The organism is Aquibaculum arenosum (assembly GCF_029222965.1).
Taxonomy (GTDB): Bacteria; Pseudomonadota; Alphaproteobacteria; order Kiloniellales; family DSM-21159; genus Aquibaculum; species Aquibaculum arenosum.
In genome coordinates this window covers 1-206,544 of the sequence record NZ_JARHUD010000007.1, presented here as the reverse complement: position 1 = coordinate 206,544, position 206,544 = coordinate 1, and the positions used below count along the sequence as shown (strand labels likewise).

189 protein-coding genes, 7 tRNA genes and 2 pseudogenes are annotated in these 206,544 nt (G+C 64.5%); 88 read left to right on the top strand and 110 right to left on the bottom strand.

Going from position 1 to position 206,544, the window contains the following annotated elements:
- The 4 genes from P2G67_RS12810 to P2G67_RS12795 form a co-directional block, all read left to right on the top strand.
- Nucleotides 1-1,193 (top strand): hypothetical protein (locus tag P2G67_RS12810; protein ID WP_275823613.1); only part of this gene is annotated, 1,193 nt, incomplete at its 5' end.
- Nucleotides 1,194-1,348: 155 nt separating this feature from the next.
- Nucleotides 1,349-1,753, top strand: a complete 405-nt coding sequence (locus P2G67_RS12805) for a tellurite resistance TerB family protein (protein ID WP_275823612.1) — start codon at nt 1,349-1,351, stop codon at nt 1,751-1,753.
- Between the two features lie 135 nt (nt 1,754-1,888).
- Nucleotides 1,889-2,152, top strand: coding sequence for an usg protein (locus P2G67_RS12800; protein ID WP_275823611.1), 264 nt, complete (start codon nt 1,889-1,891; stop codon nt 2,150-2,152).
- Between the two features lie 104 nt (nt 2,153-2,256).
- Nucleotides 2,257-3,363, top strand: a complete 1,107-nt coding sequence (locus P2G67_RS12795; protein WP_275823610.1) for a COX15/CtaA family protein — start codon at nt 2,257-2,259, stop codon at nt 3,361-3,363.
- Between the two features lie 6 nt (nt 3,364-3,369).
- Here the strand turns inward: P2G67_RS12795 and metH are convergent, their stop codons facing one another.
- From metH to P2G67_RS12775, 5 genes are read right to left on the bottom strand one after another with little or no spacing between them, the layout of a single operon-like run.
- Nucleotides 3,370-6,033: a methionine synthase gene (gene metH, locus P2G67_RS12790; RefSeq protein WP_322099703.1), complete on the bottom strand. Its 2,664-nt coding sequence runs from the start codon at nt 6,031-6,033 to the stop codon at nt 3,370-3,372.
- A complete protein-coding gene (locus P2G67_RS16465; protein ID WP_322099702.1) occupies nt 6,030-7,118 on the bottom strand; it encodes a homocysteine S-methyltransferase family protein in 1,089 nt (362 codons plus the stop codon). The genes metH and P2G67_RS16465 overlap by 4 nt, the downstream gene beginning before the upstream one ends.
- Nucleotides 7,119-7,123: 5 nt before the next feature.
- A complete protein-coding gene (locus tag P2G67_RS12785; RefSeq protein ID WP_275823609.1) occupies nt 7,124-7,984 on the bottom strand; it encodes a homocysteine S-methyltransferase family protein in 861 nt (286 codons plus the stop codon).
- A gap of 1 nt (nt 7,985) precedes the next feature.
- On the bottom strand, nt 7,986-8,840 hold the full coding sequence (locus P2G67_RS12780; protein ID WP_275823608.1) for a methylenetetrahydrofolate reductase: 855 nt from the start codon (nt 8,838-8,840) through the stop codon (nt 7,986-7,988).
- Nucleotides 8,840-9,817 (bottom strand): ArsR/SmtB family transcription factor, encoded by a 978-nt coding sequence (locus P2G67_RS12775; RefSeq protein WP_275823607.1) that lies wholly within the window; start codon nt 9,815-9,817, stop codon nt 8,840-8,842. The genes P2G67_RS12780 and P2G67_RS12775 overlap by 1 nt, the downstream gene beginning before the upstream one ends.
- Nucleotides 9,818-10,000: 183 nt before the next feature.
- On the opposite strand from P2G67_RS12775, the gene P2G67_RS12770 reads away from it, so the two are divergent.
- Complete coding sequence (locus P2G67_RS12770; protein WP_275823606.1) at nt 10,001-10,531, top strand: flavin reductase family protein; 531 nt, start codon at nt 10,001-10,003, stop codon at nt 10,529-10,531.
- Nucleotides 10,532-10,542: 11 nt separating this feature from the next.
- Nucleotides 10,543-11,565 carry a bifunctional riboflavin kinase/FAD synthetase gene (locus P2G67_RS12765; protein ID WP_275823605.1) on the top strand — a complete coding sequence of 341 codons (1,023 nt, stop codon included), beginning with the start codon at nt 10,543-10,545 and terminating at the stop codon, nt 11,563-11,565.
- 16 nt (nt 11,566-11,581) lie between these two features.
- On the opposite strand, the gene P2G67_RS12760 is transcribed toward P2G67_RS12765, so the two are convergent.
- From P2G67_RS12760 to P2G67_RS12710, 11 genes are all read right to left on the bottom strand, one after another.
- Complete coding sequence (locus P2G67_RS12760) at nt 11,582-12,856, bottom strand: TRAP transporter large permease (protein WP_275823604.1); 1,275 nt, start codon at nt 12,854-12,856, stop codon at nt 11,582-11,584.
- Complete coding sequence (locus tag P2G67_RS12755; protein ID WP_275823603.1) at nt 12,853-13,380, bottom strand: TRAP transporter small permease; 528 nt, start codon at nt 13,378-13,380, stop codon at nt 12,853-12,855. The genes P2G67_RS12760 and P2G67_RS12755 overlap by 4 nt, the downstream gene beginning before the upstream one ends.
- 106 nt (nt 13,381-13,486) lie before the next feature.
- Entirely contained in the window at nt 13,487-14,458 is a 972-nt protein-coding gene (locus P2G67_RS12750; RefSeq protein WP_275823602.1) for a TRAP transporter substrate-binding protein, read from the bottom strand.
- Nucleotides 14,459-14,513: 55 nt separating this feature from the next.
- The gene (locus tag P2G67_RS12745) at nt 14,514-15,263 is read right to left on the bottom strand and encodes a glucose 1-dehydrogenase (protein ID WP_275823601.1); all 750 of its coding nucleotides are present in this window, start codon (nt 15,261-15,263) and stop codon (nt 14,514-14,516) included.
- Nucleotides 15,264-15,344: 81 nt separating this feature from the next.
- On the bottom strand, nt 15,345-16,085 hold the full coding sequence (locus P2G67_RS12740) for an AMP-binding protein (protein ID WP_275823600.1): 741 nt from the start codon (nt 16,083-16,085) through the stop codon (nt 15,345-15,347).
- 59 nt (nt 16,086-16,144) lie between these two features.
- Nucleotides 16,145-17,905 carry a 2-oxoglutarate dehydrogenase complex dihydrolipoyllysine-residue succinyltransferase gene (gene odhB, locus P2G67_RS12735; RefSeq protein WP_275823599.1) on the bottom strand — a complete coding sequence of 587 codons (1,761 nt, stop codon included), beginning with the start codon at nt 17,903-17,905 and terminating at the stop codon, nt 16,145-16,147.
- Between the two features lie 48 nt (nt 17,906-17,953).
- Entirely contained in the window at nt 17,954-20,920 is a 2,967-nt protein-coding gene (locus P2G67_RS12730; protein WP_275823598.1) for a 2-oxoglutarate dehydrogenase E1 component, read from the bottom strand.
- Between the two features lie 107 nt (nt 20,921-21,027).
- Nucleotides 21,028-21,912 carry a succinate--CoA ligase subunit alpha gene (sucD, locus tag P2G67_RS12725; protein ID WP_275823597.1) on the bottom strand — a complete coding sequence of 295 codons (885 nt, stop codon included), beginning with the start codon at nt 21,910-21,912 and terminating at the stop codon, nt 21,028-21,030.
- Entirely contained in the window at nt 21,912-23,108 is a 1,197-nt protein-coding gene (sucC, locus tag P2G67_RS12720; RefSeq protein ID WP_275823596.1) for an ADP-forming succinate--CoA ligase subunit beta, read from the bottom strand. Before sucC ends, sucD begins: the two co-directional genes overlap by 1 nt.
- A 182-nt stretch (nt 23,109-23,290) precedes the next feature.
- Complete coding sequence (gene mdh, locus P2G67_RS12715) at nt 23,291-24,247, bottom strand: malate dehydrogenase (RefSeq protein ID WP_275823595.1); 957 nt, start codon at nt 24,245-24,247, stop codon at nt 23,291-23,293.
- Nucleotides 24,248-24,400: 153 nt separating this feature from the next.
- Nucleotides 24,401-26,263: an ABC transporter transmembrane domain-containing protein gene (locus tag P2G67_RS12710; protein WP_275823594.1), complete on the bottom strand. Its 1,863-nt coding sequence runs from the start codon at nt 26,261-26,263 to the stop codon at nt 24,401-24,403.
- Between the two features lie 163 nt (nt 26,264-26,426).
- Here P2G67_RS12710 and rpmE point away from each other — a divergent pair, with 163 nt between their 5' ends.
- From rpmE to P2G67_RS12685, 5 genes are all read left to right on the top strand, one after another.
- Nucleotides 26,427-26,654 carry a 50S ribosomal protein L31 gene (rpmE, locus tag P2G67_RS12705; RefSeq protein ID WP_275823593.1) on the top strand — a complete coding sequence of 76 codons (228 nt, stop codon included), beginning with the start codon at nt 26,427-26,429 and terminating at the stop codon, nt 26,652-26,654.
- Between the two features lie 255 nt (nt 26,655-26,909).
- On the top strand, nt 26,910-27,479 hold the full coding sequence (nusG, locus tag P2G67_RS12700) for a transcription termination/antitermination protein NusG (RefSeq protein ID WP_275823592.1): 570 nt from the start codon (nt 26,910-26,912) through the stop codon (nt 27,477-27,479).
- Between the two features lie 297 nt (nt 27,480-27,776).
- Nucleotides 27,777-28,535 (top strand): aminoglycoside adenylyltransferase family protein, encoded by a 759-nt coding sequence (locus P2G67_RS12695; protein ID WP_275823591.1) that lies wholly within the window; start codon nt 27,777-27,779, stop codon nt 28,533-28,535.
- Between the two features lie 166 nt (nt 28,536-28,701).
- Nucleotides 28,702-28,926: an antitoxin MazE family protein gene (locus P2G67_RS12690; RefSeq protein WP_275823590.1), complete on the top strand. Its 225-nt coding sequence runs from the start codon at nt 28,702-28,704 to the stop codon at nt 28,924-28,926.
- Nucleotides 28,923-29,282: a type II toxin-antitoxin system PemK/MazF family toxin gene (locus P2G67_RS12685; protein WP_275823589.1), complete on the top strand. Its 360-nt coding sequence runs from the start codon at nt 28,923-28,925 to the stop codon at nt 29,280-29,282. Before P2G67_RS12690 ends, P2G67_RS12685 begins: the two co-directional genes overlap by 4 nt.
- A 43-nt stretch (nt 29,283-29,325) precedes the next feature.
- Here P2G67_RS12685 and P2G67_RS12680 read toward each other — a convergent pair.
- From P2G67_RS12680 to P2G67_RS12665, 4 genes are all read right to left on the bottom strand, one after another.
- Nucleotides 29,326-29,402, bottom strand: a tRNA-Arg gene (locus tag P2G67_RS12680).
- 28 nt (nt 29,403-29,430) lie between these two features.
- The gene (locus P2G67_RS12675) at nt 29,431-29,736 is read right to left on the bottom strand and encodes an ETC complex I subunit (protein ID WP_275823588.1); all 306 of its coding nucleotides are present in this window, start codon (nt 29,734-29,736) and stop codon (nt 29,431-29,433) included.
- A gap of 35 nt (nt 29,737-29,771) precedes the next feature.
- Nucleotides 29,772-29,848: transfer RNA gene (locus tag P2G67_RS12670), tRNA-Pro, on the bottom strand.
- A 62-nt stretch (nt 29,849-29,910) separates the two neighbouring features.
- Nucleotides 29,911-30,948, bottom strand: coding sequence for an aromatic ring-hydroxylating oxygenase subunit alpha (locus P2G67_RS12665; RefSeq protein ID WP_275823587.1), 1,038 nt, complete (start codon nt 30,946-30,948; stop codon nt 29,911-29,913).
- A 238-nt stretch (nt 30,949-31,186) separates the two neighbouring features.
- On the opposite strand from P2G67_RS12665, the gene P2G67_RS12660 reads away from it, so the two are divergent.
- From P2G67_RS12660 to P2G67_RS12645, 4 genes are read left to right on the top strand one after another with little or no spacing between them, the layout of a single operon-like run.
- Complete coding sequence (locus tag P2G67_RS12660) at nt 31,187-34,408, top strand: molybdopterin-dependent oxidoreductase (protein ID WP_275823586.1); 3,222 nt, start codon at nt 31,187-31,189, stop codon at nt 34,406-34,408.
- A 10-nt stretch (nt 34,409-34,418) separates the two neighbouring features.
- A complete protein-coding gene (gene fdh3B, locus P2G67_RS12655; protein WP_275823585.1) occupies nt 34,419-35,021 on the top strand; it encodes a formate dehydrogenase FDH3 subunit beta in 603 nt (200 codons plus the stop codon).
- 14 nt (nt 35,022-35,035) lie between these two features.
- Nucleotides 35,036-36,241 (top strand): formate dehydrogenase subunit gamma, encoded by a 1,206-nt coding sequence (locus P2G67_RS12650; RefSeq protein WP_275823584.1) that lies wholly within the window; start codon nt 35,036-35,038, stop codon nt 36,239-36,241.
- Nucleotides 36,238-36,390 (top strand): hypothetical protein, encoded by a 153-nt coding sequence (locus P2G67_RS12645; protein ID WP_275823582.1) that lies wholly within the window; start codon nt 36,238-36,240, stop codon nt 36,388-36,390. The genes P2G67_RS12650 and P2G67_RS12645 overlap by 4 nt, the downstream gene beginning before the upstream one ends.
- A 91-nt stretch (nt 36,391-36,481) precedes the next feature.
- Here the strand turns inward: P2G67_RS12645 and P2G67_RS12640 are convergent, their stop codons facing one another.
- From P2G67_RS12640 to tpiA, 5 genes are all read right to left on the bottom strand, one after another.
- On the bottom strand, nt 36,482-36,742 hold the full coding sequence (locus tag P2G67_RS12640) for a hypothetical protein (RefSeq protein WP_275823581.1): 261 nt from the start codon (nt 36,740-36,742) through the stop codon (nt 36,482-36,484).
- Between the two features lie 117 nt (nt 36,743-36,859).
- On the bottom strand, nt 36,860-37,720 hold the full coding sequence (gene kdsA / locus P2G67_RS12635; RefSeq protein ID WP_275823580.1) for a 3-deoxy-8-phosphooctulonate synthase: 861 nt from the start codon (nt 37,718-37,720) through the stop codon (nt 36,860-36,862).
- 18 nt (nt 37,721-37,738) lie between these two features.
- The gene (pyrG, locus tag P2G67_RS12630; RefSeq protein ID WP_275823579.1) at nt 37,739-39,364 is read right to left on the bottom strand and encodes a CTP synthase; all 1,626 of its coding nucleotides are present in this window, start codon (nt 39,362-39,364) and stop codon (nt 37,739-37,741) included.
- A 198-nt stretch (nt 39,365-39,562) separates the two neighbouring features.
- Nucleotides 39,563-39,916: a preprotein translocase subunit SecG gene (gene secG, locus P2G67_RS12625; RefSeq protein WP_275823578.1), complete on the bottom strand. Its 354-nt coding sequence runs from the start codon at nt 39,914-39,916 to the stop codon at nt 39,563-39,565.
- Between the two features lie 102 nt (nt 39,917-40,018).
- The gene (gene tpiA, locus P2G67_RS12620; RefSeq protein ID WP_275823577.1) at nt 40,019-40,786 is read right to left on the bottom strand and encodes a triose-phosphate isomerase; all 768 of its coding nucleotides are present in this window, start codon (nt 40,784-40,786) and stop codon (nt 40,019-40,021) included.
- A gap of 197 nt (nt 40,787-40,983) precedes the next feature.
- Here tpiA and P2G67_RS12615 point away from each other — a divergent pair, with 197 nt between their 5' ends.
- From P2G67_RS12615 to P2G67_RS12595, 5 genes are all read left to right on the top strand, one after another.
- Nucleotides 40,984-42,855, top strand: coding sequence for a SurA N-terminal domain-containing protein (locus P2G67_RS12615; protein WP_275823576.1), 1,872 nt, complete (start codon nt 40,984-40,986; stop codon nt 42,853-42,855).
- 5 nt (nt 42,856-42,860) lie between these two features.
- Nucleotides 42,861-44,366, top strand: a complete 1,506-nt coding sequence (gene trpE / locus P2G67_RS12610) for an anthranilate synthase component I (RefSeq protein ID WP_275823575.1) — start codon at nt 42,861-42,863, stop codon at nt 44,364-44,366.
- Nucleotides 44,367-44,430: 64 nt separating this feature from the next.
- Nucleotides 44,431-45,444, top strand: a complete 1,014-nt coding sequence (locus P2G67_RS12605; protein WP_275823574.1) for an amidoligase family protein — start codon at nt 44,431-44,433, stop codon at nt 45,442-45,444.
- Nucleotides 45,441-46,115 carry a gamma-glutamyl-gamma-aminobutyrate hydrolase family protein gene (locus P2G67_RS12600; RefSeq protein WP_275823573.1) on the top strand — a complete coding sequence of 225 codons (675 nt, stop codon included), beginning with the start codon at nt 45,441-45,443 and terminating at the stop codon, nt 46,113-46,115. Before P2G67_RS12605 ends, P2G67_RS12600 begins: the two co-directional genes overlap by 4 nt.
- The gene (locus tag P2G67_RS12595; RefSeq protein WP_275823572.1) at nt 46,112-46,930 is read left to right on the top strand and encodes a TVP38/TMEM64 family protein; all 819 of its coding nucleotides are present in this window, start codon (nt 46,112-46,114) and stop codon (nt 46,928-46,930) included. Before P2G67_RS12600 ends, P2G67_RS12595 begins: the two co-directional genes overlap by 4 nt.
- On the opposite strand, the gene P2G67_RS12590 is transcribed toward P2G67_RS12595, so the two are convergent.
- Nucleotides 46,860-47,870 carry a divergent polysaccharide deacetylase family protein gene (locus P2G67_RS12590; protein WP_275823571.1) on the bottom strand — a complete coding sequence of 337 codons (1,011 nt, stop codon included), beginning with the start codon at nt 47,868-47,870 and terminating at the stop codon, nt 46,860-46,862. The two genes, P2G67_RS12595 and P2G67_RS12590, sit on opposite strands and share 71 nt — an antisense overlap.
- 194 nt (nt 47,871-48,064) lie before the next feature.
- Between P2G67_RS12590 and P2G67_RS12585 the strand changes: the two genes are divergently transcribed.
- The 10 genes from P2G67_RS12585 (at nt 48,065) to P2G67_RS12540 (ending at nt 58,061) form a co-directional block, all read left to right on the top strand.
- Nucleotides 48,065-48,640, top strand: a complete 576-nt coding sequence (locus P2G67_RS12585) for an anthranilate synthase component II (protein WP_275823632.1) — start codon at nt 48,065-48,067, stop codon at nt 48,638-48,640.
- A gap of 21 nt (nt 48,641-48,661) precedes the next feature.
- Nucleotides 48,662-49,699 carry an anthranilate phosphoribosyltransferase gene (gene trpD, locus P2G67_RS12580; protein ID WP_322099701.1) on the top strand — a complete coding sequence of 346 codons (1,038 nt, stop codon included), beginning with the start codon at nt 48,662-48,664 and terminating at the stop codon, nt 49,697-49,699.
- Nucleotides 49,696-50,502, top strand: a complete 807-nt coding sequence (trpC, locus tag P2G67_RS12575; RefSeq protein ID WP_275823570.1) for an indole-3-glycerol phosphate synthase TrpC — start codon at nt 49,696-49,698, stop codon at nt 50,500-50,502. Before trpD ends, trpC begins: the two co-directional genes overlap by 4 nt.
- Nucleotides 50,499-50,975 (top strand): cyclic pyranopterin monophosphate synthase MoaC, encoded by a 477-nt coding sequence (gene moaC, locus P2G67_RS12570; protein WP_275823569.1) that lies wholly within the window; start codon nt 50,499-50,501, stop codon nt 50,973-50,975. Before trpC ends, moaC begins: the two co-directional genes overlap by 4 nt.
- Nucleotides 50,975-52,198, top strand: coding sequence for a molybdopterin molybdotransferase MoeA (locus tag P2G67_RS12565; RefSeq protein ID WP_322099700.1), 1,224 nt, complete (start codon nt 50,975-50,977; stop codon nt 52,196-52,198). Before moaC ends, P2G67_RS12565 begins: the two co-directional genes overlap by 1 nt.
- Nucleotides 52,199-52,239: 41 nt before the next feature.
- Entirely contained in the window at nt 52,240-53,277 is a 1,038-nt protein-coding gene (locus tag P2G67_RS12560) for a TAXI family TRAP transporter solute-binding subunit (protein ID WP_275823568.1), read from the top strand.
- 141 nt (nt 53,278-53,418) lie between these two features.
- Nucleotides 53,419-54,267, top strand: a complete 849-nt coding sequence (locus P2G67_RS12555) for an SRPBCC family protein (protein ID WP_275823567.1) — start codon at nt 53,419-53,421, stop codon at nt 54,265-54,267.
- A 151-nt stretch (nt 54,268-54,418) separates the two neighbouring features.
- Nucleotides 54,419-54,886, top strand: a complete 468-nt coding sequence (locus P2G67_RS12550; RefSeq protein ID WP_275823566.1) for a (2Fe-2S)-binding protein — start codon at nt 54,419-54,421, stop codon at nt 54,884-54,886.
- A 4-nt stretch (nt 54,887-54,890) separates the two neighbouring features.
- Complete coding sequence (locus tag P2G67_RS12545; RefSeq protein WP_275823565.1) at nt 54,891-57,251, top strand: xanthine dehydrogenase family protein molybdopterin-binding subunit; 2,361 nt, start codon at nt 54,891-54,893, stop codon at nt 57,249-57,251.
- Nucleotides 57,252-57,266: 15 nt separating this feature from the next.
- Complete coding sequence (locus tag P2G67_RS12540; protein WP_275823564.1) at nt 57,267-58,061, top strand: FAD binding domain-containing protein; 795 nt, start codon at nt 57,267-57,269, stop codon at nt 58,059-58,061.
- A gap of 92 nt (nt 58,062-58,153) precedes the next feature.
- Here P2G67_RS12540 and dapF read toward each other — a convergent pair whose 3' ends face one another.
- Nucleotides 58,154-59,017, bottom strand: a complete 864-nt coding sequence (dapF, locus tag P2G67_RS12535) for a diaminopimelate epimerase (protein WP_275823563.1) — start codon at nt 59,015-59,017, stop codon at nt 58,154-58,156.
- The gene (locus P2G67_RS12530) at nt 59,007-59,843 is read right to left on the bottom strand and encodes a branched-chain amino acid aminotransferase (protein ID WP_275823562.1); all 837 of its coding nucleotides are present in this window, start codon (nt 59,841-59,843) and stop codon (nt 59,007-59,009) included. Before P2G67_RS12530 ends, dapF begins: the two co-directional genes overlap by 11 nt.
- A 113-nt stretch (nt 59,844-59,956) precedes the next feature.
- Between P2G67_RS12530 and P2G67_RS12525 the strand changes: the two genes are divergently transcribed.
- The 3 genes from P2G67_RS12525 to P2G67_RS12515 are packed head-to-tail and all read left to right on the top strand — an operon-like array spanning nt 59,957 to nt 62,570.
- Nucleotides 59,957-60,301, top strand: coding sequence for a DUF952 domain-containing protein (locus tag P2G67_RS12525; protein ID WP_275823561.1), 345 nt, complete (start codon nt 59,957-59,959; stop codon nt 60,299-60,301).
- Nucleotides 60,302-60,304: 3 nt separating this feature from the next.
- The gene (locus P2G67_RS12520; protein WP_275823560.1) at nt 60,305-61,360 is read left to right on the top strand and encodes a quinone-dependent dihydroorotate dehydrogenase; all 1,056 of its coding nucleotides are present in this window, start codon (nt 60,305-60,307) and stop codon (nt 61,358-61,360) included.
- Nucleotides 61,347-62,570, top strand: coding sequence for an MFS transporter (locus P2G67_RS12515; protein ID WP_275823559.1), 1,224 nt, complete (start codon nt 61,347-61,349; stop codon nt 62,568-62,570). The genes P2G67_RS12520 and P2G67_RS12515 overlap by 14 nt, the downstream gene beginning before the upstream one ends.
- Here the strand turns inward: P2G67_RS12515 and P2G67_RS12510 are convergent.
- Nucleotides 62,549-62,854, bottom strand: coding sequence for a 4a-hydroxytetrahydrobiopterin dehydratase (locus P2G67_RS12510; RefSeq protein ID WP_275823558.1), 306 nt, complete (start codon nt 62,852-62,854; stop codon nt 62,549-62,551). The two genes, P2G67_RS12515 and P2G67_RS12510, sit on opposite strands and share 22 nt — an antisense overlap.
- A gap of 78 nt (nt 62,855-62,932) precedes the next feature.
- Here P2G67_RS12510 and P2G67_RS12505 point away from each other — a divergent pair, with 78 nt between their 5' ends.
- Together P2G67_RS12505 and P2G67_RS12500 are read left to right on the top strand one after the other, a co-directional pair.
- Entirely contained in the window at nt 62,933-63,367 is a 435-nt protein-coding gene (locus P2G67_RS12505) for a metallopeptidase family protein (RefSeq protein WP_275823557.1), read from the top strand.
- Nucleotides 63,368-63,411: 44 nt separating this feature from the next.
- Complete coding sequence (locus P2G67_RS12500; protein WP_275823556.1) at nt 63,412-64,263, top strand: sterol desaturase family protein; 852 nt, start codon at nt 63,412-63,414, stop codon at nt 64,261-64,263.
- Here the strand turns inward: P2G67_RS12500 and P2G67_RS12495 are convergent.
- The 4 genes from P2G67_RS12495 to P2G67_RS12480 form a co-directional block, all read right to left on the bottom strand.
- Nucleotides 64,208-64,900 carry a LolA family protein gene (locus tag P2G67_RS12495; RefSeq protein ID WP_275823555.1) on the bottom strand — a complete coding sequence of 231 codons (693 nt, stop codon included), beginning with the start codon at nt 64,898-64,900 and terminating at the stop codon, nt 64,208-64,210. The two genes, P2G67_RS12500 and P2G67_RS12495, sit on opposite strands and share 56 nt — an antisense overlap.
- 110 nt (nt 64,901-65,010) lie before the next feature.
- Nucleotides 65,011-67,428 carry a DNA translocase FtsK gene (locus tag P2G67_RS12490; protein ID WP_275823554.1) on the bottom strand — a complete coding sequence of 806 codons (2,418 nt, stop codon included), beginning with the start codon at nt 67,426-67,428 and terminating at the stop codon, nt 65,011-65,013.
- Nucleotides 67,429-67,433: 5 nt separating this feature from the next.
- Nucleotides 67,434-68,693: an aminotransferase class I/II-fold pyridoxal phosphate-dependent enzyme gene (locus P2G67_RS12485; RefSeq protein ID WP_275823553.1), complete on the bottom strand. Its 1,260-nt coding sequence runs from the start codon at nt 68,691-68,693 to the stop codon at nt 67,434-67,436.
- Nucleotides 68,694-69,065: 372 nt separating this feature from the next.
- Nucleotides 69,066-70,565, bottom strand: a complete 1,500-nt coding sequence (locus P2G67_RS12480) for an aldehyde dehydrogenase (protein ID WP_275823552.1) — start codon at nt 70,563-70,565, stop codon at nt 69,066-69,068.
- Nucleotides 70,566-70,853: 288 nt separating this feature from the next.
- On the opposite strand from P2G67_RS12480, the gene P2G67_RS12475 reads away from it, so the two are divergent.
- The 7 genes from P2G67_RS12475 to P2G67_RS12445 all read left to right on the top strand — a co-directional run bounded on the left by P2G67_RS12475 (nt 70,854) and on the right by P2G67_RS12445 (nt 76,727).
- A tRNA-Ser gene (locus P2G67_RS12475) sits at nt 70,854-70,945 on the top strand.
- 168 nt (nt 70,946-71,113) lie between these two features.
- Nucleotides 71,114-71,368 carry a ribbon-helix-helix domain-containing protein gene (locus tag P2G67_RS12470; RefSeq protein ID WP_275823551.1) on the top strand — a complete coding sequence of 85 codons (255 nt, stop codon included), beginning with the start codon at nt 71,114-71,116 and terminating at the stop codon, nt 71,366-71,368.
- A 6-nt stretch (nt 71,369-71,374) separates the two neighbouring features.
- Nucleotides 71,375-71,692 (top strand): type II toxin-antitoxin system RelE/ParE family toxin, encoded by a 318-nt coding sequence (locus P2G67_RS12465; protein WP_275823550.1) that lies wholly within the window; start codon nt 71,375-71,377, stop codon nt 71,690-71,692.
- A 452-nt stretch (nt 71,693-72,144) separates the two neighbouring features.
- Entirely contained in the window at nt 72,145-73,512 is a 1,368-nt protein-coding gene (locus P2G67_RS12460) for an MBL fold metallo-hydrolase (RefSeq protein ID WP_275823549.1), read from the top strand.
- 196 nt (nt 73,513-73,708) lie between these two features.
- Nucleotides 73,709-74,698 (top strand): TRAP transporter substrate-binding protein DctP, encoded by a 990-nt coding sequence (dctP, locus tag P2G67_RS12455; protein ID WP_275823548.1) that lies wholly within the window; start codon nt 73,709-73,711, stop codon nt 74,696-74,698.
- Nucleotides 74,699-74,862: 164 nt separating this feature from the next.
- Nucleotides 74,863-75,411, top strand: a complete 549-nt coding sequence (locus tag P2G67_RS12450; RefSeq protein WP_275823547.1) for a TRAP transporter small permease — start codon at nt 74,863-74,865, stop codon at nt 75,409-75,411.
- On the top strand, nt 75,411-76,727 hold the full coding sequence (locus P2G67_RS12445; protein ID WP_275823546.1) for a TRAP transporter large permease: 1,317 nt from the start codon (nt 75,411-75,413) through the stop codon (nt 76,725-76,727). The genes P2G67_RS12450 and P2G67_RS12445 overlap by 1 nt, the downstream gene beginning before the upstream one ends.
- A gap of 27 nt (nt 76,728-76,754) precedes the next feature.
- On the opposite strand, the gene P2G67_RS12440 is transcribed toward P2G67_RS12445, so the two are convergent.
- From P2G67_RS12440 to P2G67_RS12425, 4 genes are all read right to left on the bottom strand, one after another.
- Nucleotides 76,755-77,324: a hypothetical protein gene (locus tag P2G67_RS12440; RefSeq protein ID WP_275823545.1), complete on the bottom strand. Its 570-nt coding sequence runs from the start codon at nt 77,322-77,324 to the stop codon at nt 76,755-76,757.
- Between the two features lie 144 nt (nt 77,325-77,468).
- The gene (locus P2G67_RS12435) at nt 77,469-79,760 is read right to left on the bottom strand and encodes an Ig-like domain-containing protein (RefSeq protein WP_275823544.1); all 2,292 of its coding nucleotides are present in this window, start codon (nt 79,758-79,760) and stop codon (nt 77,469-77,471) included.
- Between the two features lie 16 nt (nt 79,761-79,776).
- The gene (locus P2G67_RS12430; RefSeq protein WP_275823543.1) at nt 79,777-80,448 is read right to left on the bottom strand and encodes a hypothetical protein; all 672 of its coding nucleotides are present in this window, start codon (nt 80,446-80,448) and stop codon (nt 79,777-79,779) included.
- 154 nt (nt 80,449-80,602) lie between these two features.
- Nucleotides 80,603-82,348: a hypothetical protein gene (locus P2G67_RS12425; protein WP_275823542.1), complete on the bottom strand. Its 1,746-nt coding sequence runs from the start codon at nt 82,346-82,348 to the stop codon at nt 80,603-80,605.
- Nucleotides 82,349-82,843: 495 nt separating this feature from the next.
- On the opposite strand from P2G67_RS12425, the pseudogene P2G67_RS16460 reads away from it, so the two are divergent.
- Both P2G67_RS16460 and P2G67_RS16455 read left to right on the top strand, forming a co-directional pair.
- A pseudogene (locus P2G67_RS16460) lies at nt 82,844-84,652 on the top strand (cache domain-containing protein); the annotation flags it as partial.
- Between the two features lie 108 nt (nt 84,653-84,760).
- A complete protein-coding gene (locus P2G67_RS16455; RefSeq protein ID WP_437124260.1) occupies nt 84,761-85,840 on the top strand; it encodes an ATP-binding protein in 1,080 nt (359 codons plus the stop codon).
- A gap of 7 nt (nt 85,841-85,847) precedes the next feature.
- On the opposite strand, the gene P2G67_RS12415 is transcribed toward P2G67_RS16455, so the two are convergent.
- Both P2G67_RS12415 and P2G67_RS12410 read right to left on the bottom strand, forming a co-directional pair.
- Nucleotides 85,848-86,840, bottom strand: coding sequence for an LLM class flavin-dependent oxidoreductase (locus P2G67_RS12415; protein ID WP_275823540.1), 993 nt, complete (start codon nt 86,838-86,840; stop codon nt 85,848-85,850).
- 64 nt (nt 86,841-86,904) lie between these two features.
- A complete protein-coding gene (locus P2G67_RS12410) occupies nt 86,905-87,471 on the bottom strand; it encodes an HdeD family acid-resistance protein (RefSeq protein WP_275823539.1) in 567 nt (188 codons plus the stop codon).
- 158 nt (nt 87,472-87,629) lie between these two features.
- Here P2G67_RS12410 and P2G67_RS12405 point away from each other — a divergent pair, with 158 nt between their 5' ends.
- Both P2G67_RS12405 and P2G67_RS12400 read left to right on the top strand, forming a co-directional pair.
- Nucleotides 87,630-88,421, top strand: coding sequence for an SDR family NAD(P)-dependent oxidoreductase (locus P2G67_RS12405; protein ID WP_275823538.1), 792 nt, complete (start codon nt 87,630-87,632; stop codon nt 88,419-88,421).
- 37 nt (nt 88,422-88,458) lie between these two features.
- Complete coding sequence (locus tag P2G67_RS12400) at nt 88,459-88,884, top strand: cupin domain-containing protein (RefSeq protein WP_275823537.1); 426 nt, start codon at nt 88,459-88,461, stop codon at nt 88,882-88,884.
- Between the two features lie 43 nt (nt 88,885-88,927).
- On the opposite strand, the gene P2G67_RS12395 is transcribed toward P2G67_RS12400, so the two are convergent.
- The 5 genes from P2G67_RS12395 to P2G67_RS12375 all read right to left on the bottom strand — a co-directional run bounded on the left by P2G67_RS12395 (nt 88,928) and on the right by P2G67_RS12375 (nt 93,664).
- Nucleotides 88,928-89,767, bottom strand: a complete 840-nt coding sequence (locus P2G67_RS12395) for an ABC transporter permease subunit (RefSeq protein WP_275823536.1) — start codon at nt 89,765-89,767, stop codon at nt 88,928-88,930.
- Entirely contained in the window at nt 89,764-90,699 is a 936-nt protein-coding gene (locus P2G67_RS12390) for an ABC transporter permease subunit (protein WP_275823535.1), read from the bottom strand. The genes P2G67_RS12395 and P2G67_RS12390 overlap by 4 nt, the downstream gene beginning before the upstream one ends.
- The gene (locus P2G67_RS12385) at nt 90,696-91,832 is read right to left on the bottom strand and encodes an ABC transporter ATP-binding protein (RefSeq protein WP_275823534.1); all 1,137 of its coding nucleotides are present in this window, start codon (nt 91,830-91,832) and stop codon (nt 90,696-90,698) included. Before P2G67_RS12385 ends, P2G67_RS12390 begins: the two co-directional genes overlap by 4 nt.
- A gap of 112 nt (nt 91,833-91,944) precedes the next feature.
- Nucleotides 91,945-93,015, bottom strand: coding sequence for a polyamine ABC transporter substrate-binding protein (locus tag P2G67_RS12380; protein ID WP_275823533.1), 1,071 nt, complete (start codon nt 93,013-93,015; stop codon nt 91,945-91,947).
- 229 nt (nt 93,016-93,244) lie between these two features.
- Nucleotides 93,245-93,664 (bottom strand): OmpA family protein, encoded by a 420-nt coding sequence (locus P2G67_RS12375; protein ID WP_275823532.1) that lies wholly within the window; start codon nt 93,662-93,664, stop codon nt 93,245-93,247.
- A gap of 208 nt (nt 93,665-93,872) precedes the next feature.
- Here P2G67_RS12375 and P2G67_RS12370 point away from each other — a divergent pair, with 208 nt between their 5' ends.
- Genes P2G67_RS12370 through P2G67_RS12360 form a run of 3 tightly spaced genes read left to right on the top strand, consistent with a single transcriptional unit; the run spans nt 93,873 to nt 97,590 of the window.
- A complete protein-coding gene (locus P2G67_RS12370; RefSeq protein WP_275823531.1) occupies nt 93,873-94,574 on the top strand; it encodes an HAD-IA family hydrolase in 702 nt (233 codons plus the stop codon).
- Entirely contained in the window at nt 94,571-96,874 is a 2,304-nt protein-coding gene (locus P2G67_RS12365; protein ID WP_275823530.1) for an AsmA family protein, read from the top strand. Before P2G67_RS12370 ends, P2G67_RS12365 begins: the two co-directional genes overlap by 4 nt.
- Nucleotides 96,875-96,879: 5 nt before the next feature.
- Complete coding sequence (locus tag P2G67_RS12360; RefSeq protein WP_275823529.1) at nt 96,880-97,590, top strand: ATP12 family chaperone protein; 711 nt, start codon at nt 96,880-96,882, stop codon at nt 97,588-97,590.
- 200 nt (nt 97,591-97,790) lie between these two features.
- Here the strand turns inward: P2G67_RS12360 and infC are convergent, their stop codons facing one another.
- The 4 genes from infC to P2G67_RS12340 form a co-directional block, all read right to left on the bottom strand.
- On the bottom strand, nt 97,791-98,312 hold the full coding sequence (infC, locus tag P2G67_RS12355) for a translation initiation factor IF-3 (protein ID WP_275823528.1): 522 nt from the start codon (nt 98,310-98,312) through the stop codon (nt 97,791-97,793).
- Between the two features lie 102 nt (nt 98,313-98,414).
- Complete coding sequence (gene thrS / locus P2G67_RS12350) at nt 98,415-100,340, bottom strand: threonine--tRNA ligase (RefSeq protein ID WP_275823527.1); 1,926 nt, start codon at nt 100,338-100,340, stop codon at nt 98,415-98,417.
- Nucleotides 100,341-100,443: 103 nt separating this feature from the next.
- On the bottom strand, nt 100,444-100,851 hold the full coding sequence (locus tag P2G67_RS12345) for a type II toxin-antitoxin system HicB family antitoxin (protein ID WP_275823526.1): 408 nt from the start codon (nt 100,849-100,851) through the stop codon (nt 100,444-100,446).
- 4 nt (nt 100,852-100,855) lie between these two features.
- Nucleotides 100,856-101,044 (bottom strand): type II toxin-antitoxin system HicA family toxin, encoded by a 189-nt coding sequence (locus tag P2G67_RS12340; RefSeq protein ID WP_275823525.1) that lies wholly within the window; start codon nt 101,042-101,044, stop codon nt 100,856-100,858.
- Nucleotides 101,045-101,370: 326 nt separating this feature from the next.
- Between P2G67_RS12340 and ade the strand changes: the two genes are divergently transcribed.
- The 3 genes from ade (at nt 101,371) to P2G67_RS12325 (ending at nt 104,354) form a co-directional block, all read left to right on the top strand.
- A complete protein-coding gene (gene ade / locus P2G67_RS12335) occupies nt 101,371-103,077 on the top strand; it encodes an adenine deaminase (RefSeq protein WP_275823524.1) in 1,707 nt (568 codons plus the stop codon).
- A 26-nt stretch (nt 103,078-103,103) separates the two neighbouring features.
- The gene (locus P2G67_RS12330) at nt 103,104-103,877 is read left to right on the top strand and encodes an alpha/beta hydrolase (RefSeq protein WP_275823523.1); all 774 of its coding nucleotides are present in this window, start codon (nt 103,104-103,106) and stop codon (nt 103,875-103,877) included.
- A 162-nt stretch (nt 103,878-104,039) separates the two neighbouring features.
- Nucleotides 104,040-104,354 carry an ArsR/SmtB family transcription factor gene (locus P2G67_RS12325; protein WP_275823522.1) on the top strand — a complete coding sequence of 105 codons (315 nt, stop codon included), beginning with the start codon at nt 104,040-104,042 and terminating at the stop codon, nt 104,352-104,354.
- On the opposite strand, the gene P2G67_RS12320 is transcribed toward P2G67_RS12325, so the two are convergent.
- The 13 genes from P2G67_RS12320 to P2G67_RS12260 all read right to left on the bottom strand — a co-directional run bounded on the left by P2G67_RS12320 (nt 104,351) and on the right by P2G67_RS12260 (nt 117,438).
- Nucleotides 104,351-105,232, bottom strand: coding sequence for an SDR family oxidoreductase (locus P2G67_RS12320; protein WP_275823521.1), 882 nt, complete (start codon nt 105,230-105,232; stop codon nt 104,351-104,353). The genes P2G67_RS12325 and P2G67_RS12320 overlap by 4 nt on opposite strands.
- Before the next feature lie 28 nt (nt 105,233-105,260).
- Nucleotides 105,261-105,707 carry a type II toxin-antitoxin system RatA family toxin gene (locus P2G67_RS12315; protein ID WP_322099699.1) on the bottom strand — a complete coding sequence of 149 codons (447 nt, stop codon included), beginning with the start codon at nt 105,705-105,707 and terminating at the stop codon, nt 105,261-105,263.
- A gap of 12 nt (nt 105,708-105,719) precedes the next feature.
- A complete protein-coding gene (gene lipA, locus P2G67_RS12310) occupies nt 105,720-106,676 on the bottom strand; it encodes a lipoyl synthase (RefSeq protein ID WP_275823519.1) in 957 nt (318 codons plus the stop codon).
- A gap of 4 nt (nt 106,677-106,680) precedes the next feature.
- Nucleotides 106,681-108,081: a dihydrolipoyl dehydrogenase gene (gene lpdA, locus P2G67_RS12305; RefSeq protein ID WP_275823518.1), complete on the bottom strand. Its 1,401-nt coding sequence runs from the start codon at nt 108,079-108,081 to the stop codon at nt 106,681-106,683.
- An 18-nt stretch (nt 108,082-108,099) separates the two neighbouring features.
- The gene (locus tag P2G67_RS12300) at nt 108,100-109,479 is read right to left on the bottom strand and encodes a pyruvate dehydrogenase complex dihydrolipoamide acetyltransferase (protein ID WP_275823517.1); all 1,380 of its coding nucleotides are present in this window, start codon (nt 109,477-109,479) and stop codon (nt 108,100-108,102) included.
- Nucleotides 109,480-109,497: 18 nt separating this feature from the next.
- Entirely contained in the window at nt 109,498-110,892 is a 1,395-nt protein-coding gene (locus tag P2G67_RS12295) for a pyruvate dehydrogenase complex E1 component subunit beta (protein ID WP_275823516.1), read from the bottom strand.
- Nucleotides 110,893-110,962: 70 nt separating this feature from the next.
- Nucleotides 110,963-111,940, bottom strand: a complete 978-nt coding sequence (gene pdhA / locus P2G67_RS12290) for a pyruvate dehydrogenase (acetyl-transferring) E1 component subunit alpha (RefSeq protein WP_275823515.1) — start codon at nt 111,938-111,940, stop codon at nt 110,963-110,965.
- 343 nt (nt 111,941-112,283) lie between these two features.
- Nucleotides 112,284-112,616 (bottom strand): FtsB family cell division protein, encoded by a 333-nt coding sequence (locus tag P2G67_RS12285; RefSeq protein ID WP_275823514.1) that lies wholly within the window; start codon nt 112,614-112,616, stop codon nt 112,284-112,286.
- A 110-nt stretch (nt 112,617-112,726) separates the two neighbouring features.
- The gene (locus tag P2G67_RS12280; RefSeq protein WP_275823629.1) at nt 112,727-113,650 is read right to left on the bottom strand and encodes a branched-chain amino acid ABC transporter permease; all 924 of its coding nucleotides are present in this window, start codon (nt 113,648-113,650) and stop codon (nt 112,727-112,729) included.
- A gap of 62 nt (nt 113,651-113,712) precedes the next feature.
- Nucleotides 113,713-114,600 (bottom strand): branched-chain amino acid ABC transporter permease, encoded by an 888-nt coding sequence (locus P2G67_RS12275; RefSeq protein ID WP_275823513.1) that lies wholly within the window; start codon nt 114,598-114,600, stop codon nt 113,713-113,715.
- Between the two features lie 80 nt (nt 114,601-114,680).
- Nucleotides 114,681-115,880: an ABC transporter substrate-binding protein gene (locus tag P2G67_RS12270; RefSeq protein WP_275823511.1), complete on the bottom strand. Its 1,200-nt coding sequence runs from the start codon at nt 115,878-115,880 to the stop codon at nt 114,681-114,683.
- A gap of 66 nt (nt 115,881-115,946) precedes the next feature.
- Nucleotides 115,947-116,690: an ABC transporter ATP-binding protein gene (locus P2G67_RS12265; protein ID WP_322099698.1), complete on the bottom strand. Its 744-nt coding sequence runs from the start codon at nt 116,688-116,690 to the stop codon at nt 115,947-115,949.
- A complete protein-coding gene (locus tag P2G67_RS12260; RefSeq protein ID WP_275823509.1) occupies nt 116,683-117,438 on the bottom strand; it encodes an ABC transporter ATP-binding protein in 756 nt (251 codons plus the stop codon). Before P2G67_RS12260 ends, P2G67_RS12265 begins: the two co-directional genes overlap by 8 nt.
- Before the next feature lie 250 nt (nt 117,439-117,688).
- Here P2G67_RS12260 and P2G67_RS12255 point away from each other — a divergent pair, with 250 nt between their 5' ends.
- From P2G67_RS12255 to P2G67_RS12235, 6 genes are all read left to right on the top strand, one after another.
- Nucleotides 117,689-117,961, top strand: coding sequence for a BrnT family toxin (locus tag P2G67_RS12255; RefSeq protein ID WP_275823507.1), 273 nt, complete (start codon nt 117,689-117,691; stop codon nt 117,959-117,961).
- The gene (locus P2G67_RS12250) at nt 117,930-118,208 is read left to right on the top strand and encodes a helix-turn-helix domain-containing protein (RefSeq protein ID WP_275823505.1); all 279 of its coding nucleotides are present in this window, start codon (nt 117,930-117,932) and stop codon (nt 118,206-118,208) included. The genes P2G67_RS12255 and P2G67_RS12250 overlap by 32 nt, the downstream gene beginning before the upstream one ends.
- 299 nt (nt 118,209-118,507) lie before the next feature.
- Nucleotides 118,508-118,777: a LysE family translocator gene (locus P2G67_RS16375; protein ID WP_322099697.1), complete on the top strand. Its 270-nt coding sequence runs from the start codon at nt 118,508-118,510 to the stop codon at nt 118,775-118,777.
- Nucleotides 118,778-118,854: 77 nt separating this feature from the next.
- On the top strand, nt 118,855-119,142 hold the full coding sequence (locus P2G67_RS16370) for a LysE family translocator (protein ID WP_322099696.1): 288 nt from the start codon (nt 118,855-118,857) through the stop codon (nt 119,140-119,142).
- 57 nt (nt 119,143-119,199) lie between these two features.
- On the top strand, nt 119,200-119,841 hold the full coding sequence (locus tag P2G67_RS12240) for a LysE family translocator (protein ID WP_275823503.1): 642 nt from the start codon (nt 119,200-119,202) through the stop codon (nt 119,839-119,841).
- Between the two features lie 244 nt (nt 119,842-120,085).
- Nucleotides 120,086-120,505 (top strand): DUF2442 domain-containing protein, encoded by a 420-nt coding sequence (locus tag P2G67_RS12235; RefSeq protein WP_275823501.1) that lies wholly within the window; start codon nt 120,086-120,088, stop codon nt 120,503-120,505.
- 170 nt (nt 120,506-120,675) lie between these two features.
- Here P2G67_RS12235 and P2G67_RS12230 read toward each other — a convergent pair whose 3' ends face one another.
- The 7 genes from P2G67_RS12230 to infA all read right to left on the bottom strand — a co-directional run bounded on the left by P2G67_RS12230 (nt 120,676) and on the right by infA (nt 125,605).
- The gene (locus tag P2G67_RS12230) at nt 120,676-121,497 is read right to left on the bottom strand and encodes a MetQ/NlpA family ABC transporter substrate-binding protein (protein ID WP_275823499.1); all 822 of its coding nucleotides are present in this window, start codon (nt 121,495-121,497) and stop codon (nt 120,676-120,678) included.
- A gap of 729 nt (nt 121,498-122,226) precedes the next feature.
- Nucleotides 122,227-122,302: transfer RNA gene (locus P2G67_RS12225), tRNA-Phe, on the bottom strand.
- A gap of 97 nt (nt 122,303-122,399) precedes the next feature.
- Nucleotides 122,400-123,377, bottom strand: coding sequence for a S1C family serine protease (locus P2G67_RS12220; protein ID WP_275823497.1), 978 nt, complete (start codon nt 123,375-123,377; stop codon nt 122,400-122,402).
- The gene (locus P2G67_RS12215) at nt 123,374-123,616 is read right to left on the bottom strand and encodes a DNA gyrase inhibitor YacG (RefSeq protein WP_275823495.1); all 243 of its coding nucleotides are present in this window, start codon (nt 123,614-123,616) and stop codon (nt 123,374-123,376) included. Before P2G67_RS12215 ends, P2G67_RS12220 begins: the two co-directional genes overlap by 4 nt.
- A gap of 4 nt (nt 123,617-123,620) precedes the next feature.
- Nucleotides 123,621-124,796 (bottom strand): ribonuclease E/G, encoded by a 1,176-nt coding sequence (locus tag P2G67_RS12210; RefSeq protein WP_275823494.1) that lies wholly within the window; start codon nt 124,794-124,796, stop codon nt 123,621-123,623.
- Entirely contained in the window at nt 124,793-125,371 is a 579-nt protein-coding gene (locus P2G67_RS12205; protein ID WP_275823492.1) for a Maf family protein, read from the bottom strand. The genes P2G67_RS12210 and P2G67_RS12205 overlap by 4 nt, the downstream gene beginning before the upstream one ends.
- Nucleotides 125,372-125,386: 15 nt before the next feature.
- Nucleotides 125,387-125,605, bottom strand: a complete 219-nt coding sequence (infA, locus tag P2G67_RS12200; protein ID WP_275823490.1) for a translation initiation factor IF-1 — start codon at nt 125,603-125,605, stop codon at nt 125,387-125,389.
- A 404-nt stretch (nt 125,606-126,009) separates the two neighbouring features.
- Between infA and P2G67_RS12195 the strand changes: the two genes are divergently transcribed.
- Both P2G67_RS12195 and gltB read left to right on the top strand, forming a co-directional pair.
- Nucleotides 126,010-127,461 (top strand): NAD(P)-dependent oxidoreductase, encoded by a 1,452-nt coding sequence (locus tag P2G67_RS12195; RefSeq protein WP_322099695.1) that lies wholly within the window; start codon nt 126,010-126,012, stop codon nt 127,459-127,461.
- A gap of 27 nt (nt 127,462-127,488) precedes the next feature.
- Nucleotides 127,489-132,033, top strand: coding sequence for a glutamate synthase large subunit (gene gltB / locus P2G67_RS12190; RefSeq protein WP_275823486.1), 4,545 nt, complete (start codon nt 127,489-127,491; stop codon nt 132,031-132,033).
- 30 nt (nt 132,034-132,063) lie between these two features.
- Here the strand turns inward: gltB and P2G67_RS12185 are convergent, their stop codons facing one another.
- The 6 genes from P2G67_RS12185 to P2G67_RS12160 all read right to left on the bottom strand — a co-directional run bounded on the left by P2G67_RS12185 (nt 132,064) and on the right by P2G67_RS12160 (nt 136,341).
- Nucleotides 132,064-132,549, bottom strand: a complete 486-nt coding sequence (locus tag P2G67_RS12185; RefSeq protein WP_275823484.1) for a 2,4'-dihydroxyacetophenone dioxygenase family protein — start codon at nt 132,547-132,549, stop codon at nt 132,064-132,066.
- A 67-nt stretch (nt 132,550-132,616) separates the two neighbouring features.
- A complete protein-coding gene (locus P2G67_RS12180; RefSeq protein ID WP_275823481.1) occupies nt 132,617-133,324 on the bottom strand; it encodes an SDR family NAD(P)-dependent oxidoreductase in 708 nt (235 codons plus the stop codon).
- Complete coding sequence (gene eda / locus P2G67_RS12175) at nt 133,321-133,953, bottom strand: bifunctional 4-hydroxy-2-oxoglutarate aldolase/2-dehydro-3-deoxy-phosphogluconate aldolase (RefSeq protein ID WP_275823480.1); 633 nt, start codon at nt 133,951-133,953, stop codon at nt 133,321-133,323. The genes P2G67_RS12180 and eda overlap by 4 nt, the downstream gene beginning before the upstream one ends.
- Entirely contained in the window at nt 133,950-134,888 is a 939-nt protein-coding gene (locus P2G67_RS12170; protein ID WP_275823478.1) for a sugar kinase, read from the bottom strand. The genes eda and P2G67_RS12170 overlap by 4 nt, the downstream gene beginning before the upstream one ends.
- 26 nt (nt 134,889-134,914) lie before the next feature.
- Nucleotides 134,915-135,400 (bottom strand): GNAT family N-acetyltransferase, encoded by a 486-nt coding sequence (locus tag P2G67_RS12165; RefSeq protein WP_275823476.1) that lies wholly within the window; start codon nt 135,398-135,400, stop codon nt 134,915-134,917.
- A complete protein-coding gene (locus P2G67_RS12160; RefSeq protein WP_275823474.1) occupies nt 135,397-136,341 on the bottom strand; it encodes an acetamidase/formamidase family protein in 945 nt (314 codons plus the stop codon). Before P2G67_RS12160 ends, P2G67_RS12165 begins: the two co-directional genes overlap by 4 nt.
- A 131-nt stretch (nt 136,342-136,472) precedes the next feature.
- Here P2G67_RS12160 and P2G67_RS12155 point away from each other — a divergent pair, with 131 nt between their 5' ends.
- Nucleotides 136,473-137,927 carry an N-acyl-D-amino-acid deacylase family protein gene (locus P2G67_RS12155; protein WP_275823472.1) on the top strand — a complete coding sequence of 485 codons (1,455 nt, stop codon included), beginning with the start codon at nt 136,473-136,475 and terminating at the stop codon, nt 137,925-137,927.
- Nucleotides 137,928-137,930: 3 nt separating this feature from the next.
- On the opposite strand, the gene P2G67_RS12150 is transcribed toward P2G67_RS12155, so the two are convergent.
- Nucleotides 137,931-138,758, bottom strand: a complete 828-nt coding sequence (locus P2G67_RS12150) for a cytochrome c (RefSeq protein ID WP_275823470.1) — start codon at nt 138,756-138,758, stop codon at nt 137,931-137,933.
- A gap of 112 nt (nt 138,759-138,870) precedes the next feature.
- Between P2G67_RS12150 and P2G67_RS12145 the strand changes: the two genes are divergently transcribed.
- From P2G67_RS12145 to P2G67_RS12130, 4 genes are all read left to right on the top strand, one after another.
- On the top strand, nt 138,871-139,707 hold the full coding sequence (locus P2G67_RS12145) for a universal stress protein (RefSeq protein ID WP_275823469.1): 837 nt from the start codon (nt 138,871-138,873) through the stop codon (nt 139,705-139,707).
- A gap of 136 nt (nt 139,708-139,843) precedes the next feature.
- Nucleotides 139,844-142,186 (top strand): xanthine dehydrogenase family protein molybdopterin-binding subunit, encoded by a 2,343-nt coding sequence (locus P2G67_RS12140; RefSeq protein WP_275823467.1) that lies wholly within the window; start codon nt 139,844-139,846, stop codon nt 142,184-142,186.
- Nucleotides 142,187-142,195: 9 nt separating this feature from the next.
- A complete protein-coding gene (cysQ, locus tag P2G67_RS12135) occupies nt 142,196-143,020 on the top strand; it encodes a 3'(2'),5'-bisphosphate nucleotidase CysQ (RefSeq protein WP_275823465.1) in 825 nt (274 codons plus the stop codon).
- Nucleotides 143,021-143,055: 35 nt separating this feature from the next.
- A complete protein-coding gene (locus P2G67_RS12130; RefSeq protein ID WP_275823463.1) occupies nt 143,056-143,856 on the top strand; it encodes an inositol monophosphatase family protein in 801 nt (266 codons plus the stop codon).
- Between the two features lie 50 nt (nt 143,857-143,906).
- Here the strand turns inward: P2G67_RS12130 and P2G67_RS12125 are convergent, their stop codons facing one another.
- Nucleotides 143,907-144,722 carry an IclR family transcriptional regulator gene (locus tag P2G67_RS12125; RefSeq protein WP_275823461.1) on the bottom strand — a complete coding sequence of 272 codons (816 nt, stop codon included), beginning with the start codon at nt 144,720-144,722 and terminating at the stop codon, nt 143,907-143,909.
- A gap of 100 nt (nt 144,723-144,822) precedes the next feature.
- On the opposite strand from P2G67_RS12125, the gene P2G67_RS12120 reads away from it, so the two are divergent.
- The gene (locus P2G67_RS12120) at nt 144,823-145,677 is read left to right on the top strand and encodes a phytanoyl-CoA dioxygenase family protein (RefSeq protein ID WP_275823459.1); all 855 of its coding nucleotides are present in this window, start codon (nt 144,823-144,825) and stop codon (nt 145,675-145,677) included.
- Between the two features lie 5 nt (nt 145,678-145,682).
- Here P2G67_RS12120 and P2G67_RS12115 read toward each other — a convergent pair whose 3' ends face one another.
- The 7 genes from P2G67_RS12115 to P2G67_RS12085 are packed head-to-tail and all read right to left on the bottom strand — an operon-like array spanning nt 145,683 to nt 152,977.
- Entirely contained in the window at nt 145,683-146,567 is an 885-nt protein-coding gene (locus tag P2G67_RS12115) for a phytoene/squalene synthase family protein (RefSeq protein WP_275823457.1), read from the bottom strand.
- Nucleotides 146,568-146,570: 3 nt separating this feature from the next.
- Nucleotides 146,571-147,239 carry an SMC-Scp complex subunit ScpB gene (gene scpB, locus P2G67_RS12110; protein ID WP_275823455.1) on the bottom strand — a complete coding sequence of 223 codons (669 nt, stop codon included), beginning with the start codon at nt 147,237-147,239 and terminating at the stop codon, nt 146,571-146,573.
- Entirely contained in the window at nt 147,236-148,048 is an 813-nt protein-coding gene (locus P2G67_RS12105; RefSeq protein WP_275823453.1) for a segregation and condensation protein A, read from the bottom strand. Before P2G67_RS12105 ends, scpB begins: the two co-directional genes overlap by 4 nt.
- The gene (gene nagZ, locus P2G67_RS12100) at nt 148,045-149,046 is read right to left on the bottom strand and encodes a beta-N-acetylhexosaminidase (RefSeq protein WP_275823452.1); all 1,002 of its coding nucleotides are present in this window, start codon (nt 149,044-149,046) and stop codon (nt 148,045-148,047) included. Before nagZ ends, P2G67_RS12105 begins: the two co-directional genes overlap by 4 nt.
- 35 nt (nt 149,047-149,081) lie before the next feature.
- Entirely contained in the window at nt 149,082-150,059 is a 978-nt protein-coding gene (locus tag P2G67_RS12095; RefSeq protein ID WP_275823450.1) for an SPOR domain-containing protein, read from the bottom strand.
- Nucleotides 150,059-151,813, bottom strand: a complete 1,755-nt coding sequence (argS, locus tag P2G67_RS12090) for an arginine--tRNA ligase (protein WP_275823449.1) — start codon at nt 151,811-151,813, stop codon at nt 150,059-150,061. The genes P2G67_RS12095 and argS overlap by 1 nt, the downstream gene beginning before the upstream one ends.
- Nucleotides 151,814-151,816: 3 nt before the next feature.
- The gene (locus tag P2G67_RS12085) at nt 151,817-152,977 is read right to left on the bottom strand and encodes a deoxyguanosinetriphosphate triphosphohydrolase (RefSeq protein WP_275823447.1); all 1,161 of its coding nucleotides are present in this window, start codon (nt 152,975-152,977) and stop codon (nt 151,817-151,819) included.
- Nucleotides 152,978-153,046: 69 nt separating this feature from the next.
- On the opposite strand from P2G67_RS12085, the gene P2G67_RS12080 reads away from it, so the two are divergent.
- From P2G67_RS12080 to P2G67_RS12070, 3 genes are all read left to right on the top strand, one after another.
- Nucleotides 153,047-153,616 (top strand): DNA-3-methyladenine glycosylase I, encoded by a 570-nt coding sequence (locus P2G67_RS12080; RefSeq protein WP_275823445.1) that lies wholly within the window; start codon nt 153,047-153,049, stop codon nt 153,614-153,616.
- A 150-nt stretch (nt 153,617-153,766) separates the two neighbouring features.
- Nucleotides 153,767-154,528, top strand: coding sequence for a phosphoribosylaminoimidazolesuccinocarboxamide synthase (gene purC / locus P2G67_RS12075; RefSeq protein WP_275823443.1), 762 nt, complete (start codon nt 153,767-153,769; stop codon nt 154,526-154,528).
- Between the two features lie 12 nt (nt 154,529-154,540).
- On the top strand, nt 154,541-154,729 hold the full coding sequence (locus P2G67_RS12070) for a hypothetical protein (RefSeq protein ID WP_275823442.1): 189 nt from the start codon (nt 154,541-154,543) through the stop codon (nt 154,727-154,729).
- 42 nt (nt 154,730-154,771) lie between these two features.
- Here P2G67_RS12070 and P2G67_RS12065 read toward each other — a convergent pair whose 3' ends face one another.
- Nucleotides 154,772-155,362, bottom strand: a complete 591-nt coding sequence (locus tag P2G67_RS12065; protein ID WP_275823440.1) for a hypothetical protein — start codon at nt 155,360-155,362, stop codon at nt 154,772-154,774.
- A 300-nt stretch (nt 155,363-155,662) separates the two neighbouring features.
- Here P2G67_RS12065 and P2G67_RS12060 point away from each other — a divergent pair, with 300 nt between their 5' ends.
- From P2G67_RS12060 to P2G67_RS12040, 5 genes are all read left to right on the top strand, one after another.
- Entirely contained in the window at nt 155,663-156,169 is a 507-nt protein-coding gene (locus P2G67_RS12060; protein ID WP_275823438.1) for an RNA polymerase sigma factor, read from the top strand.
- Nucleotides 156,166-157,038, top strand: a complete 873-nt coding sequence (locus tag P2G67_RS12055) for an anti-sigma factor family protein (protein ID WP_275823436.1) — start codon at nt 156,166-156,168, stop codon at nt 157,036-157,038. Before P2G67_RS12060 ends, P2G67_RS12055 begins: the two co-directional genes overlap by 4 nt.
- A gap of 152 nt (nt 157,039-157,190) precedes the next feature.
- Complete coding sequence (locus tag P2G67_RS12050) at nt 157,191-158,687, top strand: succinate-semialdehyde dehydrogenase (RefSeq protein ID WP_275823434.1); 1,497 nt, start codon at nt 157,191-157,193, stop codon at nt 158,685-158,687.
- Between the two features lie 24 nt (nt 158,688-158,711).
- Entirely contained in the window at nt 158,712-160,130 is a 1,419-nt protein-coding gene (locus tag P2G67_RS12045; protein WP_275823432.1) for an aminotransferase, read from the top strand.
- A 74-nt stretch (nt 160,131-160,204) separates the two neighbouring features.
- Nucleotides 160,205-161,191 (top strand): cyclodeaminase, encoded by a 987-nt coding sequence (locus P2G67_RS12040; RefSeq protein WP_275823430.1) that lies wholly within the window; start codon nt 160,205-160,207, stop codon nt 161,189-161,191.
- Between the two features lie 9 nt (nt 161,192-161,200).
- On the opposite strand, the gene mfd is transcribed toward P2G67_RS12040, so the two are convergent.
- Both mfd and P2G67_RS12030 read right to left on the bottom strand, forming a co-directional pair.
- A complete protein-coding gene (mfd, locus tag P2G67_RS12035) occupies nt 161,201-164,566 on the bottom strand; it encodes a transcription-repair coupling factor (protein ID WP_322099705.1) in 3,366 nt (1,121 codons plus the stop codon).
- Between the two features lie 145 nt (nt 164,567-164,711).
- A complete protein-coding gene (locus P2G67_RS12030; protein WP_275823426.1) occupies nt 164,712-165,014 on the bottom strand; it encodes an FAD assembly factor SdhE in 303 nt (100 codons plus the stop codon).
- A gap of 75 nt (nt 165,015-165,089) precedes the next feature.
- On the opposite strand from P2G67_RS12030, the gene recG reads away from it, so the two are divergent.
- Entirely contained in the window at nt 165,090-167,171 is a 2,082-nt protein-coding gene (gene recG, locus P2G67_RS12025; RefSeq protein ID WP_275823424.1) for an ATP-dependent DNA helicase RecG, read from the top strand.
- 1 nt (nt 167,172) lies between these two features.
- Here the strand turns inward: recG and P2G67_RS12020 are convergent, their stop codons facing one another.
- From P2G67_RS12020 to erpA, 6 genes are all read right to left on the bottom strand, one after another.
- Nucleotides 167,173-168,192: a hypothetical protein gene (locus P2G67_RS12020; RefSeq protein ID WP_275823422.1), complete on the bottom strand. Its 1,020-nt coding sequence runs from the start codon at nt 168,190-168,192 to the stop codon at nt 167,173-167,175.
- A 23-nt stretch (nt 168,193-168,215) separates the two neighbouring features.
- Complete coding sequence (locus tag P2G67_RS12015; protein WP_275823420.1) at nt 168,216-168,584, bottom strand: hypothetical protein; 369 nt, start codon at nt 168,582-168,584, stop codon at nt 168,216-168,218.
- A 149-nt stretch (nt 168,585-168,733) separates the two neighbouring features.
- Nucleotides 168,734-169,846: a helix-turn-helix transcriptional regulator gene (locus P2G67_RS12010; protein ID WP_275823418.1), complete on the bottom strand. Its 1,113-nt coding sequence runs from the start codon at nt 169,844-169,846 to the stop codon at nt 168,734-168,736.
- 89 nt (nt 169,847-169,935) lie between these two features.
- Nucleotides 169,936-171,204 carry an MFS transporter gene (locus P2G67_RS12005; RefSeq protein WP_275823416.1) on the bottom strand — a complete coding sequence of 423 codons (1,269 nt, stop codon included), beginning with the start codon at nt 171,202-171,204 and terminating at the stop codon, nt 169,936-169,938.
- A 54-nt stretch (nt 171,205-171,258) separates the two neighbouring features.
- The gene (locus P2G67_RS12000) at nt 171,259-173,715 is read right to left on the bottom strand and encodes a GcvT family protein (RefSeq protein ID WP_275823414.1); all 2,457 of its coding nucleotides are present in this window, start codon (nt 173,713-173,715) and stop codon (nt 171,259-171,261) included.
- 87 nt (nt 173,716-173,802) lie between these two features.
- Complete coding sequence (gene erpA / locus P2G67_RS11995) at nt 173,803-174,150, bottom strand: iron-sulfur cluster insertion protein ErpA (protein WP_275823412.1); 348 nt, start codon at nt 174,148-174,150, stop codon at nt 173,803-173,805.
- Between the two features lie 185 nt (nt 174,151-174,335).
- On the opposite strand from erpA, the gene P2G67_RS11990 reads away from it, so the two are divergent.
- From P2G67_RS11990 to P2G67_RS11980, 3 genes are read left to right on the top strand one after another with little or no spacing between them, the layout of a single operon-like run.
- A complete protein-coding gene (locus P2G67_RS11990; protein ID WP_275823410.1) occupies nt 174,336-175,115 on the top strand; it encodes an exodeoxyribonuclease III in 780 nt (259 codons plus the stop codon).
- Between the two features lie 42 nt (nt 175,116-175,157).
- A complete protein-coding gene (locus tag P2G67_RS11985; RefSeq protein ID WP_275823408.1) occupies nt 175,158-175,937 on the top strand; it encodes a rhomboid family intramembrane serine protease in 780 nt (259 codons plus the stop codon).
- 3 nt (nt 175,938-175,940) lie between these two features.
- Entirely contained in the window at nt 175,941-177,215 is a 1,275-nt protein-coding gene (locus P2G67_RS11980; RefSeq protein ID WP_275823406.1) for a flavin monoamine oxidase family protein, read from the top strand.
- On the opposite strand, the gene P2G67_RS11975 is transcribed toward P2G67_RS11980, so the two are convergent.
- The 6 genes from P2G67_RS11975 to P2G67_RS11950 all read right to left on the bottom strand — a co-directional run bounded on the left by P2G67_RS11975 (nt 177,196) and on the right by P2G67_RS11950 (nt 186,094).
- Nucleotides 177,196-178,683 (bottom strand): M81 family metallopeptidase, encoded by a 1,488-nt coding sequence (locus P2G67_RS11975; RefSeq protein WP_275823404.1) that lies wholly within the window; start codon nt 178,681-178,683, stop codon nt 177,196-177,198. The genes P2G67_RS11980 and P2G67_RS11975 overlap by 20 nt on opposite strands.
- A 27-nt stretch (nt 178,684-178,710) precedes the next feature.
- Nucleotides 178,711-180,447 (bottom strand): dihydroxy-acid dehydratase, encoded by a 1,737-nt coding sequence (gene ilvD / locus P2G67_RS11970; RefSeq protein ID WP_275823402.1) that lies wholly within the window; start codon nt 180,445-180,447, stop codon nt 178,711-178,713.
- Between the two features lie 146 nt (nt 180,448-180,593).
- Complete coding sequence (locus P2G67_RS11965; RefSeq protein WP_275823400.1) at nt 180,594-183,257, bottom strand: valine--tRNA ligase; 2,664 nt, start codon at nt 183,255-183,257, stop codon at nt 180,594-180,596.
- Between the two features lie 97 nt (nt 183,258-183,354).
- Nucleotides 183,355-183,948 carry a DUF2497 domain-containing protein gene (locus P2G67_RS11960; protein WP_275823398.1) on the bottom strand — a complete coding sequence of 198 codons (594 nt, stop codon included), beginning with the start codon at nt 183,946-183,948 and terminating at the stop codon, nt 183,355-183,357.
- Between the two features lie 56 nt (nt 183,949-184,004).
- Nucleotides 184,005-185,390: a TolC family outer membrane protein gene (locus tag P2G67_RS11955; RefSeq protein ID WP_275823396.1), complete on the bottom strand. Its 1,386-nt coding sequence runs from the start codon at nt 185,388-185,390 to the stop codon at nt 184,005-184,007.
- Between the two features lie 53 nt (nt 185,391-185,443).
- Nucleotides 185,444-186,094 (bottom strand): protein-L-isoaspartate O-methyltransferase family protein, encoded by a 651-nt coding sequence (locus P2G67_RS11950; RefSeq protein WP_275823394.1) that lies wholly within the window; start codon nt 186,092-186,094, stop codon nt 185,444-185,446.
- A gap of 227 nt (nt 186,095-186,321) precedes the next feature.
- On the opposite strand from P2G67_RS11950, the gene P2G67_RS11945 reads away from it, so the two are divergent.
- Together P2G67_RS11945 and P2G67_RS11940 are read left to right on the top strand one after the other, a co-directional pair.
- Nucleotides 186,322-186,395: transfer RNA gene (locus P2G67_RS11945), tRNA-Cys, on the top strand.
- Nucleotides 186,396-186,506: 111 nt separating this feature from the next.
- A tRNA-Asn gene (locus P2G67_RS11940) sits at nt 186,507-186,582 on the top strand.
- Between the two features lie 127 nt (nt 186,583-186,709).
- On the opposite strand, the gene wecB is transcribed toward P2G67_RS11940, so the two are convergent.
- The 3 genes from wecB to P2G67_RS11925 form a co-directional block, all read right to left on the bottom strand.
- Nucleotides 186,710-187,846, bottom strand: coding sequence for a non-hydrolyzing UDP-N-acetylglucosamine 2-epimerase (wecB, locus tag P2G67_RS11935; RefSeq protein WP_275823393.1), 1,137 nt, complete (start codon nt 187,844-187,846; stop codon nt 186,710-186,712).
- Between the two features lie 155 nt (nt 187,847-188,001).
- On the bottom strand, nt 188,002-189,114 hold the full coding sequence (gene leuB / locus P2G67_RS11930) for a 3-isopropylmalate dehydrogenase (protein ID WP_275823391.1): 1,113 nt from the start codon (nt 189,112-189,114) through the stop codon (nt 188,002-188,004).
- Between the two features lie 197 nt (nt 189,115-189,311).
- The gene (locus P2G67_RS11925; protein ID WP_275823390.1) at nt 189,312-190,082 is read right to left on the bottom strand and encodes an enoyl-CoA hydratase; all 771 of its coding nucleotides are present in this window, start codon (nt 190,080-190,082) and stop codon (nt 189,312-189,314) included.
- A 166-nt stretch (nt 190,083-190,248) separates the two neighbouring features.
- Here P2G67_RS11925 and P2G67_RS11920 point away from each other — a divergent pair, with 166 nt between their 5' ends.
- The 3 genes from P2G67_RS11920 (at nt 190,249) to P2G67_RS11910 (ending at nt 192,737) form a co-directional block, all read left to right on the top strand.
- Nucleotides 190,249-191,403: an acyl-CoA dehydrogenase family protein gene (locus tag P2G67_RS11920; protein ID WP_275823388.1), complete on the top strand. Its 1,155-nt coding sequence runs from the start codon at nt 190,249-190,251 to the stop codon at nt 191,401-191,403.
- 134 nt (nt 191,404-191,537) lie between these two features.
- Nucleotides 191,538-192,173, top strand: coding sequence for a TetR/AcrR family transcriptional regulator (locus P2G67_RS11915; RefSeq protein WP_275823386.1), 636 nt, complete (start codon nt 191,538-191,540; stop codon nt 192,171-192,173).
- Between the two features lie 120 nt (nt 192,174-192,293).
- Nucleotides 192,294-192,737 (top strand): DUF2852 domain-containing protein, encoded by a 444-nt coding sequence (locus P2G67_RS11910; RefSeq protein WP_275823384.1) that lies wholly within the window; start codon nt 192,294-192,296, stop codon nt 192,735-192,737.
- Between the two features lie 275 nt (nt 192,738-193,012).
- Here P2G67_RS11910 and P2G67_RS11905 read toward each other — a convergent pair whose 3' ends face one another.
- Nucleotides 193,013-193,645, bottom strand: a complete 633-nt coding sequence (locus P2G67_RS11905; RefSeq protein WP_275823382.1) for a TetR family transcriptional regulator — start codon at nt 193,643-193,645, stop codon at nt 193,013-193,015.
- A gap of 74 nt (nt 193,646-193,719) precedes the next feature.
- On the opposite strand from P2G67_RS11905, the gene P2G67_RS11900 reads away from it, so the two are divergent.
- The gene (locus P2G67_RS11900) at nt 193,720-195,243 is read left to right on the top strand and encodes a 4-hydroxyphenylacetate 3-hydroxylase family protein (protein WP_275823380.1); all 1,524 of its coding nucleotides are present in this window, start codon (nt 193,720-193,722) and stop codon (nt 195,241-195,243) included.
- Between the two features lie 18 nt (nt 195,244-195,261).
- Here the strand turns inward: P2G67_RS11900 and P2G67_RS11895 are convergent, their stop codons facing one another.
- Nucleotides 195,262-196,935 (bottom strand): acyl-CoA dehydrogenase family protein, encoded by a 1,674-nt coding sequence (locus P2G67_RS11895; RefSeq protein WP_275823378.1) that lies wholly within the window; start codon nt 196,933-196,935, stop codon nt 195,262-195,264.
- 309 nt (nt 196,936-197,244) lie between these two features.
- Between P2G67_RS11895 and P2G67_RS11890 the strand changes: the two genes are divergently transcribed.
- Nucleotides 197,245-198,126: an MBL fold metallo-hydrolase gene (locus P2G67_RS11890; protein ID WP_275823376.1), complete on the top strand. Its 882-nt coding sequence runs from the start codon at nt 197,245-197,247 to the stop codon at nt 198,124-198,126.
- 191 nt (nt 198,127-198,317) lie between these two features.
- On the opposite strand, the gene P2G67_RS11885 is transcribed toward P2G67_RS11890, so the two are convergent.
- The 3 genes from P2G67_RS11885 to P2G67_RS11875 form a co-directional block, all read right to left on the bottom strand.
- On the bottom strand, nt 198,318-198,872 hold the full coding sequence (locus tag P2G67_RS11885; RefSeq protein WP_275823374.1) for a type 1 glutamine amidotransferase domain-containing protein: 555 nt from the start codon (nt 198,870-198,872) through the stop codon (nt 198,318-198,320).
- A 122-nt stretch (nt 198,873-198,994) separates the two neighbouring features.
- Nucleotides 198,995-200,356, bottom strand: a complete 1,362-nt coding sequence (locus P2G67_RS11880) for a flavin-containing monooxygenase (protein WP_275823372.1) — start codon at nt 200,354-200,356, stop codon at nt 198,995-198,997.
- Nucleotides 200,357-200,410: 54 nt separating this feature from the next.
- On the bottom strand, nt 200,411-201,409 hold the full coding sequence (locus tag P2G67_RS11875; RefSeq protein WP_275823370.1) for an NAD-dependent epimerase/dehydratase family protein: 999 nt from the start codon (nt 201,407-201,409) through the stop codon (nt 200,411-200,413).
- 269 nt (nt 201,410-201,678) lie between these two features.
- Between P2G67_RS11875 and P2G67_RS11870 the strand changes: the two genes are divergently transcribed.
- The 3 genes from P2G67_RS11870 to P2G67_RS11860 all read left to right on the top strand — a co-directional run bounded on the left by P2G67_RS11870 (nt 201,679) and on the right by P2G67_RS11860 (nt 203,576).
- Nucleotides 201,679-201,754 (top strand) — tRNA-Glu (locus P2G67_RS11870).
- A 281-nt stretch (nt 201,755-202,035) separates the two neighbouring features.
- Nucleotides 202,036-202,617: a LemA family protein gene (locus tag P2G67_RS11865; RefSeq protein WP_275823368.1), complete on the top strand. Its 582-nt coding sequence runs from the start codon at nt 202,036-202,038 to the stop codon at nt 202,615-202,617.
- 11 nt (nt 202,618-202,628) lie between these two features.
- Nucleotides 202,629-203,576, top strand: coding sequence for a DUF3137 domain-containing protein (locus P2G67_RS11860; protein WP_275823365.1), 948 nt, complete (start codon nt 202,629-202,631; stop codon nt 203,574-203,576).
- A 37-nt stretch (nt 203,577-203,613) separates the two neighbouring features.
- On the opposite strand, the gene P2G67_RS11855 is transcribed toward P2G67_RS11860, so the two are convergent.
- From P2G67_RS11855 to P2G67_RS11840, 4 genes and pseudogenes are all read right to left on the bottom strand, one after another.
- Nucleotides 203,614-204,093 (bottom strand): VanZ family protein, encoded by a 480-nt coding sequence (locus tag P2G67_RS11855; RefSeq protein ID WP_275823363.1) that lies wholly within the window; start codon nt 204,091-204,093, stop codon nt 203,614-203,616.
- Entirely contained in the window at nt 204,090-206,141 is a 2,052-nt protein-coding gene (locus tag P2G67_RS11850; protein WP_275823362.1) for a lytic transglycosylase domain-containing protein, read from the bottom strand. The genes P2G67_RS11855 and P2G67_RS11850 overlap by 4 nt, the downstream gene beginning before the upstream one ends.
- Before the next feature lie 106 nt (nt 206,142-206,247).
- Nucleotides 206,248-206,385: a hypothetical protein gene (locus tag P2G67_RS11845; RefSeq protein WP_275823359.1), complete on the bottom strand. Its 138-nt coding sequence runs from the start codon at nt 206,383-206,385 to the stop codon at nt 206,248-206,250.
- Between the two features lie 43 nt (nt 206,386-206,428).
- A pseudogene (locus P2G67_RS11840) lies at nt 206,429-206,544 on the bottom strand (IS481 family transposase); the annotation flags it as partial.

Sequence of the window (206,544 nt, the reverse complement as noted above, 5' to 3'; positions counted from 1 at the left end):
GGGACAACACAGAAGGCTCGCTGCAAGCCCCGGCTCAGCCCGGGCTTTATGAGGTCCGCTACATTCTGAACGAGGGCAGGAAAACGCTGGCTTCTGCAGCGATCGAGATCGTCGAGGCTGAAGCTTCGGTTTCGGCGCCTGAGCAGGCAACCGTTGGCGCCGCCTTCCAGGTCAGCTGGTCAAACTCCATCCATCCGCAGGACTACGTGACCATCGTCCCCATGGGCGCCGAGGAAGGCGAGAGCGGTGCCTACATCCGCACGCGGGACAACACAGAAGGCTCGCTGCAAGCCCCGGCTCAGCCCGGGCTTTATGAGGTCCGCTACATTCTGAACGAGGGCAGGAAAACGCTGGCTTCTGCAGCGATCGAGATCGTCGAGGCTGAAGTCACGGTTTCGGCGCCCGCGCAGGTTGTGACTGGCGCAAGCTTTCAGGTCAGCTGGACCAACCCCATTCATCCACAGGACTATGTGACCATCGTCCCCATGGGCACTGGTGAGGGCGAGTATGGCAACTACACGAGGACGCGCGACAACACGCAGGGTTCCGTGACCGCGCCGGCCACTCCCGGCCTCTACGAGGTGCGTTACATTTTGAACGAGGGAGGAAAGACCCTGGCATCGGCGGAAGTCGAGGTGGTCGAAGCAGGCATGGAACTGTCGGGACCGGACACCGTGCGCGCCGGCGATCAGTTCCGGGTGGCCTGGACCGGCAGCGCGCCGAGCCCACGCGACTACGTCTCCATCGCGCCTCTCGGCTCGGACGACGGCGACTACGAGACCTACGTCCGTGTGCGCGATGCTCAAGAGGCTGATCTGACCGCCCCGGAGACAATGGGCTTTTATCAGCTCCGCTACGTCCTGGACGAAGGTCGTCGCGTGCTCGCCCGCCACGACCTTGAGGTGGTTTCGGCAACAGCCGCCCTGGACGACGGGGGATCCCTCAGCGTACCCGAGACGGGCACACCCGGAGAGTCCATAGCGGTGACCTGGCAGGCCGAGGACAACGGAAACGACCGTCGCATCGCCTTGGCTCAAGCCGATCAAGCGGATTTCACCTGGATCGAGATGCAATCGGCAAGCGGGGAGGAACTGACCTTCACGCTGCCTGATGCCTCCGGTACCTACGAATTCCGCTTGCTGGACATTTCCGAACGCAAGGTGCTGAGCCGCGCCATCATTCAGGTGCAGTAGGCCTGCCGGCGGCTCCCCAGTCTTTTTCGGGGGCCGCCGGCTCCACCGCGCTGGGTCCCGAAAAGGCCCAGATAAGGTTGCGCACTTTTCCTTGACGAACCGCGGCCGGGAGCGTTTTGCTGCCCGTCCCTTCACCATCTAACGGATCCCGCCTCATGCTCGATACGCACGGTGCCCTCATCTACACCATGGTCCTCGCCTCAGTGGCGGACCAGGAAATGAACGACCGTGAAATCCGCATGATGAGCGAGATGATCCGACTCCTGCCGGTGTTTCAGGAGTTCGAGTTCGACCGCTTGAGCCCGACAACGCAGGCCTGTGTCGAACTGCTGCAGGATCCGGACGGCATCGACACCGCCCTGGATGCAATCGACGAAGCGCTGCCGGAAAGCCTGCGGGAAACCGCCTATGCCTTGGCCTGTGACGTCGTGGCGGCCGACGGCACAGCGACCCAGGAGGAACTGCGACTGCTGGAGATGCTGCGCCATCACATCGGCGTTGGCCGGCTGGAAGCGGCGGCCATCGAGCGCGGCGCGGGCGCACGCTTCCGCACTGCCTGACGGCGCCCCTGGCAGCCACTCTGGCAGACGGCTGCTAATCCTTTGTTATTTCTAATTTTTCTGTTGCCAGCCTCTTTCTAGACCGGGCAAGATTCCTGTGCGTTGATGACGGCTCGACACTCAGGGAGGTTCCGGATGTCCGCACTGGCGCTTCAGTTGAAAGACTATCGGCTGACCACGGCCGAGATCCTATATCACATGCCCGATCACCCGCATCTGCTGCAGAGCTACGTCTGGCAGGATTACGACATTTCACCGGAGTTTCCGCAGTTGCGGCGATTCCTGGACTTCTGGAGCCGGAATCTCGACGGCAAGCTGCACAGCGTCAAGGTGGACAGCCAGAAGCTGATCGGACAGAGCGAGTTGCGCCGGGCCGATTGCATGCTTTCCCTGCACTGAGACCGGCGCGCCCTCCAGTGACCTGACCCGGCCGCGGCATTCCGCCGCGCCGGTGCCCCCGTGGCCTGCTTGCCCTGCCGCAAAGCGCGGCTAGACTGCCGCGCATGTCCACCTCAGGTCACACTTCGTCCATCGACGCCACCCTTCGGTCTGGCGTCGATGCGCGTAGCCAGCCACGCGCCGTGGCGCTGTGGCTCGGCTTTTCTGCCGCCATGGTCTTTGCCATGGCTGTCATCGGCGCCATTACGCGCCTGACGGAATCAGGTCTCTCAATCATGGAATGGGCGCCGATCACCGGCACCCTGCCCCCGATGTCCCAGGCGGAGTGGCAGAGGGTCTTTGACCTCTACCGCACAATCCCGCAGTACCAGTTGCTGAACCAGGGAATGACCCTGGAAGAATTCCAGACCATCTTCTGGTGGGAATGGATCCACCGCCTCTGGGGTCGGCTGATCGGTCTTGTGTTCTTCGTCCCGCTGGTCTGGTTCTGGCTGCGTGGACGCCTTCCTGCCTGGATCAAACCCCACGCGATCATGCTGCTGGCGCTTGGAGGGCTTCAAGGCTTCATGGGGTGGTTCATGGTGACGAGCGGCTTTGCCGATCGTACCGAGGTGAGCCAGTACCGCCTCGTCCTGCACCTGGGACTGGCGGTCTTCATCTACGCCTACATGCTCTGGCTGACGTTCCGCTTGCTGGCACCCGCACCAACGCGCAGCGCGCCGGAAACCCGAAGCCTGCGGCGCTGGTTGGTGGCATTGCTGGTGTTGATCTGCATCACCCTGGTCTCCGGCGGTTTTGTTGCCGGGCTGCGGGCCGGCTTCACCTACAACACCTTCCCCCTGATGGATGGACGGGTGATTCCCGGCGGCTATGGCATGCTCCAGCCCTGGATAGCCAACCTGTTCGAGAACCACGCGGCGGTGCAGTTTAACCACCGCCTGCTGGCGACACTGACGCTCATTGGCGCGGTAGTATTTTGGGCCTATGCACGCCGTCAGACTCTCCCCGCCGCGGCGGCCAGGGCGATAGCTGCCATCGCCGGGATGGCGGCGGTCCAGTTCCTCTTGGGCGTCACCACCCTGCTGCTGGTGGTGCCTGTTAGCCTGGGCGCCCTGCATCAGGCCGGGGCGCTGATCCTCCTCGGCCTGACCCTATTGGCGCTGCATCTGCTGCGCCCGGCCGAAGCCGGACGCAGCAGCCGGGGCTCATAAGCCCGGTTACTCCGCAGCCTGACGCAAGGCCATAGGATCGTAGGCCAGGTTGGGGGCAAGCCAACGCTCGGCCTCCTCCACGCTCCAGCCCTTGCGGTGGGCGTAGTCCTCGACCTGATCGCGCTCGATCCGGCCGACACCAAAGTACTGGCTTTCGGGGTGGGAGAAGTACCAGCCCGACACGGTCGAGGCCGGCTGCATGGCGCAGGATTCCGTGAAGGTCACACCGCAACGCTTCTCGGTCTCCAGCAGCGGTAGCAGTGTGCGCTTTTCCGTATGGTCCGGGCAGGCCGGATAGCCCGGCGCCGGACGGATCCCGCGATACTTCTCCGCGACCAGATCCTCATTGCTCAGATCCTCGTCCGGTGCATAGCCCCAGAACTCCGTGCGCACGCGCTGATGCAAGCGCTCGGCAAAGGCTTCTGCCAGACGATCGCCCAAGGCCTGGATCATGATGGCCTCATAGTCGTCCTGGCGTGCCTTGGCTTCGGCCACACGCTGCTCGATCTCCGGGCCGGAGGTGACGCAGAAAGCGCCGAGCCAATCCGGCGGTCCGTCGAGCGGGGCAACGAAGTCCGAAAGGGCCAGATGCGGGCGCTCCCGCCCCTCTCGCCGGGCGATTTGCTGACGCAAGTGGAACAACCGCTTCATCTCCTCGCCCGATTCCGGATCGAAGAGAAGGATATCGTCCCCGTCCGAAGCCGCGGGCCAGAAGCCAACCACCGCCTTGGGGCCGGGCCAGGATTCCGCAACCATGCGCTCCAGAATCTTCTGCGCATCGTTGAAGACGCTGCGAGCCGCCTCGCCTACCTTCTCATCCTTCAGAATCGTCGGATAGCGCCCGTGCAGTTCCCAGGTGGAGAAGAAGGGTGTCCAGTCGATACAGGATATCAGCTCTTCCAGATCATAGCCCTGGAAGTCCCGCAGACCTTCGAAGGTCGGCCGCGGCGGCGTGTAATTCGCCCAGTCCAGTTTCAGGGCGTTGGCGCGGGCATCTTCGATCGGCAGACGCGTGCGCCCACTGCCCTTCTTGGCGTGGGACTCGCGCATCTTCTCGTATTCCTGCGCGATGTCCTTTACGAAGGGCTCGCGCAGCGTCGGAGAGGCCAGGCGGCCGGCCACGCCCACGGCACGGCTGGCGTCCAGCACATGCACCACCGGACCCTTGTAGTTGGGCGCAATCTTGACGGCAGTGTGGATCTTGCTGGTGGTCGCCCCACCGATCAGCAGCGGCAGTTCAAAGCCCTCGCGCTGCATCTCGCTGGCGATGTAGCTCATTTCTTCGAGGCTGGGCGTGATGAGACCCGACAGCCCGATGATATCGACCTTCTCCGCCTTTGCGGTCTCCAGGATCTTCGCGGTGGGCACCATGACGCCGAGGTCAATGACCTCGTAGTTGTTACACTGCAGCACCACCCCGACGATGTTCTTGCCGATGTCGTGAACGTCGCCCTTCACGGTGGCCATAAGGATGCGACCCTTCGTGTCCTTGTCGCCCTCCTGCTTGCCCGCCTCGATGAAGGGCAGCAGGTGCGCCACGGCCTTCTTCATGACGCGCGCAGACTTCACCACCTGCGGCAGGAACATCTTACCAGCGCCGAAGAGATCGCCGACCACGTTCATGCCATCCATCAAGGGCCCTTCGATCACCTCGAGCGGCTTTTCATGGTTCAGGCGGGCTTCCTCCGTGTCTTCGATGATCCACTTGTCGATGCCGTGCACCAAGGCATGAGACAGGCGCTCATTCACCGGCAGCTCGCGCCAGGAAAGATCCTGCTCCTTGCGCGCAGAACCGCCCTCGGAGCGATAGCGCTCAGCGATCTCCAGCAGGCGTTCGGTTGCCTCGGGGTTGCGGTTAAGGATTACGTCCTCGCAGGCTTCCCGCAGTTCCTTGGGAATGTCCTCGTAGACCGTGATCTGGCCCGCGTTGACAATGCCCATATCCATGCCGGCACGAATGGCATGCAACAGGAACACCGAGTGCATGGCCTCACGCACCGGCTCATTACCGCGGAAGGAGAAGGACACGTTGGAGAGCCCGCCTGAGATATGCGCGTGCGGCAGGTTCTCACGGATCCGAGCGGTGGCATCGATGAAGGCACGCGCGTAGTCGTTGTGCTCCTCGATGCCGGTGGCCACGGCGAAGATGTTGGGATCAAAGATGATGTCTTCGGGCGGCAGACCGACCTTGTCCACCAGCAGGCGGTAGGCCCGCTCGCAGATGGCGTACTTGTGATCGGCAGTGGCAGCCTGGCCTTCCTCGTCGAAGGCCATCACCACGACCGCAGCGCCGTAACGCTTGATCAGGCGCGCCTGCTCCAGGAAAGGCTCCTCGCCCTCCTTCATGGAGATGGAGTTGACGATGGGCTTGCCCTGCACGCACTTCAGGCCGGCCTCGATCACCTCCCACTTGGAACTGTCGATCATGACCGGCACGCGCGCGACATCGGGTTCACCGGCGATCATGTTGAGGAAGCGCGTCATCGCCTGGACGGCGTCGATCATGGCGTCATCCATATTGACGTCCAGGATCTGAGCGCCGTTCTCGACTTGAGCACGGGCCACCTCAACGGCGGTGGCGTAATCCTCAGCAGCGATCAGCTTCTTGAAACGGGCGGAGCCGGCGACGTTGCAGCGTTCGCCGACGTTGACAAAACGTCCGGTGGTCATGCTGCCTCCTCTTCTTCATCACGGGGCAGAATAAAGGGCTCAAGGCCGGAAAGCCGCATCCAGGGCTTCACCTGCGGCACACGCCGGGGCGCCTTGCCCTCGACGGCCGCCGCAATGGCCTTCAAGTGTTCCGGGGTGGTGCCGCAGCAGCCGCCCACGATGTTCAGGAGTCCATCCTTGGCCCAGTCGGCGATGTGCTCGGCCATCTCGTCCGGTCCCAGATCGTAACCGCCGAACTGGTTCGGCAAGCCGGCGTTGGGATGGGCGGACACAAGCGTATCGGCGATCCGGCTCAACTCGGCCACGTGCGGGCGCAGCTCCTTGGGGCCCAGGGCACAGTTCAGTCCGACCGAGAAGGGGTCCACATGGCGCACGGAATGCCAGAAGGCTTCCGGTGTCTGTCCCGAGAGCGTACGGCCGGAGAGATCCGTGATCGTGCCGGAGATCATGATCGGCAGCGCATCACCCAACTCGTCGAACAGACCGGTCAGCGCGAAAAGCGCCGCCCGCGCGTTGAGCGTGTCGAAGATCGTTTCCACCAGGATCAGGTCAGCACCACCTTCGATCAGGCCTTTGGCGGCCTGCCGGTAGTTCTCGACCAACTCATCATAGGTCACGTTGCGGAAGCCGGGATCCTCGACATCCGGGGAGAGCGAAGCCGTGCGAGACGTCGGGCCGATCACGCCGGCCACGAAGCGCGGCTTCTCCGGCGTTTTCTCCGTCATGGCATCAGCGGCCTCACGCGCCAGCTGCGCCGCCCCACGGTTCAGATCATCCACCGCCGATTCCAGGGCGTACTCCGCCTGGCTGATCGCGGTGGCGTTGAAGGTGTTGGTCTCCAGAATGTCGGCACCCGCCTCGAGGTTCTCGCGGTGGATGTTGCTGATCAACTCCGGGCGGGTAAGCACGAGCAGATCGTTGTCACCCTTCAAGTCCCGCGAGTGGTCACTGAATCGCTCACCACGATAGTCCTCCTCTTCCAGGCCAAGTCCCTGGATGGCGGTGCCCATCGCCGTGTCGAGCAGAAGTATCCGTTCCTTGGCAGCTGCGTGCAGCGCCTTTCTTCGGGTCTTTCGATCGGTCATGAAATTCAATGTAACTCCGTGATGATGGGATCGAGGCGCAGGGCCGAAGACGGCACCACGCTCTCATCGCTGTAGGCACCTGCTGCGCGGGCGGCGGCATTGATCGGCCGCAGCCCATCGTCGGCGAGCAGGCGCAAGCGTCGGTCAAGCGCCGCAGTGTCTTCGGGGGTATCGCCACCCCCGATCAGGTTCGCGCCTTCGCTTTGGACGGCCCGGGCGAGCCAGTCGCCGCGAGCCCGCGAACCGGTGCGATAGATGATCGTGCCATCGGCCTGCTCCAGGGTGTGGCTCGAGTAGGCAGCGCCGGGCGTGCTCTGGAGATAAAGCGGTGCCATGGCGCCCAGTTGGCGCCGCGCCTTCTCCGCTCCGCGCAGAAAGAGGCAAGCGCGACCAGTCCCCGGTGTCACATCCAAGGCAATCCCGTCGGCGCCACCAGCGATCAAACCTTCGGCCTGAGTCGCCACGGCAGCCTCGATCTCGCCTGCCGGAGCGTCCCAGCCCTGGTCACGTACCAGCCCCAGCACGAAGCGTCGGCGGCCGCGGCCGGGGACGGAATCCACAGCCTCGCAGGCGACCTGCGCCGCGGCAAAGTTCAGGTAGAAGGCCTGGTCGGCCAGCCCTGCATCCTCCAACGAGAGCGGCGAAGCATCGAGCGTATGACTGCGCACCACATCGGCGCCCGCACGAAGAAAGGCCTCGTGCACCGCCTTAACCCAAACCGGCCGGGTGAGGCACAGCAGTTCCAGCCGCCCTTCGTGCCCCCAGAGATCGCGCTCAGGGTCGATGGGCTGCTTGCGCAGCTGGCGGCTGACCGCGCCGTCCGACAGCAGCACGCGCTGCGCCAGTGCCTCCTCCAGGCGTCGCATGTCAGGCTGCCTCTTGCAGATCGGGCCGGATCCCCAGCAGTCGACAGATCGCCAAAGTCATCGGCGCCTTGTTGAGTGTGTAGAAGTGGAAATCTTCGATGCCCTCGGCGCGCAGATCGCGGCAGAGATCGGCTGCGATGACGGCGCCCACCTGGCCGCGGGTTTCCGGATCGTCCTCCAGCCCGGCAAAGCGCTCACCGACCCAATCCGGCACCGTGGCGCCGCAGCGCTCGGCAAAGCTCTTCACCTTGTTGAAGTCGTGCACCGGCACGATACCCGGGACCAAGGGCTGCGTGATGCCGGCGCGCACCGCCCGATCCCGGAAGCGAAGAAAGTCATCGATATTGAAGAAGAACTGGCTCACCGCCCGGTCGGCACCGGCATCGAGCTTGCGCTTGAGATGCTCCAGTTCCGCTTCCATGGACGGCGATTCCGGGTGGCCTTCAGGATAGCAGCCCACGCTGATATCCTCGGCGCCCATGCGCCGCAGTGAGGCCACCAGTTCCACCGCCCCGGGATAGCCCTCCGGATGCGGGCGATAGGGCCGCGCCATATCGGGCATGTCGCCGCGCAGGGCCACGAAGCGCTTCACGCCGGCGGCCAGCCAACTCTGCAACTGGGCATCCACTTCGGCCCTCGGCTGCCCCACGACGGTGATATGGGCGGCCGGCTCCATGCCGGGCGTGTCCTGCAGAAGCTGCAGCCCCTTGTTGCTGGACTCGCGCCCTGAGCCGCCAGCGCCATAAGTCATGGAGGCGAAAGCAGGGCGCAGCGGCGCCAGCTTCTTTGCCGTCTCGGCCAGTTGTTGCTCTCCCGCCGGCGTACGCGCCGGAAAGAACTCGAAGGAGAATCGCATCAGATCACCTTCCTCGCAGTTTCTGCGTTATCGGAGTTGAGACTGTCATTGGCGGGCCGGCGCCCGAGCCAAAGGCCGACGGTTAAGGGACCGCCGGCTAGGGAGTGCGAACGTTCCGCCACCAGACCGGCTTCGCTCAGGAAATCGGTCATCCCGGCATCGGAGAAACCCAGCCAACGATGGGCATGCTCGCTGCGCAGTTCAGCGCGTTCGTGCGGCAGGAAGTCGACGACCACGAGCCGCCCTCCCGGCCGCAGCACCCGCGCCGCCTCCTGGATCGCCGCCACCGGGCGCTGGGCGTAGTGCAACACCATGTGCAGCGTCACCACGTCGAAGCGCCCCGCAGCGAAGGGGAGAGCCGTCATCTCGGCATGGCGCACCTGGCAGTGCCGAAGACCGGCCCGGAACAGATTGGCCCGGGCCACGGTCAACATGTCGCGCGAGAGATCGATGCCGATGGCACTGCGGGCATGATCGCCCACCAGCTTGAGGACATGCCCGGCGCCGGTGCCCACATCGAGCAGGTCATCAACCGGCTCGGCCAGGACGATCTCCCGCAAAGCGCTGTCCACCGTGTCGGTGTTTGCGTGCAGAGCCCGCAGCCGGGTCCAGTCCGTGGCGTTGCGGCGAAAATAGGCGGCAGCCTTTACTGCCCATGCCTCCTGAACCGCCTGAAGCCGCTCCAGGTCACGGGCGTGCATCGGGTCTTCCGCCGGCAGCAGGTCGACGAGTTGGCGGGACAGTTCAGCTCCCAACCCACGATCCGCGAGCCGATAGTAGGCAAAAGACCCCTCTTGGTGCCGCTGAAGCAGACCTGCCTCGACCAGCAGCTTGAGGTGGCGCGACACCCTGGGCTGGGACTGGCCAAGAATCTCGACCAGGTCACTGACCGTGAGCTCCGCATGGGCACAGAGTGCCAGCACACGCAGCCGTGTCGGCTCCGCCGCTGCCCTCAGCCCCTGCAACAGCACGTCCATCGCTGGTCCTCGCTCTCTCATATAAAGATATCTTTATACCCTTATGCGGCCGACTTCAAGGGGAGCAAAAGGGGTCCTTGGACATCGGGTGCATCTCTGCCCTGTCAGTGTTTGAGCCCCTGAGCGGTTGCACCGAGGGGGCCGATGGTCGATATGACCACTTCGTAATGGCAGGAGCGGAGAATGACCGGAGCAGGCGAGAAAGCGGCGCAGCAAGGAACCCCAGAGGCAAGCACCGTGGATCGAAGTGATCTGCGCGACGCTCTGGGCAGCTTTGCCACCGGCATCGCCATCGTCACCAGCATTGACGAGACCGGTACGCCCGTGGGCGTGACGGTTAACTCTTTTTCGTCGGTCTCCATGGACCCGCCCCTGGTGCTCTTCTGCCTGGATCGGGGCGCCTTCAGCCTGCCCACCTTTGTCTCGGCGAGCCACTTCGCCATCAACATCCTGGAAAGTGCACAGGCTGAACTCTCCAAGCGCTTCGCCACCCCAATGGCCGACAAGTGGGCGGGGCTGCGCTGGACCGCAGGCTCTGGAGGCATTCCACTTATCCCCGGCTGCGTCGCCTGGCTGGAGTGTGCTCGCCATGAGGTGATCGAGGCCGGCGACCATTTGATTCTGGTCGGCGAGGTCATGCGCGTGCGCAACGAAGCGGAGCGTGATGCACTGCTCTACAAGCGCGGCCGCTACGGCCGTTTCGTCAGCGCTTAGAGACGCCTCACATGCGCTTGATTCGCCACCCCCGTGCAACGCCAGCTGAGTGCCGCAATGCGGTCGCGGTCATCGGCAACTTCGATGGCATCCATCGCGGACACATGCACCTCCTGGAGCACGCCCGTGACCTGGCGACAGCGCGGAACGCGCCCTGGGGCATGGTCACCTTCGAACCGCACCCAAGGCGTCTCTTCGCCCCCGACCTTCCGCCCTTTCGGCTGACCCCACTGCGAGTGAAGGCCCGCCTGCTGCAAAGCCTGGGCGTCGAGGTGCTCTGGGTATTGCGCTTCAATCGGGCACTGGCCGGCTTGACGCCCGAAGCCTTTGCCCGAGAGGTCTTGCATGAGGGATTGGCGCTCAAGCATGTGGTGGTGGGCGCGAACTTCCGCTTCGGCAATCGGCGCGCGGGAGATGTGGACGCGCTGAAACAATACGGGCAATCATTCGGTTTCGGCGTCAGCGGCCTCGGCATGGCGTCCGCACCAGGCCAGGCGCAGGAGGTCTACTCCTCCAGTCTGGTGCGTGAGTACCTGCAGGCCGGCAATCCCACCCGCGCGGCGCTGTTGCTCGGCCGCTACTGGGAGATCGAGGGCCGGGTGCATCATGGCGCCAAGCGCGGCCGCGAGCTGGGCTTCCCCACGGCCAACATCCTGCTCGGGCGCGATACGCTGCGCCCTGCCTTTGGCATCTATGCCGTGCGCGTGGCCGTGGAAGGCGCCCCAGGGGAAGGTCGCAGGACGACCCGCTGGTTGCCAGGCGTAGCCAATCTCGGCATCAGCCCCATGTTCGATTACGCCGAACCGTTGCTGGAAGTGCACCTGATCGACTATCAGGGCGACCTATACGGCCGTCATTTGCGAGTGGCCTTCATTGACTATCTGCGGCCCGAAGCGCGCTTTGACAGCCTGGACGCCCTGAAGGACCAAATGGGCGAGGACTTGCGTCGCGCCCGCGCCACACTGGCCTGGGAAGACTGGCAGGGCAACTGGCCCGCCAGTTCCTTCCTTCCCCTGCGACCCGGCGAAACCTGATCGCCCTGTTCTGAACTCAGTAGAGCAGGTCGCGTAGCCCCAGGCTGATAAAGGGCAAATAGGTTATCGCCAGCAGACAGCCCAGCACGATCAGGACAAAGGGCAAGAGCGCCGGCACGATGCGATCGATGGAGATGCGTGCCACCGCACAGGCCGCAAAGAGGTTCACACCCAAGGGCGGCGTGAACATCCCCAGGGCGAGGTTCACCACCACGATCACCCCGAAATGCACCGGGTCGACGCCATAGCTGATCGCGATGGGCGCCAGGATTGGTGCCAGCACCAGGATCGCTGCCGAGGTCTCGATGAACATGCCCACGATCAGCAGCAGGACATTGACCGCGAGCAGGAAGCTCCACTTGTCATCGAACCACTCGGTGGCGAGGTTGCCGATGGCGGCCGGGATGCCGGCACGTGTGAGGATGAAGGAGAAGAGCGCGGCCGCTGCGATGATGAACATCACCACCGAGGTGGAGATCATGGTCTCGCGCAGAATGCGCGGCAGATCACCCAGCTTGAGTTCGCGGTAGAACACCAATCCGACGGCCAAGGCGTAGAAGACCGCGACGGCCGAAGCCTCCGTGGGCGTAAAGACGCCGCCATAGATGCCGCCGATCACCACCACCGGCATCAGCAGGGCCGCCCCCGCCCGCTTGAGGGCCGTTCCCAGATCCAGGCGGTCCTCACCGTCGCGCTTGCCGTAGCCGCGCAGGCGGCACCAGAGCGCCAGGAAGATGATCAGCGACAGCCCCACGAAGAGGCCCGGGCCGATGCCGGCGATGAAGAGCTGGCCGATCGATGTATCGGTCGCCACGCCGTAGAGAATGAGCGGGATCGAAGGGGGAATCAGCACGCCGAGTTCGGCCGAGGAGGCCTGAATGGCCGCGGCCGTGTTCCGCGGATAGCCGTGGCGCACCATCGCCGGTATCAGGATTGCGCCGATGGCGAAGGTGGTCGCCACCGAAGAACCGGACACCGAAGCAAAGATCATGCAAGTGAGCACGCAAGTGCAGGCCAGGCCGCCCTGGATGCCGCCGATGATCGACTTGGCCAGATCCACCAGGCGGGCCGATATGCCGCCGGCCGACATCAGGTTGCCGGCCAAAATGAAGAAGGGGATGGCCATCAGCGGGAAGGAATCGATGCCCACGAACATGCGTTGCGCCACCAGCAGCAGGGGCAGATTGCTGAAGAACTCAATGCCGATCACCCCCGCCATGGCGAGGGACACGGCCACCGGCACGCCGGCCAGAAACAGAATGGCCAGAGTTACGAAGATGGGAAGGCTCACGCGGCGCCTCCCGCTTCCTCGTGCATGTCGTCAATGCGCGCTGGAACACCGTCGCGCAGCATTTCGCCAAAGCGCGCGATCAAGGCCAGCATCGAGAAACCGGCTCCCACGGGCAAGGCGGCATAAAACCATGCGATTGAGATCTCGATGCCTGCCAGATTCTGGTTCTGCACTCGCTCCGCCATGGCGATGCCGTACCACCCCAGGACGGACAGGAAGACAAGGCACACGAGGGTGATGAGCCCGTGCATCACCAAAGCGGTGCGTCCCTGAACGAAGCGGTGGACCAGATCGACAGCGATCATCGATCCCTGCCGAAAGGCGGCGGCGATACCGAGATAAACGCCCCAGATCATCAGGGAGCGCGCCATGACCTCGGACCAGGTCGAGGGCAGCCCCAGCACGAAGCGGGTCAAGACCTGATAGAAGGCAAGGGTCACGGCAATCGCCAACAGCAACGCCGCGATGTTATGGGCCAGCCGGGTGGTGAGACGTTCCACTCGAAGCAGCAGATCGATTATCACGGTCTATCCACCAGGTGCGTGCAGAAAAGAGCCGGCCGCGCGACGCCTTCGCCATTGAAAGCGGCGCGCAACCGGCTCCAAGGCGTCGATCACCTATTCAGGCTGATCACTCGAAAGCCTGGATCCGCTGGATCAGCTCATCGCCGTTGTCGGCGATGAAGCTTTCCCACGCCGGTGCCGCTGCTTCCTGGAAGGGAGCCTTGTCCACCTCGGTGACCACGTCCATGCCGTGTTCACGGAAGAGCTCGATACCGCGGGCCTCGTCCGCCTCGACACGCGCACGTGTGGCTGCCGCAGACGCAGCAGCGGCCTCATAGAACCAGCCCTGCTCTTCCTCGGAGAGGCCGTCGATCACGAAGGGCGAGGCCAGGACGATCGCCGGCGAATAGACATGGCCGGTCAATGAGACGTGATCCTGCACCTCCCAGAACTTGGCGGCAGCGATGACCGGAATCGGGTTCTCCTGCCCGTCCACGGTGCCCTGCTGCAGGGCCGTGTAAACCTCCGGCCAGGCCATCGGCGTGGGGGCCGCGCCCATGGCTTCAAAGGCACGCATGTGCACCTGGTTCTCCATGGTGCGAACCTTCAGTCCATCCAGATCCTCCGGCGCATCGACGGCCCGCTGCGAGTTCGTCAGGTGGCGGAAACCATTCTCCGACCAAGCAAGGCCCACCAGATCCTGATCGCGCATGTTCTCGAGCATTTCCTGCCCGATTTCGCCATCGAGAACCCCGCGGGCATGCTCGTAGTCGCGGAACAGGAAGGGCAGATCGAGGACCAGAACTTCCGGCGCGAAATTGCCCAGCGGGCCGCTGGAGGTGATCACCAGGTCCACGGAGCCGATCTGCAGGCCCTCGATCATGTCACGCTCGCCGCCCAGGGCGCTGCTGGGATGCTCGACGACGGTGAACTTACCGTCGGACAGGCGCTCCAGGGTTTCGCGGAAGGCGACAGCGCCGTCACCGTAGTGAGAGTCCTGCGCCAAGGGATAGCCCAGGCTCAATTCCTGCTGAGCGGTGGCCACACCGCCGGTGACAAGGATGGCCGCCGCTGCGGCAAGACTAGCAACGTACTTCATCTCAGGTGGTTCTCCCCGTATTTTGGATTATTCGCTAACAGAATGAGGCAAGCGCTTAGACGCAGCGCCCACCGTCCACCGGCAACTCGATGCCAGTGATGAACTCCGCCTCTTCCGAGGCCAGCCAGAGCGCAGCCCGGGCAATGTCCAGCGGCTTGCTCATGCGTCCCAAAGGAATGGTCGCGACGAAGCGGGCCCGGTTCTCCGGCGTGTCCGGCACGCCCATGAAGTGCTCGAGCAGTCCGGTTTCGCCGATGACCGGGCAGATGGCGTTCACCCGGATGTTATCCGGCGCCAGCTCCACGGCCATGGACTTGGAAATCACGTTGGCCGCACCTTTGGAGCCGTTGTACCAGACCAGGCCGGGGCGCGGTCGGATGCCTGCCGTGGAGCCTACGTTGATCACCGAACCGCCGCCTTTGGCGCGCATGGCCGGCACGGTCGCTTTGGCCATGAGATAGATCGCCTTGACGTTGACGGCGTAGACCTTATCGAAGGTCTCCTCATCCACCTCCAGCATCGACTGGTTGCGGTGGGTGATGCCCGCATTGTTGACGACGATGTCCGCCTCGCCGAAGGCCTCGCGCGTGGCGGAGACGATGGCATCGATGCCAGCAGCGGTCGAAACGTCTCCCGCAGCAGCAATGGCAGCAGCGCCGATATCATCGGCAACGCGCTTGGCTTCCTCAGCGCGGATATCGGCGACACAGACCTTAGCCCCCTCCTCCGCGAACAAGCGGGCAATGCCTTCGCCGAAGCCGCCGCCGGCACCGGTGACGATGGCAACCTTGTCCTTCAGTCTCATGCAGCGTTCCTCGCTTCCATCTTATGTTGCAGGATCATCCTCAAGCAGGGAGAGCAAAACAAGCCCGTTCCCAGGCCGGTCTCACGGTACTTCCCGATCACTTCCAGCTTGTTGGCCGATCTTCGTCAGGCTCTTGCGGTCCAGCCTCGGCGAGAGCAGCACACGGGCACCGGCCTCCAGGCCACGCAGCACCGCTGCAAAGCTGCGCGCATCGGCCAGCGGCGCCGTCAACAGCCACCGCTCGTCCGGCCGCTGCGGCGCCGCTGCTGCCGCAATCTCTGTTTGGAGACAAGCGGCGTCCCACTCCATCACCAGGCCCTCCAGAGCCGTCATCCCGCGCGGCTCGCCCTCGAACGGCTGCCGTTTCTTCAGAAAGGCATAACGCAGGAAGCGTGGATCGGGTGGCAGCGTGGCCAGACCGCCGCCGCGCAACAGAGGCGCGATCAGATTGCGCGGAAAGGGCAAGAGATCGGTCAAACGGTCAACGGCCACCGGCATATCGGCAGGACAGGCACGCAAGAGCCGCAGCACCTTGTCGAAAAGCGGCGTTGGATTGGAGGTCACCAGCAGCGTCGGCGGCCTCTCGGCAAGACGCGTAGCCAGCTCCGCTTCCTCCTCGCGCGGGTCCAGCACCAGCAGGCGCAAGCCCAGGCAATCGGCAGCTATCAACAGTTCGATCTGTGTCGGACTGTTGGGCAGAAGCACGGCCACCCGGTCGCCGTGGCCCAGCCCCCCTGGCACCACTTCAACCAGTCCTGCCGCCAGCGCCCGGCCGGCCTGCACCAGGTCCGGGGCCGATGTCGTGCGGCCGAGGAAGTCCACACTGCCTCGACCCGAATCAACATGGGCCTGTAGCGCCCTTGGCGCCTGACGACCCGCGGTCACAGGTCCAGAAGCAGGCGCTCGGGATCCTCGATCGCTTCCTTGACCTTGATCAGGAAGGTCACCGCCTCGCGACCATCGACGATGCGGTGATCGTAGGAGTGCGCGAGATACATCATCGGCCGAATCTCCACCTGCCCCTTCACGGCCATGGGCCGCTCCTGGATCTTGTGCAGGCCGAGAATGCCCGATTGCGGGGCATTGAGGATCGGCGTGGACAGCAGCGAACCGAAGACGCCGCCATTGGTGATGGTGAAACTGCCGCCCTGCATTTCCTCGATCTTGAGCTTACCGTCGCGCGCGCGGCCGGCAATCTCGCCCAGCGAAGATTCGATCTCGGCGAAGGACTTGCCGTCGCAATCACGAATGATGGGGACCATCAAGCCCTGGGGTGTCGAGACCGCCATGCCGATGTCGAAGAACTTGTTGTAGACAATCTCATCCCCGTCGATACGGGCATTGACCGCCGGCACCTCCTTCAGCGCCGCCACCACGGCCTTGGCGAAGAAGGAGGTGAATCCCAGCTTCACGCCGTGCTTCTTCTCGAAGCCTTCCTTATGCTTGGACCGCAGGGCCATGACCGCGCTCATATCCACCTCGTTGAAGGTGGTCAACATGGCCGCCGTGTTCTGCGCTTCCTTCAGGCGTCGGGCAATGGTCTGGCGCAGTTTGGTCATGCGCACCCGCTCCTCGCGCTGCGAGGAGTCGGCGGGAGCCGCCGTCGATTTGGGCTCAGCACTGGACTGAGAGGCCGCGGTCGGTGCCGGCGCTTGCGCCGCCTGCACCTGCGGCTTCGCCAGCAACTCCTTGCGCCCTTCCACCACGGCCAAGACGTCTTCCTTGGTCAAACGTCCCTTGGGACCTGTGGCAGGGATGCGCGCCGGGTCCAGGCCGTGCTCGGCAACCAGATTGGCCACCGCCGGCGAAAGGGTCATGCTCGAGCTTCCGCCCGCGCTCTCGAGGAAGCTCTTCAAGTCGCGCGCCGTGATCTTGCCGCCTTCACCGCTGCGCGGCGCTGCACTGGGATCAAGGTCGCTTGACGTCGCCTCTGCAGGGGCTGCTTTCTCGGGCTGAGATGTCTCGGACGCCTTCGCTTCGGGTTCCGCCGCGGCGGCGGGCTTGCTTGGCGCAGACTTCGCGCCTGCTCCGCCGGCGGTAACAGAGCCCAACACCTCGCCCGGGCCCACAGTGGCGCCTTCGGCTGCATCAATCCGGGTAAGCACACCGGCCACCGGTGCATTGACTTCCAGACTGACCTTGTCGGTTTCCAGCTCCACCAGAGGCTCGTCCGCGCCCACGCTGTCGCCTTCCTGCTTCAGCCACTTCGCGACCGAAGCCTCCGCCACGGACTCGCCAAGCGTCGGCACGACCACTTGCTGTTCCTCGCCGCCACCGGCATCCTCTTCGCTCGGCGCGGCCTCGCTCGCCTCTTCCTCGGCGGGTTCTGGTGCAGCGGGCTCGGCCTTCTGCGAATCAGCCGCCGGCGCCTGTTCGGCAGGCTTGTTTTCAGCGGGCTTGCCCTCGCCTTCACCGATGCGGCCCAGCAGTGCATCGACCTCGACGTTGGCGCCCTCTTCCGCCAGGACCTCGCTCAATACACCGGCTGCGGGCGCATTCACCTCGAGCGTCACCTTGTCGGTTTCGAGCTCCACCAAGGGTTCATCCGCGGCCACACTCTCGCCGGGCTGTTTCAGCCATTTGGCCACTGTAGCCTCGGTGACAGATTCGCCCAGCGTCGGGACCCGGATCTCGGTTGTCATGATCGCTCTCTTGTCCTTGGTTCGTCCGATGGCTGCGTTGATAGAGGGCTACTTGGCCGCTGTGCGCTGTTCCTCGTCGGCGGCACGACGGGTACCGATCCGACCGACCCGCGGCATGCCCACGGTGAGCGCCTCTTGCAGGAGCTGGTTCTGTTCGGCCACGTGCCGCTGGAAGCGCCCGGTGGCGGGCGACGCCGCGGCCCGCCGACCGGCATAGCGCGGCCGCGACTTCTTGAAGCCGATCTCTTCCGCCGTTTCCTCGATGAAGGTCTCGACGAAGGACCAGGCGCCCATGTTGCGCGGCTCCTCCTGGCACCAGACCAGCTCGCAGTGACGGTAGGGCTCGAGCCGTTCCTGCAAGGCATCCCAGGGGAAGGGGTAGAGCTGCTCCAGGCGGATGAGGTGCACGTCCTTGACCTGATGCTTCTCCTGCTCTTCCAGCAGGTCGTAGTAGACCTTGCCCGAACAGAGCACGACTTGCTTGGCATCCTTCGGCTTGCTGGGCAGCTGGGGCTGCACCATGACCCGATGGAAGGAACTGTCCCCGGTCATGTCCGACAGGTTGGACTGGCAGCGCTTATGCCGCAGCAGCGATTTCGGCGTCATCACCACCAGCGGCTTACGGAACTCCCGATGGACCTGGCGGCGCAGTGCGTGGAAGAAGTTCGCTGGCGTGGTGCAGTTCACCACCTGGATATTGTCTTCGGCGCAGAGCTGCAGGAAGCGCTCCATCCGGGCAGAGGAATGCTCCGGCCCCTGCCCTTCGTAGCCGTGGGGCAGCAGCATGACCAACCCGGACATCCGCAGCCACTTGGCCTCGCCGGAAACGATGAACTGGTCGATGATGATCTGGGCACCGTTGACGAAATCACCGAACTGCGCCTCCCAGAGCGTGAGCGCCTTGGGTTCGGCCAGCGAGTAGCCATACTCGTAGCCCAGGACCGCCAGTTCGGACAGCGGGCTGTCAACGATCTCCAGCTTGGCCTGATCCGCCCGGATGTGCTCCAGGGGCTTGTAGACCTCTTCGGTCTTCTGGTCGATCAGCGAGGCATGACGCTGAGAGAAGGTGCCGCGGTTGCTGTCCTGCCCGGACATGCGCACCGGATGGCCTTCTATCAGCAGCGTGCCGAAAGCCAGAGCCTCCGCCGTCGCCCAATCAACCCCGGTCCCGCTCTCGAAGACCTTGAGCTTGTTGTCCAGCTGACGCTGGATCTTGCGATTGACGTTGAAGCCTTCCGGATAGCTGCACAGCGCTTCACCGACTTCCCTGAGCTGCTCCTCGGACACGGCCGTACGTCCGCGACGCGGATCATAGCCGCGTGCAGCCTTGAAGCCGCTCCACGCCCCCTCCAGCCAGTCAGCCTTATTCGGCTTATAGGATTTGGAAGACTCGAATTCCTTATCCAGCCGGTCGAACCACTGCTGCACCAGCGCATCTGGCTCCTTCTCCGAGACCACCCCCTCGCTTGAAAGCTGTTGGGCGTAGATGTGACGCGTCGAGGGATGCCCCTTGATCCGCTCGTACATCAGCGGCTGGGTGAAGGCCGGCTCATCGCCCTCGTTATGGCCGAAGCGGCGATAACAGAACATGTCGATGACGACGTCCTTCTTGAACGTCTGCCGGAACTCCGTGGCGATGCGCGCCGCATGGACCACGGCTTCGGGATCGTCGCCGTTCACGTGCACAATTGGCGCCTGGATGATCTTGGCCACATCCGAGCAATAGGGGCCGGAGCGCGAATTGACCGGATTGGTGGTGAAGCCGATCTGGTTGTTGACGATGAAGTGGATGGTGCCGCCGATGCGGTAGCCCTTGAGCTCGGAGAGATCGAGCGTCTCGGGCACCAGCCCCTGGCCCGAGAAGGCCGCATCGCCGTGCAGCAGAAGGGCCATGACCTTGGTGCGGTCGCTGTCGCCGCGCTGTTGCTGCTTGGCCCGCACCTTGCCGCAGACCACCGGGTTCACCGCTTCCAGGTGGGAGGGGTTCGCGGTCAGGGACAGATGGACCACGTTGCCGTCGAACTCGCGATCTGCCGAAGTGCCAAGGTGGTACTTCACGTCGCCGGAGCCACCCACGTCCTCGGGGTGCGCGGCGCCGCCCTGGAACTCGCTGAAGATCGCCTGAAACGGCTTGGCCATGAAGTTGGCCAGCACGTTCAGGCGACCGCGGTGCGGCATGCCGATCACCACTTCCTCAAGCCCAAGCTGACCGCCGCGCTTGAGGATCTGCTCCAGCGCCGGGATCATCGCCTCGGCGCCATCGAGACCGAAGCGCTTCGTGCCGGTGTACTTGCGGTCCAGAAACTTCTCGAAGGATTCAGCGGCCGTCAGGCGCTCAAGGATGGCCCGCTTGCCGGGAATGGTGAAGTCGGTCCGATTATGGTCTCGGGTCTCGATGCGCTCCTGGATCCAGCGCTTCTGGTCCGGATCCTGGATGTGCATGAACTCCACGCCAATGGAACCGCAATAGGTCTCGCGGAGTGCCTGCACGATCTCCCGCAGCGTGGCGATCTCCATGCCCAGCACATTGTCGATGAAGATCGGCCGGTCCATGTCGGCATCGCTGAAGCCGTAGGACTTCGGATCGAGTTCCGGATGCGGCTCGACCTCGACCAAGCCCAGGGGGTCCAACTGAGCCTCAAGGTGTCCGCGCACGCGATAGGCGCGGATCAGCATGAGTGCGCGGATCGAGTCCACGGTTGCGGCGCGCACACGGGGATCGTTGATGTCCGCAGGGACAGCGCCGGGCGGCAGCATGGGGCGTGGCGAGCGCGTTGGCCGGGTGTAGCCGTCGGGACAGCCTTGAGCGCCGGCATCGCCGGGTTCCGCCCCTTCCGGCCAGTCCACTGCCTCGTTCAGGACCGATCGGGCATCCTCGTCCAGAGCATCGAAGAATGCTTTCCAGTCCGCCCCCACGGCATCAGGATAACCGAGATAGGTGGCATAAAGCGCCGTCAGTTCGGGCGCATGAGGCCCCATCAACTGCACGTCACCACTCGCCTGTTGCTGCGCCATCGCTTCTTTCGGCGCGGGACCCGCAAGGGCGGCCGCGCCGCCTCCTTCCAATCAAAGGCCGGGGAAGCCGAATGCAACTCCCCCGGTCTCATTTAACACAGTGCGCGCTACTTACCAGCGGCCTGCATGGCCTTGACCATGGTGCTGCCCAGGCTGGCCGGTGAGTCGGCCACGAAGATGCCTGCCTCCTGCAGCGCCTTGATCTTGAAGTCAGCGGTGTCGTTGCCGCCCGAAATCACCGCACCGGCATGGCCCATGCGACGCCCCGGAGGGGCCGTGCGACCGGCAATGAAACCACAGACCGGCTTCTTGGTTGCTGCGGCAGCCAAGTACTCGGCGCCCTTCACCTCGGCGTCACCGCCGATCTCGCCGATCATGATGATGCCTTCGGTCTCATCGTCGTCGAGGAACATCTCGAGACAATCGACGAAGTCGGTGCCGTTGACCGGATCGCCGCCGATGCCGATGCAGGTCGACTGCCCCAGCCCTGCTGCCGTGGTCTGGGCTACTGCCTCGTAGGTGAGGGTGCCGGAGCGCGAGACGATGCCGATCTTGCCGCGCCGATGGATATGACCGGGCATGATGCCGATCTTGCATTCATCCGGCGTGATGATGCCCGGGCAGTTCGGCCCGATGAGCCGCGCCTTGCTGTCCACCAGGGCGCGCTTCACCTTCACCATGTCCAGCACCGGAATGCCCTCGGTGATGCAGACCACCAGTTCGATTCCGGCATCGATGGCTTCCAGGATGGCGTCGGCTGCGAAGGGCGGCGGGACGTAGATCACGCTTGCGTTGGCGCCGGTGTCGTTCACCGCTTCGGCCACGGTGTTGAAGACCGGCAGGTCCAGGTGCTTGCTGCCACCTTTGCCCGGCGTCACGCCGCCGACCATGTTGGTGCCGTAGGCAATCGCCTGCTCGGAATGAAACGTCCCCTGCGCGCCGGTGAAGCCCTGGCAGATGACCCGGGTGTTCTTGTCGACCAGAACGGCCATCAGTTCGCCTCCTTCACTGCGCTCACGATCTTCTCCGCCGCATCGGCGAGGTTGTCGGCCGACACGATGGGCAGGCCGGACTCCTCCAGGATCTTCTTGCCGAGCTCCACATTGGTGCCTTCCAGCCGCACGACCAGCGGCACATGCAAGCTGACCTCGCGCGCCGCGGCGACCACGCCCTCGGCAATAACATCACAGCGCATAATGCCGCCGAAGATGTTGACCAGGATGCCCTCGACGTTGGGGTCCGAGAGGATGATCTTGAAGGCTGCGGTCACCCGCTCCTTGGTGGCACCACCGCCGACATCGAGGAAGTTCGCCGGCTCACCGCCATAGAGCTTGATGATGTCCATGGTGGCCATGGCCAAGCCGGCGCCATTGACCATGCAGCCGATGTTGCCGTCGAGCTTGATGTAATTGAGCTCGTGGCGCCCGGCCTCGATCTCCATGGGATCTTCTTCATCCTCATCGCGCATTTCGGCGACGTCGGGATGGCGGAAGAGCGCGTTGTCGTCGAAGCCCATCTTGGCATCGAGGGCGATCACCGCCCCCTCGCCCGTGACCACCAGCGGATTGATCTCCATCAGGGAGACATCGAGCTCAGTAAAGGCCTTGTACATGGCCGCAAGGAACTTAGCGGCCGCGCCCACCTGCTTACCTTCGAGGCCCAGCGCGAAAGCGATCTTGCGCGCCTGGAAGGGCATGAGTCCGACGGCCGGATCCACGGGCTCCTTGACGATCTTTTCCGGATGGGAGGCTGCCACCTCCTCGATCTCCATCCCGCCTTCCGTGGAAGCAACCACCGTCACCCGGCTGCTGGCGCGATCCACGAGCATGGACAGGTAGAGCTCACGAGCGATGTCGCAGCCTTCCTCGATATAGAGGCGCTTGACCTCCTTGCCCGCCGACCCGGTTTGCTTGGTAACCAGAACATGGCCCAGCATGGCACCGGCGTTCGCGCGCACTTCCTCGATGGACTTGCTGACGCGCACACCGCCCTTGCCTTCAGGGTCATCCTGGAAACGACCCGCGCCGCGTCCGCCGGCGTGAATCTGCGACTTGACCACCCAGACGGGGCCGCCGAGTTCCTTTGCGGCCGCTTCCGCTTCGTCCGGCGTGTAGGCGACATGCCCGCGGGGCACTGCCACACCGAACTTCGCGAGCAAGCTCTTCGCCTGATACTCGTGAATATTCATGCTGTTGCGCTCATTTCTTCCAAGGAAAGTTTAGAATGAAGCTGTCGAGACACGCTCCGCCCCACACCCATGTTTTTCGGCGCCTTCGCCTCCCGGTGGCACTTTAACAGCCTGTCGAAACGGCGCAACCGGCGCCGGAAATACCTGGGTTCGAGACGGAGTGTCTCGCCACATGCGCTGGATCACGCGCCTTCGAGATTCTTGCAGGCGTCGATCAATCCACGCACCGCATTCACCGAGTGGGTGAAGCCGTCCATTTCGGTTTCGTTGAGTTCGAGTTCCACGATCCGCTCAATGCCATCCGCACCGATCACCGCCGGCACGCCGACATAGAAGCCGTCCACGCCGTATTCGCCGGACAGATAGGCAGCGCAGGGCAGCACGCGCTTCTTGTCCTTGAGGTAGCTCTCCGCCATGGCAATGGCCGAGGAGGCCGGGGCGTAGAAGGCAGAGCCGGCCTTCAGCAGGCCCACGATCTCGGCGCCGCCATTGCGGGTGCGATCGACGATAGCGTCGAGCTTTTCCTGAGTGATCCAGCCCATCTTGACCAGATCCGGCAGCGAGATGCCGGCCACGGTGGAGTGGCGCACCATCGGCACCATGGTGTCACCATGGCCGCCGAGCACGAAAGCCGAAACGTCTTCCACGGAAACCTGCATCTCCTCGGCCAGGAAGTGGCGGAAGCGTGCGGAATCGAGCACGCCAGCCATGCCCACCACCTTATTGTGCGGCAGGCCGCAGGCCTCGCGCAGCACCCAGACCATGGCATCCAGCGGATTGGTGATGCAGATGACAAAGGCATCCGGCGCATGCATCTTGATGCCCTCGCCGACCGCCTTCATGACCTTCATGTTGGTGGCCAGCAGGTCGTCGCGGCTCATGCCCGGCTTGCGCGGAATACCGGCGGTGACGATCACCACATCCGCGCCGGCAATGGCCGAATAGTCGCTGGCGCCGGAAAAGTTGGCATCGAAGCCTTCGACCGGGGCGGACTGGGCAATGTCCAGCGCCTTGCCCTGGGGAATGCCGTCGACGATGTCGAAGAGCACGACGTCGCCCAGTTCCTTCAAGCCCGCCAGCAGGGCCAGCGTGCCACCGATGTTGCCTGCGCCGACCAGCGCGATCTTGTTGCGTGCCATGGAAAACTCCCCGGATTCGAGGCCGCTTCGATTAGGGGTCGAGCGGCTATCATTGCGCCGAAAAACGCGGAAAATGGACCCCCGCTGTTTACGACCTTTGCCGGTTCGACACAAGGCGGCGTCGCCTTCTGACTAGCGGCCCGGCGGTCAGGATCAGGCGCCGGCCGTGGACAGTGGGAGCGCCGGCGAGAGGTGGTTGCCCGCAAAGCGATCAGCCTGATCGAACTGCAAGGTGGCCAGGCGCCGATAGAGGCCTTCGGGTTCCGCCATGAGCGACTCGTGGGTGCCGCTTGCCACCACACCTCCGCGATCCAGCACCACGATGCGGTGCGCGCGCTGAACTGTGGCCAAGCGGTGGGCAATCACGAGAGTCGAGCGACCGCGTGACAGTCGATCGAGCGCGCCCTGCACCATCCGCTCGCTCTCGGAATCCAGGGCCGATGTCGCCTCGTCAAGCAGGAGCACTGCCGGATCGCGCAGAATGGCCCGAGCAATGGCAAGGCGCTGGCGCTGACCGCCGGACAGGCGCACGCCGCGCTCCCCCAGGAAGGTGGCGAAGCCCTGCGGCAGGGCATCCAGAAACTCCGTGCAGCCGGCGGCCTCTGCCGCTTCGCGCACTTCGTCATCGCTGGCGCCGGGGCGGCCGTAGCGGATGTTCTCCCAGGCGTCGGCGGAGAAAATGACCGCATCCTGCGGCACCAGACCGATCCTTTGCCGCAAGGCCTGGGGATCGGCCTCGCGCAAATCGACTCCGTCGAAGAGAATGCGCCCCGCCTGGGGGTCGTAGAAGCGCAGCAGAAGCTGGAAGACTGTCGACTTTCCGGCCCCCGATGGCCCCACAAGCGCCACGGTCTCGCCCGGCTCCACCGCCAGATCAAAACCTTCCAGCGCCGGTGCATCCGGCCGAGCAGGATAGCGGAAAGCCACGGACTCGAAACGAACGGCGCCTACGGGCGGCTCCGGCAGGGCCACCGGCTGAGCCGGAGCGGCAATCTCCGGCTCGGTGCGCAGCAGCTCAATGAGCCGTTCGGTGGCACCCGAAGCGCGCTGCAGATCGCCGATGACTTCGCCAATCGCCCCGAAGGCGCCGGCCACCACCACGGCATAGAAGACAAAGGACGCCAGTTCGCCGCCGCTGATACGGCCGTTCAGGACATCGCGCCCACCGATCCAGAGCACCGCAGAGACCGCACCGAACACCAGCAGGATCACCAAGGCTGTCAACCAAGCGCGGGCACGGATGCGGGCCACGGCGGTGGTGAAGGCTTCCTCCACTCGCCCGGTGAAGCGGGCCCGGTCCAGGTCCTCATGGGTGAAGGCCTGCACCGTGCGGATCGCGTTCAGCGATTCGTCTACATAGGCTCCGACATCGGCGATGCGATCCTGGCTGTCGCGCGACAGGCGTCGTACCCGGCGCCCGAACAGGAGAATAGGGAAGACGACGAGTGGCGTGACCAGCAGCACCAGCCCCGTAAGCTTCGGCGAGGTGATCAGCAGCATGATCAGACCGCCGGCAAACAGCAGTGTGTTGCGCAGCGCGATGGACACCGAGGTGCCGACCACGGTCTGCAGCACGGTGGTGTCCGATGTCAGCCGGGAGAGGACCTCGCCGGTGCGGGTGGTCTCGTAGTAGGCTGGGGAAAGCCGGATCACGTGGCCGTAGACCGTCTTGCGTACGTCGGCAATGACCCGCTCGCCGATCCAGGTCACCAGATAGTAGCGGCCATAAGAAGCGAGCGCGAGCACGACCACCACGCCGAAAAGCCCCAGCACCGCCCGGTCGAGCCGTCCCGTGTCGCCGGCGGCAAAGCCCTCGTCCACCAAACCGCGCAGTCCGGTGCCAATGGCAAGCAATGTGCCAGCCGCGATCACCAGCGCCACCATCGCGCCGGCAACCTGCAGCTTGTAAGGTCTCACGAAACGCCAGAGATAGGTCAGGACCCGAAAGTCCCGCCCAGTCGGTCGATCGAACTGCTGACGCGCCGCGGCCGTCGCGGCTTCCTGGATGCGTGCCATCGGCACCTGTTCCGGCTGATTGCAAAAGGCCCACAGCGGAGATCCAGTCTTCAGGCTCCGCCTGGCGCGGCTGCTAGATCGCATGCCCAGCGGCAGGGAGCAAGGCGGCCTTGCAATAGCCCCGTCCCTTGGTTACAAGGCGCGCGACTTACGGAGGTGCGCGATGAAACAAGGTATTCATCCTGACTATCATGAAGTGACCGTCATCATGACCGACGGCACCGAGTACAAGACCCGCTCCACTTACGGCAGCGCGGGTGACACGCTGCGCCTCGACATCGACCCCAAGACGCATCCGGCCTGGACCGGCGTTCACCGGGTGTCGGATCGTGGCGGCCAGGTGGCGAAGTTCAACAAGCGCTTCGGTGCCTTCGGCCTCAAGAACGACTGATTGCGCGGAACCGGGCCACGTACTGGCTCGGTTTCTTCGCACAGCACACGCAGCAGGGCGGCCCTTTGTGGCCGCCCTTGTTGTGTTCGGTGTTGTGTTCGGTGACCTGTGCCGCTTTTTCGCGGCACTGGAAAGCCATTGCCTCTGCCGCACTGGACTCGATACAATCTTATGTAGAGATTTTCAGTGCGATGCGCTTTGATCGTTGCGGATCGCTGCGTCTATGAACAATCGACGGGTCGCAGGGGTGGGGTTGTGACAGCGAACAGGTGCAACACAGCAGAGGGCACCGCACCCTCCGCACAAGGCCAGCCGCCGGAATTCCTCAGCGAACAGGCGTGGTTCCTGGCCCAGTTCAAGCCGAACTGTCAGCACATCGCCGAGCGCAACCTGCAGCGCCAGCACTTTCCAGTCTTCCTGCCGCAGCAAAGGGTCACCCGCCGCCAGCGCGGCCGCTTCGTCGAAGCGCTGCAGCCGCTTTTCCCGGGCTACCTCTTTGTCTCCTTCGATCCGGCCAGCGGCGGCTGGCGCAAAATCAACGCCACCTACGGCATCACCCGCCTGGTCGCTTTCGGGAACGATCCGGCCCCCGTGCCCCCTGCCCTCCTCGCCGAGCTCATGGCCCGCTGCGACGGCGAAGGCCAGCTCCAACCGCTCTCCGCCTTTACCCCGGGCGACGAGGTGCGCGTGACCAAGGGCCCCTTCGCTGACTTCGTTGCCCGGATCGAAGAGCTCGACTCGCAAGAGCGCGTCTGGCTCCTCCTCGACATCCTGGGCCGCCCTACCCGAGTCTCTGCGAGTCTGGATGCGCTGCAGAGCGTGTAAGGCTGTTGCGAGTGGGGACTGGTAGCTTCGACACGAAGGGCACCAAGAGTTGCACGAAGTGCACAAGAACCTTCCTCGTGGGACTTTGTGAAAGCCTTGGTGCCCCTCGTGTCAAAAGAACCCTACAGACCATCGGCAACCCCTTCGGACCAAGGGTGTACCCATGTCGATGTCAGTCCAAGGCATTGCTTTTCTCCAAGGTGTCGCAACCCATGAGAATCATAACTGGCTGAAATCACTGAACTTAATTTTCGGTCGAGCTCTCACGCGCGAGCAGATGAAGTGAACAGGCTTGAGATGCCCGCAGAGGCCAGGCAGGCCCTTGCGCAGGCCCAAGGTGCTTTTGGCCCTGCGCTCATGGCAATGTACTTGCATGGCTCAGCAGTGGCGGGCGGCCTCCGTCCCCAAAGCGATGTAGACCTGCTTGCTGTGGTCGACCAGCCGGTCACTCAAGCAAAGCGCGAATCTCTGGTGGCATCATTGATGCACATTTCAGGGCGCCATCCCGCAGCCCCGAATGGCCCGCGACCGCTCGAACTTCTCGTCTTTCACCACGACACTCTCAGGTCAGAGGCGTATCCACCACGCGCCGAGCTGGTCTACGGTGAATGGTTGCGTACAGCATTTGAGGCTGGCGCGCGGCCGAAGGCCGTGGTCGATCCGGAATTCACCTTGCTGCTGGCACAAGCCCGCCGTGAGGCCAGAGCGCTACTGGGACCCGATCCGGCCGAGTTGTTGCCATGCATTCCGGAAGCCGAAATCCGCCGAGCGATCGGAGAAACACTGCCGGCACTTCTCGATGCGCTCGCCGGCGATGAGCGCAATGTCCTTCTGACACTCGCAAGAATGTGGCGGACGGTGGAGACAGGCGACTTCGTGCCGAAGGATGTTGCAGCGGATTGGGCAATAGCTCGCCTGCCCACGACGGCTGCTGAACTGCTCGTTTACGCGAGAGCGGGTTACCTGGGCGAACGGAAGGACGAGTGGTCAAGCCGGCAGAAGGAGGTCCAATCCCTGGCCAACCATTTCTGCGCGCGCATCACCCAAAACCTGTGAGCGGGCTTCGCGTTACCTCAGTGTTACCTAAGGGTTGCCCTACTGGCAGCGCGTGCTGCGTCTTCTGGACGGTGAGCGAATGAGCGAACTCTGTCGAGAGTAATGCCGGTGGTTGATCGCGGTGCATTATGGTAGGTTACATGAAACTTCATCGCGGATATGTACCATGGCAACAGCATCCAATTCGAAGTCCGTGCAGGCTAAGGTTCGCCAGCACCGCGAGCGGCTGCGTGCGCAGGGTTTGCGGCCCGTCCAAATTTGGGTTCCGGACGTGCGAGCGGCTTCCTTCCGGGAGCAGGCGCATCGCCAGTCGAAGGCGGTCGCCGAAAGCAATCTCGCGCAAGAGGATCAGGCTTTCATCGACGCGGTGTCCGCTTGGGACGATGAATGAGGCGCGGCGAGATCTGGACCGTTTCTGGCGGCAGGGACTATGTGGGGAAACCTCGCCCGGTCGTGATCGTTCAGGACGACAACTTCGACGCAACCGACTCCATCACGATATGCGCCTTCACCACCGATCCCACTGACGCCCCGCTTTTCCGCCTGATGGTTGAGCCGAACGAGCGCAACGGCCTGCGCTTCGCTTGCCGGCTGATGGTGGACAAGATCACCACCGTCCCCAAGGCAAAGCTGGGCGCGCGTGTCGGACGGCTTGATGACGAGGACATGGTGCGGATCAATCGGGCCATGACCGTGTTCCTCGGCATAGCCGCTTCGCCGCGAACCGGAAGGAAAACCGAGGCGTAAGATCGGCCCGAGATGCCTTTCGGAGAATGAACAAGACAGAAAATGGCGCGCCCTGCAGGACTTGAACCTGCGACCTAGTGCTTAGAAGGCACTTGCTCTATCCAGCTGAGCTAAGGGCGCTTTGGCCAGGGTGGCGGGCCTGGCGGGGTCAGTGGGTCCAGCGGTTCAGGCGGTCGACGCGGAAATTGTCGGCGTAGGCCTTGGGGCGCAGCGTGCGCTCGCGCGGCCGCTCAACGCTGTACATGTAGCCATGCTTCTCGGCATAGGCCACGGCTTCCTCCGCGGTCTCGAACCAAAGGCGCAGCTGCTGGCGCGTGTCGGGCGAGGAGGTCCAGCCCATCAGCGGCTCGATGCTGCGTGGCGCGGCGGGCTCGAATTCCAGCACCCAGCGCCGGGTGTTGCCGCGGCCCGATTGCATGGCCGTCTTGGGAAGCTGGAAGATCCGCACCTGCATGGCTCTTTCCGTCCGTTCAAGGTTCCGTGGCGGCATGGTCGGGGCGGCCGGATTCGAACCAGCGACCCTCTGCTCCCAAAGCAGATGCGCTACCAGACTGCGCTACGCCCCGCGCGCCGCACTTCGCATCGGGGTTTAGGCCCTCGCCGCGCCAGGGTCAAGCAACCAGCGCCGCTATTGCGCGGCCCGTTCCTCGGGCGCCAGGCTCGCCTGCACCCGCTGCTGGAAGTAGGCGACGGCGGGTTCGTGGCGCGGGCTGAGCGGGCCCGGGCTGTAGGCGCCGGAGGCATAGTTGCGCTGCGTCTCCTCGCAGATGCCGAAATCCTCCTCCACGATCGCACAGTTGCCCTCGATGGTTCGCTGCCGCGCCTCGGTCCCCTCGGCGCTGCTGTCCGCAAAATAGAAGTGATAGACGAGCTCCGTGCGCTCCGGCCCCAGCGGGTTGATCCGGCTGGTGTTCATGCCGCCCGGGAAGGTGGAAAGCGTCCAGTTCGGCCACATCCACATCCACTTGCCGCCATAGAAAGAGCCCTCTTTCTGAGGCGCCGTCATGCGGATCATGCTCTGGCGCACCCGGGTCTCGAAGCCCTCGAATTCAATGGTGCGCAGGAAACCCGGGTGAATGCCGGGGATGTGATACCCTTCAACGAAGTTGTCGGTGTAGGTCTTCCAGTTCGCCGCCATCACGAAGCGCCGGGTTGCCAGCGCGGTGAAGGATTCGAGCGGGTGGTCGGCCACCTCTTCCGGCAGATCGCCCAGCTGCTCCAGCAGATCCTGTTCCGGCTCGATGGCGAGGAAGAGCAGGCCGCGCCAGCTTGCCACCGACACGGGCTCGAGCGGCCAATCCTCCAGGCGGAAATCGGGATACTCGCCAAACCAGGGCGCCTTCTGCAGCCGTCCCTCCTGGTCATACACCCAGTTGTGATAGGGGCAGCGCAAGAGGTTGCAACGCCCCTGCCCTTCCGCCAGCAGGCGGGCACCGCGGTGGCGGCAGAGATTGTGGAAGCCGCGCAGGACACCGTCGCGACCGCGCAGTACGAAAAGGTGCCACCCGGCCAGCTCGACAGCGAGATAGTCGCCGGGCGCAGCCACCTGACTTTCCGGACCCAGCAATTGCCAGGAGCGGCGAAAAACCGCCTGCCGCTCGGCGACGTACACGCCTGGATCAACATAGAAGTGCGCCGGCAGATTGCGCTGCAGCGAAGCTGTCATCCACGTCTCCCTGATTTCAGTGCGGCGGCAAGTCTCTGGAAATCGTGCCAAAGTTACAATGCGGTAGGGCGCCGGGAACCGCGGAAACAGGTAGCGATTCCAGCTTCGCATGGAACCTCGCCGCAGCCCCGTTGTTGCTGTGATTGGAGATTGATCGCTTTGGAGGTGGGGCAATGTCCAACTGGAGGTATCGGTCCGAGCGTCTTGGCATGAGGCGCCAGCTATCTGTGAGGCCGTCATGCTGATGAAGCGTACATCTTCCGTGACCCGTCCTCTAACCGGCACCAAGACGCGGCGCCTGGCTGCGCCCGTTGCAAGCATCGGCACCATCGACCGGCGGACCTTCTTGAAAGGCTCCGGCATGGCGGTTGCGGGACTGGCCGCATTGGGCACATTCGCGCCGACCCGGGTGCGTAAGGCTCCCGCGCAGGAGCCGGCCCCGACCGGCGCAATCGAGGAACGCAAGACCGTCTGCCCCTACTGCGCCGTCGGCTGCAGCATCATCGCCGAGGTGCAGAACGGCGTCTGGATCGGCCAGGAACCCGCTTTTGCCAGTCCCATCAACATGGGCACGCACTGCGCCAAGGGTGCGGCGGCGCGGGAAGTAGCGCTGGGCGAACGCCGCCTGAAGTACCCAATGAAGTTGGAGGACGGCCAGTGGCGCCGCCTCTCCTGGTCGGAGGCCGTTGAGGAGGTCGGGGATCGGCTTCTGGCCATCCGTGAGCGCGAGGGCCCGGAGGCGGTCTACTGGTTGGGTTCGGCCAAGTTCTCCAACGAGCAGGCCTACCTGATGCGCAAGTTCGCCGCCTTCTGGGGCACGAACAACGTCGACCACCAGGCGCGGATCTGCCACTCCACCACGGTCGCGGGCGTTGCCAACACCTTTGGCTACGGCGCCATGACCAACAGCTTCAACGACATCCACAACAGCAAGGCCATCTTCCTGCTGGGCGGCAACCCGGCTGAAGCCCACCCCATTTCCATGCTGCACCTGCTGCACGCCAAGGAGCAGGGGGCGCACTTCATCGTCGTCGACCCGCGCTACACCCGCACCGCGGCTCACGCCACGGAGTATGTGCGGATCCGGCCCAGTACAGATATTGCCTTCCTCTGGGGCGTACTCTGGCACATCCTGCGCAATGGCTGGGAGGATCAGGACTACATCGCAAGCCGCGTCTACGGCTTCGACGAGATCCGCGCCGAAGTCGAGAATTATCCGCCCGACGTGGTGGAGAACATCACCGGTGTTGCGCCCGACCAGGTGGAACGCGTGGCGCGCATTATGGCGGAGAACCGGCCAGGAACGCTTGTCTGGTGCATGGGGCTCACCCAGTCCACCAAGGGGCACGCCAACACCCGCGCCGCCTCGATCTTCCAGCTCGCACTCGGGAACATCGGCGTGTCCGGGGGCGGCACCAACATTTTCCGTGGCCACGACAATGTGCAGGGTGCCACCGACTTGGGGCTCGATTCCAGCACCCTGCCCGCTTACTACGGCTTGAGCCAAGGCGCCTGGCAGCACTGGGCCCGGGTCTGGGACGTGGATTACGAGTGGCTGAAGAGCCGCTTCACCTCGCAGGAGCTGATGGAAACAACGGGCATGCCGGTGTCCCGCTGGTTCGACGGCGTGCTGGAGTCGGTGGAGAACCTGGACCAGCCAACGCAGCTGCGCGGGATGGTGTTCTGGGGACATGCGGTGAATTCCCAGACCCGCCAAGCCGATGCGAAACGGGCACTGGAACAGCTCGATACGCTGCTGATCATCGACCCGCATCCCACCCTGGCCGCTGTGCTGGGAGAGCGGCGCGACGGGGTCTATCTCCTGCCCTCGAGCTACACCATGGAGATCGCCGGATCCGTCACCAACTCCCAGCGCGCCGTGCAATGGCGCGAACGGGTTATCGAGCCGATCTTCGAGTCCAAGAGCGACTATGAGATCACCTATCTGCTGGCCCGCAAGTTCGGTTTCGCCGATGAGCTCTTCAACCAAATCACCGTCGAGAACGACCAGCCGCTGCCGGAAGACCTGCTCCGCGAAATCAACCGCGGCACCTGGACCATCGGCTACACGGGCCAGAGCCCGGAGCGCCTGAAGCGCCACATGGAGCATCAGGACAAGTTCGACACCACCACCTGTCTGGGCATGAGTGCGCCAGTGGAGGGCGAGTACTACGGCCTGCCGTGGCCCTGCTGGGGCACGCCGGAACTCGGCCACCCAGGAACCCCGCTGCTCTACGATGCGAGCAAAGCCGTTTCCGAGGGAGGGCTGCCCTTCCGCGCCCGCTGGGGCGTGGAGTATGAAGGCGACAACCTGCTGGCTGAAGGCAGCGCGCCACCGGATTCAGAGATCTCGGACGGCTACCCCGAGATCACCCTCGCCATGCTGAGCAAGTTCGGCTGGAATGGGGAATTTCGGCCCCAGGAGGCGCTGGCAATGATGGCCATCGCCGCCGAATCCTATGAACCCAGCTTGCTGGAGCTCTCTGACGAAGAAGCCGAGGATCGCCTGCGCCAACTCCTGGAGGAACAGGATCTGCGCCTGTCCCCAGAACAACGGCGCAGTACCGCCCCCGGTGCTGACGGTAGCAGCCTGCAAGAGCAGGCCATCACAAGCTATCAGACCAACCGTCCACCCATTGCAGAGAATCCGCAGAAAGAAGAATCGGACGATTCACAATCAGGAGATACGCAGCAACAGACCGAGGACGGCTTCGGCGAGATGGAGTTCGGCGGCGGCAATGATTCCGAAGAGGAGGCGCCGCTGAATGAGAACCCCTTCACCGAAGCACTGCTGCGCATCAACTGGAAGACTGACCTCTCCGGCGGCATCCAGCGCGTGGCGATCGCGCACGGCTTGGCACCTTTTGGCAATGGTAAGGCGCGCGCCGTGGCCTGGAATTTCCCGGACCCCGTGCCGATCCATCGCGAACCGCTCTATACCACGCGCCGTGACTTGCTTCCCGAGTATCAGACCTACGAAGACCGGCGCGACTATCGCCTACCGATCCTCTACCGCACCATCCAGCAGCGGGATTTCTCGCAAGACTTCCCGCTCATCCTAACCAGCGGCCGACTGGTTGAGCATGAAGGTGGCGGCGATTCCACCCGGTCCAACAAGTGGCTGGCAGAGTTCCAACCCCGCATGTTCGCGGAGATCAATCCCAGCGATGCTGCAGCGGCCGGTATCGAGGCGGGCGCTGAGCTGTGGCTGCACACGCCTGAGGGATCGCGGGTGCGCGTGCCAGCCCTCATCACCAACCGCGTGGGCCGCGGCACGGTCTTCATGCCCTTCCACTACGGTGGCTGGTTCCAGGGTGAGGACATCAGCGGCCGCTATCCTGCAGGCACGGTGCCCTATGTTGTGGGCGAAGCCGCCAACAACGCCACCACCTATGGCTATGACGCCGTCACCCTGATGCAGGAAGCGAAAGCCACCCTCTGCCGCATCGAACCCGCATAAGGAGCCCGAAATGGCCCGAATGAAGTTTCTCTGCGACGCCGAACGCTGCATCGAGTGCAACGCCTGCTCCGTTGCCTGCAAGAACGAGCACGAGGTGCCCTGGGGCATGGTGCGCCGGCGCGTGCTCACAGTGAACGACGGTGAGGAAGGGCAGGAGCGCTCTCTCTCCATTGCCTGCATGCACTGCACCGATGCGCCCTGCATCGCCGTCTGCCCGGTCGAGTGCATCTACCAGAACGACTACGGCATCGTGCTGCACGACAAGGATCTCTGCATCGGCTGCGGCTACTGCTTTTATGCCTGCCCCTTCGGCGCGCCGCAGTTCCCGCAGCAGTCCAACTTCGGCAGCCGCGGCAAGATGGACAAATGCACCTTCTGCGCCGGTGGCCCGGAGGAACCCGGCTCCGAAGCTGAACTGCGCAAGTACGGCCGCAATCGCATCGCCGAAGGCAAGCTGCCGCTCTGCGCCGAGATGTGTTCCACCCGCTCGCTGCTTGCCGGCGACGGCGACCAGTTGTCTGAGATCTACCGCGAGCGCGTCCAGCGCCGCGGCTACGGCAGCGGCGCCTGGGGATGGGAAACGGCCTACTACGGGCCGCGCACGGGTAGCTAAGAGGAGCTGGGCCAATGGCACGTGCCTTCGGAGGCATAGCGGCGGTGGTGTTTATCGCCCTGCTGGTCTGGACGCTTTATGCCGGCTTCGTTTCCAGCGACCGGGTGGTCCCAACCGATGGTGTGATCGGCGGCGGCGCACCGGATCCGGTGGCGGAGAACGCTGCGGACTACGCGACCCTGATGGAACGCGCGCAGCTGCAGCGCTGGCGCGGTGAAACCGGCCCCTCGCCGGAAGGTGAGCAGACTGCCCTGGAGAATGGCGAGCAGCCGGCCGGTCAGGCACCGGAAGAGCGGGTGCAGCTTTGGCTGTCGCGCACCGAAGCGCAAAGCGACCTGCTGCAATCCCGGCGCTTCGTGGAGGGGCAGACCGCGCTGCCCGGCGAAGTTCTCGGCGTCTTCTCCCAGCCTCAGGGCAGGGTCTGGCGTGCCTTCCGCAACAACTGGGTGGTGTTCGGCGGCGGCGTCTACATTTTTGGAATCAGCGCGCTGCTGGCGCTGTTCCTCGCCTGGCGCGGTCGCGTGGAGGTAGAAGAAGGCTTCTCCGGCGAAAGCGTTCTGCGTTTCAATGTCTTCGAGCGGGCCAATCATTGGATGACGGCCGTAAGCTTCGTCCTGCTGGCGCTGACTGGCGTGGTGATTCTCTATGGGCGCGACTTAATCCGCCCCTGGCTCGGCCCTCAGACCTTTGCCGACTTGGCCAGCGGCAGCGCTTGGCTGCACATGATGTTGATCCTTCCCTTCACCATCGGATTGTTCGTGATGCTCTTAGCCTGGGTCGCGCAGAATCTGCCGAAACGGGTAGATTGGGAATGGCTGAAGCGCGGTGGCGGGATGGGCAGCGAAGAATCTCTCAACCCACCCGCTCCAAAATTCAACGCCGGGCAAAAGATCGTTTTCTGGGCTGTCATCCTGGGCGGCTCGGTGCTGGTGGCCAGCGGCCTGAATCTGATGTTCCCATTCCTCTTGCTCGGCTACAGCGGAATGGAGATCAGCCAGACGGTGCACGTTATCACCGGGCTGCTGATGATTGGACTGATCATCGGCCACATCTACATCGGTACGATCGGCATGGAGGGTGCGTTCGACGCCATGTGGTCCGGCCGCGTCGATCGCAACTGGGCCAAGGAGCACCACAGCCTCTGGTTCGATGACCTGCTGGCCAAGGGCAAGCTTCGCTCCCACGCTCACGCCTCGACCGAAACGCGCAAAACCGGATGAGCCCTGCTCAGGAGGATCCAGTGAAGGCCTTTGTCGGCGGTGTGATCATTGCCTGCGTGCTGGCAGCAGCGACACTCTTCATCTACTCCAGCTTTGCCATCGACAGTGCCGGCGGCTATCGCCCGGCTGCGACTACGCACCTGGATTGAGCCCGCAGCGTCAGTCAGCTAAGAAAAAAGCCTCTCCCCACCATCGATGGGGAGAGGCTTTCTCTATTCGCGTAGCCGGGTCATTCCGCCGCTATTGGCATGAGAAGGTCGCTTCCATGCGCTCGCCCTCGACTTCGCGGTTCAGAAGGACAGCGTCGCGGTCGAACTCTTCGTCACAGTAGTCGTCCGCCTGCTCCTGCACCTCCTCGAAGCCACTGTCATCCTGATAGGAGTAGCTGACCGTCGGCGAGGAAGCCTGACTGCGATAGGAGCTGGACGAGCCACCGCAGGCGGCAAGCGCAATGGCCGAGACGGCCAGTGCGGCCCAGGTGATTTTGGTACGGTCACGCATTCGACTCTCCCTGTTACAGGTGTGTGCCTGGCACAAGGAGATAGGGCGGGATGGCAATTCCGCCCAACGACAGTTCTATGACCTTATCCGGACCAAGTGCTGGCCGGCATGCCCGTGTTACGCGAGGCTGACCGGCCGCTGCTTCGCCAGCTTGTCGAAAGCCACCAGCGTTTCCAGCAGCTCCTTGAACTGATGCAGCGGCACCATGTTTGGACCGTCGCTTGGCGCGTTGTCCGGATCCTGGTGCACCTCCATGAAGACCGCCGCCACACCGACGGAAACGGCGCCGCGGGCCAGGACGGGCACGAATTCCCGCTGCCCGCCGGAGGTCGCCCCCTGCCCGCCCGGCTGCTGCACCGAATGGGTGGCATCGAAGACGATGGGGCAGCCGGTCTGCGCCATGATCGGCAGGCCGCGCAAATCGGTCACCAGCGTGTTGTAGCCGAATGACACGCCGCGCTCGGTCAGCATGACGCGCTCATTGCCGGACGCGCGCACCTTCTCGGCCACGTTGCGCATGTCCCAGGGCGCCAGGAACTGGCCTTTCTTCACGTTGACCACGGCGCCGGACTGGGCGGCGGCGACCAGCAGGTCGGTCTGCCGGCACAGGAAGGCCGGGATCTGCAGCACGTCGACGCTCTCCGCGACGGCGGCGCACTGGCCTGCCTCGTGCACGTCGGTCAACACCGGGCAACCATAGGTCTCGCGCACCTCGGCGAAGATCGGCATGGCCTCCTTCAGCCCGATGCCGCGCTTCGAGTTGAGACTGGTGCGGTTGGCCTTGTCGAAGGAGGACTTGTAGATCAGCCCGACCCCGAGTCCGCTGCAGATCTCCGTGAGCGCTTGCGCCATCTCCAGGGCATGCGCCCGGCTTTCCATGGCACAGGGACCGGCGATGATCGCCAGGGGAAGGTCGTTGCCCAGGGTCAAGGACCCGATCTTCACGTGAACCGGGGCACGCGGGGTGGAACTGCTCATGCTCTGTCCTCTCAGGCGCTACATCAGGCGCGATTGCTCGACCGCGGCCCGGATGAAGGAGGTGAATAGCGGGTGCGGCGCAAAGGGTTTCGATTTGAGTTCGGGATGGAACTGCACCCCGATGAACCAGGGATGGCCGGGCACTTCGACGATCTCCGGCAACTCGCCGTCCGGCGAGAGGCCCGAGAAATGCAGCCCGACACGCTCCAGTTCATCCTTGTAGTTGACGTTGACCTCATAGCGATGCCGATGGCGTTCCTGAATCTCGCCCATGCCGTAGATCTCGTGCACCTTGCTGCCCCGCGCAAGGACCGCCGGATAGGCACCCAGACGCATGGTTCCGCCCAGGTCGCTGTCCGCACCGCGCCGTTCCACCTGGTTCTCTTTCGTCCATTCCGTCATCAGGCCGACGATGGGCGGATTGGGCAGGCCGAACTCACTGGAGCCGGCGCCTTCCAGACCGGCCAGATGGCGCGCAGCTTCGATCACCGCCATTTGCATGCCAAGGCAGATGCCAAAGTAGGGCACCTTGCGCTCGCGCGCGAAGCGGGCTGCGGCGATCTTGCCTTCAGTGCCCCGTTCGCCGAAGCCGCCCGGCACCAGGATCCCGTGCACGCCTTCCAGCTGCTGCAGATGGCCTTCCTGTTCGAAGATCTCCGCATCCAGCCAGTTGACGTTTACCCGAACGCCGTTGGCGATTCCGCCGTGAATAAGGGCTTCGGCCAGCGATTTGTAGGCATCGATCAAGCTGGTGTACTTGCCGACCACGCCGATGGTGACCTCGCCATCAGGATGGCGCACGGTGTCTGTGATGCGGTCCCAGATCGTCAGATCGGGCGCGCCGGTCTCGAGTTCGAAATGCCGACAGACGACGGCATCCATGCCCTCTTCATGATAGGCGCGGGGCACCGCGTAGATGGTGTCCACATCCAACGCCTGGATGACGGCATCCTCCCGCAGATTGCAGAAGAGCGCCAGCTTGCGTCGGGCGTCCTTGTCGATGGGATACTCGGAGCGGCAGAGCAACACGTCCGGCTGGATACCGACCGACTGCAACTCCTTAACGGAATGCTGGGTCGGCTTGGTCTTCAGTTCACCCGCGGACGAGATGTAGGGCAGCAGGGTGAGATGCATGAAGAGCGAGCGCGAGCGCCCCAGCTCATTGCCAAGCTGCCGGATGGCTTCCAGGAAGGGCAGACTCTCGATATCGCCCACCGTTCCGCCGATTTCGCAGATGCAAAAATCTTCATCCACGAGGTCGGAGCGAATGAATTCCTTGATGGCATCGGTGACGTGCGGGATGACCTGAACGGTGGCGCCGAGATAATCGCCGCGCCGTTCGCGCGCGATGATGCGGCTGTATATCTGGCCGGTGCTGACGCTGTCGCTACTGCGAGATGTGACCCCGGTGAAGCGCTCATAGTGGCCCAGATCGAGGTCGGTCTCGGCCCCATCGTCAGTGACGTAAACCTCGCCGTGCTGGTAGGGACTCATGGTCCCCGGATCCACGTTGAGGTAGGGGTCGAGTTTGCGCAGCCTCACCGTGAAGCCACGCGCCTGCAGCAGCGCACCCAGGGCCGCTGCCGCCAGCCCCTTCCCCAATGAGGATACCACGCCGCCGGTGATGAAGATAAACCGCGTCATGGGCCTCCCTTATCCGCGCAAAAGCCGCACTCGGCAAGCCCCCAGAGCGGGACTCTCCTGAGCGCGCGAGATTTCAACGGGTCCTGTCGGACCGAAACCGAACTAATCGAAGCCCATCGCTCAGCCCTATGCCGGACGAAACAGTTGTGGGCGGGCTGACGCCGCGATGGGTAGTGTCCTTGCTGCCGAAGCCGAGGGTTACTGAACCGGGACTGCCGGCGCTTCGGGCTGACCCTCACCCGAAGGCTGCGACTCGATAGGAGCCGGCGCCGAGGGGATCAGCGGCGTATCGACGATCGAGCGCTGCTGCGTTGTGCCGCTGGCCAGGATGGTCAGCAGAATGCTGGTCACCATGAAGGCCGCTGCCAGAATTGCCGTGGTGCGGGTCAGGAAGTTTGCCGTGCCACGACCGGACATGAGGCCGCCCATGCCGCCGCCACCGCCGGAACCACCGCCGATTCCCAGCGCTCCTCCCTCGCTGCGCTGCATCAGCACGACACCAATCAGCGCCAGAACGACCAGGAGATGGACAACGAGTAGAACCTGCATCATGGCGAAACCGCCTTCTCTCAACGATAAGCATGCATCACGCCCCGCGCCCTGAACGGGCGCCGGGTTGCTGCGCGCGGATATAACTGCTCTGGGCCGCGCGTTCTAGGGGCAAGCGGTGGCGATGGCCCAAAAATCTTCGGCCTTGAGGCTCGCGCCGCCCACCAAGGCCCCATCCACATCGGCCGTGCCGAGCAGCTCCGCCGCATTCGCCGGCTTCACGGAACCGCCGTAGAGTATGCGTGTTGCCTGCGCTGTCGCGTCGCCGCGCAGGTCCGCCAGCACCTTGCGAATCGCCCCGTGCACCTCGGCGACATCCGCAGATGTGGCTGTGAGACCGGTGCCGATCGCCCAGACCGGCTCATAAGCAAGAACCACCTCGCCCGATCCCCCGGCGGACGGCAGGGAGTCCCGCACCTGGCTCTCAATGACATCCAGTGCGCGGCCAGCATCGCGCTCTTCGCGCGTCTCGCCCACGCATATGACTGGCGTCAGTCCAGCCGAGAGAGCCGTAGACGCCTTTGCCGCCACGTCTTTGCTACGCTCTCCATGATCCTGGCGCCGCTCGGAGTGGCCAACGAGCACGAAAGAGCAGCCCACATCTGCCAGCATCGCAGCACTGGTATCGCCGGTATGCGCCCCGCTTTCGGCCGCATGACAATCCTGCCCGCCCATCGCAATCTCGGCGTCGCTGGCGGTCGAGCGCAAAATGGGCAACAGCACGAATGGCGGGCAGATCAGCAGATCGCAAGAGGGTGGCGTCCCGGCCAGGCGGGCTTCTTCCAACTTTCCGGCCAGCGCTTCCGCCAGCGCCAGGCCATCACGGCTCAAACCGTTCATCTTCCAGTTACCGGCGATCAGCTTGCGCCGCATCGGCCCCCTCCTCTTGCACCAGTCAACCACACTGCAGACAGCTAGGCTTTAGCATGTGCCGCCCCTAGCTGCCAGTCGGCACGATGGCACTTGCCGCAAGGGCCTCTGCTATCTGTTGCCCGGAAGCGGCACGCTCCTTAGGATGCCGCGGCACCCGCACTGCAGGCGGAGCGCATTACACAGTTGGGCGGAAATTCATGGGCAAGCTGCGCGGCGTCGTCGCCAAGGTATTTCTCTACGTTCTCTTTGGGTTACTGATCCTCAGCTTCGCCGTTTGGGGCATCGGTGACATGTTCCGAGGACGCACGGCCGCCCCTGTGGTCGCTGAAGTGGGCGAGCAGGAAGTGACCCAGGAGGAGTTCCGGCGGGCTTTCAGCAGCGAGTACAACCGTTTGCGCCAGATGCTCGGCGGCGAGTTCGATATCCAACAGGCACAGGCGCTCGGTCTGCCGCAGCAGATTCTCAACAACCTCGTCAATCGACGCTTGTATCAGGCACACGCTCGCGAACTCGGTCTGACCGTGACCGACGACCAAGTGCGACAGGAGATCTTTGCCGTTCCTGCGTTCCAGAACGAACAAGGAGAGTTCGACCGCTTCCGCTACGAGCAGGCCCTGCGCATGGGGCAGCTGAGCGAAGCGGATCTGGTGCAACAGCTTCACGATGAGATACTGCGCAGCCGTCTGCTCTCTGCCGTGCTCGGTGGTGTGGAGGCCCCCTCGGCTCTGGCAGGAGGGCTCTATTCCTATCGCAACGAGCGCCGTGCTGCCGACTATGTCGTGGTCGAGCCAGACGCAGCGGAAGCACTCCCCGAACCGAGCGAGGAGGAACTGCAGGCCCACTATGAGAACCTCGTCGACCAGTTCCAGGCGCCCGAGTACCGCGAGGTAAGCTGGCTGCACATCGATCCCGCCGCGCTCGTGGCGGGTGAGGACTTCTCCGAAGAGGAACTCCGCGCAGCCTACGATGAGCGGATGCATCTCTATAGCGAACCGGAACGCCGCCGCGTCGAGCAGATCCTCCTGGAAGACGAAAGCGAGGCCGAAGCTGCTCGCGAACGCCTTGTCTCCGGCGCAAGCTTCTCCGCCGTGGCCGAGGACCTGACGGGCTCCGCGCCGATCGACCTGGGTCTGGTGGAACGCGAAGACATGCCCGAGGCACTGGCCGGTCCGGTTTTCAGTGCCGAAGAAGGAAACGTCACTGAACCGGTGGAATCAGCCTTTGGCTGGCACCTCATTCGCATCGTCGAGGTCCAGGAGGAAAGCGTACGCCCCTTCGAGGAAGTGCGGGACGAACTCGGCGCTGAACTGAGCGAACACGAAGCGATTGAAAGCGCGATCGCCCTCGCCAACCGGCTCGATGACCTCCTGGCGGCGGGTGCGGCGATCGAGGAAGCGGCAGCCGACTTAAATCTGCACCTGCATGAGGCAGACGCCATCGACCGCTCAGGCGAAGACCGTCAGGGCGAGAGCGTCGAAGACGTGCCGGCGCGTGAGCGCTTCATCGAAACCGTCTTCTCGACCCAGGCCGGAGACACCAGCCTGTTGGTGGAAACCGAGGCCGGCGGCTATTTCGTACTCAGAGTGGACGGCATCATTCCGCCGGCCGCGCGGCCCTTCGAGGAGGTCCGCGAGGACGTGCTCGCCAACTGGCAGGCGCAGGAACGTGAAGCCCTGGCCTTCGAACGAGCCGATGCGCTGGCCGACCGACTGCACAATGGCGAGTCGTTGAGCGCGGTTGCGGAAGCCGAAGGGCTCGAGCTTCAGAGCGCACCCAACGTGCATCGACAGGGCAGCGACCCCTCTCCGGAACTGGTCGAACAGCTGTTCGAGGCCAACGTGGGTGAGGTGATCGTCGCTTCCGGCCCCGAATGGCCCCTGCTCGCGGTTCTGGAAAGCATCGAGAGTGCCGATACCGAAACGGCCGAGCAGGCCTTGTCTGAGCTCCGGCAAGAGACCAGCAGTCGTTTGCGTCAGGACATGGAGCAGTCTTTCCGGCTGGCACTCGAGACGGAGTATGGGGTTACCTTCAATCAGCGGCGTATCGACGACGTCCTTCTGGAATTCTAGAAACCGTGCAGATTCATCCTGATTTCGAGAGCTTTCGCGCAGCCTACGATGCCGGAAAGCCGCAGGTCGTTTGGACCACGCTCGTTGCCGATCTCGAAACGCCGGTTTCCGCCTTCCTGAAACTGGCCGAGGGGCAGCCCTTCTCCTTCCTCTTCGAGTCGGTGGAAGGCGGCACGACCATTGCTCGCTATTCCTTCATCACCTTGAAGCCTGACCTGGTCTGGCGCTGCCGCGGGCAATCGAGCGAGATCAACCGGCGGGCGCGCGTGCAGCCCGATGCCTTTGAGGCACAAAGCGGTCATCCGCTGGAGAACCTTCGCGTGCTGTCGCGCGAATGCCGGGTTGAAATGCCGGCACACCTGCCGCCGATGGCAGCCGGACTGATCGGCTACGCCGGCTATGACATGGTGCGCCTGATGGAGCGCCTGCCGGACAAGAACCCAGACGTGCTCGGCGTGCCAGACAGCATCTTTGTCCGTCCAACCGTCACGGCCATTTTCGATCGCGTCGAGGACCTGGTGACTGTGGTTTCGCCGGTCTGGCCCGATGGGGAGCGCTCGGCCCAAGCGGCCTACGACCTGGCCTGCGAGCGGCTTTCGGAAGTGACAGCGGACTTCGAGCGCTCCCTGCCCTATCGCCGGGAGCGGCATGAGGACGCCGGTGAACTGCCGGAACCCAGTTCAAATCTCAGTCCCGAGCGCTTTCACGAGATGGTGCAGCAGGCGAAAGATTATATCGCCGCCGGCGACATCTATCAGGTCGTCCTCGCCCAGCGCTTCTCCGTGCCCTTCGCGCTGCCGCCCTTCCAGCTCTACCGCGCGCTGCGGCGCCTGAACCCTTCACCCTTCCTGTTCTATCTCGATTTCGGGGACTTCTCCGTCGTCGGCTCCTCGCCGGAGGTGCTGGTCCGCCTGCGCGATGGTGTGGTTACGATCCGGCCACTGGCCGGCACCCGCAAGCGCGGTGCCACACCGGACGAGGATCGCGCCCTGGCCGAAGAACTCCTCGCCGATCCCAAGGAGCGTGCCGAGCACCTCATGCTGCTCGACCTTGGACGCAACGACGTCGGCCGCGTGTCCCAGGTGGGCAGCGTCCGCGTGACGGAGCAGTTCGTGGTCGAACGCTACAGCCACGTCATGCACATCTCCTCCAATGTCGACGGCCGTATAGACCCACGCTATGATGCTATCGACGCATTGGTGGCAGGCTTTCCGGCCGGAACCGTATCCGGCGCGCCCAAGGTTCGGGCGATGGAGATCATCGAGGAATTGGAACCCGACCGCCGGGCAACCTATGCCGGTGCATTTGGTTATCTTGGTGCCAATGGAGACATGGACACCTGTATCGGACTGCGCACGGCGCTGGTGAAGGACGGCATGCTGCACATCCAGGCTGGTGCCGGCATCGTGGCCGACAGTGATCCGGAGAGCGAGCACCAGGAATGCCGCAACAAGGCCCGCGCCCTGATCCGCGCCGCCGAGGAAGCGGTGCGATTTGCCCGGCGGGGATGACCTCATCTTGTCCCGCCGCCGGGATGATAGGTCATCGAGGGTGATTCAACAGGGCTTCCAAAACATGGTCAACGCGCTGCAACACCCACCGCTCACCCGCAACGCCGAGGGTGCTTTGCGCCGGGTGGGGGTGGAGATCGAGTTTGCCGGTCTTGATGCGCTCCAGGCGGCCAACTGCGTGCGCGAACTCTTCGGTGGCCGCCTGGTCGAGCACGACCCCTACAGCTTTCAGGTCGAAGACACCTGCTACGGCGACTTCGAATGCAAGCTGGACAGCCATCACGTCCACACTACCGAGGAGGATAGTCGCAGCCTAAAGGACCTGCTGTTCGGGCTGGTGGACGACCGCCAAGCCCAGGACCTGGCGCGCAAGGCTGGAACCTTCATCGGCGACATCACCCGCTATTGGCTGCCGGTCGAGATCGTCGCCCCACCGGTGGCCTACACTGAAATGCCGGCTTTCGATCGCCTGGCCGACGCGCTCACCGAGGCCGGGGCGGAAGGCACACAGGAATCGGTGATCTACGGATTCGGGATGCAGTTCAACCCCGAGGTGGCCTCATTCGAGGCCGAGTACCTGCGACGCCACATCCAGGCCTACTGCCTGGCATCGGAGTGGCTGCGGGCCAGCATCGAGGTTGACATGACCCGGCGCCTTTTGCCCTTTGTCGACCGCTTTCCCAACGCGTACCTGCGCCTCATCCTGAAGGAGGACTACGCGCCGGACCTGGGCGAACTGATCGATGATTTCCTGGAGCACAACCCGACGCGCAACCGCGAACTCGACCTCTTGCCGCTCTTCCGTTTTCTTGATGAGAAGCGCATAGCCGACGTGGTCGACATGACCCTGGTGAAGGCACGCCCCACTTTCCACTATCGTCTGCCGAACGCATCGCTCGGCATGGAGGGATGGTCCGTGGTGCAGGAGTGGAACCGCTGGGTGGCCGTGGAGCGACTGGCCGCGGATGGCGAGCGTCTGGGCGCCATGATGCAGGCCTGGCACGAGAACGATGACAAGCTGATCTCCGACGACTGGGCGAAGCTGTCCCGGCGTTGGATGGAGAACGGCGGCTCTTGAGAGCACCGCTGATAGCCGTCACGAGTTCCCGCCGTCGCGCCCTCTTCACGGCCGTGATGAACCGCATTGCCCTGCTGCGGGCCGGCGCCCGCAGTGTGCGTGTCTATCCTGGAAAGCAGGTTGACCTCAACAAGGTGGATGGCCTGCTGATCGGGGGCGGCGACGATATCGATGTGCGTCTCTATGACCAGGACCTCATCCTGGAAACACGCCTCGACCCCGAACGAGACGCCCTGGAGATGGAAGCCCTGGCCCTGGCCGAGGAGCGCAATCTTCCCGTGCTGGGCATCTGCCGCGGCGCGCAGATCATGAACGTCTACTACGGCGGCAGCCTGCTGCCCGACATTCACGCGCTCTTCGAGGATCTGCCGCGCATGCGCACGGCCCTGCCCCGCAAATGGATCAATCTGCGCATCGACAGCCGGCTGCACGGCATCCTGGGCCGCGAGCGGCTGAAGGTGAATTCCCTGCACCATCAGGCCGTGGACCGCCTGGGCCGCAACCTGCGGGCCATCGCCCGTGACGATTCCGGCATCGTGCAGGCCATTGAGAACGACAACCACTCCTTCCTCATCGGCGTACAGTGGCATCCTGAACTGATGCCCTTTCACCGCGGTCAGCAGGAACTCTTTCGGCGGCTCGTTGCAGCCGCTCGGGGGCCCTCGGGATGACCCAGCCGGAGAGCGAAGGCGGCCAGGCCACGCCAAGCGCGGCTCGAAACCTGCAGCGCCTGCGTCAGGCCATGGTGCTGTTGATCCTGGCAGGCGTGCTGGGCGCCTGGTTCTTCTTCGACCTTGGCGACTGGCTCAGCTTCGAGCAGTTGGCCGAGCGCAGCCAAGACGCACGCGCGGCGCTCGACGCGCGCCCCGTGAAGATCACGGCCCTATTTCTCATTTCATTGGTCCTGGTCACCCTCTTTTGCATTCCGGCGGTGGCGATCCTGCAGATCTTCTCCGGATTCCTCTTCGGTCCGCTGGCAGGAACGCTGCTGTCCGTCCTGGCCCAGACGCTGGGCGGCGCCCTGGCCTTCCTGATCGCCGGTCACACCTTCCGCGAGAGCTTCGCCCGCCTGATCGGGCCCTATCTCGGAGGACTCGAGGCCGGGTTTCAGGCCAATGCCTTTACCTACATCGTCACCCTGCGCATGACGCCCGTGATGCCCTACTGGGTGGTCAACATCGCCCCCAGCCTGCTCGGCGTGCGTTTTCGACCCTTCGTGCTTGGCACGCTTGTTGGCGCGATCCCCCTGACCTTCGTCTATGCCACGTTCGGAGCCGGCCTGGGAGAGGTCATCGATGCTGGGGGCACGCCGGAGCTGGCAGATCTCTTGACCCCCAAGGCCATCGCGCTTGTATGCGTGGCCCTGCTCTTTGCGCTGGCGCCCATGCTGCTGCGCCGACTGATGGGGCGGAAGGTTAACCCGCGCCCGGAACCGCTATCAGACGGGGAGGAGACTCCTCGGAGTTCACACGAACCACCGCGCTGACAGGGACGAGCTGGAAGCCCTTCGCCGACAGGTCCGGTAGCCACCCTGCAAGGGCGTCCAGTGTCTCGTCATAGGGATGGCCAATGGCTATGGCGACGCCGTCACGGCGCGCGATGCTCTCAGTCTCTGCAAGCTGCTGGCGGATGAAGTCGCGCGAGACCTCGTGGTCGAGAAAGACGTGACGCTCCGCCAGCGGCACCCCAAGCTCTTCCGCCAACACGGGTCCCTTCGTCTCGGCCGAGGTGCGGGAATCGAGAAACAGCAGCCCCCGCCGTCCCAACTCGGCCATGACCAGCCGCATTCCGGGCTCGTCAGCGGTGAAGGCGCTGCCCATGTGATTGTTGACCCCGACATAACCCTCGAGCCGGTCGAGGCTCCAGCGCAGGTTGGCGCGCTGCTTTTCCTTGGCATCGGAGAGCAGGAGCGCCCTTGGTCCCGGATCGAGATGATTTGAGGGTTCCATGGGCAGATGGAGCATCACCTCGTGCCCCGCTGCCCCTGCAGCCTTGCTGTAATCAGCCAAGCCGTCGGCGTAGGTCATGAAGGACAGGGTCAGCGGACCCGGTAGAGCCATGGTTCGGCGCGTTGCGGGCCGATTGAGTCCCAGGTCATCGATCACCACCACGATGCGCGGCCGCCCCTCAGCCGCCGCCACGGGCACAGCGTGCTGCTGCCAGGTTGCCGGTTCCTGAATCATCGGCGATCTTGCGAAGCCGAAGGACGCCGGTGCTTCAGGCGGCGAAGGCATGCGCGCCAGCGGTGTCGGCTGCATCGGATCGGGCGGCGGCAAAGCCAGGACCGTGCGTTCAGCCGCAAGGACCGGTGCTAACGGCTTGGGTTCTTCGCGCTCACTGCCGGCCAGGGCGCCCAATGCAGCGCCCAGACACGCCAGACCCAGGATCGCACCGCGCACGACGCCCTTCGGTACTCTGATGGGCATGAAAAAATCCGCCTTCCAACTCCTGCCCCGCCAGCGAGGCCCTTAGCCCAGTGTAGCATGCTTGCTCTCCGACAGGCTCGCTTCCTCCGCGTCGAGACCTGCTGTTGTGCTGGCGCTTTCTTGCCCTTTGCTGGGTTGCTATAAAGGCGGGCCAGCTCGCGGCCCCGCCACGGGCACCGTCAATGGACCGTTTCATGATCCTGCTGATCGACAACTACGACAGCTTTACCTGGAATCTCTACCACTATCTCGGCGAACTGGGTGCCGAGGTGGTGGTGCATCGCAATGACGCATTGAGCGCCGCAGAGGCGCTGGCGCTCAAGCCGGAGGCGATCGTTCTGTCTCCGGGCCCTTGCGACCCCGACCGGGCGGGTATTTGCCTCGACTTGATCGCGCAGGCCGCCGGACAGGTGCCGCTTATGGGCGTTTGCTTGGGCCACCAATCCATCGGCCAGGCACTCGGCGGGCGCGTCGTCAGGGCGCCGCAGCCGCTGCACGGCAAGATGAGCCGCATCACGCACAACGGTCAGGGCATCTTCGCCGGCCTGCCCTCGCCGATGCAGGTAACCCGTTATCACTCCCTGACCGTGGAACAGCAGAGCCTGCCGGATACGCTCGAAGTTACGGCGCGGACGGCCGATGGCGTGATCATGGGCCTCCAGCACCGTGAACTTCCGATCCACGGCGTCCAGTTTCACCCCGAGTCCATCGCTTCGGAACACGGCCATCAGCTCCTGCGGAATTTCCTCACGCTGGCCGGCCGGGCCTGAGAAGAAGCCAAGGAAGAAGCCATGCCCGCCGACATGCCCGACTTGAAAGCCCTGCTCGCCGAGGTGGCGAATGGGCGCAGCCTCTCCGAGACAGACGCCCGCCGCGCCTTCGACATCATGATGGCGGGTGACGCCACGCCCTCCCAGATGGGCGGCTTCCTGATGGCCTTGCGCGTGCGCGGCGAAACCGTAGCCGAGATCACCGGGGCCGCGCGCGCCATGCGCGGACGCATGACCGCGATCGAAGCCCCTGCAGGCGCCATCGACACCTGTGGCACCGGCGGTGACGCCAAGGGCACCTTCAATATCTCGTCGGCCGCCACCTTCGTGATCGCCGCCTGCGGGCTGCCCGTCGCGAAACATGGCAACCGCGCCCTTTCCTCAAAGAGCGGCGCCGCCGACGTCCTCTCCGCTCTCGGGGTCAATGTTGATGCGGACATGGCGCTCATCCGCAAGGCCTTGTGGGAAGCCAACACCTGCTTCCTCATGGCGCCACGCCATCACAGCGCCATGCGTCATGTGGGGCCGACGCGGGTCGAGCTCGGAACCCGGACAATCTTCAACCTTCTCGGGCCCTTGTGCAGTCCGGCAAAGGTAAAGCATCAGCTCATGGGCGTGTTCGATGACGTGTGGCTGGTCCCGCTGGCCGAGGTGCTACGAGAACTGGGTCATGAGCGCGCCTGGATCGTTCACGGTGAGCATGGCTTTGACGAGCTGACCACGGCCGGGGCCACCTATGTGGCCGAACTGAACCGGGGTGACATCCGAACCTTCGAGGTGACACCCGAGGATGTCGGCCTGCCACGTTGTGCACCCGATGACCTGGCCGGTGGCGACGGGCCGGAGAACGCCGCGACACTTCGGGCGCTCTTGGCCGGACAGCAGGGGCCGCTGCGCGACACCGTGCTGCTGACGGCCGCCGCCGCGCTGGTGATCGGCGGCAAGGCCCAGGACCTGCGCGAGGGCATTGCGCAAGGGGCCCGCGCAATCGACGAGGGCCACGCGACGGCCGTTCTGGAACGACTGGTGGCGATTACCAATGAGGGGGCGCGGGCATGAGCGACGTCCTGGCTCGCATATGTGCAGAAAAGCGCGAAGAGGTCGCCCGCCGCAAAGCAGTCCGTTCGCTCGCCGAGGTACAGGCCGCTGCGGAGGCGGCCGATCGGCCGCGCGGCTTCGTGGAAGCCTTGCGTCGTCGGGCGGCAAGCAATGGCTACGCGCTGATCTGCGAAATCAAGAAAGCATCACCCTCCAAGGGATTGATCCGAAACGATTTCGATCCGCCTGCACTGGCCCGATCCTACGCGCAGGGTGGCGCGACCTGTCTTTCTATCCTGACCGACACACCCTGGTTCCAGGGCCGTGACGAGCACCTGCAGGCCGCGCGCGCCGCGGTCGATCTGCCGGTCCTGCGCAAGGATTTCATGCTCGATCCCTATCAGATCGTCGAGTCCCGCGCCCTGGGTGCGGACTGCATCCTGCTCATCATGGCGGCGCTGGAGGACGGACAGGCAGCGGAGTTGGAGGCGGCTGCCTTTGACCTGGGCATGGACGTCTTGGTCGAAGTTCACGATGGTGAGGAGCTGGCGCGAGCCCTGAAACTGCGGTCCGCCTTGATCGGCATAAACAACCGCAACCTCAAGACCCTGGACGTCGATCTCAAGGTAACGGAAGAACTGGGACCCGAGGTCTCGGAGACGCGCTTCCTGGTCGGCGAAAGCGGCATCTATGCGCCGGAGGACATTGCACGCCTGCGCCGGGCCGGGGCCCGCGCCTTCCTGATCGGGGAATCGCTGATGCGCCAGGATGACGTCACGCAGGCCACGCGGAAACTGGCGGCAAGCGACGAGGCGGCGGCATGAGCGAGTTCACCCATTTCGATGCGCAGGGCCATGCGGTCATGGTGGACGTCTCCGACAAGCAGGAAACGGAGCGTGTCGCTGTCGCAAAGGGCGAGATCGTCATGCAACCCGAAACGCTGGCACGGATCCGCGAGGGTGGCGTGAAGAAGGGCGATGTCCTCTCGGTGGCGCGTCTGGCCGGGATCATGGGCGCAAAACGCACGCCCGACCTCATTCCCCTGTGCCACCCCCTGGCCCTGACCAAGGTGACCGTAGACCTGGCGCTGGCGCCGGAGCGCAACGCCGTGGAGATCACGGCCACCTGTAAACTCAAGGGACGCACCGGCGTGGAGATGGAGGCGCTCACCGCCGTGAGCGTCGCTGCGCTTACCGTCTACGACATGTGCAAGGCCGTCGACCGCGGCATGCGGATCGAGAACGTTCGTCTGGCGCATAAATCAGGCGGAAAATCCGGTGTTTACGAGGCATCGTGATGATCTCGGTTGAAGAAGCACGCGCTCGCATCTTGGAGGCCTTCAGCCCGCTGCCCACGGAGGTCGTGGCCATTGATCAGGCCCTGGGGCGGGTGCTGGCCACACCAGTGACCGCTCGGACCACGCAACCCCCAAAGGCTGTCTCGGCGATGGATGGCTATGCGGTCAAGGCTGTCGATGTGGCGCAAGTCCCCGTGCGCCTGCGCGTGGTGGGTGCCGCACCCGCCGGCGGTGATCACGAAGGAATCCTGCAATCCGGCGAGGCCGTGCGCATCTTCACTGGCGGCCCCCTGCCGCGCGGCGCTGACGCCATCGTCATTCAGGAAGACACGGACAGCGGTGAGGACAGCGAGGGCTCCTGGGTCGAGGTCCGCGTCACCGTTCCCGAAGGGCACTACGTCCGCCCTGCCGGACTGGATTTCTCGGCCGGCGATCGCGGCCCCGCGGCCGGACAGCGGTTGGGCGTGCGGGACATTGGCCTGGCCGCGGCCATGGATCAGCCGTGGCTCACGGTTCATCGCAAACCGCGCGTGGCGATCCTGGCCACCGGCGACGAGGTGGTCATGCCTGGTGAGCCGCGCGGCCCCAATCAGATCGTCAGTTCCAATGGCTTGGCGCTGCAGGCGCTGGTGCGCTCCTGCGGCGGAGAAGCGCTCAACCTGGGCATCGCGGAAGACAATCGGGATTCACTGCTGCGGCTCGCAGCCGGCGCGCAGGGTGCTGACCTGCTGGTAACCACCGGCGGCGCTTCCGTGGGAGAACACGATCTCATCCGCTCAGTTCTCGGCGAGGACGGGCTGGAGCTGAACTTCTGGAAGATCGCCATGCGCCCGGGCAAGCCGCTCCTCTTCGGGCAGCTACGGGAAACGCCCCTGCTGGGTCTTCCGGGCAATCCCGTTTCCTCGCTGGTCTGCGGCCTGATCTTCCTGCGCCCGATCCTTGCCCGTCTGCAGGGGCTCGACAGCGATGAACGGACCGTGACAGCCCGCCTGGGCAAAGCGCTGCCGGCAAACGATAAACGCCAAGACTATCTGCGCACCCGCCTGACCGAAGAAGCCGACGGCAGCTTGATCGCCCTGCCCTTTAACCGCCAGGACAGTTCCATGATGGCCACCCTGGCCCAGGCCGACGGCCTCTTGATACGGGCGCCCTTCGCCCCCGCTGTCGAGCCCGGTGAGCTGGTTTCCGTGCTGCCGCTGGCTGAAACGTGGAGCGGACTGTAACATAGCCCACGCTAAATAATGGCTCTCGGGGAGGTGATAAGATGACCAGGCACCGCAAGGCACGTCGCACTTTCTTGCAGGCCAGTGCCCTGGCGGCGGTCACATCCCTTGCACTTAGCTGGGGCGCCGGCGCGGCACAGGCTGAAGGCAGCAGCTACATTCTCGCCACCGCCACCACCGGTGGCACTTACTATCCCGTGGGCGTGGCGCTGGCCACTCTGGTGAAGATCAAGCTCCAAGCCTCCGACGGCATCGACATGTCGGCCATTTCCTCGGCAGGATCGGCTGAGAACATCCGCATGATGCGCAGCAACGACGCACAGTTTTCCATCCTGCAGGGCCTGTTCGGCGTCTATGGCCGTGATGGGATCGGCCCACTGGAGCAGGAAGGACCGCAAGCCAATCTGCGCTCGATCACCGCACTCTGGCAGAATGTCGAGCACTTCCTGTTGATCAAGGATCTCGCCGAAACCGGCACAATCGAGGACATGAAGAACGTCTACGGCCAGCCCTATTCCATGGGCGCGGCCACCTCGGGCACGCGTTTCTCGAACGAGTTCATTCTTGGCAATCTCGGGATCGACCATGGTCAGTTCGAGCAGGTGCACAAGGGCTATGGTTCCTCCATCGACGACCTGCGAAATGGCGTCATCGTCGGCACCAATCCGGCCGCTGGTCCGCCTGCCGGCGCGGTGACCCGGGCTTTGGCCCAGATGGGCGACGACATCGCGTTTCTCCAGTTCACCGAAGAGCAGGCCCGCGCCGCCGATGGCGGGAACACGCTCTACAGCCCCTACACCATCGAAGCCGGGACCTACCCTGGACAGGAAGAGGATTGGCGGACGATCGCCCAGCCCAATTTCTTGGCAGTGAACGCCGATGTGGCAGAAGAGCACGTCTATCTCATCACCAAGACCATCTACGAGAACCTGCCCTTCCTCATCAACATCCATGCCGCCACCGATGAAATGTCGCTGGAAACGGCTCTGACCGGCCTGCCCTTCCCGCTGCACCCCGGTGCTGCGCGCTTCTACGATGAAGTTGGGATCGACATTCCGGAGCACCTGCGCCCGCAGTGAGGGCGTGGCGTAACGAGGGGCTGCCGCAATTCCCTGTTTCATCTGGAATTGGCGAAAGCCGCATCAGGCTCTAGGTTGAAAGGAAGCCGCCGGTCGGGATCGGCTCGGGGGCACGGGCAATAAGCAAGAGGAACACTCTCCATGGAAATGAGCGGCGAACAGCGTATTCCGGCACCGCGCCAGGTGGTGTGGGACGCGCTCAACGATCCGGAAGTGCTCAAGGCCAGCATTCCCGGCTGTGAAAGCCTGGAGCAGAACGAGGCCGGCGATGCCTTCGACGCCAAGGTACGCGCCAAGGTGGGGCCCGTCAGCGCGCGCTTTGCCGGTTCCGTCATCTTGACCGACATCAACCCACCGGAAAGCTACACCATCAGCGGTGAAGGCAAGGGCGGTGCGGCCGGCTTCGCCAAGGGCGGCGCCAACGTCAAGTTGACCGAGGAAGGTGCAGAAACGCTGCTGTCGTATGACGTGAATGCCAAGGTGGGCGGCAAACTGGCCCAGCTTGGCTCGCGCCTGATCGACGGCACTGCCCGCAAGATGGCTGACGACTTCTTCGCGCGCTTCTCGGAGATTGCGGCTGAACGCGCCGGTGGGCCCGCGCCCTCCGGCACAGCAGCGGCAGCTCAGCCGGCAGAGCCCGAGCCCACGGCGTCCGCGGAGCTTCCAAAGGCAGAACCCGCCGCAGAGCCCACGGAATCTGCAGTCGGTGCGGCAACGCCACAGCCACAAGCCGCGCAGCCCACGGAATCGGCGGAACTGCCGAAAGCCGAAAGCGCTGCGGAGCCCACCGAGTCCGCAGTCGGAGCCGCAGCGCCGGAGCCACAACCGGAGCCCGCACAGCCCACACCGGAACCACAGCCTGTTGGCGCCGCGGAGACCGCACCAGGCGCGAAAAAGGAGCCGACCACGCCGGCTGCCGGCCTGCCGCCGGCTGCATGGATCGGTGTGCTGGTGGCAATCATAGCCATTTTGCTGTTTTTGATTCTCTGATCTGGCCCCCGCACTCCGGGTGCCTCTTGACCGCCGAGAAACCGCGCAACACACTCGCAAACAGGGATACCCCGGCCAGCGGGATACCGAACAACAAGACACTCTGTCGGCACAAGATCGACCGAGTCCCCGAACATCAGGAGGGAGACGGATGCCTAGCCTTTCCATGACGATCAACGGCAAGCAGGTGACGAAGGACGTCGATCCGAACACGCTGCTTGTGCAATTTCTGCGAGAGAACCTCTCGCTCACCGGCACCCATGTGGGCTGTGACACCAGCCAGTGCGGCGCCTGTGTCGTGCATGTGAACGGCAAGTCCGTAAAATCCTGCACCATGCTTGCTGTCCAGGCTGAGGGCTCGGATGTCACAACCATCGAAGGCCTGGCCCAGGGCGACGAGCTGCACCCCATGCAGGCGGCCTTCCGCGAGCACCACGGTCTGCAGTGCGGCTTCTGCACGCCCGGCATGGTGATGAGCGCCGTCGATCTGCTGCAAAACAACCCGGACCCCAGCGAAACCGAGATCCGGGAATGGCTGGAAGGCAACATCTGCCGTTGCACCGGCTATCACAACATCGTCAAGGCCATCCAGGCCGCGGCGAGCGAGATGAGGAGGTGAGCCCATGCCCGAGAACGGAATCGGCGCCCCGGTAAGGCGTAGGGAGGACAAGCGTTTCCTGACCGGAAAGGGACGCTACACCGACGATATCAATCGCCCCGGCCAGCTATACGCCTACTTTCTGCGTTCGCCGGTGGCCCATGCCAAGGTGACCCGCGTCGAGACGGCCCAGGCCGAAGCGGCCCCGGGCGTGGTTGCGGTTTTCACAGGTCAGGACATGGCGGCCGACAACGTGGGCTCCCTGCCCTGTGGCTGGACGGTCACCGATCGCCACGGCGAGCCTCACAAGGCGCCGCCGCACTATCCGCTGGTACGCGACAAGGTGCGCTACGTCGGCGATCACGTGGCAATGGTGGTGGCTGAAAGCTATGCCCAAGCCCGCGATGCCGCCGATCTGATCGAGGTGGACTACGACGAGCTTCCCGCCGTGGTCGACACCAAGGAGGCAATGTCCGGCACCCAGATTCATGACGAAGCGCCTTCCAACCTCTGCTTCGACTGGGAACTGGGCGACAAGGACGCCGTGGAGCAGGCCATGAGCCAGGCGGCGAACGTCGTCGAGCTGGATCTGATCAACAACCGCCTGATCCCCAACGCAATGGAGCCCCGCGCGGCCATCGGTGATTATGACAGCGGCACCGACAGCTACACGGTCTATTCGACCAGCCAAAACCCGCACCTGTTGCGGCTGATTCTCTGTGCCTTCGTGCTGAACCTGCCGGAGTCCCGGGTGCGGGTGATCGCGCCGGACGTGGGTGGCGGCTTCGGCTCGAAGATCTACGCCTATGCCGAGGAGACCTGCTGCACCTGGGCGGCCAAGAAGGTCGGCCGGCCGGTGAAGTGGACGGCCGAGCGTGGCGAAGCTTTCGTCTCCGACGCCCACGGCCGCGACCACGTCACCAACGTGAAGCTGGCGGTGGATCAGGAAGGCAAGTTCCTGGCCTTGAAGGTCGATACCACGGCGAACGTGGGGGCCTATCTCTCCAGCTTCTCCACCTGCGTGCCCACTTATCTCTATGCCACCCTGCTGGCCGGGCAGTACGCCACCCCGGCAATCTATGCCAATGTGAAAGCGGTTTTCACCTCCACAGCACCGGTGGATGCCTATCGCGGCGCCGGTCGCCCGGAGGCCACCTACCTGATCGAACGGGTGGTGGAAGTGGCGGCCCGCCAACTGGGCATGGATCCGGCGGAGCTGCGGCGCAAGAACTTCATCAAGCCCGACCAGTTCCCCTACCAGACCCCCGTGGCACTGACCTACGACATCGGCAACTACGAAGCCTCGCTCGACAAGGCTTTGGAGATGATCGACTACAAGGGCTTCCCGGCACGCAAGGCCGAGGCCGAAACGCGCGGCAAGCTGCGCGGCATTGGCCTTTCCGCCTACATCGAGGCCTGCGGCATTGCGCCCTCGGCCGTGGTGGGTGCATTGGGCGCCGGCGTGGGTCTCTGGGAATCGGCCCAGGTCCGCTTCAACGCCACGGGCACGGTATCGGTGATGACCGGTGCGCACAGCCATGGCCAGGGTCACGAAACCAGCTTTGCCCAGCTCGTGTCCGAGAAGCTCGGCATTCCTTACGAAAACGTGGAGATCGTGCACGGCGACACGGGCGCGATCCCCATGGGCATGGGCACCTACGGCTCCCGTTCGCTCGCCGTGGGCGGCTCGGCCATTGTGCGGGCCTGTGACAAGATCGTCGAAAAGGGCCGCAAGATCGCAGCCCACCTGCTCGAGGCCTCGGTGGACGACGTGGAATTCAAAGACGGCCAGTTCACCGTGGTTGGCACCGACCGCTCCAAATCAATGGGTGAAGTGGCCTTCACGGCCTATGTGCCGCACAACTATCCGGAAGGGGTGGAACCGGGCCTGGACGAAACGGCGTTCTACGACCCGCTCAACTTCACCTACCCCGCCGGCGTGCACATCGCCGAAATCGAGGTCGACCCCGACACCGGCATCACGCAGATCGTGGACTGGGTGGCCGTGGACGACTTCGGCCGGGTGCTGAACCCCATGATTGTCGAGGGTCAGGTGCATGGCGGCATCGCCCAGGGCGTAGGCCAGGCGCTGCTCGAGAACTGCGTCTATGACAAGGAAAGTGGCCAGTTGGTGACTGGTTCCTACATGGACTACACCATGCCGCGGGCCGACGACCTGCCCTCATTCCGGGTTGGAATGACTGTCACAGAGTGCACCCACAATCCGCTCGGCGTGAAGGGTTGCGGCGAGGCCGGTGCCATTGCCGCCCCGCCGGCACTGATCAACGCCATCACCGACGCAATCGGTGAAGAGATCGACATGCCGGCCACCGCGGAAAAAGTCTGGCGCGTCTGCCAGGCCCGCTTCGCCCAGGCAGCCGAGTAAGGAGGAGAAACGAGAATGTACGCCTTTGAGTATCACAAGCCCTCCTCGGTCGAAGACGCCGTGGCAGCGCTGAGTGGCAAGGACGATCCGAAGATCGTGGCTGGCGGCATGACCCTGCTGCCGACCATGAAGCAACGGCTTGCCGCACCCAGCGATCTGATCGACCTCGGTGGCATCGCGAAGCTGGTGGGTGTGCGCGAGGACGGCGGCGCACTGGCCGTGGGTGCCATGACAACCCACGCGGCTGTGGCCGGCAACGATCTGGTAAAGTCCCGCATCCCGGCGCTGGCTAACTTGGCCGAAGGGATTGGCGACCCGCAAGTGCGCAACCGCGGCACCATCGGTGGTTCGGTGGCGAACGCCGACCCGGCGGCGGACTATCCAGCCGGTCTCGTTGGGCTCGGTGCGACCGTGGTCACCAACAAGCGGGAAATCGCTGCCGACGACTTCTTCACTGGCCTGTTCGAAACGGCCCTGGAAGAGGACGAGCTGATCACCTCGGTGCGCTTCCCGGTGCCGCAGAAGGCAGCCTACGCCAAGTTTGCCAACCCGGCGTCGCGCTATGCGATTGTCGGCGTCTTTGTCGCGCAGACCGACGGCGGCATCCGTGTGGCGGTCACCGGTGCCAAGGGCAGCGTCTTCCGCGTTGCCGAGATGGAGCAGGCGCTGTCCGGGAACTTCTCGGCCGACGCCGTGGCTGGCATCAAGGTTCCAGCGGACGAAATGAACGGTGATCTCCACGCCTCAGCCGAATACCGGGCCCACCTGGTGACGGTCATGGCAAAGCGCGCAGTGGCCGCTGTGGGCTAACCGCCTCGGCAGCGAAACGCATCAGGGCCCGTGCCTCAGGTGAGGCGCGGGCCCTTTTTGTTGTTTGAGACTATTTCTGTACGGTTGGGCGCTCAGCCTTCCAGGATCGCCGGATCGAGCTGTCCGGTGAAGACCTCGGCCGCGGGGCCGGTCATCTCCACATGGCCGTCACTCTCCCGCCAGGCCATCCGCAGCGTACCGCCTGGCTGATGCAGCAGGGAGCTGCGCCCGGAGATCAGCCTACGCCGCACCGCGGCCACGATCACGGCACAGGCCGAAGAGCCGCTAGCATGGGTCGCCCCGGCGCCGCGTTCCCAGATGCGGTGCTTCAAAGCACCGTCGGGCAGGACCTGCACCACCTGGACATTGGTTCGCTCGGGAAAGAGCGGTGCATGCTCGATCTGCGGCCCAAGAGCGGCCAGATCGATTGCATCCGCATCCTCGACGAAGAAGACCACATGCGGATTGCCCATGGAGACCGCCACGGGATCGGACAGCGGGCCCAGGGCGAAATCCAGGTGCAGGGTGTCCATCTCCCGCGCCAGCGGAACATCCTGCCAATCCAGGCGCGGCGGCCCCATGTCGACGGAAATCAGGCCATCGCCCACGGCACGCGCGTGCAGCTCGCCCACCAGGGAGCGGATGACCACCCTGTCCTTTCCGGTTTCCCGGAACAGCAATCGCGCGACACAGCGCGTGGCATTGCCGCAAGCCTCCGCTTTGCTGCCGTCCGCATTGAAGAAGCGCACGGCCACGTCAGCCCCCTCGGGCGGCGGTAGCAGGATCACAACCTGATCGCAGCCGATTCCGAAATGCCGATCCGCCACCCGGGCGAGCTCAGCCTGACTCAGCTCCAGCGGGCTGGTCCGGGCATCGAAGACGACAAAGTCATTGCCCAGGCCGTGCATCTTCCGGAAGGCGAGCGACTCACCTCCCCCGGTGATTTCAGCCGCCATGCGCCCAGGCCCAATAGAGCTCGCGCGCCCGGCCATAGATCGGCCCCGGCTGCAAATCCCGATCCTCGATGCGGGTGAAGGGCAGCACTTTTCCGTAGTTTCCGGTCTGGAATACCTCGTCGGCCTCTAGGAAATCCTTCCAGGTAAGCGTGCGCTCATGGACCGTGATCCCCGCCTCGCGCAGCAGCTTGATCACCCGCTGGCGGGTGATGCCGTTGAGGAAGGTGCCGTTCGGCACCGGCGTGTGCGCCTCGCCATCCTTCGCCAGCCAGATATTGGCCGAGGTGAGTTCGGCGACATTGCTGTTGGAATCGAGCATCACCGCATTGTCGAAGCCGCGCGCACGGGCCTCGCGCAGTGCGCGACCACTGTTCGGATAGAGGCAGGCTGCCTTGGCGTTGGTCGGCGCGGTCTCGATGGTGGGGCGCCGGAAAGGCGAAAGCGTCACCGCGCCGCCCATGGGCTCCGGCAGTGTCGAGTCATAGATCGAGAGGCAGAAGCGCGTGGTCTCCGGATCATTGTCCACAAAGCCGCCCTCGGCCCAGTACATCGGCCGGATGTAGAGCCCAGCACCCTTCTCGAACTTTGCGATGCCGTCCTGGCACAGCTCGAAGATCTCACCGGCGTCGTGCAAGGGCTTCAGGCCCATGGCGCGGGCCGAGTTGTTGATGCGCTGGCAATGGATATCCAGATCCGGCGCCACCCCCTCGAATGCCCGCGCCCCATCGAACACGCAGGAGCCCAGCCACATGGCATGAGTCATCGGCCCCACCAGCCCGGGATTGCCCTCCAGCCACGCGCCATCCACATAAGTCCAGGTTGTCATCACTCACCTCATAAAGCCTCTCGCAGCAGCATAGCTGCTGGAACCGCGCACGCAATCCGCGGCTTGTCGGGAGAGACCTGGAACAGTGCCTGAAGCATCAGTAAGCTCGCAGCATGACTGAAACGATCTATCACGTGTGTCGTGCCGAGGACTGGGCTGCGGCCGGGGCCAACGGTGGTTATTGCGGCTCGGCCGATGATCTGCGGGACGGCTTCATTCATTTCTCTACGGCCGCGCAGGTGCGCGAGAGTGTTGCGAAGCATCGGGCCGGACAGGAGGGGTTGGTCATTCTCGCAGTCGAGGCCGAGGCGCTGGGCAACGCTCTGAGATGGGAGCCGTCGCGCGGCGGTCAACTCTTCCCGCATCTTTACGGGCCCTTGCCCCCGGAGGCTTTGCGCTGGGAGCGCCCCCTGCCCCTGGGTCCGGATGGACACATCTTCCCACCGCTTGAGGCCTGAGCCATGGCGCTGACGGATCAGGCGCTCGCCCTCCTCCACCGGCTTGATCCGGAGCGAGCGCATCGCCTGACGGTGCAGGCGCTGGCTCTGGGGCTGGGGCCGAGGCAGAAGCAAGCCGACGACCCCATCCTGCGCACGACGCTCTTCGGCCGGGAACTGGCCAATCCCCTGGGCCTGGCGGCTGGTTTCGACAAGCATGCCGAGGTCATGGCGCCGCTCCTGGCCGCGGGTTTCGGTTTCGTCGAGGTAGGCTCCATCACACCGGAGCCGCAACCCGGCAACCCACGCCCACGGGTCTTCCGCCTCCCGGAAGACGGTGCCGTGATCAATCGCTACGGCTTCAACAGCCGCGGCGTTGAGCGCGCCGCTCGCCGCCTCGCCGGCTATCGCACCGCCGCGGGACGCGGTTTTGTCGGGGTCAATCTCGGCAAGAACAAGCAGACCAGCGATGCGGCCAAGGACTACGCCCGAGGCGCCGCGCGGCTGGCCATGCATGCCGACTATCTCGTGATCAACGTGTCTTCGCCCAACACCCCCGGCCTGCGCGCACTGCAGGGGCGCCAAGAGCTGGAAAATTTGATTGCACGTGTGCGCGCGGCCCTGCCCGACCCGGCGCCGCCGTTGCTGCTCAAGATCGCACCGGACCTGACGGAAGCAGACCTGGAAGACATCGCCGCTGTGGCCCTGGACGCGCCGCTGGACGGGCTCATAATCTCCAACACCACCATCGCCCGGCCAGCCAGCTTGCGGAGCGCGGTCAAGACGGAAGCCGGCGGCCTCAGCGGCCGGCCGCTCTTCGGCATGTCCACCGAGGTCCTGCGGCAGGTCTATCGCTTGACCGGCGGCGCCCTGCCCCTGATCGGGGTCGGGGGCATCGGCAGTGGCGCCGATGCCTATGCCAAGCTGCGCGCCGGGGCCAGCGCGGTGCAGCTTTACACGGCGCTGGTCTACGAAGGGCCCGCACTCATCCAGCGCATCAAGGCGGAACTGGCCGAGTGCCTGCGCCGTGACGGGCTGTCCGATCCGGCCGATGCCGTGGGACGCGATGCCGGCAGGTGACCGCTCGCGCGCGCTGCAGATCATTGCGCTGGCCTGTCTTGCGCATGTGCTGAGCGTCGCGCACCACGCCACCTTCCCTGCCCTGATCCCACTCTTCCAGACCGAATGGGGCCTCAGCAACAGCGAGAGCGGCTGGATCAGCGGCATCTTCTTCGCGGGCTACCTGCTGGGCGTGCCGGTTCTGGTGCCGGCGACGGACAGCCTCGATCCGCGCCGCATCTACATCGTCTCCGCCCTGGTCGGTGGACTGGCGACCCTGGCCTTTGCCTGGCTCGCCCAGGGCTTATGGTCGGCCCTGGCGCTGCGCGCCCTGGCCGGTCTCGGAATGGCCGGCACCTTCATGGTGGGTCTGCGCCTGGTGACCGATCGCTTGAGCGGGCGCTGGGAAAGCCGCGGGGCTTCCTGGTATCTGGCCAGCTTTTCCATCGGGCTTGCCTTCTCGACTCTCTTGGCCGGCGAGTTGGCAGCCCTTGGCGGCTGGAAGCTCGCCTTCCTGATCGCAGGGCTGCTCAGTGCAGGTTCCGTGCTGCCGGCGCTGCTGCTGCCGCCGGTCCCGCAGGTGCGACGAACCGCACCGGTCTCCCGCCCGCTGGACCTGCGCCCCGCGCTGCGCAACCGGACGGCGCTCGGCTACAACATCGCCTATGCCTGTCACACTTGGGAACTCTTCGGCTGGCGATCCTGGTTGGTCGCCTTCCTTGTCTTCGCCTTTGCCTGGCACGGTCAGGACAGCGTTGCCGGTTTCGAGCCCACCCAGTGGGCGAGCCTCTTCCTGATGCTGGGGCTGCCGGCGTCCATTCTGGGCAACGAGGCAGCTCTGCGCTGGGGCCGGCGCAGGACACTGACCCTGGTGATGCTCGCCTCGGCAGCTTTGGCCGCCGGTCTCGGCTTTGCCTCCGTGCTGCCGCCGGCGCTGCTGCTGTTGCTCGTGGCCTGCCACGCGATCCTGGTCATGGCGGACTCCTCGGCGCTGACCGCCGGGGCCGTGGCGGCAGCGACCAGCCGCCGGGGTGCCACCATGGCGGTGCACTCGCTGCTCGGCTTCACCTTCGCCTTCTTCGCACCCCTGGCTGCTGGCCTGCTGCTGGATCTGGGTGGCGACACGCCGCTGGGATGGGGGCTTGCCCTGGCCAGCCTTGGACTGGTGGCAGCCTGCGGGCCCCTGGCGCTGCGCTATTCAGCCAGGCATCAGGCATCGCCCGCGGCTTGAGCGAAACGCTCCATGGCCTTGGCGAGTTTGATATCCAGTCCAGTAACGCCGCCGGCGTCATGAGTGGCCAGGGTGACCTCGACTCGATTGTAGACGTTGAACCATTCTGGATGGTGGTCCATCTTCTCAGCCGTGAGCGCCACCCGCGACATGAAGCCCCAAGCTTCGTTGAAACTCCTGAAACGGAAGGTACGCTGGATCGCATCTCGCCCTTCGACCTCGCCCCATTCCGGCAGGTCAGCGAGGGCGGCGGTGCGTTCGGTTCCGACCAGCTTTTCACGCATGGTGCAGCGCTCCTTTTTTGAAGGTCTCGATCAACAGGACGTGGCGGCCGGCCGGAAAGCGGTCAAGGAAAGTCTTTCATGCTTTTGAAGAGAAACATCATGGTCGAGTCTGGATTTCTTCATTCCCACGGTGCTCCGCCCAGCCTCGTCGACATGGATGCCATGGCCCGCGAGGCCCTGACGGCCGTTCCGCAGGAGCTCCGACGCTTTCTCGGCGACGTGACGATCCGCGTAGACGACTTTCCCGACGACGAGGTGCTGGAGCAGCTCGACTGCGAGTCCCCCTTCGACCTGCTCGGCCTCTATCGGGGCGTCGACCTGACGCAGCGCAGCTTCTCCGACCAGCCGCAGGATCTGGACGTCATCTTCCTCTATCGCCGCCCCATCCTCGACTATTGGTGCGAGACCGGAGAGGACCTGACGCGCATTGTCCGCCACGTGCTGATCCATGAAATCGGCCATCACTTCGGCCTGTCCGACGAGGCCATGGAGCGGATCGAGCAGGAAGTCTGAGCCTGCGGCTTGGGCCGCCGCCACAAGAGCGCCATATCCAGGCCATGGACATCGGCATCGCCTCCCTGCTGGCCTGGAAGGGCGTCATCGTTGGCGCCTGGTTTCTAGCCTTCTTCCTGGCTGAGCGGCTCCGGCCCGCCGCGGCACCCCTGGCGCAGCGAGAGCGCGAGCCGCGGGGCGGTACGCCGCGCCTGGGCCGCAACGCCGGGCTTTGGCTGCTCAATACCGGCCTGTCACCGCTGCTGGTGGTCCCGATCACTGCCTGGGCGGCCAGCCAGTCGCTCGACTGGCGACCCTCGGTCTGGAGCGGCTGGGGCGGTCTGCTGCTCGACCTTCTGCTGCTGGACCTGCTGATCTACTGGTGGCACCGAGCCAACCACGAGATCGCCTTCCTGTGGCGCTTTCACGAGGTGCACCATCGCGACCGCTTCCTCGACGTCACCTCGGCGGTGCGCTTCCACTTCGGGGAAGTGATTCTCTCGGCGTTGGCGCGCGGCGCCGTGATCTGGCTGCTGGGTTTCCCGCTGCACTCGGTGCTGGTCTTCGAGGCCGTGCTGCTCCTGGCCTCGATCTTCCACCATTCCAACCTGCGCCTGCCGCGCGGACTGGAACGCTCCCTCTCCGAGGTTATCATCACGCCGGAGCGGCACTGGGTGCACCACCATGCCATACGGCAGGACACGGACTCCAATTACGGCACGGTCTTCGTGATCTGGGATCGGCTTTTCCGCTCCCTCAACCCCAACCCTCGCCGGCTGGACATGGTGATTGGCGTCGAGGGACGCGGCGAACAGACGCTGCTCGCGCTTCTGCTCCAGCCCTTCCGCCGGAACTCTGACGTCAATTCGTCCGATCGAAACCGGGCGCCCGGATCCCCGGCAGATTCTGCACATTGAAGACGGAGGGGTTGGGGCGAGTCTCGTAGTCGAGCTCGTGCAGTGCCACCTGAGTGCGCACCCCCTGGGTATCCACCACCTCCCAGAGCACCAGCTCCAACGGCTCCTGCTGGAACACCAATTCGATGGTCCCCTCTTCCGGTGAGTCGCTCTGGCGCAGCAGGATGGAGAGGTAGTCCTCGTCCTGTTGCACGTTCAGGATATCGAGCCCGTCCTCCAGATCGATGTCCTCGCGCAGGAGCAGCCACAGCGGCGTGCGGCTCAGCGGCACCATGGTGGCCTGCTCCAGTTCGCGATCATAGATGACGAAGTTCATCCCATCGGCGACCAGAAGCGTGGGTTCGGGGGCGTCATAGTCGAAACGGATACGCCCCGGTCTCCGCAGGGCAAAGTCCCCTTCCGAGCGCCCACCGCGGGAGGTGGTCTGCACGAAACGCCCCTGCAGGCTATCGATTTCGTTGAGGTAGCCCTCGACGGCTTCCAGGCTGTCTTCCGCCTCGGCCGGCGCAACCTCCTCCGGCACCGACAGGCTGGGCACGTCCTGCGCGTCATCACTCTCCTGCGCCCCCGCCGCACCGAGAGGCAGCAGGAGTAGGACGAAAAGCGACAGGGCTGTCAGCGAAAGCAGGCTCTTCACGGGCAAGGCCCTCCATGCAGGCGATGGTGACGGTTCTTCAACTCAGTGGCACGTTGGGCAGCGAAGGTGCAAACCTCATGGCAGATTCACGGCACCTTTGCGGCGTTGCCTCAATCAAAACCACGTTCGCCCAACAGCACCTCGCGTTTGCCGACATGATTGGCCGCGCTGACGATCCCCTCGGCTTCCATCTGCTCCACCAGGCGAGCCGCCCGGTTGTAGCCGATCTGCAGCTGGCGCTGGATGAAGGAGGTGGAGGCCTTGCGGTGGCGCGCCACCACTTCCACCGCGCGGCGGTAAAGCTCTTCGTCCGGGCCGCCCTCGCCGCCACCGAGGCCGGGAATGCCCTCTTCTTCACCTTCCGGTTCGTCGGTCAGGCCCTCGACGAAGCTCGGCTGCCCCTGCGCCTTGAGGTGGGCCACGACGGCTTCCACTTCCTGGTCGGAGACAAAGGGCCCATGCACGCGGGTGAGCCGCCCGCCGTGGGCCATGTGCAGCATGTCGCCCTGGCCCAGCAGATGCTCAGCACCGGACTCGCCCAGGATGGTGCGGCTGTCGATCTTGCTCGTGACGTGGAAGGAGATGCGGGTGGGGAAGTTGGCCTTGATGGTGCCGGTGATGACGTCCACCGAAGGACGCTGGGTGGCCATGATGAGGTGAATCCCGGCCGCGCGCGCCATCTGGGCCAGGCGCTGGATGGCGCCCTCCACCTCCTTGCCGGCCACCAGCATGAGGTCGGCCATCTCGTCGACCACCACCACCACATAGGGCAGCGGCTCCAGGTCGAAGGGCTCCTCCTCGTGGATCGGCTGGCCGGTGTCGGGATCGAAGCCGGTCTGTACCCGGCGGGTCAGCACCTCGCCGGAGCGCCGCGCCTCCTCCAGGCGGGCGTTGTAACCGTCTATGTTGCGCACACCCAGAAGCGACATGGCGCGGTAGCGGTTCTCCATCTCCCGCACCGCCCACTTCAGCGCCACCACCGCCTTTTTCGGTTCGGTCACCACCGGGGTCAGCAGGTGCGGGATGCCGTCATAGACCGACAACTCCAGCATCTTCGGGTCGACCATGATCATGCGGCAGCGCTCGGGCGGCAAACGGTAGAGCAGTGAGAGGATCATGGCGTTGATCCCCACCGACTTGCCGGAGCCGGTGGTGCCGGCGATCAGCAGGTGCGGCATGCGCGCCAGATCGACAGAGATCGGCAGGCCGCCGATGTCCTTGCCGAGCACCAATGGCAGGGCCGCCTTGCTTTCAATGTAGTCGCTGCTGGCCAGCAGTTCGCGCAGATAGACCGTCTCGCGCTTGCGATTTGGCAGTTCGATGCCGATGGTGCTGGTGCCCGGAACCACGGCGACACGCACCGATGTGGTGGACATCGAACGCGCGATATCGTCCGAGAGTGCCACCACCCGGCTGGTCTTGGTGCCCGGCGCCGGCTCCAGGTCATAGCGGGTGACCACCGGGCCCGGACGGACCTTCACGATCTCGCCGCGCACGCCGAAATCCTGCAGCACGCCTTCCAGAAGGCGCGCGTTTTTCTCCAAGCCGTCGCGGTCAAGCTGCCCCCCGTCTTTGGTGGGCTCCGTCAGGAGCGTCAGCGGCGGCGGTTCGTAGCCGCCATCGCTGAAGGCGAGCGAGGTCTGCTCGTCTCCCCGCTCACGCCGCGGCGCCTTGGGGCGTTGGCTCGGCTCGGCCACCAGGCTCGGCGCGGACTCGGACGCGCTCGCCGCGGGAGACGCAGGGGCAGTGGACTTGGCGGGCTTGCGCTGGCGGCGGGCGGGCGCCGGACGCGCAGGCTTCTGCGCTTCAGTGTCACCCTCCTGTACATCCGCTGGCCGGCGCCGATTGAGCAGACTCGCACTTCGACCCACGCCACTGCGCAGATACCCAAGGGCGCGGCTGCTGCCCCGCCCCACCCCACGGCCGACGGCCCGCCATTCACCCAGCCTGAAGGCAAGTGCGAACACGCCCAGCCCCAGCGCGAACACCCCCGCAAGCAGCGCGGGGATCACCGGCGATACGGCAAAGAGACGCAAGGCCTGGGACAGCAGCAGCAGGCCGAGCCAGCCACCCAGGCCGCTGCGGAGCGGCCAGCCCTGGGTGGCGGGTACCACCGTGAGCGCCAGAGTCGCCGCCATCAGAGCCACCACGGCGGCCAGCAGGCGCAAGGTGAAGCGGCTGATGGCGTGGCTGCGCAGCAGGCGCCAGCCCCAGGCGATGGGCAGAAAGGCCACCAGAAAGGCGCCGAGCCCGAAACTTTGCAGCAGCAGATCGGCGGTATAGGCGCCCAGCAGGCCCAGCGGGTTGCCGATCTCCTGCGCGCCGGCTCGGTTGAGCGATGGATCGGCCGGGTCGTAGCCCAGGCAGACAATCACCAGCACAAAGCCGAGCAGCACCAGGCTCAGGCCCAGAGCCTCTATCAGTCGCTCACGCAGAAAGGAGACCGCCCCGGCCGGCAGCAGACGGAAGGACTTACCCCGTGCCGCCGTGCGACCGCTCGCGTTGCTTGCGCCCCGTGCCGAAGCCACCGCGCCTACCCCAGCACCTCGATCAGGCGATCGAGCGCGGGTTCGGTCACCTCCGGTCCGTAGACCAGGGCCACCCGGATGAAGCGTTCACCGGGGTTACCGTCGGGCAGCGGTCGGGCGCAGAGGTAGCCTCCGGGCAGCGTGCGGATGCCGGCCTCCTGCCACAGGCGCTTGGCCGCGGCCTCACCGTCGCCCACCTCGAGCCAGAGAAAGAATCCGCCCGCCGGCTTGGTCCAGCCGAAGCGGTTGCCCAGCTTGCGTTCGGCCAGAGTGAAGAGATTCTGGTAGAAACCGCGCGTTTCGGCGACATGGGCCTCGTCGTCCCAAAGCGCGGCGCCTGCCTCAAGGATCGGCACCGGCACGCCCGCTCCACCGTATCGGAAGAAGGCATCGATGGCATCCACCATGCCCTGCTCCCCGGCCACGAAGCCGCAGCGCAAGCCCGCGGCGCTGGAACGCTTGGACAGGGACTGAAAGCTCAACACCCGGTCAAGCGACCCGCTGTCGGCCGCAGCCTCGAGCACACCGGCCGGCGGGGTGTCGGTGTAGACGTCGGTGTAGCACTCATCGGCGGCCAGGGTGAAGCCATGCTGTCGTGCCAGAGCGATCATGCGGCTCCACTGCGCCTTGTCCGCCACCGCCCCTTCGGGATTGGAGGGCGAGCAGAGGAAGGCGATGGCGGTGCGGTCAAGAATATCCGGGTCGAGCGCACTGAAGTCGGGCAGGAAGCCCGTTTCGCGGCTCACCGGCACGAAAACGGGTTCTGCGCCCGCTGCCACGGCGCCGCCCACGTAGACGTGATAGCCCGGCGCGGGAATCAGGACCTTGGTCCGCCCCTCGGCCGCGCCGAGATTGATTGCCGCCAAGGTGGCGAAAAACAGTCCCTCGCGGCTGCCCGGGATCGGCAGCAGGTGACGACCTTCCTCGATGAAGCCGGCAGGCAGCCCGTAGCGCCGGTTGAGCCAGCCCACGGCGGCCTTGCGATAGCTCTCTGGCCCACGGAAGGGAGGATAACGCGACCAGTCGCCCGGGAACTGCGCAATCGCCTTCGCAACCAATGGCGGTGCTGCAAGCTGCGGATCGCCTATGGAGAGATTGATCGGCTTGCCGTCAGGCAACGGAGAGCGGCCGGGCTCCACGCCCTCGAGCAAGCGCGCCAGCCGCAGGAAAGGATGAAAGCTGCGCGGGTCGACACGCAAGGGTCCTTCGTCCCCGGCCACGGCCGCATTGGCCGGCGGCGTACTGGATCGACTGGCTTCGGTCATGCTGGCTCCTCAACTGGCCGCAACAAGGCGTGGCGCGTGCCTGGGACAAGACGTGAACAGGGTAACCGCTTCATGCGGTCATGGAAACCTGTAGTGGCCAGCCCGCAGCGACTCCCAAGATTTGGGAAGAACAAACGCGAAATGTTCCTTAATCCCGGGGAGCCTATTGCAGGCGTGGCTGAATCCCACGGCGGCGCCCGCTCGAGCGGATCTCGTTTAATCTGTAACGCGCAGCGTTCAGAACAAACGCGTGAATCCGCTCTGAATCAAGGGTGTAGAGCAGATTCACGTCTCAAATCGCTTCGCTTCGCGAACCCGATTTGAGACGATATGCTCTAACAGCGCCGCCGGCGATGCTGCTCGCTCCGGCTCTCAGTGCAATTCGATCCAGATCGTCTTGAGCTCGGTGTACTTCTCCATCGAGTGGAGCGACTTGTCGCGCCCGAAGCCGGACTGCTTATAGCCGCCGAAGGGCGTGGTGATGTCGCCGCCGTCGAAGCAGTTCACCCAGACCGAGCCGGCCCGCAGTGCACGTGCCATCTTGTGCGCCTTGTTGATGTCGCGGGTCCAGACTGCCGCTGCGAGACCATAGATCGTGTCGTTGCCGATACGCACCGCCTCGCTGGCGTCCTTGAAGGTTAGGACCGAGAGCACCGGACCAAAGATTTCCTCCTGGGCAACACGCATGTTGTTGCGCACACCGTCGAAGATGGTCGGCTCGACATAGCAGCCGCCGGTTTCGGCAAAGGCCTGCTTGCCGCCCAGCAGGAGCTTGGCGCCCTCTTCCTGACCGATTCCGATATAGGACATCACCTTGTCGAGCTGCTCCTTGTCGACGATGGCGCCCATCTGGGTCTGCGGGTCCAGCGGGTTGCCGAAACGCATGCCGGAGGCAACCTTCTGCACCTTCTCCAGGAACTCGTCCTTGATCGTCTCCTCGACCAGCAGACGGGAGCCGGCGTTGCAGACCTCACCCTGATTAAAGAAGATGCCCCAGGCGGCAGCACTGGCGGCGGCGTCCATGTCGTGGGTGTCGGCCAGCACGATGTGCGGGGTCTTGCCGCCGCACTCCAGGGAGACGCGTTTCATGTTGGTTTCACCGGAGTAGCGCAGCAGCAGCTTGCCCACCTCGCCGGAGCCGGTGAAAGCGATGGAATCCACGTCCATGTGCCGGGCCAGGGCCTTACCGGCCTCGGGGCCGTAGCCAGTGACCACCTGGAAAACGCCCTCGGGCACGCCGGCCTCGGCCGCGAGCTCGGCCACGCGGATGGCGGTCAGGGAGGACTGTTCGGCCGGCTTGATGATCAGCGAGTTGCCGGTGGCCAGCGCCGGGCCGATCTTCCAGGCCGCCATCATCAGCGGGAAGTTCCAGGGCACGATCGCCCCGACCACGCCCACCGGCTCGCGCCGCAGCATGGCGACGATGTTGTGGGCGGTGGGCGCCACCTCGTCATAGACCTTGTCGGCGGCTTCCGCGAACCAACGGATGCAGTTGGCCACGCCCGGAATATCGATGTTGCTGGAATCGTTGATGGGCTTGCCCATGTCCAACGTCTCCAGCAGCGCCAGCTCGGTGCGGTGCTGCAGGATCAGGTCGGCGAACTTGAGCATGACCCGCTTGCGCTTGGCCGGTGCCAGATCGGCCCAGCGGCCATCCTCAAAGGCAGCGCGCGCCGCGCGCACGGCGCGGTCCACGTCCTCCTCGCCGCAGCGGGCGACCTTGGTCAGCAGACGTCCATCAATCGGGCTGGTGCAGTCGAAGGTCTCGCCGCTGGCGGAATCGGCATAGCGACCGCCGATGAAGGCCTGCCCCCGGATGTTCAGGCCTTGGGCCTGCTCCTGAACGGCATCGAGGGAAAGAAGCGCAGACATGGGAAGTCTCTCCTCGGAAATAGAGTGGAACGGGGCTGGCGTCGCCAGTGCCGGACAAAGGCTTCCAGACATCGGCGCGTCTCGGCCGGACGATAGCGCTGCCCATGGGGCGCAGCAAGCGCAGCCCACACCGCCGAAGGCAGCTCTCGAGCGCGCGCTCCATGGTCTTGGGAGAACAGCCCGGATGCCGGCCCAGATGCCGGCCCAGATGCCGGCGTTGACAAGCCGGCGCCCCTGCGCCTAGAAGGTCTCGCCGCAAACGTCGTGGTGGACAGCCGCTCGTTTTGCGGAGGGGTGGCCGAGTGGCTGAAGGCGACGGTTTGCTAAACCGTTATAGGGTTAACCCCCTATCGTGGGTTCGAATCCCATCCCCTCCGCCATTTCGCAGAACCCGCTACAACACGAGACGCTTCGCTTCTTGCGCTGAAAGTGAACGCAGCTGCAAACAGCCATTCGGCCCAAGACTAGTTGCCAGTTCTTAAGCTAAATCTTGAAGCGCGTTCATTTTTGATTATATTGAAGACATTCCCGTCGATGGAGGTTTTGCTATGCCCCGCACGACGACAATGACAGTGCGCCTCAGCGGAGCGCTCAGCGAATTCGTTGCCAGCAATGTCAGCGAGACCGGCGCTTACGAGAATGTCAGCGAATACATTCGCGACCTGATCCGCCGCGACAAGGAACGGACAGAGCAGGAAGCATTCGACCGGCTGAAAGCCGAGCTCGCTCATGCCTTCGCAGCACCGCAATCTTCGTACCAGCCGCTCACCGCCGCAGAGGTTATTGCTCGTAACAAGGCATAACCGGGCATGGCCGCCGTCCGCATTCAAGAGGCGGCGTCTTACCGACTTGACGAGATTTATCGGTATACGCGCTCTCGTTGGGGCTCCGACCAAGCCGACCGCTACATCACCGGCATGTTCGCGGCTTTCGAAGAGATCGAATCCCATGGCGTAATCTCAAGGCCCGTCCCGGCAGAGTTCGGTGTCGCGGGATTCTTCTTTCGGTATGAGCACCATTTTGTCTACTGGCGCAGGCTCTCCAACGGCGACATCGGAATTGTCACCATCCTCCATGCGCGGATGCACCAGATCGAGAGGTTCCGCGAGGATTTCGGATCCCTTTAAAGCTCATGGCGCTTGGGAAACAAATGACAATCACGCGATGCAATGGAGCACAACGGTTATTGGATGAAGCCATCCGGCTGCATAGCCAAAGGAGTGCTCCCTGCGAACGTTAGCCTTCGACGTCGCTATCATGCTCCCAGTCCCCGCTAAATTGACCTTTCACAAAGAAGAATAGAGAGATATTTACCTTCTTACCTTGCGCGCCCATTGCCTCGGCGAGCGCACCCTGCGTAAGCCCCAGCGGCTTCTTGAACTCCTCGGCAGTATCTGCTGCTTCACCTGTAGCTGCCCACGACCATCGAGCTCAACACCCTCCTCCGGCACCAGCGAAACCTTCCCCCCCAAACCGCGTTTCCGCTCCAGGCGATTGCGCTTTGTACGCGTCCACTGCACTGCGCCGGCCGGACCGCTTGCAGCCAATCCGCACCATCAAACGGGGGAGGAGCGCGCTCATGTTCTTTCAGCCGATCAAGACACCCGGCATCGCCCATGTGGCCTACATCCTGGCGGAGGACGGCATGGCCGCCCTCGTGGACCCGGGTCGCGACGTGGAGCGCTATCTCAAGGTGCTCCACGACAACGGGCTGCGGCTGCGCTGGGTGCTGGAGACCCATCGCCAAGAGGATTTCGAGATGGGCGGTGCCGCGCTGCGGACGCTCACGGGCTGCGAAATCCTGGCTTGCGATCATGACATCATGGCTCATGCGGACCGGCGGCTGCGCGATCGCGAAACCATGCCGCTCACCGGGGGCATGACGCTGCAGGCCCTGCACACGCCCGGGCATACGCCAGAAAGCATGTGCTTTGCCATCAGCCTCGACGCCGCACCGGATCGGCCCTGGGGCGTGTTCACCGGCGACAGCCTCTTCATCGGTGACACCGGACGCACCGATCTGCCGGACGCCAACAAGACGGCCGAGAACGCCGGCCTGCTCTATGACCAAGTGCACGCCAAGATTCTGTCGCTGGGCGACCAGGCCTTCGTGCTGCCGGCACATGGCGCGGGCTCGGCCTGCGGCGGCAACGTTGCCGACCGTGACCACTCAACCATCGGCATCGAACGGGTCAGCAACGCTGTCGCGACCAAGAGCCGGGAAGACTTCATCCGCCACAAGACCGGTGAAGGCCTGGCGCGGCCGCCCTATTTCCGCCTGATGGAGGAGGTGAACCTGCAGGCCGGTCGTCCCTTCGACGACCTGCCCCTGGCATGGCTGCAGCCGGAAGCGTTCGCCGAGCTCTGCGGCGAGGCCCTGGTGATCGATACCCGCGAGGTGGAGGCCTTTGCTGGTGGGCATATCGGTGGGGCCTACAGCGTCTGGCTGTCCGGCGTGGCGCGCTACGGCGGCTGGATCGCCGAGGAGTCCGCATCCATCCTGCTGGTGGCCGACAGTCCCGCGGCCGCCCGCGAAGCACGCCTCTCGCTTGCGCGCATCGGCTTCGACAATGTGGCCGGCGCGCTGGCCGGCGGCTTCGAAGCCTGGCGCGACGCCGGTCTGCCCATCGAGACAAGCGGCACGACAGCACCGCGCACGCTGGCCGATCGCCTGGATGAGGTGACGATTCTTGACGTGCGGGAGGCCGGCGAGTTCGAAGAAGGCCACATCCCGGGCGCCGAGAACGCTTTCGTCGGTCATCTGGAAGAACAGTTGACCGAGCTTGAACGGAGCCGCGACGCGCCCCTCGTGGTCACCTGCAGCGTCGGCCATCGCGGCAGCCTCGCGGCCAGCATCCTTGAGCGCAACGGCTACGCGAACGTCTCCAACCTGCTCGGCGGCATGACGGCCTGGACGGCGCTGAACATGCCTGTGGAAGGCACCTGACGGGTTGGTCTAGCTAGCCGGAAAGTCGTCCAGATCAGGCTCCGCACCAGCAGGTCTTGCAGACAAATTATTGACCACGCGCAGGAATCCGGCTTGGATGACGCCTGCGCCAAGATCGGGCGCAGCCTGGGCCAGAGCGACAGAGATCGCCTGAGGGCCCTTGAACAAGGAGGATAACGCCTTCAGGGAGGATAGAATGAAGCTCATACCCCTTGCTGCGATTGCGGCCGTATCCGGGCTCGCAATTGCCGCCAGTTCCGCACAGGCACAACAGATGCGCCTGTCGCACCAGTGGTCGACGGCAGACGTCCGCCACAAGGTCGCCCAGATGGTGGCCGACGAGGTTGCCGCCGCCGATGTCGGGCTCGATATCCGGATTTTCCCGTCCGCATCGCTTTTCGCAGCCAGCGAACAGTACCTGCCGCTCAGCCGCGGTCAGCTCGACATGTCGGTCTTTCCGCTGTCCTACGCCGGTGGCCAGCGGCCCGAGTACAATCTCACGCTGATGCCCGGGCTGGTGCGCAATCACGATCATGCCTCGCGACTGAACCATTCGCCCTTCATGGAGGCCATCGAAGAGGTGATGGCCGAAGATGACGTGATGGTTCTGGTGCACGGCTACCTCGCAGGTGGCTTCGCGGCCAAGGACGGCTGCATCACCGAGCCGACTGACATGGAAGGTCGCACCGTGCGCGCTGCGGGTCGGGCCTTCGAGCAGATGCTGGCGTCAGCCGGGGCTTCAGTCTCCTCCATGGCCTCCTCCGAGATCTACAACGCTATGCAGACCGGGGTCCTGGACGCGGTGAACACCTCTTCCTCGTCCTTCGTCTCCTACCGCCTCTACGAGCAGGTAGACTGCTTCACCCCGGCGGGCGATGTGGCGCTCTGGTTCATGTACCAGCCCCTGCTCATGAACAAATCGACCTTCGAGGACTTGAGCGAGGAGCAGCAGCAGGCGCTGCTGGACGCCTCGGAGAAGGCCGAGGAATGGTACCTGGAGCAGGCCAAGGTCGATGACGCCAAGGCGGTCGAGGTCTTCCGCAACAACGATGTGGAGATCGCCGAGATGACCGAGGAGGACTTCGAGGCCTGGCGTGAACTGGCATCTCAATCCGCCTACGCCAGCTTCCTGGACGAGGTGCCAAACGGGCAGGAGTTGCTCGATCTGGCCTTCGAGGTCGAATAAGCGAAGCCTGCGCGGGCGCCCGGCCCATGATCATCGCCGGTATAGGCCGGCAGCTTGGGCGCCCCGCAGCTGCGCGACGAGAGTCTGATACTGCCCCACGCTGATGCAGGGGTACCGGGCGCGCAGAGCGCATTTCATCTCGACCTGATCCAGGCCGGAACTTCATGACACAAACTTCCCCGACCAACGCTTCCCGCGGCGCAGTCGATACTCTGCTGCGCACCATCGGGTGGATTTCCACCGTCTGCGGCTGGATCTCAGCGCTGATGATTCTCAGTTCGGTGCTGATCACCTGTCAGATGATTTTCGTACGATTCGTGCTACGCCAGTCGACAATCTGGCAGACTGAGATGGTGATCTACCTGATGGTCGGGGCCACCATGCTGGGCCTGCCCTACGTTCAGAAGCTGCGCGGGCACGTCAACGTCGACCTCCTGCCCATGTGGCTGCCGCGCGGGCCACGCACGGTCTTGGCGCTGCTGGTGCTTGGGCTGGGCATTGTCGTGCTGAGCATCATGGCCTGGTACGGATACGAGAACTGGCATATCGCCTGGGAACGGGGCTGGCGCTCGCCCTCGGTCTGGGGGCCGCCGCTGTGGCTTCCCTATCTGCTGCTGCCGGTGGGTTTTGGGCTCTTCATCTTGCAGCTCCTGGCCGACCTGCTTGCCCTCCTCACGGGCCGCGACACGCCCTTCGGCCTGGAGGATAAGTAATGGACCCGCTCACGCTCGGGGCCCTGGTCGCCCTGGTCACCGTCGCGGTGCTTTTCTCGGGCGTGTCGGTTGCTACCGGACTGCTGATCGTCTCAGCGGGCTTCCTGCTCATCTTCGACGGCATGCGCTCGCTTGAGCTGCTGCCCGAGATGTTCTTCGGCAAGCTCAATTCCTTTGCGCTGCTGTCGATCCCCATGTTCATCATCATGGGTGCGGCGATCTCCTCCACCCGTGCCGGCGCCGACCTCTACGAGGCGCTGGAACGCTGGCTGACCCGCGTGCCCGGGGGGCTGGTCATGTCGAACCTCGGCGCCTGCGCCCTCTTTTCGGCCATGTCCGGCTCCTCACCCGCCACCTGCGCGGCAATTGGCAAGATGGGTATTCCGGAGATGCGCAAGCGCGGCTACCCCGACGAGGTGGCGGCGGGCTCCATCGCCGCGGGTGGCACCTTGGGCATCCTGATTCCGCCCTCGGTCACCATGATCGTCTATGGCATCGCCACTGAGACCTCCATCGGCCGCCTGTTCCTGGCCGGCGTCATCCCGGGATTGCTGCTGGTCGGGCTCTTCATGGCCTGGTCGGTCTGGTCCACCTGGCGCAAGCACGCGCTCTATGCCATCGCCACGCGGCGCTATGACCTGAGGCAGAAGCTGGAGATCCTGCCGCGGGTCCTGCCCTTCCTGCTGATCATTCTCGGCGTGCTCTATGCGCTCTACGGCGGCATCGCCACTCCGTCGGAGACCGCGGCAGTGGGCGCGCTGCTGTGCCTGATCATGGCGGTGATCATCTACCGCATGTGGGCCCCGCGCGCGCTCTGGCTGGTCTTGAGCAGCGCCACGCGCGAAAGCGTGATGATCCTCTTCATCATCGGCGCGGCCGGGGTCTTCAGCTACATGCTGTCCTCGCTGTTCATCACCCAGTCGATCGCAATGTGGATTTCGGACCTGGATGTGAATCGCTGGGTGGTGATGGGCGCGATCAACGTCTTCCTGCTGGTCGCCGGCTTCTTCCTGCCGCCAGTGGCGGTCATCGTCATGGCGGCACCGATCCTGCTGCCCATCATCCTGGCGGCGGATTTCGACCCCTACTGGTTCGCGGTGATCCTGACCATCAACATGGAGATCGGCCTGATCTCGCCCCCGGTGGGCCTCAACCTCTATGTGATCAATTCCATCGCGCCGGAGATCAAGCTCAAGACCATCCTCATGGGCTCCCTGCCCTACGTGGGCTGCATGATCCTGGCCATCCTAATCCTCTGCCTCTTCCCCGGCCTCGCCACCTGGCTGCCGGAGGCGGTGATGGGACCCATTCGCTGAGTCACCTGTCAGCCGTCGGCGTGAACGTCAGCAGTATCCGGGGAAGCCGGGTTCATCGGGAAGAGAGAACTCGGCCACGATGGGGACCTGATCGCCGCCGCTGCGACGCACATCCCCCTCGATACGAACAGCACCGTTTTCCACAACGATCATGGGTTCCGCTCTGGTTTCCGGCGTCACATCCCCGCTGCGATAGTTGGTCTGCGGATCCGTCGCAGCGCTGACGGTTTGTACTCCTGGACGGCTTCTGTCCCGATCCACCTGTAGCGCGTAGACCATGACATCACCCGTGTCATTCAGCGCCGCCACCCGGATGGCGACCGTGCTTCCGTTCTCGACACCTGGTTCCGGCTCACACCAGTGGGACGCCGTCAGATCGTACGACTGCCCGTCGATCGTCATGCTGCCGACCGTTGCCGGCCCATTGCCGGAAAGGTGCTTGGCTTTCGCTCCCTTGTTGGACTGGGACACAGCATCCGGCTCCGACTGTTCGGCGCTGCTGTCCGCGCCTCCCGAGGCAGCAAGGATCAGACCAAGGGTGGCGACAGCCGCACCTTGGCGCGCCCACATGAGGGCTGAAAGTCGTGACTTCGTCATGATGGACATTTCTCCGATGTGAAGCTGGCCGCCCGCAGGCGGATTTGGGACCGCACGGCCCGTCCCGGGACGCCCAAGGTGGAAATAGGCCCCGAAAGACCCAGGAACTGTGAGTTGAAGTCATCGCGCGGCTTTGCGGCCATGTCAGCGCGTGAGGTGGTTTAAAAGCGACCGATACTCGCTTTCGTTTATCCACACCCGCTCAAAGCTAAGCGGAGACGGCCACATCAATGGCGTCGGCGTACCGGGATACTCGCTGTTGCCCTCCGAGTAGGATTTGTTCTGGCCCGTCATGCCGTCCGCAGCAATGCGGAAACCCTCGATGGTCGGATCGGCATAGCCGTCCGCGGTCAGTCCCATCTCGTTCAGATCATCGATATCCCCGGGTTTGTGCTTCAGGCCGTGATAGTGCCCGATCTCGTGGACCAGAGATTCCGCCTGGTGCGAAATGGGAATGCGGATGCCATCGACGGAGGTGGCGATGCTGAGCGTGATTCCCCGATCGGCTTCGTCGGAGAAGCGCGTGTGCACGGCACCGCCGGAGTAGTCGAGTGTGCCAAAGGGAACCAGAACGACGAAGACATCCTGCGGGTGAGAAACGATGTGGGGCGAGTTGCGCAGGTCGGCCAGCAGGTCCTTCATGGGTGTCACGCCGCTTCCAGGCCTGGCGTCTTCAACGTTCGTGAAGGCCGTGCGCACCTCGCGCACCGGGAAAAGCTGCCGTGTGAATTCCGCCGCAGCGCGCGCCACCCCCTCGGCGACCAGCCAGTCCTCGCTGGGAACGCCATCGGCCCAGGGGCCGACGGTGAGAAATGCAAAGCGCAGCGTCAGCGGTTGTGGATCCGTCTGCCAGATTTCGAAGTCCCGTTCGACAATCACGTCTGCCGGATCAAGCGGCCCCGGGAAGGGATCGTGTGCCGCCAGACGCGCTTCGGCCACGGGCGGCGAGACGCCTGTCCTGGCGGGAAGCCAGCCGTAGACGTTGATGGTATGCGCGGCCTGCCGCCGGTGCTGATCGTTGAACTGGTCAGGCCGATGCAACCGGATTTCCTCAGTGGTCGCCGTGCCGCCGAACTGCGGTTCGACGCGGCGCTGATGCTCGGACACGACATTGAGGTCCAGGGTGATCGGGAAGGATGTGGGCTGCCAATCCGCGTGGATATGCTCATGCTCTTCCCAGTTGGGATAGATCCGGATGGCGGTGGGTTTTTCCGTTACCAGCGGCGCGTCGCGAACTGTCTGGTAGATGTGCATCTCCAGAGGCGGGTCGTCGGAATTGTTCTGGAACTCCAGGTCAAGGATCGTCGAGAATCGCCACCAATGGTCGGCGCCGAGAGTGGTTTCACCGTCTCTTGCCCGTATGCCGTCCGCACCGCCCTTCAGCCTGGCTTCGTATTGGACACCCGATTCCAGATCGCTGTCGGGGGAGAAGGCGAAGCGGTTGCCGCCCTTGGAGGCGATCTCACCGGAAACCTCGATCTCGTTGCCCGCCCGATCGCGGGTGGTGAGCGTAAAACCGCGCCTGAGGCTGGCGAAGTCCACAGGGGTGGTGAACTCCCACTCTACCGACGGCCTCTCGAAGTTGACATTCTCGCGCGCGTGACTGGGCGTTACATCCACCACCTCGAGGGGGTCGTCAGGCACGCAATCGTCAGGGTTCGCCTCCCAGGACTCTGCATCACAGACCCAGCCCCGCACATCGCCGATACGGCCCGTCAGATCCGACGACGAATATCCCCGGTCCCTATGGGTGCGCGATTCCTGGACACGGGCGGCAAACTCTATCCTGTATCCCTCTGCACGCCGTGTAAGGTGCAGTTTGCTCAGAATGGGCAGTTCGGTTTCAAAGTACTCCTCTGAACCATCCGTGCAGCCGGTGCGATCAGGCTCGAACATGTGGCACAACCAAGTCACTTCAAACACGGCTTTGGGGGCTTCAAGTTCCGTGCCCAACGCCTCGCCGCCCTGTTCAGGTGGAAAGGCGGCGCCCAGCGTGAACACGTGCTCGCCATCCGTCTGTAGCCGCGCGTTGTACATGCGGAAGCCATGCTGGCCGGTGTACCTTTCCGGGTCGATCCGCAGGGTGGCGCCGCGGCCCTCCGTAAAGTCGGTCACCTGCAGGGAGCCGGTTCCGGACAGGCGCGCGCCCCAGTCGCCGCTCACCTCCATGCCCCAGACCACCTCGACAAAATCGTAGGGCGTCTCGCCCAGCATCGACTCGAGCACTGCCTCAGGCAGCGTGCCGGTCATGTCGAGTTCCATGTGCTCGAACATCTGGTTGACGGGCCCACCGGAAGGATCGGGCAGCGGAATAGGCTTGTATTCCTCCACACTCTCAAATTCCGCTTCGGGTATTTCGAGAGTCTGCTGGGCTTGCGCGACAGGGCCTGCCGCCACCAACGCGAACATCGCGAGGGCCCAGATCGGAGCGCGCATCATCCTACGGCCCGCCTCAATCGTTGGAACGGGAGGCAGGACTGTTGGGCTCTTCCTCCCCAAGGTCGGTCTCGAACCGCCCTGCCACCCGGATACAGGCTTCGGGGTCGATACTTCCCTTCATCAGCGCGCTGATCGGGCAAAGGCTTGCTTCAAACGTGCCTTGGGCAAACCCGCCGCCCTCGACGATCTCCAACTGGTCGAATGCAACGACAGCGTCAGTCCCAACCTCGTGCGTTGAGACATGAAACCCTGTCTTTTCGCCAAAGTTCTTGTGGTAGGATATCTCGGCTTCGTGCTGACCGTGCAGCAACTCATCCTTGTTCTCTGCCGAGAATGGGGGCAACTCGATGGTCAGGCCGCCTTGGCGCAGAATCTTCTCTGCATCCGGGTCGACGCCCATGATGCGCAACGCAATCTTTTCTTCCCCATCGCCACCCAGCATCTGCGCCAGCGGATTGGCGGCGGCATCGTCGCCCATCATCTCGGCCATCTTCTCCAGGCGCTCTTTCATCTGCTCGCGCTGTTGCTCCCCGATGGCTCCCAAAGCGTTCTCCATGGTCTGCGCATCTGAATGCGGTCGCCAGGCCGCGGACGCCATGTCGTTGCCATCGACCTCACCGGAGATCGTGAGCCAGCCGCGTTCCGTGCCGTCAACGGTCCCGTCTATCGAGCCGAGCACGGTCATGGACCGAGAATCCTGCGAAACCGCGGGAGCGGCGAGAAAGGCTGAAACCGAGATCACGGACAGAATGGCCAGCGGGCCCGCTCTTGTGGCGATACTGGTGAACTTCATGAGTTTTTCCTCTGGGGGGGTTGGTGAAGCGCGAGAACGGTGCGCATCAAAAGCGCTCGAGCGCGCGGCGGGCAGTCGGGCTAAAGTTCCCGTCATCCAGATCGACAACACGTTGGAGGAAGGCCAGCCACTCCGCCTTGGCCTCTGGATCCTGAGCAAACCACCCGGGGCGCATCAGCATGGGCCGCATGTAGGGCTCCAGTGCGAAGTCATAGCTCGCGGGCTTGTCTTCCGCGAAGATTGTCGGGGCGTAGGTGCCGATGACGCCGGCAACCGTGTTGGCCTCAAGGCTGGCGAGCGCTTCCCCGTTGCGGGCCAAGTGCGGCCCCAAGTAGTCCAGATCGATTGCCGCGCTCTGAATTGCTTTTCCCATCATGATGGCGGCGGCCTCACGTGTGGCCGAGCGCTCGAGCCCCGGGGTGGTGCCGCTTGCGATCGCAATGGCCGTGGCCGGGTTGATCGCCCACTTCGCCATATGCTCCGAGAAGCACACCTCGATGGCATCTACCACCTGCGGTGCAAACTCGGACGACGACATCAGGGGTGCGAGCAGCGCCACCGGCAACTCCGCTTCGCTCGGATCGGCCGCTTGCCAGATCAAGTCGACCGCCTCGCCAACAAAGTAGCCCGGATCGAGAGCCGCCAGACGAGCCGGCGTCTGGCGAAGCGACTTGGCTGCCGCTATCCGGGCCTCAGGAGCCGCAGCAGCATCTGTGAGCAGGGCAAAAACCGGGCGCAAGGCAGCGGGCGCATCGGCATCGGGGTTGCGTTGCAGAAACAGGACTTGTCGCGCTGCGCCAATGGCGCGGTGCATCGTCGTTGGCCCGGCCTCGATCAGTTCGGTCATGGCACGGGAGAAGATCGACGAGCTTTCATCGCGCAACGCGCTCTCGAGCAGAGAAACGCCTTGCCGGATTGGCTGCTCGCCCTCAAGCCTCCTGATCTCTTCCAGCATACGATCCGTGGCTTGCTCAGGAGACATCGAACTCTCAGCAAAACGGCTGATCAGCTGAAAGCGCGCTGGCCCTTCCAGGGGCTCGATGGCCAGTGCAGCATCCAGTGCCGCCTCGCTTCCGATCCGCGCGAGTGCATTCCGGCTCTGCTGCGGGCCGGCGGCCTCACGACTGCCGAGAACGTATTCGAGCCTTTCGGCGTCATTGAGAAACGACAGGCCATCCAGGTGCTGGAGAAAATGGCGGGTCGCCGCTTCACCGTGAGCGCCTTCGAAGACCGCCTGGTCCAGCGCAGCCTGCACCGGCGACGGCAGTGCTCCCAAGGTCATCAATCGTTCGGCATGGTCCGGCTCCGCATCGATCAGCGACATCAAATCTCGGGCCAGCGTTTCATTGCCGATGTCCACCTGGACCGCTGCCTCGAGCAAACCGGCATAGGATTTGTCTTGCGTGGCGAAGTCGGGATCGAGGATTTTGCTGCGCAGCAGGTCAATTGCTTCAGGGGCCTGCATCGCATGCAATGCGGACAGCGCACTGAGCCGCAACTCGTCAATCTGCACGTCGGAAAACTGGGCGCTGTCGCCGTGCTCGACCACGAAACGCACCGTATCGCGTGCAGGCAAAGCGTTCGGCCCCATCTCGATCAGTGCCTGCAAGGCCATGAGCCGCCGCATCAGGAGCGGCGCACCGAGATCCTCCGCATGGTCTATTGCGGATTTGCCCCGCAGGCGCGCTTCCGGGTCATGGCCGGGAACAGGCTGTTGCAATGCAGTTTGCGGATCGGGGGGAGAGTAGCTGTCGGCCGAAAGCGCTGCCAGGTCGCTCAGGATGATGACCATAATGGCCACGGCCAAAGCACGGGACTGACGAAATGAGCGAGATGAGCGCGTCATTGTCTGCTCCTGTTCAGCATAGGCATTGGCGGTCTGGCGTGGGCTGTGTGCCCGGCCGCATGCCTATGGTGAGCACTTCGATGGAGCGACTTTGATTGCGACCGATGGTTCGAGGCGATGCAGCGCTTACAATCTCGAAGCCATCGCTGTGATGGGGACTCCCCCCATGCTTCGGCTTGCTGCACCGGGATCGGCCCAACACGAAGGAAGCCTAACATCCTCTACCAGGCCTTTCCCCCTTCGTTCGAACAGGTCGCAAGCAGAAACTGACTCGACGGTTTCCGCTGCCTGGCTTGCGCTGCGCGGCTCACAAACACGGGTGCGACCTGGAGGCGAATGCGATAGTTTGCGCTGGGCGAGCAGTGCCAGCCTCCTCGGGGATGCGGGATTGAGTAAGGTTAACCTTCAGGCGATCGAAAAGGCGGGCCCAGCGTGCCGGCGATGAAGCGCCTGCTTCTCCTCGGCAATCTGCTGGCCGCGCTGCCACTGGCTGGAGTGGTGACCTTCGAGGTGCTTGCCGACCGGCAACAGGTCATCGCCGATGCCGGCACCGATGCGGCCAACCTGCGCGATGCCCTCACCGAACACACTCGGCAGACCTTCTCTGCCGTCGACATTGCGCTGCGCGGGGTCGCTGAGAATATCGACAGCCGCGCGCCCGCGGCGGAGGATACGCACGACATGCTGCGACTGCGCCAAGAAGCCTTCAGCCCGGCCTTCGCGCTTTTCCTCGTGGATAATCGCGGCCAGCTGGCTGCAACCTCGCGCACGCCGGATCCGGAATCGGTCGATCTCTCGTCACATCCCTTCTTCACGGCACACCGAGACAACCCGAACCAGGGTCTCCACGTCGCGCCACCGCGCCTGGGCGAAGTGGGGCATGCGGCTAATCGCTGGATCATGAACGTCAGCATTCGCCTCGAGGACGACGAGGGCCGCTTTGCCGGCGTGGCGGCTGCGGCCATATCCCTAGCCTACATCAGCAACTTCTATGAGGCGCTGCGCATCGGGGAGCTCGGCGTGGTGGGGCTGCTGACAAGCGATGGCAGGGTGGTGAGCCGCAATCCCTTCGACGAGAGCCTCATTGGATTGCGCCAATCCGACATCACCTTGCCCATCGACACGCTCGCGGCCGGCGAAACCGGGATCTTTCGCGGACCGCTCGCCGAAAATGAGGCAGGAGAATGGAGCATCGCCTACGCCCAGGTGCCCAACCTGCCGCTCGTGGTCTACACCGCAATCTCCCTGGACGAACGGTTGAGCCATTGGCAGCGTCGCGCTCTCCTCGACGTCGCCGTTGGGCTGCTGGCCATCTTGTTGCTCGTTGGACTTACCTGGATCTTCATCCGGCGCATCGGCGAGCGAGAGCGCAGTGCAGCCGAACGCATTGCGAACCTGAACGCCCTCACGCAGGCCTCAGCCGGCCTCCTGGACTCGCGGAGCATCCAGGATGCCCTGCAGAGGGTTGCGGACCTGGCGCGCGAGCTGGCACCCAGCCATCAGGCAATCGCGAGCATCGTCCTCGACGATGGGCGCAAGCTGCTGCGCAGCTCGCTCTCCGACAAGTATGCGGCCTGGCGGGACTACAGCGCGCTGCCCGACGGCAGCGGCATCTATCGACTGGTGCATGCCACCAATGAACCCATGCGGCTCACTCAGGAGCAACTGGAGGCACATCCAGAGTTCCGGCGATTCGGCAGCGAAGGGGACAAGCATCCGCCCCTGCGTGGCTGGCTTGCAGTCCCCCTGGCCGCGCAGGATGGCCGCAACCTTGGATCGCTGCAGCTTTCCGATCGCGAGAGCGGAGAATTCACCGACGAGGACCAGATCCTTATCCAGCAGCTCGCCAACATTGCCACCGCGGCCATTCAGAAACTGCGCTTGACCCAGGAACTCCACGAGGCAGCCACTCAGGCCGACCGGCTGCGCGCCGATGCCGAACGGGCGCGCCGGGAAAGCGAGTCCATATTGAGATCAATCCGCGACGGCGTCTACGCGGTGGATCGGGCTTGGCGCTTCGTCTTCCTGAACCGACAGGCCGAGCGCTACCTGGATCGCAAGGCCATCGACCTGATCGGCCAGTCGATCTGGGACGCCTTTCCCGAGGCCCAGAACACTCTGCTTTATAGCGAGTATCGGCGGGCCGTCCGGGAGGGCGTGGATGTCGAGTTCAACCTCTACTATGAAGCACTGGGCCGCTGGTTTGAAGTCCGGGGCTTTCCCCACGAGCATGGCTTGACGGTCTACTTCCAAGACATCACCACCTGGGTCACGCAGGAAGAGCAGCTGCGCCAGGCACAGAAGATGGAGGCCGTCGGCCAGCTCACCGGCGGGATTGCGCACGACTTCAACAACCTCCTGACCGTTATTCTGGGCAACGCCGAGGCGGTCACAGAAATGCTGCCGAAAGATAGCGAAAGCCGCCATCTGGTTTTGCTCATCAACCGCGCCGCTGGACAGGCCGCGGACCTGACCCAGCGGCTCCTGGCCTTCTCCCGCCGACAGGCGCTCGATCCAAAATCCACAGACGTCAACCAGCTTATCCGCGAACTGGAACCGCTGCTGCGACGCGCCCTGGGCGAGCGTTACAGCATCGAGCCCCTGCTGGACCCGAATGCGCCAACTGCGATGGTCGACCCGAACCAACTGCAGAATGCCCTGATGAACCTGGCGCTAAACGCCCGCGACGCCATGCCCGACGGCGGCAGCCTGAGCGTCGAGACCGCAGAGGTGACGATCGACCAAGAGGATGCCGATACTCACCTGCTGCCCGCTCCAGGCACCTACGTCCGCATTGCCGTGGGCGACAGCGGTAGCGGTATGGTGCCTGAGGTACGCGCGCGGGTGCTCGAGCCCTTCTTCACCACCAAGGCCATCGGCGAGGGCACAGGGCTCGGTCTGCCGATGGTCTATGGCTTTGTGCGCCAGTCCAACGGCCACATCACTATCTACAGCGAACCAGGCGAGGGTACGCTCATCAAACTCTACATTCCCTCCGTCGACTCGCAGGACAAGGCACTCGCACAGAGCCCCACCCGACAGGAGATTCCTGCCGGCCGCGAGACCATTCTCGTGGTGGAGGACGATGCCATGGTGCGTGAGTTCACCGCCCTGACTCTCAAGCGTCTGGGCTATGCCGTGACGGCCGTGGCCGATGGACTGGCAGCGGAAGCCGCATTGAAGGAGGGGGCACGCTTCGACCTGCTGCTCTCCGACGTGATCCTGGCCGGCAGCATGAACGGCCGGCAGGTGGCCGAGGCCGCTCAGGCGATTCAGCCCGACCTACCGGTGCTTTTCATGTCCGGCTACACGGAGCAGGTGATCACCCACCACGGCCGCCTCGACCCCGGGGCACGGCTGCTGCAGAAGCCCTTCCGTCGCGCCGAACTGGCACTGAAGGTACGCGAGGCCATCGAGGACGCACGCAAGGCGTCCTAGACGGAATTCACGTGATTGTTTCAGCCTGCGCCTGGGCAATCAGCTCATAGGAACGCAGCCGATCTTCGTGGTGGTAGAGGTCGGAGACGATGATCAACTCGTCGGCACCGGTTTCGGCCACCAGATCGGCAATGCCTGCCCTCACCGTGGAGGGCGAGCCGATGATCGAGCGTGCCAACATCTGCATGGCCTGGGCCTTTTCCATCGGGGACCAGTAGCTCTCGATGTCGTCAATGGGCGGCTTGCTGTAGAGCCGCGTGCCGCGCACCAGATCGACGAAGGACATCTGCTGCGTCGTCGCCAAGCGGCGCGCTTCCGCATCGCTATCGGCTGCAATGATGTTGACGCCCACCATGGCATAAGGCTGCTGCAGCTGCTTCGAGGGTCGGAAGCGGCTGCGATAGATCTCCAGCGCGGGCAGCAAAGCCTGCGGCGCGAAGTGGGAGGCGAAGGCGTAGGGCAGCCCGAGTTCCGCCGCTAGCCGAGCGCCGAAGGTGCTCGAGCCCAAGATCCAGAGCGGCACCTCCGTCCCCTCCCCCGGCACCGCATGGAGAAACTGTCCGGGCTGCGGCGGAGCCAGTAAGGCCTGCAGTTCCAACACGTCCTGGGGGAAGGCCTCCGACGCCGCCGGAGAGCGGCGCAGCGCCTGCAGGGTCCGCTGGTCAGTGCCTGGCGCGCGCCCCAGGCCCAGATCGACACGACCGGGAAAGAGATGCGCCAAGGTCCCGAACTGCTCGGCAATCACCAGCGGCGAATGATTGGGCAACATGATGCCGCCGGCACCCACACGAATCTTCTCAGTGCCGCCGGCGATGTGCGCCAGGACGACGGACGTCGCGGCACTGGCGATGCCGGCGATGTTGTGATGCTCGGCTGCCCAGATCCTCTGATATCCCCAGCCCTCGGCGTGGCGCGCGAGGTCGCGGGCGTTGTTCAAGGCGCCGCCGGCGTTCGTTTCCTGAGTGATGCGGACCAGATCGAGAATGGAAAGGGGAATCATGCGCAGCCCTTTTAGCGTTGAGGACAGGGGACGGGATCGGCACCCGTCAGACATGTGGGAAGCGTCAGGAGCGCTGCAATGTGCGTAAGGCCATGGCTGTCATGACCAGGGCCAGCCCCGTGAACAGCAGGTTGATCCCCACCAACAGGCCGAGGACCCAATCGGCCGAGCCAGGCAGGCCGAAAACAATCAGCAGCCCTAGTACCAGATCGATCACGCCGCTTACCAGCATCCAGGTCCAGCCGCGCGCCATCGTGCTGCGGTAGCGCGCAGCGGCGCCCAGCTTGAACAGCCCGGTTGCCAGGAAATAGGCTGCGAGAATGATCGTCAGCGTCAACACACCGGCGAGCGGTCGCCAGAGGAGCGTGGCGCCGGCCAGCAGGAACACCACCGACATAAGCAGGTTCGACCAATAGCCGGGCTCGCTCGAGCCGGAGCGGAACACCGCAAAAATCCCGAGCGCCCCCGCGATCAGCAACAGCCACCCCAAGAGCAGGCTGATGGCCACGGCGGCAAAACTCGGTGCAAGGATGGCAAAGAGGCCAAGCAAACAGAGGACGGCACCGTAGAGGAGAAAACCGGTGACGTGCCGCCGGATCGTATCGGCGTCTCTCGGCAGGACGGTGCGCATGGTGCTCTTCCCAAGTCTGGTGCAGGAACAGGGGCTCAGCATGGCGGCTCCCGGAACCAATGGAAACCATCTTCACCAACCTGCAGCCCAGATCAGGCGCTTGCGCTTTACCATCTGCTCGCGGCACTCTTGCTTCCACACAGGAGAGGGAGCGCGCAATGGCAAGAACCGGTGGAGTACGTTCGGGCGGACGTCTTGAGGGAAAGGTAGCCTTCATCACCGGTGGCGGCGGCGGCATCGGCCGCGCCACGGCCGAGCGCTTTGCCGCCGAAGGCGCCTGCGTCGCGCTGGCCGAGATCAACGCGCAACTGGGAGAGGCCGCCGCCGAGTCCGCGCGTGCCGCCGCCGATTTCGGCGGGCACGCGCATTTCATCCACTGCGATGTGACCGACCATGCCTCCGTGGAAGCGGCCGTTGCCGAGACGGTGAAGCGCTATGGCAAGCTGGACATCCTGCACAACAATGCCGGTGGCTCCACCAAAGAGGATGGTCCAGTTACGGAGGCGCCCGAGGAGGAGTTCTGGCGTGTCATTCGCCTCGACCTCTATGGCACCTTCCTCTGCTCAAAGCTGGCCATTCCCGAGATCATCAAGGCCGGCGGCGGCTCGGTCATCAACATGTCCTCCAATGTGGCCTTGATGGCCGTGCCGGGGCGCGACTGCTACACGGCAGCAAAGGGCGGCGTCGCGTCCATGACGCGATCCATGGCCGTTGAATATGCGCCCCACAAGATACGGGTGAACGCCATCGCGCCCTCGGTCACGCTCTCCGACCGGGTGAAGAAGTTGATCGATGACAGCGCGGGCATCGCTGATCTGGCACGCGCCCATCTGTTGGGCCTGGGCGAGCCGATCCATGTGGCGGATATGGCGGTCTATCTCGCCTCGGACGAGTCGCCCATCACCACCGGGCAAATTCTCTCGGTGGACAGCGGCGTCACCGTCGCCTGAACCCATCACCCACGCCATCACGTCAGGAGACACTGCCATGACCGAGAAAGCCAAGACCGACGCCTGGACCTTTGTCCATCACCAGGCATCTGAGGCGGAATGGACGCCGGGCCTGCGGGAAATCTTCGACTACCGCGATCTCGGCATCAAGGAGGGCACCAAGGGCGACTATGTCGCGCACGTGATCCGCGCCAACGGCCGCAAGAGCGCAGACAAAGTGCAGCGCTGGCACATGCATGACTGCACCTTCCAGTTGGTCTACGTCCTGAATGGCTGGGCGACCTTCGAGTACGAAGGCCAAGGCGTTCACACCATCCGCAAGGGCGACACGGTGCTGCAGACCCCGAAGATCAAGCACCGCGAAATCGACTGCTCGGAAGATTTCGAGGTGCTGGAGATCGTCGCGCCGGCCGACTTCAAGACGATCACCCTCGACGATGAAGAGGTGGCGGCCGCCCAGTAAGTCGGCACAACCAACGCGGTGGGCACACACCGGGCGATCCGGTTCAGGACCGCCCGGCCAAGGCCTCCTGCACGTCGCGTTCGCGCCGCCGTTCGCTGCGGATCATCAACCAGCCGGAGACCACCACCGCCAGGCTGACGATCAGCACGATGATCGTCGCCAGGGCATTCACGTCCGGCGATACGCCCAGGCGGACCTTGGAAAAGACCACCATCGGCAAGGTGCTGGCCCCCGGTCCGGAGACGAAGGAAGCGATCACAAGATCGTCCAGCGACAGGGTGAAGGCCAGGAGCCAGCCGGCGACAAGCGCCGGTGCAATGATCGGCAGCGTAATGACCAGAAACACCTTCCAGGGCCGCGCCCCGAGATCGAGCGCTGCTTCCTCCAGCGAGCCGTCCAGGGAGGACAGCCGCGACTGAACGATCACCGCCACATAGGCCATCGAAAAGGTGATGTGGGCGATGGTGATGGTGGTCACTCCGCGCCCCGAGGGCCAGCCCACCACACTCTCCAGTGTCACGAAGAGCAGCAGCAGCGAGAGGCCGGTGATCACCTCCGGCATAACCAGGGGCGCAGCGATCATCCCGGTGAACAGCATCCTGCCGCGAAAGCGCCCGAAGCGCGTGATCGCCAGCCCTGCCAAAGTGCCCAGCGCAACGGCGAAGGTGGCGTTGACCGCGCCGATGCGCAGCGACAGCAGCGCCGCATCGATGATCTGCGGGTCGCGGAAGAGTTCGCCATACCAGCGGGTCGAGAAGCCCCCCCACACGGTGACCAGGCGGCTGGCGTTGAAGGAGTAGATGATCAGCGACAGGATCGGGCCGTAGAGGAAGGCAAAGCCGAAGCACAGCGCGGAAAAGAGAAACCAGTTGCGCCGCCTCATGCCCCCTCCCTGCGCAACTGCATGCGCTGAAACATCATGATCGGCACCACCAGCACCAGCAGCAGGGCGATGGCCACCGCCGAGGCCACTGGCCAATCGCGGTTGCCAAAAAACTCATCCCAGAGCACCCGGCCAATCATGAGACTGTCCGGCCCGCCCAGCAGCGAGGGGATGACGAACTCGCCCACCGCCGGAATGAAGACAAGCAGGGAGCCAGCAATGATGCCCGGCACCGACAGCGGCAGCGTAATGGTGGCAAAGGCTTTCCAGGGTCGGCAGCCGAGATCCTGCGCCGCTTCCACGAGGTCACCCGGCAGGCGCTCCAGCACTGCGTAGAGCGGCAGGATCATAAAGGGCAGATAGGAATAGGTAATGCCGATATAGATGGCGAAATCGGTGTTCATCATCTGGATCGGCTGGTCGATCACCCCGAGCCCGAGCAGTAAATTGTTGATCAGACCATTGTTGCGCAGGATGCCCATCCAGGCGTAGACGCGCAGCAGGAACGAGGTCCAGAACGGCAAGATCACCAACAGCAAGAGGATGTTGCGCAAGGCCGGCGGCGCCTTGGCCATGCCATAGGCCATAGGATAGCCGATCAGCAGGCACAGCAGCGTGGAGACCCCGGCCAGCTTCAAGGAATTGAGGTAGGCGACAATGTATAGATGGTCTTCCCAGAGGAAGCGGTAGTTATCCAAGGTCGCCTGCAAAGCGCCGTCCGGCCCGAACAGCGGCGTAAAGGGCGGCTGGGCGATCAGGGGTTCGGCCAGGCTGATCTTCAGCACGATGGCAAAGGGCAGCAGGAAGAACAGCAGCAGCCAGAAGTACGGAACGGCTGTGACCGCGCCCTTTCCACGCGTCCAAAAGCGCGGCTTGCGCCGGGTCTTTGGGAATGGGCGACGGGGATCGGGTGTGGGCTGCGCCGTCGTCATTCGCTCAAGACCAAGGCGGCCGAAGACCGCCACCCCAGGTAGACCATGTCATCCCAATCCACCTCACGCTCAGTGGAGTGCAGCGTATTCGCGGTGCTCACCTTGACCAGGCGGCCCCCATCGAGCTCGACACGATAGACCGAGAGGTTGCCGAGATAGCCGAGATCACGCACCTTGCCGCGCAGAACATTGGGCAGGTCGAGCGGCTCGCGAGAGATGGAGATCTTCTCCGGCCGCACAGCAACGCATACCTCCCTGCCCGGCGGCAGTTCGATCTCCGAGCGCACCTGCAAGCTGATACCAAGCACCGGCACGTCCACCGTGAGCGCCTCGCCCTCCCGGCCGGTGACCTTGCCGTCGAAGAAGTTGATTGAGCCGATGAAGTCGGCGGTGAAGCGCGTTCTGGGGTACTCGTAGATCTCGGTGGGCGTGCCGACCTGCGCAATCTGGCCGCGGTCCATCACAGCGATGCGCGTGGACAGCGACATCGCCTCCTCCTGATCGTGGGTCACCACGATGAAGGTGATCCCCACCTCCTCCTGGATGGTCATCAACTCAAACTGGGTTTGCTCGCGCAGCTTCTTGTCCAACGCCGCCAGCGGCTCGTCGAGCAGAAGCAGCTTCGGACGCTTGATGAGGCAGCGGGCCAAGGCGACACGCTGGCGCTGTCCTCCCGAGAGCTGGTGCGGCTTCCGCTTTGCAAAGGGCCCGAGCTGAACCAGATCCAGGGCCTCGGTCACGCGGCGCTTGATCTCGGGCGCCGGCACCCGGTCTTGCTTGAGTCCGAAGGCCACATTCCCCGCCACAGTCATGTGCGGAAAAAGCGCGTAGGACTGGAACATCATGTTGACCGGGCGCTCATAGGGCGGCGCGTCGGTCATATCGCTCCCATCGAGGTAGATGTGCCCCTCGCTCGGCTGCTCGAAGCCGGCCAGCATGCGCAAAAGCGTGGTCTTGCCGCAGCCCGATCCACCCAGAAGACAGAACAGTTCCTTGCGATAGATGTCGAGGCTGACGCCATCCACCGCGACGAAATCACCGAAACGTTTGACCACCCCTTCGATGCGCAGAAAGGGCGGTGTATCGGGCTGCTGCCAACTGGTGCTGCTGCCACCGCCTGTCGCCTGGGACACTCTGCTCTCCCGCAATCCACAAAGCAAAAGGGGACGAGGGCCGCTTGGACCCTCGCCCCCGCTCACATGGCGCTGTTGATTGTGCCAGCCACCTGCCGGTCGCTCTGCCCGGCTATTGCCCGGTGCGGACCCGCGTCCAGGCCCGGGTGCGCAGGCGCTCGAAGCGTGGCGTGATCACCTCGGCGGAGAACAGCCGCTCCTTCACCTCATCGGTGGGAAAGACTGCCGGATCCTCGGCAATCTCCGGATCGACATGATCCAAGGAAGCCGGCACGGCATTGGCATAGACCACGTAGTCGGTGATGTCCGCCATCACCTCTGGGTCCAGGAGATAGTTGATGAAAGCGTGCGCGCCGTCCGGATTGGGAGCATCGGCCGGGATGGCCAGCATGTCGTACCAGAGGATCGTGCCTTCGGAGGGGATGGTGTATTCGATCTCCACGCCCTGCCCAGCTTCGGCAGCCCGATCACGCGCCTGGAAAACGTCACCGGACCAGCCATAGGCAACGCAGATCTCACCATTCGCCAGATCGTTGATGTACTGGGAGGAGTGGAAATAGCGAATGTGCGGGCGAAGCTCCATCATCCGCTCTTCCGCTTCGGCCAGATTGTCCGGATCCTCGTCATAGGGATCGTGGCCGAGGTAATGCAGCAGAACCGGGAAAACCTCGGAAGCGTCATCCAGGAAGGCAATACCGCAATCGGCGAACTTTTCCACCACTTCCGGCTCGAACAGCATGGCGTAGGAGTCCACCGGGGCGTCCGGCATCCGCTCTTCGATCATCTTCACATTATAGCCGAAGCCGTTGGTGCCCCACATGTAAATGGCAGCGTGCTCGTTGCCCGGATCTGCCAGCTCGCCCACAGGCCGCAGCAGCGTTGAGTCGAGATTGTCCCAGTTCGGGATCTTGCTGCGGTCGAGCTTCTGATAGATGCCGGCTTCGATCTGACGTGCGAGATAGGGAACGGCCGTCGGCACGACCACGTCGTAGCCCGAGGAACCTGCCAGCAGCTTGGCTTCCACCACAGAGTTGCTGTCGTAGACGTCGTAATTGACCTTAATGCCGGTTTCCGCCTCGAAGTTGGCGATGGTGTCTTCGGCGATATAGTCAGACCAGTTATAAACATTGACCGTGTCTTGGGCCTGAGCACCCGCCAGCCCCCCGGCAAGGCCAAGTGTCAAGGCTGCTGTCCCCACGCCCGCGCCTAACGCAAAACGGCGGGCTGTTCGGCCGCCGATGGTGATTCGCTTTTTGATCATCATGTTCCGTTTTGCCTTCCCTGTTACCCTCGGTGGCGAGATCGCTCGCGGAACCCTCAGCCTTGAGCCTCAATCTGCGGGCCCTAAGCAAGCCATGTCTCGACCCTTGCGTGCTGCATTCTCGCCTCGGGAGACTGCCGAACGCAAGCCTTCAACGCGCGGCTTCCAGCAGAAGAATGCGCCGTTCCAGGGCGTGGTAGCCCGACTCATCTGCAGAACCCACATCAAGGAGAATGACCTTGTTCGACAGGCCGGCCTGGGTGAGCACCGCCGCCACGGCCTCGGCGCGCCGTTCTGCCAGGCGCCGATTGTACTGACCGTCTCCTTGACCGTCGGCCTGCGCAATGATGCAGAGCTTGAGATCAGGCGTAGCGAGATAGTCGGGTACAACCCGCTCTAGCCGCCTGCGCTCGCGTTGCGTGAGTTCAGCGGAATCCGCAGAGAAGCCGATGACGACCGGCGGTCGTTGCGGCTGTTCAAGGGCGCGGTCACAAACTGCGTGGGCACGCACCGCGTGGGACGCGACAAGGATCATCGCAATCGCGGCGGCAAGGGTCAAAGTGCGTCGCATCAACAGATCTGATTTCTCGCCATCGGCCCGCTGATCGGGCCGCAGAAGCATCATGCAAACATCGGATTGGGGCAACCCCGGGGCAGCCAGGATGTGTGCCACGCCGGTTTTCGACACATTTGACAGGGCTCCCGCAAGACACCCCAGGCCTTGACGATCTGGGCTCGCCGGGCCACCAACGGGCATGCCTGGGCAAAGGAAACTCGCCTTGAGTAATGCTGCTTCCAAGGGCCGACTGTCCTTCAAGCTAATTCTGTTCGATTTTGACGGCACGCTGGTGGACAGCCAGGCGAACATCCACCGCTGCATGGCCCAGGCCTTCGCAACGGAAGGCCTGCCTCCGCCAACGCTGGCAGAGGTGCGCCGGGTGGTCGGACTGTCGCTCGAACTGGCGGTGGGCAAGCTGCTGGGCGAAGCCCTGCAAAGTCGCACCGCCCCTGTAACCTCCGCCTATCGTGAGGCCTTCTTCGCTTGGCGCCAGCATCCGGACTATTGCGAGGAGCTGTTTCCCGGCGCCCGTGAGACCCTGCTGCAACTCGATCAGCCGGACGTCTGCCTCGGCATCGCGACGGGAAAAAACCTTCGTGGTCTGCACGCGGCACTAGAGAAACACGCCCTGTCCGACCGGTTCATCACGCTCCAGACCCCGGAGCATTCGCCCAGCAAACCACATCCCGGAATGGTGCTGCGCGCCCTGGCAGAGACCGGTTTCCAGCCACAGGATGCGGTGCTCATCGGTGACACCACCTATGACATCGAGATGGCTTGCAATGCCCGCATCTCGTCGCTCGGGGTGGGCTGGGGCTATCATGCGCCGGAAGAGCTGCGCGCGGCCGGTGCGCGCGGCATCGTTGAGGATTTCACCCGCCTGCCGGACGCACTGGCGGGGCTGCAGGAGACGAGCACATGAAACTCGGCTGGATCAAATGGGCGCTGCTCCTGGTCATCGCCATTCCCGTGGCGGTTCTGGTGGTGGGATACATCATCCTGACAAGTCAGGACTTCGAGGAGATCCGGCGCCTTGCCGAGAACGAAGTCCAGAAGGCGACGGGCCGCGAGCTGCGGATCGAAGGTCCGATCGACATCGCACTTTCACTCACGCCTGCCATCCGCCTCGAGGGCATCCGTTTCGCCAATGCGCCGGACGGCAGCGCCGAGGATATGGCGCGCGCCGAGCGGCTGGAGGTGCAGGTCGCTCTCCTACCCCTGCTGCAAAGCGAAATCGAAGTGCAGCGCTTTGTTCTGGTGGATGCCGACATCCTACTGGAAACCGATGCCGAAGGGCGCGCCAACTGGGACTTCGGCCAGGACACGACCGAGGGCGAGGAACAGCCTGCTGAACCTGCCTCCGATGACGGGACGCAAGGCGAACCGCAGCTTCCGCGCCTGGAAGCGGTGACCATCGAGAATGCGCGCGTGACCTGGCGCGACGGCCGCAGCGGCGAAAGCCTCGCATTGTCCATCCAGGAAGCGCAGCTCAGCGAGACCGAAAATCAGCTCAACCTGCAGATCTCGGGCGCGTACCAGGAACTGCCCTTCGAACTCGAGGGGCAGGTCGGCGCGCCTGCGATGATTCTGTCGGGCGCCGACGTCCCTGTCGACCTGGAAGGCCATCTGGCCGAAACCACTTTTGCCGTGGAGGGGCTGCTCACCGCTCCGAACGAAAACCCGGGCGCCGACCTGCAGATAACGCTGGACGGCAGCGACCTTCCCGCCTTGTCCCGTCTCGCCGGCCAGGACCTACCGGATATTGGGGACTACAGCCTCGCGGGCCGCTTCAGCTACAGCGGGAACGTCCTGACCTTCGAAGCCGTGGAGGGCAGCCTGGCCGAGTCCAGTTTTCAGGCTGACGGCCAGGTGGCCGGCCTGAACGAGGGGGTACCGCGGGTCGAAGCTCGTCTCCGTGGCGAAGGGCCGGCGCTGGAAGCATTGGCCGCTCTGGGAGGCGCCGAAGCACCGCCGCTTGGCGCCTGGATGCTGGACACGGCGTTGATCGCCGCTCCCGACGGTGTCACGCTTTCCGATCTATCGGCCCAAGTCGGCGAGAACGCCCTAACCGGTCAGGTTGAACTTAGTCTGGGCGGGGAGCGGCCGCGCCTGAACGCCCGCATCGCTTCAGACTTTCTCGATCTCACGGCCCTGATGCCCGAGGGCAGCGAAGAAGGCGGGAGCGAGGGCAGCAGCGGCGGCGGCGAGGATTCCCCTTTCGTCATTCCCGATACGCCCTTGCCACTGGACGCGCTGCGTACGCTCGATGGCGAGGTGGAACTGCAGGTGGACCGTCTGCGCCTGCCGGATGAACTGGAGCTCGAGTCGATCGACGTTCTGGCGCGCCTCTCAGCCGGTGACCTCACCCTTGAGCCGCGCAATCTCTCCTTCTACGAGGGGCAGCTCTCGGGACTGCTGCGCCTAGACGCCAGCCAGCAGCCGCCGGCACTGGTGAGCGACCTCACGCTGAGCGGCCTGAACCTAGGGCGCTTGATGAGCGAACGGGAAATCAGCGACGCCATGCAGGGCCGGCTTGATGCGCGCATCGACCTCGCCGGGCGCGGCAACAGCCCGCGCGCGCTTGCCTCTTCGCTCAACGGCGAGAGCGAGTTGGAAGTGGGTGAAGGTGTGATCTCCAACCGGCTGCTGGCGATCGTGGGCTCCGGCCTGAATGAGATCATGAACCCGCTGTTCGGCGAACAGGACACCACCTCGCTCCATTGCGTGATCAGCCAGATCACCTTCGAGGATGGGGTGGCCACCAACCGCGCCGCGCTGATCGACACCAGCACCTTCTCGCTGGCCGGCAGTGGACGGGTGGATCTCCGCGATGAATCGCTGGACATGCACTTCGACACCTCTTCGCGGGTGCCGGCACTCGTGAGTCTCGCCATACCTTTCAATGTACGCGGGACCCTCAAAGAGCCGCGCTTTGCGCCCGATCCGCTGGGCACCGCACAGCGGGCGGCCGAAATGGCGGGAATCGCGGTCGCGCCGCCGGCAGCGCTCTCTGCCATGCTGGGCATGAGCGAAACCGAAGCCGAGAGCGAGAACCCCTGTGCGGTCGCGCTGGAAGCCGAGGGGGCGGAACCCGCTGAAACCTCTGCGCCGCAACAGCAGATCGAGGATTTGGGCCGCCAGTTGCAGGAGAACTTGCCTGAGGATCTAGAGGGGGCAGGCGATGAAATCGGCCGCCAGCTGCGCGGACTCTTCGGGGACTGAACAGAATGCAGCAAACAAAGACCAAACGCTTCTACAAGCACGCAACGGCAAGCAAGACCCGGGACGGGTGGCTGGTAGAGCTTGATGGTCGGCCGGTGAAGACCCCGGCCAAGGCACCTTTCCTTCTGCCCACCGCCGCCCTCGCCCAGGCGGTGGCAGAGGAGTGGCAGGCGCAGGGCGAACGTATTGACGCCGGCCGGATGCCGCTGACCTCCCTTTCCTTCACCGCCATCGATCTCGTCGCCGGTCAGCGATCTCAGATCACGGAGGAGCTGGCCGAGTTCGCCCAGACGGACCTGCTCTGCTATCGCGCCGAGCACCCGGAATCACTGGTCTGCCGTCAACGCGACAGCTGGCAGCCCTTGCTGGACTGGGCAGCCTTGACCTTCGACGCGCCCCTGGCGGTTACCAGCGGGATCTATGCCATCGAACAAGACGGCGCCTCGTTGCGTGCGCTGCGGCGGACGATCGAGCGACACGATGATTTTGCGCTCGCTGCCTTGGCAGCCGTGGTGCGCCTGAGCGGGTCTCTGGTCATCGGTCTGGCCGTCAGCCACGCGCACATCGATGCTGCGGCCGCCTTCGATGCGGCAGAACTCGATCAAACTTACGAACTGGAACACTGGGGAGAAGACGCAGAAGCCAAAGCGCTTCGGGATGCGCTGCAGCAAGAGCTGGCAGACTGCGAGCGGTTCCTCGCGCTTCTGCGACAGTAGCATCAACCAGCGCTGATGCTTGTCTGGACTTTTGGGGTATCAGATGATGGTGGTGGCATCTGCCAGGGTCCGTGAGCCGTGCTCGCGGTCAAGGTGATGCGGGCAATCCAACCGGTCTGCTGATCCCTTCTTCAAGGTTCAGCAGACCGGAGACTATTAGTGTGGGGGGCACGGCACCGCACGCGACCGCGCCCGGAAGCTCAACGCGGTGCCATGACCATGGTCATCTGGCGACCTTCCATCTTGGGGGTCTGCTCGACCTTTGCAGCCTCGCCGACCTCGTCGCGCACACGATTGAGCAGAGCCAGGCCCAGTTCCTGATGCGCCATTTCACGGCCGCGGAAGCGCATGGTGACCTTGACCTTGTCGCCCTCCTCTAGAAACTTCGCCACCGACCGCATCTTCACCTGGTAATCGTGCTGGTCGATGTTCGGGCGCATCTTGATCTCCTTGACCTCGATGACCTTCTGTTTCTTTCGGGCTTCATTGGCCCGCTTCTGTGCCTCGTACTTGAACTTGCCGTAGTCGAGGATCTTGCACACGGGCGGGTCGGCCATGGGCGAAATCTCGACCAAGTCCAATCCAGCGTCTTCCGCTCGCAACAGCGCATCGCGCGTTGCGACAACACCCACATTCTCTCCGGTCTCGTCGATCAGCCGCACCTTCGGGATGCGAATCTGATCGTTGACGCGCGGTCCTTCGCGGGAAGGCGCGGCGTCCATTGGTGGTCTGGCTATGGAAGCATCTCCTCAAATTGCATTGACCGGCTGCGAAACCCCCAACAGCCAAGAGCGCAACCCAGCCATTGTTCGGCAAGAAAAGGGTTACGCCATGGGCCGCAGGTCGGGCGCCGCAGCTTCCGTCTCTAGTGTAATGAGCGCATCGTCGAGCGCAAGAGTCTCCTGCGCCTTACTACCAAGGCGGCGCAGGGTCACGCTGCGCTGTTCCGCCTCGCGCGCGCCAACGACAGCGATCACCGGAACCTTGGCAAGGGAGTGCTCGCGGACCTTGAAGTTGATCTTCTCGTTGCGCAGATCGGTCTTAACCCGCAGCCCCCGCTTGGCCATCGCCGCAGCCACCTCCTCGGCATAGGCGTCGGCTTCGTTGGTGATGGGCGAGACCACCACCTGCAACGGCGCCAGCCAGAGCGGGAACCGACCGGAGAAGTTCTCCACCAAGATGGCCAGGAAGCGTTCGAAGGAGCCCAGGATCGCGCGGTGCAGCATCACCGGGCGGTGCTTTTCCCCGTCTTCACCGATGTATTTCGCATCGAGGCGTTCCGGCAGCACGAAATCCACCTGTAGCGTACCGCACTGCCAATCGCGCCCGATGGCATCCTGCAGCACGAACTCCAGCTTGGGACCATAGAAAGCCCCCTCCCCCGGGTTCAGGCTGTACTCCAGCCCTGCCGCCTCGGTCGCCTCGATCAGCGCCTTCTCCGCCTTGTCCCAAATGGCGTCGGCGCCGGCGCGCTTTTCCGGACGGTCGGAGAACTTCACCTTCACGTCGGTGAAGCCGAAGTCGGCATAGATGGATTTCAGCAGGTCGCAGAAGCGCTCGGTCTCGGAGACGATCTGGTCCTCGGTGCAGAAGATGTGCGCGTCGTCCTGCACGAAGGAGCGCACGCGCATCAGCCCGTGCAGGGCGCCGGAGGGTTCGTTGCGATGGCAGGAGCCGAACTCCGCCATGCGCAGCGGCAGGTCGCGGTAGGAGGTGATGCCACGCTTGAAGATCTGCACGTGCCCCGGGCAGTTCATCGGCTTCACCGCCAGGATGCGGTCTTCGCTCTCAGCAATGAACATATGCTCGCGGAACTTCTCCCAGTGGCCCGAAGCCTCCCAGAGTGAGCGGTCAATGAGCTGCGGCGTCTTGACCTCGACATAGTGGCCAGCCTCCAGACGACGGCGCATGTAGGCCTCTACCGTGCGATAGAGCGTCCAACCGCGCGGGTGCCAAAAGACGCTGCCGACTGCCTCTTCCTGCAGATGAAAGAGATCCATTTCCCGCCCCAGGCGGCGATGGTCGCGCTTGGCGGCCTCCTCCAGCATGGTCAGGTGAGCCTTGAGGCGCTTCTCGTCCTCCCAGGCCGTGCCGTAGACGCGCTGGAGCTGCTGGTTCTTGGCGTCGCCGCGCCAGTAGGCGCCGGACACCCGCAGCAGCTTGAAGGCATGCCCCAGCTTCTTGGTCGAGGGCAGGTGCGGCCCGCGGCAAAGGTCCAGCCACTCGCCCTGGCGATAGATGGAGATCACCTCTTCGCGCGGCAGCGTGGCGATGTGCTCTGCCTTGTACTTCTCGCCGATCTCGTTGAAGAAGCGGATGGCATCGTCGCGCTCCCAGACCTCACGGCTGATCGCCTCGTCCCGGTCGACGATCTCGTGCATGCGCCGCTCGATCTTCTCCAGGTCTTCCGGCGTGAAGGGTTCGTCGCGCGCAAAGTCGTAGTAGAAGCCGTCGGCCGTCGCCGGACCGAAGGTCACCTGCGTGCCGGGATAGAGTTCCTGCACCGCCTCGGCGAGCACGTGCGCTGCGTCGTGGCGCAGCAGCTCCAGGGCATCATCATGGTTGCGGGTCACAATCTCCAGGCGCGCGTCCTGCTCGATCGGGCGCGTCAAATCGCGCAGCTCGCCCTCGACCTTCATCGCCAGCGCGGCCTTGGCCAACCCGGGCCCGATGGCCTCGGCGACCTCCTGCCCCGTCACCGGCCCGTCGAAGCTCTTCACCGATCCGTCCGGTAACGTAATCGCAACCATGCCTTAGTCTTTCCTGCCTTTTGGGGACACCATTAAGAAGCCGGATCAAAGGAGTCTTGACCGGCACTGTCAAGCAAGGGAACGCGGGGATATTCGGCGCAGCTCAGCGGCCATCCCGCCGGTCGCTCATCATCTCCCGTGCCGCCTTGGCAAGAAAGCCCGAACGATTGAAGCCGTGGCGGCTCGCATAGGCATCAATGGAGGCCAGAAGGTCCTCCGGGAAGGTGACGTTGACCCTCACGGCGCGCATACGCACCTCCGGCGCCGGCACCAGCACTGCAACGCCCTCGCGGTTCTCGGGGTCCGTCATCACCCGGTCCAGCTCCGAGGGCTCCGGCACGGGCTCACCGTCAGCCGCGAGCCCTTCCACATGCAGCGCCAGGGCTTCCTCAGCCATGGCCCGCGCCTCGGCCAGGTCCCGGCCCGCGGTAACGCAGCCGGGGAGGTCCGGGAAGGAAACGCCGAAGTCGCTGTCGGCTTCCTTGTGGATCAGGGCGATGTAATAGCGCATGTCGTTACCGGAGCTTCAGCCCCGCCTGTCTTTCTATGGAGCGCAGCGTGCCGAACGGCATATCCCGCTGTGGATGGGGAACTGTGACAAGTCCCTGCTTTACCGGGTGCTTGAACTGCTTGTGGCTGCCGCGTTGTCGCACCTCATACCAGCCATCCGCCTCAAGGCGCTTTATGACCTCACCGCTTCGCATGTGTATTTATATGCATTGGCGAAATCCATTTCAATTGGCGTTGCCATCTCAAGGCCCCGGTGTCGCGAGCTGCTTACCGCGTTGCACGGAAGTAGATTTGGGAGAAAACCCTTCACACAACCCGGTCATTGCGAGGAGGCGAGCCGACGCGGCGATCCAGGGCCACAGGTCAGCCGCCCTGGACTGCCGCGCTCCCTGCGGTCGCTCGCAGTGCTGGGTGGAGAGACAGTGAGGGATGGCGTCGTAACCGCGCAGGAAACGCACGGCCGGTTTCACTCCCGCCGTGCGCGGATTAGACTGGGGCAACACAGACGAGGAAGTCCGGCATGACCGGTTATCAGGAAATTTTGGCCCGGCGCATTGACCAGGCGCGCGGCGCGGCTGCGGCCGATCTCGTGGTCAAGGGCGGGCGCTATCTGGATGTGGCGCGCGGCGTGCTGGAGACCGGCGACCTCGCCATTTGCGGCGACACCATCGTCGGCGTCGGGCCGGACTACCGCGGCACCTGCGAGAGCGATGCGCGCGGCCGGATCGTGGTGCCCGGCTTCATCGACACCCACGTCCACGTCGAAAGTTCGATGGTGACACCGGTGGAGTTCGGCCGCTGCGTGCTGCCGCGCGGCACCACCACGGCGATCTGCGACCCGCACGAGATCAGCAACGTGCTGGGCGCGGAGGGGCTGGAGTACTTCCTGCAGGTCGCGGGCAAGATCCCGCTGGACCTCTTCGTGCAGCTTTCGAGCTGCGTGCCGGCGACGCACCTGGAGACCAGCGGCGCAGCCCTGACGGCGCAGGAGCTTTCGCGCTGGCGCGATCACCCACGCAGCCTGGGCCTGGCGGAGATGATGAACTTCCCCGGCCTGCTGGCGAAGGACCCGGGCGTGCTGGACAAGCTGGCGGCCTTCGAGGGTCGGCATATCGACGGCCACGCTCCCATGGTGAGCGGGCGCGACCTCTGCGCCTATGCCGCCTGCGGCATCCGCAACTGCCATGAAAGCAGCAGCCTGGCCGAGGCCGAAGAGAAGCTGTCGCGCGGCCTGCAGGTGCTGCTGCGCGAGGGCAGCGTTGCCAAGAACCTCGACACCCTGATCCCGCTCCTGACCGAACGCACCTGGCCCTTCCTGGCCTTTTGCACCGACGACCGCAACCCGCTGGATATCGAGCGCGAAGGGCACCTGGACTACCTCATCCGCCGCGCCATCGCTCTGGGCGCGCCGGCGCTCGACGTCTACCGCTGTGTCTCCTGGGCCGCCGCGCGCCACTTCGGCCTTGCCGACCGGGGCATGGTGGCACCAGGACAGCGCGCCGACCTGGTGCTGCTGGACGACCTGGAGACCTGCGCGGTCAGCCGGGTAATCGCCGCCGGCCGGCCGGTGGACGAGGCGCTGCTGGCCGAGGACCCGGGCATCGCGCCCGTGGGCTACGGCTCCATGAAGCTCGCGCCCGTGACCGCCGAGGCCTTCGACGTGCCCGTCGGCCTGCCGCAGCCGGTTATCGGCATCATCCCGCTCTCCCTGGTGACTGAGCGCCTCGACCTGGCGCTGCCGGAGCGCGGCGGCCTGCGCCTGCCCGATCCCGAGCAGGACGTGCTGCGGGTTGCGGTGGTGGAGCGTCACCGCCACAGCGGCAACATCGGCCGCGGCTTCGTAAAGGGCTTCGGCTTCCGCGAGGGCGCGCTCGCCGCCAGCGTCGGCCACGACAGCCACAACGTCACCGTGATCGGCGCCTCTACGCGCGACATGGCCGTGGCGGTCAACCGTCTGATCGAACTGGGCGGCGGCTTCGTGGCCGTGCGCGACGGAAAGGTGCTGGCCGAGCTGCCGCTTCCGGTGGCCGGCCTCATGTCGGACCGCCCCTTCGCCGAGGTGGCCGCAGCACTGAAGCCGCTGCAGGCGGCGACGCAGGCCATGGGCTGCCCCCTGCCCGACCCCTTCATCCAGATGGCCTTCCTGGCCTTGCCGGTCATCCCGCATCTCAAGATCACCGACCGCGGCCTGGTCGACGTCGACCGCTTCGAACTGATCGCCGCCTGATCCCCCTCTTTCCAGACGAGTAGACCATGAGCGATACCCCCGACTTACCCGAGCCCGCGTTCCTCGACCGGGGCGACGGCCACCGCCTCGCCTACCGCCGCACCGCCGGGACCGGCCCGGGTATCGTCTTCCTTGGTGGCTTCAAGTCGGACATGACCGGCTCCAAAGCCCTTGCGCTGGAGGACTGGGCCAAGGCCCGCGGCCGCGCCTTCCTGCGCTTCGACTACCTGGGCCACGGCGAATCCTCCGGTGGGTTCGAGGAGGGGACCATCGGCCGCTGGGCCGACGACGCCATCGCCGCGCTCGACGCCCTGACCGAAGGGCCGCAGATCCTCATCGGCTCCTCCATGGGCGGCTGGATCATGCTGCTGGCGGCACTGGCCCGGCCGGAGCGCGTGGCCGCCCTGGTCGGCATCGCCCCCGCCCCCGACTTCACCGAAGACCTGATGTGGGCCGAGTTCTCGGAAGAACAGCGCGAACAGCTCCTGCGCGACGGCCGCCTGCCCCTGCCCTCGCCCTACGCCGAAGAGCCGACGGTGGTGACCCGCCGCCTGGTCGAGGAGGGCCGCGACCACCTGCTGCTGCGCGGCGGCATCCCCCTCACCTGCCCCTTACGCATCCTCCAGGGCCGCCGCGACCCCGACGTCCCCTGGCCCCACGCCCTGCGCCTGGAAGAGGCCTACGCTGGCGAGGACGTGAAGACCGTCCTCATCAAGGACGGCGACCACAGGCTGTCGCGAGAGGAGGATTTGCGGGTACTGAAGGGGGTGTTGGAGGGGCTGGTGGCCAGCCTGGATTAATCGGGGCGACCTCTCCTGTACTACCGCTTAGTTGCCACTGATCTGCTCCAACACCGCTGCCACGATCGCTTCCGGCCGATCCTCCTGCACCAGGTGCCCCGCGCCGGGCACAGGCACGCAGGTCATATTGTCATTTAGCTAAGTGACTATATGATAAGAACCATGGACAGGGCAATACAGATCAAGGCCATGGCCAGCGAGGTGCGCATGGCAGTCCTGCGCCTGCTGGCGGAGCCAGAACGGCACTTCGGTCAGCAGTGGTCGGCAGACCCGGTGGATTTCGGCGTCTGCATGAGCCTGATCGCCGAGGCGCTGGGCATCGCCCAGCCCACGGCCAGCCGGCACTTGGATATCCTGAAGCAGGCCGGTTTCATCACCGTGCGCCGGCAGGGCAAGTGGTCTTACTGCCAACGCGACGAAGCGGCGATCCGCGACTACCTGGCCTGGCTGGAAAGTGAACTTACCGCCGCAAGCTAGAGCGTGCGCAGCAGCGCCTGCAGCCCTTCACGGTAGGTGGGAAAGGCCAGCGTCACCCCCAGCACTTCTTTGATGCGACGGTTGGAAACGCGGCGGCACTCGGCGTAGAAGCTGCGCGCCATGGGGCTGAGGTCGGCGCTCTCGAAATCTTCGACCGGCGGCGGCGGCCGCTGCAACAGCTCCGCTGCATAGGCCACCACCTCGGCGGTGCTTGCCGGAAGGTCGTCGGCCAAATTGAAGTTCCCGCTCTTGTCCGGCTGCGCCATGGCGGCGGCCAGGACGGTCACCAGATCGTCCACATGGATACGGCTGAAGACCTGGCCCGGCTTGACGATGCGCCGCGCGGTGCCGGCCTGCAACGCCTCCAGCGCATTGCGTCCGGGGCCATAAATACCGGCGATGCGGAAGACGGCTGAGGTGGCACCCAGTTCCTGGGCCAAGGCGGCCCACCCGGCCTCCGCCTCGACACGGTGCTGCGCACGGGCACTGCCCGGAGCCGGCGGCGTGGTCTCGTCAACCCAGGCCCCCTGTCGGTCGCCATAGACGCCGGTGGTGGAGAGATACCCCAGCCAGCGCGTGACCCCGTCATGGTCCAACGACCGATGCAGCAGCGGCAGGACGATGTCGCGGCCCTCCTGCGGCGGGATGGAGGAGAGGATGAAGGCCGCCCCCTGCAGCTCCGGCAGCGCCGCCTCGGCGAGTGTGCCGTCCGCGAAGCGATGGGCCTGGATGCCGCGGTCGCGCAGCCGGCGCACGCCCTCCTCACTGCTCACGGTCCCGGCCACCCGCCTGCCCTGCCCCTGCAGGCGCGCGGCGAGGCAGCTCCCCGTATAGCCGAGGCCGAAGATGAAGGCCGAATGCGCCCTGCTGTCACTCATGGCCGGTCCGAGATGAAAAAAGTAGCGTCTAGCCCTTGCCGTAGAGTTCCTTCGCGCGCCCCTCAAAGGCCCCCACCATGCGGCGCACGGCCTCGTTGAACAGCGGCTGCATCACCTTCTGCAGCAGGCGGGAGCGGAACTCGAAATCCACGTAAAAGTCCAGCAGGCAGCCCTGCTCGTCGGGCAGGAAGAGCCAGTGGTTGTTCAGGTACTTGAAGGGACCGTCGATGTAGCTGACGTCTATGCGCAGATGCTGGTCGGCCTCGTCATGCAGCACCACGCGGCTAGTGAAACGCTCCCGCACCATCTTGAAGCCGACGGCCAGATCGGCGGTGACCGTCTTGCCCTCGCGCCGGCGAATGCGCGCCGCCAGGCACCAAGGCAGGAACTCGGGATAACGCTCAATGTCGGCCACGAGATCGAAGAGTTCACGCGGCTGGTACGGCATGCGCCGTTTTTCGGCATGAGTTGGCATAGAAGTGGGACTTTAGCCTGCAGCAGCGAGCTTTGCCTCACGCGCGGCGCGCAGGCGCTCGAAATCTTCGCCGGCGTGATAGGAACTGCGCGTGAGCGGCGAGGCGGACACCATGAGGAAGCCCTTGCCATAGGCCCGGCGCTTATACTCCTTGAACTCGTCCGGCGTGATGAAGCGGTCGATCGCGTGGTGCTTTGCCGTGGGCTGCAGGTACTGGCCGATGGTCATGAAATCCACATCGGCCGAGCGCAGATCGTCCATGAGCTGCAGCACCTCCTCGCGGCTTTCGCCCAGGCCGACCATGATGCCTGACTTGGTGAAGATCGAGGGATCCATCTCCTTGACGCGGTCCAGCAGGCGCAGCGAAGCAAAATAGCGCGCGCCGGGACGAACCGACGGATAGAGCCGCGGCACGGTTTCCAGATTGTGGTTGAACACGTCGGGCCGCGCCTCGACCACCACCTCAAGCGCGCCGTCCTTGCGCAGGAAGTCAGGCGTCAGGATCTCGATGGTCGTGGCAGGCGAGGCTTCGCGGATCGCGCGAATCGTCTGAGCGAAATGCTCGGCGCCCCCGTCGGGCAGGTCATCACGATCCACCGAGGTGACCACCACATGCTCCAGAGCCAGCTTGCGCACCGCCTGACCGACGTTGGTCGGCTCGAAGGGGTCCAGCGCATTGGGCCGGCCGGTGGAGATGTTGCAGAAGCTACAGGCCCGGGTGCAGATCTCGCCCATGATCATCATAGTTGCGTGCTTCTTGGCCCAACACTCCCCGATGTTCGGGCAGGCGGCTTCCTCGCACACCGTGGCCAGCTTGTGCTCGCGCACGATCTCTCGGGTCTCGTTGTAGGCGCGCGATACCGGCGCCTTGACGCGCAGCCACTCCGGCTTGCGGCGCTGCACGGGATTGTCCGGCTTGTGCGCCTTCTCGGGGTGACGCAGCCGGGGCTTTGCTTCGATGTCTGCCATGGCTCTAGAAGTGGATGGCCCGCCCGTAGGCGTCAAGCACGCTCTCATGCATCATTTCCGAGAGCGTGGGGTGCGGGAAGACACTGTGCATCAATTCGGCCTCGGTGGTCTCCAGGTTCATCGCGACAACATAGCCCTGGATCAGCTCTGTCACCTCGGCGCCGACCATGTGGGCGCCCAGCAACTGGCCGGTCTTGGCGTCGAAGACGGTCTTGACCAGCCCGTCCGCATCGCCCAAGGCAATGGCCTTGCCATTGCCGATGAAGGGGAAGCGCCCGACCTTCACCTCACGCCCGGCCTCTTTGGCCTGTTTCTCGGTCATGCCCACGGAGGCGACCTGAGGATGGCAGTAGGTGCAGCCGGGAATCAGGTTCTTGTCGAGCGGATGCACCTCCTTGCCGGCAATGGCTTCAACACAGAGCACGCCCTCATGGCTCGCCTTATGCGCCAGCATGGGCGCGCCGGCCACGTCACCGATGGCATAGACGCCCGGCTCGGCAGTGCGTCCCAGACCGTCGGCCACGATGATGTCGCGCTCCACCTTCACCTTGGTGCTGTCCAGGTTCAGGTTCTCCACATTGCCGACCACGCCAACGGCGGAGATCACCTTCTCCACCTCGATGGTCTGGCTCTTGCCCTTCTCGGCCTCGACCGTGCAGGTGACCTTGTTCTTGCCCTTGTCGAGCTTGGTCACCTTGGCAGAGGTCAGGATCTTGATGCCCTGCTTCTCCAGGCGCTTGCGGGCATGGGCCGCGATCTCTTCGTCCTCGACCGGCAGGATCTGCGGCAACACCTCGACCACCGTCACCTCGGCGCCCAGGCTGCGGTAGAAGCTGGCGAACTCGATCCCTATGGCGCCGGAGCCCACGACCAGCAGCGACTTCGGCATGCTCTCGGGCACCATAGCCTCGAAGTAGGTCCAAACCTGCTTCTTGTCCGGCTCCAAACCGGGCAGTTCACGCGGGCGCGCGCCGGTGGCCAACACGATGTGCTTGGCCTGATAGCCGGCCTCCTTGCCGTCCTTGCCCTTCACTTTGATCTTGCCCGCACCGTCGAGACGGCCCTCGCCTTCGATCACCGTGACCTTGTTCTTCTTGAGCAGGTGCCCGACGCCTGAGTTCAGCTGCTTGGAGACATTACGCGAGCGCTTGACCACCTTGGCAATGTCGAAGCCAACCTTCTCGGCCGAGAGCCCGAAATCGCCCGCGTGCTGCATGTGGGTGTAGACCTCGGCACTACGCAGCAGCGCCTTGGTGGGGATGCAGCCCCAGTTGAGGCAGATGCCCCCCAGGTGCTCGCGCTCCACCACTGCGGCCTTCATACCAAGCTGTGCCGCACGGATGGCGGCCACGTAGCCTCCCGGCCCGCTGCCGATCACCACCAGGTCGAAACTTGTGTCTGCCATCCTTGGCTCCCCTCGCGCTTAGAGCAGCATGCTGAGCGGGTCTTCGATCAGCTTTTTGAAGGCGGCGAGGAATTCGGCACCCACCGCACCGTCGACCACGCGATGGTCGACCGAGAGCGTGCAGCTCATCACCGTGGCGATCGCCAGCGCGCCTTCCTTGACCACGGCGCGCTGCTCGCCGGCGCCCACGGCCAGGATACAGCCCTGGGGCGGGTTGATGATCGCCTCGAACTGCTTCACCCCGAACATGCCCAGGTTGGAGACCGAGAAGGTACCCCCCTGGTACTCCTCGGGCTTCAGCTTGTTCTCCCGCGCCCGACCTGCCAGGTCTTTCATCTCGCGGGCGATGGTGGCCAGCCCCTTGCCCTCCGCCTGCTTGACGATGGGGGTGATCAGGCCGTTGGGTGTCGCCACGGCCACGGAGATGTCCGCATGCTCGTAGAACAGCATGCCGCTTTCGTCGTAGGAGGCATTGGCCGCCGGCACCTGCTTCAGGGCCAGCGCCGCCGCGCGGATGACGAAATCGTTGACCGAGATCTTGGTCTCGCCATTGGTGCGCTCGTTGAGCTGCTTGCGGGTGGCCAACAAGGTGTCGAGCTCGCAGTCGACCGTCAGGTAGAAGTGCGGCACCTGCTGCTTGGACTCGCTGAGCCGCTTGGCAATGGTGCGACGCATGCCGCTGAGCGGCTCCTGCGTGTAGGCCATGCCCAGCATGTCGGCCAGCTGCTTGGCACTTGGCCCTGCAGCGGCTGGGGCGGCTGCCGGTGCCGCCGCGGCTGTCTGCTCTCCGGCGGCTGCTTGTGGCTGCTTGGCATCGCCGGCAAGGGCCGCCTCGATGTCCGCCTTGACGATCCGCCCTTTGGGACCACTGCCCTGGAGGCTCGCCAGGTCGAGACCGGCCTGTTCAGCCATGCGCCGGGCCAGGGGGCTGGCGAAGATGCGCTCGCCGTCCGCGCCCTTGGGCGCCGGCGGGGCTGCGGGCTGGGAAGCCGGCTGCGCTGCGCCACTCTTTTCGGCCGCGGCCGCCTTCTCGTCGGAAGAAGCGCTCTCCTGCGCCTCTCCAGAGTCCTTCGGTTCCGGCTTCTCCTCTGATGCCTCGGACTTGGCCTCAGCCTGCTTCCCACCGCCGGATGACTTGAGGGCGCTCTCGTCCTCGCCCTCCTCCAGCAGGACGGCAATGGCCTGGTTTACGGGCACGCCCTCCGTGCCCTCCTCCACCAGGATCTTGCCCAGGCGGCCCTCGTCCACCGCTTCGACCTCCATGGTCGCCTTGTCGGTTTCGATCTCGGCGATGATGTCGCCGGCCGCGACCTCGTCACCTTCCTGCTTGTGCCATTTCGCCAACTTGCCCTCCGTCATGGTGGGCGAGAGCGCGGGCATCAGCACCTCAATCGTCATGGTCTTGGTTCCCCGAATTCAGCGGTAGCAGACCGCGCGCGCAGCCTCGACAACGGCGTCGGACTGCGGCAAGGCGAGTTTCTCGAGATTGGCGGCGTAAGGCAGCGGCACGTCAACGCCGGTCACTCGGCGCAGCGGCGCATCCAGCCAGTCGAAGGCGGCTTCCATCATCACGGCCGCAATCTCCGAGCCGATACCGGCCACCGGCCAGCCCTCTTCCACGGACACGATGCGGTTTGTCTTTTTGACCGATTCAACGACAGTGGCCGTATCCAGGGGTCGCAGGCTGCGCAGGTCGATCACCTCGGCCTCGATGCCCTCCTCGGCCAGGGCCTCGGCGGCCTCCAGGGCCTTCCCGACCATGATGGAGAAGGCGACGATGGTGACGTCCTTGCCCGGACGCACGACCTTGGCCTTGCCGATGGGCACCAGCCAGTCCTCGCTCTCCGGCACCTCGAAGGACTGACCGTAGAGGATCTCGTTCTCCAGGAAGACCACCGGGTTGGGGTCGCGGATGGCGGACTTCAGCAGCCCCTTGGCGTCGGCCGCCGACCAGGGCGAAACCACCTTCAATCCCGGCACATGGGCATACCAGCTGGCGTAGCACTGGGAGTGCTGGGCCGCCACACGGGATGCAGCGCCGTTGGGGCCGCGGAAAACGATGGGGTTCTCGATCTGCCCGCCGGACATGTAGAGCGTCTTGCCCGAGGAGTTGATGATCTGATCCATGGCCTGCATCGCAAAGTTGAAGGTCATGAACTCGACCACGGGGCGTAGGCCATACATGGCGGCGCCGGCCGCCAGGCCGGTGAAGCCATGCTCGGTGATCGGGGTGTCGATGATCCGCTTCGCCCCGAACTCCTTCAGCAGGCCCTGGGTGACCTTGTAGGCGCCCTCGTACTCGGCGACCTCCTCGCCCATGACGAAGACACGTTCGTCGCGCCGCAGCTCCTCGGCCATGGCGTCACGCAGCGCTTCGCGCACCGTCTGCTTCTTTGTGGGGCCGTCCCACTCGGGCTCCGGTTCCGGCGCAGCCGCAGCTGGCTCGGGCTTTTCGGCCGGCGCCTCAGATTTGGCCTCGGACTTGGCCTCTGCGGCCGGCGCCTCACTCTTCTGTTCCGCCGCCTTGCCGCCGCCCTCGCCTGCACCTTCCAGAGCGGCGCTGTCCTCGCCCTCTTCGAGCAGGAGCGCGATCACGCTGTTCACCGCCACAGCGTCCGTGCCTTCCGGAACCACGATCTTGCCCAGCGTGCCCTCCTCGACCGCCTCGACCTCCATGGTCGCCTTGTCGGTCTCGATCTCGGCGATGACATCGCCGGCACTGATCTCGTCACCTTCCTGTTTCATCCACTTGGCCAGCTTTCCCTCGGTCATAGTGGGGGAAAGCGCCGGCATCAGGACTTCGATCGGCATTCCATCGCTCCGCGAGTGGCGAGCGCGCTGAAGATCGCGCTCCGGTCAAGGGCGTGCAACAGGCCGGCGGTCATTCCGCGGCCTGGGTCTCGATATAGACGTCGGTGTAGAGTTCGGAGGGATCCGGCTCCGGGCTGTTCTGAGCGAACTCGGCCGCCTCGCCCACGATCTCCTTCACCCGCTTGTCGATCTGCTTCAGCTCGTCCTCATCGGCCTTCTTGTGCTTGAGCAGCGTCTCACGCAGGCGGTCGATGGGGTCGTGCTCGCTGCGCATCTTCTGCACTTCCTCGCGCGAGCGGTACTTGGCCGGATCGGACATGGAATGACCGCGATAGCGGTAGGTGAGCATCTCCATCACGTAAGGCCCCTTGCCGGCCTTGACGTGCTCGATCACCTCGCGGCCGGCCTCGCGCACGGCCAGCACGTCCATGCCGTCCACCTGGACACCGGGGATGCCATAAGCCTGTCCGCGATTGTAGAGCTCCGTGGACTTCGCGGAGGAGCGCTCGATAGAGGTGCCCATGCCATACTTGTTGTTCTCGATGACGTAGACCACCGGGAGCTTCCACAGCGAGGCCATGTTGAAGGACTCATAGACCTGCCCCTGGTTGACAGCGCCGTCGCCCAGGTAGGTGAGGCAGATGCCCGGCTCCTCATTATACTTCATGGCGAAGGCAATACCGCTGCCGATCGGCACCTGGGCACCAACGATGCCGTGGCCGCCGAAGAACTTCGTGGCGCGACTGAACATGTGCATCGAGCCGCCTTTGCCCTTGGAGTAGCCGCCGCGGCGGCCCGTGAGCTCGGCCATGACGCCCTTTGACTCCATGCCGGTCGCCAGCATGTGGCCATGGTCGCGGTAGCTGGTCACCACGGCGTCATTCTCATCGATACAGGACTGCAGTCCCACCACGACCGCTTCCTGCCCAATGTAGAGATGACAGAAGCCCCCGATCAGACCCATGCCGTACATCTGCCCCGCCTTCTCCTCGAAACGGCGGATCAGCAGCATGTCCTCGTAAAGCTTGAGAAGGGTGTCCTGGTCCATGTTCTTGGCCAGATCCGCCTGCCGAGCCGTGGCACTCTTGCCGCCTTTGGCAGCTCCACTCTTGGAAGTCCCACTCTTGGCGGGGCCGCTTTTGTTCGCGGCGGCGCGGCTGGATTGGGACCCACTGCTCGCGTTTTGGCGGCTGGTTGAACTGCTGCTCTTGCGCGAGCTACGGCTGCTCTGTCCGGTACCTGTCGCCATGGGCGCCTCCCAAGGGTGCTGCGGCGGGCTTGGCGCGCCGCTTTCCGATCATGCTACGGGCAGCACGTTAGGAGGAAAAGATGTAATCCGCAAGCAAAGGCGTAACCATCTGAAATGGTGCAATAAAAGGTGTTTTAACTTTCTATTGGTTATCTAGGTTCTGCTCGGGCAAATAAATTACAGCTTCGTCCTCTCTCAGGTAATTCAAGAGAAGGCGCGCGCGCTCTTCAAGCAAGTCTGGATCAAGGCTTTCTGGGCGCAAAAGTGAAACCCGCCGCTCCCAGGTTTCACGCTGATCGGCAACCTCCGCAGCCAGAGACCTGGTCTGAGTCAACTCCTCATTGAGCCGCTTGTAGGCCAGCAACCCGCGCTCTCCCTGCACAGCATGGAAAGCGAAATAGGCAACGGCCGCGATGGCAAGTGCCTGAGGGGCAACATGGCCCAGGGTCTGACGGATGTCGGTGAGCAGTCTCATCCAGCCAGAGAATCACGCCGCGACTCGGCCGTCAAAGGAAAAAGGCGCCGCCAGTGGCGACGCCTTCTTGAAAGTCGAAGCGGAGCAGATCCCTCCGCCCTCTTAACCCCTTACAGGGGCTTTTTGATCTTGCGGCTGAGCACGCCGATGATGCCTTCGCGGAAGGCCAGCACACCGATGACGAAGATCACGCCCTGAATGATGGTCACCCAGGCTCCGAAAGTCGCCAGGTAGTTCTGCATGGTGATGATCACGGTCGCTCCGACGATGGGCCCAAAGATCGTGCCCATACCACCCAGCAGGGTCATCAGCACGACCTCGCCGGACATCGCCCAATGGACATCGGTGAGCGATGCCAACTGGAACACCAGCGCCTTGGTGCCCCCGGCCAACCCGGCAAAGGTGGCGGAAATCACGAAGGTGGCCAGCTTGTAGCGGTTGACCTGATAGCCCAGGGAAACCGCTCGCGGCTCGTTCTCGCGGATCGCCTTGAGCACCTGCCCGAAGGGCGAGTGGACGATGCGGTAGAGGAAGAGGATGCCGAAGAACACGATCGCCAGCACCAGCCAGTAGATCGCGCGATCGGCTTCCAGGCTGATGAAGCCAAAAAGCTCTCCGCGTGGCACTGCCTGGATGCCATCCTCACCGCCAGTGAACTCTGCCTGCAGGGCAAAGAAATAGACCATCTGCGCAAAGGCCAGGGTCACCATCGCAAAGTAAATGCCCTGCCGCCGGATGGACAGATAGCCGAAGATCAGCCCCAGAAAGGCCGCGACGACCGTTCCTGCAAGGATCGAAAGCTCGGGAGTCAGGCCCCAAACCTTAGCAGAATGGGCGGCAATGTAACTGGCCGAGCCGAAATAGGCCGCGTGCCCAAAGGACAGCAACCCGCCAAAGCCCAGGAGCAGATTGAAGGCACAGGCAAAGAGCGCAAAGCACAGCACCTTCATCACGAAGACGGGATAGAGGAAAAAGGGTGCCAATACCGCGATGGTCAGAAAGGCGGCGAAGAGCGCCAGATGATGCCGCGGCATGCCCTGCGCGTAGGACAGGGATTTGGGAGTGATTGCCTTTGCCACTCTAGTCTCACCAGCCATCACGCGGTCCTCCCGAACAGGCCTGCCGGCTTCACGAGCAGAACGATTGCCATGATGACGAAAATCACAACGGAGGAGCCTTCGGGGTAGAAGACACGGGTCAGGCCCTCAACGATGCCAAGCCCGAAGCCTGTGAGGATCGCGCCCAGGATCGAGCCCATACCGCCGATCACCACCACGGCGAAGACCACGATGATCAGCTCGGCGCCCATGTTGGGGTTCACCGAATAGATCGGCGCCGCCAACACACCGGCGAAGGCGGCGAGCGCCACACCGAAACCGTAGGTCAGGGTAATCATCCGCGGCACGTTGATGCCGAAGGCGCCAACCAACGTCGGGTTCTCCGTACCGGCCCGCAGGTAGGCGCCCAGCCGAGTTTTCTCGATCATGAACCACGTGCCGAAGCAGACGATCACCGATGCCACCACGACCCAGCCGCGATAGTTCGGCAGGAACATGAAGCCGAGGTTCTGCCCACCCGAAAGCTGGGAGGGAATGTTGTACGGCAGGCCGGAAATGCCGAACTCATTGCGCAGAAGACCCTGCAGGATCAGCGCCAGACCGAAGGTCAGCAACAAGCCATAAAGGTGGTCCAGGTGGTAGAGCTTGGAGATCATCAGGCGTTCAAGCACGATGCCGAACGCGCCGACGATGATGGGGGCAAGCAGCAGCGCACCCCAGTAGCCCACACCCAGGTACTGCAAGAGCAGATAGGCGACGAAGGCGCCCAGCATATACTGCGCCCCGTGGGTGAAGTTGATGATGTTCAAAAGGCCGAAGATGATCGCCAGCCCAAGACTCAACATCGCGTAGAAAGACCCGTTGATTAGCCCCAGCAGAAGCTGGCCGAACAGGGCCTGTGGTGGAATTCCCAGGAGCTCGAACATGCGCGCGTCTCGCGAGTATGATCAGGAAAAGACGGGGACGCGCCAGATACGACGCGCCCCCGGATACCGGTCGCTACCGATTACTCAACCAGCGGGCAGTTGCCCTCTTCCATCGGCCGGAAGGCCGAATCGGCCGGGATGGTCGCCAGAACGTCATAGTAGTCCCACGCACCCTCGGACTCGTCGGGGCTCTTCACCTCGAAGAGGTAGAGGTCGTGGATCTTGCGGCCATCGGCGCGGATCTCGCCCTCACCGAAGAGCGGGTCGCTGGTCGGCGTCGACTTCATCGCCGCCATCACCGGCTCGGCATCGGTGGAGCCGGTCTCTTCGACCGCCTTCAGGTAATGCAGGACTGCCGAGTAGACGCCGGCCTGAACCATGGTCGGCATGTCGCCCTTGGCTTCCATGAAGCGCTCGGACCAGGCGCGCGTCTCGTCATCGAGATCCCAGTAGAAGGACTCGGTCAGCACCAGGCCCTGCGCTGCCTCGAGGCCGAGCGCATGCACGTCGGTCAGGAAGATCAGCAGACCAGCAAGCGACTGCCCGGCCTGCGTGATGCCGAACTCGGCCGCCTGCTTAATGGTGTTGACCGTGTCGCCGCCGGCATTGGCGAGACCGATCACCTGCGCGCCGGAGGACTGCGCCTGCAGCAGGAAGGACGAGAAGTCCTGACCCGGGAAAGGATGGCGCACGGTGCCGACAACTTCGCCGCCATTGGCCTCCACCACAGCAGCGGTGTCACGCTCCAGAGAATGGCCGAAGGCATAGTCCGCGGTCAGGAAGAACCAGCTCTCTCCACCCTGCTGGACCATGGCACTGCCAGTGCCATTGGCCAGGGCCCAGGTATCATAGGTCCAGTGCACGGTGTTCGGCGAGCAGGCCTCACCCGTCAGGTCAGATGTCGCCGCGCCCGAATTGAGCATAAGCGCGTTGGAGTCGCGCAGCACTTCATGCACCGCCAGAGCAGCGGACGAGGTGGGGACGTCGAGAATGACGTTCACGTCTTCGTCATCGATCCACTGCCGCGCGATATTCGAGGCCACGTCGGGCTTGTTCTGGTGGTCGGCGGAGACGATTTCCACGTTGATGCCCTTGGACGCAGCGTCGAAGTCCTCGACGGCCATGCGTGCCGCGATCACCGAGCCTTCGCCGGACAGATCGGCATAGAGACCGGAACGGTCGTTCAGGACGCCGATCTTGACGTCGATGTCCTGCGCCAGGGCCGAGGTCGCCATCAGCGATGCGGCCAGGCCACCCACAATCAGACCAGTTTTCTTCATACCTTAAACCTCCCTTGCGGGGCCGGTCGGCCCCCTGTTGTCGGGTGCAGACGGCACCCTGCTCCATCACACACCCAGATAGGCGTGCAACTTCTCCATGTTCGCTTCGAGATCCTCGTTGGGAATCATGTCGACCACCTTGCCTTGATCAACGACATAGTGGCGGTCGGCGACCGAAGCTGCGAAACGGAAATTCTGCTCCACCAGCACGATGGTGTAGCCATCCCGCTTCAACCACTCCAGGGTCCGTCCGATCTGCTGCACGATCACTGGCGCCAAGCCTTCGGTGGGCTCGTCCATCAGGATCATCTTTGCACCGGTGCGCAGGATCCGTCCGATGGCCAGCATCTGCTGCTCACCGCCGGACAGTTTGGTGCCCTGGCTGTTGCGCCGTTCTTTGAGGTTCGGAAAGAGCTCGAAGATCTGCTCCACCGACATGCCACCCGGCTTCACCTGCGGCGGGAGCATCATGTTCTCGTCCACGGACAGGCTGGCAAAGATGCCCCGCTCTTCCGGGACATAGCCGACGCCGAGGCGGGCGATGGCGCGCGCCGGGAGCTTGATCAGCTCAGTCCCGTCAAAGACCACCGACCCCTTCCGCTTGCCCAGAATACCCATGATGGCCTTGAGCGTCGTGGTCTTGCCGGCGCCGTTGCGGCCCAGCAGGGTGACCACCTCGCCCTGACGCACATCGAAATTGATGCCGTGCAGCACGTGGCTCTCACCGTACCAGCCCTCCAGGTTCGAGACCTTCAGCAGGGCGCCTTGCGTGTTCGCGTCCCTGCGCTCTTGCAGCATAGCGTCAGCCATGTCCGGCTCCGATATAGGCTTCGATGACCCTCGGGTCCTTGGAAACTTCCTCGTAGGGGCCTTCCGCCAGGACCTTACCCCGAGCGAGCACTGTGATCCGATTCGACAGGTTGGCCACCACCGAGAGATTGTGCTCGACCATCAGGATGGTGCGGTTGGCAGCGATCCGCTTGATCAGCGCCGTGATGCGCTCCACGTCCGCCTCGGCCATGCCAGCCATGGGCTCGTCGAGCAGCAGCATTTCCGGGTCAAGCGCAAGCGTTGTCGCAATCTCCAGCGCGCGCTTGCGGCCGTAAGGCAACTCTGCAGCTTGCACTTCGGCAAACTCGGTCAGTCCGACATCCGCCAGAAGTTCCGCGGCGCGGTCATTGTACTGATTGAGCACCGTTTGCGAACGCCAGAAATCGTAGCTGTCGCCGCGCTTACGCTGCAGCGCAATGCGGACGTTCTCAAGTGCCGTAAAGTGTGGAAAAACGGCGGAGATCTGGAAGGAGCGCACCAAGCCAAGCCGCGCAATATCCGCCGAGGCCATGCTGGTGATGTCATCGCCCTTGTAGGTGATCTTGCCGCGCGTGGGCTGCAGGAACTTGGTCAGGAGATTGAAGCAGGTGGTCTTGCCCGCCCCATTCGGCCCGATCAGGGCATGGATCGAGCCCCGCTCGACCGAGAGGTTGACGTCGTCGACAGCGACGAAGCCCTTAAATTCCTTGGTTAGCCCTACAGCCGTAAGAATGGCGTCTGCTGCCATTAAGACATCCCTCCCAGTCACTCCCGCAGCGGATACCTAGCGGGATTCTGACGCCCGCGCCACCCGCCTCGTTGCGCCGGGTGGGGATTAATGACTTCAGGCGGGTTTGACAACAGGCGACATGCTATCGTTCGCAAACGACGTGCGTTTTCATGCAGAGAGTGACGCCCACGAGTGCTGAACAACCTTCGTTGCCATACTGGCGAAGATTGGGCTTTGTGCGAACTACGGAAATGCCGTATAATGACGCATGGCTAACCGCTTCGACCCGGCCAAGGACGCCCTTAACAGGAAAAAACACAATCTGCCTTTGTCTCTCGGGTCCCGGATCTTTGAGGACGACAGTCATCTCGTCCTGCCTACCTTCCGACCGGAGGATGGCGAAGAGCGCTTCAAGGTGGTTGGCGTGGTGGAGCAAAGCATGTTCACAGCGGTTTTCGTTTGGCGGGACGCCGAGCCTCGCTTCATCTCAGTTAGAAGGAGCAACAAGCGTGAAGAGAAAGCCTATCGCGATCCCGGCTGATCCCACCGACCCGGAGGATCGGGACGTCACGACAGAGGGCTTGAAGCGCGGGCAGCGGGCGCGGCTGATCCGCATGACCCGAACGGAACTGGGGCTAACGCAGACGGAGTTTGCACAACGGTTTCAGGTGCCGGTGGGCACCCTGCGCGACTGGGAGCAGGCGCGGGTGATGGCACCGGATTTTGCCATCGCCTATATCAAGGTGATCGCTCAGCATCCGGACATGGTGGCAAAAGCAGTCGCGTAGCCGCGCCGGCCGCGACCAGAGCACCAGCAAACCTTTCCCACTTTTCCAGACAGTGCCGCGCGGGCGGCGGCCTCGACGCCCATCTTTCGTGTACTGTGCCCTGGTGAAGCTGGAGAACTCGCCAGGGGCACAGGCGGGGGCAGATGGGACTCCTGCGCATTCTGAATTCAGAGCTATTTGGCTGACCACTTAATCTGGAACTCGATCTCTTCCTCCCCGGCTTCCCGTTCATGCTCGATGTTGTAGGTCGCGCGAACAGGGACCGAGACCCTAGCGCGATAGAAAGAAACGAGGGGGCGATGATGCCAGAAACTACTAGCTTGATTGCTTTCGCGCTCATCGCGCTCGGGATGGTGCTCACGCCCGGCCCTAACATGGTCTATCTGATTTCAAGGTCCATCTGCCAAGGCCGCATGGCAGGCTTGATCTCGCTGGGAGGCGTCGCCCTCGGCTTTGTCTTCTACATGATGTGCGCTGCATTGGGGATCACCGCGGTCGTCATGGCCGTTCCCTTTGCCTATGATGCGTTGCGTTTCGCCGGCGCACTCTATCTGCTCTATTTGGCATAGCAGACGGTGAAGCCAGTCGGAAGGTCGCCGTTCCAAGTGAAGAACTTGCCGAAAGACAGCCCCCGCAAGCTGTCGTGATGGGTTCTCTGACCAATCTGCTCAATCCTAAGATCGCCGTCATGTATCTATCGCTGCTGCCGCAGTTCATAAGCCCCGAGCATGGTAGCGTGCTGGCTCAATCCTTGATTCTCGGCTTTATGCAGATCGTCATAAGCGTGAGCGTCAACACAATGATCGCCGTCGCGGCCGGAACAATCGCGGTCTTTCTCGCCAGCCGCCCAACGTGGCTTGTCGTGCAAAGGTGGCTGATGGGCACGGTTCTGGCGGGCCTTGCCGTGCGCATGGCTACGGAAGCGCGCCGCTAGATTTAGTCAGGAATTTCGCGACAGTCACTTTTAGCCCAAAATAGATAAGGAGCTGTGATGTTGGACGGATTATTGCCTTGGTTACCCGGTTTCGCTGCCGCCTATGCGATCCAGGCGGTCGCGGTTGCCTCGCCTGGCCCCGGGGTCGCCCTACTAATGGGGCTGGCGCTGTCACGGGGACGGGCGTCGGCGCTCGCTGCATCGTTGGGCATCGCAGTCGGGGCGGCCAGCCTCGCGCTGGCCACCACCCAAGGGCTGGGTTTGGTGATGGAGCGGGTGGGCTGGCTATCAACCATGATCCGCGTCGCCGGGGCCTGCTACCTGATGTGGCTGGCAATCAACGCCTGGCAACGAGCGTTGACTCCACCAACAATAGGGATCGCACCACCCCTCGGTGCGGGCGGGATGGCGCGATCCTTCGCGACTGGGCTCATCATGCAGTTGACCAACCCCAAGGCCATCGTCTTTTGGTTGGCCATTGCCACCGTCGGGGCCACCCAGAACGCGCCAGCGGGCGTGGTCGCCCTGTTCGTGGCCGGTGCCTTCGCTTTGTCGCTGGCTGGCCACGGTGTCTATGCGGTGCTCCTGTCGTCGCGTCCCTTCCGGCTAGCCTATGACCGGGCGCGGCGGTGGATCGAAGCCGGGATCGGTGCCTGTCTGACCTGGTTTGCATTTCGCCTTGCGACCGAGAGGGGTTGAGATCATTTCCGTCTGCCCTTGGGTTGCGACAATGGTGAAACCGGGCCGCTTGATCGGCGAAGGTCCAGGATGGATACCGTCAGTCACATCACCGGAGCAGGGCAGGCGAGAATCAACCTGCTGGGGCCTGACGGCGGTCCCGAGATCGTGTCTAGCGTCGGCATCAAGCGTACCGACCTTCGGCGGCTCCTTGCCGAGGTGAGAGAGCGCCGCAACCACTTTCTTCAGGAATGGGAGCGAATTCATGGCCAACCTGACCGACGCGCAGTTTGAGGCGGCCGAAGCGCGCGGTCGCACGATTCTCGAAACCGAACCTCGGGCAAGGTCCGCGCGCTATGACCGCAAGAGCGGGCGTGTTGTCATCGATCTGGTGAACGGCTGCACCTACGCCTTTCCCACACAGCTCGTGCAGGACCTGCAAGGGGCCAGTAACGATGATCTCGCCAACGTCGAGGTCGAGGGGCTTGGTTTCGATCTGCACTGGCCAGCGCTGGACGTGGACCTCTACGCTCCCGCCCTGATCGCCGGTATCTTCGGGACACGCGACTGGATGACGAAGGAACTGGCCCGGAGAGCAGGACAGGCCAAGTCGCCGGCTAAGGCAGCGGCGGCGCGTGCGAACGGATCGAAGGGCGGCCGACCGCGAAAGGCGGCAAAGGTCTAGTCGGCGTAAGACTAAAGTACAGAGCAGATTGCGTTCAGGTGAGTCTACCTGAACGCAATCTGCTTATCTTATGAAGATCCCGGTTCATTGGTAGAAGATGAACCACCGCCGGCGCCTGGGGTGCAGGCACCTAGGTTGACGCCTGCACCCCAGGCCGCCAACCCAGCCTTTTACCAGGTCGGCAGGATCGTCCCCTCGAAGGTAACGTCGATGAACTCCCGAACTTCCTCGGAACTGTAGATGTCGATGAAGCGGCGGATGGTGGGGTCCTCCGCCCGATCCTCCCGCACAGCCCAGACGAGGGTCCAGTCGGACTCCTCACTTTCGATGATCAGCGAATCGTGCGGATCGAGCCCCGAGACCACAGCGTAGTTCAAGGTGATCACCGAGGCATCGAGGTCCGAAAGCGAGCGCGGCAGCTGCGCCGCATCCAGTTCCACGAAGCGCAGGTCCCTGGGATTCTCCGCTACATCGAGGATCGTTGCCGTCGCCCCTGCCCCCTCGGCCAGGGTGAGCAGACCGGCCTCGCCGAGGAGGAAGAGCGCCCGTGCCGCGTTGGTCGGGTCATTGGGGATGCCGATGGACGCGCCTTCCGGCAGCTCCTCGATGGTGTCCGCACTTTCCGAGTAGAGCGCCATCGGCACCACGATCGAGGAGTCGAGCGGCACGATTTCGTAGCCGCGGGCTGCGATCTGATTGTCGAGGTAGGGCTTGTGCTGGAAGTTGTTGGCATCGATGTCGCCGTTGTGCAGTGCCTCGTTGATCATGGTCCACTCTGTGAACTCGATGATCTCCACGTCGAGGCCTTGCTCGGCAGCCAGGCGGGCCGCCTCATCGAGCACCTGCCCATAGGGCCCGGCAGAGACGCCCACCCGCAGGCTTTCGGCCGCGGCGGGGGAAGAAAAGACGAGCGCCGTGGCGAAGCCGGCCGCCACGAAGGAAGCGCCGGAAAGCAGACGCGTCAGCGATACGGAAACAGAAAAGAAAGCCATCGTGCAGTAATCCTCTTGAAGGCAGGCGCCAGGGGAGCCTTCCCCAGACGCGTACCTATCGTTCTTGAGAAGCAGTCTGTTGAGGTCGCTGTAGCGGCCGTCCGGGGCCGGACGGCCAAGGCATGAGCGTCGCCGCCAGGCAGGTGGCAGCGCAGCGCGATGCAGCTATTCTAGAAGTGATGGTATCGCATGGCGGCGTCTCCCCTCAGCCAGTCACCGGGCGAGACCACGAACCACGTCGTGGCGCTTTAGCATTTGATCACGCGGTGCAAGCTGCCCTCAAATCCCGCGAGCCGATCATGGAGCCACCCAGCCGTGAAGGCAGGCGCAGCTTTGCCAGAGTTTAGATCGCTGTCAAGAGTCGGAAAGCTGAAGGTCCGCGAGGAAGGCTGAGCGCGCGGAGGTGGCGGGCGCCGTTGCGCAGGCAGCCGCCCGCACCTGCGGTAGCTGGTCCTATGCAGGCAAGGATGCCTGCATTCGTGGAGGCCCCGGCCGGCTGCACCGGCAGTGCCAACAGGCAGCGGCGCCCGAGGCCGCAGGCTGCCAGCCTGCGCTGCCCTGGAGCATCTGCGGCGAGATCAGGGAAGTAGCGTCAGGGGAATAGCGGCGCCGTCCCCCTCCTCCCCAACACGGGCGATACAGGTGGTGACGAGGCAACGAGCACCCCGACGACACGCCCCCGCATCATCAAGAGCGCAGCAAAGGACGACGGAATGGACCGGAAAAGAATGGTGCCCAGGGGCGGAATCGAACCACCGACACTGCGATTTTCAGTCGCATGCTCTACCAACTGAGCTACCTGGGCGCCGGCCACCGCGGTGGCGACGGCTGGGTGTATAGGAGATGACCGGGTAGCTGTCCAGCCTCTTCGACGCATTTCTCGCGCCGAACTCCGGCGACGGCTACTGCAGTGTCAGAGTGACGGTTTCGCGCACCTCACCACGACGAAAGGTTATGTAAAAGCTCTCCTGCGGACGGTGGAGATGGACGGCGGTGTTCACGTCCGCGGCTGAAGCGATGGGCCGCCCGGCGATCTCCACGATCAGGTCGCCTTCGCGCAGTCCGGCACGCGCCGCAGGGCTCTCCTCAGTGACACGGCTCACCACAGCGCCGGCAGCCAGTACCTGTTCCTCTCGCGAGGGATCACGCACCCGCAGGCCACTGTTGCCGCGCAGCACCTCGCCATGCTGTTGCAGGTCCATGCTAACGCGGCGCAGCAGTTTGGCGGAGACTGCGAAATTCACACCCGCATTGGTATCCGCGTCACTTGCAAAAATGGCGGAAACCAGGCCCGCGAGACGCCCCTCGTCATCCACCAAAGCCCCGCCCGACATGCCGGGATTGATCGCCGCGTCGGTCTGGATGAAGTCTTCTATCGCATTGAACCCGGTACTCGTGCGACGCAGGGCCGAGACCACGCCGCAGGTCACGGATAAGCCGAGCCCAAAAGCATTGCCCACGGCACAAACCGGATCGCCCAGGTCCATATCCATCTCCAGCACATCGGCCAGCATAGGGACCGGGAGGTCGGTATCTATCTTCAGCAGGGCGATATCGCTGTCGGAGTCGACACCAACCAGTTCCGCAGGACGCAGCCTGCCATCGGCCAGGCGCACATCGATGGATTCGGCATTGGCGACGGCATGGTAGGCCGTGGCGAGATAGCCTTCGGGCGCAATGGCAACGGCGCTGGCCTCCGGCGCAACGCCCGGAGGCAACTCTGGCGTACCGCCCTGGGGGTGCCCGGGCCAGACCGGCAGCACCGAGACCACGGAGTCCATGATTTCGCTATCAAAGGCACTGGCATCGCCATGGCCCCCGACCGGCACCAGCAGCAGGGCGAGAGCCAGGGCGCCGCGGCGCAACGTAAGTCCGCTCACGATTGGCCCTCCTTCCCATCTTCCTCGAAGAAGCCACTTTCGGGCTGATCCTCCGTTGGAATGCGATAGCGCTCACCGAGCCAGCGGCCGAGATCGATCTGCGCACAGCGTGCGGAACAGAAAGGACGCCGCTCCCGGACGGATGGCTTGCTGCAGATGGGACAGCGCTCGCCCGCACTCTCGTTTTGAAGGCGGTTGGCGGCGTGTCGGCGCGGAAAGGGCAGGATGCGATCGCTCATGGCATCACTCTATCACAATTTCCGCCAGTTCGACTGCCCTGCCCGGCTTGATATCGCACGCGAGGGCGCGGCCGCGCCGGGTCTCGATCGCAGCCCGTGCCGGGGCCGCCGGACCGCGCAAAGCTGCCTCCACCGCCGGTGCTACATGCAGCCGTGGGCGCGCCGTCGGCGGCAGAGCGCGGACCCGCCGCAGCAGTTCATAGGCGACAGCCACGGGATCGCGCGCCCAGCCCCCGCCGCCCAGGCCGCATCGGCGGCCCAGCAGCTCGTGCAGGGGCGGCCGGCTGCGCCGCCGGGTGAGTTCGAAAAGCTGACCGCGCGGCGGGAAGAGTTGCACCGGCTCCGGATCCCCCTCCAGAGCCTTACGCAGGAATTCCGCCAGCCGTTGCCGCTCCTCCCGCCCGGGCATCTCGAGAAAATCGATCAGAACCCGCCCGGAAAGATCACGCAGACGCAGTTGATGGGCGATTTCCCGGGCCGCTTCCCGGTTGACCTCAACGCTGCGCCGCGCCCCCTGCCCGCCGTGCGCGCCCGCATTGACGTCGATGGCCGTCAGGGTGCGCACCGGCTCGATCAGCAGATTTCCACCGCCCGGCAACGGCACCAGGGGCTGCACCAGGGCCTCCACTTCAGCCTCCAGCGCATTGCCAAAGCTGCTGCCCTGCCGATCCAAAATCAGTCGATCGCGCAGCTCGGGTCGGTCACGCAGGGCGCCCTGAGCGGCGGTGAAGGATTCAAGATCATCGAAGATCACCTCGTCGGGCGGCTGCTCGTCGCTGCGCAACAGCTCCAGCGGGTCGTCTCCAGCACGCAGCAGACAGGGCGGCTTACGCGCTGCATCCTGCTCTGCCCCCTCGGCGCCGGCTGCAACCGCGAAGGCGAGACGCGCGCCCTTGTCGTCGCTGGGGGCACGGGTGATGCGCACCCGCAGCGCTTCGCCCTCGGTCGGGCGACGCTTGCTGCGGCCCAGGGGCAGCAAGCCGGGACGCTCCAGGCCAATGTCGACGAAGGCCGCGTTGAGACCGGCGTCCAGCGCCTGCACCCGGCCGAGCAGCAGATCGCCTGCGGCCCCAGGTCGGTCAGCGCGCTGCACACGCAGCCAAAGCAGGCGCTCCCGTGCGTCGAAGCGGAAGACCCGGGTCTCCCCGGGCAAGCTGCTGATCAGGAGTCGTCCGCTCACGCCTTCCAGCCAAGCCCGCACAGCATTGCCGCCGTTTCCGCCAGGGCGAGACCGACGACGTTGCTATAGGAGCCACGAATCCATGGAATGAAGGCAGCCGCCCGGCCCTGGATGGCATAGCCTCCTGCCTTGCCATGCCATTCCCCGCTATCGATGTAGCGGTCCATTTCTCGGGGCGTCAGGCGCTTGAATTGAACCACTGTGGTCACACGCCGCCGAGCCTGGCGCCCATCGGGTGCAAGCAGAGCAATCCCGCCGATCACGCGATGGCGCCGGCCGGACAGAAGCTGCAGACAATCCAGAGCCTGCTCCTGCGTTTCGGCCTTGGGCAGGATGCGCCGGCCGAGTGACACCACAGTATCGGCCGCGAGAATGAAGCTGTCGGAGTTCATGGCAGCCACCGCCTCGGCCTTGCTGAGGGCCATACGGTCGGCATAGTCGGCGGGCAGTTCGTCGGCGCCAGGCGTTTCATCCAACGCAGCCGGCACAACCCGGTCCGGTTCGATATCGATTTGCCTGAGCAGTTCCAGCCGCCGTGGAGACGCAGAGGCGAGCGCCAGTGGCGGCACTGTCATGAGCGCGCTCCCGCCTTACTTGAAGCGGAAGGTGATGCGACCCTTGGTCAGGTCGTAGGGGGTCATTTCCACGTTTACACGGTCACCAGCCAGCACACGGATGCGGTGCTTGCGCATCTTGCCAGCGGTGTGGGCCAGCACCTCGTGGCCGTTGTCGAGCTTCACGCGAAAGGTGGCGTTGGGCAGCAGTTCGGCAACTGTACCCTGGAATTCCATTAAATCTTCTTTGGACATGCCTCTGATCTTGCTGATTTCACGCAGGACGAACGGTGCGTCCCAGATGGGCCGCCACCGCGTTCCTGCATATATAGCCTTTCATTCACTGCGCCACAATCACTCCAAAGCGGCAGGCCCCAGAAAGCGCCCGAACAGACTTACAAAAAACAGATGGTCTCTTTTTGGGACGAAATACCCCCGGAATGCCGACAGGCGCATGCGGTTCTGCGACGCACGCGCAGGGGCATCACGAATATAGTCAACATTTCGGCCCTATCTGCCCAGAAAATGCTCGCCTGCAACACCGTCTTGCGATATACCGCGCTTCCGCTCCGCCCCACGGAGCTGCGCACAGAAGCGAGCCCCGGCCGACGGCACAGTGAAATGCAGCCCGGCCGAACAGCAGAATGAAGAGGCAAGTCATGGCGAACCGGATGCTCCAGTTCACGCAGGTGCAGCGACACATGCCGCCCAAGCGGGAGGTGACACTGCGTCGCAGCGACTTCGGCGAGATCTATGACGAGTTCGAGCCGCAGTCGGCGGCCGAGCAGGCTTCGCGCTGCTCGCAGTGCGGCGTGCCCTTCTGCCAGGTGCACTGCCCGGTTCATAACAACATCCCCGACTGGCTGATGCTCACGGCGGAGGGCCGCCTGCAGGAGGCTTATGAGGTCAGCCAAGCCACCAACAATTTTCCCGAAATCTGCGGGCGCATATGCCCGCAGGACCGGCTGTGCGAGGGCAACTGCGTCATCGAGCAGGCCGGCCACGGCACGGTCACCATCGGCTCGGTGGAGAAATACATCAACGACACCGCCTGGGAGCGGGGCTGGGTCAAGCCTGTCAGCCCGCCGCAGGAGCGCGAGCAGTCGGTGGGCATCATTGGCGCCGGCCCGGCCGGCCTCGCCGCAGCCGAGCAACTACGCGCCAAGGGCTATAAGGTAACGATCTATGACCGCTATGACCGCGCCGGCGGGCTGCTGATCTACGGCATTCCCAGCTTCAAGCTGGAGAAGGAAGTGGTGGAGCGCCGCACACGCCTGGTTGCCGATGCCGGCGTGACCTTCAAGCTGAACTTTGAGGTGGGGCGCGATGCCAGCCTTCCGGAGCTGCGCCTGCGGCATGACGCCGTGCTGATTGCCACCGGCGTCTACAAGGCGCGCGACGTCATGCTACCCGGCGCCGGCCTCGACAACGTGCTGCCGGCCATGGACTACCTGACCGCGTCCAACCGCAAGGGCCTCGGCGATGAGGTCCCTGCATTCGACGACGGCCGACTGGACGCCGCCGGCAAGGATGTGGTCGTGATCGGCGGCGGCGACACCGCCATGGACTGCGTCCGCACGGCGGTGCGCCAGGGAGCGCGCTCGGTCAAATGCCTCTACCGCCGGAACCGGGCCAACATGCCGGGTTCCCAGCGCGAAGTCGCCAATGCCGAGGAGGAAGGTGTCGATTTCGTCTGGCTGGCGGCGCCCGAGGCCTTCGACGGCCGTGACGGCGTGGCTGAAGTGCGCGCCCTGAAGATGCGCCTGGGGGTGGCCGATGCCACCGGCCGTCAGGCGCCGGAGGTCGTTGCGGACTCTGGATTCACTTTGCCGGCACAGATGGTGGTCAAGGCCTTGGGCTTCGATCCTGAGGATCTGCCGACCCTGTTCAACTGCCCCGAACTGGAAACCACCCGCTGGGGCACGGTGAAGGTCGCCTACCCCAGTCTCATGAGCAATCTCGACGGAGTCTTCGCCGCCGGCGACATCGTGCGAGGGGCCTCCTTGGTCGTGTGGGCCATTCGTGATGGCCGCGACGCCGCCGAGTCCATCGACCGCTATATCCAGGCCGGCGCCCAGAGCGGCACGCACGCCGCCAGCGCCGCCGCGTAATCCCCTTCGACCGGAAGGCTGAACAGCATGCCGCACGACCTCGACACGCCCCTCGCCCAGATCCGCGCCCAGGAAGCCGAGGCTGAGCGCCTTACCCGCATCGGCCTATACGATCCCGCCGACGAACACGACGCCTGCGGCGTCGGCATGGTCGCCGCGCTTGACGGTAAACCGCGTCGCGACGTCGTGTTGGCAGGCATCGAGGCCCTGAAGGCGGTCTGGCACCGCGGCGCCGTGGATGCCGACGGCATGACTGGCGACGGCGCCGGCATTCACGTCCAGATCCCACACAATTTCTTCCGCGAGCACATCGAGCGCACCGGCCACCGCGCACGCGACCGGCAGATCGGCGTCGGCATGGTCTTCCTGCCGCGCACCGACATGAACGCCCAGGAGCGCTGCCGCGTCATCGTCGAGCGGGAGATCCTCAACTCCGGCTACACCATCTACGGCTGGCGTCAGGTTCCCACCGACACCACGGTCATCGGGGAAAAGGCGAGCGCGACTCGCCCGGAGATCGAGCAGATCATCATCGCCAATTCCAAGGGCGTGGATGCGGCTCAGTTCGAGATCGACCTCTACATCATCCGCCGCCGGATCGAGAAGGCGGTGGAGCAGGAGTCGATCAAAGAGTTCTACATCTGCTCCCTGTCCGGGCGCTCCATCATCTACAAGGGGATGTTCCTGGCAGAGCAGCTCTCCACCTTCTACCCGGACCTGCTCGACGAACGCTTCGTTTCCAACTTCGCCATTTTTCACCAGCGCTACTCCACCAACACCTTCCCCACCTGGCGACTGGCCCAGCCCTTCCGCGTTCTCGCGCACAATGGCGAGATCAACACCCTGAAGGGCAACGTGAACTGGATGACGGCGCATGAGTGCCGCCTGGAGAACCGTCTGCTCGGCGAGGGGATTTCCGATGTGAAGCCGGTGGTACAGCCGGGCAGTTCCGATTCCGCCGCCCTGGATGCCGTCTTCGAGCTCATGGTCCGGGCCGGGCGCGATCTGCCCATGGTCAAGACCATGATGATCCCGGAAGCCTGGTCGTCAGACCAGGCCATGCCGGACGATTGGAAGGCTCTCTACTCTTACTGCAATGCTGTCATGGAGCCTTGGGACGGACCGGCGGCGATCTGCGGCTATGGCGGCCGCTGGCTCGTGGCCGGCATGGATCGCAACGGCCTGCGCCCCTTGCGTTTCTCCGTCACTGCCGACGGGCTGCTTTTTGCCGGCTCCGAGACGGGTATGGTGCGGATCGACGAGGCCCAGATCGTCGAGAAGGGCCGCCTCGGCCCCGGTCAGATGCTCGCCGTCGATCTGCAGGAGGGGCGCCTCTACCACGATGGCGAGATCAAGAACCGCCTCGCCGGTCAGCACCCCTACCGCGACTGGGTTGGCTCCATCACTGTCATCGACGACTTGATCCGGCCGGATGCGGGTGAATCCGTTGCGCTCGACCGCGACACCCTGCGCCGCCGGCAACTCACCTACGGCATCTCCATGGAGGACCTGGAGCTCATCCTCCACCCCATGGTGGAGACCGCCAAGGAAGCGGTCGGCTCCATGGGCGACGACACCCCGCTGGCGGTGCTTTCCGATCGCTACCGCGGCCTGCACCACTTCTTCCGCCAGAACTTCAGCCAGGTCACTAATCCGCCGATCGATTCCCTGCGCGAACGTCGGGTCATGGCGCTGAAGACCCGCCTGGGCAACCTCGGCAACATCCTGGCCGAGGACGAGACCCAGTGCCGCCTGCTGCAGCTCGATTCGCCTGTGCTCTCCAACGCCGAGTTCCTGGCGATGCGCGACTACATGGGCGAGACTGCAGCGGAGATCGACTGCACCTTCGATCCCGAGGGTGGTGATACAGCTCTGCGGCAGGGCTTGAGCCGGATCCAGCGCGAGGCTGAGGACGCCGTGCGCGGCGGCAAGACCCACGTCATCCTCACCGACGAGCACACGGCGGCCGACAAGGCGGCCATCCCGATGATCCTCGCCACCGCGGCGGTGCACACCCATCTGATGCGCGAGCGTCTGCGCACCTTCACCAGCGTGAACATTCGCTGCGGCGAGTGCATCGACGTGCACTACTTTGCCGTCCTGATCGGTGTCGGCGCGACGACGGTGAACGCCTACCTGGCCCAGGACGCCATAGCCGACCGCCACGCGCGCGGTCTCTTCGGTGACATGGACCTGACGCGGGCGGTCGAGCGCTACATCCAGGCGGTCGATGAGGGGCTGCTCAAGATCATGTCCAAGATGGGCATCTCGGTGATCTCCTCCTACCGCGGCGGCTACAACTTTGAGGCCGTCGGCCTCTCCCGCACCCTGGTGGATGAGTTCTTCCCCGGCATGCCCAGCCGCATTTCCGGCATCGGCCTGACCGGCATCCAGGGCATGACCATCGAGGCGCATCGCCGCGCCTGGTCACAATCAGTGATCGTGTTGCCGGTGGGCGGCTTCTACCGCTATCGCCGGGGCGGCGAGCACCATGCCTGGGAAGCGGGCCTGATCCACACCCTGCAGGCTGCGGTCGCCAACGACAGCTACTCGACCTACAAGAAGTTCAGTGAAGGAAACAGCAAGCTGCCGCCCTCCTCGCTGCGCGATCTGATGGACTTCAAGAAGGAGAAGCTGACGCCGATCTCGGTGGAAGAGGTCGAATCGATCACTGCGATCCGCAAGCGCTTCGTTACGCCCGGCATGAGCCTGGGCGCACTCTCCCCTGAGGCGCACGGCGCCCTCAACATCGCCATGAACCGCATCGGCGCAAAATCCGACAGCGGCGAAGGCGGCGAGGATCCCTCCCGCTTCACACCCCACCCGAACGGGGACAATGAGAACTCCGCCATTAAGCAGGTGGCCTCCGGCCGCTTCGGGGTGACGGCCGAGTACCTCAACCAGTGCCGTGAGATCGAGATCAAGGTGGCCCAGGGCGCGAAGCCCGGCGAAGGCGGCCAGCTTCCCGGCTTCAAGGTGACCGAGATGATCGCAAAGCTGCGGCACTCGACGCCGGGCGTCATGCTGATCTCCCCGCCGCCGCACCACGACATCTATTCCATCGAGGATCTGGCTCAGCTCATCTACGACCTGAAGCAGATCAACCCGGACGCCAAGGTCTGCGTGAAGCTCGTGGCTCGCTCGGGCATCGGCACAATCGCGGCCGGCGTGGCCAAGGCCAAGGCGGACGTCATTTTGATCTCAGGTCACAACGGCGGCACCGGTGCCAGCCCGCAAACCTCGATCAAGTATGCTGGCGTGCCCTGGGAGATGGGTCTGACCGAGGTGCACCAGGTGCTCACCCTCAACCGCCTGCGCCACAAGGTGCGCCTGCGTACCGACGGCGGCATCAAGACCGGCCGGGACGTGGTGATCGCGGCAATGCTGGGCGCCGAAGAGTATGGCGTCGGCACGGCCTCCCTGGTCGCCATGGGCTGCATCATGGTGCGCCAGTGTCATTCCAACACCTGCCCCGTGGGCGTGTGCACCCAGGACTCCGCCCTGCGGCAGAAGTTCGTCGGCACGCCGGAGAAAGTGGTTAATCTCTTCTCCTTCATCGCCGAGGAGGTGCGCGAGATTCTCGCCGAGCTTGGCTTGCGCTCTCTGGATGAGGTTGTGGGTCGGACCGATCTGCTGAGCCAGGTCAGTCGGGGTGCACCGCATCTCGACGACCTCGACCTCAACCCGCTTCTGGCCAAGCCGGACGGTGGCGGCCTGCCGACCCATTGCACCTTGGAGGGGCGCAACGAGGTCCCCGATACCCTGGACGCCCAGATGATCCAGGATGCCGAACCGCTGTTCCGCGATCGGGAAAAGATGCAGCTCCAGTACACGATCCGAAACACGCACCGGGCTATCGGCACCCGGCTGTCGGCCATGATCACCCGGCGCTTCGGTATGCAGGGCCTCCAGCCTGGCCACATCACCGTGCGTCTGCGTGGCTCGGCCGGTCAGTCACTAGGCGCCTGGGCGGTCCAGGGTCTCAAGCTCGAAGTCTTCGGCGATGCCAATGACTACGTGGGCAAGGGCCTGTCCGGCGGCAGCATCGTCGTGCGGCCCATGACCAAAAGTCCGCTCAGCACCCAGGACAACACCATCATTGGCAACACCGTGCTCTATGGCGCCACGGCCGGAAAGCTCTTTGCCGCCGGCCAGGCGGGCGAGCGCTTCTGCGTGCGCAACTCGGGCGCCGTGGCGGTGGTCGAGGGCTGCGGCTCCAATGGCTGCGAGTACATGACCGGCGGCACGGTCGCCATTCTGGGCGGCGTTGGCTTCAACTTCGCGGCTGGGATGACCGGCGGCATGGCCTTCGTCTACGATCCGGAGGAGAAGCTGCCCCTGCGCATCAACGCCGACAGCGTGATCTACCAGCGTATCGAGACACCACACTATGATTCGCTGTTGCGTGAGCTGATCGCCGAGCATGTGCGCGAAACCCAGAGCAGCTTCGCCGAGCGTCTGCTGATCGATTGGGAGCGGGAACAGCCTCACTTCTGGCAGGTCGTGCCCCAGGAAATGCTGCACCGCCTGGAGCACCCGGTCTCCCTGGAGGCGCGGGAGAAGCGGGCATAAAGGCCCGCTCCTCTACTTAGGCGTAGCTGATCACCGAATGAACTGATCCAGATAGTCTGCACCGAGCCCCACCTCTTCGTAGTGGCGGCGGCACATGTCGATCTTGGCGAAGACGTCCTCGAAGCCGGTGTGATTACCGTCTTCGTCCACGTAGTACATGCAGCCGGAGATGTTGAAGAAGGTGATCATCTCCTCCACGTCGTCGGGCACGACCAGCGTGTGGGTTTCGCCCGGCGGCTCGAAGACGTAGTCACCGGCGCGCGCCACCCAGTCGTGCTCGCGATAGTACCAGGAGCCTTTCAGCACGAAACCGTGGACCGGTGCCGGATGCAGGTGGCGGCTCAGCACGCCCGCCTTGCGCACCCGCAACAGGTTGCACCACTGTCCGGCCACGGTGTTGAGCATCAGGGGCCGGAACCAGACGTTCGGTGCCTGCGGCACCCAGACACGCTCATCTTCCGGGATGGCGGTCTGCACGATTTCCTTCGGCGAAAGCGGATGGGTCGATGGGCTCATCGGGACCTCTCAAAGCAGTGGCGCGTGGACCGGGCGTCCGGGAAGGCGCCCTCCTACGCAGGGAAACTCAGACTGTCAGATAGCCCCCGTCCACGGGCAAGACCACCCCGTTGACGAAAGCGGCGGCGTCGGAGCAGAGGAAGGCGACCGCGCCGCCGATATCCTGCGGCGTCCCCCAGCGCCCCTGCGGTGTTCGGGCCAGGATGGCGGCATTGCGCGCTTCATCCTCCTGCAGGGGGCGGGTCAGGTCGGTCGAGATCCAGCCAGGGGCCACGGCATTGACCCGGATGCCTTCGGCGGCCCAGGCGGCAGCCAACGCCTTGGTCAACTGGGCCACGCCGCCCTTGCTCGCTGTGTAGGCCGGCACCATCGGGCCACCGAAGAAGCTCAGCATCGAGGCGGTGTTAACGATCGCGCCGCCGCTTTTCGTCAACAGCGGCCGGCAGGCCACGCACAGGCGCATGGTGCCGGTGAGGTTCACCTCCACCACCTTCTGAAAGGTCTCGACATCATACTCCGCCCCGCCGCGGCCAATGATGCCGGCGCAGTTCACCAGCGCATCCAGGCGGTCGAGACCGGAAACCAGCGCGTCCACCGCCGCCTGATCGGTAACGTCCAGATGGGTTGTCGTCATGCCCGGGCGCGCCGGAGCATCGAGCGGATGAAGACCAGCCGCCAGCACCTCCCATCCGGCTTCGAGCAGTCCTTCTGCTATCCCCAGGCCAATGCCCCGGGTTCCGCCGGTGACCAGTGCCAGCTTCTTGCCGTCGCTCATTTCTTCACTCCTGCCGCCGCACGGGCTCGCTGTTCAATCTCCTCCCAGGCCCCCCGGCGGATGGCCGCAGACGGCGCGATCCAGGAGCCGCCAACGCAGGCAACATTGTCCAGCGACAGGTAGTCCGGCGCGCGCTCGGCGCTGACTCCACCGGTGGGACAGAAGCGGCAATCGGGAAAGACCGGCTGCACTGCCTTAAGCCAGGCAATGCCACCCGCGACTTCGGCCGGGAAGAACTTCATATCCCTATAGCCTGCTTCCCGCAGAGTCATCACCTCTCCTGCAGTCGCAGCGCCCGGCAGAAGAGGTGGCATGTCTTCCGCTTGCGCCGCCTGCAACAATCCGGCTGAGGCGCCGGGGCTGACCGCGAAGGCCGCGCCGATTTCGGCAGCGGCGTGCAGCTGAGCGCGATCTAGCACGGTGCCCAAACCGACCAGCGCGTCGGGAAGTGCCTGAATCATGGCCCGCGCGGCATCCAGGGCTGCCGCCGAGCGCAGGGTGATCTCGATCACCGGCAAGCCCCCGGCCAACAGAGCCTTTCCAAGTGGCACCGCATCCTCCACCCGCTCCAGCGTCAGCACGGGTATCACCGGAGCCCGATCCAGCAGACCGGCCATGGCGAAGGTCATGCCTCGCTCCTTTGGGCAAGAAAGGCTTCCACCTCGGCGCGTCTGGGTATGGGCGCCACGGCACCGTAGCCGGTGGTGGACAGGGCGGCGGCGGCATTGGCATAGCGCGCCGCGTCGAAAGGATCCGTTCCGCGCGTAAGTTCGGCCAGGAAGGCGCCATCGAAGCAATCGCCCGCGCCGCTGGCGTCCACGGCCTCCACCGGGAAGCCCGGGACCAGCGCGCGCCGCTCCCCCGTGGCAAGCAGCACTCCCTTGGCCCCCAGCTTGAGCGCGACCAGACGACAATCCAGACCCAGGTAGAAGTCGACGATGGCCTCCGGATCGCTCAGCCCAGTCAGGGCGAGCGCGTCATCCAGCCCTGGCAGTGCGACGTCCACTCCACGTATGGCTTCGTGAATGACGGCCCGCGCACGGGGCAACGGCCAGAGCTGCCGGCGCAGGTTGGTATCATAGGAGATGCGTCCGCCGGCCGCGCGCACCTCATCGATCGCGCGAAACACGCCGTCGCAGGCCCGGTCGGAAATGGCCTGGCTGATGCCAGAGACATGAAGGAAACCGGAGTTGCGCAAGACCGGCAATGGCAGATCCTCGGGCCCGAGACGACTGGCGGCTGAACCCGCGCGGCAGTAGGTGAAGGCGTGGCCGTCGGGGCCGTGGGTGATGAAGTATATGCCCGTGGGTGCCTGCGCAAACCGCACAACACCACTGCAATCCACACCTTCCTCAGTCCAGAGCTCCTCCAGTGCATCGCCGAATGGGTCGTGACCCAGCGCGGTCACGAAGCCACAGCGCGCGGATTGACGGGCGGCGGTAATCACCGCGTTCGACGTGTCGCCACCGAACCCCTGGAGATAGTTGCGGCGCTCGGCCGAGCCCGGCACTTGGCTGAACTCGACCATCGGCTCGCCTAGGCCCACAATATCGAATGGCTCCACTTCCCCTCCCCTTGTAGCAACTGGCGCTAACAGCTTGGCGCCTGAATAATTTTTTCCATCCGGTAGTTCGTCAAGCTTTCCCCTCTACAGGGGACACTTTGCGCGGCAATCGTCCGAAACCCCTGCCGTTCGAAGAAGCCGCGCGCCGTGATGCTGGCTTCCGTAAACAGTTGAGGCGCGCCTCGCTGAATCGCAGCCTGCTCGATGGTTCTGAGCAGGGCTGCGGCCACGCCTGTCCCGCCAAACGAGGGATGGACGAACAGCATGTCGATGTGGCCGTCCGGCTCAAATTCAGCGAATCCCGCAGGAGTATTGTCGACCAACGCCATCCAGATGGCACGGCCTTGCCGCCGCTTTATCCAGGAATCCTTGTTCACTTGCGCCCAGGCATTTACTTGCGCGGGCGTGTAATCTGCCGAAGCCGTTTCCTGAATCGCCCGAAGGAAGATCTCGATCGTCGCATCGAGGTCATCACGCACGTAGGGCCTTATAACAAGCAGACTGCTGCTCAAGTGAAAACCATCCGCGGAAAGTAGAAGGACACGAGCCAGTTGGGCGCATCCACGATTTCGCTGATCCGCAGGTCGCCACAGACACTACAGAGCATGTAGGCATCCACGGGGGTCATGCCGTGCTGTGCCGCCAGCAAGTCGATCATCCGGCGCACCGAATCCTTGGCGGCCTCCATCAGATCAGGACCGATACCCGTGGTCACCTCGTAGCCGGCCTCGTCCAGATGGCGGGTGACCGGCCCCGGTGTGGTGAAGCGCGGTGTTGCGGGTGCAGCACCCTTCATCAGCTCGAACTTCAAGGCGACGCTCATGGGGCTCTCGATGGCCGTGCCGCAGACCTCCCCGTCTCCTTGGGCCGCATGGGTGTCTCCCACGGAGAAGAGCGCGCCGTCCACCTCCACCGGCAGATAGAGCGTGCTGCCCTCCGCCAGGTCGCGCACGTCCATGTTGCCGCCCACCCGGCGCGGCGGAACGATGGAATGGGTCCCAGCCTCGGCCGGCGCAACGCCGATGGTCCCGGTGAAAGGCTTGAGCGGCACACGCCCGCCCGGACCGTAGAGTGCCGGCGCCAGGCTCTGAGCATCATATTGCCAAAGGTGCAGTGCCGGATCAGGGAAGTCGTCCGCCAGGAGGCCGAAACCCGGGATGCAGGCCGTCCAGCCCCATCCCGAGGGCTTGAAGGACAGAAGTGTCACCTTCAGCGCATCGCCCGACTCTGCGCCTTCGATACGAACCGGGCCGGTCACCGGATTGATACGGTCGAAATCGAAGCGGAGGATATCGCCCGCCTCGGACTGCGGATTAAGCTGTCCGCCCGACGCATCAAAGACCTCGAACTCCACGCTTTCCCCAGGCGCTATGGCCAGCACCGGAGGATTGGCGTTGCTCCAGCCACAGTGGGAGTGATTGCGATGAATGGTGTGCCTGCCGCAGCCGCTCATGATGCCCTCACCTCCTGCCTTCCTTTCCGCCCGATTATTCACAGGCGCCAAATGGAAACCGCGTGGTTCAGATAGTCCGCATTTGCGTCTAGCATGCCACGGGACGACAGAAAGCCGAAAGGGCGCAACGCATGAGCAATCAGAGCATTCAAGCGGATCTGGCAATCACCAACGCACGGCTGATCGACGGCAGCGGTGCCCCGGCGCGCCGCGGTGGCATTGCCATACGCGATGAGCGCATTGTCGCCCTGGGTGACCTCCGGAACGTCGAGGCAGGTACAGAGATCGATGCCGTCGGCAAGGCGGTCTCGCCGGGCTTTATCGACGTGCACACCCACGACGACCGCGCACTGCTCGCTGATCCGGAGATGACCTGCAAGGTCAGTCAGGGTGTCACCACGGTGGTCGCCGGAAACTGCGGCGTCAGTCTCGCGCCCCTGACCATCAGCAAGCGTCCGCCCCCGCCGCTCGATCTGGTCAGCGAGTCGGCCCAGGGGTTCTTCGGCACCATGCGGGAATACTTCGCCGCCCTGGACGACGCACCGGCCGCGGTCAATGCCGTGGCCCAGGTAGGGCATTCATCACTGCGTGCTGGCGTCATGGACAGCCTCGACCGTCCAGCCGATGCCGGAGAGATCAAGCAGATGCGCGCGCTGCTCGAGGAGGGCTTGGAGGCCGGCGCCATCGGCATGAGTACCGGGCTCTTCTATGCGCCGGCCAAGGCCGCACCCACCGAAGAGGTGATCGAACTCGCCAAGGCACTTGCCGGCTTCGGTGCAGTGCATACCACCCATATGCGCGACGAGTCTGCCCTGGTGCAGCAGTCCCTGGAGGAAACCTTCCGCATCGGCCGGGAAGCCGGCGTGCCCGTGGTCATCTCCCATCACAAATGCGCCGGGAAGCACAATCACGGCCGTTCGGTCGAGACGCTCGCCCTAATCGACCGCGCCCGCAAAGTGCAGGAACTGAGCCTCGACGCCTATCCCTACGTGGCGGGCTCGACGACGCTCGCCAACGATCTGCTGCACGAGTCGAGCAAGGTGGTGGTGAGCTGGTCCGAGCCCCACCCGGAGGCCAGCGGCCGCGACCTGGCGGAACTGGCCGCCGAATGGGGTGTCGATCAGTCCGAGGCGGTACAGCGCCTGCTGCCGGCCGGCGGCATCTTTTTCATGATGGACGAGGCGGACGTCCGCCGGATTCTCGCCTATCCCGGGACCATGATCGGCTCCGATGGCCTGCCACACGATGTGCACCCGCATCCCCGTCTCTGGGGCACCTTTCCGCGCGTGCTCGGCCACTACGCCCGGGACGAAAAGCTCTTCTCCCTGGAAGAGGCCGTGCACAAGATGACGGCGCTGTCCGCAGAGCGCTTCGGGCTGGCCAACCGGGGCCACCTTGCGGTCGGAGCCTACGCCGATCTGGTGCTGTTCGACCCAGACAGCGTGGCCGATCGGGCAACTTTCGATGCACCCAAAATGCCTGCCGCGGGGATCGAGCAGGTCTGGGTCAACGGCGTGAGCGTCTGGAAGGACGGCCGGCACAGCGGCGCCCGACCGGGCCGCGCCCTCCGACGTGGCACGGAATGAAAGTCAGTGGTCTGCCATGTGGCGCAGGTAGGCGATCACTGCGTCCAACTCTGCCTCGCTCAACATTTCTTGACTGAAGGCGGGCATCTGCATGCCGGGCCAACTGCGCAGCGCGGCCGGATCGCGCAACAAACGCCGCAGTCCCTCCTCGGTGAAGTAGCGCGTGGGATTGGCCGGCTGATTGAGATCCGGTCCCTTGGTGGCGCTGCCGGCGCCGTTGAGGGTGTGACAGGCCATGCATTGGGTCACGAAAACCTCCTGGCCGGCCCGGGCGGGATCCTCCGCCGGCAGGTCATCGGCCACCGCGATTTCCGGCCAGCGCGTCGCAGCTGGCGCCACGTTGCGGACCTGCACCACCGCGTAAGGCCACTGTTCGCTTCGGATGCCGCTCTTCTCGGCATCGGTCCAGACGAGATAGAAGGGACCGGCGCTGATCTGTTTGCCGGGCAGAGCCGGCCAGGGGGCATCTGGCGGCTCGATCGCCAGCCAGGCCACCGCGCTCTCCTCGCCATCGCCCAACAGCAGCGCCGCAGGGATCAGAGAGGCGAAGCCGTCGCTGGCGATGAATTCAATCTCCTCATCCGGCGAGACGGAATGGGCCGATAGGAGGTCCGCCATCGGCAAGGCGCGATACTGCATCGCCTTCCTGTAGGCCACGTCCTGCTTCAAGGAGAGATCCTGCGTGTCCGGGCGCCCCAGCAGTTCCTCGGCGCTCAGAATGATCCGCTCGCCGGCGATCTCCACCGCAAGCTCCGGCGTGGCCTGGGCCGCCGATGGAGCCAAGAGCACAAACGTGAACAGCAGGCTTCGCCACCAAAAGCCTTCACCCATCGATCCCATCCCACTCTAACAATCACGATTTGGAGCATGAAGCAGTTGCCTATACCATGCTTGTGCACAACAAGGGCGCCGCAAGGCGACAGGAAAGGAAGGAAGCATCGCGATGGCCATCAAGGACCTGCTGGTCGCCTATCAGGGTGATGAGGATTCGAAACACGCGCTTCGATTCGCCCTGCAGATGGCGAAGAAGTACGGGGCAAGTGTCACCGGTGCCTATGTTTTCGCGCCGGAGCAATACGAGAGCCAGATCCGCCACTGGATTGGCGCCGACTTCCTCAAGCAGATGCGCCAGGTCCAGTTGGAGGCTGTCGCCGGCATTGAAGCCTCATTTCTTGCAGCGGTGCAGGAAACCGCGCCCGAGGTTCCTCATGAATGGGTGTCGGCCAATGGGCCTCCCGGCCTCACTCTGGCGCGCATGTCGCGCTCCTTCGACATGCTCATCACCGGCCAGTTCGAGGGTGCGGTGCGCATGGGCGGGCGCGCGGTACAGCCGGAGGAAGTGATCGTACGCTCCGGCAAGCCGCTGGTGATGGTTCCCAAGGGCTATTCCATCCGACCCTTCAAGGAGGAAGCGGCGGTGGCCTGGGACGGCAGCCGTTCCGCCACGCGGGCGCTGACTGACGCCATGCAGATCCTGGAAACCAAGAAGCGCCTGGACGTGGTGACCGTCAACAGCAGCAGCGAGGAAGCGATTCTCGGCTGGGCCGGCGAGCACGACATCATCGCTCACCTGAAGCGCCACAGCATCGACGCCCGCCATGTGCCGCTGGAAATCAAGGGCAGCCTGGGCAAAACGATTCTTTCCTACTGCCAGGAAAGCGATCCCGACGTGCTGGTGATGGGGGCTTTCGGCCGCGGCAAGCTGGGTTCCCTGCTCTTCGGCGGTGTGTCCCAGTACATCCTCGAACATCAAACCGTGCCGGTGCTCATGTCGCACTGACCGGCGCGCTCGCGCCAGCGTCGGAGGCTCCGTCCCTATTGGCCCTTTCGCGTCCCCGTCGGCCTTGCCTATAGTGCGCGCCGTTCCGGCGGATCCCGCCATGGCGCATGGCAACATTGGCGAACGGGAGTGAAGAATGGGCCAGTTCGGTGTTGGTCAGGGCATCAAGCGACTGGAAGACGTTCGTCTTCTGCGCGGTGAAGGGCGTTATCTGGACGATGTCAATCTGGACGGTCAGGCACACGCCGTCTTCGTCCGCTCGCCGCACGCCCACGCCGAGATAACCTCGATCGACACAGAGGATGCGGCCGCCGTCGAAGGCGTGCTGGCCATCTTCACCATCGCCGATCTCGACGCCGATGGTATCGGGACAATCCCCTGCCTAGCGCCGATGAAGGGCATCGACGGCGAGCCGGCCCGCCAGCCCCCGCGCCCGGCCCTCGCCAAGGGTCGCGTACGCCACGTGGGCGAGGCGGTGGCCCTGGTGGTCGCTGAGACCCAAGAAGCGGCAGAAGAGGCCGCCGAGTTGGTGATGGTCGACTACGAGCCGCTGCAGGCGGTCATTTCAGCGCCTGACGCCCTGGCCGAGCGGGCGATTCAACTCCACGACGCGGCCCCCGGCAACCTGGCGCTGCACTGGCGACAGGACAACGGCGCCAACATTGAGGACGCCTTTGCCAAGGCTGCCAAGGTCGCCACGGTCGACCTGATCAACAACCGTATCGTGGTGAACTCCCTGGAGCCGCGCGGCGCCATCGGCGACTACGATCCGCAGAGCGAACGACTGACGCTGGTCTCGGGCAGCCAAGGCATCTTCCGGCTCAAGGGGCAGCTCAGCGAGAACATCTTCAAAGTTCCTGAGGAGAAGCTGCACATCATAACGCCCGATGTGGGCGGCGGCTTCGGCATGAAAATCTTCTGCTACCCGGAGCAGGTCTGTGTGCTCTTCGCCGCGCGGCGGCTGCAACGACCGGTGAAATGGACCAGCTCGCGTGGCGAAGCCTTCCAGTCCGACATTCAAGGCCGCGACCATGTGACCAGGGCCGAAATGGCCATGGACGCAGAGGGGCACTTCCTGGGCCTGCGCGTGCGCACCCAGGCCAATCTGGGCGCCTATCTCTCCAACTTCAGCACCTACATCCCCACTGGCGCCTCCACCCAGATGTTCACGGGACTCTACAAGATCCCGGCCATTGACGCCGAGGTGCGCTGCGCTTTCAGCAACACCGTTCCGGTGGATGCCTACCGCGGCGCTGGCCGCCCGGAGGCCGCCTATCTGATGGAGCGGTTGGTGGATGAAGCTGGACGGGTCGCGGGCCTGGATGCGCGGGAGATTCGCCTGCGCAATTTCGTGCAGCCGGAAGACCTGCCCTACAACTCCGGCATGGGCCCAGTCTACGACAGTGGCGACTATCCGCGCCTCCTGAAGCAGGCCACCAAGCTGGCCGACTGGGAGGGCTTCGCGCAGCGTCGGGCCGAAGCACGCAAACAGGGGAAGTTGCTCGGCATCGGGCTTGCCTCCTATGTCGAAGCCTGCTCCGGCATGGGGCAGGAGGAAGCACGCCTCACCCTGGACGAGGACGGCGGCATCACCCTGGTGATCGGGACCATGACCAACGGTCAGGGTCATCACACCGCCTATGCCCAGCTCCTGAACGACAAGCTGGGCGTGGATCCGGAGAAGGTTCGGATGATCCAGGGCGACAGCGACATCGTAAAGAAGGGCGGCGGCACCGGTGGGTCCCGCTCGCTTTTGATGGGCGGTGTTGCCATTAACCGCGGCGCTGACCTCTTGATCGAAGAGGGTCGCAAACTCGCCGGCCAACTGCTCGAAGCCGCAACCGCGGACATCGAGTTCGTCGACGGCACCTTTTCCATCGTCGGCACCGATCGCCGCGTCTCCCTTGAGGGCCTGGCAAAAGCTCTGGGCGAAGGCTCTATCCCCGGCGCCGACGACTCACTGAAGGCGACCGGCGACTACACGGCCGAGGCACTCACCTATCCGAACGGCACCCACGTCTGCGAGCTCGAAGTGGATGAGGATACCGGCGTCACCAAAGTCCTACGCTATCTCGTGGTCGACGACTTCGGCACCGTGGTGAATCCGATGATGGCCGCCGGTCAGGTCCACGGCGGTGCCGCCCAAGGGCTGGGGCAGGCGTTGCTCGAGCACACGGTCTACGACGAGGAAGGCCAGCTTCTGACCGCCTCCCTGATGGACTACTGCCTGCCGCGGGCAGACGACATGCCGCCGATCGAGGTCAACCTTGTCGAGGATCTGCCCTGCAAGACCAATCCCATGGGAGTGAAGGGTGCGGGCGAGGCCGGCGCAATCGGTGCGCCTCCGGCAATCATCAACGCGCTCATCGACGCGCTCTCGCCCATCGGCCCGGCACAGATCGATATGCCCGCCACACCGGAGAAGGTCTGGCGCGCGATCCAGGAGGCCCGTACCGCCGGGCGGGCCGCAGCAGAATAAGGATACCCCATGGTCACTGACCCCACTTTCAGCCCTCTGCCAGACGAGGCCTCGGCGGAGGACCTGCTGGCCGTGCTGCGCTCACTTGCCGAGCAGGCCGGCAAGGTGGTGCTGGAATACTATGCCCAAGGCGACGCCGTTGAGGTACGGGACAAGGATGACGCCTCGCCGGTGACGGCCGCAGATGAAGCCTGCGAACGCTTCATCCTGCAGGCGCTGAAGCAGATCACGCCCAGCATTCCGATCATCTCGGAAGAAGCTGCATCGGCCGGCGAACTGCCCGATGTGGTCAAGGGGGGGCGCTTCTGGTTGGTGGATCCGCTGGACGGCACCAAGGAGTTCCTCTCGCGCAACGGCGAGTTCACCGTGAACATCGCTCTGGTGGACGCCGGCCGCCCCATCGCTGGCGTCGTGCATGCACCGGCGCTTGACGCCACCTGGATCGGTGCGCGGATCAACGGGCAGTCCCAGGCCGCCTATTCGGAAGGCGACGGCCCTGGTGTGGCGATTCGCGTCCGCGCCTGCCCGAACGATGGCGCCACTATTGTGGCCAGCCGTCGCCATGGCTCAGGCGGTGATCTCGACCAGTTTCTCGCACGCTTTACGGTGAAGGACCGGGTCTCTGCAGGCTCGTCGCTTAAGTTCTGCTTGATTGCCAGCGCCAAGGCGGACATCTATCCCCGCTTCGGGCGCACCATGGAATGGGACACGGCGGCTGGACAAGCCGTTCTGGAAGCGGCTGGCGGTCGCGTGGAAACGGTAGACGAACAGCCCCTGACCTACGGCAAGCCCGGTTTCGAGAACCCCCACTTCATCGCCTACGGCAGCCCTTGAGGCTGGTCTATCCTTTACGCTAGCACTGAGAAGTCATGTCCCTAAAGTCTCCGCAGATAACCGTCATGACCCGTGCGGCCTTCAAGGCCGCGCGCCACCTGAAGCGCGACTTCGGGGAGGTGGAAAACCTCCAGGTATCGCGCAAGGGTCCGGCAGACTTCGTCTCCACTGCCGACCTCAAGGCGGAGAAAATCCTGCGCGAGGAGTTGAGCCGCGCACGGCCTGACTATGGCTTCCTCATGGAAGAGTCCGGAGCCAGCAGTGCCCAGAATGGCGAAACGCGCCGCTGGCTCGTCGACCCGCTCGACGGCACCACGAACTTCCTGCACGGCCTGCCGCACTTCGCCATTTCCATCGCGCTGGAGGAAAAGGGCGAGGTGATCGCCTCGGTGATCCTCGATCCCATCAAGGACGAACTCTTCGCCGCGGAGAAGGGCCAGGGCGCCTTCCTCAACGACCGGCGCATCCGGGTCTCCGGCCGCCGCCGCTTCGACGAGGGCCTCTTTGCCACCGGCATTCCCTTCAAGGGCCGCGCCGGCCACAAGGCCTTCCTCGAAGAACTGGAAAAGGTAATGGCGGCGACGGCCGGCGTGCGACGCTGGGGCACTGCCGCACTTGATCTCGCCTATGTCGCGGCCGGCCGCTACGAAGGCTTCTGGGAACGCGGCCTCAAGTCCTGGGACATCGCCGCTGGCATCCTTCTGGTGCGCGAGGCAGGCGGACAGGTGAGCGAGATCGGCGGACGGGCCATGACCCTAGACAGCGGCTCCATCCTCGCCGCCAACGCCCAGTTACACCGCGACCTGGGCAAGCTCCTCAACCAGCCTCTCGATTGAGGGCGGGCAGCAGCCGGTTTCTGTGCGTGCAGAGTCGCCGGCTCTTCCGGTCAGCGCCGGGGCGGCCTGCCGCCAAGATCGCGTGAGATATCGGCCGCTGCCCGCTGCAGCTCCGGCAGCAGGAGTTCGTGCAGCCGTTCCTCGCTGAAGCGCTCGGTGGGCATGGTCACGCTGAGCGCGCTCCTGACACTGCGATCCGCCTCGAACAGCGGCACCGCCAGGGCACAAACCCCCGCATGCCATTCGCTGCGGTTCGTGGCATAGCCCTGTTCGCGCACGCGAGCCAGTTCACGCAGCAGATCCTCGCGCCGGACCAGCGTGTTCTCCGTGTAGGGGATCAAAGGCTCGGCAACATGCTCCTCAAGATCGCTTTCCTTGCGGTAGGCCAGAATCGCCTTGCCCATTGCCGAACAGAAGGCGGGTGCGCGTAAGCCCACATAGGTCTCCACGCGAATGGGCTGCCGGCACTCGACCTTTTCCAGGATCACGACCCCGGAGCCCTCGAGCACCGCAAGATGCGGGCTTTCGTTCAGTTCGGCGGCCAGTGCTTCCATGCGCCCCAGCGCGACTTCGCGCGGCGAAATCCGCGCCATCGCGCGCACCCCGATCTCCCAGCTGCGCAGGGACAGCCGATAGCGGCTGTCGCGCACCGACTTCGTAACGAAGCCACAGTCGACCAGCGTAGCGAGAATGCGAAAGAGCGTCGGGCTGGTGAAGCCCAGATTTCGCGAAAGCTCCGTCAGGCTGGCTGACTCCAGGTGCGACAGGGCCTCGAGAACTTCCAGCCCCTTACCGAGGGTTGCCGTGTGGTACCCCGAGCGCGGGCGGGTGACGACCGGATCGGTCGCGTCGATTGACAAGTTCATACCCGCAGCCTACCACTTTTATTGAATAACAAAAACTCTTTTCATTATTCGAAAACATGTATGTCTCCACCACAAGAGACACGTACACAGGAGGAAGCCCATGACCTCGATATTGACGCCCGAGCAGAAGCGCTCTTTCGAAGAGGACGGGCTGGTTTTCGTGCGCGGCCTCTTCGATGCGCAGGAAACCGGATTGCTGCGCCGTGCGATGGAAGAGGATCCGGCAATCCGTGCCCACATGATCGACCGGGCAGATGCCGATGGTGCGGCCACCCGGATCAGCCTATGGAACCGCGCCGGCAACAGCGTCTACGGCCTGGCGGCACGCTGCGCGCGCATGGTCGACACGGCCGAGGATCTATTGGGTGAGGAGGTCTATCACTTCCAGTCGAAGCTGACCGCCAAGGAGCCGCGTGTCGGCGGCGCCTGGGAATGGCACCAGGACTATGGCTACTGGTACTACAACGGCTGCCTGCGGCCGAACATGCTGAGTTGCATGATCGCTCTCGACAGGACGGACCGCACGAACGGCTGCCTGCAGATCGTCAAGGGCTCGCACCACCTGGGCCGCATCGATCACGTGCCGGTCAGCAGCAAACAGAATGCCGCCGATCCGGAGCGCATGGAGCACATCCTGGAAAAGCACGAGGTGGTCTATTGCGAACTGGACCCTGGCGATGCGGTCATCTTTCACTGCAATGCCCTGCATCGCTCCGACCAGAACCGATCGGACAAGCGCCGCTGGACCCTGCTGATCTGCTACAACGCCGCAAGCAACGACGCCTATGTCCGGGAGGATGACCGCTCCTACGTGCCCCTGGACCGGGTGCCCGACTCGGCGATCAAGGACGCCGGTCTCGCCTTTGCCGGTGACGGTCTCGAACACTTCGCCAGCAAGCCCTACGTCCCCGATGTGGCCCGCAGCGCGGCAGCGGTGGCCAGCGGCGAGATGTAACCCGGCTACCAGCGCCCGCGCCAGGACAGCCAGGCCAGGCGTGGCATGCGGCTCGGCGGCGCCAGCCCGGCGCGCGGGTCGAAGGGGTTGTAGTCTGCGGCGGCCAGACGCTTGAGATAGAGCCGCGCCAGGCTGCCGTGCAACAGAACGGGCTTGGCCATTCTGGCATCCGGTACCAGTTTCGCGGCTTCGGACAGATGCTCCTCGGCCCGCTGGGCCAGACGCATGGCCACCCCCGACAAGGCTTCCTGGGGCCGCAGTTCGAAGAGGTCCTGCCGGTTCACGCCTGCGACGGCGAGATGGTCCTCCGGCAGATGGATCCGCTTCTGCGCGGCATGAAAGGGCACCGCGCGCAGCAGACCGACGCTGGAGTAGGCAATGCCGATATGCCGTGCGGCACGATGCAGCGCTTCATGGCTGTCTGCTGGCAAGCCCATCAGCTCCAGAGCCGCGCGTAGAAGGTCCGCGCCCGTGGCTTCGGCGTAGCGCTCGAAGGCCGTCAGGTCTGCGGGAGCCTCACCGGAAAGGTCCGCCTCGCGCGCATCGATCAGCCGTTCCAGGCGCGCGCGGTTCAGCCGACCTTGTTGTGCTGCCGGGTGCAGGACCTGGATGACGTAGTGCTCCCGCGGCGTGCCTTCAAACAGCCCCTCGACCGACTCTCGCCACCACTGCAAACGGATCTGGCCGATGATGGCCTCACTGACCACCTCGGAGGTCTTGGCGATTTCATGGTTGAAGGCGAACAGCCCCTGGAGTTGGTCGCGCAGGCCCGGCGCTGCAAAGAGACTGAGCAGATAGCGGTCGTGATCGTGGTGGCGCAGCTCCAGGGCCGCGGCCGGCAGACGCTCACCTTCGCTCCCGCTCCTTCCCGGGCGATGCTTCGCTGACACGGCCTAACCCTCATCCTCGCTGTCTTCGGGCAGCAGGGCCTCGCCGAAATCCTCTTCCAGGCGATCGACCGCTTCTGCTTCTTCCTCATCGCGCTCCGCCGGCGGCAGCAACCCGCGCTCGCCGAGTGCGGTGATGGCCGGACGTGTGTCCAGCAGGCCGGCGGCCTTCAGTTCCTCGATTCCCGGCAGGTCTTTCAGGCTCTCCAGCCCGAAATGATCGAGAAAGACCGGCGTCGTGCCCCAGGTCAAAGGCCGTCCGGGGGTCTGACGCCGACCACGCGGCTTCACCCAGCCGGCTTCCAGCAGGGTGTCGAGCGTCCCCTTGGACAGGGCGACACCGCGCACCTCTTCGATCTCGGCCCGGGTCACCGGCTGGTGGTAGGCGATGATCGCCAGCGTGTCCAAGGCAGCCCGGGAGAGCTTGCGGCGCACCTCGCGCTGCAATGTCATCAACTCGGCCAGATCGGCCGCGGTGCGGAAAGCCCAACGACCGTCGCTCTGCCCCAGCACCACACCGCGGTTCGCGTAGAGCGTCCGCAGCTCGTCCAGCAGGTTCTCCAGATCGACGCCTTCGGGAAAGTAGCGCGCCAGATCCTGAACGCGGCGCGGTTCGGCGGACGCAAAAAGCAGGGCTTCGAGCAGGCGCAGATGCTGGAAGCGGTCTGCCGTCACGACGTCTCTCCCAGCCCCTCCCCGCTCGCAGCCGTCCGGCCCCGCAGGCGGATGGGGCCGAAGGTCGAGGTCTGCTGGATCTCCGCCTTGCCGTCCCGGCAGAGCTCCAGTCCCGCGACCAGCGTGCTGGCCACCGCCGAGCGCCACTCCAATCCGTCGCGCAGGTCGGGGGGCAGGAAGGTGGTGAGATCGCGCCACTCCGGCATGGTGCCGAGCAGCTTTGAAAGGCGGCGAACCGCCTCCTCCACGGAGTAAAGGTTCCAGTGCAGGATGCGCAGGCCCGGTGCCTGGGCCTGCCGACCCTTCAACGCGCCGTAGGCGGAGAGCAGGTCATAGAGCGAGACATCGAAGACGGGGTGGGTTACCTCGCTCTGCCCTTCCGGCGCTCCCCGGGCAAAACGCTGCTGGCCGAGTTGCGGCCGGTCGGTCAGCGCGGCACCGCGGTCCTGCATCGCCTGCAAGCGTTGCAGATGGAATCGCAGCGCGGCAGCCATCTCGGCACCGCTGGGCCGCTCCTCCTCGCTCTCAGGCTCCGGCAGCAGCAGCTTCGACTTGAGGTAAGCGAGCCAGGCGGCCATCACGAGATAGTCGGCGGCCAACTCCAGGCGCAGCCGTCGCGCTTCGCGCACGAAGGTCAGGTACTGCTCCGCCAGTGCCAGAATGGATATGCGGGTCAGGTCGACCTTCTGCTCGCGGGCCAACTGCAGCAGCACATCCAGAGGCCCTTCAAAGCTGCCAAGATCCACCACGAGGCCATCACCGCGGGGCGGGTCCGTTCTGCTGTCCTCGGCGAAGACCTCAGCGCTCATGTCGCGGCTTTCAGCAATCGCCTCAGTTCATCCAGCCCCTCATCCCGATCAAAGGATTCGGGGCTTCTCACGGCGGCGCTGGCCCGGGCAAAGCGGGCCTGGCAGGACGCTGTCATGGCATCCACCACCCCCGCGACCTCCTGCATTTCCGCCTGGTCACCGCTACAATGCAGCACAAGATCGCAGCCGGCCGCCAGCGAGGCTGCCGCACGCTCGGCCTGGGACCCGGCAAGCGCTTCCATGGTGATGTCATCGCTCACCAGAAGGCCGTCGAAGCCGATTTCCTTGCGGATGATTTCCTCGATGATCCGCGGTGACTGAGTTGCGGGCCGCTCGGCATCCAAGTCGCTGTAGACGATATGCGCGGTCATACCCCAGTGCTCGTCCGCCAGGGCCTGGAAGGGCACGAAGTCCGTCTGGGCGAGTTCCTCATGAGCCGTTTCCACCCGCGGCAGGGACAGATGGCTGTCGACAGTGGCCCGGCCATGGCCGGGCATGTGCTTGACCACCGGCGAGACACCGCCGGCTCGCAGCCCCGAACAGGCCGCCTGCCCAAGGGCAGACACCAGACCGGTATCGCTGCCGAAGGAGCGATCGCCGATCACGCTATGAGATTGCGGATGCAGCAGGTCGACGCAGGGCAGACAGTCGACGTCCAGGCCAAGAGGAAGCAGCGTCTCCGCGATCAGCCTTGCCTGCAGCCAAACGCTGCGCTGCGCCGCCTCCGGGTCTACAAGCGCGAGCGCGCCGTGCTGCCCCATGGGAGGAAGGTCTGGCCAGTGCGGCGGCCGCAGGCGCTGCACGCGCCCGCCCTCCTGATCGATCAGGATCGGTGCATCCGCACGGCCCACCGCCTCACGTAGCGCCTGGGTCAGCGCCCGAATCTGCTCCGGAGTCTCGACATTGCGCCGGAAGAGAATGAAGCCCAAGGGATCGGCATTGCGAAAGAATGCCCGCTCCCAGTCGGTCAGGTTCGGCCCGCTGGTTCCGAACAGCACCGCGCGGGGCGCATTCCCCCTATCCCCCTGCCCACTCATCGGGCACGCACCAGGCAGTCTTGCTGCGCGGCCTGCAAGCGGGAACAGAGCTGGTCGGCCGCTTCGCGTGTCGAAACAGGGCCGGCCTGCAGGCGATAGAAGGTGCCACGCTCGCCTAGGTCGGCTTCTTCCACCTGTAAAGTCAGGTCGCCCAACACCTCGGGATGCCGCTCCTGCATCCGAGACCACTCGCGCTCGATGGCGTCGCGGTTGCCCACGGAGGCCAACTGGATCACAAATCCCCCCGAAGCGGGTTCTGCCGCCTGCTCCGCCGCGGGCTCCTCTTGCTCGACAGTCGCAGCAGGCTCCTCGGTTTCATCAGCCGCATCTTCGGTTGCGGGCGCTTCAGGGGACGGCTCCTCCTCCGCTGGCGCCTCTGCGATCTCGCTCACCATGGAATCCAAAGATAGCGGCTCGTCTGCTTCCTCGCCGGGCGCAGCAGCGGTTCCCTCAGCGTCCGCCGCGCCCTCAACGGAAACATCCGCTTCTTCGCCGCTGGCATTGCTTGCAGGGGCCGCCTGTTCGGCCTCGGTGGACTGCGAGGTCGTCTCGCTTTCCGGCTCCGGGGGTCGTGGCTCTTCCGGTGGCGGCAGCAGGCGTTCCACGCCCTCCTCCGAGCGCTCACGGGGGTTCAAGACCAGACTGTCCTGATAGGGCACCTCCATGCCGCCCGGGGATTCCGGCCGCTCCTTCTCGGGCGTGCCAGGCGCCGTCACCAGTGGAAGCTCCTCGGGATCGGGATCGCTTGTGCCCCAAGTATAGGCATAGACCACCAGTGCCCCGAAACCGAGCAGCACCAGCCCGGCTAAAGCCACGCGCAGCGGACCAATGCGGCGCCGACGCCGCTCCGGCTCGGGCTCCTCATCCGGATAGTGCTCGTGTGCATAGGTCGTGCTGCGTTGGCGATAGGCGGGATCACCACGCAGCTCAATGGGAGGCCCATCGTCCCAGTGGTTGCGGCCGTCGGACGGCATCAGCGCATCTCCTCCACCGGCTCAACGCCGAAAATCAGCAATCCGGAAGCAATCACAGCGGCCATGCCTTGCAGCAGGGCCAGGCGAGCTGCCGTGAGTTCCGGATCCTCCGGTACCAGAAAGCGCAGCGTCGTGTTTTCCTTGCCCTTCGTCCAGAGTCCATGAAAGGCCGCTGCCACTTCGTGCAGATAGAAGGCTATCCGGTGCGGCTCATAGGCTTCCGCCGCACTCTCCACCAGGCGCGGCCAACCGGACATCAGCTTGATAAGCGCAACCTCGCTGGGATCCGTCAGGCGGTGCAGCGGCCCCTCGGCCAGGGCACGCGGATCCCGATCGATGGACGGGAAAGCCTCACTGGCGTGGCGCAACACGGAGTGCGCGCGGGCGTGGGCGTATTGGACATAGAAGACCGGGTTATCCTTCGACTGCTCCAGCACCTTCTCGAGATCGAAGTCCAGCGGCGCGTCCGGCTTGCGGGTCAGCATCATGAAACGCAGCACGTCCTTGCCGACCTCCTCCACCACGTCGCGCAGAGTGATGAAGTTGCCGGAGCGCTTCGACATCTTCACTTCCTCACCGCCGCGCATCAAGCGAACGAGCTGGCATAGCACCACATGAAGCTTGCCCTCCTCGCTGGTGAGGGCCGCCACGGCTGCCTTCATGCGTTTGACGTAGCCACCATGGTCGGCACCCCAGACCTGCAGCATCGTGGGATAGCCACGGCGATACTTGTCGAGATGGTTCGCCATGTCGTTGGCGAAATAGGTCCAGGAACCGTCGGACTTGCGGATCGGACGATCGGTGTCGTCGCCGTAGGCGGTGGCGCGAAAGAGCGTCTGCGGCCGCGGCTCCCAATCCTCCGGCGCCTTGCCCTTGGGCGGCTCCAGTACACCGGTGTAGATCAAGTCGCGCGCCTGCAGAGTCTCAATCACGGCATCCACGGCCCCGGCCTCGACCAGCGCCCGCTCGGAGACAAAGAGGTCATGCTCGATGCCAATGGCCTGCAAGTCGGTGCGCACCAGAGCCATCATCACGTCGATAGCGAAAGCGCGTATTTCCGGCAGCCACTCTTCCTCGGGCCGGTCGAGCCACTTCTTTCCGTCGCGCTCGGCCAGGGCGGCGCCCACCTCCTTGAGATACTCTCCCGGATAGAGGCCGGGCGGGATTTCCGCGATGGTTTCGCCCAGCGCTTCGCGGTAGCGCAGGTAGGCGGAACGGGCCAGCGTATCCACCTGGCCTCCGGCATCATTGACGTAGTACTCGCGCAGCACCTTGTAGCCCGCCTTCTCCATGAGGGAGGCCAGGGCATCTCCCACCACGGCGCCGCGGGCATGCCCGACTGTCAGGGGACCGGTGGGATTGGCGGAGACATACTCCACGTTCACGGCCTGACCACCGCCCATGTCACTGGAACCGAAGGCCGAACCCGCGCGCAGAATGCCGGCGAGCTGGCGATACCAAACGTCGTCGCCCAGGCGCAGATTGATGAATCCCGGCCCGGCGATCTCGACACTCTCCACACCCTCGAGGCGGCGCAGCTCTTCCGCCAGCATCTCGGCCACATCGCGGGGCTTACGGCCCGCCGGCTTGGCCAGCACCATGGCCGCATTGGTGGCCAGGTCACCATGGCTCGGATCGCGCGGCGGCTCGACCGTCACCCGAGAGAAATCGAGCCCCTCGGGCAGATTGCCGGCGGCCACCAATGCTTCAAGGCGATCTCGAACGATGACCTGAAAGTCTTTGAAGAGATTCATTCTTTATAACCGGAGATAGGGGTTGAAGAGTTTTTCATGGGATTCCAGTGCGTAGCGATCGGTCATGCCTGCGACATAGTCCGCGACAACGCGTGCCTGTGTCGATTGCGACTGAGCGGACTCGACCTCCAGGCGCCATTCATCCGGCAAGAGGTTGGGTTCCGCCAGATAGATATCGAACAGCTGGCGCAGCACACGTCGTGCCTTGGAGGTGAGCCGGTTGACTCGATAGTGGCGGTACATCCGCGCAAACTGGAACTTGCGGACGGGCCGCAGTTTTTCCTGCACCTCCGCGGAAAAGGCAATGAGCGGGCGGCCTGCCTGACGCAGTTCATCGACTGAGGCAGGCTTGTCCTCGGCCAGCCGCTTTCGGCTTTCCCGCAAGAGGTCGTCCACCATGACACCGATGAGTTCGCGCACCGCCGCGTGGATCTGCCGAGCCTGCTCGACGCCAGGGTAGGTCTGTTCCACACGGACGAAAACCTCACCCACCAGCGGCAAAGTCCGACACTCTTCGACCGAGAAGAGCCCGGCGCGTAACCCATCATCCAAATCGTGGTTCACGTAGGCGATATCATCAGCCAGTGCAGCCACTTGCGCCTCGGCGCTGGCGTGGCCGTCGAGTTCCAGGAACCACTGTGCGTCGAATTCAGCGATCGTCGGGCGCGGCCGGCTGACCGGACCATTGTGCTTTGCCAGACCTTCCAGGCTCTCCCAGGTGAGATTCAGACCGTCGAAGCTGGGGTAGCGCTCCTCCAGTTGCGTGACCACACGAAAGGTCTGCTCGTTGTGGTCAAAACCGCCGTGCGGCTCCATCGCTGCCTTAAGGGCATCCTCACCGGCATGACCAAAGGGCGTGTGGCCCAGATCGTGGGCCAGGGCGATGGCCTCGGCCAGATCCTCATCCAACTGCAAAGCCCGCGCCACCGAGCGCGCAATCTGCGCCACCTCCAGCGAGTGTGTCAGGCGGGTGCGGTAGTAGTCCCCTTCATGATAGACGAAGACTTGGGTCTTGTACTGCAGCTTGCGGAAGGCCCCGGCGTGGATGATGCGATCCCGGTCTCGCTGAAAAGCGCTGCGAGTCAGACTGGGCGACTCATCCACCAGGCGACCGCGACTGCGCGCGGCATGGCAGGCATAGGGGGCAAGTGAGGAAGTGGACATGACGTTGCGGACACTACGCGAAGGCACCGCAAGCGGCAATCGGCGCCGCACCCGAACCGGGCCATCTTCATGAAGGTTTCGACCCGCCACCCCGACGAACGGCCGCGCTGCGCCTGGGTCACCGACGATGCGCTCTACCGGGCCTATCACGATGAGGAGTGGGGCCGGCCGGAGCATGATGGGCAAAGGCTGTACGAGATGCTCAGCCTCGAAAGCTTCCAGGCCGGGCTTTCGTGGCTCACCATCCTGCGCAAGCGACACGCATTCCGTTCCGCCTTCGCCAATTTTCATCCGAGTACAGTGGCTGCCTTCGACGAGAACGACGTCGCTCGTCTGCTCAATGACCCGGGCATCGTGCGGCACCGCGGCAAGATCGAGGCCACCATCTCAGGTGCCCGGGCCTGGCTGGAGATCGAAGCCAGTCATCCGGGCGGCTTCTCCGCCTTCATTTGGCAACACCGGCCACCGCACCCCCATCGCTCCGAGGACGGCAGCGGTCTGCCAGAGGCAACGCAACTCAGTCGTCGCCTGAAGCAAAGCGGCTTTCGCTTCGTCGGCCCGACCATCACGCACTCCTTCATGCAGGCTGCCGGGCTGGTGCAGGATCACGACCGACACTGCTTCTTGCGTAAGGACTGAAGCATTGGGACTTCCGCCGGTCCTGGCGGCGGCGTTGTTCGCCCCCGGCGCGACTGTTATACAGCGAAGAGCCACTTATCCTCACGGCGCGAGCCCGTTCCTCCCAGCCGAAACCCGCGGCCTGGCCGCTGCCTCTCCCGGACGAAGAAGATGCGACGCAAAAGGATCTACGAAGGCAAAGCCAAAGTTCTATTCGAGGGCCCGGAACCGGGAACCCTCGTGCAGTACTTCAAGGACGACGCCACGGCCTTCAACAATCAGAAGAAGGGCACGATCACCGGCAAGGGCGTTTTGAATAATCGCATCTCCGAGTACCTCATGATGCGGCTCGAGAGCATTGGCGTGCCCACCCACTTCGTTCGGCGCCTGAACATGCGCGAGCAACTGGTTCGCGAGGTTGAGATCATCCCGCTGGAAGTGGTCGTGCGCAACGTGGCCGCGGGATCGCTCTCGAAACGGCTGGGGATCGAGGAAGGCACCGCCCTGCCCCGCTCCATCGTTGAGTACTACCTCAAGAACGATGCTCTGGGAGACCCACTGGTCACCGAGGAGCACATCACCTGCTTCAACTGGGCGGGGCCACAAGATCTCGACGAAATGATGCAGATGGCGCTGCGGGTGAACGACTTCCTGACCGGGCTGTTCCTGGGCGTCGGCATCAAGCTGGTGGACTTCAAGCTCGAGTTCGGGCGTCTCTGGGAAGAAGATCAGATGCGCATCGTCCTCGCGGACGAGATCAGTCCCGATAGCTGCCGCCTCTGGGATATCAAAACCAACGAGAAGCTCGACAAGGATCGCTTCCGCCGTGACTTGGGGAAGGTCGAGGAAGCCTATCAGGAAATCGCCCGACGCCTGGGCGTACTGCCTGAAGCGGGGCCGCTGGACATGCAGGGCCCCAAGGTCATGCAGTAGGCGGACGCCAACATGCGCGGCCCGCTGCTCGCCTTGGCCGCCGGCCTGATCTTCATCGTCGGCACGGCGGCACTGGTGCTGGATTTCAGCCGCGACCTCGATCTGGGCCACGATCTGCGCTATCTCGGCCCTCTGGCCTTCATCCTCATCGGTGCCGGTATCTTGATCGGCTTTTTCCTCTGGATGCGCAGCAAGCGTTGACGTCGTGGCTGTCAAACCGATAGTCGCGACCAACATTCCGAATCAGTCGAGCCAGAGCGAGTCCGGATGTGCTGGCCGACGCTCTTGTCGCAGGCGAGCCACCGCTTCGGCAGCCGTTTGGGCGTTAAGGCGCGCCCGCGCAGCCGCTTCGGCTGCCGCTCGCGCAGCGGCCTGAGCCTCGGAAGTCCCCAGGAGGCGCGCCCGATCCTCTGCAGCCCCCGCAGCCCAGGCGGCCGCTTCCGCAGCATTCTCTGCCCGTGCCGCCGCCAGCGCTGCGGTTGCCGGATCGTTGGCGATGCCCGCCTCTACGGCCGCCTCGGCGGCAGCCGTTGCCATGGCCCGCGCCTGGCTTGCTTCGGGGATCGCCTCTGCCGCGCCATCGGGTGCCACTGTGCGACCCAAGGCCGGGGAAGCACCGCGCTCGGGCACGGTTTCGGAGGCGCTGGTATCCGGGCTCAGCCGACCCGCCGCGATGCTTCGAGCATTGGACAGGCTCAGGCTCCCGCCGATTGGGGTCGCATAGAGTTCGGCTGATTGCACAACAGCAGGCGCCAGGTTCCCGGGCCCGATGGCGGCGCCACGGTCAGGGTCCACGACCAGGCAAGCGATGCCGCCTGCGACCAACACTCCCATGCGGCGCGCGACGCGAAGGCACCGGGTCCTGCAGCCGATTCCAAGCATCACTCCCCCTTGCCTTCGACCTTACCGGAAGGATCACGCTGCACCGCCCTGACCCGACTGTGCCTGCCGCACATCACAAAGCCGCATGGCTCTGTTCTCACCGTGCGCCGCTGCTTCATAGAGCGTGGTGAACCCTCGCCTATTCCAGAAGACCACCCACTCGAAAGAACGCGGCGTCGATCCTTTCGAGCAGACCCCTGGCCACCGAATCAGCGGGATACTCCCCGGCGTGCAAGCGACAGGAGGGTGGTTTTGGGCGATCCTGCAGAGCGACTCATAGAAGAGGTGCGCGGCCTGAGGCGCTATGCCCTCGCTCTAACTGGCAGCGCCACCGACGCGGACGATTTGGTTCAGGAGAGTCTTCAGCGGGTACTGGCTGTATTGCGCAAGGGTGCAAAGGTGAACAACCTACACGGGTATCTCTACTCAGTGGCACACAATACCTGGATGGAGCAGCGTGCGCGTCCCTCCGGAGCCTTTGCACACCTGTCCCTGGAAGACCTGGACTTGCAGCTTCCGCTGGCCGCCAACCAGCCGGCTCGCGCAGAATGGCACGCCATGGCCCAAGCGCTTCAGGCGCTCCCACGAGAGCAGCGCGAGGTTCTGCTGCTAATCGGTCTCGAGGGTTTTTCCTACAAGGAAGCCGCAGCCCTGCTCTCCGTTCCCATTGGCACCGTCATGTCGCGCTTGAGCCGGGCGCGGGTGGCTTTGCGACACGCGCTGGACGGCAAAAGGACTCACCAGCGGAGAGCGCAATGAAAGAGCGCTTTCGTCTCCTGCCTGGCGGGCCGCTCATCGGTGAAGCGCAGATTCTGGCCTATGTGGATGGGCAACTGCCGCCGCGCGAACGGGCAGAAGTGGAAAGCGCCCTCGCCACCGACCCAAAGGCGGCCGAAGAGGTGGAAGCCTATCAAACGCAAAATCGCCTGCTGCACAGCAGCTTTTCCGCCCGACACCTCCCCCCACCGCCGCCCAACATCGAGGCGCTGACGCAGGCGATCGCTGACACGCGTGCCTCCAAGCCGAGGCGGCACGGACCACTGCAGGCGGCGGGCTTCCTCCTCGCCATGTTGCTGGGGGGCCTGGTCTTCCAGGTTTGGGAAGAACACGATGAACTGCAGGACATCGCATTCTTTCAAGAAGAGCCCTCCCTTTCGCTGCTCGGCGCCTTCAAGGACTGGAACGAAGGTCCGGCACAGCCCTTGCACCTGCGTTCCCAGGATCTTCCGAGCATCGCCCCCTCCTCGGCCGTCAACGCCATTCCCGATTCCCGTGGTCGCGCGCCCGATCTGCGCAGCGAAGGGCTGGAACTGATTGCAGCACGCCTGCTACCAGGCCGACAGGCGGGGGCCATGGAACTGATCTACGAGACCCCCGAGCGCGCCCGGGTCTCGCTCTACTTCGGACCGACGCGCGAACGCGGAAACCCCCGCTTCTCGCTGCTGCAGGAAGGTGCCATGACTCTGCTCTTCTGGCATCAGCAGGGCCGCAGTTTCGGTTTGGTCAGCGAACTCGGTCGCGACAAGCTCCTCGCCGTCGGCAGCGCCGTGCAAGCCGCCTGGCGCCATCAGCCTGCGCCGGCCACTGGGCTCGACGGCGCAGCCAACTCCCCCGACTCCCTCCTGTAATCGCAGAGACGTCGGAGCAAGCCGCAGAATCTTCGGTTACTCTGAATGTTTGACGCATTTGCTTCGCCATAGCCGCATTCGATCAACAGCACTACCGGCGCCTCGCAGGCTAACTTGCGCTGCACGAGGCGATCGCTGGAGGAGAGGACACCATGGCGTTGAATGCACACCAAACCCAGGGGCTTGGCATCGACGGTCAGCAGCGCCCCGCGTTGCTGCGGGAAGACGCCTGGCTGGAAGGGCGTTGGACTGGCGCTGACGGTGATGGCCGCATCGAGGTCACCAATCCCGCCGATGGCTCGTTGCTTGGCACGATCCCCGATATGGGCACCGCCGAAACCAAGCGCGCCATCGAAGCGGCCGCCGCTGCCTGGCCGGCCTGGCGCGCACACCTGGCCAAGGACCGCGCAGCGATCCTGCGCCGCTGGGCCGATCTCATGGCTGAAAACCGCGAGGAACTTGCACGGCTCATGACCCTGGAGCAGGGCAAACCCATAGCGGAATCGCGTGGTGAGATCGACTATGCCGCCTCCTTCCTCGAGTGGTTCGGGGAGGAGGCCAAGCGGATGTACGGCGAGACGATTCCTTCCCACCTGCCCGGCAGCAAGATGATCGTGACCCGGGAACCCATCGGGGTGACCGCGGCGATTACGCCCTGGAACTTCCCCTCGGCCATGATCACGCGGAAGGCGGGCGCGGCGCTGGCGGCCGGTTGTCCCATGATCGTGCGTCCGGCAACCGAAACCCCCTACTCGGCCCTGGCTCTGGCGGTCCTGGCCGAAGAGGCGGGCTTACCGGGCGGCGTCTTCCAGGTGCTCACGGGTTCAGCCCGGGCCATTGGCGGCGTTTTGCTGGAATCGCCCAAGGTGCGGGCGCTTTCCTTCACCGGTTCGACCGAAGTCGGGCGCAAACTCTTTGCCGGCTCGGCCGACAGCATCAAGAAGCTGTCGCTGGAACTGGGCGGCCACGCGCCCTTCCTGGTTTTCGAGGATGCAGACCTGGATACGGCGGTTCAGGGCGCGCTTGGCGCCAAGTTCGCCACCAGCGGGCAGGACTGCCTGGCGGTAAACCGTCTCTTCGTCCAGGACAGCATCTACGACGCCTTCGTGGAGCGCTATGCCGCCGCAGTGGCCTCCTTAAAGGTGGGTCCGGGATTTGAAGAGGGCATCGACATCGGCCCCCTGATGAACGAGGCCGCGGTGGCAAAGTGCGAAGCCCATGTGGCCGATGCCGTGGAGAAGGGGGCGCGTCTGCTGATGGGCGGCCGCCGCCACCGGCTCGGCGGCACCTACTTCGAGCCGACCCTGCTCGCGGACGTCACCGAGTCCATGGCCATCTTCCGTGAGGAGACCTTCGGCCCCGTAGCGCCCGTGCTGCGCTTCCACGAGGAGGCGGAAGCCATCGCCCGGGCCAACGACACGATCTACGGCCTGGCGTCCTACGTCTATAGCCGCGATGTGGGGCGGGTGTGCCGCGTGGCCGATGGCCTGCAGTACGGCATGGTCGGCGCCAACACGCCCAAGTTCACGGGCGCGTCCATCCCCTTCGGCGGCATGAAGCAGTCGGGCCTGGGCCGCGAAGGCTCGCGCCACGGCCTCGATGACTACAGCGAAATCAAATACCTCTGCCTCGGCGGCCTTGGCGCCTGAGGACACCGTAAAGGAGTGACTGTCATGAACGAATCAGCCCGCAACATCAGCCTGGAGGAGATGGATCGCCGTTCCGTGCTCCATCCCTTCACCGTGCTGCGCGACCATGCCAGCGGCAAGCTGGGCGATCCCCGCATCGTCGAAAGCGGTAAGGGCGTCTTCATCAAGGACAGCAAGGGCACGGAGCTGCTGGACGGCTTCGCCGGTCTCTACTGCGTCAACATCGGCTACGGCCGCACGGAAGTGGCCGACGCCATCGCCGAGCAGGCTCACAAGCTGGCCTACTACCACAGCTATGCCGGCCACTCCTCAGAGCCGCTGATTCGCCTCTCCGACCGGCTGGTTTCCATGGCCCCGGGCGACATGAGCAAGGTCTTCTATGGCCTCTCAGGCTCGGACGCGAATGAGACCAACGTCAAGCTGGTCTGGTACTACCACAACCTCAAGGGCCAGCCGGCCAAGAAGAAGATCATCAGCCGGGACCGCGGCTATCACGGCTGCTCCGTCATCTCCGGCGGACTGACGGGTCTCAGCTTCTATCACAACGCCTTTGACCTGCCGACGGGGCCGATCCGCCACACCGGTGTACCGCATTATTACTGGGGCGCGAACGAGGGTGAGAGCGAAGCAGAGTTCGTCGCCCGTCGGGCCCGTGAGTTGGAGGAACTGATCCTGGCCGAAGGGCCCGAGACCGTGGGCGCCTTCATCGGCGAGCCGGTGCTGGGCACCGGCGGCATCATCCCGCCGCCCGAGGGCTACTGGCAGGCCATTCAGGCGGTGCTGAAGAAATACGACGTGCTGCTGATCGCCGACGAGGTGGTCTGTGGTTTCGGCCGCACCGGCGCCGGCTTCGGCTGCGACAAGTACGGCATCGAGCCGGACCTGATCACCATCGCCAAGGGCCTGACCAGCGCCTATGTGCCGCTCTCCGGCTCCATCATCTCCCGCCGGGTCTACGAAGTGATGGAAACAGCCGCAGACAGCCTCGGCGCCTTCTCCCATGGCTACACCTATTCGGGGCATCCGCTGGGGGCCGCCGCGGCCATGGCGACGCTCGACATCGTCGAGAAGGAAGACCTGCCCGGCAATGCCGCGCGCACCGGCGCGCACTTCCAGCAGAAGCTCAAGGAAGCCTTTGCCGACCACCCGCTGGTCGGTGAGGTGCGCGGTGTCGGCCTGCTGGGTGCCGTGGAGTTCGTCGCCGACCGGGAGAAGAAGGAGCGTTTCGACGGCGCGCTCAAGGTCGGTGCGCGGGTTTCCGGTGCCGCGCTGGCGGAGGGTCTCATCGCCCGCGCCATGCCGCACGGCGACATTCTCGGCTTCGCACCGCCGCTGGTGATCACGCCGGCCGAGGTCGACGAGATGGTTGCCCGGGCACGACGCGCGGTCGATAAGGTCACCGACGAGCTGGTGCGCGACGGCCAGTGGCAAGCCAAGGCCTGACGCACGCTGCATAAGCTAGAGGCCCTTCACCCCGCCGCAGTATGTTGGCGGGGTGAAGCCTTGGGAGGCAGGAAATGACCATCAGGATCCTGACGGAAGGCGAGCTGCGTTCCTGTGTCGATATCGACCGGGAGGCCATGGAAACGGTGGCATCCGGCTTTCGCGGACTCGGCGAAGGCCGAGCAGTATTGCCGCCGATCCTGCGCCTGGACGTGGAAGACGCGAACGGCGAGATGGACGTCAAGACCGCTTACGTGCCCGGCCTCGACTCCTTCGCGCTCAAGGTTTCCACCGGCTTCTTCGACAATCACAAGCTGGGCCTGCCCTCCCTCTCCGGCATGATGACACTGATCTCCGCGCACACCGGGCGTGTGGAGGCGGTGCTGCTCGACAATGGCTACCTGACGGACGTGCGCACGGCCCTGGCCGGCGCCATTGCCGCCGACACCCTGGCCCGCCGCGATGCCAAGGTGGCCGGCATCTTCGGAACGGGTCTGCAGGCGCGGCTCCAGTTGCGCGCGCTGGCGCTCGTTCGCCCCATCGAGCGGGCTCTCATCTGGGGCCGCGATCCGGAGAAGGCCGCGGCTTGCGCGCAGGAGATGGCAGCGAGCCTGGGCATCCCGGTTGAGGCCTGTGCCGAGGGCAGCGCGGTTTGCGCCGAGGCCGACATACTCGTGACCACAACGCCGGCGCGCAGCCCCATCCTGCAAGCCGAATGGCTTCGGCCAGGTCAGCATGTGACCGCCATGGGCTCCGACGCCGAGGGCAAAAACGAGGTCGACCCGCAGGCCCTGGCCCGCGCCGAGCGGCTTGTGGTGGACCGCGTTTCGCAGTGTGCCCGGCTGGGCGAGTTGCACTACGCCCTGGAAGCCGGGCTGGTGGAGGAGACACAGGCCGTCGAGCTGGGCGACATCCTCGTCGGCAAGGCCGAGGGCCGCTGCTCAGACGAAGAAATCACCTTCTGCGATCTGACCGGCACCGGCGTGCAGGATACAGCCATTGCGCTCTTCGCCCACTGCCGCGCGCAAGCACGCGGCCTGGGCGCGGCCATCGAGGCATAACCGAAGGCTTCAGGCTGCCTGCTTCGCCTTGTTAGAGAGCTGCGCCAACTGATCCATCAACTGGCGCACGCCACGCATTCTGGCTTTCGCACTGTCCCATTCACGGCGATAGACCAGCTTGCCGTCGGGGCGTAGCTGAACCTTGCCCTTCTGGCGCTGGATGAACTGCACCAGCGGTCCGGGGTCAGCAATGGCTTCCTCTCGGAAGGTCAGCACTGCCCCCTTGGGCCCAGCGTCCACCCGCTCAACACCTGCATCCCGGCAAAGACGTTTTACGGCAATAACTTGCAGGAGGTTCTCAACCTCATCCGGCAAGGGCCCGAAGCGGTCGATCAGCTCGGCGGCGAAGGCATCGATCTCCGCCCGATCCACCAGTGTCGACAGGCGGCGATAAAGGCCTAAACGCAGATGCAGGTCGGCCACATAGCTGTCCGGGATCAACACCGCCGTGCCCAGATTGATCGTGGGTGTCCAAGTGGCCTCCGCGGCCGCGGCGGCCTTGGCCGCATCGCCACCGCCTTCCGAGCGGGCGCGCGCCTCGGCGACCGCCTCCTCCAGCAGCTGCTGGTAGAGCTCGATGCCCACCTCCTTGACGTGACCCGACTGTTCTTCGCCCAGCAGGTTGCCCGCCCCGCGAATGTCCATGTCGTGACTGGCCAGGGTGAAGCCAGCGCCCAGGCTGTCGAGGGTCTGCATCACATCCAGGCGCTTCTGCGCCGCGGGAGTGAGGATGCGCCCCTGCGGCAGGGTCAGGTAGGCATAACCGCGCTGTTTGGCCCGGCCGACACGCCCGCGCAGCTGATAGAGCTGCGAGAGACCGAACATGTCAGCCCGGTGAATGATCAGTGTGTTGGCGGTGGGAATATCCAGGCCGGATTCCACGATGTTGGTCGAGAGCAGGACATCGAAGCGGCGCTCGACGAAGCCGGCCATCACGGCTTCCAGCGCGCTGGCCGAGAGCTTGCCGTGGGCGACGGCGATCTTCACCTCCGGCACCAGCTTGCGCAGCCGCTCCTCCAGCGCCGCGAGATCCTCCAAGCGCGGCGCCACATAGAAGACCTGACCGCCGCGGAAGTGCTCGCGCAGGATGGCCTCGCGCACGATGACCGGATCATAGGGCAGCACGAAGGTGCGCACCGCAAGCCGGTCCACCGGCGGCGTGGCGATCAGGCTCATCTCCTTCACGCCGCTCATGGCCAATTGCAGGGTGCGCGGGATCGGCGTTGCAGTGAGCGTCAGCACATGCACATCGGCGCGCAAGGCTTTCAGTCGCTCTTTCTGCTTCACACCGAAATGCTGCTCCTCGTCGACGATCAGCAGGCCCAGGTCGCTGAATTTGACCGACTGGGAGAGCAGTGCGTGGGTTCCGATCACGACGTCGAGCTGCCCTTTGGCCAGTTCGTCGCGCGTGGTCGCCGCCTCCTTGCTGCTGGTCAGGCGCGAGAGCTGGCCGATGCGCAGGGGCAGGCCGGCAAAGCGTTCGCGGAAGCTGGCGTAGTGCTGGCGCGCCAGCAGCGTGGTGGGCACCACGACTGCCACCTGCTTGCCGGTCATGGCCACCACGAAGGCCGCGCGTAGCGCCACCTCGGTCTTGCCGAAACCCACGTCGCCGCAGACCAGGCGGTCCATGGGCTTGCCGCTGGCCAGGTCCTCCATCACATCGGCGATGGCCCGCAGTTGGTCTTCGGTCTCGGGATAGGGGAAGCGGGCTGCGAACTCCTCATAGAGCCCTTCCTGCGGCGTAATCTCTTCGGCCTGCTTCAAGGCGCGCTCCGCCGCCACCCGCATGAGCTGCTCGGCCGCCTCTTGGATGCGCTCCTTGACCTTGGCCTTACGCGCCTGCCAGTTGCCCTGCCCCAGGCGGTCCAGGTCAACCACGCCGTCCTGAGAGCCGTAGCGCGAGAGAACCTCGATGTTCTCGACAGGCACATAGAGCTTGTCGTTGCCGTGATAGACCACACGCAGGCAGTCGTGTGCGGCGCCGCCCACATCCAGGGTTTCTAGGCCTTCGTAGCGGCCGATGCCGTGGTCCACATGCACAACGTGATCACCTTCCTCCAGGCTGGAGACCTCGGTGAGGAAGTTGTCGGAGCGTCGGCGTTTGCGGGTGGCCCGCGCGATGCGCTCGCCCAGCACATCCGATTCAGTGAGCAGCGACAGGCCGTCGTGGGTGAAACCATGCTCCAGCGCCAGGGTGACGAGCGCGACACTGCCCACCGGCTGTGCCTGCGCCTCGGCCCAATTCGAGACTGTGCTCAGCCCCTCCAGTCCGTGCTCGCCGAGCAATCCGCCCAGACGATCACGCGCGCCGTCGCTGTAAGCCGCCAGCAGCACCCAGCGCCCGGCTTTGCGTTCCCCCTCGATCCAGGCGCAGACCGCCTCGAAAGCCTTGCCTTCCGAGGTCGCCCGCTCGGCCGCAAAGTCCGGGGCACGCCGTCCGCCGGCATCGGCATGGCCTTTGGCCTCCTCCGGCAGGTCAAAGGGTGTGAACTCCGCATGGGCGCGCGCGGAAAGCTGCGCCTCCCACTCCCCTTTCGACAGGTACAGCCGTTCCGGCGGCAAGGCGTTATAGGCGCTGCCTTCGGCCATATCGGCCCGTGCGAGCTGCACCCGCGCCTGATGGAAGTCGGCGATCTGTTCCAGGCGCGTGTCACGCACCGCCTCGGCCTGGTGATCCAGGGTGACCGGGGCGTCTCCAACGTAGTCGAAAAGTGTTTCCAGCCCCTCATGGAACAGCGGCAGCCAGTGCTCCATGCCCGGATGCGGCCGGCCCTCGCTGACCGAGGCGTAGAGCGGATCATCCCCCTGCACAGCCCCGAAGGCTGCGCGATAACCTGTGCGAAAGCGCGCAATCGACTCCTCGTCCAGCACGGCCTCGCTGACCGGCAGCAGCGACAGGCGCTCCGCCGGCCCGGTCGAAAGCTGGGTCAGCGGATCGAACCGCCGAAGCGACTCCAGCTCGTCGCCGAAGAAATCCAGGCGCAAGGGCTCTTCGCTGCCCGGCGGGAAGAGGTCAAAGATGCCACCGCGCAAAGCGTACTCGCCCGGCTCGCCCACCGTGCCCACGCGCTGATAGCCGTTCTGCGCCAGGAAGGCCGTCAGGCTCTCCGGCTCCAGCCGGTCCCCGGCAGCGGCCACAAGCGCGCGCCCTTCGAAATGGCCGCGCGGCGGCACGCGCTGCAGCAGGGCATTGACGGTCGTGAGAACCAAGCCGGCAAAGTCGCCGTCGCGCAAACGCGCCAAAGTGGCCAGGCGTCGGGCGACGATATCCCGGTGCGGGCTGACCCGGTCGTAGGGCAGGCAGTCCCAGGCCGGAAAGGTAAGGATCTCCAAGCCGGGCGCAAAAAAGGCCAAGGCCTCCTGGAGCTGGGCCATGCGGGCATCGTCACGACAGACATGCACCTGGAGTCCCGGACCGTCCGCCGCCTCGGCGAGGAGCAGGGCATCGAGACCTTCCGGCGCATTCGCCACCCGACGACCGCCGGGCGAGCTCAGCAGTTCTTTGAGAAACACGCTATTTTCAGCCGCTTTGAGGTGTAAACTTGAAGTCCCGCATCATCTTCATGATGTCGGTGTCGTACTCCGGCGGCGGAACATCGCGCCCGATGATCCAACCGTAGAGATCGGGGTCGGGCGCGCGCAACAGGGACTCCAGCCGCTCCAACTGCGCCGAATCAAGACTCTCGATATGGCGATCGGCAAAGCCGCCGACGAGCAGATCCATCTCACGCGTGCCCCGATGCCAGCAGCGCCACCGCAGCTGTTTGCGGCGAATTTCCGTCGACGTTCCTTGGGACGTTCCTTGGGACGTGCCTTGGCTCATGCTTTCCTTCCTCGCTCGGAGATAGGATATAGGCCGAACGCCCCGACCTGTCATTCCCAACCCGCCGGATGCCTCGTGCGACCCGATAACCTAAATCCCCTCTTTGCGGAGATCACGACGCTCCCCGGCGTGGGACCGCGGCTGGCGAAGCTTTTCGAACGGCTTGCGGGGCCGCGGGTGATCGACCTCTGCTGGCACCTGCCCAGCGGCCTGATCGACCGTCGCTACCGGCCCAGCCTGGCCGAGGCCGTTCCTGGACGCATCGCGACCGTGAAGGTCCGGGTGATGGCCCATCAGGCGCCGCACTCGCCCAAAGGGCCCTGGAAGGTACTCTGCACCGACGGGACGCGGGACATCGACCTGGTGTACTTTCGCGCCAATCAGGACTGGCTGCGCAAGCTCCTGCCCGATGGGGCTTGGTGTGTGGTCAGCGGCAAGCTGGAAAGCTACAACGACCGCCTGCAGATGAATCGTCCCGACCATGTGGTGCCGGTCGATGAGGCGGAGTCCCTTCCGGCCGTGGAGTCGGTCTATCCGCTCACCACCGGGCTCGTCGCGCGCGTGGTGCAGAAGGCCGTCCAGGCGGCCGTGGCACGGGCACCCGCGTTACCGGAATGGCACGACGCCTCGATCCTGAAGGCCCGCAAGTGGCCGGACTGGCGTAGCGCGCTGGAGGCGGCGCATCACCCGGAGACTGAAGCTGACTTGCTGCCGGAAATGCCGCCGCGCCAACGACTGGCCTACGATGAGCTTCTGGCCAATCAGCTGGCGCTGGCGCTGATCCGCCTGAAGCAGAAGCGCGCCGCCGGCCGCAGCCAGAAGGGCGACGGGCATCTGGTGGAGGCCGCACTGCAGGCCCTGCCCTTCCCCCTGACCGCTTCGCAACGCACGGCCTTTGCGGAAATCGCCGCCGACATGGCCGAGCCGCACCGCATGCTGCGGCTGCTTCAAGGCGACGTGGGCAGCGGCAAGACCGTGGTGGCGCTGCTCGCTATGCTGACAGCGGTGGAGGCGGGGCAGCAGGCGGCGCTGATGGCGCCGACGGAGATCCTGGCGCGCCAACACTTCAACACCATCGCCCCCCTGGCCACCGCAGCCGGCATCGGGATCGAACTCCTGACCGGGCGCGACAAAGGCGCGGCGCGCAAGCGCGCCCTGGAACGCCTGGCCGACGGTCGTGCGCTGCTGGCGATCGGCACCCACGCCCTGTTCCAGGATGATGTGCTGTTCCGCGATCTCGGCCTGGCGGTGATCGACGAACAGCATCGCTTCGGCGTGCATCAGCGCCTGCAACTGGCGGCGAAGGGCAAGGGCGTGGATGTTCTTGTCACGACCGCAACGCCAATTCCGCGCACCCTGGTGCTGACCGCCTACGGCGACATGGAGGTCTCGCGCCTGACGGAAAAGCCCGCCGGCCGCCAGCCCGTCGACACCCGCACCCTGCCGCTGGAGCGCCTTTCGGAGGTGGTCGGGGCCGTCGGACGCGCCATCGAACAGGGCGCCAAGGTCTACTGGGTCTGTCCGCTGGTGGAAGAGTCCGAAGCGGTCGATCTGGCGGACGCCGAGGCCCGCTACGGCGCTCTGACCGAGCGCTTTCCCGGCCGCGTGGCCCTGGTGCATGGGCGCATGAAGGGACCGGAGAAGGATCGGGCCATGAAAGCCTTCGCCGAGGGCCCTGCCGATATCCTCGTCGCCACCACTGTGATTGAAGTGGGCGTCGACGTGCCGGCCGCCACCGTCATGGTGATCGAGCAGGCCGAACGCTTCGGCTTGGCGCAATTGCACCAACTGCGTGGACGGATCGGCCGGGGCGGCGGGCGCTCCACCTGCTTGCTGCTCTACCGTCCGCCGCTGGGCGAGACGGCGCACGAGCGGCTGAAGATTCTGCGCGAAAGCGACGACGGCTTCCGCATCGCCGAGGAGGATCTGCGCTTGCGCGGCGCCGGTGATTTGCTGGGCACGCAGCAGTCGGGCCTGCCGCGTTTTCGCCTGGCCGACTTGGCCGAGCACGCCGACCTGCTGCCCATGGCCCGCGATCACGCCCGCCTGATCCTGGAGCGCGACCCCGACCTGCAAGGCGATCGCGGCGCCGCACTCAGAACCCTGCTCTATCTCTTCGAACGCGACGCGGCCGTGCGTTACCTGCGATCAGGGTAAACTATCGCACTGCCGCCGCCTGCTGGATGGCGGGCAACAGGCCCGGCGCCTGAAAGCTCGACGTTTGCGCCGATCCTGCACAGGCGGCATCGGCGGCAAGCTTGCCGTACTGGTAGCAGGTTCTTTGGCCGGCTGTTGTATGGCCAACGACGGTTTCCATGGGATGGGTGATCATCCAGCCATGCATCTCCCCGTCGCGCAGCGTCCACTCCGAGGCAAGCATCTCACCTTGATAGCTCCTGGCCGTTTGAACGCCAGGTGAAACCGTCTCGATCACCGTCGTTGAAACGGACTCGTACACCCCGGGCATGGACGCATAGGTGATGCTTAGACTGTCGGAAAACTCCTGTCCTTCGCCGTAGTCGGCGAGGCTGAGGCTTGTGTAGGTAACTCTGCCCGTCTGGCCGGTGGTCTGCATGACCATCTGCCCTTCGACGCTCAGTTGCCCTATCAAGCGGCCCCCATTCATCGTTCCATCGACCCGTCGGCGCTCACTTCGAATAGTGGTCTGGCCATTACCCGCTACATGTTGACTGGTGACCATATTCCCCGCTGCAACAAACTCTCCCTCCGGCCAGCCGTCCACGCAGTCGCCCTCCAGCAGTTTCGCGTTCAAGGAGTCGACTGATAGCAAGTAATGCTCGCTGCGCATCGCTTCCTCGTACTGCTCCCGCGTCATCTGCTGCAAGATGAGCCATTCGGCCTCTTCCGCGAGATCGCAGTCGAGCGCTCCGGCTGTGGACAGCGCGCTTTCGGGATCGGCACTGAATACGGCGTGGCGCTCGATCAGTTGTGCCTGGTAGGCACTGAAGCGCGGATCGGCGAGCGCGGGGTGGTTCAACAGGGCCGGGTTCTTCTCCACCTCGGGCACGGCATCGATATCGTCTATCATCCCCATGCCGTCGGCCGCCTCCATCGCCAGCATTGCAATCGGCAGACCGGCCGCGCCGGTGGGAACGCAGGCGGGCAGCAGGCAAAGGAGAGAAAGCGCGCTGAGGCTCTTTAGCTGCTTCCGGTTCATTACGCTTATCCTTGTTTGAACTATCAGTACCCGATGCGCCCAGGGCGCGGCTGAACCTCGCAGCCTTTTTCATGGATCACCGTCTGCACGGTGTTGATTTCTCCACGAATGTCCGCAAGCGCCTCGTTGTCCGGCTTGTGGAAGGGATCGTTGAACCAGTAGGGGTCCCCGCCAGTGAGAGCCTCGCGGTCAGCGTCGGACAGTTCGTACATCCGGGAAGCCAACTGCTCGCAAGACATCTCCAGGTAGGGTCCGGCGTCATAATGCACGTACTCGCTTGGACCCCTGCGTTCCTCCATGGGCGTACAGCCCACCAACAAAGCAAGCGACGCTGCGCCGGACAAGGGAATCAGGCGGCCTGCATAAAGCTGCCCAAGCATGGATTGCGCCATTTCTCGGTTCTCCAACTGGCTCTCGACCGCGCGCACCGCTCCGGTGCGCGTTTGCCAGTGATGGCCGAAAAAGGGGGAATCGGCCTCCCCCGTTCGGGGGAGATATCAGGCCGGAAGAGGTGATTCGGCCTCTCGTCCGCGGGAATAGTTCAAAAGGAGATGGCTGCCGCCCGTTGAACCAGGGCGACCAACTCGGACTGCCGGTTCGTATCCGTCTTGCTGAAGACGACCTTGAGGTGACCGCGCGCCGTTTCCCGGGTGATCCCCAGGTTGTCGGCCGCCTCGGAGAGGCTGGCCCCGCAGGTCAGTTCCAGCGCCAGCGCAGCCTCGCGCGCCGTCAAGCCGAAGAGACTGGCAAGCAGTGCGCTTTTCGGCATCGCCCTCTTGTCCAGGTCCACCAGCAGCAGCAGCACCTTGCCGAAGAAGAAGGGGCTCGCCGCCTCGGCTGGAATGGGCAGCACCTCGATGAGCAACGGATGGCCGAGCGGGCGTTCAACGACCACCGCCGGGTCGGGCTGCGGCCCCAGCCTGAGGCAACGGTTCAGCAGTTCCTGCAGGCACCGGTTCGCCGACGGCGATTGCGCATAGACGGCCCGGTGGCGGATCCCGATCCCCCTGCCCAGAAGCCGTTCTGCGTTGCGATTCAAGCCCATGACGCCGCCGCGCGCATCCACCAGGATGCCGCCGTTTCCCAGGGCGTCGAGCACTTCCAGCCCACCCTGGCCCGCCGCCGAACACAGCTTCTCCGCCAGCGTCACCGACTGCGCGAGGTGACCGGTCAGCTGCAGGAAGAGCCGGCGTTCCTCCTCGCTGAAGGCGCCCTGGCGCTCGGAACGGGACAGCGACAGGACATACTGCTGCTCATGCGTCCGGAAGGTGATACCGGCCCACCACAGCATTCCATGACGGCGATAGAGCTCCTGATAGAGGGGATGCTTGTCATGCTCGTCCGGGCGAATGATGTCCTGCTCGAGCACAACCGCTTGCCCCCGGTCCACCAGCGGCCAGCCGCGTTCGGCGCGTATGTCCCGCTCATACCAGCCGTCCCGCACGAATGCCTGCAGGAAGTCTTCCATGCCGGGCGTGCTGGGAAGGTTGACGGTGTTGTGGGCCGCGACACGCGGCACGGTGACAGCCGAATAGGCCCCGAGGGAATTGCAGAGGTCGCTCAGACCTTCCTGCCAAAGATCGGCACTGAAGCCGGCCGTGTAGATCTTGTCGACCGCTGTTGCGACCGATTTGGGCAGATCCTGTACCCCCACCGATCCTCCCCCTCGAAGCTATGCTGCTGCTTAGCTTACTCGGTTATGCGCGGTTTGGCAGCAGAAAGCCGGAATCCGGGAATCTCGGATCACGCCTTCTGCACGCCCCGGCCGCCCACCAAAACCCAGAGCACCGCACCCGCTGCCAGCAGGATGGCCGGCAGGGTCACCAGATTGAGCCACTCCCAGCCGATGCCATCGAAGAGCGCCCCCGAGCTGAAGGCCGTGAGCGCGACGGTGCCGAAGACGCAGAACTCGTTGAGGCCCTGGGCTTTGGCCTGCTCCTCAGGACGATAGGTTTTGGTCAGCAGGGTGGAGCCGCCGATGAAGAGGAAGTTCCAGCCGACGCCAAGCAGGATAAGGCCGAGGGCGAAGTTCATCACCTCGATGCCGGTGAGCGCCATGACGATGCAGCCGAAAAGCAGAGCCGCCCCGGCCAAAAGCACCTTGGGCAGCCCAACGCGGGCGATCAGCGAACCGGTGAAGAAGGACGGCAGGTACATGCCCAGCACATGGAGCTGGATAACCAGCGCCGCCGTTTCGAAGGGATGCCCACAAGCAACCATGGCCAGCGGCGTTGAGACCATCACCAGGTTCATGGTGCCATAGGCGACCATGCCGCAGAGCACCGCGACGATATAGCGAGGCTGTTTTGCGATGGTGAGCAGAGAACGACCCGAAGCGCCCCGCACACGCGCCGGCGGCCGGGGAATGCGGATGAACTGCAGCACCAGGAGACTGAAGAGGCCTAGAACCGTGATCGCCGCGTAGCCGCCCGCGAAGGTCACAGGGGCGAAGAGGTCCCGGGTCTGCTTCGCCGTCTCCGGCCCGGCGATGGCGGCCAGAACGCCGCCCGCAAGGACGAGCGAGATTGCCCGACTCTTGAACGTGTCGCTCGCCGTGTCGGCGGCCGCAAAGCGGTAGTACATGGAAAAGGCGCTGAAGCTGCCCAGCAGAAAGGAGCCGATGGACAGCATCGTGAAGTCCGCCCGGAACACTGCCCAGGCGCAAAGTGTCCCGCCCAGCATCCCCATACAGGCCCCAAGGGAGAAACCGGCCCGCCGGCCGAACCGCTGCATGAAGAAGGAGGCGGGAATCGTGGTGACCAGAACCCCGAGGAACTGCAAGGCCAGCGGCAGAGTCGCCAGTGAGGGCTTGGCGGCGATCATGCTGCCCACCAGCGCGGAGATGGTCATCTGCAGCGACAGGCAGGTCATCGCCAGCGCCTGACAGAAGGCCAGCAATGCGACGTTTCGAACCGAAGGGTCTTTGAAGTCGATGGACATGATCACCGGAGCGAGCTGACAGGGGAGCAGCCGAAAGTGCCCCAAGTGGGGCGTGCGATTGGCTAGCAGCATTGAGTTTCGCCAGAGCCTATCCACTCAGCCCAATCGGTCCAGCGCCAAGTTCTCCTAACTGCGTGGCCGCTCGCTCTTGGGGTCGTAGAGCGGCTTGACGCTGGCCTCGGCGGGGAACAGCTCCCCGGCGATCTCGATGGCATAATCCGCCTGCTTCAGTGCCGGCAGTGCCGTGCCGGGCGGCACGCTGACATAGCCGAGGCCGATGGCGGCCCCCAGATGGTGCCCGTAGTTGCCCGAGGTCAGGCGCCCCACGATCTCGCCATCCCGCCGGATCGGCTCATCGTGGTAGAGCAGCGGTGCCGGATCCCGGAGTTTGAACTGCAAGAGGCGCCGCTGCAGCCCTGTCTCACGCTTGTGCAGCACCGCCTCGCGGCCAATGAAATCGCCGAACTTCGAGGGCGTCTTGTCGACCTTCACCGCAAAGCCCAGGCCGGCCTCCAACACGTGATCCTCATCAGTCACATCATGCCCGAAGTGCCGGAAAGCCTTCTCAATCCGGCAGGAATCCAGGGCGTGCATGCCGCAGAGCTTCAGCCCAAAGCCCTCCCCGACCTCCATCAAGGCTTCGAAGGCGCTGCCGGCCATTTCGCTGGGCACATAGAGCTCCCAGCCCAGTTCGCCGACGTAGGTGATGCGATGCGCCCGGGCGAGCACGGAGCCCAGTTCAATGGTCTGCGCGCTGGCGAAGGGGAAGGCCTCGTTGCCCAGGTCCTGGTCGGTCACAGTCTGGAGCAGCGCGCGCGCCTGCGGCCCCATGAGGCTCAGCACCGCCTCTCCGCTGGTGACATCGACGACGGCGCAGCGCGCCTCCTCTGGAATCTGGCGCTGCAGCCATGCCAGATCCCGGATGCCCGAAGCGGCAGCGGTCACGACCAGATAGGAGGTCTCGCTGAGGCGGGTCACGGTCAGATCGGCCTCAATGCCGCCGTGGCGATTGAGCCACTGGGTGTAGACCACCCGCCCCGGCTCCACGGCAACGTCATTGGCGCAGACGCGCTGCAGCACCGCTTCGGCATCGGGGCCCTCGACCCGGAACTTGGCGAAGGAGCTCATGTCAAAGAGGCCAACCGTTTCGCGCACGGCGCGGTGCTCGGCTGCAGCATGCTCGAACCAGTTCTGGCGCTGCCAGCTATATCGGTAGACCGGCTCCACGCCGTCGGGCGCAAACCAGTTGGCCCGCTCCCAACCCGCCGTTTCGCCGAAGCAGGCGCCCTGGGCCGCCAGGGCGTCGTGTAACGGTGTGCGGCGGATGCCGCGGGCAGTGGCAAACTGCCGATAGGGGAAGTGGTCGGCATAAAGCAGGCCCAGGGTCTCGGACACGCGGGCCTCGAGATAGCGGCGGTTGTTCTGGACCGGATGAAGGCGGCGGATGTCCACGTCCCAGAGATCAAACGGCGGCTCGCCGCCGTCCATCCACTCCGCCAGGGCCTTGCCCGCGCCGCCGGCCGACTGGATGCCGATGGAGTTGAAGCCGCAAGCCAGGAAGAAATTGCGCAGGAAGGGCGCCTCGCCCAGGAGATAGCGACCGTCGGGCGTGAAGCTCTCCGGGCCGTTGAAGAAGGTGCGAATACCCGCCTGGGCCAGGATCGGCAGACGCTCGACGGCGCGCTCCAGGATGGGCTCGAAGTGCGCGAAGTCCTCGGGCAGTTCGTCGAAGCAGAAGTCCTCGGGGATGCCCTGCCCGCCCCAGGGCTTGGCCTGGGGTTCGAAGCAGCCGAGAACGATCTTGCCGGCATCCTCCTTGTAGTAGGCGCACTCGTCCGGCACGCGCAGCACCGGCAGGTCGCGCGGCAGGTCTGGGATGGCGTCGGTGACGATGTAGAAGTGCTCGCAGGCGTGCAGCGGCACATCGACGCCGGCCATGCGGCCGATCTCCCGCCCCCACATGCCGCCGCAGTTCACCACGAAATCGGCTGCGATCTCGCCCTTATCCGTCGCGACGCCGGTGACGCGACCATCGCGGCGGTGCACGGTCGTCACCCTGGTGTTTTCAAAGATCGACACGCTGCCGGCCCGCGCCCCCTTGGCCAGGCCAAGCGCAATGTTCGCCGGGTCGGCCTGGCCGTCCTTGGGCAGGAAGGCGCCGCCGTGGATCTCCTCGCCGGCAAGCAGGGGGTAGGCTTCGCGCACGTCGCTTGGTGTGAGGACCTGTACCTCGAGGCCGAAGGTCTTCGCCGTGGAGGCCGAGCGCTTGAGTTCTTCCAATCGCTCCCCGGTCAGGGCGACCGCAAGCGACCCATTCTGCCGGAAGCCCGTGTCCAGCCCCACCTCATCACCGAGACGCGCGTAGAGTTCTGCCGAGTACTTGGCCAAGCGCGTGAGATTCAAGCTCGAGCGCAGCTGTCCGATCAGCCCCGCCGCATGCCAGGTGGTGCCGCTTGTGAGCTGCTTGCGCTCCAGCAGAACCACGTCCTTCCAGCCGAGCTGCGCCAGATGATAGGCGACGGAACAGCCGACAACGCCTCCGCCGATGATCACGGCGCGGGCCTGGCTCGGAAGCACAGACATTCAGAGGTCCTTCAGAAGGAACAGCAGGCTGGCGGCGTTCAGCGGGGAAGCGCCAGCCGGCCGGTCAGAGAAGAGCCGGAGGCCGGCTTATAGCGCGAAGGAGGTGCCGCAGCCGCAGGACGCGGTGGCGTTCGGATTCTCGATGCGGAAATAGGCACCCATGAGGTCGTCCACAAAGTCGACCTGGGAGCCGCCGAGCAGGTCGAGCGACACCTCGTCGATCACCACCTTGGCGCCGTCCCGCTCGAACACGCGATCCTCTTCAGTGGCCGTGGAATCGAAGGCGAAATCGTATTTGAAGCCCGAACAGCCCCCGCCCGAAACCGTGATGCGCAGCATGGTATCGGGATTGTCCTCCTGCGCCGCGAGAAACGCGATGCGTTTGGCGGCACTCTCGCTCAAGGTCAGTTCCGGTGCCTGGGTAATCGTGCTCATACCACTCCTCTTCCGCCGTAGCAGCGCGAACGGCCATTGTTCTACCAATGTAAGGACCCTGACCGGTGAGGGGAAGGGGCAGTGCACAGACAGCCGGCGCGCCGGACCGGAGCCCGCGCGGCTGGAGCGGCCCTGGGCGACAGTGCTAGACTGGCGCCACTCCTTCTCCTGTAGCGGACTCCCAGATGAAAATTGCTTCCTGGAACGTCAACTCCATCAAGGTGCGTTTGCCCAACCTTCTGCGCTGGCTCGAGAGTTTCGCACCGGATGTGGTCATGCTGCAGGAAACCAAGTGCATGGCAGACGCCTTTCCGACCATGGAGTTGGAGGCTGCCGGTTATCACAGCGCCGTGGTCGGCCAGAAGAGCTACAATGGCGTGGCCCTGCTCTCGCGCAACCCGCTGGAGAACGTGCAGGAGGGCCTCCCAGGCGACGCGGAGGACAGCCAGGCCCGCTATCTGGAGGCCACCACCGCCGGCCTGCGGGTCGCTTCCATCTACCTGCCGAACGGCAATCCGGCACCCGGCCCGAAATTCGACTACAAGCTTGCCTGGATGGCGCGCCTGCGCGCGCAGGCGGCTGCATTGGCCGCACAGGAGGTGCCGGTTGTGCTCGGCGGCGACTGGAACGTCATCCCCCAGCCCGTAGACTGTCACGACCCAGCGGCCTGGGAAGGCGATGCGCTCTTCCGGCCGGAAAGCCGCGCCGCGTTCCGCCGGATCGTTCATCTCGGCTTCACCGATGCCTTCCGGGCGCTGCATCCCAACGCAACGCACGCCTACACATTCTGGGACTATCAGGCGGGCGCTTGGCAGAGGGACAACGGCATCCGCATCGACCACCTGCTGCTCTCGCCGCAAGCGGCAGACCGATTGGAGGAAGCGGGCATCGACCGGGATCCGCGCGGCTGGGATAAGGCCTCGGACCACACTCCGGTCTGGTGCCGGCTGCGCCACCCCGCATGAGCCCGGCGCCCGGATCTCGACGGCGGCTGCGGGCCTGACCCCATGGCCTTCCTACCGCTCTTCGACCGCAATCCCCGCGTCTTTCTCGCCTACCCCTGGGTGACCTGGGGGATGATGGCCGTCTGCATCTATGTCTTCGTTCAGCAGACCGGCTCCGGGCAGGCGACCTACATGGACGGCATCTTTGGCTATGGCCTGATCCCGGCGGTTCTGAGCGGCGAAGCGCATCTGTCGGCGGAACTGGCCGGCGCGCCGTCTTTGCTCACCCCGATCACCTACCAGTTCCTGCACGGCAGCTGGATGCACCTAATCGGCAACATGCTGTTCCTCTTCGTCTTCGGCGACAATGTCGAAGACGCCATGGGGCACCTGCGATTCCTTGCCTTCTACCTCATCTGCGGCGTGGCAGCGGCGCTGGTGCACTTTGTCGCCTTTCCCGGTTCGACCGTGCCCGTGGTGGGCGCGAGTGGCGCGGTTTCGGGGGTTCTGGGGGCCTATCTGTTGCTCCACCCTCGCGCCAAGGTGCTGGTACCAATCATCATCATTCCGCTCTTCCTGCCGGCCTGGCTGCTGCTGATCTTCTGGTTCGGCTTTCAGGTGATCGGCGCACAGGGTGGGCCGGAAGCCGACGGCATCGCCTGGTGGGCGCACATCGGCGGCTTCCTGGTCGGCATGGTGCTGGTGATCTTCTTCCGGCGGCGCACCGTTCCCCTGTTTGGCTCGGGTGAGCCGCCCAAGGGCCTGCGTCTGCGCAGCGCCGCGGAGCGAAACCGGGCCGGTCAGTCAAGAAACCGCAAAACCAAAAAACGTCCCTGGGGATAATCCGTGAAACCGTTACCTGAAACCGCCGACCTCATCGTCATTGGCGCCGGCGCCGCCGGCTTGGCCGCAGCGGCACGCGCCCGCAGCCTGGGGCTGGACACGTTGTTGCTGGAGGCCGGGCCGCGCATCGGCGGGCGTTGCCACACCGACATGGACAGCCTGGGCCTGCCCTGGGACCGGGGTGCGCACTGGATGCACCAGGCTCTCAGCAATCCTTTCGTCCAGCATGCCCGGGCGCGTGGCCGCGCCTGGTCCGATAGTCCGCGCAAGGTGCGCCACTGGCTGGCCGCGGAAGGCCGCTGGGCCACGCCGGCGGAACAGCAGGAGATCGATGCCTATGTCGAGTCCTGCTATGCCGCGGTCGAAGCCGCCGCCACCGCTGGCCGCGAGGCATCGCTGGGCGAAGTCATGCCGCCGCACCCGCGCTGGCGCGCCTATGCCGAAGGCTGGCTCCAGGCCATGAACGGCGGGGAAGTCGAAGAGATCTCCATTCAGGACTATGTCCGATTCGAGGAGGATGGCGCCAACTGGCCGCTGCAGGATGGCTACGGCAATCTGCTGGCCGAACTGCACCGCGATACGGCCGTGGAACTGGACACGCCGGCGGAACGGATCGCCTGGTCGGCGCAAGGCGTCACCGTCACCACATCCAGGGGACAAGTGACGGCTGAACGCGCAATTCTGGCGCTACCGACGCCGGTGCTGCTGCGCGATGGTCTCTTCGAACCGGCCCTTCCGCCCGCAAAACGCGCCGCGGCCGCCGCGCTGCCGCTCGGTCGGCACGAGAAGCTGGCCTTGCGCTTCGACGAGGCGGCGCTGCCGGAGGAGCCCCATTGGTACTTCCACCGCGTCGGACCGGAACGCGCGGCGCTCAACGGCATCATCCGTCCCTTCGGTCGCCCGATGATCCTGCTGCACATGGGCGGCAGCCTGCTGCGCCACTGGCAGACTCCGACGCCGGCCGACACCCTCGAGCCAGTGTTGGACCTTCTGGAAGCCATACTGCAGCGCCCCCTGCGCCCGCACATGCAGGGCTGGTCGGCCACCAACTGGGGCGATGACCCGCGCTTTGGCGGCAGCTATTCCAGTGCTTTGCCCGGCCATGCGGCGGCACGGCATGAACTGGCAGAACCGCTGGGTGGTAGGCTCTTTTTCGCCGGAGAGGCCTGCAACATCCCCGCCTTCGGGACAGTCCACGGTGCCCACGCCAGCGGGATCGCGGCAGCCGAGGCCGTCGCCCAAGCCGCCGGGGTTCCGGTCAGCCCTTCGCCGGCATGAGGCGCACGCCGGGCCGCAGATTGCGGTAGGTCAGGAGGCTGTGGTCCACGGGGTTGGGTCCGGGGGCCGCAGCGACGATCACCCGCTCGGCCACCGGCTGGAAGTGGGCGCGGAAGTGGACCGAGGACTTCACGGCCACGATCGGCCGCTCCGTCGGCTCCACGCCCAAATGGCGGAACATCTCCATGTCGGCTGCCTGCACCTTCTTCGAGGCCACCGCAACCTGAACGCCGTTCAGTTCCAGCAATGCCATCGGCCCCAGGCGCATGCGCGCCCCCTCATAGAAGGGGCCCGTGCAGGTAAAAGCCCCATCACCCAGCCGAAGCACCTTGAAGTCGGCCACCAGTGGCTTGTGGCCCGGCTGACCGCTTTTCGCCCCCAACTCAAGGCGCACGGTCGAATCTGCGCCCGCCATGTGCGCCCGCTCGGCGCTTTCGCGGTCGATCAGCAGGCCGAGCACTGCACCTTCGGCGCTCTGCTCCACCAGCGCTTCCAACAAGCCCACGGTGTCGCCATCGCCCCCGGCGCCGGGGTTGTCCTGGGTATCGGCAAGCACCACGGGCTTGCCTGGTCGGCCTGCAGCAATGGCGCGCGCCTCGCGCACGGCCTCGGCGGCCGGCAGGATGTCCCCGCCGAAAGCCGCCTCCTGCTCCGCCACCATAGCCTGGATACGATCAGCCGCGCGCTCCGCCGCAGCCGCGTCGCCACCATAGGCGACCAGGCTCGGCCCGCAGTGGTGAATGTCAGCCGGACCGAAACCGCAGGCAAAGGAAATGCTGGCAAGCCCCTCTTCCGCCTCGATTTCTTCCAGCGCTGCATAGATGGAGGCTGCCGGTTCGATCAGGGTGCAGCCGCCGGTCAGCGGGATGAGGAAGGGCAACTGGCGGTAGGCCTTGGCGTAGTGTCGCCCCTGCAGCAGGCCTGAGAGCAGGACGAAAGCACGCTCCCCTGTCTTCGCCATGTCGACGTGCGGATAGGTCCGGTAAATCACCAACCCATCGGACAGCGCCACTATCTCAGGCGTGACGTTGGCGTGGAGATCCAGGCTTGTGACCACGGGCAAATCGCGCCCCACCGTGGCCCTCACCCGGCGCAGGATCTCGCCCTCCCCGTCCTGGAAATGCTCCGTCACCATGGCGCCGTGCAGGTCGAGATAGACCGCATCGACCCCGCGCAGCCCGGCAAGGTCGTCGATGATCTGACCACAGATGCGCTCGAAGGCATCCTCGGTCACATAAGAAGAGGGAGATGCGGCCGCCCAGGTCAGCGGGACAACCTGGTGCCCCGCTGTCCGAGCAGCCTCCGTGAAGCCCGCAATCGGCAGATTCATGCCGGCAACCGCCGCCAGCACCTCCTCGCCCCGACTGACCGGCGGCCAGCCGCCGCCCTCGGCAAAGGCGGCATAATCCGCCTTGGTGGGCGCAAAGGTGTTGGTTTCGTGCTGGAACCCGCCGACAGCGATCTTCACGCCGCGTCTCCCCCCTTGTGGCTATACTCAGATATCGGCGTAGCAGTGGGTTTCCGCCGCACCGCCCGGGTGCGTCACCGCCCCCTTCTCCGCCGAACCGACGGTCTGGGCATAGCGCCAGAGCGCGCCGGACTGGAAGTCGTGTTCGCGCGGCGCCCAATCCTTGCGCCGTTCCTCCAACTCCTTCTCCGAGACCTCGACATCAAGAATCCCCTTCTCGGCGTCGATGACGATGATATCGCCGTTCTTCAGCAGGCCGATGGGACCGCCAACCGCTGCCTCCGGGCCGACATGCCCGATGCAGAACCCACGGGTGGCGCCGGAGAAGCGTCCGTCGGTGATGAGAGCGACCTTATCGCCCATGCCCTGGCCATAGATCGCCGCGGTGGTCGCCAGCATCTCACGCATGCCGGGGCCACCCTTCGGGCCCTCGTAACGGATCACGAAGACGTCACCTTCCTTGTAGCGGCGCTCCTGCACCGCCTGGAAAGCCTCTTCCTCGCTGTCGAACACCAGGGCGGTGCCGCGGAACTTGAGGTTTTTCATGCCCGCGACCTTCACGATGGCCCCTTCCGGCGCCAGCGTGCCGCGCAGACCGACAACACCGCCGGTCGGCGTGATGGGATGGCTGGTCGGACGCACGATGTCCTGGCCGCTCGGCAGTTCAACGCCCTTGAGGTTGTCAGCGATGGTCTTGCCGGTGACCGTGATGCAGTCGCCGTGCAGATAGCCGCCGTCCAGCAGAGCCCGCATGAGGACCTGTACGCCGCCAATCTCGAAGAGGTCCTTGGCAACGTAGCGACCGCCCGGCTTCAGATCGGCAATGTAGGGAGTTTTCTTGAAGATCTCAGCCACATCGTGAAGATCGAATTCGATCCCGGCCTCGTGTGCAATCGCCGGCAGATGCAGCGCGGCGTTGGTTGAACCACCAGAAGCGGCCACGACCATGGCGGCGTTCTCCAGCGACTTGCGGGTGACGATGTCGCGCGGCCGCAGGCCAAGCTGCAGCAGGCGCATCACCGCCTGCCCCGAGGCCTCGGCATAGGCGTCGCGGCTTTCGTAAGGCGCCGGGGCGCCGGCAGAACCAGGCAGTGCAAGTCCGATGGCCTCCGAAACGCAGGCCATGGTGTTCGCGGTGAACTGCCCGCCGCAAGAACCCGCCGAGGGACAGGCCACGCATTCCAGGCTATGCAGTTCCTCGTCCTCAAGATTGCCAGCCTGGTGCGCGCCGACCGCCTCGAACACGTCCTGTACGGTCACGTCCTTGCCCTTGTGGCGGCCGGGCAGGATCGACCCGCCGTACATGAAGATGCTGGGCACGTTGAGGCGCACGATCGCCATCATCATGCCGGGCAGAGACTTGTCGCAGCCGGCCAGGCCGACCAGCGCGTCGTAGCAGTGGCCGCGCATGGTGAGTTCGACCGAGTCAGCGATGAGATCACGGCTTGCCAGCGAGGACTTCATGCCCTGGTGGCCCATGGCGATACCGTCGGTGACGGTGATGGTGGTGAACTCGCGCGGCGTGCCATTGGCCGCCTTCACGCCCTTCTTGACGACCTGTGCCTGGCGCCCGAGCGCGATGTTGCAAGGGGCCGCCTCGTTCCAGCAGGTGGCGACGCCGACGAAAGGCTGGTTGATCTCCTTCTCGGTCATCCCCATCGCGTAGTAGTAGGAGCGGTGCGGGGCCTTGCCGGGTCCGACCGAGACGTGGCGGCTGGGCAGGCGTGACTTGTCGAAACCGACATCTCTCGAATCGAGCGGCATGGACATTCCCTCTCGTCCTTAACGTTGCGTAAAGGTCTATTCTCGTTGTTGTCGGACCGAAGTCCGAGCTCGGATGAGCCTAGCCAAGGCCGCCCCCTCCCTCAAAGTCTTTTCGAGGCGACACCTTTGCGGGCATTGCTGGCGTTCTACAGGGCAGCGAGTCGCTTGAGGCTGGCTTCGAGTTTCTCGCGGGCCCGGGCGGCGTCATCGCGGCGACTATGCTGTTCAGCGATCACGGTCTCCGGCGCTTTCGCCAGGAACTGCTCGTTGCCCAACTTGCCATCGATTTTTGCGATCTCTTTGCCAAGCTTCTCGATCTCCTTCTGCAGCCGAGCGCGCTCCGCTGCTATGTCCAGCACCTCCTTCAAGGGCAGACCGAAGGTCGTCTCGTCGATCACGAAGCTGACCGCATCCTGCGGCAGTTCCTCCACCGAGGTTTCGATCCGTTCCAGCCGCCCCAGGCGCATGGTCAAAGAGCTGTGCGCTGCCAAGCGCTCGGCAGTCGCCTCGTCGGCATCCTTGGCCAGCATGACCGGCTTGGCGGTGGGTGGCAGATTCACCTCCGCGCGCAAGGCCCGCACCTCGGTGATCAAACGAATCAGCCAGCCGATCTCCGCTGCGGCCTCGGGATCGCGCAGGGACTCGGAAAGCCGCGGCCGCTGCACGCCCATGAGAAGCGTTCCGTCCCCGAAATGCTCCCAGAGCTCCTCGGACACGAAGGGCATGAAGGGATGCAGGAAGCGCAGGAGCAGGTTCATCGCCCAGGCCATGGTCGCCCGCGTCTCCGCGGCGTAGTCCTCCTGCTCCAGCAGCGGCTTGGCGAACTCGATGTACCAGTCGCAGAATCCGTTCCAGATGAAGCGATAGAGCAGGCTCGCCGCCTCATCCAGGCGATAGCTCTCCAGGGCGCGTTCCAGCCCGCGCTCGACCTCCACCAGTTCACCCACCAGCCAGCGATTGACGCTGTGCTTGCAGTCGACCGGATCAAAATCATCCGACAGCGCCGCGCCATTCATCTGGCAGAAGCGCGCTGCGTTCCACAGCTTGGTGGAGAAGTTGCGGTAGCCTTCGATGCGCTGCGGATCCAGCTTCACGTCGCGCCCCGGCACCGCCATGGCCGCCAGGGTGAACCGCAAGGCATCGCAGCCGTACTGGTCGATCAAATCCAAGGGATCCAGCACGTTGCCCTTGGACTTGGACATCTTCTGGCCGTGCTGGTCGCGCACGAGAGCGTGGATGTAGACGTCCTTGAAGGGCACGTCGCCCATGAAGTGCATGCCCATCATCATCATCCGGGCGACCCAGAAGAAGATGATGTCGAAGCCGGTGACCAGAACATCGCCGGGATAATAGCGGGCCAGGTCGTGCACCACCGCCGGGTCTTTCGACGGCCAGCCCAGCGTTGAGAAGGGCCAGAGCGCCGAAGAGAACCAAGTGTCGAGCACATCGCTGTCGCGCTCCAGTGCCACCTCTTCCCCGTAGTGAGATTTGGCCGCGGCCTGCGCCGCCTCCTCTGACTCTTCGACGAAAACCGTGCCGTCCGGCCCGTACCAGGCCGGCACCTGGTGACCCCACCAGATCTGGCGCGAGATGCACCAGGGCTGGATGTTGCGCATCCACTCGAAGTAGGTGTTCTCCCACTGCTTGGGCACGAAGCGGGTCCGTCCCTGCTCCACCGCCTCGATGCAGGGCTTGGCCAGGGTGGCGGCATCGACATACCACTGGTCGGTCAGCCAGGGCTCGATGGCGACATTCGAGCGGTCGCCGTGCGGCACGACATTGGCGTGCTCCTCGACCTTCTCCACCAGGCCCTGCGCTTCCAGGTCCGCGACGACCCGCTCTCTCGCTGCATAGCGGTCGAGCCCACGATAGGCTTCGGGCGCGTTCTCGTTGATGCAGGCATCGCGGTCGAAGATGTTGATGAGCTCAAGCTGGTGGCGACGTCCCACCTCGAAGTCGTTGAAGTCATGCGCCGGTGTCATCTTCACCGCGCCGGTGCCGGTTTCCGGATCGGCATAGTCATCGGCCACGATGGGCAGGCGCCGGCCGACCAGCGGCAGGATGGCATGCTTGCCGACGAGATCGGCGTAGCGCTCATCCTCCGGATGCACGGCGATGCCGCTGTCGCCCAGCATGGTCTCCGGGCGCGTGGTCGCGACCACGATGAAGCGCCCCTCTTCCCCTTCCACTGGGTAGCGGAAATGCCAGAGCTTGCCTTGGCTCTCGACCTGCTGCACCTCGAGATCGGAGATGGCGGTGTGCAGCTTGGGGTCCCAATTGACCAGCCGCTTGTCGCGGTAGATCAGCCCTTCCTTGTGAAGCTGCACGAAAACCTTGCGCACGGCTTCCGACAGGCCGGCGTCCATGGTAAAGCGCTCGCGCTCCCAATCCGCAGAGGCGCCAAGGCGGCGCAGCTGCCGCGTGATGGTGCCGCCGGACTCTGCCTTCCATTCCCAGACCTTCTCCAGGAACTTCTCGCGGCCCATCTCGGCGCGGCTGAGATTGTTGCCTTCCGCGGCAAGCTTGCGCTCCACCACCATCTGGGTGGCGATGCCGGCATGGTCGCTGCCCGGCTGCCAGAGCGCGTCGCGTCCGCCCATGCGGTGCCAGCGGATGAGGATATCCTGAATGGTGAAGGTCAGCGCGTGGCCCATGTGCAGGCTGCCGGTGACGTTCGGCGGCGGCATCATGATGACGTAGGGATCGGCCTTGGACTCGGGCACGCAGGCAAAGAGCCCGCTGTCCTCCCAGCGTTGATACTGCTTGGCTTCGACCTCGGCCGGTCGATAGATCTTGTCGAGCTCTGCCATGGCAGCAGCTACCTCACTTCACTCTTGGGGCCGCAAAGGCGGCGATAGGACTTTGCGATGGCGCAGACGCGCCAAGCCGGTCTCGGAGCCGGGAGGATCAGCGGCGGCGAGACTCGATCACCAGGCGCTGAACCTCTTCACGGACGACATCCTCCACCAGCGCCGGCAGATTCTCGTCCAGCCAGGCCTGCAACAGCGGAGTGAGCGCCTGGCGCACCAGGGCATCCAGGGTCTGCCCTTCCATCGCGGGGCCGGCCTGGGACTTGGCGTTGTCGTTGCCGAGATTACGCGATACCTCGGAAAGGGCCGCCACCGCGGCCGCTGCCGTCTGTGCGGACACCAGGCCCTCACGCGTGCCGGCGGCTACGCCGCTGTCTGACGCGGCCTGCTCCGCCGCGGCGTTCGACTGTTTGGCCTCAGATAGCTGCTCTTCAGCCTCAGTGGATTGCTGTGCGGCATCCGTGAGAGAGGCGGCGCTTGCTTCCACGGTCGGGACCTCTTCTGCAGACTCCACCCGCTCGGTCAGATCGAGGATGTCTTCCTCGTCCTCCTCGCCGACAGGCTCCGGTACCGGACGCGGTGCCGCTGCCGGTCGAGTGTGCTGCGCCTTCTCGTCCTCGGTGATGATCCGGCGAATGGACGCCAGGATATCTTCCATGGAGGGTTCGTTTTGCCCGCCGCTTTGGGCCATGCCGCACTCCAGTCTAAGCTTGCGCCACGCATACGGGCGCCCGCATCGGGCTTACCCTATTCGTTGGGCACGCTCAACCCGTACCAGCGGTCACGCACCGCCCGATAATCCAGTTCCGGATCATAGAGCGGCACGTCCAGGCCCAGATCACCCGCAGTCAGGCGACCGACGGCGGCCAGCAGGCGAAAGCTGGCGACCACCTCATCGCGTTGCGCCCGCACCCGGTTGACCTGAGCATCGAGCAGCTCTTGTTCCTGATCGAGCACGTCGAGCACGGTGCGCGCGCCCACGGTCGCCTCTTCGCGCACGCCTTCTAGGGCAATTTCGGCTGCCTGGATCTCGGCATCGAAAGAAACGATCTGCGCCCGGGCCGATGCCAGCGCCTCCCAGGCCGAGATGGCTTCCTGCTCGACCGCGCGGCGCGCCTGCTCCATCTCGAGGCGACGCTGGCTCGTGGTCTGCTTCGCCTCACGCACCTGGCTGGACACCAGGCCCTGCTGGTAGATGGGCACTGTCACTTCGGCGATCAGGCTCAGGCTGCTGGTCTTGACCCCACGCCCTTGCATGTCGCGGCCTTCGCTGGCCCCAGCGCGCAGGTTGACCTCGGGCAGCAGCTCGCCGTAGCGCTCACGGATCGCACGCTCAGCGGCGCGTTCGAAAAAGCCCGCCGCAACAACCTGGGGATTGGCAAGTTGTGCCTGCTCTGCCGCCTCAAACTCCGAAGCCGGTAGCTCACGCACCGGCTCGGGCGCCTCCAGGGTTCCGACGGGGATCCCGGTCACTTCACGAAAGATGGCCCGGCTGCTGCGCAGCTGCCCTTCCGCGGCGATGCGTTGGGCGGTGGCGCGCGACAGGCGGGATTCTGCCTGCGCGACGTCCGTGCGCGTGGTCTCGCCTACTTCAAAGCGGTCGCGCGCCGCTGCCAACTGGCGTGAGATCACCTGCTCACTATTGATGTTGAGTCTCACTTCGGCTTCGTCGCGCCAGACGTCCATGTAGGCGATGACTGCATCGAGCAGGACAGCCTGCTCGGTGTCGACCAATACGGCGCGCTGTCCGAAGACTTGGTTTTCTGCGCGGGCCACACCGGCTTCGGTGCGCCCGCCGCGATAAAGCGGCTGCACCACACCCAATTCGGCACTGCGCTGGCGGCGCGTTTCAGGATCCCAGCCGCGACCCGCATCCACGCTCTGTCGGTTGAGTCCGGCACTCGCGCTCAGTTCGACGCGCGGGCGCCATCCGGACTGTGCCTGGGGGACGGCTTCATTCGTCGCGCGCAACTCTGCCTGACCGCCGAGCAAGCGAGGATTGTTCAGATAGGCTGCCGAAAGAGCGTCTTCGAGCGTCTGCCCAAGTGCAGCACCCGGCAGTGCTCCCAGAAGCGTGCCAGCGAGGAACAGGCCAAGGCGAGTACGACGCCGGCTCGCTCGTATGTCGCTCATTCGCCAAGTCCCCTTTAATGTTCCGCTTGCGCTTTCAACCTATCATTCCGGATTCAGAAAACAAAGCTGCGTGCCTTGCGCAGGCTCTCGATCACGGGTGTGGCTGCATCGAAGAGGATCCGGCTGGAGATTGCGCCATCTTTACGAAAGAGTCGCGCGCGCCCCATGCTGGGCGTCTCGCGCACCACCGTCACCAGCCGGCCACCCTCGACAAGCTGTTCGCTCAAAGCGGGAGGCACCTCTTCGACACCGCCATCGATCAGGATAACGTCATAGGGCGCCTGAGCCGCATATCCCTCACGCAGGGAGCCATTCACTACGACGGCATTGTCGATCTCGAGCTCTTCCAAGAGTGCCTCGGCCTGCGCGGCCAGGGACGCGTTCTCCTCCAGCGCCACCACGCCGCTGGCCAACTGGGCAATCAGTGCCGCAGCGTAACCGGTGCCAGCGCCGACCACCAAAACGGACGATCCGGGATCGATCTCCGCAGCCTGCAGCAGCCGCGCAAGCACCATCGGCTCCATCAGCCAACGGCCTTGGCCCAGTTGCAGGTCCTCGTCGATGTAAGCGTGACCGCGCGCGCCCTCGGGCACGAAGCGTTCACGCGGCACGCTTTCGAATGCGGCAATCACTCCGGGATCGGTGACGCGATTGGTGCGCAGTTGCCCGTCCACCATATTTCGGCGCGCGCTGGCGTAGTCCACGGCCTTCGTCCCTCGTCTGTCCATAGTCCCGGCGCGCCGCACCGAAGCGCACGCGCCCGCCTCCGCCGCCTTATAGTGACCGCACGGCGCCAAGACAACGACAGCAAGATTCACAGGCGCGCCAAAGCCCGCCACAACGGGCATACGCCGGAGCGCGGCAAAAAAGCCCCTGCCCTCTTGACCGATCCCGAAGCAGGTGCCACTAACCCGTCGCGCGAGACGCCGCCGGCCCGGTGGCAGAGTGGTTATGCAGAGGACTGCAAATCCTCGTACGTCGGTTCGATTCCGGCCCGGGCCTCCAGCCGTTTGTTGCTTAAACGCAAGCGGTTGCAGAAGGCAGCGAAAGTCTTTGCAGGGGGGCTTGGCCTTTGCTATAAGCCCGCCGCGGCGGCCAGAGATGGTCGCTCCCTGATCCGCGGTAGCTCAGTTGGTAGAGCAGGTGGCTGTTAACCACCGGGTCACAGGTTCGAGTCCTGTCCGCGGAGCCAACAAAATCAGGCACTTAGCTTATAGAGGGTCGGTCACCACCGGCCCTCTTTTGCTTTCTGGGGCACATTTGGGGCACGTCGTTGGCAAATTTTTCAAGCAACCCCCTGAACTCAACGCCTCTGTGAATCACGCCGCCGGGCGTCCCCTGCTGCTTTCTTGGCGCAAGGCGGCCAGGATACGCAGGCTGGCGCGGCCGTCGCCGTAGGGGTTGGGGAAGGCGCGCTGTTCGCCCCTCGGCAATGGCGCTGCTAGATGCTGCCTGACACGGAAGACGATGTCTTCCGGCTCCAGCGGAAGCAGCTCAGCGCAGCCGGTCGCAAGCCCCTCCGGGCGCTCCGTGACCGCCCGCGTCACCAACAGCGGTACGCCGAGACTCGGCGCCTCCTCCTGCAGCCCACCGGAATCGGTGATCAGGAGCTGCGCGTGTTGCATCACGTAGACGAAAGGCCGGTAGGAGAGCGGTTCGCTCAACAGGACATTGCCCGCACCCTTTAGCCGGTCGTGGATCGTCTGCCGCACGGCTGGATTCGGATGCAGGCAGAAGACAAAGCCCACCTGCGGGTGCTGTCGTGCCAGGCGATCCAGAGCCAAGCAAAGTGCCGGGAGGCGCTGGCCGAGGGCTTCACGGCGATGACTGGTGATCAGCACCAGCCCCGGGTAGCGCTCGAGAAAAGTGCTCAGGCCTGCAGGCAGCGCGGGCGGAGAGCAGCGTACGGCAGCGGCCACCTGCAGCAGGGCATCGATGCCGCTGTTGCCGGTGACCCGGATGCGCTCGGGCGGCACGCCCTCCGCGCGCAGGTTCGCCGCCGCCTGGCGCGTTGGTGCGAAGTGGAGCTCTGCGAGCAACGTGAGGATGCGGCGATTGAGTTCCTCCGGAAAAGGGGCCGAGAGATCGTGACTCCGCAGGCCCGCCTCCACATGGCCAACCGGAATGCCGCGATAAAAGGCGCAGTGAGCGGCGACCTGGGCCGTGGCCGTATCACCCTGAACCAGCACCCAATCGGGCCGCACCTCCTCAAGAACGCCGTCTATCCCGGCGAAGAGGCGCGCAGAAAGCTCGGCCAGGCTCTGGCGCGGGCGCATCACCTTGAGGTCGAAATCCGGCGTAAGGGAGAAGTCGTTCAATGCCTGATACAACAGGCTGTCGTGCTGACCGCTGGCAATCAGGGTCGCATCAAAGACAGCGTCCTTGCGAAGCGCCTGGACAAGTGGGGCCAGCTTGATAGCCTCCGGGCGCGTGCCGGCGAAGAGCGCGACCTGCATGCCCCAGCGCCTCCCTCGCCCGAAGCATCAGAAGAGATACCATCCTCTTTTATACTATTTTGATTAGCATTGTTCTCCGCGTAAAGGCCAATAACAAGCAAGAAGGGGCCGCCCCGCCGGCGACCCCTCCCAAACTCTCAGTGACGTAACTGGCCTCAAGCGGCCAGGCTGTCGAGTTCCTCCAGCAGGGCCTTGCCCATGTCCTCGGTGGAGACCAGCGTCGCGCCCGGTGACATGATGTCGGCCGTGCGGATGCCGCGCGCGAGCACCTGCTGCACCGCTTTCTCGATCAAGTCGGCATCCTCGCCGTGATCGAAGGTATAGCGCAGCGCCATGGCGAAGGAGAGGATGGTGGCCAGCGGATTGGCCTTGCCCTCGCCGGCGATGTCCGGGGCAGAGCCGTGCACCGGCTCATAGAGCGCCTTACGCCGGCCGGTGTCGTCAACGTCGCCGATCGAGGCCGAGGGCAGCATGCCCAGCGAACCGGTCAGCATCGCCGCCTCGTCGGAGAGAATGTCGCCGAAGAGGTTGTCGGTGACGATGACGTCGAACTGCTTGGGCTGGCGCACCAACTGCATCGCCGCGTTGTCGGCGTACATATGCTCCAATTCCACGTCGGAGAAGGACTCGCCGTGCAGCTTGGTCACCTCCTGGCGCCAGAGCACGCCGGATTCCATCACGTTCGCCTTCTCACAGGAGGTCACCTTGCCACGACGCTTCCGCGCCAGCTCAAAGGCCACCGCGGCGACGCGACGGATCTCGGAGGTGGTATAGACCTGCGTGTTGATGCCGCGGCGCTCACCATTCTCCAGGGTCTCAATCCCACGCGGCTCACCGAAGTAGACGCCGCCGGTCAGCTCGCGAATGATCATGATATCGAGGCCGGAGACGAACTCGGGCTTCAGGGAGGAGGCCTCGACCAGTGCCTCGAAGCAGAGCGCCGGGCGCAGGTTCGCATAGAGCTGCATCTCCTTGCGCAGACGCAACAGGCCGCGCTCCGGCTTGCGCTCGAACGGCAGTTCGTCCCACTTGGGCCCGCCGACCGCACCGAGGATCACAGCATCGACGTTCAGCGCCTTGTCCATGGTGGCGTCGGCAAGCGGAATGCCGTGCTTGTCGATGGCCGCGCCGCCGACCAGATCCTCTTCCACGTTGAAGGAGACGGCGCGGCGCTTGTCCATCCAGTCGACGACGCGGCGCACTTCGCCGATCACTTCCGGACCGATTCCGTCACCGGGCAGGACGAGCAGGGACTTGTTGGCGGGCATGGGGCTTGGTCTCCCGAGGCTTGCTGTTTCTGGGTCGAAGTGCTGGCTGCGGTCGACACCCCGCACTCTGCACGAGCCCAGCCGCGCTGCAAGGCGCCGTCGTCAGCCAAATTCGCGTTGTGCTCTAGCCTATGGGCCCCGCGGCGACAAGCTTCATGCCGCCTGATCCGCTCGCCACCTCAAGGCTTCCTTGGCGATCACCGGCCCTTGAAGTCCGGCTTGCGCTTCTCTGCGAAAGCGCGTGCGCCCTCCTTCTGATCCTCGGTGGCGAAGAGCAACTGGAAGGCCTTGCGCTCCACCATCATCCCGGTGGCCAGCGAGGCATCCATGCCGGCCAGCAGCACCTCCTTGATCTGCGCGACAGCGAGCGGCGGCAGGGCGGCAATCCGCCGAGCCATCTCCAGCGCCCGCGGCAGCACCTCCGCATCCGGCACCACTTCACTGGCCAGCCCCATGGCCCCGGCCTCGATGCCGGAAATCGGCTCGCCGAGAAGCACCAGCTTCATGGCCCGGAACTTCCCCACCGCACGGGTCAGTCGCTGCGTGCCGCCGGCACCGGGCATCAGACCGACGCGCACCTCCGGCTGGCCGAACTTCGCGTTCTCTCCGGCGACGATGATGTCCGCGTGCATCGCCAGTTCGCAGCCACCGCCGAGCGCGAAGCCGTTCACTGCCGCGATCACCGGCTTCGGACAGGCCGTGATGTTTTCCCAGAGCTTGTGCGTCTGGCGCTGCATCTGCTCCACCGCCGTGAGCTCGGCGAACTCCTTGAGATCGGCACCGGCGGCAAAGGCCTTTTCATCGCCGGTCAGCACCACGGCGCGCAGGTCGCTTTCGCGGTTGAGATCGCGAAAGGCTTTCGAGAGCTGACGCCGCACCTCCATGTTGAGGGCATTGCGCGCTTCGGGCCGATTGATCCGCAAGAGGGCGACACCGGCTTCGGGTGTCTCTCGCACGACTACGCTCACGCCTGTCCTCCATCTCTATCCAACAAAGACTTCACGGCCAGCAGCGGTGAAAGCTTGTGGTTCAGATTCAATGCCGTCCCGTCTAGGCTAAGCCAAAGCGTCCCACAAGGCTCCCACGCCGAGCCCCTGCCCTTCAACCTGCCGCATCATGAGGAGACCCCAAGCCATGGCCCTCGACGAAGACACGCTCGAACAGCTGCTCGATACCGTGCGCCGCTTTGTGCGCGAGCGCCTGGTGCCCAATGAGGAGCGAGTCGCCGAGGAGGATGCCATTCCCGCCGAGCTCGTGCAGGAGATGGCTGAGCTCGGCCTCTTCGGGCTTTCTGTTCCGCAGGAATACGAAGGCCTGGGTTTGACCATGAGCGAAGAGGTCAAAGTGGCCTTCGAACTGGGGCGCACTTCCCCCGCCTTCCGCTCTCTGCTCGGCACCAACAACGGCATCGGTTCCCAGGGCATCGTGCTCGACGGCACCGAGGAGCAGAAGCACAAGTATCTGCCGAAACTGGCCCGCGGCGAGATCATCGGCTCCTTCGCGCTGACCGAACCCGACAGCGGCTCCGACGCCTCATCGCTGCGCACCACGGCACGGCGTGACGGCGACCACTATGTGCTCAACGGCACCAAGCGCTTCATCACCAACGCACCGGAAGCGGGTCTCTTCACCGTGATGGCGCGCACCGACACAGCGCAAAAGGGTGCGCGCGGCATATCGGCCTTCCTGGTCGAAGCCGGCACGCCGGGGCTGCGCCTTGGGAAACCCGATAGAAAGATGGGCCAGCGCGGCGCCCACACCTGCGACGTCATCTTCGAAGATTGCCGGGTGCCGGCGGAGCAACTCTTGGGTGGCATCGAAGGTCAGGGCTTCAAGACAGCCATGAAGGTGCTCGATCGTGGGCGCCTGCACATCTCTGCTGTTTGTGTCGGGGTGGCCGAGCGACTGATCGAGGATGCCCTGTCCTACGCCATCGAGCGTAAGCAGTTCGGCCAGCCCATTGCTGAGTTCCAATTGATCCAGGCCATGCTGGCCGACAGCCGAACGGAAGCCTATGCCGCCCGCTCAATGGTGCTCGACGCCGCCCGTCGCCGTGACGCCGGCGAGACGGTCACCACGGAGGCCAGTTGCTGCAAGCTTTTTGCCAGCGAGATGGTCGGGCGCGTGGCCGATCGCGCGGTGCAGATCCACGGCGGCGCCGGCTATATCGCCGACTATGGGGTTGAACGCTTTTATCGTGATGTGAGGCTGTTCCGGCTCTATGAGGGCACCTCGCAGATCCAGCAGCTCGTGATCGCCCGCAACATGATACGTGAACACAGCCAGTGATCGTCTGATCGCTGTGAACCGCAAAGGGCGTGCCCCGACACCCCATGTAATGTAAAAGATACTTACATGTAGCGGAGGACGGGCGTTCATTGATGGTTTGGCCCGGATGAGTTTGCAGCGATGAGCTTACAGAGATGAGTTGGCAGGGTCGCAGACGCGACGGCTATCACCATGGCAATCTTCGCGAAGCCTTGGTTGCAGCCGCGCTGGAGCTGATGGAAGAGAAGGGACCGAGCGGCTTCACCTTCGCCGAAGCGGCCCGCGCCGCCGGCGTCAGCGCCGCAGCGCCCTATCGTCACTACAGCAGCCGCGACGATCTCATGGCCGAGGTGGCCCGCCGCGGTTTCGAGCGATTCACCCACCAACTGGCTCAGGCCTGGGATGACGGCCAACCGCGGCCGCTGGAGGCCTTCTATCGTGTGGGCCAGGCTTATCTGACCTTTGCACGCAAGGAGCCAGCCTACTACACGGCCATGTTCGAGGCTCAGATCCCGCCGTCCTATAATCGGGAACTGCAGCAGGCGGCGGACGCCGCCTTCGGCGTGCTGCGCGATTCCTGTCAGGCCCTGGCCGCGACGCTGCCAGCGGACAGGCGCCCGCCCTCGCTGATGATGAGCCTGCATATCTGGTCGCTCGCCCACGGCATCGCGTCGCTCTTCGGGCGCGGCGACAAGGCCCGACGCAGCCTGCCCATGGCGCCCGAAGATCTGCTAGAGGCCGGCGTCCTCGTTTATCTTCAAGGGCTTGGTTTCGGCGATACCGGGACCTGAGGGGCCACCTCGCCCCGCTGCGGCTCGGGCCTACGATTTTCTGTTCCGACCCCGCTTGACAGCCGCGCAGACATGAACCACCTATGTTAATGTAATAAACATTCACATTAGGAGAGTGCCATGGATGTGGCTGCACGAATGGATGATTACGGCCGCCCCGCGTGGCTGGGCGCAATGGTCCTGGGTTTTATTGTTTTCTGGCCGCTGGGTCTCGGGATCCTGGCCTATCTATTATGGAGCGGACGCATGGGATGTTGGAAAGGTGGCCCCGCACGCGGGCGATTCAAGCGTGAGAATTGGTGGGGGCAGAAGGAAGCCCGCTCCAGCAGCAACGCTTCGAGCGGCAACAGCGCCTTCGATGAGTATCGTGAGGAGACACTGCGGCGCCTCGAGGAGGAGCAGCAGGAGTTCTTCCAGTTCCTGGAGCGCCTGCGCAAGGCGAAGGACAAAGCCGAGTTCGACGAGTTCATGGCCGAGCGGCGGCGTGCCGGTCCGAGCGCCGGCTCCGGCACTACCGGAACTCAGAACCCTGGCGACGGGCCGATCCCGCAGCCTCAGGGCTGAGCCGGCCTTCCTTCGGCACTCGTGATTGTTGGCGCGAGGCCCCGGCTTTCCAGCCGGGGCCTTGGGTCGTATCGGCCTCCCTGACCCCTCTGCCTGGTCAATGCTATGCTGCTGCGCTCACGGCCAAGGGGGAACCCCGTATGCAACTTCCCGTCCGCATGTTGATGCGTCTCGTTATGCGCCTGCTGCGCCAGTCGGGCGCTGCCCCCTCTCGCCGTGGCCGGCGACGGCAGAGGCGCCGATAGGCGAGAAGAAACGCCCTCACACAAGAGTGATCAGCCTTCTTTCTGTGTGCTGATCTCGCCAAGCACGCCTTCGAGATAATCCGCCATCAGGCCTTCGGCCTGTGCGCCGAAGATACGAATGCGCCCGGTGTGCATAAGCAGCAGCAGACCGGCCGCATGGGCAAAGCAGTTGACGGTCACGCGCTGCGCCCCTTCCCGGGGTGCGCCCAGCGCTTCCGCAGCCGCCGTGATCGGCGCCAGTGCAGCAATCAAAGCCGCGTTCAAGGCTTCATCCCACTCGCGGCCCAGCCCCGCCGGTTTCATCCCGCCGCGGAAGAGATAGAACCCCAGGTCAAGTTCCCCTGCGTATTGGGCGTAGTACCCAAAGAACGCCATTCCGGCCCGGCGGAGCCGATCGGCAGCGTGGGCGTCTTTCGGCGCCGCCTTAGCCACAGCTTCGCCAAGCCGGCCCAGCGACTCCTGCAGCAGTTCGGCGTAGATCGCTTCCTTTGATTGGAAGTGGAAATAGAGTGCCGCCGGCGTGTAGCCCGCCTCGGCTGCAATTAGGCGCAGGCTCGAGCCCTCCAGCCCTTCCCGTGCAAAGACCTTCTGTGCCGCGTCCAGGATCAGCCGGCGCTTGTGCGCACCCACCGCCCGCTGCCGCTCCGCCTGCCGTTGCTTCATCCCAAGCTCCTCCTCGCTTGACAGTTTTCTAACGCTGTTAGATTTTACAAACAACCGACGAAGAGGAATGCGCCATGCTGATGTCTGCCGCCGACTACCGAGACTCTCTGCGCCACTACAATCCGCGCGTCTTCATCGACGGCGAGGCGGTGGAAAGCGTTGCCGACGAGCCGCGCCTGGCGCCGGGCATCAACGCTGTGGGCGTGACCTACGATTTCGCGGTGGAGGAAGAGAAGAAGCTCCTCATGACCGCCCGGCAAGGCACGTCCGGGCAGACGGTCAACCGCATGCTTCACATCAACGAGTCGTCGCAGGACCTGCTCTACAAGCTCGAGGCCGTGCGTCTGCTCTGCAAGGAAGTGGGCTGTGCGCAGCGCTATCTCAGCCACGATGCCCTCAATGCCATCTTCCAGGCGACGCATCGGGCGGACGCCGAGCATGGCACCGACTATCACCAGCGCTTTCTTGCCTATCTGCACGACGTGCAGGAGCGGGATCTGACACTGGGCGCAGCCATGACCGATGCCAAGGGCGATCGCTCCAAACGCCCCGGCTTGCAAAGCAATCCGGACGTCTATGTGCATATCAAGGAGCGGCGGCCGGACGGTATCGTGATCCGCGGCACCAAGGCCATCGTCACCGGCGCGCCCTACATGCACGAGTTCCTGGTCATGCCCTGCCGCACCCACACGGCCGAGGATGCAGACTTCGCCGTGGTCTGCGCCGTGCCGGTGGACGCGCCGGGCGTGACCATTGTCGCCCGCCCCGCCGGCCGCCCGGGTGAGGCCGCAGCCAAGTTCTCCGCCAAGTACGGGCAGTCGACGGGCGTGGTCATCTTCGACGACGTCTTCGTGCCGCACGAGCGCGTCTTCCTCGCCGGCGAGCACGAAGAGGCCGGCTTCCTCACCACCTCTTACGCGACTCACCACCGGCAAGCTTGCATTGCGGCACGGGCCGGTTTCGGTGACCTTCTGATCGGCGCCGGCGCCTTGATGATCGAGGCCAACGGGCTGGACCCGAACCGCCACGGCCACATCCGCGATGCCATGGTGGAACTCATCACCATCACCGAGAGCTTCTATGCCTGCGGCATTGCGGCCTCGGTCTACTGCTCAAAAGATCCGGCGGGCTCCGTCATGCCCGATACGGTCTTCTCCAACATCGGCAAGCTGCTGCTGGCGACGAAGATCTACGACATGCACCGCCTGGCGCACTATGTGTCCGGCGGCCTGATCGTGGCGCTTCCGGGCCCGGACGAGGACCACAATCCCGAGACCCAGGCCTCTCTGGCGGCGGTGCTGGGCGGGCGTGACGACATTCCCGCCGCGCAGCGCCTGGAAGTCTCCCGCCTGATCGAGGACCTCACGGCCACCAATCAAGGCGGCTGGTACTCCGTCATTTCCCTCCACGGCGGCGGTTCGCCGGAAGCGATGAAGCGCGAAATCTGGCGCAACTACCCTGTGGGGGAAAAGGCGGAACTGGTCGAACGACTGCTCGACCGTGGCGTGCTGGACCAGGGGCAGCGGGTCTCCAAGCAACCAGGGCGTTGCTGCGTCAAAGGCTGCGAGGTGCCGGATCCGCCGCCTGCCGCGAAGTAGCCGCCGGCAGCGACCCGCTCAGTCCGGAACGGCTGCCCGCGCCACGATCGCGTCAGTGTCGAGACCCTCGGGCAGCGTCCCGAAAGCCTGCCCCCACTCCCCGCTCAGGCGCGAGGCCGCGAAGGCGTCGCTCACCGCCGGCGCGGAATGGCGCGCCAGCAGCGAGCCTTGGAGCGCGAAAGCCATCATCTCCACCGTGCGCCGCGCCTGGCCCTCCGCGCGCGGCAGGTCGGCAAGCCTCTGGCTCAAATCATCTATGAAGGCGCGCAACCGGGCGTCGCCACCGAGCCCGGACCGGACCTCGTCGAGGAAGGCGTCGCGGGTTTCGGGTTCACGCTGCAAGGAGCGGATCACATCCAGGCAAATGACATTACCCGTCCCCTCCCAGATGCCGTTAAGCGGCGCCTCGCGGTAGAGCCGGGCCATGAGATGGTCCTCGATGAAACCATTGCCGCCATGGCATTCCAGCGCCTCGGCCACAAAGGCCGGCGCACGCTTGCAGGCCCAGTACTTGGCCATGGGCGTGGCGATGCGCGCCAGCAGGCGCTCGCTTTCGCTCTCCTGCGTGCGGTCCTGCGCCTGGGCCAAGCGCAGGCTCATCCACATCATGGCCTCGGACTCGACGGCGAGGTCAGCCGCGACGTTGCGCATGATCGGCAGATCGACCAGGGAGCGCTGGAAGGCCCGGCGCCTGCGCACGTGATGCAGCGCGTGGGACAGCGCCTGCCGCATCAACCCTGATGAGCCAACGGCGAAATCCAGCCGCGTCAGATGCGCCATCTCGATGATGGTGCGAATGCCGCGACCCTCCTCGCCCACCATGTGCGCGTGCAGGTCATAGAACTCCACTTCGGACGAGGCGTTCGACTTGTTGCCGCACTTGTCCTTTAGGCGCTGCAGCTTGAGGCGGTTGCGGGTGCCGTCGGGCAGCCAGCCGCAGGCGAGAAAGCACGAGAGCCCCGTTTCGGTCTGGGCCAGGGTCAGGAAGAGATCGCTCTGCGGCACCGAGAAGAACCACTTGTGCCCGGTGAGGAGGTACTCGGCACCCGGCCCGCTGCGAGAACTGGCCGGGCGGGCCGTCGTCATGGTCGCCCGCAGGTCGGAGCCACCCTGCTTTTCCGTCATCGCCATGCCAACCGTTGCACCGCGCTTTTCCGCAGCGTGGAGCGGGCGCGGGTCGTAGCTTCGGGAGAGGATACTGTCCTGCCACTGCGCCTTCAAATCCGGCTGATGCTCCAGCGCCGCCATGGAGGCATAGGTCATGCCCATTGGGCAGCAGATGCCGCTTTCCCCCTGGTTCCAGAGATAGCTGAGCCCGGCACGCGCAACCTGAGTACCCGGCCGGGACTCGGTCCAGGCCAACGAATGGGTCTCGCAGTCGAACATGAGCGCCATCAACTCATGCCAGGCCGGATGAAACTCCACCTGGTCGATGCGCTCGCCGAAGCGGTTGTGGGTCTTCAGTTCGGGCAGGTTGCGATTGGCCTGGCGGGCAAGCTGCTGCACCGCAGCCGAGCCCACGCGATCTCCGGCACGCTGCAACCTGTCTTCAGCCCAGGAAGCACCGAAGGTGCGAATGGCATCCTGCAAGGCGCGATCGCCGGCAAAGGCGTTGTAATCGGATAGATCGCCGGTCTGGTTGAGCACCTCGTGCGTGGCGAAACCGAAACTCTCCGTCTGCACTGCCGACATGTGCGCCTACCTCCCTGCTTTGTCCTCATGTAGCCTAGCACAGTGAAACCGGGCGACGGCCAGCCCGCGCGGTTGCCGGATCGCACATCCCTCCAGGTAATGCGGTTGGGAAAAGGCGAGCGATCCGATGAGCCGAAAGGGGGACGCCATACCTGCGACGCTGTGACCACATCCAACGCATGGTAATCTCAAGATGGTGGCCGCACATAATCACCAACGTGAGTTACATTTGATTGAGATCGCTGCGGCGAACCGGTCCAGGAACTTTGATGAGTACGACAGCTCGCCGGACGAGGGAAAGGAGCAACGATGTCTACAGCCGCAGAGATCAGCAAACCCAGCGTTCATGCGCATTTCGACGAGAAAACGAACACGATCAGCTACCTCGTGGGCGATCCAGAAGGCGCAGTTTGCGCCGTGGTCGACCCCGTCCTGGACTTCGATCCCAAGGCCGGACGCACCTCGACCGCCTCAGCTGATGCATTGATCGAGAAGGCGCGCGCGCTCGGTTGGACCGTCGAGTGGATCCTGGAAACCCATCCCCACGCCGACCATCTCTCGGCTGCGCCCTACATCAAACAGCACCTGGGCGGCAAAATCGCAATCGGCGAGCATATCCGCGAAGTGCAGCAGGTGTTCCGGGACATCTTCAATCTGGAAAAGGAGTTCCTGGCCGACGGCCGTCAGTTCGATCATCTCTTCGCCGAAGGTGATCGCTTTACCATCGGCAAGATCGAGGCTTCGGTGCTGCACACTCCCGGCCACACTCCGGCCTGTCTCACCTACGTGATCGGCGATGCAGCATTTGTGGGGGATACGCTTTTCATGCCGGACTACGGCACTGCCCGCTGCGATTTCCCCGGTGGCAATGCGCGCCAGCTCTACCGCTCCATCCGGAAAGTGCTGTCGCTGCCGGACGAGACCCGCATCTTCCTCTGCCATGACTACCCCCCCGAAGGCCGCGGGCCAACGTGGGAGACGACTGTCGCCGAGGAGAAGCGCAAAAACATCCACGTGCATGCAGGGGTGACAGAAGACGAGTTCGTGCGCATGCGCGAGACCCGCGACGCCACACTCTCAATGCCGACTCTCATCCTGCCCTCGATACAGGTCAACATCCGCGCCGGCGAACTGCCACCTCCGGAAGACAACGGCACGCGCTACATGAAGCTGCCGATCAATCAGCTATAGACGCCGCGGGCGCGCAAGCAGTGTCTACAGAAAACATCGGCGTTTTCTGACGCCACCCAAGAGCGGATCGCGTTTGATCTGTAACGCACAGCGCTCAGAAACAAACGCGTGAATCCGTTCTGATCCAAGGGTGTAGAGCAGAGTGACGACTCAAATTGGGTCGCTTCGCGAACTCGATTTAAGGCTCTGATCTACCCCCGTTCGTGCCGGCCTTCCTCGATTTCTTCGATGATCTTCGCGGTGAAGGCGTCGAGGTCGTCCGGGTTCCGGCTCGTCACGATTCCGTTCGAGACGACCGCTTCCCGATCCACCCAGTTGGCGCCGGCGTTCTTCACGTCGGTCCGGATCGAGTGGTAAGAGGTCATTTCACGCCCCTCGACCACCCCTGCTTCGATGAGCAGCCAGGGCGCGTGGCAAATCGCGGCGACAATTCGACCATTTCCCACAAAATCACGAATGAGCGAGAGAGCTGAGTCATTGACCCGCAGGAGGTCCGGGTTGATCTGCCCGCCCGGCAGAACGAGAGCATCGTAGTCCGAGGCCTGGACAGTAGAGAGTGCCTTGTCGGCCTCCACCTCGGAGCCCCAGTCGGTCTTGTCCCATCCCTTGATGGCCTGTCCGTCGGGAGTCACGACATGCACCGTGGCGCCGGCGCTCCTGAGCTTGTCGCGCGGCACTTCGAGCTCCGACTGCTCAAAACCGTGCGTGGCGAGGATGGCGATCTTTGCGTTGCTGATAGCGGGCATCCTGTCGCTCCTTTGGCATCTTCCTGCCGCGCTGCCGCGGCTGTCATTGCCCAACGCGGGACAACGCCATGCGTTCCGGATGCCTGTGCAGCACCTTCAGCTTCGGAAGCCCGCCTCCAGCACTACTTGCCCTGCATATCCTTGTTGAGTTCCCCGGCATACTCCTTGAAGTCGACCTCCAGAGTATAGCGCGCGGCATTGAGATAACGCTTCGCGACATTGCCGCGGTGACGTTCGATCTCCTGGTCCATCTCCTCCTTCGGCGGGAGGGTAATTTCGCCGGACAGGACCTTGGCCATCCAGCGTGCCTGGATTTCGACCAGAGGAATCGTCGGCCCAACCGGCTGGACCAGGCCGGTAAAGAACAGCCCCGGATGGTCGCGCGAGACGATCCGGCGATAGAGCGCCGGCGGGCGCGCATCCTGAATGCTGAAGACCCCCGGATCCAGGAAGGGAAAGGTGGTTTTGTAGCCGGTGGCGTAGATGATGGCGTCAACCTGCTCGCGCGTGCCGTCGGTGAAGAGCACCTCCTCCCCGTCCAGCAGCTCCACGTTGGGCTTCATGCGGATCCAGCCATGCCCGAGGTAGGACAGCAGATCCTGGCTGAGCGTTGCGTGCTCGCGCCAGATCGGATGCTCCGGGCGCGGCACGCCGAAGCGCTCCTGGTTGCCGATCGCCAGGCGGGCGACGTGGCGCAGCAGACCGCGGGCCATGGGCACCGGCAGCTTCAGCTTGCGCACCATAAAGCCGAGCCAACGGTCCGTGGGCAGGCCGGCGATGTACTTGGGCATGATCCAGGCACTGCGCCGCGTTGACAGCAACACCTGCCGGGCCCGACGCGCCAGATCCACGGCGATATCCACTGCCGAGTTGCCGATGCCCACCACAAGTACAGTCTGATCCTCATAGGGATCGGCCTTGCGGTAGTGATGCGAATGGCTTTGCGTCCCGGAAAAGTCGCCCGGGAAATCGGGATACTTCGGATCCGAGAGATGGCCGTTGGCGATGATCACCGTTCGATAGCGGCGCACCTCGGCGGGTGCATCAGGGGCATCGACCGCCCGCAGATGCACGTTCCAGCCGCCCTCTCCGTCCGGTTCCACCCGCTCGACCCGCGTGCGAAAGCGGATGGAGTCATGGAGGCCGAAGGTTTCGGCATAGCGCTCCAGGTGCTCGAGCACCTGCGCGTGCGACAAGTAATCAGGCAGGTCATCGGGTATTTGGAAATCGGGCCAGGCGAGGCTCTGACGGCTGGAGTCGATATGCAGACTGCGGTAGGCAGAGGAGGTGCCACTGTCGTTCTCGTAGCGCCACATCCCGCCAATATTTGACCCGAGGTCGTAGCAGTCATAGGCAACGCCTGCGTCCTTCAGGGCCTTGCCCGCTGTCAGCCCAGAGACGCCGGCTCCGATGATGCAGATGTCGGCGGCTGCGGACACGCCGGACATCACTGACACCTGATCACGACTGTTGAGACCATCCATCGGCTCTCACACTCCCAACTCAAAACAACAGAGAACATGCTTCGTGCAGTGGTTTCAGGCCCGCACATGGTCGCGCAGAATGCTGTCGAAATCGGGATCCGGCAGGAGGGGTGGATCCAGTTCGACCTCACTGACGAACTCTCGCGGCCAGCTCGCAACCACGCGCTCCAGCGCCGAGTCGGGCGCCACAGACAGCAGTTTGGCCGCCTCGCTTCCGGCGACCCGCCCTAGGGCCGCGGCGATGTCGGCGACGGAGACAGTCAGCCCAGGCTGGTTGACCGCCCGGCCTTCACTGAAGCACTCCGCCGGCACATCGTGGAGACGCAGCAAGTTCTCCGCCACTCGGCCTGCCGACACCACGGGAAAGCGGGTGTCCCAGCCCAGCGGAGAGGTGATGGCGCGCCCGGCCAGGGGTTCACGCGCCAGGGCACCGATAAGGTCCGACACGGCTCCGCTGTGCATGCCACCGCCAGCCTGGCCCGGCCGGATCATCACCACCGGCAGCCGCAACGACCTGCCATCCACCAAGCCGTGGCGCGAGTAGTCGTTGATCAGGAGTTCAGTAATCGACTTGGCTGTACCATAGGAGGTTTGCGGGCGCTGCGCCTGCCAGTCGTCGACCCGTTCGGGAAGCCGGCCGCCGAAGACGGCAATCGAACTGGCATAGACGAAACGCGGCCTCGCCCCTTGCCGGCGGCAGGCCTCCAGCATGCGGAACGGCAGCAGCATGTTGACCGCCCAGCCGGTGTCAAAATCCCGTTCGGCATCGAGCGTCAGCGTGGCAGCCAGATGAAAGACGCTGTCGACGTCGTCCGCGAAGAGCCCCTCTACGAAATTCGTATCACGCAGGTCGCCGGCCCGACTTGTCAGCTTGATCGAGGCATCGGTCTCGCGAACAAGCTTCTCGAGCACCGCTGCGTCCCGGTCGACCAGCAACAGTTCCGTGATGGCGCGCGGCGTGCCATCTGCATCCGCAAGCTTTCCCTGCTCCACCAAACGGGTTACCAGCCGTCGGCCAATAAAACCCCCGGCGCCTGTCACCAGCACCCGCATCTGCACCTCCTGATTCGACGAATGTCGCACACCGGCCAAGGGCCCGACCGAGCGGGCATGCGGGTGCGACTCTGGTGGCCGGGAGGGTGCCAGCAGCCCCACCCTTGGGCAAGCAACCAACAGGCGCAAAAGCCATGGGCCTGACGAAGCCTGCCATGACCCGCCGAACTTTCCTTTCACGGCCGAATTTTCGCAGGAAGGTCTTGCAAGGCACGTCCGGCCCGGCTATCTCAGGCGCCACAGCGGCCATGGGTCTCAGCACCCCAGACGTCCCCTTCGTCTAGAGGCCTAGGACACCGCCCTTTCACGGCGGCAACAGGGGTTCGAATCCCCTAGGGGACGCCACCTTCTTGGGTCGTTTCTTCCATAAAGCAAGTATACCTCCAAACAAAGGCGGCCTCCGCTCTTGTCCAGCGGGAGGGTTATTGTGTGCTTGGAGCTGAAGCGCGCATTCGATTTTAAAACCTTGTAGTGCAGATTGCCTGCAATCCCGCTTGGATGCCGCTGCCGGTAATCATCCTCCCAAACGGATTCATGGGGCCGAGCTTGTGGTTTCAAGCTGACTGCAGCGCCTGCTATAAGGGTGGCCGGCGCGGCTGAAGGCGCCCGTACAAGGAGGCTGCTTGATGGAGCTCTTCGTCGGCGCGCTGATCGTCGCCGTGATCCTTATCGCTTATGCTTGGTATGTCGTGTTGATCCGGCGGCGCAACCGGGCGCTCGAAGCGCTTTCCTCAATCGACGTGCAGCTACGCAAGCGCCACGATCTCTTGCCGAACATCCTTAAGCTGGCCCAAAGCTTCATGAGCCATGAGCGCGACCTCTTGACCCGGGTCACCGAACTGCGCAACGAAGCGCGCAAGACCTATGATGCCAGCAACCCCGAAGCCGTGCGCCAGCATCTCGAGGCAGAAGGCAAGCTGCAGTCCGGCATGCGCCAACTCTTCGCTCTGGCCGAGAATTATCCAGAGCTGCGCTCCAGCCAGACGGTTCTCGAGGCCCAGCAGAGCTTCGCCTCGGTGGAGGGTCACATCGCCGCCGCGCGGCGCTTCTACAATTCAGCCGTGACCGAGCTCAACAACGCCGTGCAGATCTTTCCGGGCTCACTGATCGCGCGCCAGGTGGGCGTTCGCCCCCTACCCTTCTTTGAGCTCGAGGATGCGCATCTGCGCGAACCTGTCGATGCCGGCGATTACCTGGCTGTGCACTGAAGCAGTTGCTCATGGAAGACTATGAGAGCTTCTACGAAGCCAGCATTGCGCCTGAGATCCGACAACTTGAGATAGAGCGTCGACGAACGGTCAAGAGAGTTTTTGCGCTCGGCGCAGTCATTCTGGTCGCAATACTTGTCTTCGTCTTCCACACGCAAATCTCCGCCGCTGTCGGAGTCGGCGACGGTTTTGTGAGAATTGCAGCGCTCTTGGCCGGTTTTGGCGCAGTTGCCTCGATCTTTCATCTTCAGAGCAAGATGCGTCGGAAGCTCAAGACGGCGCTGGTTGAGCCCACCTGCCGCTTCCTTGGCCTAGACTACAGCCTCGATGCCGGCCGTTTCCCCCTACCCCGCTTCGTTGATGTGAAAATTCTCCCGGTCCACGACCACGTTCACCTGCAGGATCACATCAGCGGAGCGCATGCGGGGGTGGACTTCGAGCTCTGCGAGGCTGCGCTCACCAAAAGGGTTGAAAGAAGCGACGGGAAGGGGGGAACGAAGACGGAAAATCAGTCGGTCTTTCAGGGGCTGCTATTGATCTATCGCTTCCCCAAGCCTTTCACCGCCCGTACCCTCGTGCTTCCCGACAGAAGCTGGCTCGGAAACAGGATCGCCGGTTTCAGGCATGGAGAGCGAGTCAGGCTGGAGGATCCGCGATTCGAAAGGATCTATGAGGTCTTTTCGGATGATCAGGTAGAAGCACGCTACCTTCTGACACCCGGCTTTATGGAATGCCTCACGGACCTGGCGGATCATCTCGGCGCCTCGGGCGCCCTTTCCTTTGCCTTCGAGGCGCAGAACCTTCTGATCGCCTTCCATAGCAAGCAAAAGCACTTCGAAGGAGGCAGCCTCTTCACCCCTCTGGAAACGCCCGAGCGAGCAAAGGCGTTACTGCAGGAGCTGAAGCTGATCTATGAACTGATCGAACGGCTCAAGCTCACCGACCGCAGCCATCTCTAAAGTAGAGCCGCCTGCTACTCGCACCCCATCGGCCACGTCATGATCGACGTGTGACCTCGGCAGCGCTCGGCAGGCCCAGGCGCCGCGCCGCGATTTCAAGGAGCGCGCAGAGAAGAAAGCCAATCGACAGACCCGAAGCGTTGTAGACGAGGTCGATCCAGGTGGCGCTGCGCCAGGGCAGGAAGAACTGCACCGCCTCGATGACCAGACCGAAGGCGAACAGCAGTCCAAACCAGACAAGGCGTCCCCGCCAGGTCGGAGCCAGCAGGAAGACAAGACACTGCGCGCCAACGAAAGCCGCACCGTGGACCAGCAGCGAGCCACTTTGCCGCGCGAGAGCGGGCGGCTCGATGGCTGCACCGACCATCAGCGCCAGCAAATATCCCGCGAGCGCGAAACCGGCGACAACCCGGAGCCGCCCGGCTTGGCCCATACCCTGGGATCGGCCGGACCGGCCGTCGTCTCGTCCCGCCTCAGCCATGCGCAATCGCGGTACGTCGCCAAAAGGCCGAGTCATTGCGCATCAAGTTCGCTCTGCACGAGCCGGGCGGGTATGAGATCGAAGGGTGCATAGGCGTCACTCTGTTCGGGGTGAAGGCGGCGGGCATAGACCGCCGCAACCTCGATGACGACCTTTACATAGTGGCGGGTCTCGTCGAAGGGAATGAGTTCGATCCAATCAAGCAGACCGATCTCATCGCGACGGGGGTCGCCGTGCGCAGCCAGCCAGGCATCCACTCTCCCCGGTCCGGCGTTGTAGGCCGCCAGCGCCAGGGGAAGGGAACTGCCATAGCGCTGCAGCATCTCTTCCAGATAGGCGCGGCCCAGGCGCAGATTGTAGGCCGGGTCAGCGGTCAGGCGGGCGGGATCGTAAGCTTCACCCAGGCGGGCAGCCACGTCGGCCGCGGTCCCGGGCATGAGCTGCATCAAACCCCGCGCCCCCACCGGACTGACCGCTTCCGGATTGAAGGAGCTTTCCTGGCGGATCAGTGCCAGCAGCAGCGGCCGGCGCCGGTCAACCGGCAGCCCCATGCGCGGAGTGGGATAGAGCAGGTCCGGGAAGGTCCAGCCGGCAGAGTACGCCGCCCGCGCGGTGCGGATCGCTTCATCATGCCGACCGATCTCCTGCGCCAGGTCACCCAGGAGATGCCAGGTCCCGGCTTCCTCCATGCCATTGCTGCGCAGATGCCGGAAGAAGGGTGCGACGAGATCCCGGCGCCCGGCCGCTGCCAGGCGGCGAATCACCCGCACCATGGGGCGGGCATCGAAAGCCGAACGAGCTGCATGGCCGACCTCCCAAGCGTCACCGTCCGCCTCGCGCCATTGACTCGCATCGCTGCGCAGGGCCCCCATCAGTCCGTAGAAGGTGCCGCTGTACTGCGCGGCCACGTCGAACCACTGCTGTCCCCAGTCCGGGCGCCCACTGGCAAGTGAGGCTTCTCCGCACCAGTAGGCTCCCCGGGCAATCGCACCGGCGCCGCTGCCCTGGTGAAAGAGGCGGTCGAAATGGCTGTAGGCCGTGTCCGGGTCGTCCAGCCGCCGTAGTGCGATCCATCCCGCGAGGAACTCGGCCTCGTCATAGGCCAGGCCCTCCGGGATTCCGTGTCGCGCGGCGATGCGGTAGGCCGCGTCTGCATCATCCGTCGCCAGAAGACGGCGCACCGCACGCCGGCGCACCTGCCAGCGGTCCGCCGCCTCGCGGGACAGGACCACTGGCGGCGGATCGAGCAGATCCATGGCCGTCTCCTGCGGGTCGCGCTGCATGCGGTACCAGGCGAGATCAAAGATCAATCCGCTCTGCCGCAGAGTCTCCTCCGGAATTTCGTTGGCGAGCGCCTCTCCTTCGTCGTCGAGTATCTGTAGGAGCACTCGTGCCCTGAGGAGACGATGCTGCTCCGCATCGATCGCGCCGACAGCACTGGCGTCGTCCAGAGCCACCAAGGCGGCCTTCTTCTGATTCGCCCGCAGCAGCCGCTCAACGCGGATCCGGTGGTCCACCGCTTCCAGGTGCCCCCCGTACTCGGCCAGGATTGCAGCATCACTTACAGTATCGGGATTCAGGTCGCGCCAGGCCCGGCGCGCCTCGGCAATGGCGGCCGCATCCTCTCCAGCCCGGCGCAAGGCACGGGCATAAGCGAGCGCCGCCTGCGGTGTGACGGGCGCGAAGTCGGAAAACCATTCCAGGGCGGCGCGATCGTCGATCTCGTGGGGCAGACGCTCTTCGACGGCACGCTGCAGGCGTTCTTCCTCCGGCCAGTCGGCATGGCGGCGCAGGAAGTCCTCCAGAGTGGTGCGCGCCGCCGCCTCGGGTCGGCGAGTCAACAGGCGCCAGAGCGCGATGCTCCGGTCGAGCGGATCAAGTTGTGGCAGGCGTGCTTCAAGCGCATCGCTGCGCCCGGCTTCGGCGAGCACCAGGGCCTCTGCCAAAGCATGCCCCGATTGCTGCGCTGAGACTGAGGCCGGCAGGGCGCCGGCACAGGCCAACCCCAGAACGAAAAGCAGCACCCGGCGGAGGGCGCTGCGGTGGCTGCCAACTTCATCAGAGACGAACCCAAGCCTGATCACGCGGCCTCCTCCCTTAACACGCTGACGTTGGCGACAGTCCATCGCGCAGCTTTGAGCTACTGTGGGTGCGGAACCGCCTGACCCGCAGCGCCCAGGCCCGCAGCACTCAGGCGTCCGTGCGCCAACTCTGCGCCACACCCAGCGCCAGCAGCACCAGCCAAGTGACGGTCACGGCGGGAAGCTGCAGGCTGAAATCACTGAGCGCATGCACCCCAACAAGCAGGCTCGCAGCCACAGCGGTCAAGGGATAAAAAGCGTCGCGGCGACAACCCAAATAGGGTGTCCACTTAACCTTCTTGACTAACGAATGACATGACGGTTTCGATGGGGCGTCTCCCCATGTTGCGGTAGCCGAGATGGGGTCTTTCGGTGTTGTAGTGGAGGAGCCAGGCATCGAGATCGG

Excerpts from the sequence above, each read along its gene's own strand:
- P2G67_RS12805 (WP_275823612.1), top strand. The coding sequence starts at position 1,349 with ATGCTCGATACGCACGGTGCCCTCATCTACACCATGGTCCTCGCCTCA.
- P2G67_RS12800 (WP_275823611.1), top strand. The coding sequence starts at position 1,889 with ATGTCCGCACTGGCGCTTCAGTTGAAAGACTATCGGCTGACCACGGCC.
- P2G67_RS12795 (WP_275823610.1), top strand. The coding sequence starts at position 2,257 with ATGTCCACCTCAGGTCACACTTCGTCCATCGACGCCACCCTTCGGTCT.
- metH (WP_322099703.1), bottom strand. The coding sequence starts at position 6,033 with ATGACCACCGGACGTTTTGTCAACGTCGGCGAACGCTGCAACGTCGCC.
- P2G67_RS16465 (WP_322099702.1), bottom strand. The coding sequence starts at position 7,118 with ATGACCGATCGAAAGACCCGAAGAAAGGCGCTGCACGCAGCTGCCAAG.
- P2G67_RS12785 (WP_275823609.1), bottom strand. The coding sequence starts at position 7,984 with ATGCGACGCCTGGAGGAGGCACTGGCGCAGCGCGTGCTGCTGTCGGAC.
- P2G67_RS12780 (WP_275823608.1), bottom strand. The coding sequence starts at position 8,840 with ATGCGATTCTCCTTCGAGTTCTTTCCGGCGCGTACGCCGGCGGGAGAG.
- P2G67_RS12775 (WP_275823607.1), bottom strand. The coding sequence starts at position 9,817 with ATGGACGTGCTGTTGCAGGGGCTGAGGGCAGCGGCGGAGCCGACACGG.
- P2G67_RS12770 (WP_275823606.1), top strand. The coding sequence starts at position 10,001 with ATGACCGGAGCAGGCGAGAAAGCGGCGCAGCAAGGAACCCCAGAGGCA.
- P2G67_RS12765 (WP_275823605.1), top strand. The coding sequence starts at position 10,543 with ATGCGCTTGATTCGCCACCCCCGTGCAACGCCAGCTGAGTGCCGCAAT.
- P2G67_RS12750 (WP_275823602.1), bottom strand. The coding sequence starts at position 14,458 with ATGAAGTACGTTGCTAGTCTTGCCGCAGCGGCGGCCATCCTTGTCACC.
- P2G67_RS12745 (WP_275823601.1), bottom strand. The coding sequence starts at position 15,263 with ATGAGACTGAAGGACAAGGTTGCCATCGTCACCGGTGCCGGCGGCGGC.
- odhB (WP_275823599.1), bottom strand. The coding sequence starts at position 17,905 with ATGACAACCGAGATCCGGGTCCCGACGCTGGGCGAATCTGTCACCGAG.
- P2G67_RS12730 (WP_275823598.1), bottom strand. The coding sequence starts at position 20,920 with ATGGCGCAGCAACAGGCGAGTGGTGACGTGCAGTTGATGGGGCCTCAT.
- sucD (WP_275823597.1), bottom strand. The coding sequence starts at position 21,912 with ATGGCCGTTCTGGTCGACAAGAACACCCGGGTCATCTGCCAGGGCTTC.
- sucC (WP_275823596.1), bottom strand. The coding sequence starts at position 23,108 with ATGAATATTCACGAGTATCAGGCGAAGAGCTTGCTCGCGAAGTTCGGT.
- mdh (WP_275823595.1), bottom strand. The coding sequence starts at position 24,247 with ATGGCACGCAACAAGATCGCGCTGGTCGGCGCAGGCAACATCGGTGGC.
- P2G67_RS12710 (WP_275823594.1), bottom strand. The coding sequence starts at position 26,263 with ATGGCACGCATCCAGGAAGCCGCGACGGCCGCGGCGCGTCAGCAGTTC.
- rpmE (WP_275823593.1), top strand. The coding sequence starts at position 26,427 with ATGAAACAAGGTATTCATCCTGACTATCATGAAGTGACCGTCATCATG.
- P2G67_RS12695 (WP_275823591.1), top strand. The coding sequence starts at position 27,777 with ATGCCCGCAGAGGCCAGGCAGGCCCTTGCGCAGGCCCAAGGTGCTTTT.
- P2G67_RS12690 (WP_275823590.1), top strand. The coding sequence starts at position 28,702 with ATGGCAACAGCATCCAATTCGAAGTCCGTGCAGGCTAAGGTTCGCCAG.
- P2G67_RS12685 (WP_275823589.1), top strand. The coding sequence starts at position 28,923 with ATGAGGCGCGGCGAGATCTGGACCGTTTCTGGCGGCAGGGACTATGTG.
- P2G67_RS12675 (WP_275823588.1), bottom strand. The coding sequence starts at position 29,736 with ATGCAGGTGCGGATCTTCCAGCTTCCCAAGACGGCCATGCAATCGGGC.
- P2G67_RS12665 (WP_275823587.1), bottom strand. The coding sequence starts at position 30,948 with ATGACAGCTTCGCTGCAGCGCAATCTGCCGGCGCACTTCTATGTTGAT.
- P2G67_RS12660 (WP_275823586.1), top strand. The coding sequence starts at position 31,187 with ATGCTGATGAAGCGTACATCTTCCGTGACCCGTCCTCTAACCGGCACC.
- fdh3B (WP_275823585.1), top strand. The coding sequence starts at position 34,419 with ATGGCCCGAATGAAGTTTCTCTGCGACGCCGAACGCTGCATCGAGTGC.
- P2G67_RS12650 (WP_275823584.1), top strand. The coding sequence starts at position 35,036 with ATGGCACGTGCCTTCGGAGGCATAGCGGCGGTGGTGTTTATCGCCCTG.
- P2G67_RS12645 (WP_275823582.1), top strand. The coding sequence starts at position 36,238 with ATGAGCCCTGCTCAGGAGGATCCAGTGAAGGCCTTTGTCGGCGGTGTG.
- P2G67_RS12640 (WP_275823581.1), bottom strand. The coding sequence starts at position 36,742 with ATGCGTGACCGTACCAAAATCACCTGGGCCGCACTGGCCGTCTCGGCC.
- kdsA (WP_275823580.1), bottom strand. The coding sequence starts at position 37,720 with ATGAGCAGTTCCACCCCGCGTGCCCCGGTTCACGTGAAGATCGGGTCC.
- pyrG (WP_275823579.1), bottom strand. The coding sequence starts at position 39,364 with ATGACGCGGTTTATCTTCATCACCGGCGGCGTGGTATCCTCATTGGGG.
- secG (WP_275823578.1), bottom strand. The coding sequence starts at position 39,916 with ATGATGCAGGTTCTACTCGTTGTCCATCTCCTGGTCGTTCTGGCGCTG.
- tpiA (WP_275823577.1), bottom strand. The coding sequence starts at position 40,786 with ATGCGGCGCAAGCTGATCGCCGGTAACTGGAAGATGAACGGTTTGAGC.
- P2G67_RS12615 (WP_275823576.1), top strand. The coding sequence starts at position 40,984 with ATGGGCAAGCTGCGCGGCGTCGTCGCCAAGGTATTTCTCTACGTTCTC.
- P2G67_RS12605 (WP_275823574.1), top strand. The coding sequence starts at position 44,431 with ATGGTCAACGCGCTGCAACACCCACCGCTCACCCGCAACGCCGAGGGT.
- P2G67_RS12595 (WP_275823572.1), top strand. The coding sequence starts at position 46,112 with ATGACCCAGCCGGAGAGCGAAGGCGGCCAGGCCACGCCAAGCGCGGCT.
- P2G67_RS12590 (WP_275823571.1), bottom strand. The coding sequence starts at position 47,870 with ATGCCCATCAGAGTACCGAAGGGCGTCGTGCGCGGTGCGATCCTGGGT.
- P2G67_RS12585 (WP_275823632.1), top strand. The coding sequence starts at position 48,065 with ATGATCCTGCTGATCGACAACTACGACAGCTTTACCTGGAATCTCTAC.
- trpD (WP_322099701.1), top strand. The coding sequence starts at position 48,662 with ATGCCCGCCGACATGCCCGACTTGAAAGCCCTGCTCGCCGAGGTGGCG.
- trpC (WP_275823570.1), top strand. The coding sequence starts at position 49,696 with ATGAGCGACGTCCTGGCTCGCATATGTGCAGAAAAGCGCGAAGAGGTC.
- moaC (WP_275823569.1), top strand. The coding sequence starts at position 50,499 with ATGAGCGAGTTCACCCATTTCGATGCGCAGGGCCATGCGGTCATGGTG.
- P2G67_RS12565 (WP_322099700.1), top strand. The coding sequence starts at position 50,975 with ATGATCTCGGTTGAAGAAGCACGCGCTCGCATCTTGGAGGCCTTCAGC.
- P2G67_RS12560 (WP_275823568.1), top strand. The coding sequence starts at position 52,240 with ATGACCAGGCACCGCAAGGCACGTCGCACTTTCTTGCAGGCCAGTGCC.
- P2G67_RS12555 (WP_275823567.1), top strand. The coding sequence starts at position 53,419 with ATGGAAATGAGCGGCGAACAGCGTATTCCGGCACCGCGCCAGGTGGTG.
- P2G67_RS12550 (WP_275823566.1), top strand. The coding sequence starts at position 54,419 with ATGCCTAGCCTTTCCATGACGATCAACGGCAAGCAGGTGACGAAGGAC.
- P2G67_RS12545 (WP_275823565.1), top strand. The coding sequence starts at position 54,891 with ATGCCCGAGAACGGAATCGGCGCCCCGGTAAGGCGTAGGGAGGACAAG.
- P2G67_RS12540 (WP_275823564.1), top strand. The coding sequence starts at position 57,267 with ATGTACGCCTTTGAGTATCACAAGCCCTCCTCGGTCGAAGACGCCGTG.
- dapF (WP_275823563.1), bottom strand. The coding sequence starts at position 59,017 with ATGGCGGCTGAAATCACCGGGGGAGGTGAGTCGCTCGCCTTCCGGAAG.
- P2G67_RS12530 (WP_275823562.1), bottom strand. The coding sequence starts at position 59,843 with ATGACAACCTGGACTTATGTGGATGGCGCGTGGCTGGAGGGCAATCCC.
- P2G67_RS12525 (WP_275823561.1), top strand. The coding sequence starts at position 59,957 with ATGACTGAAACGATCTATCACGTGTGTCGTGCCGAGGACTGGGCTGCG.
- P2G67_RS12520 (WP_275823560.1), top strand. The coding sequence starts at position 60,305 with ATGGCGCTGACGGATCAGGCGCTCGCCCTCCTCCACCGGCTTGATCCG.
- P2G67_RS12515 (WP_275823559.1), top strand. The coding sequence starts at position 61,347 with ATGCCGGCAGGTGACCGCTCGCGCGCGCTGCAGATCATTGCGCTGGCC.
- P2G67_RS12510 (WP_275823558.1), bottom strand. The coding sequence starts at position 62,854 with ATGCGTGAAAAGCTGGTCGGAACCGAACGCACCGCCGCCCTCGCTGAC.
- P2G67_RS12505 (WP_275823557.1), top strand. The coding sequence starts at position 62,933 with ATGCTTTTGAAGAGAAACATCATGGTCGAGTCTGGATTTCTTCATTCC.
- P2G67_RS12500 (WP_275823556.1), top strand. The coding sequence starts at position 63,412 with ATGGACATCGGCATCGCCTCCCTGCTGGCCTGGAAGGGCGTCATCGTT.
- P2G67_RS12485 (WP_275823553.1), bottom strand. The coding sequence starts at position 68,693 with ATGACCGAAGCCAGTCGATCCAGTACGCCGCCGGCCAATGCGGCCGTG.
- P2G67_RS12480 (WP_275823552.1), bottom strand. The coding sequence starts at position 70,565 with ATGTCTGCGCTTCTTTCCCTCGATGCCGTTCAGGAGCAGGCCCAAGGC.
- P2G67_RS12470 (WP_275823551.1), top strand. The coding sequence starts at position 71,114 with ATGCCCCGCACGACGACAATGACAGTGCGCCTCAGCGGAGCGCTCAGC.
- P2G67_RS12465 (WP_275823550.1), top strand. The coding sequence starts at position 71,375 with ATGGCCGCCGTCCGCATTCAAGAGGCGGCGTCTTACCGACTTGACGAG.
- P2G67_RS12460 (WP_275823549.1), top strand. The coding sequence starts at position 72,145 with ATGTTCTTTCAGCCGATCAAGACACCCGGCATCGCCCATGTGGCCTAC.
- dctP (WP_275823548.1), top strand. The coding sequence starts at position 73,709 with ATGAAGCTCATACCCCTTGCTGCGATTGCGGCCGTATCCGGGCTCGCA.
- P2G67_RS12450 (WP_275823547.1), top strand. The coding sequence starts at position 74,863 with ATGACACAAACTTCCCCGACCAACGCTTCCCGCGGCGCAGTCGATACT.
- P2G67_RS12445 (WP_275823546.1), top strand. The coding sequence starts at position 75,411 with ATGGACCCGCTCACGCTCGGGGCCCTGGTCGCCCTGGTCACCGTCGCG.
- P2G67_RS12440 (WP_275823545.1), bottom strand. The coding sequence starts at position 77,324 with ATGACGAAGTCACGACTTTCAGCCCTCATGTGGGCGCGCCAAGGTGCG.
- P2G67_RS12435 (WP_275823544.1), bottom strand. The coding sequence starts at position 79,760 with ATGCGCGCTCCGATCTGGGCCCTCGCGATGTTCGCGTTGGTGGCGGCA.
- P2G67_RS12430 (WP_275823543.1), bottom strand. The coding sequence starts at position 80,448 with ATGACCGTGCTCGGCTCGATAGACGGGACCGTTGACGGCACGGAACGC.
- P2G67_RS12425 (WP_275823542.1), bottom strand. The coding sequence starts at position 82,348 with ATGGTCATCATCCTGAGCGACCTGGCAGCGCTTTCGGCCGACAGCTAC.
- P2G67_RS12415 (WP_275823540.1), bottom strand. The coding sequence starts at position 86,840 with ATGATTCCCCTTTCCATTCTCGATCTGGTCCGCATCACTCAGGAAACG.
- P2G67_RS12410 (WP_275823539.1), bottom strand. The coding sequence starts at position 87,471 with ATGCGCACCGTCCTGCCGAGAGACGCCGATACGATCCGGCGGCACGTC.
- P2G67_RS12405 (WP_275823538.1), top strand. The coding sequence starts at position 87,630 with ATGGCAAGAACCGGTGGAGTACGTTCGGGCGGACGTCTTGAGGGAAAG.
- P2G67_RS12400 (WP_275823537.1), top strand. The coding sequence starts at position 88,459 with ATGACCGAGAAAGCCAAGACCGACGCCTGGACCTTTGTCCATCACCAG.
- P2G67_RS12395 (WP_275823536.1), bottom strand. The coding sequence starts at position 89,767 with ATGAGGCGGCGCAACTGGTTTCTCTTTTCCGCGCTGTGCTTCGGCTTT.
- P2G67_RS12390 (WP_275823535.1), bottom strand. The coding sequence starts at position 90,699 with ATGACGACGGCGCAGCCCACACCCGATCCCCGTCGCCCATTCCCAAAG.
- P2G67_RS12375 (WP_275823532.1), bottom strand. The coding sequence starts at position 93,664 with ATGCGACGCACTTTGACCCTTGCCGCCGCGATTGCGATGATCCTTGTC.
- P2G67_RS12365 (WP_275823530.1), top strand. The coding sequence starts at position 94,571 with ATGAAACTCGGCTGGATCAAATGGGCGCTGCTCCTGGTCATCGCCATT.
- P2G67_RS12360 (WP_275823529.1), top strand. The coding sequence starts at position 96,880 with ATGCAGCAAACAAAGACCAAACGCTTCTACAAGCACGCAACGGCAAGC.
- infC (WP_275823528.1), bottom strand. The coding sequence starts at position 98,312 with ATGGACGCCGCGCCTTCCCGCGAAGGACCGCGCGTCAACGATCAGATT.
- thrS (WP_275823527.1), bottom strand. The coding sequence starts at position 100,340 with ATGGTTGCGATTACGTTACCGGACGGATCGGTGAAGAGCTTCGACGGG.
- P2G67_RS12345 (WP_275823526.1), bottom strand. The coding sequence starts at position 100,851 with ATGCGCTATTACATCGCCCTGATCCACAAGGAAGCCGACAGCGACTTC.
- P2G67_RS12340 (WP_275823525.1), bottom strand. The coding sequence starts at position 101,044 with ATGCGAAGCGGTGAGGTCATAAAGCGCCTTGAGGCGGATGGCTGGTAT.
- ade (WP_275823524.1), top strand. The coding sequence starts at position 101,371 with ATGACCGGTTATCAGGAAATTTTGGCCCGGCGCATTGACCAGGCGCGC.
- P2G67_RS12330 (WP_275823523.1), top strand. The coding sequence starts at position 103,104 with ATGAGCGATACCCCCGACTTACCCGAGCCCGCGTTCCTCGACCGGGGC.
- P2G67_RS12325 (WP_275823522.1), top strand. The coding sequence starts at position 104,040 with ATGGACAGGGCAATACAGATCAAGGCCATGGCCAGCGAGGTGCGCATG.
- P2G67_RS12320 (WP_275823521.1), bottom strand. The coding sequence starts at position 105,232 with ATGAGTGACAGCAGGGCGCATTCGGCCTTCATCTTCGGCCTCGGCTAT.
- P2G67_RS12315 (WP_322099699.1), bottom strand. The coding sequence starts at position 105,707 with ATGCCAACTCATGCCGAAAAACGGCGCATGCCGTACCAGCCGCGTGAA.
- lipA (WP_275823519.1), bottom strand. The coding sequence starts at position 106,676 with ATGGCAGACATCGAAGCAAAGCCCCGGCTGCGTCACCCCGAGAAGGCG.
- lpdA (WP_275823518.1), bottom strand. The coding sequence starts at position 108,081 with ATGGCAGACACAAGTTTCGACCTGGTGGTGATCGGCAGCGGGCCGGGA.
- P2G67_RS12300 (WP_275823517.1), bottom strand. The coding sequence starts at position 109,479 with ATGACGATTGAGGTGCTGATGCCCGCGCTCTCGCCCACCATGACGGAG.
- P2G67_RS12295 (WP_275823516.1), bottom strand. The coding sequence starts at position 110,892 with ATGCCGATCGAAGTCCTGATGCCGGCGCTTTCCCCCACTATGACCGAG.
- pdhA (WP_275823515.1), bottom strand. The coding sequence starts at position 111,940 with ATGGACCAGGACACCCTTCTCAAGCTTTACGAGGACATGCTGCTGATC.
- P2G67_RS12285 (WP_275823514.1), bottom strand. The coding sequence starts at position 112,616 with ATGAGACTGCTCACCGACATCCGTCAGACCCTGGGCCATGTTGCCCCT.
- P2G67_RS12280 (WP_275823629.1), bottom strand. The coding sequence starts at position 113,650 with ATGCCGCGGCATCATCTGGCGCTCTTCGCCGCCTTTCTGACCATCGCG.
- P2G67_RS12275 (WP_275823513.1), bottom strand. The coding sequence starts at position 114,600 with ATGTTCGAGCTCCTGGGAATTCCACCACAGGCCCTGTTCGGCCAGCTT.
- P2G67_RS12270 (WP_275823511.1), bottom strand. The coding sequence starts at position 115,880 with ATGAAGAAAACTGGTCTGATTGTGGGTGGCCTGGCCGCATCGCTGATG.
- P2G67_RS12265 (WP_322099698.1), bottom strand. The coding sequence starts at position 116,690 with ATGGCTGACGCTATGCTGCAAGAGCGCAGGGACGCGAACACGCAAGGC.
- P2G67_RS12260 (WP_275823509.1), bottom strand. The coding sequence starts at position 117,438 with ATGGCAGCAGACGCCATTCTTACGGCTGTAGGGCTAACCAAGGAATTT.
- P2G67_RS12255 (WP_275823507.1), top strand. The coding sequence starts at position 117,689 with ATGGCTAACCGCTTCGACCCGGCCAAGGACGCCCTTAACAGGAAAAAA.
- P2G67_RS16375 (WP_322099697.1), top strand. The coding sequence starts at position 118,508 with ATGATGCCAGAAACTACTAGCTTGATTGCTTTCGCGCTCATCGCGCTC.
- P2G67_RS16370 (WP_322099696.1), top strand. The coding sequence starts at position 118,855 with ATGGGTTCTCTGACCAATCTGCTCAATCCTAAGATCGCCGTCATGTAT.
- P2G67_RS12240 (WP_275823503.1), top strand. The coding sequence starts at position 119,200 with ATGTTGGACGGATTATTGCCTTGGTTACCCGGTTTCGCTGCCGCCTAT.
- P2G67_RS12235 (WP_275823501.1), top strand. The coding sequence starts at position 120,086 with ATGGCCAACCTGACCGACGCGCAGTTTGAGGCGGCCGAAGCGCGCGGT.
- P2G67_RS12230 (WP_275823499.1), bottom strand. The coding sequence starts at position 121,497 with ATGGCTTTCTTTTCTGTTTCCGTATCGCTGACGCGTCTGCTTTCCGGC.
- P2G67_RS12215 (WP_275823495.1), bottom strand. The coding sequence starts at position 123,616 with ATGAGCGATCGCATCCTGCCCTTTCCGCGCCGACACGCCGCCAACCGC.
- P2G67_RS12205 (WP_275823492.1), bottom strand. The coding sequence starts at position 125,371 with ATGACAGTGCCGCCACTGGCGCTCGCCTCTGCGTCTCCACGGCGGCTG.
- infA (WP_275823490.1), bottom strand. The coding sequence starts at position 125,605 with ATGTCCAAAGAAGATTTAATGGAATTCCAGGGTACAGTTGCCGAACTG.
- P2G67_RS12195 (WP_322099695.1), top strand. The coding sequence starts at position 126,010 with ATGGCGAACCGGATGCTCCAGTTCACGCAGGTGCAGCGACACATGCCG.
- gltB (WP_275823486.1), top strand. The coding sequence starts at position 127,489 with ATGCCGCACGACCTCGACACGCCCCTCGCCCAGATCCGCGCCCAGGAA.
- P2G67_RS12185 (WP_275823484.1), bottom strand. The coding sequence starts at position 132,549 with ATGAGCCCATCGACCCATCCGCTTTCGCCGAAGGAAATCGTGCAGACC.
- P2G67_RS12180 (WP_275823481.1), bottom strand. The coding sequence starts at position 133,324 with ATGAGCGACGGCAAGAAGCTGGCACTGGTCACCGGCGGAACCCGGGGC.
- eda (WP_275823480.1), bottom strand. The coding sequence starts at position 133,953 with ATGACCTTCGCCATGGCCGGTCTGCTGGATCGGGCTCCGGTGATACCC.
- P2G67_RS12160 (WP_275823474.1), bottom strand. The coding sequence starts at position 136,341 with ATGAGCGGCTGCGGCAGGCACACCATTCATCGCAATCACTCCCACTGT.
- P2G67_RS12155 (WP_275823472.1), top strand. The coding sequence starts at position 136,473 with ATGAGCAATCAGAGCATTCAAGCGGATCTGGCAATCACCAACGCACGG.
- P2G67_RS12150 (WP_275823470.1), bottom strand. The coding sequence starts at position 138,758 with ATGGGTGAAGGCTTTTGGTGGCGAAGCCTGCTGTTCACGTTTGTGCTC.
- P2G67_RS12145 (WP_275823469.1), top strand. The coding sequence starts at position 138,871 with ATGGCCATCAAGGACCTGCTGGTCGCCTATCAGGGTGATGAGGATTCG.
- P2G67_RS12140 (WP_275823467.1), top strand. The coding sequence starts at position 139,844 with ATGGGCCAGTTCGGTGTTGGTCAGGGCATCAAGCGACTGGAAGACGTT.
- cysQ (WP_275823465.1), top strand. The coding sequence starts at position 142,196 with ATGGTCACTGACCCCACTTTCAGCCCTCTGCCAGACGAGGCCTCGGCG.
- P2G67_RS12130 (WP_275823463.1), top strand. The coding sequence starts at position 143,056 with ATGTCCCTAAAGTCTCCGCAGATAACCGTCATGACCCGTGCGGCCTTC.
- P2G67_RS12125 (WP_275823461.1), bottom strand. The coding sequence starts at position 144,722 with ATGAACTTGTCAATCGACGCGACCGATCCGGTCGTCACCCGCCCGCGC.
- P2G67_RS12120 (WP_275823459.1), top strand. The coding sequence starts at position 144,823 with ATGACCTCGATATTGACGCCCGAGCAGAAGCGCTCTTTCGAAGAGGAC.
- P2G67_RS12105 (WP_275823453.1), bottom strand. The coding sequence starts at position 148,048 with ATGAGCGCTGAGGTCTTCGCCGAGGACAGCAGAACGGACCCGCCCCGC.
- P2G67_RS12095 (WP_275823450.1), bottom strand. The coding sequence starts at position 150,059 with ATGCCGTCCGACGGCCGCAACCACTGGGACGATGGGCCTCCCATTGAG.
- argS (WP_275823449.1), bottom strand. The coding sequence starts at position 151,813 with ATGAATCTCTTCAAAGACTTTCAGGTCATCGTTCGAGATCGCCTTGAA.
- P2G67_RS12085 (WP_275823447.1), bottom strand. The coding sequence starts at position 152,977 with ATGTCCACTTCCTCACTTGCCCCCTATGCCTGCCATGCCGCGCGCAGT.
- P2G67_RS12080 (WP_275823445.1), top strand. The coding sequence starts at position 153,047 with ATGAAGGTTTCGACCCGCCACCCCGACGAACGGCCGCGCTGCGCCTGG.
- purC (WP_275823443.1), top strand. The coding sequence starts at position 153,767 with ATGCGACGCAAAAGGATCTACGAAGGCAAAGCCAAAGTTCTATTCGAG.
- P2G67_RS12070 (WP_275823442.1), top strand. The coding sequence starts at position 154,541 with ATGCGCGGCCCGCTGCTCGCCTTGGCCGCCGGCCTGATCTTCATCGTC.
- P2G67_RS12065 (WP_275823440.1), bottom strand. The coding sequence starts at position 155,362 with ATGGGAGTGTTGGTCGCAGGCGGCATCGCTTGCCTGGTCGTGGACCCT.
- P2G67_RS12055 (WP_275823436.1), top strand. The coding sequence starts at position 156,166 with ATGAAAGAGCGCTTTCGTCTCCTGCCTGGCGGGCCGCTCATCGGTGAA.
- P2G67_RS12050 (WP_275823434.1), top strand. The coding sequence starts at position 157,191 with ATGGCGTTGAATGCACACCAAACCCAGGGGCTTGGCATCGACGGTCAG.
- P2G67_RS12045 (WP_275823432.1), top strand. The coding sequence starts at position 158,712 with ATGAACGAATCAGCCCGCAACATCAGCCTGGAGGAGATGGATCGCCGT.
- P2G67_RS12040 (WP_275823430.1), top strand. The coding sequence starts at position 160,205 with ATGACCATCAGGATCCTGACGGAAGGCGAGCTGCGTTCCTGTGTCGAT.
- mfd (WP_322099705.1), bottom strand. The coding sequence starts at position 164,566 with ATGGCCCAGCTCCAGGAGGCCTTGGCCTTTTTTGCGCCCGGCTTGGAG.
- P2G67_RS12030 (WP_275823426.1), bottom strand. The coding sequence starts at position 165,014 with ATGAGCCAAGGCACGTCCCAAGGAACGTCCCAAGGAACGTCGACGGAA.
- P2G67_RS12020 (WP_275823422.1), bottom strand. The coding sequence starts at position 168,192 with ATGAACCGGAAGCAGCTAAAGAGCCTCAGCGCGCTTTCTCTCCTTTGC.
- P2G67_RS12015 (WP_275823420.1), bottom strand. The coding sequence starts at position 168,584 with ATGGCGCAATCCATGCTTGGGCAGCTTTATGCAGGCCGCCTGATTCCC.
- P2G67_RS12005 (WP_275823416.1), bottom strand. The coding sequence starts at position 171,204 with ATGCTGCTAGCCAATCGCACGCCCCACTTGGGGCACTTTCGGCTGCTC.
- P2G67_RS12000 (WP_275823414.1), bottom strand. The coding sequence starts at position 173,715 with ATGTCTGTGCTTCCGAGCCAGGCCCGCGCCGTGATCATCGGCGGAGGC.
- erpA (WP_275823412.1), bottom strand. The coding sequence starts at position 174,150 with ATGAGCACGATTACCCAGGCACCGGAACTGACCTTGAGCGAGAGTGCC.
- P2G67_RS11990 (WP_275823410.1), top strand. The coding sequence starts at position 174,336 with ATGAAAATTGCTTCCTGGAACGTCAACTCCATCAAGGTGCGTTTGCCC.
- P2G67_RS11985 (WP_275823408.1), top strand. The coding sequence starts at position 175,158 with ATGGCCTTCCTACCGCTCTTCGACCGCAATCCCCGCGTCTTTCTCGCC.
- ilvD (WP_275823402.1), bottom strand. The coding sequence starts at position 180,447 with ATGCCGCTCGATTCGAGAGATGTCGGTTTCGACAAGTCACGCCTGCCC.
- P2G67_RS11965 (WP_275823400.1), bottom strand. The coding sequence starts at position 183,257 with ATGGCAGAGCTCGACAAGATCTATCGACCGGCCGAGGTCGAAGCCAAG.
- P2G67_RS11960 (WP_275823398.1), bottom strand. The coding sequence starts at position 183,948 with ATGGCCCAAAGCGGCGGGCAAAACGAACCCTCCATGGAAGATATCCTG.
- P2G67_RS11955 (WP_275823396.1), bottom strand. The coding sequence starts at position 185,390 with ATGAGCGACATACGAGCGAGCCGGCGTCGTACTCGCCTTGGCCTGTTC.
- wecB (WP_275823393.1), bottom strand. The coding sequence starts at position 187,846 with ATGCAGGTCGCGCTCTTCGCCGGCACGCGCCCGGAGGCTATCAAGCTG.
- leuB (WP_275823391.1), bottom strand. The coding sequence starts at position 189,114 with ATGCCCGCCAACAAGTCCCTGCTCGTCCTGCCCGGTGACGGAATCGGT.
- P2G67_RS11920 (WP_275823388.1), top strand. The coding sequence starts at position 190,249 with ATGGCCCTCGACGAAGACACGCTCGAACAGCTGCTCGATACCGTGCGC.
- P2G67_RS11915 (WP_275823386.1), top strand. The coding sequence starts at position 191,538 with ATGAGTTGGCAGGGTCGCAGACGCGACGGCTATCACCATGGCAATCTT.
- P2G67_RS11910 (WP_275823384.1), top strand. The coding sequence starts at position 192,294 with ATGGATGTGGCTGCACGAATGGATGATTACGGCCGCCCCGCGTGGCTG.
- P2G67_RS11905 (WP_275823382.1), bottom strand. The coding sequence starts at position 193,645 with ATGAAGCAACGGCAGGCGGAGCGGCAGCGGGCGGTGGGTGCGCACAAG.
- P2G67_RS11900 (WP_275823380.1), top strand. The coding sequence starts at position 193,720 with ATGCTGATGTCTGCCGCCGACTACCGAGACTCTCTGCGCCACTACAAT.
- P2G67_RS11895 (WP_275823378.1), bottom strand. The coding sequence starts at position 196,935 with ATGTCGGCAGTGCAGACGGAGAGTTTCGGTTTCGCCACGCACGAGGTG.
- P2G67_RS11890 (WP_275823376.1), top strand. The coding sequence starts at position 197,245 with ATGTCTACAGCCGCAGAGATCAGCAAACCCAGCGTTCATGCGCATTTC.
- P2G67_RS11885 (WP_275823374.1), bottom strand. The coding sequence starts at position 198,872 with ATGCCCGCTATCAGCAACGCAAAGATCGCCATCCTCGCCACGCACGGT.
- P2G67_RS11880 (WP_275823372.1), bottom strand. The coding sequence starts at position 200,356 with ATGGATGGTCTCAACAGTCGTGATCAGGTGTCAGTGATGTCCGGCGTG.
- P2G67_RS11875 (WP_275823370.1), bottom strand. The coding sequence starts at position 201,409 with ATGCGGGTGCTGGTGACAGGCGCCGGGGGTTTTATTGGCCGACGGCTG.
- P2G67_RS11865 (WP_275823368.1), top strand. The coding sequence starts at position 202,036 with ATGGAGCTCTTCGTCGGCGCGCTGATCGTCGCCGTGATCCTTATCGCT.
- P2G67_RS11860 (WP_275823365.1), top strand. The coding sequence starts at position 202,629 with ATGGAAGACTATGAGAGCTTCTACGAAGCCAGCATTGCGCCTGAGATC.
- P2G67_RS11855 (WP_275823363.1), bottom strand. The coding sequence starts at position 204,093 with ATGACTCGGCCTTTTGGCGACGTACCGCGATTGCGCATGGCTGAGGCG.